The organism is Streptomyces sp. NBC_00353, assembly GCF_036108815.1.
Lineage (GTDB): Bacteria > Actinomycetota > Actinomycetes > Streptomycetales > Streptomycetaceae > Streptomyces.
Window position 1 is genome coordinate 1,023,828 of sequence record NZ_CP107985.1, and the last position, 228,190, is coordinate 1,252,017.

A 228,190-nucleotide genomic window follows, 5' to 3' on the forward strand; every position below is an offset into this window, starting at 1 on the left:
ATCGTCGGTTCGAGGAATTCCGGTGTCTGGTCACTTCTGCTCGCAATGGTGCGCGTCGTCGACGGGCGGCGCTGATCATGCCCAAGGCAAGGAGCGGCCCCATCGTCACCTGCGCGGAGCCTCGCGATGGACACCACGTCCACCGAGGTTCGGCCCACGTCGTCTCCGCCGGAGACTCTGGTGGCTGCAGGCAGTAGACCAAGGGTGGGGCGGGCAGACGAACCCGGGAGCCCGTCTCCGAGCGGCCACCGTCGGGCAACAGGTCATGTGAGGCCAGGGCTGTCTTTCCCGAGCAGTTGCCCGTGCGGCCCGCGGGGATCAGAGTGAGAAGGGAACGCATATGCGAGAACGGAGCACGCTGTGATTGTTCTCGGAGTCATCTTGCTTGTCATCGGGTTCCTGTTCGGCATCTCCATCCTGTGGACAATCGGGATTATCCTCGCCGTGATCGGGGTTGTCCTTTGGATCCTTGGAGCGATGGGACACGCGGTCGCCGGTCGAAGGCACTATTGGTAGACCGAACAGTTCCGCACCACGATCCCTGGGCCCTCGGCGGCGCCGGTTTCGGAGCTGAGCCGCGCAGCGGCACGACCAGTAGTGGTCAGTGAGCGTTTACGTTTACGGCGAGCGCTGCATCGATCTCGCGGAGGAAGGACTCCAGATCACCTGGGTTGCGCGAGGTGATGAGGGGCCAGCCGCGGGAGTCATCCTTGATGACGGGCTCGTCAGCCCATTCACCACCGGCATTGCGGATGTCTGTCTTCAGTGACGGGTAGGAGGTAAGTTTTTTACCTTCGAGCACACCCGCTTCGACCAGGGCCCAGGGGCCGTGGCAGATGGCTGCTACGGGACGACCGGTCGACGTGAAGGAGCGGACGACCTCCATCGCCGCCTCCTGCCGACGCAACCTATCGGCGTTCAACGTGCCACCGGGCACGAGGAGTAGGTCGTAATCGGCCGGGTCGACCTCGCCCAGAGTAAGTTCGGGCCGAACGGTTTCCCCGGGAGACTTGTCGCCGACGAGGGTCTGAATGTCTCCCGCCGACACGGCAGCAACATCCACATCGGCGCCCCAGCCCCGCAGGTGTTCGAGAGGCACCAGAAGTTCGTCCTGCTCGACACCGTAGTTCGTGACGATCGCCAGCACCTTCCGGATGCTCACGTCGTTGTCAGACATTTCCAGATCCTTTCGGGCTAGGACGGTCCAGCAGGAGTCATGAGCCGCCAAGGGATCCCCGCTCTGCGCAGCCACGCGGCTCTGTCGGGCCTCCGATCGGCGGGATCGAACGGAACCAGCGGCGGGCGGAGCGGCCGCCTCCGCTGCCCTGCCGACGTCCGGTAGGGGAAGTAGACGTTCCAGCGGGGACTCGTCCGCTCTCCGCCCAACGCCGTACCGGCCAGTGCGATCCGGGCGGCCACGCTGCCGGCATCCTGGAGCGCGAGGCCACCGCGCTCGTACCGAACCTCGCAGCAGCCGGGCCGAGCGCAAGCCCACTCGAGTATCCCGCCGTAGCCGGCCAGTCCCGTTACCTCTGCCAGCGGCTTTTCCGGCCGGGGCCGACTGGGCATGGAAACCATGGCTCTACCTTGCGAGGTGGACACAGCCCCTTCGTAAGGGTGCACGTCTGGCGTTCCGGGGGCGAGCGCACAGCGGGCGTGAAAGGCGGGAAGCCCCTGCATTTGTCTCCGAACAGGCGCCGCCCCGGAGAATGGGGCTACTTTCGGACACCATGGGCGATGTCGACCCGTCGCTGGACCTGTTCGAAGACCTGCACACGCTCGGCCCCCTGCTGCAGGAGCTCGACGACCGGGAACGAACCATCGAAATGCGCTTCGACCAGGAGATGCCCCAGGCCGAGATCGGCCGCGCATCAGGCCTGTCCCAAATGCACATCTCCCGCCTGCTCACCCGCACCCTCACCAAGTTCCGCGCCGGTCTCCTCCCCGCATGAACACCGCTGACGCATCAGGCCCATCCGCAGTATCAAAGGACGACCGGTCGTGAGCGATGGGCATGATCCAGCTCCACCACTCGGCCTCGCCGGTAGCGAATGAGCCCGTGCCGGCGGTCAGAGCTGCTGTTCTTCGGTCCGCGTCGTGGTGGCCGTAAGGGTGTCCTCGGTTGCGGCCCAGGCGGCCAGCAGCCGGAGCGCATCGTGGGCCGGGGTGTGAGGCTCGGCGCTGTAGGCGGTCAGGGTGAGGCCGGGCTGCGCGGGTAGTTCCATGGCGTCGAAGTCGAGGGCGACCTCACCGATCTCGGGGTGACGGAAGACTTTGCGGCCGGTGTGGTGCAGACGCACATTGTGTTTCGCCCAGGCTGTACGGAACTCCTCGCTGCGGGTGACGAGTTCGCCGATGAGCCCGGTCAGGTCACTGTCGTGGGGTGTGCGGCCGGCTTCGGTGCGCAGCAGGGACACCGTGGTGTTCAGGGAGATGTCCCAGTCGGGGAAGAAGTCGCGGCCGCCGGGGTGCAGGAACTGGTAGCGGGCAATGTTGACCGGGCGCGGGACGTCATCCGCGAACAGTGGTGCGTACAGGGCGCGGCCGAGGCGGTTGGTGGCGAGGATGTCGAGGCGGCCGTTGCGGATGAAGGCCGGGCTGTCGCTCATGGAGTCCAGAACGCGGAGGACGCTGGCGGGGATGGGGCCGCGGGTTCGTTTGGTCCGCCGAGGGGCTCGCGAGCCGGCGGCGCGGGCCAGGTCGCGCAGGTGGGCGCGTTCGGCTTCGTCGAGCTGGAGGGCACCCGCGAGGGCCTCGAGTACTTCGTCGGATGCTCCGGCGAGGTGGCCGCGTTCGAGGCGGGCGTAGTAGTCGATGCTGACGCCTGCGAGCAGGGCGACTTCCTCGCGGCGCAGCCCGGGCACGCGCCGGTTGCTGCCGTAGGCGGGCAGTCCGGCCTGCTGCGGGGTGATCTTCGCGCGTCGCGAGGCGAGGAATTCACGGATGTCGCTCTTGGTGTCCACCCAGCCAGGCTAGGACGCCAGGCGCGGGGGTGGGGGGTTCTGTCAGTACCTGTAACACCGGTACCTTCCGCGCACGTGTGACCTGCAGTTTCATCGATTGTGTCGCTGTTGCGGCCCCCGGCGGGCGCCGCGAAGCAGGCCCTGCGTGCTGCCGGGGCGGGCCTCTCCCCCACAGAGGGGTTATGCCCGGTTCCAAAACTTTTACGAAGTGAGGTGTCGCCCCATGGCGAAGCAGTCCGCGCCGAAGGAGCTGGCGGAGATCGCGCCGAAGCTCGTGGAGGTCACCGACAGAGTCCTGTTCGGTGACGTGTGGGAGCGGCCCGAGCTCTCGCCCCGGGACCGAAGCCTGGTCACGGTCAGTGTGCTGGCGGCGCTGTACCGCACCGAGCAGCTCGGCTACCACCTGGGCAAGGCGCTGGAGAACGGGCTGAGTGTCGAGGAGCTCTCCGAGGCGATCACGCACCTCGCCTTCTACGCCGGGTGGCCCAACGCCATGACCGCGATGAACCAGCTGAAGAAGATCGCCGACGAGCAGGCCGCTGCCTGACCCGCGGCCTGTCACAAGGAGCATCACCAACCATGGAATTGTTGAAGAAGCAGCCGACGATGAAGCTGCCCGCCGAGTGGTTCACCGGCGACGCGTGGGCCGATGTGATCTACCGTGGCGAGGAGCCATCCCGGGCCCGCGCGAACGCGGTGCGCTTCGCGCCCGGCGCCCGGACCGCCTGGCACAGCCACGGCCTGGGCCAGACCCTCTACATCGTCGAGGGCATCGCCCTGGTCCAGTCCCGCGGCGGCGAGATCCTCGAAGCCCGCCCGGGTGACGTGATCTGGACGCCGCCGGGCGAGGAGCACTGGCACGGTGCCGCCCCGGACCACTTCATGACGCACATCGCGCTGTGGGAGACCGACGAGGTCGACTGGCTCGAGCACGTCAATGACGACCAGTACGGCGGCCCGCGCACCAGCACCCTCCGCTGACCCGAACCCGAACCAGAAGTAAGGAACGTCATTATGCGCGGAGCTGTTCTCTACGCTCCCGGGGACGTGCGCTTCGAGGAGCGCGACGACCCGAAGATCATCAATCCGACCGACGCGATCATCCGCACCGCCGCGACCTGTGTGTGCGGCTCGGACCTGTGGGACTACCGCGGCATCAACCCGGTCGACCAGCCCGCACCGTTCGGCCACGAGTACGTCGGCGTCGTCGAGGAGGTCGGCAGCGACGTCCACACGATCAAGCCGGGCCAGTTCGTCATCGGCTCGTTCTTCGCATCCGACAACACCTGCGCCAACTGCAAGAACGGCTACCAGACCAACTGCCTGCACCGCGAGTTCGTCGGCGCCGAGGGCTGCCAGGCCGAAAAGATCCGGATTCCGCTGGCCGACGGCACCCTGGTCGCCACCCCCGAACAGCCCGCCGAAGAGCACATCGCCGGTCTGCTGGCCTGCTCCGACGTCATGGGCACCGGCTGGTATGCGGCCGTCGCCGCCGAAGTGAAGCCCGGAGACACGGTCGCGGTGGTCGGCGACGGCGCGGTCGGCCTGTGCGCGGTCATCGCCGCCAAGGAACTGGGCGCCGGCCGCATCATCGCCATGTCCCGGCACGAGCCCCGGCAGAAGCTGGCCCGCGAGTTCGGTGCCACCGACATCGTCGCCCAGCGCGGCGACGACGGCATCGTCCGCATCAAGGAGCTGACCGGCGGCATCGGCGCCGACCGAGTGCTGGAGTGCGTGGGCACCGCACAGTCCATGCAGCAGGCGCTGCGCTCGACGCGGCCCGGTGGCAACGTCGGCTTCGTCGGCGTTCCCCACGGTGTGGCGATCGATGGCGAAGAGCTGTTCTACTCCCACGTCGGCCTGCGGGGCGGCCCGGCACCCGTCCGCGAATTCCTGCCGGACCTCATCGACCGGGTGCTCTCCGGCCGCATCAACCCTGGCAAGGTCTTCGACCTGGTACTGCCGCTCGAGGAGGTCGCCGAGGGCTACAGGGCGATGGACGAGCGCCGCGCCATCAAGACGCTCCTCAAGCCCTGACCCACAGCCGGCCGGCCCTGCTCGGCCTGGCCCTGATGCTCAGGGCCGGGCCGCACCAGCCGTCGGCACGTCGGGGCCGGGAGCGTGCGCGGCGGACCAGTCGGCCAGGCGGCGCACCTGGTGCGCCGCTGTCGTTCCCGGCTCCGGTGTCAGCACGGTGAGCAGCAGGTCCGGGTGGGCGGGCAGGATGAGCGTCTCGAACGGCAGGTCCAGGTCCCCTACGACGGGGTGGTGGAAGTGTTTGGTTCCGTTCCAGTGCAGGGTCACCTCGTGCTGGGCCCACATCCGCTTGAACTCAGGACTACCGTCCTGCAGCTCCATGATGAGTTCGGAGAGTTGTTCGTCGTCGGGTGCCTGGCCGGTGCCCATGCGCAGCAGGGCAGCCGTGTTGTGGATGGAGACATCCCAGTCGGCGAAGAAGGCGCGTGCGGCCGGGTCGAGGAACTTGAAGCGGGCGATGTTGACCGGCCTGTCCAGGTCCGGGGCGTCGAACAGTGGCGCGTACAGGGCGTAGCCGAGCCGGTTGGCCGCCACCAAGTCCAGGCGCCGGTTCCACACGAAGGCCGGGGTGTCACTGATCGCGTCCAGGACGCGGAGCACACCCGCGCGCAGCGGACGCTCCTCGCGCGCTTCGCGCCGCTGTCCCCGGTTGGCGTTGGCCGCCAGGTCACGCAGGTGCGCGCGCTCGGCCTCGTCCAGCTGGAGGGCGTCGGCCAGCGCGTGCAGCACGCTGTCGGAGACTCCGCGCAGGTGGCCTCGTTCCAGGCGGACGTAGTAGTCGACGCTGACTCCGGCGAGCAGGGCAACCTCCTCGCGGCGCAGCCCGGGCACGCGTCGGTTGCCGCCGTAGGCGGGCAGGCCCGCCTGCTGCGGGGTGATCCTCGCGCGGCGGCCGGCCAGGAAATCCCTGACGTCCCTGGTGTTGTCCTTGCTGTCCACAAGATCAGGCTAAACGCCGGGCACGACGGCTGGCGGTTCCACGAGTACCTGCAACAACCTTCGCGGCCTGTCTGGTGCAGGGGCCGGTGCCGCGGCGGTGATGCCGGCAGGCGCAGACGCCGACATCACCGCGCCCAGCCAACCCGCTCAGACCACGGCCGCCGGCGCAACCCAGAAGAAAACCCACGGATGACCACCTGGACACCGGACGAACTGTCCCGTATCGCGAGCGCGGACGAACTGAAGCAAGTACGCGCGCTACAGCGCCTACATCCCGCCCGTGGTCGCGGACACCGCCCGTGCCGCCACCCTCCGTCTCACCCCCGCCTGACACCCCGCACCGCCGCCTGCTCACCGCACCAGCGACCCCGTCGCGAGGAAGACACCATGGCCACTGTCGCCATCATCGGCGCAGGCCCCGGCCTGGGCCTGGCCACCGCTCGCCGGTTCGGGCGCGAAGGCCACGACATCGCCCTGATCGCCCGCACCCCCCAGCACCTCGACGACCTCACCGCGCTCCTGGTCAAGGACGGCGTCCGCGCCCAGGGTTTCGCCGCCGACGTCAGCGACCCGGATTCCTTGCAGGCCGCTCTGGACGCTGCCGCCACCCTGCTCGGCCCGATCGAGGTCTTGCAGTACAGCCCGGTCCCCCACCGCGACTTCATGAAACCGGTGCTGGACACCAGCTCCGAGGACCTGGCCGCCCCGCTCGCGTTCTCGGTGCACGGCCCCGCAACGGCCGTACAACAGGTCCTGCCCGGAATGCGTCAACTGGGCCGGGGCACCGTCGTGTTCGTCAACGGCGGCACCGCGGTACGTCCGCACCCCGACCGCGCCGGCACCTCCGTCGCGTTCGCCGCCGAAAGCGCCTATGGCCAACTGCTGCACGACACGCTGCAAGCGGAGAACATCCACGTCGCCCAGCTGATCATCCACGGCGCCATCACGCCCGGGGACCCGCGCAAGGACCCCGACGTGCTGGCCGACACCCTGTGGCAACTGCACACCAGCCGCGGCCCCTACCGCACGTTCGCCGAACCTCTGGACGCCTGACCACCCCCCTCCTTGCCGCACCCCGATCCGAAGGACACACCCCAGCCATGCCCACGCCCCCAGGGCGTCATGACTCGCTCGCTGCCCGTGCTGTTCGCCCTCACCGGTGGCCTTGCGGACCGGTCGCCCAGTGGGCCGGTTGGCGGGTCCTCTTCCTGATACCTGATGGCGGCGCGGGCGGCATGGGCCATCGCGGTGCGGATGCGGACGGTGGCTGACTGGCGGGCACCGGGCAACTGCACCGCCGCTTGACACAGAGAGGGGCGGTTACATGAACTTCGTGCCCCAGACGTTCACCGAGGGGCACCCACGCCACTGGTCCAACGGGTCAAGCATTTTCCCGACCTGCTGAGGGCCGGTGGGTTTCCGCCGGCGCTGAGCCCACGCCTTGCGGACCGCCTCTGCCACCCTTTGCGGGAACCGCGCACGAGTCGCGATGTGGGCACCCGGTGCGACACGGGCGTGAAGAGCGCCTGGTGCGTTACCGGCGTAGAAAGGGAAGGGGACGCCGGGACGACTCAGGGAGTGACCAGCCATGCAGATCGTTGTGGACCTCACGCGCTGCCAGGGCTATGCGCAGTGCGTGTTCCTCGCGCCGGACGTATTCGAGCTGCACGGTGAAGAGGGGTTGTTGTACGCCACAGCCGTCCCGGACGACCAGGTCGAGCGCGTGCGCCAGGCCGCGGCGGCGTGCCCGGTTCAGGCCATCCTCGCCGGCGAAGGGGTGAGCGCCGGTGCCCGGTGATCTGCAGGACGGCCGCATCGTCATCGTCGGCGCGTCGCTGGCCGGATTGAGGGCCGCGGAGACGCTGCGCGAGGAGGGCTTCACCGGCTCACTCACCGTGGTGGGGGATGAACCCCATCCGCCCTACGACCGCCCACCACTGTCCAAGCAGGTACTGCTCGGCAAGGCGTCGGCGGACACCACGGCGCTGCCGATGCGCCGGGACACGGACGCGGACTGGCGGCTGGGAGTAGCCGCCACCGGCCTGGACCCTTTGGAGAAGCGGGTGATGCTGGCCGACGGCGAGTCGCTGCCGTTCGACCGGCTGCTGATCGCCACCGGGACCCGGGCGCGCCCCTGGCCCAATCCGGAGGAGGCCTCCCTGGACGGGGTGTTCACCCTGCGCACCAGTGACGAGGCCGGGGGGCTGGCCGAGCGGCTGGCCGCCGGACCGGGGCGGGTGCTGGTGATCGGCGCCGGCTTCACCGGTTCGGAGATCGCCTCTGCCTGCCGGGAGCGGGGTATCGAGGTCACGGTCGCAGAACGCGGCCCCGCACCGCTGGTGGGCGCGCTCGGCGGCACCCTTTCGAAACTTGCGGCCGTCATGCACCGCAACCACGGCGTGGACCTGCGCTGCGGGGTGACAGTCACCACCCTGCGCGGGGACGGGAACGGCCGGTTCACCGGTGCGGACCTGTCCGACGGCAGCCGTGTCGACGCGGACGTGTGCGTCGTGGCGTTGGGGGCGGTCCGCAACGTCGAGTGGCTGGCGGAGTCCGGGCTGGCAGCGGGTCCGCGCGGAGTCGCCTGCGACGCCGGGTGCCGGGCCTTCAACATGTACGGGATCGTCACCGACGACGTCTTCGTGGCCGGCGATGTCTCCCGGTTCCCGCACCCTCTGTTCGGGTACCAGATGCTCTCACTGGAACACTGGGGCAACGCGGTCGCTCAGGCCGAAGTGGCGGCCCACAACATGGTCAGTCCAGGGCCCCTGCGGCGCCCGCACCTCGCCGTCCCGACGTTCTGGTCGACCCAGTTCGGGCTCAACATCAAGTCGGTGGGCGTGCCCACCTATTCCGACCACGTGGTCATCGCCCAAGGTTCTCTGGAGGCGCGCCGCCTGGCCGTGGTCTACGGCTTCCAAGGACGGGTCACCGCTGCCGTCACCGTCGACATGGCCAAGTCGCTCGACTACTACAAGCACCTGATCGAGACGGCTGCCCCGTTCCCGCCCCCGCTGGGCTCGGCGGACCGTGCGATCGCTGCCGACATCACGATTCCGTCCGACGTGCCGGACCCGAGCGGGCTGTCCCACGGCCCCACTGTGGCGCTCACCGGTCACCTGCCCGATCGCCGACTGACGGTGGTACAGCCCACCGGCTGACCCACGTCCCGCCCAACCACGAGGAGCCACCATGGACTCCGAGACTTTGCTGGCACGGATCACCGACTACGAGAACCGCCCCAACCCCTACCCGCTGTACGCGGAACTCCGCGAGGCCGGTCCTGTGGTACGACAGGCAGACGGCAGCTATCTGATCGGCACCTACCACGAGATCGCCGCACTGCTTCACGACCCTCGGATGAGTGCCGATCCGCGCATCCGCACCGCCCCGTCCCCGTACCCGTCCGGTGAGACGGTGAAGCCGCCGTTCCTGCGGCTCGACGACCCCGAGCACCACAGGCTGCGCACCCTGGCCATGCGCCCGTTCGGCCCGCCGCACAGCCCTGGCCGGGTCGACGCCATGCGCGGCGAGATCACCCGCATCACCGGCGAACTGATCGAGGAACTCCGGGACCGCAAGCAGATCGACATCGTCGACGACTTCGCCTACCCCCTGCCCATCACAGTCATCTGCCGACTGCTCGGCGTCCCGCGCGAGGACGAGTCACTGTTCCAGGCGTGGACCGACTCCATCGTCGCGACCGCCGACATCGGACCCGAGGAAGACACCACGGAACGGGACCGGACAGGCCGCCAGGCCCGGCAGGAGATGGGGCTGTACCTGGTCAACCTCGCTGAACAGCGCCGCGACCGGCCCACCGACGACATGCTCTCCGCCTTCGTCAACGAGCCGGATCCGGCCCTGCGGCTCAGCCAGGAGGAACTCGCTGAGACCACCGTGCTGTTGTTCATCGCAGGGCACGAGACCACGGTCAATCTGATCACCAACGGAGTCCTCACGCTGCTGCGCCAACCCGAGCAACTGGACCACCTTCGTCGCGAACCCGGCCTGCTGCCACGGGCGGTGGAGGAACTACTGCGCTACGAACCCCCGGTCCACATGCGCGAGAGGATCCCCCACGCCGACATCGACATCGCCGGCACGACGATTTCCCAAGGAACGTCCGTCGTACTGGCGCTGGCCTCAGGCAACCGCGACCCCAGGCGGTTCCACGAGCCCGATCGGTTCGATCCCACCCGGCCGGACAACCAGCACTTCGGCTTCGGCAGCGGCATCCACCTGTGCTACGGCGCACCCGTCGCCCGCCTCGAAGCCGAGGCCGCGCTCGGCACGCTGATCCCCCACCTGAGCACGGCAAGCCTGGTCCAGGACCCGCCGCCCTACCGGCAGAACGCGATGCTCCGCGGACCCCGCCACCTGCCCATCCAACTATGACTCGGCTACGTGGCGGCACACGGCGGCAGGCAGGACCAGATCACTGCCGAGATCGGCTTCGCCACCGCCGCTTCGCTGCGCCGGCACATGAGCGGCGAACTGGGCGTCTCACGCCTGGCCTACCGCCGCACCTTGCGGGCTGAGGCGCCTGCCGACCAGGTCGGCGCGTGCGACCCGCGCTCCAAAGATGGAAGGGTCATTGACGACAAGGCTCCCGTCCCCCCGCGACATCCGCCGCCATCGGGCGGGACGGGGCGACGGCGGCCAGGCCCTCGGAGGAGGCCACTGCCGCCAGGGACATGGGGGCGGGCCGGCGAACAGCGGTTCCGGGGACGGCGGCCAGCAGTGCCAGCACGATCACCACGGCGCCGTAGACCATCGTCGCGGTGCGCAGGCCGAGGGACGGCACGGCGAGCCCGGCCAGCACGGCAGGAACGCTGAAGGCCAGGTAGCTGACGATGTAGACGGAGGCGAACAGGTCCGCCCGCTCCGTGGGGCCGGCCAGTGACGCGAGCGAGCGGAAGGTGCCCAGGAAGGAACTGCCGAAGCCGGCGCCGGCGAGGGCTGTGCCGACGAAGAACAGCGGCGTCGAGGGTCCGACGAGGGCGAGCAGTGTGAGACCGGTCCCGGCGGCGAGGGCCACGGACCCGCCGGCCATCACCCGCTTCGGCGCGAGGTCGCCCACCAGCAGCGAGGCGACGGCTCCCGTGCCGAAGAGAGTGGTCACCACCAGGCCACCGACCAGATGGCTACCTATGTGCAGGACTCCTGCGGCCACCGAGGGGCCCAGTGCGAGGTAGAGCCCGCCCATCGCCCAGGTGGCGATGAGAGAGGGCGTGGCCGCCAGGAAGGCCTTGCGGGCCTGGGGCGGCACGGCCACCCGCGGCCGCAGCGAGGCCCAGGCACCCGGCCGGGGTGTGACCGGCTCGGGCAGGAAGAACACTGCCGCGGCCAGCAACAGGAATACGGCGATGAGCAGGACGAAGACCAGCATCGTGGGAGCGGGGGCGTACTGCACCAGCAGTCCCGCGCCCAGCGCCCCGACGGCCAGCCCGGCAGCCGGCGCGACGCTGCTCAGCAGCGGGCCGAGGTGCGATGTGGGTGACGGCTGGAGATCGAGCAGCCCGGCACTGATGGCGCCGGCCGCCGCACCGGTCGCCAGCCCCTGCACGGTCCGCGCCACCAGCAGCGGCCCGACACCGTCGGCAGTGAGGAACACCACCATGGACGCGGCCTCGACGATGAGCGCGGCAGCAAGCACGGGTCGCCTGCCGATGTAGTCGGACAGTCCTCCGACGATCAGCAGCGCGACCAGCAGGGCCAGGGCGTAGACGGCGAAGATCGTGGTGAGCGCGATCGGCGAGAAACCCCAGCGGTGCTGGTACACCACGTAGAGCGGGGAAGGCGCGCTGGCCGCGGCCAGAATCGCAAACAGTGTGACGGCCAGCAGCCAGAAGCCGACCGGGCGCGGTACTCGCCTCGCCAGACGCTCAGTGTGCATGTCGACTCTCCGGATAGTTCCAATAATTTCGAACAGTAAGAGCCTACGCACACCTCGGTCGATAGTTCAAGTATTATCGAACCATGAGTGGAACCTCCCGTGACATGCCACACCCCGACGTCGCCGACGTGGTGCTGACCGATGTGCTGTTCGCCCTGAGCGACCCCTCACGGCTGGACATAGTGCGTCGCCTGACCGAGGGGCCTCTGGAGGTCGCGGCCTGCCGGCCCATCGGCGGGGAGATCCCCAAGTCCACCCTGTCCCACCATCTGAAGACGCTGCGCGAGGCAGGGGTCGTCCGCAACGTCCCGCGCGGCCGGCAGCGCTTCATCAGCCTGCGCCGCGAGGACCTCGACAACCGTTTTCCCGGGCTATTGGCTGCCGTCCTCCACCAGCCCCAGGCCGAACCCCGCGGCTGACCTGCCCCTGATCTCCTTACCTGGCGGCCAGGACTACCGCCAGGTCATCGCGGGCACCACGGACTTCCTCAACGACCTCACCGACGGCTGGAGCGGACAGGGGTATCCCGGTCCCTGCGCGAGTCGGGGTTCGGACTGGAGGGCGTACGGCGGGTTCTGGAGCGGGAAACGACCGTCGCGGCCACCGCTGCCGCACACCTGCGGGCCCTGGATGCACAGATCCGGGCCCTGCGCCCGAGCCGTACCGTGTTGAGCACGGTGGCCAGGCGGCAGTCCCATCCACAGAGGTGGGAGAACAACCGCCCCTGAGTGCAGCCCTGTTGTCCGAGACTTCTCACTCTCACTTCTGGGGCCCGGCGAGTTCGACGTCGCCCTGGGCCAGCGCGCCCCGCAGGTGCTGCTCAACTCGTGCAATGGAGTTTTTCGGGGTGCGGGCACGACTGAGCCCCTGTTGGCCTTGAGCGCTCGAGTTGGCCCGGCTGAGCGTCAGAGTTGGCCCGCAGGAGGGCTGCCCTCTTTCCCACCTGCGGGGCTGCAACGGAAGTTCGTGGGCTGTGCTGCTGTGTGTGCCATCTCGGCAGTGATGGCCCATCGCTCGTGGTCCCTCCATTCGCCATTGACGTACTGGAAGGCAGGCGAGTACCCCTCGCGCCGGAAGCCCAGACGTTTGACGAGGTTCAGCGAGGAGACATTGTCCGGCTGGATGTTCGCCTCCAGCCGGTGCAGTTCCAGGGGGCCGAAGGCGTGCTGGATCACGAGCCTCAGCCCCTCGGTCATATAGCCACGGCCGGTCGTAGACGCGTAGGAGGTATAGCCCAGGGTTCCGCTCCGGAGAGTGCCCCTGACCACGTTGTTGATGTTGACGCCGCCTACGATCGTGCCCCTGCCGCGCAGACAAATCACGAAGCCCTCATGGGTGGGCTGCCCGATCCGCTCAAGGTAGTTCTCGAACGCCTCCACCGTGTTCTCACGGGCGCCCAGCCAACGGCGAAGCATCTCAGCGCTCTCCTGGGCCAGCGCTGTGAGCTCGTCGTAGTCCTGACGGCGGACGTGGCGTATGACCACTCGCGGCCCTTGCAGGAGGTGACTGGTGATTGCCATCCGGGGATCCTACGCAGCCCGCTCGTGCACACGTCCGGCGGCTCGTGAACAAGCGACCCGCGGGTGCCGCGACTCGCGACGCACAGGATCTGGCAGGGACCACCCCTGTCGGGGCAGCCGGACCGTCCCCCGGTTCCAGCCGCAGGACCCACACAGATCTGCTCGTACGCTCTGACACTTCGCCAACCGTAATGCGAAGAAACAGATCAGATGTGCATAAGGTTCCTCTATGTCACATGCCGGTGAAGGGGGCGCGGGAAGGATCAAGGGGCTGACGCGGTGGCGTCCTCGGCCTGGCAGCGACAGGACGTGGGCCTGGTGGCTTCCTCTGCTGCTGATGGCCGTGGACGTAGTGGTGGACCTGGTGCTCGTCCAGGGCCGCGAACCTCTGAGCTTCCTCCTGATCGGAGCCCCGCCCTTGGCGGCGGCCACCCGGAGCCCGCGGCACACCTCCGGCATCACCGTCGTATGCCTGGGGCTGGAGATGTGGATGGCGTCCCGACGCCCCGGACACTTCGGCGAACAGCATCACTTGGCCCTCTACACCGCCACTGTGCTGATCGGCATCGCCAGCGTCGCGCTGTCCCGACAGCGGATCCGGGCCGAGGCCAGTCTGGTCCGCGCCCGCTCCGTCGCCGAGGCCATGCAGATGACGGTGCTGCGCCCGTTCCCGGAAAGGCTCGGTCCGGTGCAGGCAGCGGGCTTCTATCAGGCGGGCGAGGGCGGCACGCTGGTCGGTGGTGACTTCTACGAACTGTGCGAGACCCCGTTCGGCGTCCGGGTCATCCTCGGAGACGTACGTGGGAAGGGGCTGGATGCGGTTCAGACGGTCGCCACCGTCCTGGGGAGCTTCCGGGTATCCGCCCACGAGTGGAGGGACCTGAGCCGTCTCGCGGAGCGCCTGGAGCTCAGCATCGCCCGCAATTCCGGATGCCCGGACGGCGACGAGGAGTTGTTCGTCACGGCCCTCCTTCTGGAGTTCCCACCTGACGGAGGCTCGGTGAGAATCGTCGACCGCGGGCATCCGTCGCCGCTCATGCTCACACCGCACGGCACACAGCGGCTTCATACCAGCCCTGGACTGCCGCTGGGCCTGGGTGAACTGGGCCCCATGAGGGCCGAGGTCACCACCCATCCGCTGCGGACCGGGGAAGTGATCCTTCTGTACACGGACGGGGTGAGCGAGGCCCGGAACGCGGGTGGCGAGTTCTATCCGGTGATCGACCGGTTGACAGATCACTTCGGCGACGGCCACAGGGCTCTGGATCCCGAGGCTCTCGTGTCCTTCCTCAGGTCTGACACGGACAGGTGGTCGGTCGGAGCGGACGACGACCGGGCCGTGATCGCTCTCAGGCTCGCGTAGGGGTCCAGCGGCTCCGGAGTGGTCCGCAGCAGGGCGCGCCAGGCCGTGAACAGCTCGCCGCCCGTGACCGCGAGGGGGGCAGGCCGATGAACACGAACTGTCGCAGAAGAAGCGGGATGTGTCTGCCCGTCAGCGTCTGCCCCTCGACCGGCGGGAGGACGCCCATGCCGCGCCATGTCCCCCGGCCGGGATCGCATCTACAAGTGCGAAACCCGCCGCGCCACACCGGGCGACGACTGCCCTCCACCACCCGGTTCCAGGGCGCTGAAACCAGCGTGAAACCGTGCTGAAAGCGCCCTGCAGCAACCTCTGCGGCATGACGACAACGACTTCGCACTCACCCGCCATCGCGGCCACGGGGCTGCGCAAGGCATACGGGGACAAGACGGTCCTCGACGGCATCGACCTGACGGTGCCGGCCGGCACTGTCTTCTCCCTGCTCGGCCCGAACGGCGCAGGCAAGACCACCGCCGTCAAGATCCTCTCCACTCTCATCACCGCCGACGCCGGCGAGATCCGCGTCGGCGGCCACGACCTGACCACCGACCCACAGGCCGTGCGCGCCGCGATCGGCGTCACCGGGCAGTTCTCCGCCGTCGACGGGCTGATCACCGGCGAGGAGAACATGCTCCTCATGGCGGACCTGCACCACCTGTCCAAGCGCGAGGGGCGGCGGATCACCGCCGAACTGCTGGAGCGCTTCGACCTGGTGGAGGCCGCGAAGAAGCCCGCCTCCACCTACTCCGGCGGCATGAAGCGCCGCCTCGACATCGCCATGACCCTGGTCGGCGACCCGCGGATCATCTTCCTCGACGAACCCACCACCGGCCTCGACCCCCGCAGCCGCCACAACATGTGGCAGATCATCCGCGAGCTCGTCACCGGCGGCGTCACCGTCTTCCTCACCACCCAATACCTGGAAGAAGCCGACCAGCTCGCCGACCGCATCGCCGTACTCAACGACGGCAAGATCGCCGCCGAAGGCACCGCCGACGAGCTGAAGCGGCTGATCCCCGGCGGACACGTCCGGCTCCGCTTCACCGACCCGGCCGCCTACCAGAGCGCCGCCTCCGCACTGCGCGAAGTAACCCGGGACGACGAGGCACTGTCCCTGACCATCCCCAGCGGCGGCAGCCAGCGCGAGCTGCGCTCCATCCTCGACTGGCTGGACTCCGCCGGCATCGAGGCCGACGAACTGACCGTGCACACCCCCGACCTCGACGACGTGTTCTTCGCCCTGACCGGCAGCACCAACGTCCCCAACCAGCCCAAGGAGACAGTCCGATGAGCACCCTCTCCCTCGCCGTACGCGACTCGAACACGATGCTGCGGCGCAACCTGCTGCACGCCCGGCGCTACCCGTCCCTCACCCTGAACCTGCTGCTCACCCCGGTCATGCTGCTCCTGCTCTTCGTCTACATCTTCGGCGACGTGATGAGCGCGGGCATCGGTGGCACCGACCGCTCCGACTACATCGCCTACATCGTCCCGGGCATCCTGATGATGACCATCGGCGGCACCGTGATCGGCACCGCGGTCTCCGTCTCCACCGACATGAACGAGGGCATCATCGCCCGCTTCCGCACACTGGCGATCCACCGCGGCTCCGTACTCATCGGACACGTGGTCGGAAGCCTGCTGCAGTGCATCGCCAGCGTGATCCTCGTCGGCGCCGTCGCCGTCGCCATCGGCTTCCGCTCCACGGGCGCCACACCCCTGGAATGGCTGGCTGCCCTCGGGCTGCTCGCACTGTTCTCCCTGGCACTCACCTGGATCGCAGTCGGAATGGGCATGGCCAGCCCGAACGCCGAAGCCGCCGCCAACAGCGCACAGCCGCTCATCCTCCTCCCGCTCATCTCCAGCGCCTTCATCCCGGCCGACACCATGCCCGGCTGGTTCCAGCCCGTCGCCGAATACCAGCCCTTCACCCCCGCCATCGAAACCCTGCGCGGCCTGCTCCTCGGCACCGAGATCGGCAACAACGGATGGATCACCATCGCCTGGTGCATCGGCCTGGCCGCGCTCGGCTACCGCTGGTCGACGACATCGTTCAACCGCGACCCGAAGTAACCGCCATGACAACGCGGGCCGCCTCCCGCAACTCGCCCCGCCCCAGGGCGGCGCACTCCGACACCGCGTCGGAGTACGCCGCCCCGTCGGCATCCTCGGCCGCCCGCCGAGCCCGGACCGCAGACATCGTCGGCTGAAACTCCCGCAGCACCCCCAGCCGTTCGGCCAGCGCGATCATCCGTACGGCACTGGTGTCGCCGGACGCGAGCCCCGCCATGCCGAGGGCGTGCAGCACCGTGCCGAACAAGGGGAGCTCGGAGGGCGAGCCGACCGGATCGGAGAGCAACGTCCGCAGCCGCTGCCGCAGCCGGTCGACCACCTCCGCGACCAGCCCGAGTCGGCCGGCGTGCGCGTGCGCCGTCACCGCCACCGACTGGATCAGGTACGCCCACGGGTCGAGCCGGGCGTCGCCGCCACGCATCGAGCCGGCCGCGAGCATTCGCTCCACGGTGCCGCGCCAAAGACCGAGCCCGACCTCCGTCAGTCCGCGGGCGAGCGCGATCTCGGCGCGCCCGCCGAGATCGGGCCGGTAGAAGTCGTCCTGCTGCGGGGTGTTGTCGCTCTCCGACTGCCGCAGCCAGTATTCGGCCTCGTCGGGGTCCCCGCGCTGCAGGCAGGCGAGGACGAGGAGCGAACGGATGGCGATGTAGTCGTGCCCGTCGCCGAGCCGCGGCAGCACCTTGAGCGCCGCCTTGAGATGCTCGTACGCCTCTTCGCCCCGCCCTGTCCGCAGGCACAGCTCGCTCAGTCGGGAATGCACCATGAGCTGCACGGACGGATTGTCGACCGGCGCCAGTCCGGCGACCGTCCGGCGGGCCGAGACGAGCGCGCGGTCGATGTCGTGCTCGAACTCCCAGACATAGCAGGCGACGCACTCAGCAATGCCGGATAGCAACGGCTGTTCGCTGTCGCAGAGCTTGCGCAGCACGTCGTAGTCGGGAGGCCTTATCTCGGGGACCGCGCTCAACACGACTGCGGTGGCGCGCATCAGCGTGTTCGGCGGGGCCGGAGGCAGCCGCCGGAGGGTGACGAGCTGGCGTACGGCGCGTGGGCCGGGGCCCATGAACACGGTCGCCGTACCCAACACCGCGGCGGTGCGCGCGACTTCGACGTATTCGGGCTCGGGAGAGTAGTGCGACAGCGACGGTCCGGTGTCCGCGGCGAGGGCGGCGAGGCGGGGATAGTTGGTGCCGGTGGACCACAGGCTGGCGAGGACGGCGGTGAGGGCGGCGGTGGCGGGATTGTCCGTACGGGCCAGGGCGTGTCGTAGGGCCGGCACGAGGTTGTCCTGCTCGGCCTTGATCCGCTCCCAGGCGGCCGCCGGCTCCGGGCCGAAGAGCGCGTCGTGGTACGCGACCCCGAAGTCTCGCGCCCAGGTGAGGAACAGGCCGACGGCCTCCTCGTCCTCGCCCGCCTCGGCACGCCGGGCCGCGCTGAACTCCCGTACGGTCTCCAGCATTCGGAACCGTACGCCTACCGGGGTGTCGGCGACGGTGAGCAGCGACTGATCGGCCAACTGTTCAAGGAGGAACAGCGCATCCTCACCGAGGACCTGCTCCGCCGCCTCGCCCAGGAAGCCGCCGGGGAAGACGGACAGCGTGCGCAGCGCCGCCCGGGCGTCGTCCGCGAGCAGGTTCCAGCTCCACTCCACGACCGCGTGCAGCGTGCGGTGTCGCTCCGGCAGGCCCCGCACCCCGCCGCGCAGCAGCGCGAACCGGTCGCCGAGGCGGCGGGCGATGTCCGGCACCGAGAGCGCCCGCACCCGTGCCGCGGCCAGCTCAACGGCGAGCGGCAGCCCGTCGAGGTGGCGACACAGCTCGGCCACCGCGTCCGGCGGCAGCTGCACGCCGGGCCGGGCGGCCCGGGCCCGCTGGGTGAACAGTTCGACGGAGGTGTCGAGACCGAGCTCCGGCAGCGCGTACACCGCCTCCGATGTGAGGCCGAGGGGGGCCCGGCTGGTGGCGAGTACCCGTAGGTCCTTGGAGGACGAGACCAGGGCCTGTACGAGGTCGGCGGCGCCCCGGACGACCTGTTCGCAGTTGTCCAGGACCAGCAGTGCGGGCCCGGAGCCGAGCACGCCCAGGATGCCGGACACCGGGTCGTGGCCGTTCATGGCGCCGGGCCGCCCGTCGCCCGCGCCGAGCGCGGAGGCCACCTCCGTGGCCACGTCCTCGTCCGCGGTGACGCCGGCGAGCGGCACGAAGAACACCACGCGTTGCTCGGCCCGGCGGCTGACGGCGTGCGCGAGCCGGGTCTTGCCGAGGCCGCCGGGGCCGATGACGGTGACGGCGCGGGAGGCGCGCAGCAGCCGCTCCATCGCCGCAATGTCCTCGTCCCGGCCGAGGAGTGGGTTCGGCTCGTGCGGCACGCCGTGCCTGACCACAGGCGACTCGCCACGCAGCAGCTCCTGCTGTACGGCCTTGAGCCCGGCGCCCGGATCCGTGCCGAGCTCGTCGCGCAGCTCACGGCGGTAAGCCTCATACCTCATCAGCGCGGCGGACGGGCCCACCGTCGCCGCCTCGCCGCGCAGCAGCTCGGCGAGCACTTCCTCGTCGCGCGGATGCTCCGAGGCGGCCACGGCCAGCGGCCCGGCCGCCTCCGAGTGTCGTCCGAGGCGGGCGAGCGCGAGCGCCTGCGCGCGTACGAGCGTGCCGCGGACGAGGGCGCACCCGGTGCGCAATGCGGCTACGGGGTCGTCGCTGTCGCCGGCCCCGTCAGGAGTGCCCTCCCACAGCGCGAGCCCGGCCTCGGCCGCAGCCAGCGATCCCGCGTGGTCCCCGGCCCTGGCCCGGTCCGCGCCGGCGGCGGCGTGCAGCAGCAGGGCGGAGCTGTCGACCTGGTCCTCGGCAAGTGTGAGCCGGTATCCGGTCGGCGTGCTTACGAGGACGTCGGCGTCCAACTGCGCCCGCGCCCTGGACACGAGGACCTGCACCGCCTTTCCCGGCCGCTCCGGCAACTCGTCCGGCCACAGCCCTGCCACCAGCCGCTCGGTGCTGCAACCCGTGCGCAAGTCGGCCGCGAGCAGGGCGAGGAGACCGCAGAGCCGGGGCGCGGTGACCTCCTGTCCGCGATAGGCGACACGCGGCAGCAGGGTCAGGTCGGTGGTCACCCGTACAGACTAGCCATGGCCTGGCCGCCGGAACTCCTGTCGCGGGCCGAACTCCCGCTGTGTGGACGGCTGCCACAGCCGGTCACCGGGCAGGTTGAACAGGCGCTGCGCCCGCCGTTCGTTCTCCTGCCGCAGCATGGCGGTCCAGGGCCAGGGGTCTTCCGGTTCGGCGTCCGGGCAGGCCACGCGGTGCGCGATGCGGCACTCGGCGCCGTGAACGGGCTCGGCGCCCCACAGGTTCATCGCGTTCCCGTCCGGGGTGATGATCCAGCGCCGGCGCGGGGCGCGGTGTGGGCGGGGACGACGATTCGTTCCCTGCGGTCGGTCCCTGTACGCCGGCCGGAAGGGTGGTGGGGCGTCAGGTCTGGCGGCCGGTGAGGTCGAATCCGTGCTGCAAGTAGACGGTGAGGCCCTGGGTCATGGCGCGGGAGCAGGCGTGCACGCGGCGGGCCATGTGCGGGGCGAGCAGGCTGTCCCACTGTTCGGGGGTGGCCAACTGCCATGCGGTGAGTTCTTCGGGGTCGAGGTGAATTCGTGTCCGGGCCTCGGCCTGGGTGATCAGGCCGCCGTCGAAGAGGTAGTTGACCAGCGGCGGGCGGCCGTCGGCCTGTTCCGCCACCCAGTCGACGGCCAGCAGCCGGCCCGGCGTCAGGTCGATGCCGAGCTCTTCCTTGACCTCGCGCCGGACCGCTTGCAGCGGGTGCTCTCCCGTGTCCAGTCCGCCGCCAGGGATCTCCCAGGTGTCGGTGCGGTAGGACGGCTGGACCAGAAGAATGCGGCCCGCTGCATCGTGGATGACTGCTCCCGCACCGGCGATGTGCTTGGGCAGGGAGGCGTAGTACTCGGCAGAAGGAAGGTGCGTTGGACTCATGGGGTGCGACGCTAACGGTGCCGCTCACGGGGGCCGTGCAGCAACCTCGGCTTGGCACAGAACAGTGACTGACAGGTGCACTTCTCGCTCCAGCGGCACGTGCTCGGCCAGTTGGTCGCCGTCGCACCGGTAGGCGCGCCGGCAGGTGGTGCGGTGGAACACCGCATCCACGGTCCGTCCGCAACAGGTCGAGCTGTGCGCGGCGATCCTGCGTGACCACGGCTGCGGCACATCGATGCGGGAGCTTGAGCGCAAGCACGTGGCGGACGGTGCGGAAGGCATTGGATTCGGCCTGGTCGGAGACACGCAAGCAGCTGCCGCCCCGGGCGACCGCTCTGGATCCGCACAACCGGTGACCGAAAGTTCAGGGGGGCGGGGGCCGGGTTCCCTGCCGTGGCTACCGTTGCCCCAGCACCCCACCGAACCGCCCCCTGGAGAACCCCCGTGCCCGTGCCCCTCAGCGAGGAAGTGGTGGCGCTGCTGCGCCGCCCCAGCACCTGCTACATCGCTACCACGATGCCCGACGGCTCGCCCCAGCTCACCCAGACATGGGTCGACACCGACGGCGAGCACGTTCTGATCAACAGCGTTCAGTCGCATCAAAAGACCCGAAACATCGCACGCGACCCGCGGGTTGCCGTCGCGATCGCCGACCCCTCGGAACCGGCCTCCTACGTCCAGATCCGCGGCCGTGTGGTGCGTGTGACCACCGAGGGGGCGGTCGACCACATCGAGGCCCTAGCGCAGAAGTATCTCGGCGGGCCCTACCCATGGTTCGGCGGCCGCGACCAGGTCCGGGTGATCTATGTGATCCAACCCGAACGGATCAGCAGCCCACGCGGCTAATGATCACGATGTCCAGGTCTTCCATCCCGGCCCCCACCCCTTTGGACAGGAAAGTCAATGTTCGGCGGGACAACCTACCGATCACCAGGTTCGACGACATCGATCAGCCCTCATTGAGACCGGACACGTGCCGCCGTGCCTCCTCGACATTCACGAGCGGTTGACCACCAACTGCTTCCGCACCCCATCGGCAAACGCTGTTCCTGGCGAAATCGAAGCCACCTGGCTCCGCTCACTGGCAGTGACAGCTTTTGTCGATGAGTTCGGGGTTCTGGCACACATTCCGTGAGCGATCTCGAGTCCGGCTTCACCGAAGCCCGGTGACGTGTGGTCCGCGCAGGTCACGTGACTCGCGCCTCCTGCTGACGGCAGCTCTGAAGATCCTTCACGGAATGTGTGCCAGAGCCGAGTTTGGGTTCTGGTCCAACTTCTGTGGTGTGCCTACTCCCTGTGACCGTTGATCTTGCTGATTCGTCCGGCGAGATCGTCTGGAAAGTGCCAGTGACGACCTCGTCCGGGCTGATGCTGCTGGACTGTGTGCGAGGTACTGCTCCGGCTGGAAGAGCTACTCTTCCTGGCGACTCCGGAGATCACGGTGGTGTCGGTGCAGGGCGACGGCGAGGTGATCCGAGTCGGTGTCAGATGTCGGACGACGCAGGCTCGTTGCCCAGGCTGCGGAAGCTGGTCAGGGCGAGTGCACGGCTCCTACCTGCGGTTTCCTGCTGACCTCCCCGTGACAGGGCGCCGGGTGATGCTGCAGCTTCGTGTCCGGCGCTTCACCTGCGTGGACGCTTCCTGCGAACGGCAGACATTTGTCGAACAGGTCGCGGGCCTCACCCGTCGGCACAGCCAACGAACCGAACGCATGCGGTCGGTGCTGGCCGAGGTCGGCCTCGCTCTGGGCGGCCGCGCTGGCGCCCGTCTGGCCGACGTCTTCGGGGCAAAGGTCAGCCGGAACACGGTCCTACGGCTGGTGGACGCTCTCCCAGAGCCGCAACCGCGGATCCCACGAGTGGTCGGCGTTGATGAGTACGCGATGCACAAAGGGCGTGTTTACGGGACTGTGCTGGTCGACGTCGAGACCCGCAGGCCGGTAGACCTCCTACCGGATCGCGAGGCGGGCACCGTCGCGGCCTGGCTGGCCGAACGCCCGGGGATCGAGGTCGTCTGCCGAGACCGCGCCCCGTTCTTCGCCGAAGGCGCCAGCATCGGAGCGCCCACTGCCGTCCAGGTCGCCGACCGATTCCACCTGTGGCGCAACCTCGGCGAAGCGGCCGAGCGGTGCGTATCCCTCCACCGCCCTTGCCTTCGCGCGACCACCGCCGAGCCGCCCTCAGAGGAGGCCCTGGCACCAGAATCGGCCGACAGTGATTCGCCATGGCCCACCGGGCACCGGTTCGCCGACCGCACCCGCGCCAAGCACGCCACCGTCCATGCGCTGCTGGCCGCCGGCCACAGCCGCCGCTCAATCCAGCGTCAGCTCGGCATGACCTATCGAACCGTCCAGCGGCTGGCAGACGCCGCGACCCCAGAAACCCTGTTCCAGGGGCAGTGGCAAAACCGAAGGACCAAGCTCGACGACTTCAGGCCTTACCTACACGAGCGATGGGCCGAGGGCTGCACGAACGCCTGGACCCTCTGGGAAGAGATCAAGAAACACGGCTACACCGGCGGCTACGGAGCCGTCCGCGCCTACCTCCAGCCGTTTCGCACAACCCCAACCGGACCAGCAGCCCGGCCACCGTCCCCACGCACAGTCGCCAGCTGGATCCTCACTCACCCCGACACCCTGCCTGAGAGTGAGCGCCTGAAGCTGAAATCCGTCCTCGCCGGCTGCCCCGAACTGGATGCCCTCACCGGACACGTCCGCGCGTTCGGCAAGATGCTCACCCAGCTCCAGGGCAACCAGCTCCCACAGTGGATCAAAGCGGTCCGCGCCGACGACCTCCCCAGCCTCCACGCCTTCGTCAACGGCCTCGAACGGGATCTCGCCGCCGTCACCGCCGGCCTGACACTGCCCTGGAGCTCCGGCGTCGTCGAAGGCCACGTCAACCGGATCAAAATGATCAAGCGCCAGATGTATGGCCGGGCCGGCTTCGGTTTGTTGCGGAAGCGAGTCCTGCTGGCCTCCTGACCGGCCCGTCACGAGCTCTGCCGGAGGCGCTCCGCAGCCTGAGCAGGGGTGTCGTAGTAGCCAGGCCGTGCCAGCAGGACCGAGCTAAAGCAGTAGCCCTGTTCTTCATCCGGCTCATCGTCAGCTGCGAACGGACGCCAGAAGCTCAGCAGCAAGTCCGGGGCGATGAATGAAGCATCATCGTCAGGATCTTCCTCGATCGAGGTGAACCCACCGACGCGCCGGACAACCTCGCGGGCCGGAAGCGCGAACACGTCCACACCCTGGAACAACACTCGGTCCGTCTGGGACGACGGCCTTCCCAGCTCGATGGCTTCAAGCATGTCGCGCACGCAATGGATGCTGATCATCAGCCCGCTGGGACGGAACACGTGCTGCCCCGGCCGGTCAGACTCCGAGATCGCAGCGAGATCGCGGAGCGAGTCCAGCGCCGTGTTGGCCGCGTGGCGAGTCATACCGATCCGCAAGGGGCCAACGCCGGTCGGTGGAGTGAGGTCGAAGTCCATGCGGGCATGATCCCAAACAGGTCTGTCAACGAGTCACGAAGGGGCATCAGGCCCCAACCGGTTACAGAGCGTGAGCGCTCCACAGAAGTTGGACCAGAACCCGAGTTTGGGCAGCGGTTGGTCAGCACGTCGGACAGCGCCTGTGAAGGTGAGGGAATCGAACGAGGACGCCGACGCCTATGTCGTCACGGCTCGCTGAGGGCGCGGCCGACAGCCGGGCGGATGGCTGAGTCAAGCAGTCTGCTTCTGCGGGTTCAGGTCGAGTGCGATGTGCGGGGCGAGCGCGTGCAGGAAGTCCGGGGCGTCGAAGATCTCGCCGGCGGAGGCGACGCCGATGGTCTTGGCGCGGCCGGTCAGGACGCGCTCGAGGGCCTCGGTGACAAGGGGCGCGGTGACGGCGTAAATGTCCTGGCCGCTGGCCGTGGCCCGGCGTTCGGCTCCGCCCGAGCGCACGACGACGTCGACGAGGAAGGTCTGGTCCGAGCGCCCGCTCTCGTCGGCGGCGGTCGGGGCTGGTGCGTGGGGGACGGCGACGTCTCGAGCAGCCTCGGCGGTCATGTAGGTGGTCACGTCGGGGATGGACAGGTGCTGGGGGACAGTGACGACGTCCGCCATCGTGAACTCCCCGATCACCGGCCGGGGTCCCATCGGATCCGGGAAGCTCCACTCCAGGGTGGGCGCGTCGTCGGTGCGGTGCTCCCACTGTCCGCCGCTGTAGCGCAAGCGGTTGGCACCACGCCGCTCGCGGGAGACCGCGCCCGAGAGCCGAGTGCCGGCGGTGGGGTGCCAGCTGCTGAGCGCGTAGGCGATGTGTACCTCGTCGGCTTCGGTCCAGTCGCCCATCGCCGCGGTGGCCAGCAGGTCGCCGAGACCGCCGAAGAAGGCCATAGCCGGGACGATCACCGCTCCCGCGTCCCGGGCCCGCTCGCGGTAGTGGGCGAAGGTGTCGAGGTTTGCCTCGAGCTCGGCGGCCACGTCCAGGTACGGGATCCCCGCGCGCAGCGCGGCCTCGATCACAGGGCCGGCCGTCGAGGCGAAGGGGCCGGCGCAGTTGATGACCGCCGCCGTTCCCGCCAGGGCCCGGTCCAGCGAGGCCGGCTCCTCGACCGACGCCACCCGGGCCTCCAGCCCGTGCTTGTCGGCCAGCTCCTCCAAAACCTGCGCGTTGCGCCCGGACGGCACCGGGACGAACCCACGCGCGACCAGCTCCGCCACCACGAACCGCCCGGTGTGACCGTACGCGCCGAACACGGCCACCAGCTGACCTGACCCCATGAGACTGCTCCCGTGCACTCGAACGCCCGCTGCGATGTCGATCCGCTGCGGCCTGACACCCACATCCTGTCCTCGCGGCAGCACCCCGCACGAGCGTCGGAAACGACATGCTACGTACAGTTTCGGACATGCCCACTGTCGCGCTGGCCGTCACCGACGGCATGCTCCACTACGAACTGTCCGTGGCCGTCGAGGTCTTCGGGGCCGACCTGACCCACATCGTGGACCCCTGGTACGACTTCTCCCTCTGCGGGAGCGGTCCGGTGCGCGTCGACCGCTTCCGCCTGGAACCCGACCACGGACTCGACCACCTCGCACACGCGGACACGGTGATCGTCCCCGGCTGGGCCGACACGGATCGCGAACCGCCCGCCGAGCTGGTCGGGGCGGTGCGCGCCGCTCACGCGGCCGGCGCCCGCGTGGCCTCACTGTGCACGGGCGCCTTCGTCCTGGGCGCGGCAGGACTGCTCGACGGCAGGCGCGCCACCACACACTGGGCCCACACGCGGGAACTGGCCCGGCGCCACCCAGCGGCCAGCGTCGATCCAAACGTCCTCTACGTCGATAACGGCGACGTCCTCACCTCCGCAGGCAAGGCCGCCGCCATGGACCTATGCCTGCACATGGTCCGCCTCGATCACGGCTCGGCCATCGCCAACAAGATCGCCCGCCGTCTGGTCATCCCGCCACACCGCGACGGCGGCCAGGCCCAGTTCATCGCAACCCCCGTCCCCGCCCCGGGCAGCCACCCCCTGGACGAGCTCTTCCCCTGGGCGCTGGAGCGACTGGACCAACCGCTCACGGTAGAGGATCTGGCCCGCCAGGCCCGCATGAGCTCACGCCACCTCAGCCGCCACTTCAAACACCTCACCGGCACCACACCACTGCAGTGGCTCCACACCCAGCGCATCCGCCACGCCCAGGAACTGCTGGAAACCACCAACGCCACCGTGGACACCATCGCCGCGGCCACAGGCATGGGCACCGCCACCACCCTGCGTCGCCATTTCCACCGCACCGTCGGCGTCCCACCCGACACCTACCGCCGCACCTTCCGCCCCTAAGGAGTAGCCCCAAGGCCCCACCAGGCAATCGAACAACCCCACGGCACGGTGCTGTCCGACGTACTGAACAACCGCTGCCCAAACTCGGTTCTGGCACACATTCCGGTGTGCCAGAACCGAGTTTGGGCAGCGGTTACCGATGAATCGGCTCATGTTTGTTCATGGGAAAGGGCGACACTGTGGGGAGCCAGCCCGTAGCCCAACGTGTTCACTCGCCATTCCACAAGTAAGATCCGGGCGCCCTTCCGGGGTTCCCTTAGGCAGGGGTAACCGCCAGGTCACATTAAGTGTTGACGTGGGATGTCCCCCATAAGAAGTGCCGATAGCGTCAGAAAAAAATATAGCCCCGCAAGTTGCGCCCTGCCGGGGCTTCTGATTGGCCACCAAAGTCACCGACTCCGTCGTGAAGATCACCGGGAGCACCTGACAGTCTCGGACTTGCACCGCCGGCTGCACCGTCCATGACGCCCTGCTGCACACCCGGGAAACCCGGTCCCCGGCCACCTCGTCGTTCTGACCCAGTACGACCCGCGCGGCCTGGTCAGCTTCCCCCTGTCCGGCATCTGGGACGCGAGCAGCGCACCGTCCCGCGCCCCGGCAGCCGTCGAGGGCGGCCAGTGTCCTTGCAGGTGGACCCCACCTACAACGGCGCCGCTGCGTCTGGCCAGGCGCAGGCCAGGTGGACGCGATTTCCCATGCCTGTCGCGCTCGATGTCGACGCTCAGAACAGACGATCACACATCGGTGAACGCGGAACTCCGCCCTCAGATACGGGGACGCAAGCTAGCGGAGCTCAAGGCGACAGGCCTTATACATTCACAACAAAAATCCTGCTCCCAGAGGGATCGAATAACCGCCCGCGCCCGGGAATGCGGCGTGCTCAAACCTGCTCGCGGGCGCAGCGGAGGCATCGTGTGTCGCATGTCTCAGACAAAATATCCCCATTTCGGACACATGAGTTCAATACTTATCCGGGTACGAGCAAATCGACGATGTCAGGGAGTCCTCACTCGTCATGCAGACCCTCATACACGCCTGGGACCAGATCTACTCGTCCTGGCGCCAATTGCACTGGTACGGGGTGGCCGTCGGCTCTCTCCTCGGTATCAAGTTGCTCCTGTCCATCCGCCGACGCCGCAGCCCCGGGCTCACATTCAGGAAAACGAGCCATCGGCTCAACATTCACGGGGTCGTCACGGTGTACAACGAATCCCCCGCGATGCTGAGGCGCTGCCTGGAATCAATCCTCGCGCAGACCCTTCCGCCTCAGTCTTTGACGGTCATCGACGACTGCTCCGCCGACCAGTCGGCCGCTGCCCTCATCGGGGAGATGCGCCCGCAGTTCGACCGGGCCGGAATCCGTCTCGACTTCATCCGGTTCCCCGACAACCGCGGCAAGCGCCACGGACTCGCCGCAGGCTTCCGGCAGGACCTGCTCGCGGACGCGTATCTGTGCATCGACTCCGACACGGTGCTCGACAAGCACGCCGTCGCCGAACTCGCCGAACCCTTCGGGGAGCGCCGCGTCCATTGCGTCACCGGGTTGGTCCTCGCCCACAACCGCGACACCAACCTCCTCACGCGCCTGATCGACATGCGGTACGTCAACGCCTTCCTCGGCGAACGGGTCGCCTACTCCCGTCTCGGTTCCGTCCTGTGCGCCTGTGGCTCCCTCGCGATGTACCGGGGATGGGTCATACGCAAGAATCTCGACGACTTCCTCGACCAGCGGTTCCTCGGTCGCCCCGCGACCTTCGGTGACGACCGGCGCCTCACGTACTACTGCCTCACCGAGGGCAAGTCCCTCATCCAGCCGTGCGCTGTCGGTTACACCGACGTCCCCGAACGACTCGGGCACTACATCCGCCAGCAGGTCCGCTGGGGCAAGTCCTTCATCCGCGAAGGGTTCCTGCTCTTCGCCAAGTTCCGGCTGAGCCGTATGTACTGGTGGCTCAATCTGATCGAGCTCGTCACCTGGGTCGCCTTCACCGCGGCCATGATCACCGCCCTCGTGGCCATCGCGCTGCACCCGACCGGTTGGGCCCTGCTCGCCAGCTACATCGGCTACATGTGTGTCATGTCGTGGGTGCGCTCCATCCACTACCTGCGCGGCGCCGCCATGGTCGGGCTCGTCGACCGCGTGCTGACGTTCCTGGCCGCTCCGCTGTACGCGCTGCTCAACATCACGCTGCTGCTGCCGCTGCGCCTGTGGTCCCTGGCGACCCTGCGCCACACCAAATGGGGCACCCGCGCCAAGATCGAGGTCGGCGAGGACATCGAAGCTCCCGAGGGCCGCGGCGGTGCTCCGGTCCCGTCCCTCGCAATCCCCCACCAGGCCGGCACCGCGAACTCACGGAGCGGACCCGCGTACAGCCCGGACGACGGAGTTGCACGGCCGGTCTTCGATTTCCCTGCCCCCCAGACGCAGGTCGTCCAGTAGGCGCCGCTCCGTTCGGCTTCGGGACCGTCCGAAGGCCGGCACATGCGGGTACCCGCGCAGCCGACGACCCGTTGCGGCGGTGCGACGGAGAGTGCCGCCGCTTTCCTTCCTGAGCGTTCAGTCCTGCGCGCTCACGGAGGACGGCGTCGGCCACCGTCACCCGCGCCGGTCCCGGTACCGCCCCTCCATCTGCACTGGGAGCCTTTGTGGGCACTGCCCGCCCTACCGTCCGCCCTGTCCGTCCTGATGACCGCAGGCCTCGACGTCGTGCGTGGACCGTGTTCAAGACGCTGCTCCTGGTGATCGCCGTTGCCGCCGGTGGCCTCGCGCTCTATCCCGAGTGGCGTGCCGCGCATCAAGCGCCCCCGCAGCTCACCATCCGGTACAAGGCGGGGAGCCCTGCCACGGCCGCGGTGGCCCAGCCATGGCTGGAAGTTGTCAACACCTCCAAAAAGAGGGTGCTCCTGTCAGACGTGACGATTCGCTACTACTTCACCGGAGACGGGGCTTCCTCGTACGCGTTCAACTGCGTCCAGGCCGCTGTCGGCTGCTCGAACATCGCCGGGGAGACTGTCGCGCCGGCCGATCCCGGCACCACCGCCGACCGCTACCTCCAGATCAGCTTCACGACGGGCGCCGGCAGCCTGGCACCCGGCGCCAAGAGCGGGGCCATCGGACTGCAGCTGTATCGCCCCGACGGCAGGAAGCTGAACCAGCTGAACGACCGTTCATTCAATGCCGCTGACACCACCTTTCAGGCGTCGAGGACGGTGACCGCGTACCTGCGCGGTGCGCATGTCTGGGGGGACGAGCCCACCGGCCGTGCCGACTACACCGGATCTACCGGCTCCACCGGCTCCACCGGCTCCACCGGCCACTCTGTTGCGTCCGCACCGGGCTCGTCCGTTCCGCGCCCGAGGCCTGCTCACCCGCGCGGGATCGTGTTCGACGACTTCCACTACAGCGGCCCCGACGATCCCGCACTCCACGCCCACGGCTGGCTGGTGCGTACCAGCCCGGGCGGTCCGGGGATCCGCGACACATGGTCGGCCGCCGGCGTCAGTTTCCCGGTCGAGAAAACCGCTGCGGGCGGCCAGGTCATGCAACTGCGGGCCAGCACCGACGGGACAAAGGCGAGCACCAAGCAGGCCGAGGTGCAGAGCAGCGGCACCGACTTCCTGACGGGGACCTACGCCGCCCGGATCTACTTCAACGACAAGCCCACGAGTGGTCGCAACGGCGACCACGTCAACGAGTCCTTCTACACGATCTCGCCCAACAACTCGCGCTACAGCGAACTCGACAACGAGTACATGCCGAACGGGGGCTGGGGTGCGCCGGGTCCCAAACTCGACACCACGAGCTGGTACAGCGCCGACACCGGGGACCGGGTCACACACAAACTGGTCTCCAGCCTTCAGGGCTGGCACACCATGGTGATCACGGCCGTGCACGGCGTGGCCACCTACTCGGTGGACGGCCACAAGCTGTTCAGCAGCGGCGGCAAGTACTTCCCACGCCAGAACATGTCCATCAACTTCAATACCTGGTTCGTGGACCTCCCCTTCACGGGTCCGCGCGCCTGGGACATGCAGGTCAACTGGTTCTACTACAACGCCGACAAGGCCCAGTCCCTGGCGGATGTACAGAAGTCTGTGAACGGCCTCTACGACAGCGGCACCCATTACGTCAACACCGTCTCCAAGCACTGAGCCTGTGGCATTGCGCGACTGCCCGGTTACTCCGAAGTCCTGTGTCGTCCGGGCGAAGGAATTGGCTGGTGAGCGCCGCCCGGTTCTGGCAACGTCAGGCCGTATGACCTGTGTGTTCTGCTGCTTGATCAGCGAAAACTCGGCTCGTTGGATATTCCGCGGCCCCACGGTGGCTGCCTTCGCTCCACTTGATCCACTCGCGCCGGGGCACGCCCTGGTGATTCCGACATCCCACTACGTGGACATCTTCGATACGCCGCCGGAGGTACTGGCCGAGACCATGGCGCTGGTCCAGCGCCTTTCCGGAACGATGCGGACTGCATTGGAGGCCGGCGGCGTGAACATCCTCAGTGCAAGCGGCCCCGGCTCCGAGCAGTCGGTCCCTCATTTGCACTTCCATGTGGTTCCCCGGTGGGCTGATGACGGGTTCTCGACCTGGCCGACGGATCAGTCCCAACACCGGACGGCCGGAGATCCTGTCATCCAGCTCGCCGACGCCATGGCAGCCGGTCACGCAGCCTGACGGTTCCGCAGAAGTTGTGCCGGACCCGAGTTTCGACAGGGCCGGGTGTTCGCGGCCGGCGCGTAGGGTGCCTGGATGATCGGGATACCAGAGGTGTTCGCGCGGAGCACCGTCGAGCGTGAGGGAGAGCGCGGGGCGGCGTGGCTCGCCGAACTGCCCGGGATCGTAGAGGAGCTGCTGGAGCGCTGGGGGTGCGTGCCGGATGGCGGGGTGATGCACGGGGGTGTCGGGGTCATCGTCCCGGTGCGACGGCGGGCTGAAGGGACCGCCGTGCTGAAGGTGTCGTTTCCGCACCCCGGCAACGTGCACGAACCGGACGCGTTTTCGGCGTGGGGCGGCCGCGGAGCTGTCCTGCTGTACGAGCGCGACGACGAGCGGTTCGCGATGCTGCTGGAGCGGATCCGGACGTCGACACTTGCAGAGGTTCACAACGGCGATGAGGTCGTGACTGTCGCAGGGCGGATCAGTCGCCGGCTGGCCATCCCCGCGCCGCCTGGCCTGCCCCGGCTGGGCGAGCAGGCCGACGTCTGGGAGGCGCAGCTGCGCAAGGATGCCGGGGAGCTGGCGCACACACTGTCGCGTTACGTGGTGGACGCCGCTGTAGCGACCGTTCGCGAGCTGGGCCGCGTCCAGCCGGACACCCTCATCCACGGCGATCTCCACGCCCGAAACATCCTGCGCGCCGACCGTGAGCCATGGCTGGCCGTTGACCCCAAGGGATTTGCAGGAGACCCCGCCTACGACGGCGGCACGCTGCTCAAGTCGCGCGCGCTGACACTCCTCAAGTCGGACGATCTGCGCAAGGCTGTCCACCGCACGCTGTACGTCTTTGCCGAGGCCGCGGAACTCGACCGCGAACGTGCCCGACGCTGGGCCCAGTTCCATGCCGTCCAGGCTGCGTTCTGGGGCCGCCGACACGGATTCCGTATAGCCCGCAGCGGATCACGACTGGACCGGCTCACCGAATTCGTCGACCACCTGGCGGAGTTGCTCACGGAACTCGCCTAGATCTTGCTCCTGTTGGTACGGGAGGGGCATGGCTACCGGTGATCACCGTGGCGGGTGCCGTAGGCCGGGTGCTGCCCGTTCTCCGGTTCTGGCTCAAGCGCACCGTCGCTGACATCACGGCCATCCTCTCCGTCCGCGTCCACCCAGCACCAGGGTCTACGCACCCGGCGCCGTCCGCTGCCCTCCGGCGGAGTTACCAGCCCTGTCCTTCGGGCGAACCTAATTCGCTGTGACGTGATGGAGAACGTCCGTAGGGTCCGTGCGTGACTCCTCCCCGGCGTGAACGCCGGGGCTTCTCACTAAGCCGTGTCGGCGTTGCGACGGACCAGCCCGGCCCGTAGAACGTTCAGGGCGCCCACCGTGTCGGCGTGCGCGGTGTGGCCGCACGCGGTGCAGTGGAACTTCGCCTGTGTGGGCCGGTTCTCCTTCGCGGTGTGCCCGCATGCGGGACACCGCCGGGAGGTGTTGCGGGGGTCCACGGCCATCACTTCCCGCCCGGCACTCTCAGCCTTGGCATTCAGGATCGCGAGGAACACCCCCCAACCAGCATCTGTGATGGAACGGTTGAGTCCGGCCTTGGCCGTGGCCCCGTTGGGCAGGAAACTGCCGGGGACCTCGGGGTCGGGCTTCGGTGCGGGCGCCTTGCTCATGTTGCGGATCTTGAGGTCTTCGTGCGCGATGAAGTCGTGCTCGCGGACCAGGTGGAGGGCGGTCTTGTGCGCGTGGTCGAGCCGCTGGCGCCGCACCTTGCCGTGCAGGGACACGACCTTCTCCACCGCACGCTGGTGGTTGCGGGTACGGTCCTTCGCCTTGCGCCGCGGGAACTGGGACAGGGCCTGTTGCGCGGCCTGAAGCTTCACAGCGGCCTTGCGAGCGTGCCTCGGGTTGGGCACGAACCCGCCGCCCGAGTCGGCGAGGAAGTTCGCGATGCCCAGGTCGATGCCGACCATGCTGCCCGTTGCCGGGAGCCGTTCGGGCTGGTCCTGTTCGGCAGTCAGCACGACGAACCACTTGCGGCCCTCACGCTTGACCGAGACGGTCTTGACCTTGCCGGCCACGGGCCGGTGCTGGTTGACCTTGACATGCCCGATGCCCTGGAAGCGGACGCGGGTGACCCGGTCGTGCGGGGTGGAGTCCCACCGGACCCCGTCGCCGTCCTTCGGGAACTCCACCGTGTCGAACCAGCTCACCCCACGAAAACGCGGATACCCCGGCGCCAGACCGGCTGCGACCCGGCGGAAGAACGCCGCGAACGCCTTGTCCAACCGGCGCAAAGTGGCCTGCTGCGAGGAGAACGACCAACGCCCCTGACGCTCCGGATCGAACGCCCGGATGTCCTTCAGTTGCCCGGACTGCACCCCGTACCTGATGCTCGTCTTCGAGGGATGACGGTAGGCATCGCGCCGTTCCTCTAACGCCCCGTTGTACAGGGAACAATGATCGCGCAGCATCTCACCGAGCGCGACCGCCTGCCGGGCGGTGGGCCGCATCAGAAACTTGTACGCACGAATCATCCAACCCACCCCCCCTTTGCGGTCAGTACGGTCAACATAGCTGGCGCCACTGACAACGCAGGGCGCTCCGCGCCTCCGGGCCAAGGATCGCATTCCCGCCCGGCCTGAAGGCCGGGATTCCCTGCGAAGATCAGGGATGGCAGACGAGAGTGAGCGTGCCGTTCAAGCGGCCGTTGCGGCGGAGATGCGGCTTCTTGACCCTGACGTGCGTGCTTCGCGGTCCCTGGTCTCGGAGCTCCTGGACCCGGAGTTCCTCGAGATCGGAGCGTCGGGGCGGCGTTGGGACGCGACGTCGATTCTCACGGTGACGAGTGACGGTTCGGTGGTCCCCGAAGCTCCGGTGAAGGTCAGCGAGATGTCGGGGGCCGTACTCGCTCCCGGCATCGTTCATCTGACGTACTTCGCCGACCACAGCGGGCAACGAGCATGGCGCAGCTCCGTGTGGCGGCTGACGGAAGCGGGCTGGCGCATGTACTTCCACCAGGGCACTTTGACAAGCTGAACGATCAGTGGCCGCCAATGCCAGCCGGCCTTGTGGCGGGGCGAGGCGGTCAGCCGGATGCCGAATGCGCGGCCGGACGCCGATCGCCACCCGTACGGGTGCGGTTCGCCGTCCGGGAGTACGCCCGCGACGCGCACCGACCGCTGGACGGGAAGATCGTAGCGATTCTCGTAGTCGCGCAGGTACGACAGCACGTACGCCGTGTCCGGATCCTCCTCGCCCGCCTGCGCCGGCATGAGCCATCCCGGCAGCGAGTAGAACGCGGCCGGGGAGAACAGGTGCAGCGAGCCCAGGTCTGCTGCCCGGCGGGAACCCGGCATCGAGATGACGAAGTCCAGGCCGAGTCGGCGCGCGTGGTATGCGGCGGCGAGCCCGGTCCGGTCGCCGCCGATCGCTACGACCTGGGTCCCCGCGTCATACGGCGGGCTGCTCGGCGGCGTCCCGACCTGGCATGAAGATGAGCGCCACCAGCGCCAGCCCCACCACCGCGCCGACGAGCTGCACGCCGATGAAGCCCGCGACAGAGCCCGGTGCGATGCCCGCGAAGGTGTCGGTGAAAGCGCGGCCGATCGTCACCGCCGGGTTGGCGAAGGACGTCGAGGACGTGAACCAGTAGGCGGCGCCGATGTACGAGGCAACGGCCACGGGGGCAAAGCGCAGGCGGTCGGTGCGGGCCAGGCCGAAGATCAGCAGGATCAGTCCGGCGGTGGCGACGACTTCGCCCAGCAGTAGGTGCCCGGCAGAGCGGTCGTGGGTGGACCACTTCACCAGCGGCTCGCCGAACATCGCATCGGCCAGAACGGCGCCTGCGATCGCACCGACGATCTGCGCGGGGACGTACACGGCCGCCTCCCGAAGGGTGACTCCGGCGCCGCCGCGCCGGGTGGTCCACCACTCGGCCAGCGTGACGGCGGGGTTGAAGTGCGCGCCGGAGACCGGGCCGAGCAGCGTGATCAGGACGCCGAGCCCGAAGACGGTGGCCAGGGAGTTGGCCAGCAGTTGGAGACCGACGTCGTGGGTCAGCTCGGTGGCCTGGATGCCGGAGCCGACCACGACCGCCACCAGGGCCGCCGTACCGCACAGTTCGGCGGCTGCCTTGGCGACCAGCGGGGTACGGGGCGGGGTGGCGCCCGGCGCCGGCTGCGGTTCGGCCGCTATGTGGGACCCCGTGGCGGACTCGTGGGTGGCGGTCAACAAAGACTCCTCGGTGCTGTCGCCTCGGGCGACGGGGATCAGGGGCAGGACCGCTTGACATTGCTTTCAGCGGTGGCGCGCGCGGCTTCCGCGAGGTCGGCGAACTGGCCGGCGAGGGAGGCGATGACATCAGGCTTGAGCCGGTAGTAGGTGAACCGGCCACACGGCTCCGTCTCGACCACTCCCGCCTCCCGCAGCACCTTCAGGTGGTTGGAGAGGTTGGTCTGCCTGGCACCCGTCTCCTCGACCAGGTGCGTGGTGCAGAGCGTCTCCCGGGCGAGCAGGGTCACGATCCGGAGCCTGAGCGGGTCGGCCAGAACCCGGATCAGGTCAGTGTCGACTGACGTCATCATGGGCTGATACTTTCACATCACTCCGAGCTGACACCAGCCCGGCCTGACCCCTTGGACCCGGACCCCAGCGAGGGGGATTGTCATGGCTTACCCCCCGTTCTGCCCGAAACGTCTCGCGGCCGGAGCAGCCCACCGGCCGTCGCCGCCTCGACTGGCCCGTCGCCGACCCTGAAGGCGCCCCGATCACCGTCGTACCCCGCATCCGCGACGAGATCGACACCCGCATCACCGATCTGCTCGACCACCTGATCCGTCGTCCCGCGCCGCCGGTCGAACCACCTGATCCACACAGTGAAGGAAGAACCGATGTCCTCCAGCCCGCTCGCCTCCGTGCTCTTCGTCTGCGTCCACAACGCCGGTCGCTCGCAGATGGCCGCCGGATTCCTCAACCATTTCGCCGGCGACCGGATCGAGGTCCGCTCCGCCGGTTCCATCCCGGGTGACCAGGTCAACCCGGCCGCGGTCGAGGCGATGAAGGAACTCGGCATCGACATCTCCGACCAGAAGCCGAAGATCCTCACCACCGAGGCCGTGCAGGCGTCGGACTACGTGATCACGATGGGCTGCGGCGACGCCTGCCCGATCTTCCCCGGCAAGAAGTACCTCGACTGGGCACTGGAGGACCCGGCGGGCAAGGGCGTCGAGTCCGTACGTCCGATCCGCGACGAGATCAAGACCCGCATCGAGGCCCTGATCTCCGAGATCGACGCCAAGCAGGAGGCGTGAGTACGGTGACCGCGGGAGACGTCATATGCCAACACCGACGCAGCGCGCGCCGCAGGCTGGACCGACCTCCAATTCCGGAGTAGGGAGGCCCTCGAAAAAGTCCTGTGCCCACGAATCCAGTAAGGACGACACGGGATACGGCGGGCGCGGAATGCATCGGGCATGTGGATCCATCGACCGATTGACGAGCGAGACCACCAAGCGCGGGTTGGCGGCCGTCGGCACCGCGCACGCGTCGCGCCCGACAGCCCGGAGGGCGGCACACTGCCGGAACTTGCCATCTTCCACAGCGGCCGCCGGGAGGTGACAGCGGCGGCCGCGCGGCGCGGCACCCGGCCGGGTTGCGGGGCGCCGGGCCGGCTTCGGTACCCACCGGTGCCCTCACGGCCTCGCGGCGTGCAGGATCGCGGCCGATGCGGCGATCTTGTCGAGGAAGAAAAGCGCCGCGATACACAGAGCGATCCAGGCCGAAAGAACCACAACACCGCTGACCAGCCCGTCGTGGTGGAAGTAGGCGATCCCGTCCAGTGCGCGGACGCCGACGCCCGGAGGCATCACCGAGGCGAGTGGTTTCAGCCAACCAGGAAGAAATTCGGGCGGCAGCACCCCACCGCTGCTGGCGTTACCCATCACGATCATGAAGATCGACGCCAGCAGAACTCCGATCGGGCCGAAGATCCGGATCAAAAGTACGGTGGCCGCCGCTACAGCCCCCGCCATCAGCGCCACAAGCCCCGCGATGCCCAGAAAGGGACCGGGTATGGCTCCGAAGGCCGTACTCGCAATGAGTGCTGTCGCGAGCCCGCCAACGACCGCGAACAGCGCCAAACTGCTCACGCGCTGCCCGAAAGAGAGGCGCGGTGCCACTTGGTAGGTCATCTGACCGAAGAGAAACCCTGCCAGCACCAGCCCGAATGACGCATAGAAGACCGATAGACCCCGGCTGTCTCCACTCGACAGCGGAAGGATGTCGATCACGGGCCATTTCTCCTCTGCCGGCCGACAGCTCTGGGTGCACAGACTGGCGAGCGGCGCCACCAGCGCGGACACCGCAGGACCGTTCGCACCCGCGTACACGATCCTGGGCTCGCCGCCGTCGGCCAACAACGCGGCATACGCCTGGCGGTGCTCAACCGCCCGACGGGCCGAGGCATTGTCCGGGTACCGGTCGACCTGGAAGCCGTCTGGCGAGACACGCTGCAGCCGAACGTCGAAATGTGCCGCGGTCTTGTCAGATGCGGCGACGGCGACCGGCAGCCGGTGTGCCTGGGGCGTATGGAAGGCGGCGAGGAAGACGCTGACGAAGACCAGGCCGATGGTCAGCACAGAGATCACGGGCTTGAGCACCGCCCGTGGACCGGTCAGCCCCGGCCGCTCGGGTGGGGCGTCACTCTGCGGACCTGGCTGGTGGCGGTGTCGCCCCGGCCCCGGGTCGACTTCAGGGAAAGGACCTTGACTTGTGGACGCAGTGCTGAGCATGGTTCCTCGGTCTTCATCGTGTAAGGTGACTTATATAAGTTACCTTACGCATGGAGAGGCATCGGTGGCGGTGAAGGATCCCAGCGAGCGCATCGGCTACCTGATTTGGCAGATCTCGCAGGCATACACGCAGCGCTTCGAACGGGCATTGCGCCCCCTCGGACTGACCCAGGCGCAATTCAGCACGCTTGTCCGATTGAGCCTGGACGGGCCTCTGTCCAGTGCCGAACTCGCCCGCCGATGCGGCGTCACCGCACAGTCCATGGGCACCGCGCTGCGGGGTCTGGTCGAGCGTGGACTGGTCGAGCGTCGCCCCCACCCCACGCACGGAAAGATCATCGAAATGTGCGTCACGGCCGCGGGCAAGGCCCTGGCACTACAGGGCGAGACCGCGCTCGAACCGTGCGAGCAGGAGACCCTGGAACCGTTCCTGCCCGAGGAACAGGAACAGGTGCGCACCCACCTCCGTCGCATGCTCGGCGCGCTCAACGCCCCGGCGCTCGGACCGGGCAACTGGAATCAGCACGACGGGACATGATTGACTTCCGCTCCCCGCCCTAAAGGGCGGGGATTCCTACCACGGTCGTGTGACCGTCTCGGTGGGTTCCTGCTTCACCGCGCTGCGCCGGGACGAGTCCCGGTCTTACCTGCGCTCGACAGGCTGACACCGCCAGTCCGGCGGCCTTGGCGACGTTGACCGCCGCGTTGATGTCCCGGTCCAGGACAGCTCCGCATGCGCCGCACTCCCAGACGCGGATGTGCAGGGGCTTGGGGCCGTCCTTGACGCCGCACTGCGAGCAGACCTGAGAGGTCGGCTCGAACCGGCCGATGCGTACGAAGGTGCGCCCGTACCGGGCGGCCTTGTACTCCAGCATCCTTACGAACGCCGACCATCCGGCGTCGTGGACGGACGTGGCCAGTCGGCGTCAGGACCGGAGCCCGCATCCTGATCGAGGTCGGCGACGGCAGCACCTTCCCGACCGCCGGCCACCTCGCCGCCTACGCAGGCCTCGCCCCCACGACCCGCAGTTCAGGGTCGTCGATCCGCGGCGAACAACCCTCCCGGAGAGGAAACAAGCAGCTCAAACGGGCCTTCTTCCTCTCCTCGTTCGCAGCCCTGGCCGACCCGGCATGGCGGGCCTACTACGACAAGAAGATCAGCCAGGGCAAACACCACACCCAAGCCCTGCTCTGCCTCGCCAGACGCCGAGCCGACGTCCTCTTCGCCATGCTCCGCGACGGAACCTTCTACGAACCCCAGCCAGCCAGATCGGGCTGAACCAGCGAGTTCTCACTGATCCACATCATCAGGCTCCACACACGGGACAGTCACGCTCGTCCACGGAGTCCACGACGACCGGGTGACCGCAAAAGTCGCAAGGCCGCAGGCTCTCGTCGGCCGACTCCTCAAAAGTCTGCTCGTCGCTCATGACCTCAAGGGTGCCAGGCGATCTGCCGTCTGCCGCAGGCCCCATCACCTTGACCAAAGAGATAGGGGAACCCCCCAAGGACGCCCCGGCCGCCTACTCCGGGGGCAGCCGGTCGAAGTGGACCTCGATGGCGGGGACGAGCCACTCCATCAGATCCTCGAAGTCGAGTGAGGCCAGCGGCTCCACCGCGAGGACGTAGCGCAGCATGACAAGGCCGGCCAGTTGCGCGGACACCAGCGATGTGAACGCCGGTGTCCGCTCGGTCTCCTCAGGGGCGGTCCGGCCCAGGCACGACGCGAAGGCCGCCTCGATCTGGTCGCGGAACGCCTTGGCGGCCGCCTCGTCCAACAGGATGGTTCGGTAGACGGCGACCAGCGCGGGGCGGGTCGACTCGTCCTCCCAGAAGGAGAGGAACGTCCGGGCGATCCGCTCCCCGCGGTTATTCAGCCCGGCTTCCGCCTCCTCGTCCATGAGGGAGTCGAAGAGGGTGGACAGGTCGATCCGGGAGGAAACGGCGTCCTGGAAGAGGCCGTCCTTGTTGTTGAAGAAGTGGTGGATCAGCGCCGGGTCCACCTGCGCCTGCTGGGCAATCCCGCGCATCGTGGTGCCCGAATAGCCCTTGGTGGCGAAGAGTTCGAGCGCGGCCGTGAGGATCTGGGTTCTGGTGCTGCTCTGTCCCGGACGACGGCCGCTGCCCCGTGAGGGCCGCCTCCCGCGGGCCGCGGCAACGGGGCGAGCGGCGGCGTTGTTCGGGCCTGGGCTTTCGGCTCCTTTGCTCATTGCCCTCTCCGTGAGCAATTCAGCCGACTGGTCGCGGCGGAGGCACCCGACGAGGTCGTTTTCGCACCATGCGTGCCGGACCCTGCGCTGCGCGCTCTGGTCGAGTCCCTCATGGCAACGGGTTCCCTGTCGCCACAGTCGCGCTGTGGCGGGCGCGGATGAGCGCGATCACGGTGTCGGTGGTGCAGTCCAGGTGGCTGCGTCCATCGGGCAGCTGGGCCCGCGGGCTGATGTAGCTCCGCGGCCCGAGGTGGGTGGCCGGGTCGAGCCGATGCACGGTGATCTTCCCGGCGCGGCGGGCGCGATTCCATCCGCTGCGGCGGAACAGCCGCCAACGCTGAGGGAAGATCCAGGTGCCGACCCGCTCGATCCAGTCGGTCGCGCTGGTGAGCTGATGCACGTGCTCGGCATGGGTGAGGTCGTTGGCGCCGTTGTGGAAGCCACCGAGCGTGATCAGCAGGAGTGGGGAGCGTAGCTGGGTGTGCAGTTCGTCGACCGCGCCGGTGGCGACCTGGGCGCCACCGCTGTAACTGAGCAGCACCACGGGGATACCACTGTCCGGCCGGTAGCCGGCGAGCCGGAGCTGAGTGGCGATCTGGCGGCCGACGGCCTGGTTGTACAGCGGGCGGTACCGGTGGTCGGCGGCGACGAAGATCTGCATGACATTGTGCAGGAACAGCAGGAGCCCGATGCGGCGGCGCAGCCACGCCCACACCGGCCTGTCAGCGAGCGGTTCGGCCAGCGGCGAGTAGGGCTGCACCTGACCCAGCACCCGCAGCTCCGGCGCTCCGGCGATCAGCGCCTTGACCAGCTGGCCGCCGTCCCGGGTGTCGCGGACGCGGCGTTTCCCGATCCCGTCCAGGTAGACCAGGTAGGCATCCGGGGGGCTGTCAGGGGCCGCGCCCCGGGCATAGGGCACACCCTCCGGAAGCTCGGTGGCAGGGGCCCGCCAGCCGGCGCTGTAGGCCAACACCTCGTAGCGGGCCAGCAGAGCTTCGGCGAGCAGAGCGGGCCCAATTGCGCAGACCCAGAGAAAGTCGTTCATGCGATCGCCTCCGGTGCCTCGGTCGCGCTGATCCTCACGACCAGACGCCGCACCGCCTCTACGGCGGCGCCAAGCCCGGCCCCGGCGACGGCCACGCAACCGGCGGCGCCCCACCAGCCCAGCCCGGTCGCCGTGGCGAGTGGGCCGGCCAGACCGGCCCCGACCCCCACGAAGAGCAGCAGGTGGAGCAGCGGCCCGAGCAAGGGGAATGCAAGGACGGCAGAAAGCACCAGCGGGGCGACCAGGCTCGGTGTCCACACCAAACCCGCATCTGACGGTGGAGAGGACAGCACCAGCTCAGCCAGGGTCCACGCGGTCAGCGGCCACAGCGCGAACACAGCACCCTCGACGAGGCCACCGGGCAGCAGCAACCCGGCCACGACGGTCCGCGACATGCCGGGTCGGCGCGCCACCAGAGGCAGGATGCGCCCGGCGGCCTCCGACAGCCCGGCGAACAGCAGCAGGACAACAACGGCAGGTGACATCACTCAGCCTCGCTGTGACGGATCGACCGGAGCCGACTGACTGACCGAGCCGGCCGTATGCAGGTACCGCTCGAGTTCGTCGGCGGCACGCCGAAATCCACCCGCCTCGTGCTGGGCGACCTGCAAGGTGGTCACGGCCGCCCGGAACCTTTGGTCGCCGAGCAGACGCCGGGCGAGGACCCGCACGGAGCCCCCGGCGACGTCCTGAGTACGGACCGACAGGCCGGCGCCGAGCTCGACGACGCGACGGGCCACCATCGGCTGGTCAGCGCCCTGCGGAACCACCAGCATCGGAACCCCGGCGTACATGGCCTCGTTGACGCTGTTCATCCCGCCATGGGTGACGAACAGCGCCGCACGGGCCAGCACCTCCGGTTGCGGCACGAAGCGCCGGGCGAACACGTTGGCAGGCAACGGACCCAACGCGGCGGGGTCGGTCTGCCCGGTGGAAACGATCACGGTGCCGCCCCGCGGGGCGAGCGCGGTTGCAAAACTACGCAGCAGCTGTGGATCGGCGTTGAACACGGTGCCCAGCGAGGCATACAGCACCGGGTCCTTCAGCCGATCGGCCGGGAACGACGGGTCGACCGGCCGGGCGCCGATGCTTGGGCCGACGAACCGGTAGGACCGGTCGAAGCCCTCGACGGCAGGCTGGAACGCCCGCGAGGTGTAGACCAGATTGAGCGGCTGGCGGATGTTTCCCAAGTCGAGCAGTGGCAACCCACGCGTGTCGAAGCGGCGGCGCAGCGCCCAGCGCGACCGCAGGAAGCCCTGGAGGCTTCCGGGCCGAGCCGTCGCCGCGGCCAGCAGGTCCCACGAGCCGCGGGTGGGGCTGGGCACATGCCGGTTGAACGCAAATGTGGTGAACGACGACGCCGCCGGCACGCCGAGTTCGCGGGCGGCGACCGCGCCCCACAAACACGCGTTGTCGTGGACGATCACGTCGGGCCGGACGCGGCGCAGGTCGGCGAGCACGGCGGGCAGCAAGCGGACGGCGGTGCCCGCAAGCCCCTCCATCAGAGTGACGGGCGTCGGCGGATCGGGAAGCGGCTGGTCGCCCCCGGGGTAGAGACAGACAGTCGCGCCGGTTGCCTCGATCGCCTCACGGAACGCGGGCGAGGTGTGGTACGTGACGGAGTGGCCGCGCCGAACAAGCTCGGCCACGACCGGCAGCGTCGGGTTGACGCGCCCGTGCATGGGGATGTTGAGGAACGCGAAGGTACTCACAGGCCGACCCCCAATACGGAGGAAATGGATGCCTCGCCCGGACTGGCCAATGGCGCCAGAAGATCGTCGGCCCGATACAGGCCCGGCCCACTGATGCGCAGCCTGTCGAGAAAGCGCCCCGCCGTGAGGGACGCGGTGCTGATCAGCCGCTGGGAATGACCGAAGTCCCACGGGGCGGGCCAGGTCTCGACGCCGGTCGGCAGCACGACGGTCGGGATGTGCTTGGACACCTCGTGCAGGTCACGCTCGATCTGATGGTGCATCAGCAACAGTCCGGCCCTGGCGGCGATCGCACTGGCACGTCGGCGCGGGAGGGTTGAGCTCAACGGCGAGCTCTCCGGCCCGGTCGACAGCACCACCACGCTGGCCGCTCCGGCCTGCAGGGCCGCCAGTACCGGGACGTAGGCGATCACCCCGCCGTCGACGAGCGTCCGGCCCTCACGATCCACCGGGGGCAGCATCCCGGGAATGGCTGTGCTGGCCAGCAGCGCGGACTCGAGGTCTCCGTGGTCGAGCAGCGCCGGAGCGCCCGTGACCAGGTCCATGGCCACCGCGGTGAACGGGACCGCCAACTGCTCGATCCGCGACGGCAGCCCAGCCCGGGCAATCAATCGACGCAGACCGCGATCGGTGAAGACGCTGGCCCGTGAGGACAGGGAGCCGAGCGGATACACCTCGCGGCGACGCAACTGCGTCCACACGTGGTCCAGCCACGGCGCCGCCCTGTCGGGGTGGGCGGCCGCGATTGCCCCGTTGAGGGCACCCACCGAGGTTCCGATGATCAGGTCGGGGACGAATCCGCACTCCTCCAGCGCGTACCCGACACCGACATGCGCCGCTCCGAGCACGCCACCGGCGCCCACCACCGCGGCCACGGGACGGGGAAGGGCGCGCAAGCCCGCTGACGTCAGACCCCCGGGCGGGTGGCTCGACAGCAGCGGACGCGCCCCCTTGTCGCCCGTCATGGTTCGACGCCTCTCATGGCCACGATCACTCGCCGAGTCGCCCCCACCGAAGCCACGGCGCACCAGTGAAGCTGACCTCCGGCGACAAGTAATCCTCATGATCCACCTTTCTCACCACGGCATCGAATCGGATTGGTTTCGCAAGCAAGACCGGGCGGCCACCCGATCCATGGCACCGCCGGCCAGGCGTCACGCCTCAGCTGGTGGGCATCTCTGCACTCGGCGATAGTCAAGCACAAGATGGTATTGAATGATACTGTCGTGAGTAATACGACAACCCGTGCAACGAAGGTGGTCACGTTGAGCAGGGAGATACGGAGATGCGAGACGCTCGGTGGATCCGCGAACGGCACCGTGGAGCTCACCAAGATCGAGAGCTACCGGATGGGCGCAGAGCGCCCATCCGGGCGAGTCTGCGTGACACCGCCTCGCGCAGCACTTCGAGGTGGTGGCTCAAGGTGGACTTGGCGACAGGCGCGCGCAACCATCCCCACCTGCGTTGAGCGCTGCCGGAGACCACTCGGACGGTGCCGAGCCGCGTCGGGCCTCCGAGTGCGCCGAGCAGGCGCGGCAAGGAGATCTCGCTCCGGGAGAGTACTGACGAGGCGGCCGGCAGGGAGCCAGATTGTCGCTGTTCGCCTTACGAACGCCGTCGGGCTCTTGAAGCATCAATGTGGTTGTTTCGGCGCCTCATCGACCGGGCTCCACTTCCCAGTCCCGCGAGGCGGCCCGGCCGGCGCGCGGTGGACGGCGATGTTCGCAGCGATGGGATGCGTGTACCAACGATCTCCCGCAGCGGGCCAACACGACGTGGAAACAGGCCTCCACCTGGTTCTTTGCCCTCGACCATGCCGGATCTCACTTCCACCAAACCGCCGACGGCAGGACGGGTGGGACGTGCATCACATCCGACTTTCTGTCACACCTCGCCGGGCCATCCCGGTCATTAGTGTGTAACCGCAACACAGCTAGGAGATCATCGTGGAATCGCGTCTCAACTACTTCGGCCACCCCCTCGCCGCGAAGGTGCTGAAGCACATCAACTCGGCCGGCAAGGCAGTTTCGGACTCAGCGCTTCCGGCCGTGACACAGGAATTGGTGAAGATTCGCGCAAGCCAGATCAACGGCTGCGGCTTCTGCACCGACATGCACACCAAGGACGCCGCCCTGGCGGGAGAAACCCCGCAGCGCCTCAACCTGGTCGCGGCCTGGCGTGAGGCCACGGTCTTCACCGAAGCCGAGCGTGCTGCACTGGAACTGACCGAGCAGGGCACCCGCATCGCCGACGCAGCCGGTGGAGTCACGGATGCGGTCTGGGCAAATGCTGCCAAGCACTTCGACGAGGAGGAGCTGGTCGCCCTGATTTCCCTCATCGCCGTCATCAACGCCTACAACCGCATCAACGTCATCAACCAGCAGCCTGCCGGGGACTACCAGCCCGGCCAGTTCGGCTGACCGGCACCTGCCCCGGCAGCCACGCACAGTCCGTCTCCACGCCGCCCCGACCTACGGCGGGAGACGGACCACCGGCGTCAACTGGTTCCACTGGACCATGACTTCGCCGCCTCGCAGCCCAGGACCACCATCGGTCGGCTCGCGCAGGCCGTACACACGCCATCTCGGATCAATCTGCGCATGCCGCGGCCCAATGCCGGGCACACTCGCCCACCGCCGTCCCACCGTCCTCCATGCAGGCAACCACACACATCGGCGTCAGCGGACTCGGCGTGATAGGCCATAACCTGGCCCGCAACTTCGCCCGCCACCGCTATACCACGACCTGCGCCAGCCGCAGATCCAGCAGGTCGACCAGGCGGATCGTGACCAGTGTCTTGCCGGTCCTCGCCGCCGGCACGTACAGGCCATGTGTCCGGGCCTGCGCAGATGCCGGGCCGTCGTGTCCCGTCCTGAACCTGAGGTGAAGTCAGTTCCAATCGATCCGGGCGCAGTTGGGGTGTGGCCTCGGCGAACGTGTTGGCTCTACGCCGTCCGGTCCACGCGCTTGAAGTCGTCGCTCCCAACCTCGGACGACTGCTTGGCAGGAAGTACCTGGCGGCAGAGCCGCGGAAACGGCGGGCGACCGCTCACTTGGTGCGGGACGGTCGGAGCAGGCCGAATCTGACAGTGGCCGCGGCGGCTGCAGCGGCAGAAGGCTCACCGTGCATCGGCGCACGGTGTCAGGACGGTGTGTGCGGGTTCGCCTCGTCGGTCGCGGACGGGCGCGCTGCGGGTTGGGGCGCGGTCATGTCCAGCAGCAGCATGGCGTCGTGGTCGGGAGTGCCGGGCTCGGCGAGGTAGACACCGAGGCGCTGGCCCGGAGTGCCCTCCAGCTGCATGGACTGGGCGGCGAGCGTGATCGTGCCGACGTGCGGGTGGTGGAACGTCTTGTGTGCCGACTTGCGGCCGGTGACGTCGTAACGCTCCCACAGCTTGGCGAAGTCAGGGCTCTTGACCAGCAGTTCACCGACGAGGGCGGTCAGGTCGGGGGCGTCGGGCGCGGTTCCGGCCAGGGCGCGCAGGCGGGCGACGCAGGCGCGGACCTGCTTGTCCCAGTCGGGGAACAGGCCGCGGGCCGCGGGGTGCAGGAAGAAGTAGCGGGCGAGGTTCCGCTGCTTGGCGGGCCAGTCGTCCAGCCCCGCATACAGGGCCAGCCCTCCGGGGTTCCAGGCGAGCAGGTCCATGCTGCGGCTGATGACGTACGCCGGACTCGGGCGCAGCGTCTCCAGCAGCAGCTTCAGGTGAGGGCGCACGGTGCGACTCGGTGCGGGCGGCGGCTCGGGCGCGTAGCGGGCGGCGCGGGCGGCCAGCTCCCGCAGATGGTGGTGCTGCTGGTCGTCCAGCTGCAGGGCGCGGGCGAGGGCGTCGAGCACGGAGGGGCTGGGGCGGGTCTCCTTGCCACGCTCGAGGCGGACGTAGTAGTCGATGCTGATGCCGGCCAGGGTGGCCAGCTCCTCGCGGCGCAGACCCGGGGTACGGCGCAGGCCCGCGCCGACGGTGAGGCCGACCTGGTCGGGCGTGGTCTGGGTGCGGCGGGCACGCAGAAACCGGCCCAGCTCGGAGCCGCCGTCGCTGCCGCTGCTGCTGTCCTGGGATGCCATGTACTTCAGTCTCACACCCTCTGACCTGTATGGCAGGCGTGCTGGGGGGCCCTGTCATTACCCCTGAACGCCATTCCCCTGCATAACCCGGCCTGCCTGTCCGGCGCGCGGGGCGGCACGGTGGATGACGTCGCCACTTCACCCCTCTCCAGTTGGAGCGCCCCCCTCGTGTACACCACCTGCACAACGTCCCTCCCAGAGGCGGGACAGGCCACAGCAACGCGGCGTCCGGGCTCTGCTGTGGCACTGGGGGCCGCGCTGCTGGGGTTCTTTGTCATCACACTGGACGCCTTGGTCGTCAACGTGGCACTGCCGTCGATCCGGAACAGTCTGGGCGGCGGCATCACAGGGCTGCAGTGGGTGATCGATGGCTACACGCTGATGTTCGCCGCTCTGCTGCTGTCGGCAGGCTCGCTGACCGACCGGCTCGGGGCCCGCCGCACCTTCGCTGTCGGCCTGGCCGTGTTCGTGGCTGCCTCCGCCGTCTGCGGACTGGCGCCGAATCTGGGGGTGCTTGTCGCCGCGCGGCTGGTGCAGGGCGCCGGCGCCGCGGTGATCGTGCCGTCCTCTCTGGCGCTGATTCGGGAGGCGTTCCCGGATGCGGGCAAGCGGGCGAAGGCAATCTCCGTGTGGGCGCTGGGCGGCTCCGTCGGCTCGGCGGCGGGTCCGGTCGCGGGTGGTTTCCTCAGTCAGGTCGATTGGCGGCTGATCTTCTTCGTCAACCTGCCCGCCGGCTTGATCGCGCTGTTCCTCCTGACACGCACCCACCGCTCGCCGCGCTCGGAGCAGGCGCCGTTCGACTGGACGGGACAGCTCTCGGCGATCGTCGCGATGGGCGCGTTGACGTTCGGGGCAATCAAGACCGGTGCCGACGGCTTCACCGCGGTGCAGGCGCTCGTCTCGTTCGCACTGGCCGTGGTCGCGGCCGTGGTGTTCGTTGTGGCGCAGGCCCGCGGTCCACATTCCATGATCGGATCGACGCTGCTGCGCGAGCGCACCATGGTGGTCTCGGCCGCGATCGGCTTTGCGCTGAATGTCGGCTTCTACGGCATGATCTTCCTGCTCAGTCTGTACCTGCAGCAGGCCAAGGGAATGTCCGCGCCGGCCACCGGGCTGGCGTTCGTACCCATGACCCTGCTGACCGCGTTCATCAGCCCCACCGCGGCCTGGTTCGCCGCACGGTTCGGCCCCCGCATGCCGGTGATCACCGGGCAGGTGGCCATGATGGCCGGCCTGATCCTGTTGGCGCTCGTGCCTGCCTCCGCGCCGACGTGGCTGCTGATCGCCGCGATGGTCCCGGTCGGTGCAGGTGGTTCGCTGGCTGTCCCCGCCTTGACTTCCCTGCTGCTCGACCAGGTGGCAGCCGGGCGGGCCGGCACGGCCAGCGGCGTGCTGAACACCTCCCGCCAGATCGGCGGAGCGCTCGCCGTTGCAGTCTTCGGCGCGCTCATCGCCGACCATGACCACCTGGCAGCGGGGCTTGAGACCAGCCTGCTCATCGCCGCCGCAGCACTCCTGCTCACCACCGCGGCAAGCTTCCTGCTCGGCCCACCACCCGCTCGTGAACCGACAAGCCACGCCGCCGGCGGCACCGAGCCGGCCACCGAGCAGATCGACAAGCTCGGCAGCCTGCCCCCGGTCGTCGGCGCGACCCACACGCAAGCCGGGCGGCAGTTGCTCGAACGCTGACCCGGCCCCCACCCCGCACGTCTTCGTCCTTCGACCTGATGGCACCGGCCCGGTGCCAGGACGTGCCCCGATCGTGCAGTACCAGGCCGAACCTCCCAGAAACGCCCTCTCCGCCGCGAACGGCGGGAACCTCCAGAACAGGAGCACCAACCATGCGTGCAGCAGTGATGTACGGAGCCGGAAACGTCCGGATCGAGGACCGTCCCGACCCGAAGATCCAGCAGCCCACCGACGCCGTCGTGCGCACCGTCCTGTCGTGCGTGTGCGGCAGCGACCTGTGGCCCTACAAGTCGATGCCCGCCGCCGACACCGGCCGCCCCATGGGACACGAGTTCCTCGGCGTGGTGGAGGAGACCGGTGCACAGGTCACCTCCGTCAAGCCGGGAGACCTGGTCGTCACCCCGTTCAAGTACTGCGACAACACCTGCGACTTCTGCGCCAGGGGCCTGCACACCTCGTGCCGTCATGGAGGCCGGTACGGCTTTGCCGGCGTGGACGGCGGTCAGGGCGAGGCGGTGCGCGTCCCGCAGGCCGACGGCACCCTGGTCAAACTGCCCGTCGGCACCGACTCTGCAATGCTGCCCTCGCTGCTGACCCTGTCGGACGTGATGGGCACCGGTCACCACGGCGCCGTCACGGCCGGCGTCAGCCACGGCGACTCCGTGCTGGTCATCGGAGACGGCGCGGTCGGCCTCTGCGCGGTCATCGCCGCCAGGCGGCTCGGTGCCGAGCAGATCATCCTCATGGGGCGGCACACCGACCGCACCGACCTGGGCCGCGAGTTCGGCGCTTCCGACGTCGTTGCCGAGCGCGGCGAAGAAGGCGTCGCCCGTGTACGGGACCTGACCGGCGGCAACGGCGTCGAGAAGGTGATCGAGGCCGTCGGCACCCGCCAGGCGCTGGAGACCGCTCTCGGCGCGGTCATCGACGGCGGCACCATCAGCCGCCTGGGCGTCCCGCAGTACGAGGAAGGGCCCGTAGGCCCGTCCATGATCATGCGGAACATCACCCTCACAGGCGGTGCCAGCCCGGCCCGCGCCTACATCGACGAGCTACTGCCGGACGTCCTGGACGGCAGCATCGACCCCGGCCGCGTCTTCGACAAGAACTTCTCCCTCGACCAGGTTCCGGACGCCTACCGGTCCATGGCCGACCGCCGCGTCCTCAAGGCCCTCATCACCCTCTGACCGGTACCGCCACCCGCGCGGTGCCGGTCCCGGGCGACCACTGACCGGCAGACCCCCGCCCGTACCCATTCGAAATGGAAAATCCGATGCAGACCGTCACCTTGAACAACCGCGTCGAAATGCCGATCCTCGGCTTCGGCGTGTTCCAGATCCCGCCGGAGGAGACCGAGCAGGCCGTCACCGACGCCCTCGCGGCCGGCTACCGGCTGCTCGACACCGCCGCCGCATACCAGAACGAAGAGGCCGTCGGCCGCGCGATCAAGAACAGCGGCGTCCCGCGCGAAGAGCTGTTCGTCACCACCAAGTTGTGGATCCAGGACGCGCCAGCGCAGGGGAACACCAAGCGCGCCTTCGAGACATCGCTGAACAAGCTCGGTCTCGACTACCTCGACCTGTACCTGATGCACCAGCCCTACGGCGACGTGTACGGCCAGTGGCGCGCCATGCAGGACCTCTACCGCGAGGGCCATATCAAGGCGATCGGCGTTGCCAACTTCTACCCCGACCGGCTCGTCGACCTCATCGTCAACAACGACGTCACGCCCGCGATCAACCAGATCGAGACCCACCCCTTTTTCCAGCGCACCGCCGACCAGGAACTCATGCGCGAGCACGGGGTCCAGATCCAGTCGTGGGGCGGGTTCGCCGAAGGCCGCAACAATCTGTTCACTCACCCGGTCCTGAGCGGGATCGCCGAGAAACACGGAAAGTCCGTGGCTCAGGTCGCGCTGCGCTGGCTGGTCCAGCGCGGCGTCGTCGCGATCCCCAAGTCGGTGCGCACTGAGCGCATGGCGGAGAACATCGACGTCTTCGACTTCGCACTCACCGACGACCAGATGGCGTCCATCGCCACCTTGGACACCGGCGGCTCGCTGTTCTTCGACCACCGCGACCCCGCCGTTGTCGGCCGACTCGGCAAGCGGCGCCTGGACAACTGACCGGTTGTGCCAGCTGGCCTCCGCACGGAACCCGGGTGCACCAGCACGCTGACCTGGCCCAGCGAGCCGGCCTGGCCCGAGTCATCGAAGGGAACCTGGCCGGAGATCGCGATCAGCGGCCCGGACGCGACGACGGCGTGGGTGTAACCGTTGGTGGGAGGCATGCCCTCGGGGCGCACGATGTGGCGCATCGTCAGGTCCTACTCATCCGGGTCCCAGGCCAGGAGCAGGTCGAAGAGACGTCGGTCGCCGTCGAGCTTCAGGGAGTCCACCGGAATACGGCCGTACAGGGCCAGGACCAGCTCACTGGCCGCGCCCCGGAGGGAGGCATCGGCCGTGTCCGGGTCCTCGCCGGCAGCTGTGGCGGGCGTCGTGGCAGGCGCGGGGAGACGAGTGGCCCGTGCACCGTCGGCGGAGAGCGAGAGGCGCCAGGAACGGCCCTCGGTGGCCTGGTACTCGACGGCAGCGGGCTCATGCGGCCAGGCGTCCGTCGTTGCGCAGCAGGTGGACAGAAACCCGTCGACACCGTCGAGTGCCGCCTCGTCCGGCAGCGGCTGTGGGACGCCCAGGGTGATCTGGGCGTCGTAAGTGTGAACCGCGACCTCCTGGAGCTGGTGCCGGGCGACGGCACCGCAGGTCTGAGGCGACTGTGACCCGCCCCACCACGTCCAGCAGCCGCGCGATCCGGGCCGGACTCCCGCAGTGCGCTCAGCAACTGCTCCGTGGACTCGGCCGACCAGGCAAGAAGAGCCTCGCGCTCCCGGGGCGCAGCCGGGGCACCCTCCGAAGCGGTCTCGGCCGGACGAGCCTCGGCAGGCCCTGCGGCGACGGTGGCCGCCCAGCGGCGGTGCCCCCTGCCCAGGTGCTGCACCAGATCCAGCAGCGTCCACTCGGGGCAGGTCGGCACCTGCACCTCGAGGCTGGGCGCGGGGGCGACCGCGGCCCGGAACGCGACCGACCGTTCGTCGATCAGCCGCAGCAGAACGGGGAACTCCAGAGTCTTTGCCACGCTGACTGTCCATCACCGTGCTCCGACAGCCGGACAGCGATTTTCGCGGCGAAGGCTCTCAGCGTGAGGCAGCCCGCCCCAAGGTTCCGGCCGACCCTGCCCCAAGGTTCCTGCCGCGCCGCCCCGGGTCACCCGATGACTGAGTGCGGGTGGCCCTTCGGCCTCTGCACCGGCTGCGATCTGTGCGTCCCCCCGAGGCTCTCGTCCGTAGCGCACGATCGGCCGGGCCCGTCAGCCCTTCGCGGGACGCAGCTCGATCTCGTGTCGGTAGGTCACGATGATGCGCGGCATGGGCAGGCCACTTCTCGTGTCCAGGTGCACAAGGGTCGCTTCCACCTCGGCCGGCCCCGGTGCCACTGGGGCTCCGTGCACGGGCTTGTCCTGGTTCACCCACGTGTGTTCGACGCCGTCGCACGTTGCTGCCGTACCGCCGATACCGTGCCGCACTTCGCCGGCCCGTACCGTGGAAGACACGAAGACCGGCCCGGGACCCGACAACGGCGAACAGCGATAGGTGCCGGAGAGGGTGACAGTTCCGTCCGTGGACACCGTCCCGGTCGGGGCGGCGGACACTGCTTGAACATCAGCGGCACCGACCGGACCCGCGGCTGCTGTCAGAAGAGCGCCGCCGATAGCCACGACGCCGGCGGCAACAAGACTTCCTCGCACTTTCTGATCTCCTTGATCGTAAGAACCTTCCTGCAGCTCAACGAGATGCCTCGGGGGTGGAAACGACGACCGGAGCAGTTGCAGCGCGCAATACGCCACCTGGCCGTAGCCGTACGAGACCAGGGCCGGCACGAGCGGCTGCGGCTGGGCGAAGTCTCCGGTGCCCGCACCGAGCGACCGCGCGCCACAGGCTCGCCGAGGTGACCAGCTTGCTCGCGCCCGGCGACCGCAGCCGCTGAGACGCGGGTACCAAAGCCCTTGCAGTCCGCTCGGCCGGATCCCCGCAAGAGCCGGCGCCCAGCGCGACGCGGCTGGATTCGACTTGCGCAGCTCGCCGGGATCGTCCGGCCGGCTCTCCTCGCCTATGCCGTATGCGTAGGCCTCAGCGACGACCCTGCGCTCACCATCAACGCGTAACACCGGGGGCAGGCGCGGGTCCAGGAACATCGCGCATGTGGCGGAGCGGGGAGAAGAACACGAACCAGCCGGCTGCCCAGGAACCGATGAACGCCAGCCAGAGTGTGGGCCGCACCCCGATCAGCGTGCCGAGTGCCCCGCCAAGGATGCCGCCGAGCGGCAGTGTGCCCCACACGACCCAGCGCACGGCCGCGTTCATCCGGCCCATCAGCTCCGGCGGTGTCACCGACTGCCGATAGCTGAGTTGCGCGACGTTGTACACCATCCCGGAGAAGTACGCGATGCCCCAGCCCAGCGGGAACAGCAGCACCCCCCAGCCTCGCCAGGCGGCCGCCGCAATGACCTGCGGCGCGCTGAACACCAGCATCGACACCCAGATGATCCGCGCCGAGCCGATCCTCTTGGCGAGCCGGCCTGCGAACACTCCCCCGGCGATCCCGCCGACAGCCGAGCCCGCCACGACCAGCCCGATCAGCCCGGGACGCACATGCAGTACCCGGACGAGGAAAATCATCGCCAGCGCCGAACTCATGCCGCTGAACAGGTTCGCGGTGCCCGTGCACGCCACGACCCTCCGCAATATCTTGTGCCCGACGACGAACCTCAATCCCTCTGCGATCTGGCTCCGCAACGTCTCGCCCTCGCGCCGCGCGGGCGGCGGCTCCTCGCGCGTCCTGATTCCGGATATCGAGCAGACCGAGATCGCGTACGAGATCGCGTCGGCCGTCATCGCCCCCGCGGCGCCGAACGCCGCGACCAGTCCCCCGCCCAGGCTGGGTCCCCCGAGTTGCGCGAACGCCTGGGTGGTCCCCAGTTTGCCGTTGGCGTCCATCCGGAGATCGGCGCGGATCAGCGACGGCACATAACTCTGGTACGAGACGTCGAAGAACACCGTGCACACGCCGGCTGTCACGGCGACGGTGTAGAGCTGCGTCATCGTCAGGTTGCCGAGGGCAGCCACCACCGGGACCGAGCCGACGATCAGCAGGCGGAGAATGTTGCAGATGATCATGATGGAGCGTTTGGAGCCCCGGTCCACGAGCGCGCCTGCGGGCAGCGCGATCACCGCGAACGCCGCTGTGGTGGCGGCGGTCAGCAGCCCTACCTCAAACGTGCTCGCCTTGAGCGCGACGACCGCAACGAGCGGCAGTGCGATCTGGGTGACCGCCGAGCCCATCTCGCTGACCGTCTGACCGCTCCACAGCAGCATGAAATCCCGCTGCCGCCACAGGCTCGGACCATCGGTCTCCGACCCGACATCCTGCAGATCCTTCGCCACTTCCGTCACAGCACCAACTCCGCTCTCATACCCACGGCTCGGACTATGCCGCTGATCACCAACACGCCGACACGATGCTCTCGGTTCTCACCGACATCTCGCGGCATCTCGTGGGGCTGCTTCGGTTCGGCAGGCGGGTACGCGGACACTGCGGGCTCCTCCGTCAGAAGCTCTTTCTGAACCCGGAGCGTCGGGGGGCGGTGGCCGACTCGGGGCGATAGACAGGAGGGACGACCGACAGCGAGCCGACTATTGGCGGCCCGGGACAGGCTCAGCCCGAGCGGTGTGACCTGTGTGGGACCCCCATACCGGTGGGTGAAGGTGAGTTATGCACGCCCGCCAGGTAGGACGGCTTGCGCGGCGGCATCGGGAGAGCCCATGGAACGTAATCAACCGCAACCTTCGAACATCGCTGGCCTGCATGACTTCCTGGACCACCAGCTCGACCAGATCTCAGCACAGCTCCAGGGGCTGGCCCGGACCAGGGACCGGTTGCAGGCGCTGCTGGACGCGGTCATGGCAGTCAGTCGGGAGTTGGAGCTGCCAGTGGTGCTGGAGCGGATCGTCAAGGCTGCCATGGACCTGGTCCAGGCCCGCTATGGTGCGCTGGGCGTCCTGGATGAGCAGGGCACCGGCCTGGCGCACTTCATCCCCGTGGGACTGAGCCCGCAGGAACGGGCCGACCTGGGCGATGTCGAGTTTCCGCGCGGGCGGGGTCTGCTCGGGACCCTGATCCGCCGTCCCGAACCGCTCCGGGTCCACGAGATTTCCTCCCATCCGCATTCCGCAGGGTTCCCGCCCGGTCACCCGCCGATGCGCAGCTTTCTCGGGGTAGCGATCAGCGTCCGGGGCGAGGTCTACGGGGACCTTTACTTGGCCGACCGGCGTGACGGCGAGCCCTTCGACGCGTACGACGAGGACATCGTCGTTGCACTTGCCGGGGCCGCCGGAGTGGCCATCGAAAACGCGCGCCTGTTCGAGCACGCCCGGGCAGGCAGTGAGCTGTTCCAGCGTCTGCTGCTGCCGACGCTGTCCGACCTGCGGCCGTATGAGGGCGCCGCCGTATACCGGCCGGCGACAACCCCGGCACGGGTCGGCGGTGACTGGTACGACGCCTTTCTGCTCCCGGACCGGGCATGCGCAGCCGTCATCGGCGATGTCTGCGGACATGACCTGAAAGCTGCGGCAGCCATGGCCCAGACCCGGAACATGCTGCGCGCCCTTGTCTACGACCGCCGTACCCCGCCCAGCGCAGTCCTCACGCAGCTCGACCGCACTCTGCACGCCATCACCGACAACCCCCTCACCACCGCCTGCCTGGCCCGCATCGAACCCGAAGGCTCCGCCTGGACCCTGCGCTGGAGCAACGCAGGCCATCTCCCGCCCCTGGTCATCACCCCCGGTCAGCGGCCGAAGTACTTGCATGCCGATCCCGGGGTCCCCCTCGGAGTGGACGCCGACCAACCCCGCTCCGACCACACCCACCCACTCTCCGCCGGCTCCACCGTGGTCTTCTTCACCGACGGACTGATCGAGCACCCCCAGCACCCCATCGACACCAGCCTCGACGCCCTCGCCCAAACCGCGGCCACCCACAGCGACCTGTCCCTGAACGACCTCTGCCAGGCCCTTGTCGACCACCATCCCAGCGACGGCCACGACGACATGGCCATCCTCGCCCTCCGCACACCGTTCCTGACCAGTGTGCGTAAGTGAGTCTTGGACCCACTGCTGCGTACGGGGCGCATTAGCCACTGCCGCGTCTCCCTTGGCAGTTTGAGGCCCATGCGCGTTTCGGCTTCACTGATGGCCGTTGAATTCCCCCGGGCCGCCGAGGGCGGCGAAACGCCAGAAGCGTGCTGCCCAAGTCACGCGGTCACCCGACTCCACGCCTGTCGCACGTCTGCTGCCTCGCGCATCGGCACTCCGCTCATGTTCCATCCTCAAGTCGGTCGAGCGCGAATGAACATGGAGTACGCCCGCCCGGGTTGTCGGCCCCCGGGAACCGGCGGATACCTCGCCGCATCCGCTAGGGCACTTCGGCCGCATTTGTGCCCTATCATCCGGGTAGAGTCGGTGGTGGCGGATCCCAGAGTCCGGAGCACCAGCGGATACCGTCCGCCGGCAGCCGGACGTCCGTGGTCGTGCCGAGGGGCACGAGCGGCATACGGGCCCATACGGTGCCCGGCCGCGGCGACCGCGGTCGGCGCCCCCTTCAGCGCAGGAGGACGGCCATGGTCAGGCACACGACCCGCCTGCGGCAACTGCTCAACGACCCGAGAATCCTGGTGGCTCCGGGGGCCTATGACGGAACCGGGGCCCGGCTGGTGGAGCGGCTCGGCTTTCAGGCGTTCTACCTCAGCGGATTCGAGACGGCTGCCAGCATCCTGGGGCAGCCCGACGTGGGTTATCTGTCGCACACACAGATGGTGGAACGAGTCACGGCCATGGCCGATGTGGTCGACCTGCCGCTGATCGCCGATGCCGACACCGGCTTCGGCAACCCGCTCAACGTCCGCCGCGCGGTCATCGCCTACGAACGCGCCGGCGCCGCAGCGATGCACATCGAAGACCAGACCTTCCCGAAGCGCTGCGGGCACATGCTGGGTCGCGAGGTCGTCCCCGTCCACGAGATGGTTCAGAAGATCAAGGCAGCGGTCGACGCGCGGCAGGACCCCGACTTCGTCATCATTGCCCGCACCGACGCGCGGACGGCACACGGGCTCGACGAGGCGATCGACCGGGGCGCCGCGTACCACGAGGCCGGCGCCGACATGCTGTTCATCGAATCCCCCGAGAGCGAGGAGGAGATGCGGCGGATCTGCGAGGCGTTCCGCGGCGCCGTCCCCCTTCTCAGCAACCAGGTCGAAGGCGGCCGGACGCCGACTCCCGGTGTCGGCGTCCTCCAGGACATGGGATACGCCCTCGCGCTTTTCCCAGTGGGGACGGCATTCGCGGCCGCCAAGGGAATGCGGGACTACCTCAAGGTTCTCGCGACGGCAGGCGACACGCGGGGCGCACTCGGGAACCTGATCCAGTTCGAGGAGTTCACCGCGCTGATCGGTCTTGGCGAGCACACCGAACTCGAGCGGCGCTACCAGACCGAACAGTAGGACCGTGTCCCACATGGTGGTTGGTCATTGAGAAACACATGGGCAGCGTCGGGTCGGGCTGGACCGTTCCGGACGGGCTGTGGGAGATCGCCGCTCCGACGGTGCGTCACGTGACAATCGGTGACCGACCACAGAAGTTGAGCCGGAGCCCGTTCTCATGGACGTGACCACAGGCGGAAGGCCAGGGGCGAGCCGTACTGCCCGGATCGCTGCACTGCACCGAACACGTCCTCACACCGACCATGCACGACGGGCCCGAGGGCGTCCCTCTATCCGGAACCCGTCTACCGGTGGCTTTGTTTGTGAGTAACGAGAGCGCCTGTTGCTCAGCGCCGAGAGTGGTAGCGCTCTGTACGACGAGGGGCATGGGTGCTGTCCAAGTCCAAGAGCTGGAGGGGTTCTTCCACCTCGACGACGTGGACCGGCTTCCACGACTGGCGCTGCTCCGGCAACGCGGGCCCCGGATATGGACTCTGGGGCACGGTCCGACTATGCGACGATCACGGCAGGAACCGAGAGATCTGGGGGGTACATGGGCAAGATGCACGCGGACGAAGCGGACACCGACGCCGACCTGGTCCGGCGGCTGCTGCGCGCTCAGTTCCCCCAGTGGGCGGACCTGCCGATCACCCGGCTCGCATCCGGAGGCACGGTAAACGCGATCTACCGGCTCGGCGAGGACCTGACCGTCCGGCTGCCGCTGCGCCCCGGCGGCGCCGAGGCCATCGCGATGGAGGCACGGCTCCTCCCCCGGCTGGCGCCGCTGCTGCCGCTGCCGATCCCGGACGTGGTGGCGACCGGTGCCCCGGGCGAGGGTTACCCCCTGGTCTGGGCGGTGCACCGGTGGATCGAAGGCCGCAACCCGGTCGAGGGGGATCTCGCAGAGCCCGAGCGCGCGGCCCGTGACCTAGCGGAGTTCGCGGTCGCCATCCGCAAGATCGATCTCCCCGGCGGTCCGGCCGCGCACCGGGGCGAGCCGCTGATCGCCGAAGATCAGGCGATGCGGGCGGCGATCGAGTCGCTGCGCCGCACCGAGGAGCCCTTCGACGCCAACGAGATCACCGCGGCCTGGGAGGAGGCGCTCGCTGCACCGCTGTGGACGGGCCCGGCCTGCTGGACGCACTCCGACCTCATGCCGAGCAATTTGCTGCTTGCCGGCGACCACGTATCGGCGATCATCGACTTCGGCACCGTGGGAATGGGCGAACCGGCCACCGACCTCATCCCGGCCTGGAACCTGCTGCCCGCCTCGGCGCGGCAGGTGTACCGCGAGGCGGTGGATGTGGACGACGCGACCTGGGCCCGCAGCCGGGGGTGGGCGCTGTCCATGGCGGTCATCCAGCTTCCGTACTACCGGGCGACCAATCCGATCATTTCAGCCAACGCCCGGCACGTCATCCGAGAGATTCTCGGGAGCTCCGCATAGGGGAGGTCAGGGACGACGCAATCCGGCACCTGCCGGGTTCCACCGCTGTGCAGGCCCATCCTCTACCGCCAACGGCAGTTCCCTCGTTTCCCATGGCCGGGGGCAGGGTCGAGGTCGATCCGGGCAGCGCCTGCGCGCGGGTCGACCGGATGCCGCGCGGCGAGCCTCGGCGCAGCTCCCCGAAGTAGGCGTCGGCGTCGGCCGGCTCCACGTCCCAGAGTGGTCGACCGAATCAGGCCCCCACCTGACCGATCAAGATGGCCACCGTCCCTTCGGATTGCGCCGTCCGCCAGACCAGCCGAGGTCCGCGCGAGGACGAACCCGGCCAGCACATCGGTCTCGAACTGCTGCGGCGCCTGCGCCGAGACCGGATCACGGAACACGTGCAGGGCGGGTACGACAGCCGACGCCAATCCGAGCTCCTCACCTTCATCCCGTCCACTCATCGGTCGGATGGAGTGCGAACGCCTCAAAGATCACGAAGCTTTCAGTTACCTGGTCACGGTGGGCGAGCTCGTCATCGAAGCGCTTCGATGATGTCGTGCGAGGCTAGCGACGGGCTACCGCATTGACAAGGGATCGGACGAAGAATCCCGATCTTAAGTAGGTCTAATTCATGCGACTCTGATGGTCTGTTGACATCCCGCTGGCCCATATGTCAATTTCGAAGCGCTTCAACGATCCTGGTCGTGCGGCCCACTTCGGCTCTGCCACGCCTGGTCGCCACCAGCCGTCGCCGACCGCCGCACGCGTAGGGGGTTTCCCGCTGTGAGTTCCGCCTCCGTGCCTGCCGACCCGGCGACCCACCCACCAGGCGTCCACCAGCCGCACCTGGTGCTCACCGGCGAACTCCGGCTCGCTGCCTTCAGCTTCACGGCCTGACGGCCATCGGCCGCACTGCAGGACCCCGCGCGGGAAGTTCCCCGCGGCCCGACCACACACCTCAGGACGGACATGGCGTTCTTCGACAATCCCGTGATACCCGGCTTCAGTCCGGACCCCAGCGTGTGCCGGGCCGGCGATGACTACTACGTGGCGACGTCCAGCTTCGAGTACGTACCCGGGGTACCGCTGTGGCACAGCCGTGACCTGGTGCACTGGCGGCTGATCGGGCACGCGCTGGACCGGCCCTCGCAGCTGGAGCTGCCCGACACGGCCCCGTCCTCGACCGGGGTGTACGCACCCACGCTGCGGCACCACGACGGCCGGTTCTGGCTGATCACGACCGTGGTCGCCGGGGCGGGCAACGTCCTGGTGACCGCGGAAGACCCCGCGGGGCCGTGGACGGATCCGGTGCCGGTCGACGTACCGGGCATCGACCCCGACCTCGCCTGGGACGACGAGGGAAACTGCTGGTGCGTGTTCTCGTCGGACGGCATCCGCGGGGTGCGCATCGAGCCGAAGACCGGCGAACTGCTGGGCGAGCCAGTGGCGATGTGGTCGGGAAGCGGGCTGCAGTATCCCGAGGGCCCGCACCTGTACCGCGTCGGCGACTGGTGGTACCTGCTGCTGTCGGAAGGCGGCACGGAACGCGGACACGCCCTGTCGGTGGCCCGGGCCCGCACACTGCCGGGGCCCTTCGAACCGCACCCGGCCAATCCCGTGCTGTCCCACCGCAGTACCAACCACCCGGTACAGAACACCGGCCACGGCGATCTGGTGCAGGCGCACGACGGCACATGGTGGATGGTGCTGCTGGGCACCCGGCCCCGCGGTGACACACCGATGTACCACGGTCTGGGCAGGGAGACGTTCCTGGTACCGGTGCGGTGGGAGGACGAATGGCCGCTGCCCGGACCGCTGGAGCTGCGCGCGCCGGCTCCGGCACTGCCGCCGCACCCCTGGCCGCAGGAACCCCACCGGGACGACTTCGACTCCACCACGCTCGCACCCTGCTGGGTGTCGCTCAGACGGCACGAACCGACCGCCGTCCGCCTCGACGAGCGGCCGGGCCACCTGGTGCTGCACGCCCGCGCGGACAGCCTCGACAAGCCCGGCGCGCTGTTCGTGGGGCGGCGCCAGCGCGACCCCGACTGCAGCGCGCGCACGATGGTCGACGTTGGCGAAGGCGGCCGGGGTGGGCTCGCGGTACGGCTGGACGAAGCACACCACTACCAGGTGGAGACGGGCAACGGCACGGTCCGCGCGGTCGCCAGAATCGGCCCGCTGCGCCACACCATCGCCGAACAGACGGTGCCGTCCGGCCCCTTGACCCTGCGGATCGACGTCACCACGACGGATGTGCTGCCACCCACCGTCACGTTCCGCGACACGAGCCCGGAGGCCGCCGTCCCGCCGGGCCTCCGCGTCGGCGGCCCCGATACTCTCCGTCTGGGGTACGAGACGGCCGGCGGCGACTTCGAGATCCTCGCCGAACTCGACGGCCGCTACCTCACCACCGAGGTCGCCGGGGGCTTCACCGGCCGCGTCATCGGCATGTACGCCACACACGGCAGTGCGGCCTTCGACTGGTTCGAGTTGCGAGCCGCCTGACGGGCGCTCCCCCACCGCGGCCCGGCCCCCGCCATCTCGGATCGGGTCGCGGTGGGGACCGCCGGACGGTGCCGGGGTGACCGAGCACGGCCTGGACGACGTGATCGCATTCATCTTGCACGGCTGCGGGCCGGAGTAGAGCCGAGCAGAATGAGCGGGCGGGCCCTCGCGAACAGCAGGCCGCAATCGGTCTCGCGCACCGCCGCCTGAAAGTCTGGAGGGCACTCCTGCGCGACGGTCCGCTCTTCGAGAGCCGTCCACCAACCCGTGCTTGCAGCCCTGGCGCGAGCCGACGACGGCCAGTCACAAGGCGTGCTCCACAACTGCGTTGGGGATCAGTGGCGACAGCGATTGGCTCACGCGGCGCGCCCGACTCGCTATACGATCAACTGTCGACGGTGAAGTGCGATGCCGGGGAGGCGCGGGTGTACGAGCTGGTGCTCCGAGTAGATGCCGGGGCCACGGCGTCCGATGAGCAGGTGGAGCGCCAAGTGCGCAGTCTGTACCGGGACTTGCGAACGCTTGGCCTGTTCCGCGTGGAGCGCAAGGAGGCTCCTGCACCGGCCGGCGCAATGGCCTCCGCGGGGTACGAGATCGGCGCCCTCGTCGTCAGCGGCGCCTTCTCAGCGGCGGCGCTAAAGGCCATGAGCAACGTGCTGGTGGCCTACATCCAGCGCTCGAAGGGCCGTTCCGTGGAGTGGGAGTTCGACGGCAACAAGGGCACGTTCCAGGCGCTGTCCGCGAAGGACCAGAACAAGTTGGTCGATGTCGTGGCCGCGCGGATCGCCGCAGGGGTCGGCACGGACGGCGGTAGCGGGGAGCCGGGAGGCAGTGATGGCGGGGCGCCGGATCGCGCTGCTGATCGCGACTGACGGATACGTCGACCCTGGCCTCAACCAGCTCCGGGCACCGGCGCGCGGCGCCGGCGAGCTGGAGGCCCTGTTGAGGGACGAGGCGGTGGGCCGCTTCGACTTCGTCCGTACGCTCACCAATCGCCCCAAGGAGGAGATCGAGGGCGAGATCGAGGCGCTCCTCAGCAATCGCGCGCCCGACGACCTGATCCTGCTGTATTTCGCCTGTCACGGCGTCAGGAACGACGCCGATCTGCTGTTCTTCGCCACCATGGGCACGGACCTGAGCCGCCCGCACACCACCGCCATCCGTGCGGACCTCATCCACCAGCTCCTGGACGCGTGCGACGCCCGCACCAAGATCGTGCTCCTCGACTGCTGCTACAGCGGCCTGTTCCACCGGGGCGCCCCCATGTCTTCCGCACCGGTCGACGTGGAGGCGGCACTGGTCGGCCGCGGTACCTTCGTGATCACCGCGTCCACCGCGCTCGAGTACGCCTACGAGAGCGGCCAGCTCATCCAGGACAACGCCCGGCCTGTGTCACGCTTCACCGCCGCGGTCAACGAGGGACTCAGCACCGGACTGGCGGATCTCGACCGTGACGGTGTCATCACACCGGATGAGCTGTACACGTATGTGCACGACGCCGTCATCAACCAGAGCGGCCCGGAACAGACGCCCACCAAGTCCGGCCAGTGCGAGGGACATGTCGCCCTCGCGTACGCCGTCCGCACCGATCCGTCCACCGGCTTGTCCTTGCAGGGGACAGGGTCGGACGAGCTGGTACTGGGGACACTGCTCCCGCCCCCGGTCGACACCCCGGATCGGGGCTTCATCTGCGACTCGTGGGAGGGCGCGTCCCGGCTCCTGGTGCCAATCGGCCGGACGACAGCGGGCTCCGGTGGCGAACTCATGTGCCTGGACCTCTCCAGCCGGGACGGAAACGCAGCGGTCGTCGGCAGGCTGGGCAGTGGCAAGACCACGCTGCTGCGTGTCCTCACGATGTCGCTGGCGCTGAGCCACACACCGCATGAGGCGGAGTTCTATCTCCTGGAGGGAGCCGTCAACCGGCTCGGCGTGCTGCGGGCCATGCCGCATGTGAAGAAGGTCGCTGCCGCACACGAGCACGAGGCCGTCGCGGAGGTCCTCACAGCGTTGAAGGACGCCGTCGCCGCCCGACGGGCTCTGTTCCGGGACCTGGACATCGACTCCATCGAGGAGTTTCGCGAGCTGCGGGCGGCGGGACGGCTGCCGCACGACCACGGCAGCGACGTCTTCCTCGTGATCGACGGCTGGCTCGACTTCGACTGGGAGATACCCGAGTTCGCCAAAGAGGTCCACCGGCTCGCCAACACCGGCCTGAACTACGGAGTTCACCTCCTCGTCTCCGCCCGACGGTGGAGCGACTTCGGCACGAGTCTGCTCGGCCTGCTCGGGACCCGTGTGGAACTCGCCCTGGACGACCCGTCGGAGTCCCAGATCGACGCGACTCTCTCCGCGAGGCTCGGGATCGGCTGGGCACTGTCGCGCCGTCAGCGCTTCCGCGCGGCCGTGCCCCACCTGGAGGAGGCCAGCAGTTCCGTGGAGGCCCGGCGGGCCCTGGCCGAGACGACCCAGCGGATGCGGGAACGCTGGCTCGGCGTGCAGCCGGATACGACGCCCCCACCCCGCACCGACGTTCCGTTCACGAAACTACTCGCCATCGGCGACGTCGAGCAGTTCGACGCGGCCCGCACATGGCGGCAGCACCCACAGCAGGAGCGGCTGCGGGTGCCGATCGGGGTCGGCGAGGACGGCCGACCCGTTGTGCTCGACCTCAAGGAGGCAGCACATGGCGGGATGGGGCCGCACGGCCTGTGCATCGGCGCCACCGGCTCCGGCAAGTCGGAACTGCTGCGCACGCTGGTCCTCGGCCTCGCTGTCACACACTCGTCGGAGACGCTCAATTTCGTCCTGGCCGACTTCAAGGGCGGTGCCACCTTCGCCGGCATGTCGGAGCTGCCGCACGTCTCGGCAATCATCACCAATCTCGCCGACGATCTGACCCTTCTGGACCGCATGAGAGAAGCGATCGGCGGCGAACTCCTGCGCCGCCAGGAACTGCTGCGCATGGCGGGCAACTACCCCAACGTCTCCCAGTACGAGAAGGCGCGCACAGCGGGGGCCCCGATCGACCCCCTCCCCTCTCTGCTCATCGTGATCGACGAGTTCTCCGAACTCCTCACCGCCCGACCGGATTTCATTGAGATGCTGGTCCAGATCGGCCGTATCGGCCGTTCGCTCGGCGTCCACCTGCTGCTGGCCTCACAGCGCCTGGAGGAGGGCAAGCTGCGCGGCCTGGACACATACCTCTCGTACCGGATCGGCCTGCGGACCTTTTCCGCCAGCGAGTCCCGGAGGGCCATCGGCGTCCCGGATGCCTACCACCTGCCCCCGGTTCCGGGCTCCGGCTATCTCACGTACGACACCGCCGAGATGACCCGCTTCCGGGCCGCATACGTCTCGGCCCCCTATGCGCCGGAGGAAGCTTCGTCCACCGAGGACGACGACATCTTCGCCGACAGTCTGCTGGACGTGCTGGTCGGACGAATCAGCGGCCAAGGGCCACCCGCGCACCAGGTCTGGCTGCCTCCGCTGGACGTCCCAGCCACCCTCGACGAGCTGCTGCCGGAACTGGCGACCACGCCGGAGCGTGGGCTGCACCCTCCGGCGTACGAGGGGCTCGGCGGACTCCGGGTACCGGCCGGGCTCGTAGACCGCCCCGACCAGCAACGCCGCGATCTGATGTACCTCGATTTCTCGGGCGCGGCCGGGCACGGCCTGGTCGTCGGCGCACCCCAGACGGGCAAGTCGACGCTGCTGCGTACCGTCGTCTGCGCGCTCGCCCTCACCCACACGCCGTCCGAAGTGCAGTGCTACTGCCTGGACTTCGGCGGCGGGAGCATGCAGCAGCTTCAGAACCTGCCGCACGTGGGAGGTGTGAGCTCGCGACTCGACCCGGAACATGTACGACGGACAGTCGCGGAGGTCTCCGGCCTGCTCACCACCCGGGAGGAGTTCTTCCGGACCCACGGGATCGACTCCATGGCCGCGTACCGAAGGGGGCGCTCGGCCGGAAAGTGGCCGGACCAACAGTGGGGAGATGTCTTCCTGGTCATCGACGGCTGGTCGAGCTTCAAGCACGAGCACGAGTACGAGCAGCTGGAAGAAGCCGTTGCCGACCTCGGGGCACGCGGCCTCGGATACGGCGTCCACCTGCTGCTCGCAGCCACCCGCTATGCCGACGTCCGCCCAGCGCTGCGCGACCACTTCGGCACCCAGGTCGAGCTGCGTCTCACCGACCCGATGGACTCGCAGTTCGCACGAAGGGTGGCAGCGGATGTCCCGGTCGGCGCCCCGGGCCGTGGTCTGACCCACGACAAGTTCCACTTCTTGGCGGCCGTACCGCGGGTCGGCGGCGGTCCGAGCACTACCACCGGACTGGCAGAGGCCACGACGGACCTCGTCGGTGCCATCCGTTCGCAGTGGGCGGGGGCAGGCGCCCCGCCTGTGCGTATCCTGCCCACGCAACTTCCCGTGGACGCACTCCCGTCGGACTTCGGCAACTCCAAAGGGGAACTCGCCCTGGGCCTCGACGAGAAGAACCTGCTCGCCTTCGGCGTCGACTTCGACACCGACCCCTATCTGGTCGTCTTCGGGGAGAGCGAGTCCGGAAAGACGTCGCTGCTGCGGCTGCTCGCCCAGCGGATCAGTAAGCGGTACACGCCTCAGGAAGCGCAGCTGGTCGTTGTCGACTACCGGCGTTCGCTGGTGGGCGAGCTGCCCTCGGAGTACGTGACGAAGTATGTCCGCAACGGCCTGGACCTGCAGTCCCACATCGAGGGCCTGGTCGATTTCCTGGAGAAGCGAATGCCTCCATCGGACGTCACTGCGGAGCAGCTGCGCCACCGGAGCTGGTACAAGGGGCCCGACGTCTTCCTCCTCGTGGACGACTACGACCTCGTTGCGACCGCCTCGGGCAACCCCCTCCGCCCGCTCCTGGACTACCTGCCGTTCGCGCGGGACATCGGGCTGCGCATGGTGCTGTGCCGCAATTCGGCGGGGGCGGCGCGGTCGATGTATGAACCGGTCATGCAGTACCTGCGGGAGCAGGGCGCGCACGGGCTCACGCTCTCGGGCGACAAGTCCGAGGGCGCGCTGATCGGCTCGGTGATTCCGTCTCGCCAGCCACCCGGCCGCGCAACGCTCACCGGCCGACGTATCAAGCCCCTGCAGGTCCAGCTGGCCTATCAGCCTCCCCCCGTCGACCGATAGGGGCGCAGGGTGCATTCCACCACTGCCACGGAGGAACCGGCAAAACCGCCCCGGCCCGCCCCGTCAGACAATCAAGACCGCAGACTCCCGCCCGCAACCTGCACGAACACGCCCATGCAGCGTCACACCAACCCCTCCGACCAGCACGTTCGAAGATGGCGAAGGCTCCATGAGTTCATCAAGGCGGCAGCATCCACGGTGTAACCGGCGATGAGCTGCGTCCCGTTACAGCTCGCCCGCCGCCCCACGGCTGTGAACTGCGCCTGGGCGTCACCGCCGGACGCCATCACGTCCAGGCCGCGGTCGTGCAGCAGCTGGGCGGACGCAGGTGTGACAGCACCAAACTTCGCCGTCGTCTGCAGTCAGGTCGGAGGTTGATCTCAGTGGGTTGGGCGCTGCGGAGTGCTGGCCACCCCGGCCTCCCGGCCGCTGAGCGCGGCGTCCAGCGTCTCCTGGGCCGTACGCATCGCCTCGGCGTACTTCGGCTCGGACATTCGCTGCCAGGCAAGGTCCGGCGCGATGTGCTCGACCCGGCTCATCACCCACCAAATGTTGCCGAACGGGTCCCGCACCCTGCCGCCGCGATCCCCCCACGCACTGTCGGCAGCCTCTGTGATCACCTGAGCCCCGTGCGCAACAGCAGCAGCCATGGCGGCGTCCGCGTCCGGGACATAGACCCGCAACAGCGAGGGCATCACCGGCCAGTCGGGCCGTCGGTCGAACGCCAGCACGACCGTGTCGCCGACTCGGATCTCACCATGACCGATGGTGCCGTCCTCGACCGGCACCCGCGCAATCTCTTCGCCGTCGAACGCGACAGTGATGAAGTCGAGCAGTGCGCCGGTGTCATCGGTGACCACCCACGGTGCAACGCTGGTGTAGCCCTCGGGTGCAGTCTGACTCATCGGTGTCGTCCCCTCCTGTGGTTCTTCGTGACGTGACGACACTAGGGATCAACTAGGACAGTTCTGTTCCTAGATGATCCCGGAGTCAGCACGACCCTCGTAGCGCCCTGGAAAAAGGGCTCCCTACCTTGTTCTGCGGGATGTGGTGGGACCTGGCAGGCGATCCAGACCCTCGACGGGAGAGGACTACTGAGGCACGGCAGTACATCCCACTGCCCACTTCACGAAAGCCATCCGGCATCCAAGTCGAGACGCGGATCGTCAAGTCCTGACACCGAGGCCCCACTCACTCTTGCGGCCAAACGGCGGGGTGGGCCTTCCGCATATCTCAGGCCGACCGGCGGGAGGCGTCACGCAGGGCGACGTCGCCGGCTGAGTGCAGCTCCGCCGTGCCGCGACCGCTGCGGGCTGGGCCACAGCACTTGCGTCTACAGTCGTGTAGTCCGTCTACAGCATGTAGACATAGGGCGTTCGCGAGAGCGAGCCCTGTGCCGCAGCATGTAGACATAGGGGGTGTTCGCGATAGCGAGCCCTGTGCCACGCCACGCCGTGGCCTGCCGCCCCCGCCCCCGCGTGCGCGCCGCCGCAGCCGCTGCCGCCCGCCCCTCCCATCCATTTACGAGGTCATCAGGGGAAACGGTCATGGAAGAAGGCGTACCGGACGTCTCCGTCATCGTCATCGTCTACAACGACGCCGCACGTCTGCCGACGGCTGTCGCCTCGGTGCTGAGACAGTCGCACCGCAACGTCGAAGTCGTGATCGTCGACGACCACAGCGACGACGGATCCTTCCAGGCCGCTCGCCTGTTGGCCGCGAAGAACCCCCGGCGGGTGACGGCTCACCGTCTCCCGTGCAACAGCGGCGGCTGTGGCGCTCCCCGGAACAAGGGCATCGAAAAGGCCCGCGGACGCTACGTGATGTTCCTCGACAGCGATGACGCACTGCAGCGCGACGCCTGCCGGAACATGGTCGAAGCCGCAGACACGACCAAGGCCGACCTTGTCTCCGGACTGTGCGTGCGTGTCCACGTCGGCTCACGCAACCGCAAGGAGGACGAGTGGTACCCGTGGCTCTACCGCTCCACTCGGACCTTCGAGTCGATACGTGAGGTCCCGGATCTGCTGGCCTTCGACACCCTGTCGACCAACAAGTGCTATCGCCGCGCGTTCCTGGCCGAGGCGGACCTGACGTTCCCCGTCGGGATCCACTACGAGGACCTGCTGTTCTCCGCCCAGGCGTACACGGCAGCGCGCCGCATCACGCTCATCCCCAACCGCGTTTACTTCTGGAACGTCCACGACAACGCCCCGGTGAGGTCGATCAGCAACCGGCGCCACGAGATCGCCAACTTCGCCCACCGTATGGAGATCCACCAGCGGGTCGACCGGCTCCTGTACGAGCAGGGCCTGGACGAGGTGCGGTTGCACAAGGACATCAAGTTCCTCAAACACGACCTCGCCCTCCACCTGCGGGACCTTCCGCTGCTGGACGACACCTACCGCCGGGAGTTCGAGCGGCTGAGTGGGGGATACCTCGCCGGGCTGCAACCCCGTGCCTACGAGGAGGCAGAGCCGATCCAGGCCATCTGTGCCTACCTGTTGGCCCGGGGTGACTGGACGAACCTCCTGCCGGCGGCGGACACCCTCACCAACCGCAAGAAGCTCTCCTCCCCCCTCGCCGAGCACCAGGGACGCATCTACTGGTGCTCCGACCACCTGGACGACCCCCTGGGCCGGAAGATCCTCGACGTCACGGACGCGGGCTGGCACACCCGCCCACTCGGCAACCTCATCCTGCGCAACCGGCTCACCCGCTACACGGACGACGGCCACGGCACCGTCAGCCTGGCGGGCACCGTGATCAATCCCCTCGGACGCTTCGCACCCGGCAGCCGGATCAGCGGTCACCTCGAACTGCGAGCCCGGCGGCGGAGCCTGCAGACCTTCCGCGTCCCCCTGGACACAGTGCGGCACCGCGAGGACGGGGTCGAATGGGAGGTGACGGCAGGACTGTCCGGCACACTGCGTCCGCTCGGCGTCATCGACGCCGTATGGGACGCCCTGGTCGTCCTGGACATCGACGGGACCACCGTGCGCACCCGACTCTCGGTCACCGGCCAGGACCTCGAGAGCGCCCGCGCGCTGCGGGTCAGGCCGCGGCTGACAAGGCTGGTGGCCGATCGCCTCACTCCAGAGGTGTCCAGCCGCGGGCACCTGAGCTTCGTCCTGCGCGCCCACGGGCCATCTGCACGGCGTGTGACGGGGCTGCTGGAAGCGGGGCTGGCCAGTCGCGGGGGAACCCTCGCCAAGAGCGCCGTCCGCCGCGCGCGAAGGATCAAGAAGCGGGCAAACTCCGAGCCCACCAAAATCCGGGTGTACCAGCAGGTCTTCAGCAGGCTTCCGATCCGCAAGGGCCTGGTGGTCTTCGAGAGCCATCTCGGGAAGCAGTACAGCGACAGCCCCAGGGCCCTCTACGAGGAGATGCGCCGGCGAGGCCTTGTGTTCCACGCCGTCTGGTCACACGCCGCTCCACAGCCGACGGGGTTCCCGCAGGACGCCACGCTGGTGCGTCGATGGAGTTGGCGGCACTTGCGGGCGCTGGCCCAGGCGGAGTTCTGGATCGACAACCAGGGCATGCCGCTCAAGCTCACCAAGCGTCCCGGCACCACCTACATCCAGACCTGGCACGGTTCCGCCCTCAAGCGCATGGGCTTCGACGAGCCCGCGCACAAGGCCCGTGGCCGGGCGGAGCGGGCGGCGTACCAGAAGGCGCTGGACCGCTTCGACCACTTTCTCGTCCGCTCCGAGCACGATGTGCGGACTCTCGCCAAGGCCTTCCGGCTCCGCGACGAGGTGCTGCTGCGCAGTGGGTACCCCCGCAACGACGCCCTCGTCACCGCTCGCCGGCGCGAACAGGAGACCGGCTCCGGTGAGCGGGGTGCGCTCGCGACGGAACTCGGCCTCCCGGGTGACCGGACCGTCATCCTCTACGCACCGACGTTCCGCGCGGACGAAGCGGGCCGGGTCCAGCCCCTGGAACTCCTCTTCGACGTGGAGGAGTTCGCCGCGCGCTTCGGTGACCGCGTCACCCTGCTGATCCGCTCCCACTACCTGAACCAGGTCGTTCTGCCACCGTCCGTCCAGGGCGCGGTCGTCGACGTCACCGATCACCACGACATCACCCCGCTGCTGCTGGCGGCCGACGCCCTGATCACGGACTTCTCCTCCGTCATGTTCGACTACGCGCTGCTGGACCGGCCCATGCTCTTCTACACGCCCGACTACGACCACTACGTGGGCCCCGGTCGCGGCACCTACTTCGACCTGCGCGCGCAGGCACCGGGCCCGGTGGTCACCACGCGGGAAGCACTCTTCGACGCCGTCGACGACCTGAAGGCGAACGCCCACGACTTCGCCGCCGCCCGGACCGCCTTCGTCGAGGCCTACGGCGAGGGGGACCAGGGCAACGCCGCGCGCACCGTCGTCGACACCTTCTTCGCCCCGGGAGGCATCCAGTGACCACGACCACCGGCGACGCCGCACAGGACCTCCGCGGCCCCGGCCCCGCCACCACCCGGGACGTCTTCTTCGTGTCCAACAGCATCGACGAGCTCGGTGGGGTGACCACCTGGTCCCACCAGATGGCGCGGCTCCTGCTGGCCCGCGGCCACCGTGTCCACATGGTCGGCATCACCGCCTCCGACGTACCGCAGGACCTGGGCGGGACACTCCCCTACCCCACCACGACCCTCTATGACACCCCGCCGCCCGAGCCCGCCCCGAGCCGTGGCCTGCGCGGCCGGCTCGACCCCGTGGCACGGCGCCGCAACCGCCTGCGGACGGCGGGCATGCGCGAGCGGGCGGCCGAACTCACCAGGCTCTTCGCCTCGGCCCGGCCCGGGGCCGTCGTCATCGTCACCCAGGTGTGGGCGATGGCGTGGGTCGCGCTCGCCCGCACCCGCGGGCTGACCGTCATCGGGATGAGCCACGAGTCCTACCTCTACTCCCGCTCCACCTCGCGTTTCGCCCGCGTCAAACGGCACTACGCGGACGTCGACCGGATGCTCGTCCTGACCCGCGAGGACGCCGACCTGTGGATCCGGGAGGGGATGAACAACGTCGGCTTCATGCCCAACCCGCTGCCGTTCCTGCCGTCGGCCCCCTCTCCCCGCACCCGGCCGGTCGTGCTGTCGGTGGGGCGACTCACGGACCAGAAGGGAATCGACATGCTTCTGGACGCCTGGGCCGAGGTCGCCCCGCACCACCCGGAATGGACCCTCGAAATCCACGGGGACGGCGAGGACGAGGAGGCCCTCAAGACCCAGTCCTGTGAGGCCGGCCTCGACGGCAGCGTGCAGTGGTGCGGCCGCACGGCCGACGTGCAGGGCGCCCTCAACGGCGGTTCGATTTTCGTCCAGTCCTCCCGTGGTGAGGGGTTCCCGCTGGCGTTGATGGAGGCCATGGCAGCTGGCCTCCCCAGCGTCGCCTTCGACTGCGCGCCCGGGGTACGGGAGATCGTCAGTGACGGCCGGGACGGCCTTCTGGCCCCCCTCGGCAGCACGAGGGAACTGGCCGCGCACCTGCGCACCCTGATCTCCGACTCGGCCCTGCGCGACCGGATGGGCGACGCGGCACGCGAAAACGTCCGTCGCTTCAGCACCGACCGAGTGGTTCGCAGGTGGGAGGAGCTCTTCGCCTTCCTCGACCAGCGCTGACCGCCGACCCGCCCGGCGCTATTGGTCTCCGGACCGCAGAGGGAGGCGGGGTTCGCAACTGCTGCGCCAGCACCTCATTTTGGCGAACATGGGCACGATTGAGTGAACGGTGTAACGATCGATGGGTATGCCTGGCGGGGTGTGCGTAATGTTCTCGGTGCGATCTGGGACGCCGGGTGTGGCGTCAGCGGTCGGGGCCCCCGTGTCACCAGCGAGATGGTTCGGGGCCTCCCCGTCGCCTCTGGCCACACCCATATGGCCAGATCGTAGGGATGCCGCCCACTTGGGACGGACCGCATACGGGATATGCGTCGCCGACCAGGATGCGAAAGCGGAGGACCAGTGCGCCCAAAACCGTTCGGGGCACGCCAGTGATCCAGGACTCACTCCTGCTCACTGCCCAGGAACAGTTGAGCCTGAAGCTGTTCCCGATGACGCACCAGGTGGAGCGCGTGGCGGTCCCTGAACCGGCCGCAAGGAGCGCCTGACCTGCAGGTTCGGGTGGTGTGCGGTGTGGGCGTTACGGGCGATATCTCGACGCTGAAATGACGTCAGATCCTTTGCAGCGCGGTGCATGCCCCGGTGTGTGGGGCCGGGGGCCAGTGTGAGCAGATCGCCGGGCCCGGAGCCCAGCGGCGGAGCATGCCGGGCCTGGGCGTCATCCTCGGCGCCGAGTTCCTGGCCGCGACCGGCGGTGACATGACCGCCTTCGGCACCGCAGACCGCCTCGCCGGCTTCGGCGGCGTCGCACCCGTGCCCCGCGACTCCGGCAAGATCAACGGCAATCTCCGCCGGCCAGGCGCTACAACCGCCGCCTCCAACGAGTCTTCTACATCTCCGTGTTGTTCAGCATCCGCCATTGCGATGAGTCCCGCCGGTTTTACGAACGCAAGCGAGCCGAAGGCAAGCGCCACATCCAGGCCGTCCTCGCTCTGGCCCGCCGCCGCGTCAACGTCTCTGGGCCCTCGTCCGCGACGGACGGACCTAAGAACTCGTGCCATCCACCGCTCTCGCGGCTTGACAGACCGCATCAGGAATCAGTGCATCGTCGGCGGCGACAACACAGCAGCTTTCGGAAGTCTGACAGGCCGCTCCCCAGCCGACGCGCATGCGGCGGTACTCACATGGCCTGGCCGGATCCATATTCCCATGGGAGAGACACGCCGCCGCCAGGCGGAATACGGAGATCACTTCGCGTGGTTTGGTACGACGGACATCAAACTTAAGTTCAGTCGACGGGCGTCACGCTTCAGTCGGCCTTATGGCGGGAGATGGGCCCATGGGGTTCAGCGGCAACAGCACGCAGGCGCAGGCAATCGGCCGGTACGGCCTGTGGAACACCGGGTTGCGCGACCCTGATCCCTCCGGCGCGGCCGAACGCGCCGAAACTGCGGCGGAATTGGAGGAGCTCGGCTACGGCGCCCTCTGGCTCGGCGGCAGCAGCGGTGTGGAGCACGCGGCCCCGCTGATCGCAGCCACCCGGTCGATCACCGTTGCAACCGGCATCCTCAGCATCTGGCAGCACGAAGCGCAGGACACCGCCGAACGATGGGCCGCCCTCGAGGACGCCCACCCGGGCCGCTTCCTGCTGGGGCTGGGCGTCAGCCACGCGAAGCTCACCGAACAGTACAAGCGCCCGTACGCGGCCATGACCGGCTACCTCGACGCGCTGGACGCCGCCGGAGTCCCGGCCGACCGCCGGGTGCTCGCCGCGCTCGGCCCGAGAATGCTGGAGCTCTCCCGCGACCGCGCCGCGGGCGCCCACCCGTACCTGGTCACCCCCGAGCACACGGCGCAGGCCCGAGAGACGCTCGGTGAGGGGCCCTTGCTGGCCCCCGAGTTCACCGTGATCCTGGAAGCCGACCCGGACCGCGCGCGGGCTGCCGCCCGTGAGTTGCTGGCCTTCTACCTGGAGCTACCCAACTACACCAACAGCTGGCTCCGGCTCGGCTTCGCCGAGGACGACCTGGCCGACGGTGGCAGCGACCGACTGGTCGACGCGCTGTTCGGCTGGGGCGACGAGCAACGGGTGCGCGAGCGGATCGACGCCTTCCTTGACGCAGGCGCCGACCACGTCGCCGTACAACTGCTGGCCACGGGTGAGGACCGGGCCGGTCTGCCCCGGGAGGAGTGGCGGCGGCTGGCGGCGGCGCTGGACCTCTGAAAAGTGCTTAGCCTTCGCTGAAGGGGCATTTGAGACCAGCAGGCCGTGCCTGGCCGATATCCGGAAGCGTCCGCCCCAGGCGTGCGAGCGGGGACAAAGCCATCAGCACGGGGGACAGCATCATGCCGCCGGCCGTCACCAGGAGGCTGGTACGCAACCCCCACTCCCCCGCGAGAAGGCCTCCGAGCAGCGAGCCGAGCGGGGTCAGGCCCATGCCGACAAACGTGATCGTCGCGGCGACGCGGCCTTGCATCCGGTCCGGGGTGACGGCCTGCCGGACGGCCATGACCGTGACGTTCACCAATTGACCGAAGGTCCCGAACACGAAGTTGACCGCCACGAGCGCGGGGATCATCAGCGCAGAAGGGCCGTGAAGCGCGGGTACGCAGAGCAGCACGCCGTCGCCGAGTGCCGCCGCGGACACGAGTACCACGCCGTAACCGAACCGGCTGGGGAGACGGGCAGCAAGCAGCGAGCCCAGAAGTGCGCCCGGCCCCGTCGCCGCGAGCGCCAACCCGACGGCGGTGCCCGTCAGGTGCAGTTCCCGCGGCAGAAAAAGCAGATAGACGGTCATCATGGCAGCGAAGGAGAACTGGAAGGCGGCCGAGGCGAGGCCCACGGTCCGCAGCAAGGTGTGGCCGACGACAAAACGGAGGCCCTCATGGATCCGTCGCCAGACCCGAAGGGGACGTTTCGAGCGCTCCGGGATCGATTCGCGGCGACGGATCCGCCGGATCGACAGGAACGACAGCGCGAAGAACAGCGCGCTGGAGGCGGCGGCGATCGGCGCCGACAGCAGGGACACCAACGCGCCGCCGAGGGCGGGGCCGCCGATCTGGGCCGCTGACCGACTGCCTTCGAGCGCGCTGTTGCCCTGCACCAGCTGATCGCGTCTCACCAGCCGTACGAGAGACGCCTGGTAGGCCACATCGAAGAAAACGGACAGGGACCCGACGGCGAAGGCCGCCAGAAGCAGTGCCGGCAGGCCGAGCCCACCGAGGAGACCGGCCACGACAGCTCCGCCCAGCGCCAGGGCCCTGCCGAGGTCCGCCAGCACCATGACCGTACGGGTCTGCCACCTGTCCACCCATGCGCCGACGAAGAGTGAGAGCAACAGAATCGGTGCCTGCCCCGCCGCGCGGAGGAAGCCCAGTTGGTCGGCGTCGGCGTCGAGCGTCAGCACGGCGATCAGCGGCAGGACCACCAGGCTCCCGTGCTCGCCGAGTTGGGAGGCCGTCTGGCCCACCCAGAGCTTGCGGAAGTCACCGTCCCGCCACAGGCTTGGCAAATCGGTTCGACCGAAATCAGATACAGCGGAGGACGCGGACGGCACAGAGACCCCTTGGGTTGCCGAAGACGGGACCCCGCCACCCGGCGCACGACAGGTGCACCGACGGTTCAGGCGGGGGAGGCTCGCCGTGCCGCGTATCAAGGGCAGCACGCGATGACTGGCCGATCACGGCCTACGACGTCAACGCGCGCTCGGACGACCGGGCATGTCTCAGCTCCTCGTGGGGGTCACTCGCCGCCTGAACAGTAGCCCCCGGCGGCCCCACGCGAAAGGCGATTTGAGGCCTGCGACAGACCGTCAGGCCCCAGTCCGGCGAGCCGCGACGGGCTCATCCTCTCGCCCGACCAAGCAGGCTGAACCGGCCGTCTCGACCTCGAGTACACATTCCGCATGACCATCCTGGCTTGCACCAGTGGAGGCCGGAGCTGCGCGGGCTGCCCCCTGCCACTGACCGCGGATGATGTTCCGAAAGTTTCGAAAATCGTCCGAGCAATCTTACGAAACCGTACGGCTGCACCGGTCGCTTCTAGGCACCCCTCCGGACTCATGGAACCGCCATTGGAAACTCCATAGGCAACATTCGAAATGTTTCGCCATACAGTCCAGGTCGCGGCTCGTATGTTTCGGTGAACTTTCGGAAACAAGAGTCATTGACTGTCCACCGACACCCGCCCATACTCTCCAGCGATCGGAAACTTTCCCGTAACGCAGACAACGTCCTTACGGTCCCGCCGGGCATGCTCGAGGACCGGAAAGCAGAGGTTGCAGTGATGGTGAAAACCGCGCACATCCGCACCTCCCTCGCCGTCGGCAAGGCCGGGGTGCTGTCGCATCGACGGGTCTGAAGCAGCTCCGATCCGGGTCACCGACCCATCCACTGCTGCGTGGCCCGACGACGAACATGCGGTCGCCATCACGTCGGCTCCCCCACTGTGGCTCGCTCACTGCAGCCACCTTCACCGCACCGGGTCGCATCACGCTGCCCGGCGTTCCCGCCCACCCTCACCAGGAGGAATCACGGACATGAACGCTCCCGCCCATCCGAAGAGCCATACGCGCGGCCGCATCAGACTGCTCATCGGCGGCCTCAGCACCTTCCTGCTGTTCGTGGCCGCGCTGGCCATGCCCAGCACCGCCAGCGCCATATCCTCGAACGAGACCGGCACCAACAACGGGTACTACTACTCGTTCTGGACCGACGGCGGTGGGTCGGTCAACATGAACCTGGGTTCCGGCGGCAACTACAGCACCTCGTGGAGCAACAGCGGGAACTTCGTCGCCGGCAAGGGCTGGAGCACCGGCGGACGCAGGGCAGTGAACTACTCGGGAAGCTTCAACCCGTCCGGCAACGCCTACTTGGCACTCTACGGGTGGACGACGAACCCGCTCGTGGAGTACTACATCGTCGACAACTGGGGCACCTACAGACCCGAGGGCACGTACAAGGGCACCGTCACCAGCGACGGCGGCACGTACGACATCTACGAGACGACGCGCACCAACGCCCCCTCGATCGAGGGCACCAGAACATTCAAGCAGTACTGGAGTGTCCGGCAGTCCAAGAAGACCGGTGGAACCATCACCACCGGCAATCACTTCGACGCGTGGGCCGGCAAGGGTATGAGCCTGGGCAGTTTCAACTACATGATCCTGGCCACCGAGGGCTACCAGAGCAGCGGCAACTCCAACATCACGGTGGGTGACAGTGGTTCCTCCGGAGGTGGATCCGGCGGCGGGTCCGGCGGCGGGTCCGGCGGGGGCTGCACCGCGACGCTCTCCGCAGGCGACAAATACGGCGACCGCTACAATCTGAACGTCGCAGTCTCCGGTTCCAGCAACTGGACCGTGACCATGAAGGTCCCCTCCCCGGAAAAGGTCCTCTCGACCTGGAACATCAGCGCCAGCTACCCCGACAGCCAAACACTCGTCGCCAAGCCCAACGGCAGCGGCAACAACTGGGGCACCACGATCCAGACCAACGGCACCTGGACCTGGCCAACAGTCACCTGCAGCGCCAGCTGACCCACCAACACCCGAGGACACCGCACCTGTGGCGCGGCGGCCCACAGCCGCCGCGCCGCACCACTTCCTCGGGCTGACGGCCGATCCGGTCGGCGGGCGCAGCACGTTGGCCCGGGACGTACGTCTACCCGGCGCCCCTCACGGGCCTCGCGATGGTCCCCGTATTCGCCGAACAGTTCAACAACGACCTGCTCGACTTCGCACGCAACTGAGCCGTCAGTCGTCAGTTCCACGGATCGAGGTGGAATTGACGACTGACGAATGCGGCGATGCGGCTGCTACGGCGGAGCTTCCGCAGGAGCCACCAGCCCTTCAGCGTGGCCGTGGCCTGCTCGTCGACTCGATCTTGAGTATCTCGTGTGATCCGGGTGGTCACGCTGTGAGAACGCAGTGATCGATGTCGTGCGTCCCGGTGGCTGCCTACGTGCTGCGACAGCGCGCTGGACGGCCGCCGGTCAGGCCCTGAGCTGCGGGTAGAGGTCGGTGATGTCGCCGGACAGGGCGGCCTTGGCCTGACGGGAGGTCTCGTCGGCGAGCACCTCGAACGCGCCCTTCTCGATCCCGTCCAGCGCCTCCTTGGCGATGTCCGCCGGCTTCGACTTGGGCTGGGTCACCGCCGCGGTCATGTCGGTGTCGACGTATCCCATGTGCAGGCCCGTCACGCCGATGCCGCGGTCCAGCAGTTCAAGCCGGATGGCGTTGGTCTGCAGCCAGAACGCGGCCTTGGTGGCGGAGTACGCGCCATGCAAAGCGACCCAGGAGAGTGCCGAGTGCGCGTTCAGGATGTGACCGCCGCCGTTGCGCTCGATCACCGGGACGAAGGCCCGGGTCACATTCAGCGGGCCGAAGAAGTTGGTCTCGAAGACGTTCCTGATGTCCTCGATCGGTGCGTCCAGGTAGGTGTCCGGTGAGCTGCCGCCGGCGTTGTTGATCAGCACGGTGACATCGGGCGCGGCCGCCACCAGCGCCTCGATCGAGGCCCGGTCGGTGACCTCCAGAGCCAGCGGAACGACGCGGGTGTCGGTGCTCGGCTGCGGGTTCCGCGCGGTGGCGTAGACCTTCTTCGCACCGCGGGCGAGCAGCTCGTCCACGATGGCCTTGCCGATACCGCGGTTGCCGCCGGTGACGAGTACGACGGCGCCTTCGAGAGTGGTCACTTTGACTCCAGACAAAGATGGAAACCGATCTGTTTCCACTAAGGTAAACCGATCTGTTTCCGACTGCAAGCCCAGCCGGTACCCTCAATGACATGACGACCTCGGCGACGCCCCGCGAGCGACTGCTCGAAGCGGCGGGCGAACTCTTCTACCGCGACGGCATGAACATCGGCGTGGACGCGCTGTGCAAGGCCGCCGGCGTCTCGAAGAAGTCGATGTACCAGTTGTTCCGGTCCAAGGACGAGGTGATCGCGGAGAGCCTCGCCAGCCGCGGCCCGACGTACGAGGCCGCCCTGCTCCCGGGCCCGGACGACGGGCGGTCGCCGCGCGAGCGCATTCTGACCGTGTTCGAACGGCAGGATCAGATGACTACCGAGGGCAACTTCCTTGGCTGCCCGTTCGTGAGTGCAGCGGTGGAGCTGAAGGACCCCGGGCATCCGGGCAGTGTGGTCGCGCGCCATTTCAAGCAGCACCTGACCGACTTCTTCCGGGCCGAGCTCGTCGCCGCCGAGGCTGAGGATCCGGAGAGCCTGGCCGTGCAGTTGACGATCGTCTTCGACGGCGCGAGCGCCCGGGTGGTCGTACAGTCCCAGGCGCTCGCCGGCATCGGCGTGATCACGGCAGCGGCGTTGCTGGATGCTGCCGGCGTCAAGCAGACGGTACCGGCGGGCCAGGCCCGCTAGGGGAGGTCTCTTCGATCACGATCGACACCGGATGAGGCGCGGGGCGGTTGCGGTGCCGAGTGGACGTATCGGCGCTTGTCACACCGAGTGGCCTCGGCTCCTGGTCAGCTGGTCGACCATGCCCGGCCGGCTATCGGACAGCCGAGCGCTCCTGAGGGCTGCAGGGCGGACGCGCCTGCACCGACCGCGACCACGGCGAAGATCGGACGAGCAGGCGCGGAAACCATGGAGGCCCCGCTTTCGTGCGGGGCGCGAACGCCGAGCCGGGAAAGGGCGGAACGGGCCGGCTCTTTGCCCGGCTCGGCGCCTCCGCCTCCTCAGCGGACGCGGGTGATGGTCTTGTGCTCGACGTATCCGGTCAGGCCGACCTTGCCGTACTCGCGGCCGATGCCGCTGGCCTTGTAGCCGCCGAACGGTCCGTCAAAGCTCATCGGGGAACCGTTGATGGTGAGGGTGCCGGTACGCACTCGCCGAGCGATCTCCAGCGCTCGGTCGGGGTCGGCGGACCACACGCCGCCGGACAGGCCGTACTCGGAGTCGTTGGCTATCCGGACCGCGTCGTCCTCGTCGTCGTAGGCGATGACGGCGAGCACCGGGCCGAAGATCTCCTCCTGGGCTATGCGCATCCTGTTGTCGACGTCGGCGAACAGGGTCGGGGTGACGTAGTTGCCGCTTTCAAGCCCCGCGGGGATCTGCGTGCCGCCGGTGACCAGTCGGGCGCCCTCCTCGATGCCCACCTGGATGTAGGAGATCACCCGCTCCTGCTGATCCGGGCGGATCATGGGGCCGACGAAGGTGTCGGGGTCGGCCGGGTTGCCGACCTTCAGCGACTCCACGAGTTCCTTGAGCGCGGCGACGACCTCCTCGTAGCGGCTGCGCGGCGCGAGGATGCGTGTCTGGAGGATGCACGCCTCGCCGTTGTTGCCCAGCGAGCCGAACTTCAGCCCCTGGACGACCTTGCCGAGGTCGGCGTCCTCCAGGATGATCGCGGCGGACTTGCCGCCGAGTTCGAGACTGACCCGCTTCAGCTGCTCGCCGGCGATCGAGGCGATCCGGCGGCCGGCCCGGGTGGAACCGGTGAACGCGATCTTGTCCACATCACGGTGCGACACCAGGTACTCACTGGTCTCGCGGTCGGCGGGCAGGATGCTGAGCACCCCTTCGGGAAGGCCGGCCTCGGCAAACAGCTCGGCAAGCATCATCATGCTCAGCGAGTTCTCCGGCGAGGTCTTCAGTACGACGGTGTTGCCGGCCAGCAGCGCCGGGGTCAGTTTCGCCATCGCCGCCGAGAAGGGCGAGTTCCACGGGATCACCGCGGCGACCACGCCGATCGCCTCGCGGCGCACGATGGTGTCGTACGGAGCTGCAGGGTCGGAAGGATCGACGATCTCCTCCCAGCCGAACTCCTCGGCGGCCTTGAGATAGGAGTTGATCTGCCGGGTCAGGAACGGCTGGCCCATCTTGGTGAACCAGCCGGCCGAGCCGTTCTCCGCGGAGATCATCGCGGCGATCTCGTCAGCTCGCGCCTCACGCAGCGCGTTGAGACGACGGATGATCTCCTGCCGCTCCTTGGGATCCGTCCGCGGCCACGGTCCGTTGTCGAACGCCGCACGGGCCGCGGCCACGGCCCGGTCGATGTCCTGCGGAGCGGCCTGTGCGACACGGCCCAGAACGGACTGGTCGTGCGGAGAAAGGATCTCCAGCAGGTCAGTGGAACTGGGGGCGGTCCAGGCGCCGCCGATGTAGAGCTTGTCGTACACGATCATCTTGGTTCGCTCTCTTCTTTCCGATTCGCGTGGCGCCGCACAGAGGGACGGCGCCTCGCAAGCGATGTTGTTCACAGGTGGAGCCGTGGACCCGAAACGAGGTGGTTCGGGGCCGGCCCGTGCGACGAAGTGGCCAGGGCCGGTTCCTCTTCGGGCCATTCCGGTGAGCGGGTCACATCCGGCCGGTTGCCCGGCTGTTCCGCTCGGCCGTGTCAGCTGCTGATCGTCTTGAACTCGACGTACTGGCCCAGTCCGACGAGCCCGAATTCACGGCCGATACCGCTGGCCTTGTAGCCGCCGAACGGCCCGTCGAACGCCGCGTGGGCGCCGTTGACGGAGAACGTTCCGGTGCGGATACGGCGGGCGACCTCCATTCCGTTCTCGGTGTCGGCGCTCCACACGCCGCCGCCGAGGCCGTACGGGGAGTCGTTGGCGATCCGCACGGCGTCCTCCTCGTCCTCGAACGGGATGACGACGAGAACGGGGCCGAAGATCTCCTCCTGGGCGATGCGCATGCTGTTGTCGACATCGGCGAACAGCGTGGGGCGCACGTAGAAGCCACCCTCCAGCCCCTGGGGCACGTCGGATCCGCCTACGACGAGACGCGCACCCTCCTTGATCCCCAGGTCGATGTAGTTCCGCACGCGCTGCTGCTGGTCGGCGCGGACCATGGGACCGATGAAGGTGGCAGGGTCGGAGGGGTCCCCCACCGTGAGGCCCTCGATCATCGTTGCCAGCGCAGCAACGATCTCCTCGTAGCGGCTGCGGGGCGCGAGGATGCGGGTGTGGGCGACGCAGCTCTCGCCGTTGTTCGCCAGAGACGCAGTCTTCAGCCCCTCGGTCACGGCAGCGAGGTCGGCGTCCTCGAGGATGATCGCGGCGGACTTGCCGCCCAGCTCCAAGCTCACCCGCTTGAGCTGCTCGCCCGCTATCGCCGCGATACGGCGGCCCGCCGTCGTTGAACCGGTGAAGGCGATCTTGTCCACGCTCGGGTGCGAGACCAGGTACTCGCTGACCTCCCGGCCGGCGGGCAGGATGCTGAGGACGCCCTCCGGCAGACCGGCCTCGGCAAAGATGTCGCCGAGCACCAGGGCATCGAGCGCGGTCTCCGGCGCGGCCTTGAGGATGACGGTGCAGCCCGCGAGGAGGGCGGGGACGATCTTCGCCAGAGCCGACTGATGGGGTGCATTCCATGGGATGACCGCGGCGATCACCCCGACCGGCTCACGGCGGATCGTCGTGCCGGATTCCAGGCGCTCCTCCCAGCCGAAGGATTCCGAGGCCCGCAGGTAGGAGGCGGTCTGCTCGGCGATCCCACCGTTGTGCAGCAATCCGGTGAACCACAGCGGGGTGCCGTTCTCGGAGGTGACCAGGGCCGCGAGTTCCTGCCCGCGGGCCGTGTGCAGCTCGTTGAACCGAGCGAGGACGGCGCGCCGCTCGCTCGGCGTCGTCCGTGGCCAGGGCCCGTGGTCGAAGGCCTGCCGCGCGGCCTCGACCGCCCGGTCGACGTCCGCCTCGGATGCGCCTGGGACCCGGCCCACCAGTGACTGATCGTGCGGGGAGCGCACCTCGATCGTCTCGGAGCCCGCGGGTGCGGTCCAGCGTCCGCCGATGAAGAGCTTGTCGTAAGAGGTCATGGGGGGTGTGTCGCTTTCGTGAGACGGCAGGGCCACCGAATAAGAGACCAATGGCCCTCTACGTCATTCAAGGTAACAACCCACTGGACCTTTAACAAGAGGCCAACGGGTCTGCTACTTTGAACGCGAGCCATACCGAGGAGGACGGCCGTGAGCCAGACCGAGAGCGCCGCATTTCAGCGGGCCCGGCGACCGGAGCAGATCGAGATTCGCAAGCAGACGATTCTCGACGCGGCCGAGGCCCTGCTCGGTGAGATGCCGATCGCAGAGATCAGCCTGCGGGAACTCAGTCGCCGGGTCGGGCTGTCGAAGACGAACGTCGTGCGCTACTTCGAGACCCGCGAGGCGGTCTTCCTCGAACTCCTGCGCCGCTCCCAGCAGGAGTGGCTGGACACCGTCGAGCGCGACCTGCCGCCAGCCCAGTCTGCGCCGCATCGTGTCGTCTGCAGCGCGCTCGCAGCTTCCCTGGCGCAGCGGCCGCTGCTGTGCGAGCTGTGGAGCGCACTGGCCACGGTCCTGGAACGCAACGTCTCCCTCGAATCCGTCCGTGACTTCAAGCTGTCCAATCTGGAAGCGCAGGTACGCTTCGCCGGCCTGGTGAGTGACCGGATTCCCGAACTGGGAGATGACGCCGCCCGGGAACTGGCGGCCTTGTGCACCGTCGCTGTCGCAGGCCTATGGCCCTTCGCCAACCCCTCCCCCACTGTCCTGGCGGCGACCGAGGACCCACGCCTGGCCGGATCCCGCATCGACTTCGCCACCATGCTCGGCCGACACCTCGACCTACTGGTCACTGGGCTGCTCCACCGCCCCGCCACCTCGCCAAATCCTCCCTCCCGGCAATGAACGCAGGCGGTTCTCCTCGGCGATCCTGCTGCCCTGGTGCCGCGAGTCCGGGAAGATCAGCGAGGTGCCGGCGCTGCTCCAGCTGCACGGCCTGCCGAGCGGCGACTTCGTGCCCCCACCCGGACGGTTGCGGGGGCTCAGGCATCTGAGGCTGCTTCAGATCATCAGTTCCGGCTGGAGTGCCGGAACCGCGGAACGCAGACCTACGAGGGCCGCATGGACTACTCCGCGGTCACCACCAGCGCGGTCCAGGACCTGCTCGGCCGCGAACCCGTCCTGCGCCCCGAATTCACGTGCTGACCAGGTCGGCGGCACGAGCCGGGTTCCGCGCCGTTTCACCGCCACTCCCCCGGATGTCGCCCCGCTTCCTCGGCTGCGGCAGCCGGCCGATGCCCTGGAGCAGGCCCTGGTCGCGGTCAGCGATCTCGTGGGAGATCTGTCGGAGCCCTACGCGCCGCCGGGATGCCGGACAGGTCATCGAGGTGGTCACCGATGCCGAAGCGCCGCGGCACCAGGTGCCGAACAACGCCCGCCATGAGCTGCCGTGGTGCTGCAAGGCCCAGGCCGTCGTGCCGGTGAGACACACGGATGGTTGTTGTCACACACACGCGCTGCGGCACCGGTTCGGACTCCTCGATAGCCTCCTTTGGGACCGGGTCGAACCAGGCGCGACACCGGCGAGGACCGCGTCGACACAAAGGTGGACAGGCGGATGTGGTTGCCTGAAGCAATAGTTACCGTAGCGTAACTTACTGAGGAGTTACTTGCGGTAAATGCGCGCTGCTAGCTTGCGCTCACCTGCATCGGAGCAGAGCGAGGAGTGAGCTGTGAGCCGCAAGAGCACCCGTTCGCGTTCCACTTTCAGCACCATGCACCCGGTGGGTTCCCCCAACCCCCGGCAAAGGCCAGGAAGCATGCGAGTGTTGGCCATCCTGGTGGCCGCGGCGGCCTGTACGGGCACGTACGCCGTACCCGCCTCCGCCACCCAGGAGTCGGCGCCCGTGGTGTCCCGGGGAGTGACCATCCCCGCCTTCTACAACCCGCCCGCCGAACTGCCCTCCGCAAACGGCGGGCTGATCCGCACCGAACCCCTGCCACTCGGTCTGAGTCTTCCGGGCCTGGACGGCCGCCCGATGCCGGGCACGGCGACCCGAATCATGTACAAGTCCACCGACTCCAACGGGCGACCCGTCGCGGTGACCGGCTCGTACATCGAACCCTCTGCGGCGTGGAAGGGTGACGGGCCCAGGCCGCTGGTGGCGGTGGCCTCGGGCACCATGGGCCAGGGCGATCAGTGCGCACCCTCGCTGGCACTGCAGTACCCGCTCACCCTGAGCGGCGAGACGGTGTCGGTCGGCTACGAGGACTTGGCCATCTACCGCCTCCTCTCCACCGGTGCCGCGGTAGTCGTCACCGACTACGTCGGCCTCGGCGTCACCGACCGGCTCCACACCTACGTCAACCGCCTCGACCAGGGGCAGGCCCTGCTGGACGCAGCGCGCGCTGCGCGCGCCGTGCCAGGAGCGTCGATCACCCCCGATTCACGCGTCGCCCTGTACGGCTACAGCCAAGGCGGAGGGGCCAGCGCCGCGGCCGCCGAGCTGCAGCCCTCGTACGCGCCTGAGGTCAAACTGGCCGGTACCTACGCCGGCGCGCCACCCGCCGACCTGACCTCGGTCATGAAGGGCATCGACGGCAGCGCCCTGGCCGGCGCGCTGGCCTGGTCGATCAACGGCTTCGCCCAGGCCGACCCTGACCTGCGGAACATCGTCGAGGCCAACATCAACACCACTGGCAGGGCCGCGCTGAAGGACGCATCGACCATGTGTGTCGGCGATGCAATCTTCGGCTACGGATTCACCAAGAGCACCAAATGGACCACCAGCGGCAAGTCCATCGGCGACATCATCGCAGCCGACTCCCGGGCGCAGGCCGCTCTCGACGAGCAGCGCATCGGCACACTCAAACCCGCCGGCCCGGTACGCCTGGCAACCGGCATTCAGGACGACATCGTTCCCCACAAGCAGGCCCGCCAACTGGCCGTGGACTGGTGCCGCAAGGGCGGCAACATCACCTACGAGGCCATTGCCCTGCCGAACCTCGGCGACAAGCTCCTCACCAACCATCTCGTGCCTCTCATCACCGACCAGGGCGATGCGGTGTCCTGGCTGACCGACCGCCTCTCGGGCAAGGCAGCCACCTCCAACTGCTGGACGATGCCGCTGCAGCGCTGACCCGGCTACCTGCGACCCACCGGATCGGTCCCTTGAGAGGAGTCCCCCAACCCGGTGCGGTGGATGCCCTCACGCCCGCACCGGCCGCGGGCGTGAGGGTGCGCATTGCTCGGAGTGGGTCTCCCCTTGCACCGCCACTGCCCGTGTGTCCGGTGTGCGGGTGGGCGCGGTCGGTGCGATCACGTCGAGGGTGATCGCAGGTGCCGGCCTGCTGGGTTGTACGTCTCTCCGAGGACACCGCCTTCAGCGGCACCGCGTCGCGCCAGGCCCGCGAGCGGGCCCTTCCGTCGGCACTTCCTGGTCTGCTCGACGCGGTCGTCCGTGGCGTCGAACCCCGTGTGCAGTTCGACGTAATTCAGGGCCCGCCGACCCGACCTGCCCTCGAACACGGCAACTGTGGCCCTGCTACGTCGGGACGTGACGTGATCCTGGGACCTGGAGATCAGGAGCTCTACTGGCGTACACGCACCGCAGCATTCGCGTCATCCGTGGGAAGGCACACCTGAACGACCTGCCACGGCGACCTAGCATTTGTTGTCGTGGCACACACCACGGAAGACGGCTTGGTGCGCGTGGCCCGATCTCGCACGCGATTTTCAGGATGCGATCACGTCATACGAGAGGGACGAGCGCCTGGACCGCAAGGACGTCGAGCGGACCGTGCAGAGCAGGGCTAATAGCTCAACCGGCGAGAAGCACTGAGCGCCCGAGTACATCCGAGGGATCAGTCCGGCCAAGGGGTCGGTTGACGAACGGGGTCGGTCCGTCGACGAACAGAGCTCGCCCGCGCCTTCCGACGCATCGCCGATACCCCTTTGTCCTGACACCCGTCCCACTGGCGACACTCGCCCCACTGGCCCACCACCCGAAACCCCCTCGTTGCCCCGCGCGCGGAGGGAAACAGGAAGAGAGAGGAGACCGCCCATGACTGCCGTACGCGGAACATCGGTGGACATCCCCACCCAGGAGGGCGTCGCCGATGCCTACCTGACCCACCCCGACGACAGCAGTCCCCACCCCGCGGTCCTGCTCTACATGGACGCCTTCGGGCTCCGCCCTCACCTGAAGAAAATGGCCGACCGTCTCGCCCGGGCCGGCTACACCGTCCTGGCCCCCAACGTCTTCTACCGCCATGGGCGGGCCCCGGTGGTCGAACTGCCCGACGTCATCGACCCGGTCCGCCGCCCGGAGATCTTCGAGCGTATCGGCCCGATCATGAACTCACTGACACCCGATCTGGCGATGCGCGACGCAGACGCCTATCTGCGCTGGCTGACCGCCTGCCCCCTGACGACCGACGGGCCGGTCGGCATCACGGGCTACTGCATGGGCGCCCGCCTGGCCCTGCGCACCGCCGGCACCTACCCGGAGCGGGTCGCCGCCGTGGCCGGCTTCCACGGTGGCCGTCTGGCCACCGACTCACCCGACAGCCCGCACCTGCTCGCCGACCGGATCACCGCAGAGCTGTACTTCGGCCACGCCGACCAGGACCCCTCGCTGCCTCCCGAGCAGATCAACCGCCTCGACGAGGCCCTCACCGCAGCAGGCGTACGCCACCACAGCGAGATCTATCCCGGGGCGCACCACGGTTTCACCCAGGCCGACACCGCCGCCTACGACAGCACTGCGGACGAGCGCCACTGGACCGCACTGTTGGCGCTCCTGGACCGCGCCCTCTGACTACCACCGTCGCCCGCCCCTGCTCGGGCACCACGCCCTCCAGTGGGACCGTCTCCTCCAGGGCGAATGGCGCACCCTCCTTCAGGGGCTGCTCCCGGTAGAGCGCCTCGCCCGGTCGGCAAGCCGCGTGCCCTTGCCGGCATGCTGATCGCCATCGCCGTCCTCCTGGCCAGCCCTCAAGGACGCCACCGGGGCCTCAGAGGCCGCCAGGCCGGCAGGTCTGCGCGGGTACGGGGAGCGGCAGTTCGAACCACAAGGTCTTGCCGGTGGCGGTGCGGGAACTGCCCCAGGCTTCGGCGAGCAGGTCGAGGAGTTCCATGCCGCGCCCGCCCTCCGCGTCGGCGCAGACGGTGCGGCGTACCGGCCCGTCGGAGTTGGTGTCCTCGACCTCGCACCGCAGATGCGGGCCGCGGACCTGGAGATTGAGCCGCACGGGGCCGCGTGCGTGACACAGGGCGTTGGTGACCATTTCGCTGACCAGCAGCTCAACAGTGTCGGCCAGCTCGTTCAGTCTCCACTCGCCGACTTGTGCGACCACCAGTCGGCGGGCACGGCTGACGGAGATCAGCTCCGGCGCCAGAGGCCAGGACGCGTCCCGGGCGGTGGCCCGGGCGCGGGGAGCGCCCAGGGGCCGCAGGGGCTCCGTGACAAGCGACCACAGGGCCAGCTGGCGGGCGAACCACGAAGGCGGGGCGCCCTCGGAGACACCCGCCTTACCGAGAGCGGCGTCCTGGGCAGCCATGCCGATCAGTCCCTTCCCTGCACGCCCGGCGGTTTGCGTAGCGATCGTTACATTCAAATATACACGTAGCGGGTGTTACGGTAAAGCTCGGTATGAATCGGACAGGGGCGAGGAGGCTTCATGCCGCGGCCGGCCGACCCAGCCAAACGAGCGGACCTGCTGCGCCGTGTTCGCTCGTACGTGCTCCGCAACGGACTGGCGAGCCTGTCCCTGCGCCCGCTGGCCCGGGAGCTGGGCACCAGCGACCGCATGCTCCTCTATTACTTCGGCACCAAGGAGCGCATGGTCGCGGAGGCACTGTCCCTGGATGACCGACGCCCGCTCCTGCGCTTTCGCGATGTAAGCGACTCCGCCGACGCCCCCGAGGACGCGGCGGGCCTGCGGCGCCTCCTGGAAGAGCTGTGGGAGGAGTTCCACAGTCCGGACCGCCAGGCCGTGATGCCACTCCAGTTCGAATTGATGACGGCCAGCGTGCTCCACCCCGACCGGTACGGGCCCCTCATGCGCGACCTGATCACCGAGTGGACGGATCTGCTCACCCCCCTTTTCGTCCGCCTCGGCATGTCCGACGAACGCGCCAGGAACGAGGCCACCCTGGTGGTCGACGCCATCCTCGGACTGCTCTACGGGTCGCTCGCCGACGGCGACTGGGACCGGGCGGCGGCTGCCTTCCACACCCTGCTCGACCGCCTTGAATCCGGCTGGACACCCGACGGCGCGCAAACAGACACCTCTCCCAGGACCAGTCGCTCAGCCAGACCTTGAGACACCAGTGCTCCTCGGCCGGGCCCTGTGAGAAGCGATCCGCCGCCCACCGAGTGGCCGGACCGGCGTGAGCGACTGAGGTCGGCGAATCACGGGAGTGATCTCCTCATGACCAGCAGCTCGGTGGGCTTGCCATCGCACGAAGGCAAGCGGATCAGGTCATGTCCGCGGACTTCACTGCGGAATCGGCGTAGATCGTTTCGAACCGGCCACGCAGCCCTGCGCCTCCCGTCGGGGCCGGCCCGACTGCGGCAGGGGGCGTTGCCGCCGTGGCGGCAAATACGTTGGCGAACCAGCCGAAACCCCGCCGCCGTAGAGGTCAGAGCGTGTCGGCATGGTCCAGACCGACCAGGGGACGCTGAGCCTCGGTTTGAAGAGGTCGCTCCACGCAGTCACGGTGGAACTCGGCGGCCGTCCCGGCGTCAACGGTCGTGCCGGAAGATCCACCTCATGACAGGCCGCAGACGACTGCTGGACCAGTGAGGTCACTGCCGACGCAGGCACGGGCCCCGCGGGTGCTCGGCGTCGACGAGTCCGCCTCCCGCAGGGGCCGCACCTACACAACCCTCTTCGTCGGATTCGAAGCCGGCCAGGAAGTTGACGTCCTGCCAGACCGCACGCCGGAGTCCTTCGCCGCCTGACTACTCGACCGCCCCGGCACCGAGGGCTTCCAAAGGGCCCGGAAGGGGTTCACAAGCCTATTTGTTGGGCGGGCTCAGGCGTTGGGACGCTTGCCGTGATTGGCCTTCTTCTTCTTGCGGGCACGTCGCTTGTTCCCTCGCTTGGCCATGGTCCACACCTTCCAGATTCAGGACTTTTCGGGCGCTCGTCAGTCTAGGTTCGGCCGGGTGCGCCCGCATCAGGCGGCGCGCCGTTGGGGGCCATGGAGCCCTCACCGTCGCTATGGCCACCCGAAGAGCGCATCACCGTTCATCCCGGGCCGGCCCTCTTCCTTCGTCGCCATGCACGAGCTCGGCTGCACGTCCTGGACCGCGTGCTGACGCCAGGGGCGAAGAGCCGGTGTGCCGGATACGTCAGGAACCCGCCCTGTCAGGGGACCCACTTGTACTTGGCTCCGCCGACCCATCTCACCACCGCGGGATCGTCGAGGTCGACATCGGTCACCCCTGCCCGGTGCGCCAGCCTGATCACATCCAGCATGTCGTAGGCAGCCCCGGCCATTTCCCCGTTGATCTCCACCATGCGGTACGGCGGGTCGTCCGGCACGACGCCGAGGACGACGACGGGGGTGGGGTGGAACACCTCTTCAGCATCGTTGGTCATGTTTACAGCGTGTGGCAGGGGCGCGACACGCACATGTCGAGCGGACCAACGGGTGGGGAGTCCGTGGATCCGATCGTTCGCGGTCCGATGCCGAACCTCGGCCAGAGTCACCGTCAGGCGGGAAGGAGTTCCTTGAACAGGACCGGTCGCTGATGCTGTGACATGGCGGGATGTCAGGCGAGCGGCACGCAGCAGATGGTCAGCCGCAGAGGCTACCGAACAAGGTGATGATTGACATCGCAAGTGCGTCAATCGAACCGATCCAGGTGTTGGCGCCGAGGCCGGCCCCGCTGACAAGCTGAGGGCAGTGGCCGATCTCCCACCCGAGCGGCCGTCGCTGGATCGGTCGGCACCATGCTGCGTGAAGGAGCCCTGTGGATAGGCGCAAGACAAAAGACGGTTCGGTACAAGGCCATCGGCCGGTTCCGGATGTCGTCGCCTTTCTCGGTATTCCTTACGCTGCTGCACCGTTCGGGGGCAACCGGTTCAGGGAACCGCGTCCGGTCCGCGCATGGGAGGGGGTCCGTGAATGCAAGGATTTCGGCCCCATTGCCCCGCAGTCGGCAAGACTGCCCGGGTCACCTGTCTGGTCGCCCGGCGACGAGGACATCCTCACGCTCAACATCTGGGCTCCGTCATCCGACGGTGGTTCCTTGCCAGTCCTGGTATGGATCCACGGCGGTGCGTACACCTTCGGGTCCTCCGCGCAGCCCGATTTCGACGGCACCGCACTGGCCCGTGCCGGTGTGATCGTGGTGACCTTCAACTACCGACTCGGTTTTGAAGGCTTCGGTCACCTTCCGCCCGGCACCGAGCCGCCTTACCCGGAAAATCGGGGCCTGCTCGACCAGATCGCCGCGCTGCGGTGGGTGCGTGACAACATCGCCGCTTTCGGCGGCGATCCGGCAAACGTCACGCTGGCCGGGCAGTCTTCCGGGGCCGCATCAGCCGCCTGCCTGATGGTGATGGAACAGGCCCGCGGTCTGTTCCGGCGTGTCATAGCCCATAGCGTTGCTGGCCCTTGCTATTCGATCGAACTCGCTGCTGAGACCACCCGGAAGGTTGCTGAGGGCGCCGGCATCCCCTTCACGGCCGATGCCTTGGTGTCCGCCGCTCCGCACGCGCTGGTCGCTGCCTCCGATCGGGTCGTCGATGACTACCGGCAGGACTCCTTGTCCGGGCACCGCCACTACGACCCCGTGATATACGGTCCTGTCGCCGGAGACGGCATCCTGCCCAACGATCCGCTGTCCGCGACAGCCGCCGGATCCGCCGGCGAGGTGGACCTGCTGGTCTGCCACACGACGCAGGAGTACTGGCTGCTCGATGCCGTCGGCAGCAGCGCGAAGGTCACCACCGACGACCAACTCGCGCTTTTCGCGAAGGACTTCCACCTCCCCGACACCCTGGTGCCGGGCTACCGCGCGCTTATGCCCCTCGCCCCCACCCTCGACATCTACCTCGCGATCTTTGGTGACATGCAGTTCAGCGAGTACAGCGCTCGGCTCGCTGAGCGGCACGCTCAATCCGGCGGCCGAACCTTCATGTCCCGCTTCGCCCGTCAGCGCAACGGTCCAGAAGGAGCGGTGTTCGCCTGGCACTGCGCGGACATCCCCTTCGCGTTCGGCAACCTCACTGCCAAGAGCGTCGAGTTCCTCATCAGCGGTCCGCCAAGAGCTGAAGACCATCAGCTGTCCCGGCGCATGCTGAACGCATGGGTCGGCTTCGCTACTAATGGTGACCCCGGCTGGCAGCCGATCAACGACTCCACCAGCAGCGTCCGGACCTGGGGCACGTCAGACAGCCCCTCCCAGCCGCAGGCCGCTGCAATCCGCGAGCTGTGGCACCAAGCCGACTTCCCGCTCCTGCGGCCATGAGACGCAAACTCTACGACTTCGAAGTGGCACCCCGACCAGTGCCCGCCGCAGCCGGCCGGCTCGAACACCGCGTCCGAATGAGCGGTGCCGACGGTCGAGCACAGGCCCAGGAATGGGGTTCGCAGGGCTGCAGCCGAGCGGGGCCGGCTGCCGCGACACGCGGGGAAGCCGGTGAACGCTTATTATCGCGTAGAGGGTGTATGGGGTCACCGGGCGCAGGCCGGACACGCGTGCGACCGCCTGGCATCTGTGCATCTGTGCATCCGTACATCCGGCGAGGGGTTCACCCCGCGCCGGAAACCCCGGCCCGATTCCGACGGGCCGGGGTTTCCATGTGATGCGGATGGAACTGTTACCACTTGTTGCCGTAGTGGTCCCGGACCACTCGGAAGCTGCCCACGACACCATTGCGAACCTTCACGCCACCGCGGACCTTGCGGGTGAAGACTCCGTTGCTGGTGCTCCAGGGGCCGATGGTGGCGACCGGGGAGCCGTTGTCGCAGGTCGCCCCGCGGAAGAGCTCTACACTCCTGTGGCTGTCGTTGCGAACGTTGAAGCTCCGCGAGCCCAGCCCGCTGACCACAGTGATGCAGCCCTCCTCCGAGCGCGCGGAGTACGACCGCTCGTTGATGAAGATCCGGCCTTCGTACTTGTAGCCGTGGCCACCACCGTAGCCACCGCCACCCCCGTAGCCGCCTCCTTCATTACCCTTCCCACCCCCGTTCCCGCCTGCGTTCCCGCCTTCGCCACCGAGCGGAGCCGCCGCAGGGGCACCCTGCTGGACGGCCGGCGCGGCCTGCTGGACGGACGGAGCGGCCTGCGGGGAACCAGCGGCCGAGGCATAGGTGATACCGGTAGTGGCGAGGACCGCGGCGCCCACTGCGGCGGCGGTCACGGCGACGGTACGCGTCGTCATGTCATTCTCCCTTGTCTCTGAGGGTCGGCCGGGCAACCGGCCTGAAATGAACGTACTTATGGGACCTTTACCTGTCATGTCGGATATGCGTAAAGCGTGACTCCAGGGGGCCGATCGGGCGTATCGGCGAGATCTGATACATCGTCAAAACGCTTATAAGTAGGCCTATATGACATACGACTAGGCCTTCTGGGTGACTTCGTGGCACCGCTCACCCTCTCGGCAGCATGCCGCCGGATCCCAGTGCCCAAAGCCGCTCCTCATGTCCCTGAACGAGCGTCACCGACGCTCACCCCCGCCGCCCCGGCCGCCGCAGCGGCCCGATCGCGCCCTCCTCGCACACCAAGACGGAGCCGTCGGCACCGCCTCGGCCCACCCTGACGACGAGACACTCACCAACCCGGCCCGACAGTGCAGCCCCGGCCGGCCTCCGATGCGCGCCCGACAGATCCATGGCGCATGAGGGGGTGACACCACACCGATGACGTCAGGGCCGTCACCGTCCGGCGACGCTGCTGGCACGGGGGCATGGTCCAGCAGAGCGGCGAACCAGTGACGGCCGTCGACCAGCATGGTGAAGCGCCGCACGTACCTCGCGATCCGCAACGCGGACGGGGACGTGCGTACGTCTTGCAAGCAGCTCGACTTGGCGCCGGTCGCTGCCTTGCCCCGCCCCCGCCCCGCGACGCACGGCGCCGGTTCCCGACCGGAGATCGCCGAGCAGTAGGCTCATTCCGCAACACGACGCGAAGGGAAGCTCAGTGGCGCGGGTTGCGGTGATCGGTGGGGGTATCTGCGGGCTGGGGACGGCGCTCATGCTTGGCCGGCGGGGCCACATGGTCACGTTGTTCGAGCAGGACGCACGGGAGACCGGAGAGGACCTGAACCGGGACTTCTTCCACTGGGACAGGCCCCGAGTCCCGCAGGCCATCCAGCCCCACTCTCTCCTCGCGCCTGTGCGCACTGTATTGCGCACCGAGACCCCTGATGTCTACGCGGACCTGCTGGCACGTGGAGCCTGGGAGTACCACGAGTTCGACTGGTTCGGTGAGCATCCGCCGCATCGGGCCGGCGATGAGGACTTGGTGACCCTGCGTACCCGCCGCATCGTGCTGGAGGCCGCCTTGACCGCGGCCGTGCGGCGGGAACGCTCCGTTGAGGTGCGGCGAGGCTGCCGGGTGCGCGCCCTCACCATCGGGGAGGGCCGTCCTGCCCGGGTCACCGGCGTGCAGGTGGGCACGGAGATGCACCAGGCGGACCTCGTCGTCGATGCGTCCGGTCGTCGCTCGCCGGTTCCCGCCTGGCTGATCGCGGCCGGCTGCCGCCCGCCCGTGGTCGACAGCCACCGCACCGGGATCGCTTATCTGTGCCGCTGGTACCGCCTGCGTACCGACGGCCCGCGTGCCCCCGGGCGAGTGAAGACCGGCTCGGCCGCACCGTTCGCGCTCGCCGGCGTCTTCCCTTCCGACAACGACACCTTCGCGGTGAGCCTGGTGCTCTCCACGGGTGATCCGACCCGCGGCGCGCTCACCGACCCTGCCGTGTTCGAGGCCGTCGCTCGCCGCTTCCCCGCAACCGCCGCCTGGCTCGACCTGGCCCCCGAACCGCAGTCAGCCGTCCTGGCGATGGCCGGCCTGGACAACCGCTGGACCGCCCTCGCCGACGATGACGGACCTGTCGTCACCGGCCTGGTCAACGCCGGGGACAGCCTCATCCACACCAATCCCACCTTTGGTCATGGCGCGGCCCTCGGCCTGCGTACCGCCCAGCACCTCGCCACTCATGTCGACCAGATCGCCGCGGACCTCATCGGCTACCACACCTGGACAGCAAAGGCCCTCCGCCCCTGGTTCGATGCGCAGGTGACGGCCGACCGCGCCGACGAGCAACGCCTCGCCGATGGCTCACCACCCGCAGATCGGCGGGCTGCCGCCCTGACCGCTTGCGCCTTTGACGATCCCGTCGTCATGAGAGCCCGAGCCCAGGTACGCCATCTCCTGCGACCAGCCGACGACGCCTACGGCACCGACGAAGTGGACCGACACGTCACCGCCTGGCTGGCTGCCCACCCAGACTTCTCGCCAAAGCACGACGGACCGACCCGAGATCAGTGGGACGCACTCATCCCGAGCTGAGCGCTTGCCCCGCACCTCACCTTCCGCGGCACCCGCCCCTTGCCGCTGCTCACTCCCGGGCTCTCCGCAGCCCGGGGCTTGCGCCTGGGCCTGGCCGGCTCCCGTAGCCATGTGCGGTCACGGGAGCCGGCTCCGACCCACCCACTCCACTCTGCTGCCCCGCCATTTTCACCCAGCTGGACGGCGCGGCCGGGCTCAACAGCGACAAGGCGTGAACGCTGAGGTGGTCCAGGCCTCAAGGGAAGCGAGAACGGCATGACCGCATTGGCGATCTCCGGCGGACGGCATCGAATACTGCGTGCACACGTCACCGTGGCTGGATGTGCCCTGGCCCTGTGCGTGTACGCAGCAGCCCCAACCACCGCGGACGGCGCCACTTCCGGTGCGAAACCCACCGTGGTCCTGGTGCATGGGGCGTTCGCGGATGGATCCAGCTGGGACGGGGTCATCTCACGGCTCGAGCGCAGCGGATACACCGTCATCGCGCCCGCCAACCCGCTGCGCGGCCTGTACAACGACTCCACCTACATCGCGTCCGTACTGGACAGCATCAAGGGCCCGGTCGTGCTGGTGGGCCACTCCTACGGCGGCGCTGTGATCAGCTCGGCCGCGGCCGACAACCCCCGGGTGAAGTCGCTGGTGTACGTGTCGGCTCTGATGCCCGACGTGGGCGAGAGCGGCATGTCCCTGGCCGCACGGTTCCCCAGCGAACTGAGCACCGCCACCAGGTCTGTCCCGTATCGAGAAAGCGGCCGCAGCGGGACCGACCTGTATCTCAAGCGCGACAAGGTCCACCAGGTCTTCGCCGCCGACCTGCCGAAGAGCGAGGCCAATCTGCTGGGGGTCACCCAGCGGCCCGTCGCTACGACCGCGTTCTCCGAGAAGGCCAAGGTCGCGGCCTGGAAGCACATCCCGTCCTGGGCACTCGTCGGCCGGCAGGACAAGACCATCAACCCGGATCAGGAACGCTTCCAGGCGAAGCGCGCCGGTGCGCACACGGTGGAGATCAACTCCTCCCATGTGTCCTTGATCGCCCACCCCGAGGCGGTCGCCGACCTGATCCTGCAGGCAGCCGCGGCTTCCTCCCCCGCCCGATCGTCCCTGGCGACCACCGGGTCCGTGTATGACGCGCGCGCCGAGGCCGGCATCGCCGGGGCGTCCCTGGTCGTCGGCACAGGTGCCATCCTCCTCGGCCGACGACTGCGACGCCGGCTCCCCTGATGGCGGACCGGGACGACGCAATACCTGACGGACGGCTGACGACGACCCGAAGGCGCGGAGTCGATCGCCCAGGGGCCACGGTGTCTCAGGGCATCCAGGACGCGTTCTGGATGCCCCGCATGCAGAAGTACCTGGCCGCGACAATTTCGTGCCGCACCCACTCCGGCGCGCCGCCTTGCACTCATCGGTTGTCGACGGATGCAGGTGGCCCGCAAGGTGACGCAAGCCCGGCGGCAGCAGAGAGAGTCACAGATCGAGGATGAGATCCGCGGGTGGCTGTGAGCAGCAGATGAGCGCGTTGCCCTCGGCCGGTAGGTCGATGGGGTCGGGAGAGTAGTCGACACGGCCGGACACGACTGCGGTCTCGCAGGTGTGACAGACACCGGTGCGGCACGACCACTGCACTGGGACGTCGCATGCCTCGGCGAGTTCCAGGAGTGTGCCGTAGCCGGGGTCCCAGGGAACGGTCAGACCGCTGCGGGCGAAAGAGACGGAGGGGCCGGTGCCTGGTCCGGGTGGATGAGCGGGCGGATGGGGGGACGGCACATCGGTCGGGACCACTCCGGGCGTAATCGCGGTAACGGATCCGAAGGTCTCTGTGTGGATCCGTGCAGGGTCCAGGCCGCAGTCCACGAGTGCTTTTGTCATGTCGTCCATGAACCCCACCGGACCGCAGATGTAGGCGTTTGCGTCCGACGGGAATTCAAGGCCCTCGAGCAACTGAGCGGTGAGCCGGCCGGTGGAGGTGTAGTCGTCGCCGAGACTGTCGTCGTCGCGCGGGCGACTGTAGGAGACATGCCGTCGGCCGGACGGAAGGCGCGACAGCAGGGTGCTTGCTTCGTGGGCGAAAGGATGCTCCGCGCCGTCCCGAGCTCCGTGGACCCACCACACCGGGCGAGCATCAAGGGTGTCGGCCAGCGCATGGAGCATCGCGAGCACCGGAGTGGCCCCGACGCCGGCGGAGACCAGCACGATGGCTGCCTCGTCTCTGGCAAGGGTGAATGTGCCTCGCGGGGCAGCCACATCCAGGACGTCGTCGACCGCGACGTGTTGATGCAAGTAACTGCTGCCCACACCATGGGGTTCCTGTTTGACGCTGATCCGGTATTGCGCGTCTCCGGGGCGACCGGACAGGGAATAGCTGCGAATAACCGGCGCGCCCTGTGGATCGGGGCGCATCCGGACTGTGACGAACTGGCCGGGCAGCGCTGCGGGAAGTGGACTGCCGTCGGTGGCAGCGAGGGAGACGGAGAAGATGCTCCTGCTCTCCGGGGCGATGCGCGTGACCACCAGGGGACGGAAGCCCGGCCAGGCCGGCGGCGGGCTGGTCGCGGCGGACGTCAGGCCCGTATTGCCTCCCGTGTTGCCTGTTGACCAGCCCTTCGAGTCATAGTCGTCCAGAAGCGACTGCATGGATGACTTCCAGCCGGGGCTGAGCGCGGGAATGCGGAGGGCCCGCTCCACCTGGGAACGCGCGCGCCCGGGTTTGTAGAGGACCGCGTCGATCTCCGCGACGGTCATGGCTTCCGGCCCCGTGGAGACTTTGACGATCTCGTCTCCGGCCTGGACGGAACCCTCGGCCAGCACCTTGAAGTAGAAGCCGGGGCGTCCATGGGCGACCAGCAGGGCGGGCATCTGCGCTTCGTCCATGCGAAGGCCTACGCGGTAGCAAGTCACCCGGGGCTGCGTTACTTCGAACAGCGCATCGCCGATGCGGTACTGGTCGCCGATGCACACTTCGTCGTCGGGCAGGCCGTCCACGGTGAAGTTCTCACCGAACTGGCCATGAGTGAAATCGTTGCGGTGCAGGTACTTCTGCCAGTGCCTATAGGAGTCCACCTGGTACACCAGCACTGCCCGGTACGGCCCGCCGTGACCGGCAAGGTCGCCCTGGCCGTCTCCGTCGATGTTCAGTTTCCTGACCATCCGCGGGCCCGTGACCGGCTGCTTCCACACACCCGTATGCGTCACTCGGCCCTTCCAGGGAACATCCCGGGGCATCCCGACATTCACCGCGATGAGCGTGGCCATCGGTGCATCTCCCTGGTCGAGCGGACCATCCCCACCGATGCCACGCTAATACGCCGACTTTCGATGGTGAGTCAGGACACGAGACTCAATGCCGTGCACTGAGTTCCTTCCCACATCGGTCCGCGGCCGACAGAGCCTGGTGTCGGAAGCCGCTGTCGTACCGAGTGCTTCGTCCGGCGGTGGCGCAGGGGTTCCCGGTCGGGGCGGTCTCCCCGTGGCCCAGACATGAGAGCAGCCAGGTATCCATGGTGACGGCATTCCCGGTCATGCTCTCAGGGACTGGTTGCACCATGGGGCAGCCCTGAAATGAATTCCTCCGCTGTGAGGATGGCGTGGGCATAGGTGGGAGCGTTGAGTTCGAACGTCGCTTGCATCTCCTCAGGGCGGAAGGCGGCGATGGCGTCCTTGATCAGCGTGACGTGATAGCCGAGCTCCTGGGCGAAACGCGCGGTGGTTTCGATGCAGGTGTTCGCCCGCATGCCGATCAGCACGATCCTTGAGACATGATGCTGTTTCAGCAGGAAGTCCAGGTCAGTGTTGGCGAAGCCGCTGGCGGACCAGTGTTCGTGCACGCGAAGTTCTCCCTCGCGCGGCTGGAAGTCCGGGTGGAACTCCCCGCCCCACGTACCCGCGGCAAAGACCTGCCCCTTGTGCGTTGCCTCCTGGGAGGGGGACAGGTACGCCCACGTGTCGTAGTCGCCCGGGGAAGTCCGCCGGTGTGGCACGAACATGATGCGCAGTCGGGAGGCACGGGCGGCTGCCAAGACTTGGCGCATGTGGTCGAGGAGACCGACTTGCTCGGCAACCGCCTTTGTTCGCGGCCACAGCTTCCCGCCCTCGGACAAGAAGTCGTTGTACGGGTCAACCACAAGCAGTGCGGTGCTCTCGCTGGTGTAGCCGGGGTCGTTCATGCCAAGACTCCCCTGGTATGTCGTTCCGGCCGGTGGCGGACAGTCGTCCATAAGGCACGAATGCGTCGCCAGGCCTGGGGTGGGTGGTGGCCAGCCCTTGAGGAAGTCCAGCAGCTCGGCCATGAAGGCCTGCTTGTTCCTGGAGCAGCGCCGATCGCAACTACCGTCACAGACGCTGCTCACGCCCCGCTCCGGCCGTCAGCTTCGACCATAGAACGGGACATGTCGGGGCGCCACGTTGAGCCGAACCGGAGATGCTCCCCGTCGACGTGCCACATGTCCGCGCTGCTCGTCCACGCATCCGTCCCGCAGATCCGCAGGCACGACCATGACCGGGGCGGAACCCAAACATCCGGTTGCGTTCTGCCGGGGTGCCACTGAGACGGTGAACCTGAGAGTGCGTCGGCTGTGGTGAAAGAGAGAGTCCCCTCACTCACTCACTGGGAACACTGGGCACGATGACGACCCTTGACATCCTCCCCCTCGTGAACGAGGGGGATTCCTCACTTCGCAGTGAGGGGTTCCTGCTTCACAGCAGGTTGCCCCGTCCGGGAGGACTCCCGTTGAGGTCTTACACCCGCTCCACAGGCTGTAACCGCCAGTCCGGCGGCCAAAATGTTGCATGCCGCGTTCACGTCGCGGTCATGCGCCGCACCGCAGCCGCACGTCCACTCGCGGACGTTCAACGGCAGCTTGTCCTGGACAGTGCCGCATGCGGAGCACAGTTTGGTGGAGGGGAACCAGCGGTCGATGGCGACCAGGTTTCTGCCGTACCACGCGCACTTGTACTCCAGCATGGACCGCATGTCCGTCCAGGCCGCGTCCGAGATGGCGCGGGCCAGACTCCTGTTCTTGACCATGTTGCGGACGGTCAGGTCCTCGATCACGATCGTTTGGTTCTCACGAACGAGCCGAGTGGTGAGCTGATGCAGGAAGTCCCGGCGCCGGTCAGCGATCCGGGCGTGCACCTTGGCGACCTTGATGCGGGCCTTGTCCCGGTTGCGGGAGCCCGTCTCCTTCTTCGCCAGGACCCGCTGGGCCTTGGCCAGACGCGTGCGGTCCCGGCGCTCGTGCCGGGGGTTGGTGATCTTCTCGCCAGTGGACAGCGCCACCAGAGTAGTGATCCCCGCGTCGATACCCACAGCGGTGTCCAGGGCCGGAAAGGGTCTGACGGATGCATCCTCGCACAGCATGGACACGAACCAGCGGCCCGCACTGTCCTGGGACACGGTCACCATGGACGGCTCCGTACCCTCGGGGAGAGGCCGGGACCACACGATCGCCAGTGGACTCTTCATCTTCGCGAGCGTCAGCGCACCGTCTCGATAGGTGAACGCCGACCTGGTGTACTCCGCACAGCGGCGGTTCCTCTTCTTCGACTTGAACCGGGGGTACTTCGCCCGGCCCTCGAAGAAGTTCGAGAACGCCCCTTGCAGATGCCGCAGCGTCTGCTGCAGCGGCACCGACGACACCTCACAGAGAAAGGCCAGCTCCTCAGTCTTCTTCCACTGCGTCAGCATCGCCGACGTAGCGTTGTAGTTCACCCGTTCCTGACGCTGGAACCACGCCACCGTGCGGGCTTCCAACGCCAGGTTGTAGACCTTGCGCACACACCCGAACGTGCGCGACAGCTCCGCTGCCTGCTCGTTCGTCGGGTGGAAGCGGTACTTGAACGCCCGCTTCACCAGCTCGGTCTTCACATCTCACAAACTATCAGCTCTGTTCGTGAGATCGGAACGGATACGCACCTGGACTCCGCCGCTTCGCAGCTCCGGGCCAAGGATGCGTTTCCTCCCCGAGCCAAAGCACGGGGTATCCACGCAAGGAGTTCGGGATGAATGATCAAGCTGCCCCGGTAGCCCAAGCTCTCCGCCTGATCACGAACCGCTACCCGCACGCCCTGGGGGCCATCCTCGGAGGCTCAGCCGCCCAAGGCCGCGCAACTCCGAACAGCGATCTGGATGTGGCTGTCCTCCTTCCGGACTCGGATACCAGCCGCCGCGAAGTGATACGCCAAGACGGCCGCTTGGCCGAGCTGTTCCTGCACACCCTCGCGGACGTCCCGACGGCCTTCGAGCGGGACAGGACCCGCCGCCGAGGCACAGTCCTCTTCATCTATGACCAGGGCGTGTCCCTGATGGACCCGCACGGCCACGTGTCCCGTACCCAAGCACAGGCCCGAGCGGTACTCGCGGCCGGCCCTCCGGCCCTCACCCCCACCGAGTGGGAGCGAGGCCGCTATCTCCTCACCTGCTTCATGGACGATCTGATCGACATCCGGCCGGCCGACCGGTACGAGCAGCTCTCTCTTGCCGATTTCACTCTCCGTGAGGCGGCGCACCTCCTCACCGCGTACCACCAGGCCTGGACCGGCATTGGCAAGTGGCTGCCCCGCAGACTGCTCAGCGCAGACCCGGCACTGGGCAAGGCCCTACTGGATGGCCATCGGACCGTGGCCGAACACAGCAACCCAGCGCCGTTGACGGTTGCTGCCGAGCAGGTGCTCAACCTGCTCGGCGGCCCGCTGCGCGAGGGGTACACCCAGCACGGGTGGGCTTGAACACTGCCCGAGCTTCGATGGCGTTTGCGTAGTCGTGGTCCGCGATCACGGGCCTCCTGCCGGGAGCAAGCCCACCGGGCTGTATCGACAGCTCGGGCGTTCAGAGCAAGGTGGGGACGTCCGTGATCGATACCAACGGGTGACTGGTTTCGTTCCTCAACACGTTCGTCCTGGCGTGGTTCCCACCATGGAGCGGGTGGGAGTTGCACGCCGTCTGCGACGAGGCCGGACTGCCCATGTGCCGGCCGATCCCCACGAGCGCCTCACTGGCCACGGGCTCTGACGCGCAGGGACGTGCGCCCAGTAGCTGGCCGCGGCTTACCCGTTCAGCTCAAGTACCGGCCCTGTCAGCGGCTCTGGCGCGGGCAGCCAGGGCAGCGTGGAGGTGGAGCCCGTCCGGGAGCCCTTCGCACGTCGACCGGGCGGGCCGCCACATCCGAGACTCGGGTGTCAGATCCTTCCCGGCACGGCCACCATTTGCCGCAGTGCACATGGGACTGGGCCTCCTCGGTGCGCCCATGGCGCTCCCGGGTGCGGCCCAGCATTAGCCGGGCGTATCGCTCGACCGGGTCGCGCTCCACGATGATCCGTAACTCAGCCTCCGCGCACAGCAGTTGGTCCGAGTGGTAGTAGGCGCGCCGGCAGCAGCTTCGGCCCCGGCTGCTCGGGCACCTCCTTGACCAGCCCGCCGAGCACTGGTGCCGCGGCCGCGTAGTCCCTGGCGTCGAAGAGCAGCTGCGCCCGCTCCCAGCGCTCCGACGGCGTCCCGTGCGTGTAGAAGGCGCTGTTGGGGGCGCTACCGGTCGTGTCACTGGTGACCTCCTTCGACGCCGTAAACCGCGACCGACGCTCGGTCGGGTGGTCAGGCGGTCAGCGCAGCAAGCTCCGCGTTGGCGCGCTCGGTGACCAGGGAGAGGACACGGCCGGCGGCGGCCAGGTCCTCGGCGGGTATCCCGCCCCAGATGCGGGCACTGATGGGGGCGGTCTCCGCGCCGACGGCGGCGATCAGTTCGCGCCCTGCATCCGTGGGGCGAAGGTGCGCGCCGTCCGCAACGAGCATCTGCTTGGCCAGCAGCTCGTCGAGAGTGGCACGGATGTCGGCCGGATCGGCCTTGAGGGAGCCCCGGACCTGGGTGACGAGATCGTCCGGCGTCTGCGGAGCGTCGGCGGTGACGGCGGCGCGCAGGGCGACCTGCTGCTGAAACGTGGTGCCGTGCCGGGCCAGGACGTGCTCCAGGACGCCGCGGGCGGCGTAGTGGGCCAGGCCCAGGACGCGGGCGTCGGCAACGGGTGCGGTGGTGGTGGATGCGCTGGTGGTCATGGTGTTGTCCCCTGAGTGCTCTCGTCGTTCGGTGCGGATGGAGCGAGAGGTGCGTCAAGCAGGGTCGTCAGCTCGTTGGTGAACGCGTGCGCCCGCGGGGCGTCGAGGCCACCGAGTGGCTCCAGCAACTGCTGAAGCAGTTCCTGGACCACCGCGATGGCCTGCCGCGTGACGACCTGACCCTGCTCGGTGAGGGCGAGCTGTACGGCGCGCGGGTCGCGGGGATCCCGGGTGCGCGCGATCAGGTCGGCCGACTCCAGGGCGCGCGCCAGCTTCGACACGTACAGCGCCTCCAGGCCGGTGTGGTCGGCGAGTCGGCGCTGGCTGGGCCGCTCGCCGGCGCGCTGCATGCCGTGCAGCGACGCGACCAGTGAGTACTGCGCGTGGGTGAGGCCCAGCGGAGCTACCGCTCGGTCGACCGCGACGCGCCACTTGTTGGCGAGCCGCCATACCAGGAAGCCGGGCGTGGGGCCCGGTGAACCCTTACTCATGCCAAATAGTGTACATGGCTACTATTTTCTGAGATGCCAGAACTCGAACCAAGGAATACAGTCACCGCGGAACAGGCAAGCCCGAGTAATCGGTCCTGGCCACACCACCTGCTCTTACTGGCTGAGGATCTGCGAGTTGGGTGCGAAACGAGTCCTGTCGTCCAGGTCAAGGATGTCGTCGAGGTCGGTGAAGTAGAACGACGTCGTCGCGCCGGCCACCACATCGAGGAGGAACTGACTGCACGACACCGGATAGGCCTCCCAGAGAGGGCCGCGTCCCTCATTGAGGATGACGGTCCATTCCTCCGGCTCGATACCGGGCCGGACCAGCCAGTAGAGGAAGTGTCCCGCACCTTCCTCGTACCCCCAGGGCACCAGCCTCGCGTTGCCCTCATGGAGTTCCGACGGCTTATCCTCGCCCGCTTCCCAGAGTTCGGCGAGGATCTCCTCGCGTTCCGCGGTCTGGGCGACCAGGTCGTACATCGCATCCGGGCAGCCCGGTTCCAGCAGCCGGAGCACCCCCGCAAAGAGCCCTCCACCGTACATTTGAACGAGCCGCTTGTAGTCAGCCGGCAGGGCGATGCCCAACGCCTCCTCCACGGCGGACCACTTCACGGTTCGGCCGCCGCCAGTCGGCGGACAGAGGCGCACCAGCGGTTCGGTATGACGCAGACTCCGAGCGGTCTGTATATCGCTCGGCAGGGCGCTGAACCGTGGCGGAGTCCTGGAGGCGTCCAGTACCACCGCGCGCATCCGGTCGCCGACCGCGGCGTGGGGCGTGTCCGACCACCATGAGCGGTGTTTGGTCCGGTCGATGAAGCCGTCGTGCCCGTCCGCGTGGACGGCGGCCCCCACCGGAGCCACGGCCGTGACAACTACGTCGTGCTCCTGATGATCGGCAAGCATGACATCCACCCTGCACCATGCCGGCGGGCAGGAACACAGGGAGCAGACGGGCCGGACCCCCAGCGAGAAAGCGACTCGATTGAGCGAGACAGGACATCTATCTCCGCGGCGTACGGACACGGTAGCCATGAGGCGGGTTCGGACCGCGGTGAAGCACCCCTTTGCACTTCAGGGCCATCAACTGATGTGCGACGGCAAGGTACTCGCGGGCTTCACCGACTGGCCGATCTCCTGTCTCGACGGCGGGTAGCTCTGCCATTGGACCTCGGCTTCGCCGAAGCGGACGATGTCCGCCCGGCGACCGTTGAGCCCTTCGGCGTTGACGCAGAATTCCAGGCGGACATGCACCGGAGGGCATTCCCACACCAGAAACCCCGGCCCGATTCCGACGGGCCGGGGTTTCCATGTGATGGAGTGGCGCGATTACCACCCGCCGTGGTCGCCGATCACCCGGAAGCTGCCCACGACGCCGTCATTGAGGAACAGGCCCCCTTGAACGGTGGGCGTCACGACGCCATGGGTGCTGCCGTAGGGACCGACAGTGGCGACAGGAGAGCCGTTGTCGCAGGTGGCCCCACGATAGACCTCGACAACCTTCCGGCTGTCATTGCTGATGCTGAAGCTCGAGGAGCCCAGTCCGCTGGCCGCGGTGATGCACCCGTCCGCGGCTGCGGAGTACGTCCGGTCGTTGAATTGGATCCATCCCTCATCCTTGCCGCCGTAGCCGCCCCCGTAACCGCCACCACCACCGCCGTATCCACGGTCGCCACCACCGCCGTACCCGCCGTCGTCACCACCGCCGTAACCGCCTTCACCACCACCGCCGTAACCTCCGTCGTCACCACCGCCATACCCGCCGTCACCACCACCGCCATACCCGCCGTCATCGCCACCGCCGTCACCACCACGACCCTCGCCGCCGTTGCTCTTGCTGGCGTCTTCTCCCAGGGGAGCCGCGGCCGGGGGCGCCTGTCGGACGGGGGGCGCAGCCTTCTGCGCGGGTGGGACGGCCTTCTGGACGGGCGGACGAGCCTGCTGGGACGAGGCGGACGGGGTGGATTCGTCGTTCGAGGCGTAGGTGATGCCGGTGATGGCAAGGACCGCGACGCCCACTGCGGCGGCGGTCACTGCGACGGTACGCGTGCTCATGTCACTTCTCCCTGTCTCAGAGATGCCGGCCGGACAGCCGACCTGCGACGAACGTACTGACAGCTCCTATAACTGTCATATCGGGCATACCTAACGTGTGACACCAGAGGGCTGACCGGGTGTACACGTAGCACTCATCGGACATGGATCCTGTATCTGATATGGCCTCAAAAACGGTAATAGCGGGTGTCTCTAGCGCATCGTTAGGCTTTCCGGGCGACACGTGCCACCCACTCACCCTGTCGGCAGCGTGTCGTCGGATCCCTGCAGGGCGAAAACGCACGTCTCATCCCCTGAAAGACCGTCATCGACGCCCAGCCGCTCGCCCCGGCTGGAGCGGCTGCCGACCGCGTCCCTCCGCCCCGGCCCGGTGAACCCCTGCACGCCCTGTTGCCCTCGCCCTGATGGCCGCCGACATTGCGCTGGCGGGCGCGGGCCTCCCCGGAGACCGGGGGTTCGCGGGTGCCGCCGCCCTGGTCGCGGCGGCCGCGCTGACGGTGGGCCTGCGCGCCTGCGGCCGCCCGGAGTCGACGACCGACTGGCGCACCGTCATACGCGCTGCGGCCCACGACGCCGCCCGCGACCTGCCGGGCACCGGCGCCTGGTGCGGCTGGCGGCGACGACCTGCTTCCTGTGCACGTGAATGCTGCTGCCCCTGGCGTCCCTGGTACCGGGTCCGCTGGCGCTCGCGCTGGTGGCGATCGACGGACGGCGTCGGCCACCTGGTGACTCCTCCCCGCCCTGAAGGGACGGGGCTTCTCGCTATGCCGTGTGGGCGTTGCGACGGACCAGCCCGGCCCGTAGAACATTGAGTGCTCCCACTGTGTCGGCGTGCGCCGTGTGTCCGCACGACTGGCAGAGGAAGGTCTCCTGTGTGGGCCGGTTCTCCTTGGAGACGTGCCCGCATTCGGGGCAGGTCCGGGAGGTGTTGCGGGGGTCCACGGCGATCACTTCCCGTCCGGCGCTTTCAGCCTTGGCGTACAGGATCGTCAGGAACACCCCCCATCCGGCGTCGGCAATGCTGCGGTTGAGTCCGGCCTTCGCCGCTGCCCCATTGGGCAGGAATGCGCCCGCCTGCTCGGGGTCGGGCTTCGGTGCGGGGGCCCTGCTCATGTTGCGGATCTTGAGGTCTTCGTGCGCGATGACATCGTGCGCCCGGACCAGGTCGAGCGCGGTCTTGTGCGCGTGGTCGAGCCGCTGGCGGCGGACCTTGCCGTGCAACCGGGCGACCTGGTCCACTGCGCGCTGGTGGTTCCTGGTGCGGTCCTTGGCCTTGCGGCGCGGGAACCTGGACAGGGCCTGCTGTGCGGCTTCGAGTTTCGCAGCAGCGCGGTGGCCGTGGCGCGGGTTGGAGACGAACTCGCCGCCCGAGTCGGCAAGGAAGTTGGCTATGCCCAGGTCGATACCGACCACGCTGCCGGTCGTCGGGAGCGGTTCGGGCTGCTCCTGTTCGGCGGTCAGCACGACGAACCACTTGCGGCCCTCACGCTTGACCGAGACGGTCTTGACCCTGCCGACCACCGCACGGTGCTGGTTAACCTTGACATGCCCGACCCCTTGCAGCCGCACGCGGGTGACGGGGTCGTGCGGGGTGGAGTCCCACCGGCAGCCGTCCCCGTCCTTCGGGAACTCCACCGTGTCGAACCAGCTCACCGAACGAAAGCGCGGATAGCCGAGCGTCTGACCGGACTTGATCCGGCGGAAGAACGCGGCGAACGCTTTGTCCAGCCGGCGCAGCGTCGCCTGCTGCGAGGAGAACGACCAGCGCCCCTGACGCTCAGGATCGAACGCCCTGATGTCCTTCAACTGCCCGGACTGCATCCCGTACCGGACGGTGGTCCTCGATACATGCCGGTAGGCATCCCGTCGTTCCTGTAACGCCCCGTTGTAGAGCGAGCAGTGATCCCGCAGCATCTCGCCAAGCGCGATCTGCTGGCCCGTGGTGGGCCGCATCAGGAACTTGTACGCACGAATCATCCAGCCCACCCCCTTTTGGGTCAGTCCGGTCAACATAGCTGGCGCCACTGACAACGCAGAGAACTCCGGCGCTCCGCGCCTCCGGGCCAGGGATCGCATTCCCGCCCGGCCTGAAGGCCGGGATTCCCCGCGAAGATCAGGGATGGGAGTCACCGCCAGGTCGGACGCCTGCCCTGCTTCCGAGTTGTTGCTTGCTGTGTGGGTGCACTGGTGGGGAAACCGGGCACTTGCGGCTGTGACCCTCGACCGGGGCAGGGTGGCCATGCCGATCCGGTGGTGGCCTATACCGGAGACACCTCCCGTTTGGGCGGGGTCAGCGCTCCGAGGTGGAACGGATCGCGGCGATGTCGAACTGGAGGCGGAGCCGCTCGCTGACCATCGCCCCGCCCTCCGCCAGCCGGGCGTTGTAGGTCAGGCCCCAGTCCGAGCGGTTGATGGTGGTGGTGCCGTCGAAGCCGACCCGTTCGTAGCCGAACGGGTCGGTGACATGGCCGATGTAGGTGAGGTCCAGCTCCACGGGGCGGGTAGTGCCCCTGATGGTGAGGTCGCCGGCCATGCGGTAGACGTCCTTGCCCACGAACTGAACGGCGGTACTCGTGAACCTCATCTGCGGATACGTCGCGGCGTCCAGGAAGTCACGCCCGATCAGGTGGGCGTCACGCTGCTCCACCCCGGTGTCGACGCTCGCGGTGTGCAGCACGATGTCCGCGCGGGAGCGTACCGGGTTCCGGCCGTCGAAGTAGAGGCGACTCTCGTACGAACCGAAGGATCCGCGCACCGTCGTCACCATGGCGTGTCGCACGGAGAAACCGATCCTGCTGTGGGCGGGGTCGATCATCCACTCTCCGCTGAGAGCCGCCAGGGCGGGATCCGGCATCACGGCAGCAGCGGGGGTGGTTGGAGCGGCGGGCGCCGCCGGGCGTCGGAACGTGGTGCCGCGGCTGAAAAAGTTCATGGAACATGTTGTTACTCGGCGGTACGTCGCACGCGCAAGTCGCGGGTGGGAAACCCGCTCATGTATGAACAGACTTTCACAACTCGGAGCCCTGCACGGGCACGGTCAGTCACCGACGGTCAGTCACCGACGGTCCTCCACGGGAACGTGCGGAAGGCCGTCACCGGGAACGTCGCGAGGGACGCGCCACGCGCAGGGAGTGCTGTGCCGTGACAGCCGTGAGTGCCCATTCGCTCTTGCCGCGTCCGGTCAGCAAATCCCGGGCCCGGTCGACCAGTCCGACGCCGGGGCCGAGCAGCTTGTTGCCGGGCGGGGTGTCCGGAGCGGAAGGATGCGGGCGAGTGGGCGCCATCTTCTTAGCCATGCGGACCTTGTCGCCCGACTAAGGCGCGTATCGGGTCGTGATCAATGAGCACCCCAACTTCCGGGGCGGGTGCCCCGTCGGGGATACGGGGCCCGGCGGTCAGCGGCTGTGCCGTGTGGGGCGCGAGTGACCGGAAGCAATGCCGGAGGCAGGCAGCGGGGTCCGGGGACCCCGGCTGCGTGCCTGCTGGGGCGGTGTGTCAGACCATGGCGAGCCGGTCCACCAGCAGATCCACCCTGCGCTCGGTGTCCTCCGGCGGGAGCCGTCGCGCCCGGGTCAGGGTGGCCAGTCCGTGCAGGGCCGCCCAGAACGTCTCGGTGAACAGTGCCGGATGGACGCCGTCCCCGGCGACCTCGCCGAGGTTCTCCAGCAAGGCGGCGAAGGCGTCCTTCAGCGGCTCGGGGGTGTCCTCGTGTGCGAACGCCAGGCCGCCATCGAGCTGGAACATGGCGTCGTAGACCGCCGGGTTGCGTTCGGCGAAGTCGAGGTAGGCGCGGGCCAGGGCGGTGACCCGGGTGCGCGTGCCGTCTGCGGCGGAGGTCGCGGCCCGCAGCGCCGCGGCCATCTCGGCGGCACCCTCGAGGGCGACGGCGCCGATGATCTCGCGCTTGCCGCGGAAATGGCTGTAGAGGACGGGCTGGCTGTATTCGATGCGCTCGGCGAGCCGGCGGGTGGTGACCGCGTCCCAGCCCTGCTGCTCGGCGAGTTCGCGGGCCGTGGCCACGATGAGACGCTCGCGGCCCGCCCGTTCGCGCTCCTTGCGTTCCTGTACCGACATGAACCGATCCTAGCATCGCTAGACAATCGAGCGGCAGTAGTACTAGCGTTGCCTCATCAGCTAGCAGCGCTAGATTCCTGGAGGGGTCATCATGCTCAACGCACTCGAGGTGTTCACCACCGTGGTCGTCGGCCTGATGGTGGGGGTGGAGTTCTCCGTCGCCTTCGTCATCAACCCGATCCTCAACGGACTCCCCGAGGACAGCGGCGTGCTCGGCCGCGCCCACGGGGGCCGGATGCTCGGCGCTCTGATGCCGGTCTGGTACATCACCTCGCTCGTCCTCACCGCCGTCTGGGCCGTGGCCGGATGGCACCGCCCCGGCGCCGGCCTCGTCGTCATCGCCGGCGCGCTGCTGATCCTCAGCGTGATCATGTCGCTTCTGCTGCTCGTCCCGATCAACAACCGGGGCAAGACATGGACCCCCGCGAACCGGCCCGAGGACTGGAAGGAGCAGCAGAACCGCTGGGACCGCTTCCACTACGTCCGCGTCGCCGTCATCATCGCCGCCTTCACCCTGCTGGTCGCCGCCCTCGCCTGAGCCCGCGGACCGACACCGCGCTGGTGGCGCACGATCCCCACTCCCCGGGCGGCAGCTGGCCACCGAACTCCCGACATCCGGGAATGCAGCTGCCGCTGACAGCCCACAACTGCGATTCCGACAAGCTACGTCCCTCGATGACCTGCGCGGCTCTCGGCTCCGGTTCGGGTGAGGTCTTTGATCCAGATCACCGAGGCACGCAGCTGAAGCCCGGCGAGGTGGCTTTCCGGGGTCTTGTCCTAGCGGGTCGCGATGCCCCGCCACGCCTTGAGCTTGTTGATCAGGCGTTCGACGGTGTTCCTCTCCCTGTAGAGCTCGGCGTCGTGGTCGACGGGGCGTCCCCCTTTGCGGCCCTTCCTCTTCCGGTTGGCGGCCTGGTCCCGTTTCTTCGGGATGACGGCCTTGATGCCGCGCCTGCGCAGGTGGGCGCGGTTGCCGCGGGACGAGTACGCCTTGTCCCCGGCGACCGCGTCCGGGCGGGTGCGGGGACGTCCGACGAGCCCGCGGACGCGCACCTTGTCCAATACGGGGATGAACTGCGGGCCGTCGGCGGCCTGCCCAGCGGTCAGGACGAACGCCGGCGGACGGCACCTGCGGTCAGCGGCGAGGGGGCCTTGCTGGTCTGCCCACCCCGTGAGCGTCCCCGGAGTGCGGCCTTCAGCCGGAGTTTGCAACGGCGCCGGATGCGTCGTCGCTCTTCCCTCCCGGGATCGTCTTCGGCCTTCCGCCCGTTTTGCTCTTCGCGACCGCCCCCTTCGGCCGGGGCTGCTCCTCGGTGGCCTTCTCCAGCGCGTCGAGCGCGCCGGGATCGAAGTGCATCCCGGCGGCGGCTCGGTGGGCTCGGGCGGTGGTGGAGTCAACGCTGACCAGCAACAGGTTCACCTCGCTCCGCTTCGCGGCCTCTGCTGTCAGCCCCTCCAGCAGGGACTCGAAGACACCGGCGTCGCGCCACTGCCGGAAACGGTTGTCGACGGTAGACCAGGCACCGAACTCGGCGGGCATTTCCCGCCACTGCCCGCCCGTCCGAAACCGCCACATCACCCCCTCGAACTGCTGCCGCAGCCGCACCGGGTACGGGCCGTACTCGCCGATCGGCAGATACGGCTCGATGAACTCCCACTCCACATCGGTCAGTTGCGTACGTGTCATGCAAGGCGATCTACCGGATCGAAGTCGACTCCGTCACCGCCTGCGTAGTCGAACGGAACCGCCATCGCGGGGGCGAGCGCGGCAGGGAACTGTCGATCACCAGTGGGAGTCATGCGCACACGCTAGCGACCAGTACGTGGCCGGTGGCCAAGCGGATGGAAGGACCCCGGGTCACGGTTCGATCAGTCCGACTCGGATTGCGTATCGGGTGAGCTCCAACCGGTCCTTCATGCCGAGTTTCTCCAGCAGGTTGGCGCGGTGGCGTTCGACGGTCTTGACGCTGATGACGAGGATGTCGGCGATCTCCTGGGAAGTGTGGCCCTCGGCGACGAGCTTGAGGATTTCCTCTTCCCGGTCGGTGATGGCCTTGGCGGGGATGGTGCCGCCTTCGCGGGCACGGTCGAGGTAGTTGCGGATGAGGGCGTTGACGGCGCCGGGGTAGAGGAAGGGTTCGCCCCGCATGGTGGCGCGGCAGGCCTCGACGAGGTCGCGGTCGGCCACGGACTTCAGGACGTAGCCGGAGGCACCGGCGGCCAGGGCTTCGAAGAAGTACTGCTCGTTGTCGTACATGGTCAGTATGAGGAGGCGCAGGCCGGGCTGGGTGCGTGCGAGTTCGCGTGCGGCTTGCAGGCCGGTCAGGCGGGGCATGGCGATGTCGAGGATGGCCAGGTCGGGCTGGTGGATGCGGGCCGCTTCGACGGCTTCGGCGCCGTCGCCGGCTTCGGCCACGACGGTGAGGTCGGGTTCGCTGTCGAGAATGAGGCGGACTCCACGGCGGACCAGCGCGTGATCGTCGGCGAGAAGGATGCGGGTTTCGGTGGCCTCGGGCATGGTCAGTGGCTCCGATGGGAGGTAGGCACGTTCAGGCGTACTTCGGTGCCCCCGTCGGGGGCGGCACCCAGGGAGAGGCCGGCGCCGATGAGCAGGGCGCGTTCACGCATGCCGCTGATGCCGGCTCCTTCGGGAGCGCCGTTGATGCCGCGGCCGTCGTCGCGGACACACAGCTCCACACCCGCGGGGGTGTGCCTGACGGTGAGCTCGACGTGGCGGGCGTCGGCATGGCGGGCGGCGTTGGTCAGGCTCTCCTGGGCGACCCGGTAGAGCACGAGTTCGGTGTCCCGGCTCAGCGGTGGCAGGTCCGCGTCGATGTGGTGGCGTACGGCCAGAGCGGAGCCGGTGAACTCGTTGGCCAGGGCTTTCAGGGCGCTGGTCAGTCCGAGTTCTTCCAGGACGCCGGGGCGCAGACGGCGAGCGATACGGCGGATTTCGTCGAGGCTGGCGCGAGTGGTCTCTTGTACCTGATGCAGTTCTTCGCGTACTGCGGGTGGGACGTGATCGGCGACGCGTTTGAGTTCGAGCAGAACGGCGGTGAGGGTCTGGCCGATCTCGTCGTGGAGTTCCTGGGCGATGCGGTGACGTTCGGCTTCCTGCGCGGACAGGGCGCGGCCGGCGCTGGTGGCACGTTCGGTCTCCAGGCGGTCGAGCATGGTGTTGAACGTCGTGATCAGTTCTGCGACCTCGCCGTGACCGCCGACAACCGGACGTGTTCCCGGTCGAAGCAGGTCGGTGGTGGTCATGGCGCGGGTGAGACGTTGCAGCGGGGCGAGGCCGATGCGCAGCAGCAGACCATTGGCGATGAGCATCGCGGCCAGTCCCCCGGTGAGGACGGCGGCTTCGGTGAGGAGGACCGGCGTGGAAACGGTCACCGGTCCCAGCAGCAGGGCGGTGGCACCGATCAGCACCACGGCATTGAGCAGGAAGATCCGCCAGAACAAGGGCATCGACACCGCCTCCGTCCAGTCGCCGTCCTCACCACTGATACCGGCCTGACGTCCGCACCGGCGCACGTGCCCCGGCGGGGGATCCACGGCCGTCATGGTCAGCCTGGGTGCGATGTGCGCTGGTGTCCATCGGTGGCAACACCCATGTGTCGGCCGGTGCAGTGGGGGTCGGCCACCTGGGGAAATGGGTGCCGGCCCCGATGGTGATGGCGGAAGGATGCGTGTGACCGTGGCAGAAACCCCCTGACCTGGACCCGGGAGGAGGAGCCATGGCTCATCCTGGCGACAATCCGCTGCACCACCTCGAGGAGCAGATGGAGCGGAGGGACCTGCATGTCGTGCGCGGTCCGGATACGGGGCGCCGGCCGCGGGAAGTCCGGCGCAGACCGGCCTGGGCGTTGCTGGCCCTGTCGCTGGCGATGCTGATCGCCGGCATGGTGCTGCCGCACGGCCTGCTCCTTGCGGCCGGCCTGGTCACGGCGGGAACGGCGGCGAACCTTTTCACACCTGCGCGGGATCGCAACGAGCCTCGCCCCCGGCTGCCCTGACACCCACCGTCACGCCCGTCCGCGACAGCGACCGTCGGACGATCACCAGTGCCTGAAGGGCCGCGAGCAGAGGAGGACGTATCGCTCCCGTCACTCGCGACCCCAGACATTCCGTGCTCCTGAAGGTGGTGACCCGTGGGACATGCTGACACCCTGCTCGCCATGGGCGGCGCCTTCCTGGCCGCCGCCGTCCTGGCCCGCCTCGGCAGCCGGATCGGCCTGCCGACCATCCCGCTGTTCATGCTCGCCGGCATTCTCCTCGGCCCCCACACCCCGGGCCTGGTCCTGGTCGAGGACGCACGCGACTTCGACATGCTCTCCGCGCTCGGCCTGGTACTGCTGCTGTTCTACCTGGGCCTGGAATTCCACCTCGACGAGATCAGAAGTGGCGGCAGACGCCTGCTGACCGCCGGCGGCATCTACCTGCTGCTGAACGTCGGCGCCGGCCTGGGATTCGGGTTCGCACTGGGCTGGGGGGCGCGGGAAGCCCTCGTACTCGCCGGTGTCCTGGGCATCTCGTCCTCCGCGATCGTCACCAAGATCCTCATCGACCTCGGCCGTATCGCACGCCCCGAGACCCGCCTGATCCTGGGTGTCATCGTCGTGGAGGACATCTTTCTCGCCCTGTATCTCGCCGCCCTCCAGCCCATCATCAGCGGAGCCCAGGGCGTCACGGAATCGGTCCTGCAAGCGGCCAAGGCGTTCGGCTTCCTCCTCGTACTGGCTGTCGCAGCCCGCTACGGCACCCGCCTGATCGGGCGCCTGATCACAGTCCACGACAACGAACTGCTGGTCATCAGCTTCCTCGGAGCCGCAGTCCTCATCGCCGGTGTCTCCGAGGTCCTCGGGGTCGCCGACGCCATCGGCGCCTTCATGGTCGGTCTGATCCTCGCGGGAACCCCCTCCGGACCGCGGATCCGCGCACTGGTGCATCCGCTGCGCGACGCCTTCGCAGCCATCTTCTTCTTCGCCTTCGGACTGGCCATCGACCCAGGAGACATCGCTTCCGTCGCCACGCCGGTCGCCGCGGCCGCAGCCCTGACCATCGTCATCAACGTGGCCGCGGGACTGCTCGTCGCCCGCCTCTACCAGTACGGCCCGCAGCCCGCCGCGCGTATCGCCACCACCCTCCTGGCACGCGGCGAGTTCGCGCTGATCCTGGCCGCCATGGCCACCAGCGCCGGCCTCGACGGCCGCCTCGCGCCGTTCATCGCCGGCTACGTCCTCGTCCTCGCCGTCCTCGGCCCCGTCGTCGCCGGGCGCGCGCACCTGCTCGCCCATGTCCTTCGAGCCGCGGCCACCTGTCTGCCCGGCCACCGAGCCCGCACTTCGTTTGCCGTCGCCCCGTCGGCCGAGCCGGTACAGGGCGAGTCCGGCACCTGCTCCGACGGCGACGCCGGCCCGCCGACCCCGTACGGTGTGCCCACCGAAGCGCAGCGGTAGCGCCGGGGCACCGCGCAGCGCGCCGGTGGCGCCGGCAGGGCCACGCGGGCCGACGCACTGGTTGGGCCTACGAGCGATGTCGGCCGCACCGGCCATCGCCCAACGCGGCGATCCCGCTTTTCATCCGCACTGAGTGCAGCTGACGAGCACCTTCGGACACGCTCAACTCGGTTGCTTGAAAGAAATGTTGACGAATCATCAGGATTGGCAGTCCGCAACGAGGGCGACTCGGCCGACGCCACAGCCATCGGCCGACGCTTGCCACACCCAGCTCGCACGGTAAAAAAAGCCGCGACATATTTATTTAAGCCCTAAGATAAATGAGCGGGCGTCACGCGCGCCACGATGAAGGGACGGTGCCGATGCGGCCCACGGCATTCGGGGCTCTTCACGATCGAGGGCGTAATTGCGGCCTGAAGCCTCCGGTCTCGAGCAGCGATCTGGCGATGTAGTTCGTGAGGTTGCGGAACCCGAGTGCGGAACCGCGCAGGTGCTCGAGCCGGCCGTTGATCGCCTCGGTGGGGCCGTTGCTGGTGCCGGGACGGTCGAAGTAGGCCAGCACGTCGCCTGCGCGTTTCTTCAACGTGCGGCCGAGCGTGGTGCCCTCGACCAGTACGTTCGGGACACCGGTGCTGATCGTGTCGATCAGCTTGACCATCAACTCGCGGCCACGGCGCCGGTCCTCGTGTCGGTAGGCGGCGATCATTCGCTGGTAGATGCCCCAGGTCGCCTCGACTTCGACATGCACGTCGTCGGCGAACAGCGCGGTGAGCCGAGCGGCCTGCTTGTCGGTGAGCAGCCCGGCACCTGTGTGCAGGGATCTGCGCGCGGAGTAGAGGGGGTCGTTCTTCATGCCGCGGTGGCCGTGAATCGCCAACTGGACCCGGCGGCGGCACCGATCCAGCGCATCGCCGGCCAGGCGCACGACGTGGAAGGGATCCATGACCGCTGTCGCGTCGGGGAGCTCTTCGGCGGTGGCGGTCTTGAAGCCGGTGAAGCCGTCCATCGCGACCACGTCCACGGCGTCGCGCCAGGCCTCGTCGCGGTCGGCGAGCCAGGACTTGAACGCCTGCTTGGAGCGGCCCTCAACCATGTCGAGCAGCCGGGCGGGACCTGTGCCATCACGGACGGCGGTGAGATCGACGATCACAGTGACGAACTTGTCGCCGCGGCGGGTGTGGCGCCACACGTGCTCGTCTACCCCGATCGCGTTGACACCGTCGAAGCGGTTCTCGTCGTTGATCAGCACCCGCTTGCCTTCGGCCAGGACAGCGTCGTTGGCAGTGTTCCACGCGACGCCGAGTCCCTCGGCGACTCGGGCCACGGTCAGGTGCTGGCACACGATCGCCTCGAGTGCCCACCGCAGCCCGCGACGCGACAGCTTCGTTCGCGGCTCAGCCGCGAGGCTGGTGTCCTGGCGCCACACGTGACCGCAAGCGGTACACCGGTAGCGGCGCACGGTCACCACGAGCGTCGTCGGCCGCCAGCCCAGCGGCTCGTGGGCCAGCTCCCGGGTCACGGTGTCGCGCGGTACGCCTTCGCAACCACAGCGACGGCACCACTGGTCCGGCTCGACGACCCGGCATGCCAGCACCGCACGGTCGGGCCTGAGTCGTTGGCCGGTGACGGCCAGACCGAGCTCATCGAGCCGGCAGAACTTGGTCAGGTCAGGGCAGGCAAAGGTAGCGTCAGACAAGTCGAGGTGTGCCAATCTGGAAGACCACGACTTCCGTCCCGGGGCAGCGATGCACAAACGCAGCCGGACGCCCGATCTCGTGTCACCGTCGCAGCGATCTTCTTCGCGTACCCACTCAGATCGGTCAACGGCGCACCCGATAGCGCAGGTGAAGCACCCGGTTGCCCTGAACAACTACGTCTGGGCCTTCCAGCAGGTGCTGCGCGTCGACGGAGCCGAAGTAACGCTTACCGGACCCGAGCACGACGGGTGCGACGTCCATGCGTACCTCGTCGACCCAACCTGCGGCGAGCGCCTGGCCGCCGACGTCGCCAGCAGCGAACTCGACAGTGCGGTCACCCGCAAGCTCCCGCGCCTTGGCCACGGCCGCCTCGATGCCGTCGACAAAGTGGAACGGCGCCTGGAGGTCCCAGCCCTCGGGCGCACCACGGTGACTCACCACGACCACATGGTCGATCCCACTCGGAGGCGTCCCATCCCAGCCGTCGGTGATGTCGAAGGCGTGACGGCCGGAAATGGTCACCCCGACCTCGTCCCAGTACGGCCGGACGTAGTCGAACGAAGCCTGCGACACCTTCAGAACGCCACTGTCGTCCAACGGCACGTCACCGCTGACCAGCCACTCGAAGATCGGACCGGGGTCGTCGTTCTCAGCCGCGATGTAACCATCCACCGAAACCGACGCGTTCATGACCACTTTCCCCATGGATTCCTCCTCTGTTTGGAGTCCCAAGTCTTGTGCAACGTGAGCTGTCGCTCTTGTACGAAATCAATCGGCCGGGAGCGGCCAGCCGTCCAGGACGTGGTCGGGATGATCGCGCAGGAATCGCCGCCGGACTTCGGCGTACCGGGTCGGCGTGAGCCCGGTGAACTCCCGGAACTCGCGCACGAAGTGGGCCTGGTCGAAGTAGCCCGCGCCAGCGGCAATGTCTCCCCAGTCGATCGGTGCCGCGACGTCGAGCGCCAACACGGCGGAGCTGAAGCGGTAGCTGCGAGCCAGCCGTTTTGGCGTGACACCGACTACGGCCTTGAACCGCTTCGCCAAATACGTGCTGCTGGCGCGGGCCGCCACACCGATGTCGCTGATCGGCACTGTCCCGCCTGTCGCCGCAACGGCGCTGCTCATTTGGCGGACCAGGTCAAGACCGTCGATCACCCGCAGCCGTCGCACCAGTTCCTCCTCGAGCAACATCAGCATTTCGTGCGGTGCGTCCGCCAAGGTCAGTCGGTGTCGCAATTCAGCGATAGCGGGCTGGCCCCAGATTTGCTCCACCGTCGCAGGTCGGTCGCACAACTCGGCCGCGGGCATCGGAAGGAACGGTGCCAGGCCCCACGGCCTGAAGTGGACGCCCACGGACCGGGTCGGGGTTGGGTAGCTGAACTCCCACGCACGCGTGGGCGTGGTGACCGCGCAGCCGTCGGCGTACTCCACGGCGTCTACGTCGGTGCCTGCGCGGATGAGAAACGGCGCCCCGAGGTTGACGATGAGCAATGGCGCGGGCGCCGCCGGCAGCATCAACCGGGAGTACGGCGGGGCGCCCTCCAGGTAGTAGAGGTCGTCGATCAGCCCGTCCAGCGGCGGACCGGGCATTCTGGATACATACTCCACGCCGACATCATCGCCGACGGCCCATCCGGCATCACGCGCCGCCGCCAGCATCGAGCCGGCGCCGATCCCTGACGGGGCGCCCCGGCGCATTTCGGTCCCCAACTACACCCCACGTCGTGAAGGGCCGCATTCGGACGGCTGGGACGTCTTGACGAAGGGCCTACGGACCTCAGATCCAAGGCGGGGCGCTGGTACGGGGTCCTCACCTTCACCATCGTCGTGGCCATCTCCTATGTCGACCGGGTCAACATCTCGGTGCTCATCACCGACAACGCCTTCCTGGACAGGTTCGGGCTGGCCGGCGACCGGGTGGCGCAGGGGGCTCTGATGACGATCTTCCTGCTCGGATACGGTCTCGCCGCCTTCGTGCTCACGCCGGTGTACGAGACGCTGCTCGGGGTGCGGCGGGGGCTCCTGGTGAGTGTGGCCACCTGGGCGGTGCTCACGTTCGTCTCGCCATGGATCGGCAGCCTGTTTCTGCTGCTGGCTGTGCGGTGCCTGCTCGGGGCCGCGGAAGGTCCGCTGTTCTCTCTCAAGACGATGTACGTCAAGGACCGGTTCACCGACGCCGAATTGGGCCGCCCGAACGCGGTCAGCTCGATGGGCGTCTCCCTCGGCACCGCCGTGGGGATGCCGCTGATCACCCTGTTGATCGTGCACTCCGACTGGGCCACGTCTTTCCATGCCCTCGGTGCGCTCAACGCGCTTCTCGGTATCCCCCTGGTGCTGCTGTTCATCCGTCCCCTGAGCGCAGGCACTCGCGGATCGGACCGCGACCACGCACAGGACCGGGACGCGGACCGGAAGCCGGAAGACGGACCGATTCCCTCCGATCGCCACCCGCGCAGTTTCGGCATCCTTCTGTCATCCCTGGTCCGGGCCCTGCGAACGCCGCGCCTCGGGTGGATCCTGCTGATCGAGATCGCCACCCCGGCCTTCCTGTGGGGCACCGCTTCCTGGCTCCCCTCGTATCTGCTGCAGGCACGCCGTTTCTCCGCGGCGCAGACCGGGTGGCTCGCTGCGTTGCCGTTCACTGTCAGCCTCGGCTCGGGGCTGCTCGGTGGCCTGTTCATCGACCGGGTCCCGCAGCGTCACCTCCCGCTGGTGCTGGTGGTTGTGAGCGTCGGGGCGGGTGCGTGTGCAACGCTCGCCGTATCCGCAACCTCGGCCACCGTTTCGGCGACGGCATTGATCCTCGCCGGTGGATTCTGGGGGCTGCAGGGGCCCGCCATCCCGACACTCGTGCAGCGCCACGCCCCCGCGGGCAGCGTGGGCAGTGCCTACGGGGTGGTCAACGGGGTCGGCAACCTGGTGTCGGCATTCATGCCGACCCTCATGGGAACGGCAATCGCCATGGACGGCGGACACGGCTTCGCCGCCGGCCTGTCCCTCCTGATGGTTACGCAGCTGATCACTCTGGTCAGTGCCGTGGTCCTGCTCCTCCGGCACCGAGGTCCGCACGCCGGGCAGGGTCGGCCGCTGCCGAGCACTGGGCCTGCGGTGCAGTCCGCGGGGCAGGCGACCAGCACGGTTCTCTGATGTCGAAGAAGGCGCGCGCGTTCGGTCGTCCACGGCGCAACCCGTTCGGTCGCCGAGTCGACCTCGGCGGCGCCGGGACCGCGGGCGAACCACTGGTGGGCGGCGCAGACTCGCGGCCGGGGCCCTACTCGCTGTGCACGATCTGGATCAGGTTGCCGCAGGTGTCGTCCAAAACCGCAGTGGTGACCGGGCCCATCTCCAGCGGCTCCTGGGTGAGGTGCACCCCGAGCTCGCGCAGCCGGTTGAACTCCGCATGTACGTCGTCCACGGCGAAGGATGTGGCCGGGATGCCGTCCTTGACCAGCGCCGCCTTGTGCGGCTTCACCGCGGAATGGCCGTCGGGCTCGAGCAGCAGTTCGGTCCCGTCGAGGTGATCCGGTGAGACCACGGTCTGCCACCGGTCCTTGCCCCGTGGGACCTCGGTCTTCTTCACGAAGCCCAACACGTTCGCATAGAAGCGCAGGGCGAGCCATAGGCAAGTGACGGCTTGCCCATCAAGGCAAGCGCTCCGACGCTGCCCGTCGAAGAGACACGCCCTCCCGCCCGCACGACAGGCCCGGTACGGTGCGGTGCCCAGACGCTTTCTGCCGGCCCACGGTTCTGACGTAGCCAAGCCCGGCCGGGCTCACCGGACGTGCGGCCGACACACCATCAGCGGCCGTCACAGCATGACCCGGCGGCAAACGGCTGTGCGAGAGACTCCCCCAGCGAGCCTCCTCGGCGCGTCATGAAGAAGCCGAGCCGCCTCTCCGGGGAAACTCTCGTCATGACCAATGCAGCAAAGGCAGTCCTCGAGGGCGGACCCGACGATCTCCCCCAACGGATCGTCTCCCTCACCACACCCGGCACCGACCTCAAGATCCCGTTCCGTGGCGGATACGAACACTTCAAGGCCACAGCGCGCCAGCAGGAAACCACCGAGGGCGAGCTGCCTGTCTACGAGTGGTGGGAACGCACAGAGATCCCGGGCTGATCACTCCTCACAGCACAGCCCCAGACACAGAACCATCGGCACACGGGCACCACTCAACCTGCCTGACCACTTCCGCGGCCATGATCCCGTCCCCTCACTGACATGCCACTCATACACCGCAACGGCGGTGGCTCTCATCACCGCCGACGCAACTGCACCGAACCCAGGCAACGGCAGGGAATCAGCGACCACAACAGCCCCGCCGTGGGCGGCGGTCCGCATCCGCGCCACTGCATCTCCTATACGTCCTGGAAGCGGAGTACGAATCGTCGTTGCCAGGGCGTTTCCACCGCGCGGCGGTGGTAGTGCCGGCGGACGAACGCCACCGCTTGGCCGGCCGGGACTCCGTCGAGGACAGCCATGCATGCCAGGGCTGTCCCCGTCCGCCCGTATCCACCGCCACAGGCAATCTCGACGCGTTCGTTCGCCGCGCGCGTCAGCGCCTCTTCGACGAGGCTCCGCGCCTCCTGACGGTCCGGTAGCCAAAAGTCGGGCCAGCGCAACCACCGAGCATCCCAGGCGGTGGCTGGTGGCTGCTTGCCGAGCAGATACACCGCGAAGGACGGAGTCGGTCCCGGCGGCAGTGGATGACGTAGGCCCCGGCCGCGCACCAGCGCGCCAGAGGGAAACCGAATGATCCCGCTGTCTGTCGAGCTCCAGTTCTCCGCCACGCGAGCAATCTACCGAGGGTTGACGGGCGACCGCGGTCACGGTCTCGAGATTCCCCCGGACCGGCCTAGATAACAGGGCTCCCCTCAACTCTCGGGGCTCCAGCACAGTGACGGCGGTTCGGCCGCTGCCCGGCAGTGCTCCGCCCTCGCACACGGGAGGCACCAAGCCCCTCCACCAGGACGGATACGCCGAAGCGCCTGATCGGCACGCCGCACCCGAAAGAGCCACACCCCTCCCGAAAAAATTCTTCCGCCGTAGATGTAGAGATCTCCTTTGCCGCTCCGTCCATGGGGTGAGTGCGCCACACTGGGCGCAGCGAACCAGGGAGTCGACATGCCGAAGTTCTTGCTCATGGTCAACCACGACGGCGGCGTCTTCGAGGAGCCCATGGACCAATGGGAGCCCGGCGACATCGCAGCGCACTTCAACTACTACGAGGTGCTGACCAAGGAGCTGACCGAGAGTGGGGAAATGGTCCAGTTCATGGCGCTCGCCGACCCCCGGCTGACCAAGATCGTGCGGTCGGACGGCAGTGCGGCGCCGCTGGTGACCGACGGGCCGTTCCCGGAGTCGAAGGAAGTACTGGCCGGGTTCAACGTCTTCGACGTCGAGTCCGAGGCCCGCGCCCTTGAGATCGCCGCGCGAATCTCCGCCGTGCCCGGCCCGGGCGGGGTGCCGACACAACAGCCGGTCGAGGTGCGACAGGTGATGAGCGACAGCCAGGGCGACCTGTGAGCGGTCCCCACCCCGTCGAGGACCTGTTGCGTTCGCTCGCGCCGCAGGTCCTCGGTGTGCTCGTGCGGCGGGTGGGGGACTTCGACGCGTGCGAGGACGCCGTGCAGGAAGCCCTTATCGCCGCCGCCCGGCACTGGCCCGAAGACGGCGTACCGGGTAATCCGCGCGGCTGGCTGCTGCAGACCGCGACGCGGCGATACGTCGATCAGGTTCGCAGCGAGCAGGCGCGGCAACGGCGCGAGGAGCGCATGGCCCAGGAACCCGTTGCAGGCGATGTCCCCGCCGGCGATGACACGCTCATGCTTTTGTTCATGTGCTGCCATCCCGCGCTCACGCCCGCCTCGGCGATCGCGCTGACGCTGCGGGCGGTCGGTGGCCTGGCCACCTCCGAGATCGCGGGCGCCTACCTGGTGCCGGAGGCGACCATGGCGCAGCGCATCAGCCGGGCCAAGCAGCGCGTCAAAGCATCGGGCCCCGGGTTCGAGGTGCCCGAGCCCGGGGCGAAGGGCTGGGCAGCGCGGCTGCGTTCCGTCCTGCACGTGCTGTACCTGATGTTCAACGAGGGCTACGCCACCACATGTGGCCCCGCACTGCACCGCGCCGACCTGTCCGGCGAGGCCATCAGGTTGGCCAGACAGGTACACCGGATCCTTCCTGGCGAGGCCGAAGCAACCGGGCTGCTGGCCCTCATGTTGCTGACCGAGGCCCGCCGCCCCGCCCGCACCAGCACGGACGGCGACCTGGTCCCTCTGACCGAGCAGGACCGCACTCGCTGGGACCGCCGCCTCATCGGCGAAGGCGCCGCGCTGCTCGCCACTACGATCGGCAGCGGACCGCCTGGCGAATACCGGCTGCAGGCCGCGATCGCAGCCGTCCACGACGACGCGGCACACGCCAAGGACACCGACTGGCCACAGATCCTCGGCCTGTACGGACTGCTCGAACACGTGGCAGGGAGCCCGGTGGTCACCCTCAACAGGGCAGTCGCGGTTGCGATGGTCGACGGCCCGGGTGCCGCACTCGCACTTCTCGACGAACTCGACACCGAGAACGGACCGCTCCATGGCCACCACCGTGTGCATGCTGTGCGGGCACACGTGCTCGAAATGGCCGGCGACATCCCATCCGCACTCGTGCACTACCGTGCCGCGGCGGCCCGCACCACCAGCATTCCTGAACAGCGCTACCTGACCGCGAAAGCCGCCCGGCTGCATCACCACACGCGCAACTGAACGCCGGTTCCCCCTGGATAAGAAGATCCGTGCCCGTCTCGCTGAAAACCGGTCGACCGCCCAGCCGAACCCATAAACGTGCAGTCCTCGACCATAAACACGTCGATTCACTTGGTGTCGGCGATAGCCAATGAGTCCAGGGCCGCCTGGCAGAGCTTTGCGCGGGCGTCGGAGTCGAGCCGCTCGTCCAAATACCCTGGGAGACGGCCACCGGCGCACTGTCGTCGAAGAGTCACGGCTTGCAGGAGCTCCCGTGCAGAGTAGAAGCGGTGGGCCTGTCGGCGACGATCGGCTGCCGGCTGCGCGGGGCCGGGCTGATCATCGCGGTGGAGACGCTGCCCCCGCGGCAGGAACTGGCACGTCGCTTCGGGGCAGATGTCATCGTCGACCACACTCGATGCGATCCCGTCGCAGGGATCATGGAGTTGACGGACGGCCACGGGGTCGACGCCGCCATCGAAGCGCTCGGCTCCCGGCGGACTGGGGAGGCCGCCTTCCGGGTGACCAAGCCCGGCGGGCGCATCTCGAACGTCGGCTACCACAGAGAGGACCTCGAGCCGCTGGAGATCCCGCTGGAGCCCTTCAGCTACGGGATGTCGGATAAACAGGTCTACACGAGGCTGAACCGAGGCGGCTGCGACTGGCTCAACCGGCTCTTCCTGCTGATGCGAACCGGAAAGGTCGATCCCACCCCGATGACCACGCACGAATTCAGATTTGACGAGATCGTCAAGGCGTTCCGGATGATGGAGTTCAAGGAGGACGGAATCATCAAGCCCCTCATCCACTTCGACTGAGCGGGAGCACGGCGACAGCGTTGGCAACCAGCACTCGAAATGGAACGACTTGAAGTGGGTGCTGTGAGCCCGGTTCCACGTGTTGGTCATCCGACGGAATAGGGCGTCGGCGGTTCGGAGAGCCCGTCCGATGCCGAACGGATGGCTTGAGAGCCAGTCGGCGTGTCGGTCGCCGACCAACCGATTGACAGTCGGGCCAGCGCTGATTCCAGAGGCCTGTCAAAGCCCCCGCCCGCCCACTTGCGGGCATGTGTACCCCCGTCCTCTCACGCTCGCATGCCGCCGAGCTGACCGCGATGCCCGACGGACCAACCGCCATAGGAAACAGCGTCCAAGGCGACCGAAGTTCTGCATCTGGCGCTCGTCGGCAGTGCAGCGCTTCGCCAGGGCCCGCCCGGGATGCGGCCGGGCCCGGACAGGCAAGCCAAAGCGGGACTTGCGACGCGCGTGACGGGCGTTGCCGTCACTCAGGCCCTGGCAACGGATCCGATTCTCATGCCGTTGGACGAGTCGGCCTCGCCCTCGCCCCCGGATCCCATGGGCGAAGAGCTCGACGCGATGAAGACCGTCGGCCTCTCCACCTCATCGCCAATCGACCTGCGCAGACGCGATACCTTGTGCAGCCAGCAACGGACCGAGAACCAGTCTCCCCCGCAGGCGCCCTCAGCCGACGACGGCACAGTGATTCATACCCTTACCGAAGCCCTCCGCCGTGAGCGCACCACCCACCGCGAGCACGTGCAAGGGCTCGAATAACGACTGGCCGCGGCACACGGCGAGATCCTGCGCTTGCAACGCGTGATCCGGTCACATGGTCCGAGGCCGTGACGGCACTCGCCTGGCTGCAGAGCTTACGATCCAGAGCGCAATCCCAGAGCACTGTGCTCCACCACGCCCGAAGGAAGATCGCTCTTTCCCGAAGCCCGTGCAGTCAGCTCCACGAGTCCGGCCCGAAGGTCGGCGGCCGGCTCACCGAGGACGATCGCGCTGATGATCAGCTCCAGCATCAGACGGTCGTACTCGTCGCCCATGCTCCGATAGCGCTGCCCATCGGCCTCCACCACAGCAGAGCCGATCCTCATCCCACCACCAGTCACTGGGACAAACGACGCCTCATAGACGCCGCGACCGGTCCAACTCCGGTGCGTGAAAAGGACATTCCCTTCGGCGAAGACGTTCCACTTCTCATCCATGTCCCGGGCTCGATATCCGCGCTGGATGCGGTTCCAGTCCTCGTTAGTCCAGACACGATCCGGCAACCGGGGCACCGGCCTGGGCGAGCTGATCAGGTGGAGGCGCCGGAACGACTCTCGGGTGAGCGGGGCATCGGCAGTCATAACGTGATCCTACTTATGCACCACTCCAACCAGGACTGCGGATTACCTCCAAGAGCAGGCAACCTGGGCGGAGGGCGACCCTCAGCCGCCTTCCCGACGCGTCCGCAACGTCCTGAACGGCGGCTTTGCGAGATTCCTTCACTACTACCCCAGATAACTCGAGGACTTCGATTTCGCCGCCCAGCCGGGTGTCGATGAGAAACTCATCCGCGATCTGGCCACCCTGCGTTTCCTCGACGACGCCTCCAACGTGCTGTTCGTCGGGCCGCCGGGCGTCGGCAAGACCATGCTGTCCGTCGCGCTGGGACGGCCCGCGGTCGATGCCGGGCACCGCGTCTACTTGACCGCTGCCGAGCTCGCGGCCAGGTGTCACAAGGCCGCGCTCGAGGGCCGTTGGAAGACCTGCATGCGGTTCTTCGCGGGTCCGAAGCTGCTGATCATTGACGAGCTCGGCTATCTGCCGCTGCCCGAGGACGGTGCGTCCGCACTGTTCCAGGTGATCAACCAGCGGTATCTGAAATCGTCCACGATCTTGACGACCAATGTCGGTATCGCCGACTGGGCCGGCGCCTTCGGGGACGCCACCGTCGCGGCCGCGATGCTCGACCGGCTCCTCCACCGGGCCGCCGTCGCGGGCATCGACGGCCCTTCCTATCGGCTCCGCGGCCACCAGAGCCAGGCCGAGACCCTGCGCAAGGGAGTCAACGCCCGTGTCTCATGAAGTCGAAGGCGCCTCACTTCCGTCCCTCGTCCCGGCTAACTACCCAGTTTGTGAACGGCAGTTCACCCCAAGCCCTCGGAAGATCTACTGCTCTCCTCGCTGCAAAGCCTGGGCCCATCGCCCGGGCCCGGCCGCCCCGCCCGGAACTGCATCTCTGTCCCGTCTGCGACGGAGAATTCATGGCCAACCCCCGCCTGCGGCAGGTGTATTGCTCGCCAACCTGTCGCAGCGATGCGGAGAAACAACGCAACCACCAACGAGATGAACGACGCGCCCGACTCCTGAGCGAACAGTCTCGCAAGCTTCCCGCACCGCCGGTCATGACCAGACAGGATCCGCTCGCACCCGCTGCCCTGCGCAACTGCCGGCACTGCGATCAGCCGATCACCATCGTCGCCTTGCTGGCCACCCCCGAAGCGGCCTGCCCAACCATCTCCAATCGAGTCCCTCACATCACACCGTTGCGGAGGCTCCCCTGAACGAGCCTGCCTGACCGTCACTGATCATCAGGGCCCGGCGGCCTCCGGCCGCCGGGCCCTTGCCCAGGGCTTGATCAAGTTCCGTAGGTGTCCGGATCGTTGGTGATGCCCAGGATGGGGAGTGCTCGTTGGGGTTCGTCGCGGATCGCCGGGTGGTTTTGGCGATGTTGTCGGCTCCGAGGGTTTTCAGCACGCCGATGGCGAGGTTGCGGAGGGTTGCCATGGCCCGTGGTGTGGTTCCGGCGTGGACGGTGGAGGCGTCCTCGGCGAAGGTGACATCCCTGATGTGGTGCGAGGAGTTCTCCACTCCCCAGTGTCCGCGGATCGCGGTGGCCAGGTCGGCCGGGCCGGCCTGGTGGGCGTCGAGGCTGGTGACCGCGTAGACACTCTCACGGGTCTCGCGCTTGCCGGTCTGCTTGCGGCGGCGGTGGACGCGGATGGCCAGGCGGGCGTGGGGAAAGGCGATCCCGCCGAGTTGGTCCGCGATCCCGCAGGTCTTGATCGAGCGGGACTCGCGGCGTCCGTGCCCGGAGGCGGAGGCGGTGTGCTGGACGGGAATGTCCCGCCACGGCAGGGTCGCGAGCTGGTGGTGGGTGGTCGGCTGGTTGGTCTTGATCACGGTGATGTAGTGGGCATTCTTGGTCTCGACCAGCCAGGAGATGTTCGCCTTGACCGAGTGCAGGGCGTCGAAGGTGACGACGGTGCCGGCCAGGTCCAGCGGTGCCAGGAGCGGTTGGAAGTGTGTGGTTTCGTTCGTCTTCGCGCCGACCTCCACCTGGGCGAGGGTCACGACGGTGCCGTGAGTGACCGCGGAGAGCAGATGCCGGCGCGTCGCGGTGAGACGGGCTGATCCCCTGAGTGCTTTGCCGTCGACAGCGATCACGCGCGGCCGCCCGGACGCGGAGGGCGACGGCGCCTGGGCGAGCTCGGTGGCAGCGCGATGCCGGTCGGCCAGGTAGGCGCCCACCGCCCGGTCCAGGGCGTCACCGTCAACAGCCCCCAGCACACGGCCGATCGTGGCCGGAGACGGAGTGCGCCGCCATCCGAGCACGTGGCGCCGGATCCCGATGACTGTCAGGAGTGCGTGAGAGGCACGCTGGCCCCACTCGGCGAGTTCATCGATGCTCCTCGCTCCCGAGACGACCGCGCAGGCACACACCAGCAGGACCGACGTCAGCGAGTACCACCGGCCCCGCCGCGAGCGCGGATCGGGCACCGAGTCGAAGTAGAGGCGCAGGTCAGCGATCCGACCGGCATCCAGCGGCCCCAGCTTCACCAGCACGGCGGGAACGGGAGAACATACAGCAGCAGGCACGGGCCACCTCATGATCATCAGGCTTAAGACACCACAATGATCACGAAGCCCGTGCCTGCCCTGTTATGTACCCCAACCGGTCACAACCCGACCAGCCACACGCCCCCGGAACTTGCAACCGCCCTGGCCCTTGCCGTCAGTTCACCAGCCGAAACCGCTGGATGCCTGGTCTCGCCAGCGACACCTGCTGGCGGATCACCTTGTCACGGGCAGCGGGCCCGATTCTCGTTCCCATAGTGCGGCGACCATCGGCTGTCTCGATCACTGCCGGCCGGGTCACGGCTCGCAACGCAGTCCAGAGCAGCCGTGTCTGTTCCGTGAGCGTCTGATGCATTTCCGGTCCGACTTCGGGCTCGAACCACCGCACTGCGAGTCGCCCGCTCTCGAAGAACTCGCCCCGTTCGTCCGTCCTGAGACGTGAACAAAGCAGCTGGACAACTGCTGCTATCGGCGGTCCGCACGGCGCGCTGACGCCGGGAGCCGGAATGATTGTTGGTGGCAGGGAGGCGCCTGCCGGGAGGCCGAGAAACGCTTGCGTGCTTCCGCAGCCCAGCGCGGACTCGATCGAGGAATGCAAGTGCACTTGGTGCAAACCCAGCGGCCCCGGATGACTGCAATGCCATCCGGATGCGGGAAACACCTCAGCAATCCGTTGCCCTAGGAGCACCTCATCAGCAGGCATGAGCCATGTGTCCGTCGTCTTCGTGCGAGACCCCGCGATTGCCATGGGGCAAGAGTGCCAGTACGTCCCTCCCACCCTGCCGTCACTTCTCGCTCCCCACACTCCTCACACCGTTCAAGCGTCAAGGAAGTGAGGCGAGGAGTACCGCTGGCCGTTTTCAAGAATCGCCATCAACACCCGTGTCCCCCATGGCATCGGGTCGGTGTCAGGCCGAATCCGAGCGAACTCGAGGCAGTTCCCCCTGGCCTGCACCAGGGCACGTGCCGATCGACTCCCCCGTGCGTCGGCTCCTCGCCGGAGGCGTCGGCTGCACGCGATGCTCAGGCGGTTGCGGCGACGAGCCCCACCATTCCGGCTGGGCGCCTCAGTTGGCCAGTCCGAACACGACAGACGGCCCAGAACCCTCCGTCGGATTTCCGCCAGCACCTCATGCCCGACCGCGCCACGATGAATGGCATGACCAGCACCTATCAACCCCGGCCCATCACCCCCACGGCACTGAAGGAGCTCCGCCTCCGCGACGACGCCGGGCGTCCGATGTACCCGTACGTGGACGAGGAAGGCGGCGCCCCGCTCCGGTGCTGCCTGCGGCTCAGCGTCATAGATGACCGGATCGCCCTCGTCTCGTACGCCCCGCTGCGTCGCTGGGCGGCCCGGACGAGTGCCGAGCCCGGAGCGTATGACGAGCAGGGTCCGGTCTTCATACACGCACAGGACTGCGGCGGGCCGGCCCCGGACAGCACCGGCTACCCCTGGGCCCGACCCGGCGCTCTCCGTGCCTTCCGCCGCTACGACAACCGAGGGCGCATCATTGGCGGCCGCATGGTGGAGCTGCCTGAGGATGCCGACGCGTCCTTCGACCGCGCCTTCACCGAAGCCTTCGCGGACCCGGATACCGCCCAGGTCCACGTGCGAGCCGTCGAATACGGCTGCTACCACTTCCGCGTGGACCGGCCCTGACAGGCCCAGGGGGCGGGCCGTCGGCCACGCCGGCGCCCGACCCCCACTCCTCCGAATGACCGGGGGTCTACGACACCGCCGTCCCGATCACGATCCTGCCCCTCCCGACCGTCCGAAGTCGTTCACCAGGCCCCCCTCGCCTCCTCCAGGACGCGCTTCGTCACCATGAAGACGAGCTCGCCGAGCAGCTCGACGCCTGAGCAGCAGAGCGGCCAACTGCAACGCTCAGTGGATTCCCGATGGAGAAGTCAAGCTTCGGGCCTGTGTTGGGGGCCCGGTGGACCGCGTCCCGGCGGGACTGACGTTGATCAGCGGGTTGGGAAGGAAGCGAGAGCAAGATCCCACTGGTCAGCTGCGTGAAGCAGTGCAGCTGTATCCACCTGGACCTCCACGAAGTATTGATGGATGTCGGCTCTGTCATCAGCCTGCTGCCATGGGGGGCCGCTTCCAGGGACAGGTGAAGGCGAATCACCGCCCCAGCCTCGCTTCGGGCGGAGAGGCTAAAGGCCAGGACCGGCTCGGTGAACCACGTGTCCGGGGACAAATAACCTTCGGCATCAGGTTGGATCACGGACACCGTCCCTGCGGCCACCGCGCGCAACCAAGCGGCAACCTGGCGGGCCTCGTGGGTCGGCAGAGATGGATCGGCAAAGGACCAACTGCCCTCGGTAGTCGTCACCGTGCCACCGATGACCAGCCAGTTGTCGTCGTACCGGTTGCCCTGGACTGTGGCGAACTGATAGCGCAGCGGGCAAAGCTCGACACTGCTTGCATGGTCACTCAAGAGCACTGCCACAGGATGTCACGGGCCCTCCCGGCGGTGAACGGCGCGGGCCGAGTCTCGCTGGGTCGTCGAGCACACGATCTCGTGACTGCACGGCTCCTCCGCCTGCGCACACGCTGGGAACGACGCAACGACATCCACGAAGCCTTCCTCGGCCCGGCCGTCTGCCTGAGCACCCACCGCCACGTCCAACGCCTCTGTTAGGACCTCAAGCCCCTTCCGAGGAAGCATCCTTCGAAGACGCGCCCTTCGGGTACCGGACGAAGAGGACGCCCTGGACCTCGCCGTCCGGTGCGCTGTAGAAGTGCGGGGCGTCGGCCGGCCAGTGGGCGTGACCGCCGGGCCCGGCCGTCTGCGGCGCGTCCGGCAGGCCGACGACCGCCGTTCCGGAGAGCACCATCAGGCTCTCCGTGGTGTGCGGGACATGCGCGGCCGACTCCTGGGTCGCGCCCCCGGCGATGGTGACGCGGAAGACGTCGGTGGCCGCGCCCTCGTCCTCGCACCGCTCCAGGAGGACCGCGGTGACGGCGCTGCCGGAGACTCCGCCCGCCGCGACGCCGGGCGCCGGGTCGTCGAGGACGGCGCTGAGCGGGCGGCCGAGCGCGGTGGTCAGGGCGTAGAGCGTTTCCAGGGTGGGGTTGCGCCGACCCGTCTCGAGTTCCGAGAGCGTGCCCTTGCCGACACCCGAGCGGCGCGAGAGCTCCGACAGGGACAGGCCGCCGTCCTGCCGCAGCCGTTTCACCCTGCGCCCCACCTCGTCGTTCAGACCCATCCGCCCGGTTCCGTCCGCTTCTGCGCCCACCGGCGCTTTGACGTGCCATCACCTGCGTCCCTAGTGTTCCACAAACAGAACGATCCGTTTACGGAACGCTTGGAACCTGCTCTCCCACTCCCTCCGGAAGTGATGCCCGCATGTCCCCGCTCGCCCGCATACGCGCCACCGCACCGCCCTCGGCCGTGGCGGCGGGGCTCATCGCGGTCACCGTCGGCGTGACCAGTGCCGCCGCCCTCGTGTTCACCGCAGCGCGGGCCGCCGGGGCGGACGCGCGGGAGGTCTCTTCATGGATGCTGGCACTCGGCGTCGGGATCGCCGTTACCTGCGTGGGTCTGTCGCTGCAGTACAAGGCCCCGGTCGTCACCTCCTGGTCGACACCGGGAGCCGCGCTCCTCGCCACGAGCCTGAGCGGGGTGTCCATGGCGAAGGCCGTGGGCGCGTTCGTGTTCAGCGCCGCACTGATCGTGGTGAGCGGTCTGACGGGATGGTTCGCGCGGATCATGGACCGGATCCCGGTGCCGCTGGCGTCGGCGCTGCTCGGCGGTGTGCTGCTCGAGTTCGGGACGGGGCTCTTTTCCCAGATGGGCGGCAGTTTCGCGATCGCGTTTCCGGTGTTCGTGCTGTATCTCCTCGCGCGTCGGCTGCTGGCCCGCTACGCGGTCCTCATCGCGCTCGGCGGCGGAGTCGTCGCCTCCGTCCTCACCGGGGGCTGGCATCTGGAACGGGTCCGACTGTCGCTCGCTCAGCCGGTGTTCACGGCTCCCGAGTTCGACTGGAAGGTGCTGATCAGCGTCGGCGTGCCGCTGTTCGTCGTCACCATGGCCTCGCAGAATCTGCCCGGGGTCGCCGTGCTGCGCGGGTCCGGCTACGAGGTGCCCGTCTCGCCCGTCCTGACATGGACGGGTTCCGTGCAGGCAGTGCTCGCGCCGTTCGGGGCGTTCGGCATCAACCTGGCGGCGATGACCGCCGCGATCTGCACCGGCGACGGGGCCCACCCCGACCGGCAGCGGCGCTACCTCGCGGCTGTGTGGGCGGGCGTCTTCTACCTGTGCGTCGGCCTGCTCGGCGCGACCGTCGCCTCACTGCTCACCGCGATGCCTCACGCACTCGTCCTGGCCGTCGCCGGGGTCGGCCTGCTCGCCACGATCGAGGCGTCCCTGGCCAGTGCCCTGTCGGACCCCGCGTCAAGGGAGGCGGCCGTCGTCACCTTCCTCGCCACGGCCTCCGGTATGACGCTGCTCGGCATCGGGTCCGCGTTCTGGGGGCTGCTCGCAGGCGTGCTCACCAGCGTCATCGCCTCGGTGGGACGGCGGCGCAGAGCCGCCGCATCCGCGCCCGCCCCACGGCCGGTCACGGCAGCCTCGCGCACACCTGAGCGAACCTCCGCGTGAACACCGACCACGCCGAGATCGCCGCACCCTCGTCGGCCACGGCCTCGGTGTGCAGCCGGTCCCTGTCGAAGCCCTGCCGGGCCAGCCGCTCCCGGTCCCAACGGGCGATCCGGTCGGCCTCCGCCTCCGGGTGAAACTGCACGCCCCAGGCCCGCGCCCCGACCCGGAACGCCTGGTGGGGGCAGGCCACGCTGGATGCCAACCAGGAGGCGCCCGGCGGGAGTTCGGTGATCGCGTCGACATGCCGCTCGATCGCGGGAACCGTCGCGCCGAGCCCGTACAGCAGCGGATCGTCGGCGGCTTCGGGGCGCAGCCGGATCTGTGTGCTGCCGAACTCGGGCTGCCCGTGACGCGCATGTACGCTGCCGCCCGCGACCTGTGCGAGCAACTGGCCACCGAGGCAGATGCCGAGGACGGGCGTGCTGTCGTCCAGCGCCTGTGCGACGAGGCGGCGGGTGGCCGGGAGCCAGGGCGCGCGCTCGTCGTCGTCCGGCAGGAAGCCGCCGCCGAGCACGAGGAGCGGTCTGCCGTCGAGCGCCTGGGGCAGGGCCTCACCCTCGTAGGGACGCAGCACTTCGAGGCCGATTCCCGCCTCGCGCAGCCAGGCCCCGACCCGGCCGGGACCGCCGCTCCTGGTGTTCTGTACGACCACGGCGGTCGGCGGGCCCGGTGCGTGCGAGGTCGTCATCGCCTCAACTCCCCTGCTCGGCATCTGCGTTCGCTGCGTTGATCTCTACGTTGATCAAGGCAGCAGATCAGAGCGCGACGCACGACGTCAACGGTCCGTCGGCCGCCTCACTCTGAGCGTCATGTCCCACTTCGCAGCCGCCGGGACCCGCTTCACCGGCCCGACCGGTCACGCCGAGCGCCGCCTGTCCGCGCACCTCTGTGCGGTCACCCTCGACGACAGCCGCGTCGTGATGGTGAAGGCAGCCCACGACCCGGCGGCGGTGCGCGCGGAGGCGGCCGGGCTTCGGTGGGTCGCGGTACTGGTTCCCACGGTGCACGGGTACGACGAGCGGTCCCTCGTCACGGATGGTGTGGCCGAGGGGCGCCCGAATCGACCGAGACACCGCAGCCCGGCCCGCCCGGGGTCGGGGCGCATGAGCACACAACGCTCACGTGTCGGGGTGTCGTCAATGCTCCGCGTCAGGACGACGGGGCGAGGACGCAGAACTCGTGGCCCTCCGGGTCGGACAGACATCTCCACGGGACGTCACCCTGGCCGAGGTCGAGGTCGGTGGCGCCGAGGTCCCGCAGCCGGGCCACCTCCGCCTCTAGATCGTCACCGGGGTACGGCAGCAGGTCAATATGAACGCGGTCCGGCACGGCCTTCCCGCCGGGCGTGCGAAGGAACTCGAGATACGGGCCGACACCCTTCGCAGAGCGCAACACCGCATGATCGTCAGTCACCTCGTGCAGGGTCCAGTCCATCGCCTCGCCCCAGAACCGGGCCATGGCCCGCGGATCCGCACAGTCGACCACCACCGCGGCGATCGGCCCCGTGTCCCGGTAGATCTCCCGAGGCTCCAGCACGCAGAACTCGTTGCCCTCCGGGTCGGCGAGGACCGTCCATGGCACGTCGCCCTGGCCCACGTGGGCGGGCGTCGCGCCGAGAGCCTGGAGGCGCGCGACCAACTCCGCCTGATGGGCCGCAGAGGTGGTGGCAAGATCGAGGTGCACACGGTTCTTTGTTGTGGTCTTGGGTTCCGGGACGGTAACGACGTCGACGCAGACGGCGACCGGGTCCGGCCAGACGAAGCCGCCGCCGGGTTCAACGTTGGTCACGCCGGGACCCTCGCTGGAAACACCCCAGCCGAGCGCCTCCGCCCAGAACCGGCCGACCGCCGAGTCATCAAGAGCCTTTATGTTCACCTGAACAGGTCGCAGTGCCATGCCGGTGATCCTATGCACTCTGCAACGACATCCGCAGGTACCGTCGCCAAACAGAGATCGACTCGCTCACCGGCCGCATTCCTCAGCTCGCCAATCAGAGCGCTCGGCCCCGCCAGGTCAACTGCTCACTCGGCAGATGAAGTGGTAAGTCGCAAGCCCTGAGGATGATGAGGGAGACAGCGCGGCGTCAGTACTCGAGCTCGACGTAGTCGATGTCGGTGAACTCCACCAGTAGGTCGTCGGCCCGGCGTCCCCCGTCCTTGAAGTAGATCTCCTGGAGACCTTCGGCAACGATGGTGCGCAGCTGCTGTTCGGACGCGCCGGTCTGCCGGGCGTCGAACAGCCGTGCCGCATACGCGGCCGGGAGATGCTGGGTGATCCGGCGGATACGGCCGTCGTCCGTGCTGCCCGGGGCAGCAGTGAAGCCGAACCGGGCGCGGGTCTCGACGACGATGCCGCCCGTGGCGGCCGCCTGCTTCTGAGCCCGCTCGCGCACCCGGGGCTGCCAGGCCCGGCGGACTTCGGCGGCGAGCCGGGCGGCGAGGTCTCTGCGCGGGTGCTTGAACTGCCCCGTCAGATACCGCTCGACCGTGCGCTGGGAGACGCCCAGGCGGTCGGCTGTCGCCCGGGTCGAGCCTCTCTCACTCTTGACCAGGAAGCGCATCTGTGCCGGAGCGGTCTTCGGGAGCGGGCGGGTGAACGAGGCCGCCTCGGCCCTCTCCAGGCTGTCGCCGATCTTCCCCATCCGGGTGTCCTACTCTCCGTCTGCCGCGGCGTCGGTGCCCTTGATGTGGCGGGCAGGGTTGTGGCCCTGGTCGAGCATCTTGACGGCCCACATCAGGTCCTGGGTGCCTTCGTGTTTGACCATGCCGGGGCTCACCCCGAGGCGGAATCCACCGGGCAGCGGCGTGCCGTCGGGGGTGTGCGGCAGGAAGTCCAGCGGGGAGGGTCCGTCGGACAGATACACAGCGCAGTCCGACAGGACCGCGATCGGGAACAGATCGGCCGCCGTGGCCAGCTTGACCATCTTGCGGTGCATGTTCACCCGGGCCGTCGAGATGACCGCGGCGCGGATGTCGGGCCGCCAGGTCGGGCGTGCCAGGGCGGACCACGGCTCGCCCGAGCGGTACTTCGCCCCCTGCGGGCGCTCCCTCAGCTTCCCGATCCCTCCCTTGACCGTCGCCTTGATCGCCGACAGCACCGCCACCAGTCCCGGGTCGGACTGCTTGTGGTGCTCCATCGCGGTCAGGAAGTCGTCCTCCGCCATCCCGGAACCGACACCGAGGTCGGCCATGGTCTCCTTGTACGCCTCGGCCAGGACCTTGTACCAGGGATCCAGATACGGGCCGGCCTCCGGGCGGATGTATGCCTCGGTCGGCTGGATCCGTGCGTCGAGGCCTTGCGTACCGATGAGTTCGGCGGCGTACGCGACGGTGGGTGTCGCGTACCAGGCCGGGCCCGTGGGTGGGGTGCCGTGCGGGGTGAACGGTGACGGCAGGCGCGGATCCAGGGCGATCTCGGAGAGATCGACCAGCCAGCAGCCCGGCACCTTCTTGTCGAAGACCGGTGTGGTGACGTGGACCGGTTCCCCGAGACCGACGATCAGGCGGTTCGCGGCGGCGAGGAAGGCGGTGTTCACGTCGATGCCGACCGCGAAACTCTTGACGCACTCCCCGTCCGTGAGCAGTTGCGGATCACGGAACCAGTCGAACGCCTCCTCGTCCAGGACCTCGTCGTGAGTACGGACATGGCCACGTGGGTACAGCGCGGCAACCACGGGATGCTCATCCGGTGCCTCGGGCGGCGCCGGGTCGACCGGGTGGGTGAGCGAACCGGGCACGGGTCCCGACGTCCACCCGCCCGACGCCTCGTCCGGCACCGCACGGGTCGGCGGGCGCAGGGCGGTCATCAGCTCCAGCCCGGCCACCGCCGCCGAGCCGCACGGGGTGATCACGCGGGCCGCGTACGTGTCCAGCACCTGGGCCAGCGCGGCCGGCTGAAGCTGATCGGCACTGCCCCAGGCTCTGGAATCCAGCGCCCCCCACGGCACGATCGCCAGCTGCACACACTGACGTCGGCCACCCTGAACCGGACGGTAGATCCGCACCCACGGTCCGAACCCACGCCGCGTCAACCGCCACCCCGCCTTTGCGATCTGCTTGACCGCCTGGTGGTCCTCGGGCAGACGCAGCGTGCGGCGGTCCGCCAGCTCGGCAGGCAGGCCGAACCGGGCGGCAGCGGAGGCGGTGAGCACGATCAAGGGGTCGGCGTCCCTGCCGTTCCGATGCAGACGAGCAGCGCCGAGTTTCGCCTCAGCGAGCGTCCAGTCGACGAGGGAGGGGATGTCCCTCGCGGGGCAGTCCAGGACGAGGCCGCCAAGAGCGTAGGCCGCTCCGTCGCCGTCCAGGACGGCCAGCGGTCCGTTCACGAACCGGGGATCGGGAGAGGCCGACGGGGCGGATGAGGCAGGGGCCGGTTGTCTCCCGGGGGATGCGGCTTTCCTGGGGGCGGTGGTCCTGTTGGAGGCGGTGGCCCTCTCGGTGTCGGTGGCCCTCTCGGGGGCGGGCCGATACGGCACGGCGTTGCCCGTCGTGGCCCCCACGGCCCTGTCCGTGGTGTTCCTGCTCCCGGAAGCCTGCTCCTCCGTGGGCGTGCCCGTCACGGCACTGTCCGTCGCCGCGTTCGGCGCGCTGGTCGGCAGTTGAGGGGCGGCCGGCGCTTCGGCCACGGCGGCGAGTTGGGCCGCGATGCCGTCCAGCAGCTTCGCGTACGCGGCCCGGGTTGCGCCCTGGGGCTCACTGCGGCCGGCTTCCCACCCGGCGACCGTCGTCCGGGTGACGTCGAGCGCTTCGGCGATCTCCGCTTGAGTGAGCCCGTAGCCGGTACGAAGGCGCGCCCGCTCGGCGGGCTCGGGCAGTTGAGTGCGGCGCGGCCCGGACTTGAGCAGGGCGTCGACGGGGTCGGGCTTGCTGGCCATACGGCGCTTGCTCCTTCGGTGTCAGTCCCGGTCGCTGCCGGAAGGGCGGTAGGGGGCCGCGTCCAGGAACTCGCGCAGGTGCTGGCCTGTGAGAATACGGGCGGGATTGCGCCCGGGGGGCAACGGGAGTCGCTGCCCCAGAGCCCACTGGAAGCGGGCGGCCGGAGTCAGGTCGAAGGTGTACTTGCCGCCTTCGCCGGCATCGGGCGCAGAATCGAGGATCCGGTACGCACCGACACAGACCCCGCCGTCGACGAAGGCCAGCAGGAAATCTCCGTGCCGGGCGACGGTCTGGGCCGAGAAGCGCCACCAACGGGCGGCACCGTCCTCAACGGTCCGGCCGGCACGGAGCGAGGCCCTCACATCCACAGCCAGCATCAAGCCCCTCCCCACTCGCCCGCGCATCCGACTGACTCAGTCGGTCGATCAGTCGATGAAACCAACCCTAGTACTGAACAACACTGTTTATAGCCTCATAAAAATGTTCCCTGCGGTCGACACGACGGCGATGTCGGATCCAGCTGTTCGGGCAGGTCTGTTCAGCCCGTGACTGTGCAGGGGGCCTTTGTGAGGTTGGTGCTGGGATCCGAGCGGCTCCTCGCACGAAAGGCCTGCCGCGACAGGACTCGGTGGAGAGTCTGTCGCGGCAGGCCTCGGAGACGGGGCACGGAGTCGACGGGGACCATGGCGTACGACTCGGCCGACGTGTCGCCGCCGTACCGCCGGAGCCGTCAGGCCGTGTGCAGCGTCAGCCCGTACCGGCTGAGGATCTCGTTGATCGGCTGGTGCCAGGTCTCACCACCACTGCTGCAGTTGCCCCAGCCGCCCGAAGTGACGCCCTGTGCCTGGTCGCCGCTGATGAACGAGCCTCCCGAGTCGCCCGGCTCGGCGCACACACTCGTCTTGGTCATCTGATAGACGGCGCCCTGGCTGTAGTTGACGGTCTCGTTCGTCGCCAGCACATTCCCGCAGTGCCAGTGGGATGTGGAGCCGGAGCGGCAGATGGAGGCGCCGATGGGAGCCACCGCGGAGCCGCGGACCAACTGGTCGGAGACGGTGCCCCAGCCGAGGACCACCGGCACGGTCCACCAGCCGTTGCCCACACTGACCCAGGCATAGTCGTCGCCCGGGAAAGAGGACCCTTGGAAGTTGCCGATGTACGAGCCGTCCCATCCGCTGACCCCGGCGCCCGGCTGACCGCAGTGACCGGCCGTGACGAAACCGCCGTACACGGAGAAGCCGATGGAACACCGCACGTTGCCCGTGTAGTACGGGTCGCCGCCGACCGTCCCGGCGGAGAAGGTCTTCGGTGCCTCGGACGTCCGCCGCACGAACACCGGTCCGGCCTTGCGGGCCTGCTCGACGAACGCGCGGACATCGTTGTCATCCTCCGACGACGCAACGACGTTCACCACGACCCGGTTGGCCTTCGGGTCGACGTGCCAGCTGGCGACACCGTCGGGCGCGGAAAGCGCGTCGAGCTGCGCTTTGACCGCATCGAGCTGACGCGCACTGTGGGCCACCAGCCGGACTGCCGCACCGGTCGCGCGTACGGCATCAGCCTTCTTGTCACTCGTGACGGCGACCGTGAGCTTGCCGGTTGCCGGATCGAACCAGGAACCGCCGTACGACTGCCCTGCCGCCCGTCGAGCCTTTCCCTGTACGGCCGTTGCCGTCGTCTCCGCGGCCAGACGCACCTTGGCCTGGCTCGCCGTCAGACCCAGGTCCTTCCGCATCGCGGAGAGCAGGCCGGCCGAGGCCGGCGCCTTGGCGGTGGATGCGGGGGTGAAGCTGGGGGCGGAGGTCGTGGATGCGGATGCAATGGAAGGGGCGTCTGCGGCGCTGGCGGGGGCGATGCCGGCCGTTGCCCAGGCTCCGAGCAGAAGTATGGCGGACAGACCGGTGCGTAACACTGTTGTACGTCTCAAGGGAATGGACCCTTCTGTTGTTCCGACATTGGTGGGGGAGGAACAGCAGGCGTCCGAGACCTCTCACCTGAGAGCGCTCTCAGAGTGTGCCGCGACAGACTGTAATGCAGTGTCATCGTCAGGTCCATGCCAATGACTGCGAAGGTGTGCGCCCGGTTGTTCAGGCTCTCGTCGCCGGGCAGTTGCGCCGGCGACGAGAGCCTGCTGGTTGCTGGTCCTGCGTGGGCGTGGCTTCTGCCGAGCGGCAGAGACGGTCAGGAGCCGGCCTTGCGCTTGTTGTAGACGTCGAACCCGACCGCGGCAAGCAGGACAAATCCCTTGATGACCTGCTGGTAGTCGGTGCCGATGCCCACCAGCGACATCCCGTTGTTGAGTACACCGAGCACCAGGCCGCCGATGATGGCGCCAAACACTGTGCCGACGCCTCCGCTCATCGAGGCACCGCCGATGAACGCGGCGGCGATGGCCTCCAGTTCGAAGTTGGTGCCGGCCTGAGGGACGCCTGCATTGAGGCGGGCTGCGTAGACGATGCCGGCGAGGGCGGCGAGCACCCCCATGTTCACGAAGACCAGGAAGGTGACACGCTGGTCCTTCACCCCCGACAGCTTCGCTGCTGCCCGGTTGCCACCGAGCGCGTACACATGGCGTCCGACGATCGCGTTGCGCATGACGTAGCCGAAGCCCATGAGCAGTACGGCGAGCAGGAGCAGGACGACCGGGACGCCGCGGTAGCTGGCCAGGGTCATCGTGAAGGCGAGGACTGCCGCGCCCATGGCCACGCACTTGGCGAGGAACAGGTTCCTGGGCAGGACGTCGAGTCCGTACCGCTGTTGCCGCCGCCGGTCGCGGACCTCCTGGATCAGGGCGAAAGCCAGGAGTCCGAGGCCCATGAGAAGGGTGAGATTGTGATAGTTGGTCTGCGGACCGACCTCCGGGAGGTAGCCGGTGGATATCTTCTGGAAGCCTTCGGGGAACGGGCCGAGCGAGCGGCTGCCGAGGAGGATCTGGGTGCCGCCGCGGAAGAGCAGCATCCCTGCCAGCGTAACGATGAACGAAGGGATGCCGACGTACGCGATCCAGAAGCCCTGCCACGCTCCGGCGACCGCTCCGACGACGAGGGCGAGGACCAGGGCGAGGACCCATGGCACATCCTGCTCGACCATCATCACGGCGCACGCGGCGGAGACGAAGGCGGCCAGTGAGCCGACCGACAGATCGATGTGGCCGGCAATGATGACGATCATCATGCCAATGGCGAGGACGAGGATGTAGCTGTTCTGGAGCACCAGATTGGTGACGTTGTTCGGCTTGAGCAGGACGCCGTCGGTCCATATCTCGAAGAGCACGACGATCAGTCCGAGGGCGATGAGCATCCCGTACTGGCGCATGTTGCGGCGGGCCGCGTCCAGGAGGAGGGTGCCGGTGGTCGCGGGCACTGCCGCTGTGGCCGGCGTCGGGCGCTGCGGGGTCTCGGTGGGGGCCTGGGACATTTCCTGCTACCTCTTGTCGCTGGTCATGTGGCGCATCAGGACCTCCTGGGTGGCTTCCGCGCGCGGGACTTCGCCGGTGATCCGGCCGGCCGACATGGTGTAGATGCGGTCGCACATGCCGAGGAGTTCGGGCAGTTCGGAGGAGATCAGCACGACTGCTCTGCCTTCGGCGGCGAGCCGGTCGATGACGGTGTAGATCTCGTACTTGGCGCCTACATCGATGCCGCGGGTGGGTTCGTCGAGGATCAGCACATCGGGTCCGGCGAAGATCCACTTGCTGAGGACGACCTTCTGCTGGTTGCCGCCGGAGAGCCGGCCGACCTGCTCGAACACGGTCGGGGCCTTGATGTTCATGGATTTCCGGTACGACTCCGCGACCCGGGTCTCCTCGTGCTCGTCGACGACGCCGCGCCGCGCCACCTTGTCCAGGGCGCTGAGGGTGATGTTGCGGCCGATGGTGTCGATGGTGTTGAGGCCGTACTGCTTGCGGTCCTCGGTGACGTAGGCGATGCCGTGCCGGACAGCCTCCGGGACGGTGCGGGTACGGATCTCCTGGCCGTCCTTGAAGACCTTGCCGCTGATGTTGTGGCCGTAGCTGCGTCCGAAGACGCTCATCGCCAGTTCGGTGCGTCCCGCGCCCATCAGGCCGGCGATGCCCACGATCTCGCCCCGCCGGGCCTCGACGTGGGCCTGGTCGACGACCTTGCGGTGCTGGTCGATGGGGTGGTGCACGGTCCAGTCGCGGATCTCCAGGGCAGGGTGGGTGCCCGGTTCGCCCTCGTACCTGGTCCGTTCGGGGAAGCGGTGGTCGAGGTCGCGTCCGACCATGCCGCGGATGATGCGGTCCTCGGTGGTCTCCTCCGCGTGCACGTCGAGGGTCTCGACGGTGCGGCCGTCGCGGATGACGGTGACCGAGTCGGCGACCGCCGCGATCTCGCCCAGCTTGTGCGAGATGATGATCGAGGAGATCCCTTGCCCTTTCAGCTCCTTGATGAGGCTGATGAGCTGGGCGCTGTCCTCGTCGTTGAGTGCGGCGGTCGGTTCGTCGAGGATCAGCAGTTCGACCTTCTTGGCGAGGGCCTTGGCGATCTCGACGAGCTGCTGTTTGCCGACTCCGATGTCCGCGACCCTGGTCTGCGGGTGCTCACGCAGCCCGACCCGTTCCAGGAGGGCGGCGGCGTGCCGCAGTGTCTCGTTCCAGCTGATGAAGCCGTGGTTGGCGTGTTCGTTGCCGAGGAAGATGTTCTCCGCGATGGAGAGGTACGGCACCAGGGCGAGTTCCTGGTGGATGATCACGATCCCGCGTGCCTCACTGGCGCGGATGTCCTTGAACGCACAGCGCTCGCCGCGGAATCGGATCTCGCCCTCGTAGCTCCCGTGCGGATGCACTCCGCTGAGAACCTTCATCAGGGTCGACTTACCGGCGCCGTTCTCCCCGCAGAGGGCGTGTACTTCGCCCTCCGCGACGGTCAGGGAGACGTCCGAGAGCGCCTTGACTCCGGGGAAGGTCTTGACGATGGACCGCATTTCGAGGACCGGCACGGTCATCGGAGGTCGCTCTCCTTGATGTAACCCGAATCGACCAGCTCCGCCTGGTAGTTGGTCTTGTCGACGCTGACCGGGTCCAGGAGGAAGGACGGCACGACGCGCTTCTCGTTGTTGTACGTCGTGGTGTCGTTGACCTCGGGCTTCTTGTCGTGGAGTACGGCGTCGGCCATCTGGACCGCCTGCTTGGCCAGGGCCCGGGTGTCCTTGTACACGGTCTGGGTCTGCTGTCCCGCAATGATCGACTTCACGGACGCGACCTCGGCGTCCTGGCCGGTGACGACCGGGTAGGGCTTCGACTTGGTGCCGTAGCCGTCCGACTTGAGCGCCGAGATGATGCCAATGGAGATGCCGTCGTACGGGGAGAGCACGGCGTCCACTTCGGCCGACGAGTAGGCGCTGGTCAGCAGGTCGTCCATGCGCTTCTGTGCCGTGCCGCCGTCCCAGCGCAGGGTGGTGATCTGGTCCAGCTTCGTCTGCTTGCTGCGGACCACGAGCTGCTTCTTGTCGATGTACGGCTTGAGGGTCTTCCAGGCGCCCTGGAAGAAGTACCGCGTGTTGTTGTCGTCCGGCGATCCTGCGAACAGCTCGATGTTGAAGGGCCCCTTCTCGGAGCCGGACTTCAGGCCGAGCTTGTCGACGAGGTAACCGGCCTGGAGTTCGCCGACCTTTTCGTTGTCGAAGGAGGCGTAGTAGTCGACGTCCGGGCTGCCGAGGATGAGCCGGTCGTAGGAGATGACCTTGATGTTCTGCTCCCCCGCCTGCCGCAGGACGTCGCTCAGCGCCCGACCGTCGATCGCCGCAATCACCAGGACGTCCACACCCTTGGTGATCATGTTCTCGATCTGGGAGACCTGCTGGTCGACGTCGTCCTCGCCGTACTGCAGATCGGTCTTGTAGCCGAGCTTCTTGAACTCGGCGACCATGTTGCGGCCGTCGGCTATCCAGCGCTCCGACGACTTGGTCGGCATGGCGATACCGATGGTGGAGCCCTTGCCGCCCGCCTTCTCCTCCTTGCTGCCGCCGGCGCCGCTCTGCCCGCAGGCGGCAAGTGAGAGGGACAGCGCAACGGCTGTCAGGGCGGCTGCTGCAGTACGCGTACGGGTCGTGCGCATGATCGGTCCTCCGGAGTACGAGGGAAACGGCGGAAGTTGGCCCGACAGGGAGTGGACCCCATCGAGCGTTCGGTATATCGGACAAGGTTCGAATCGCTGAGCGTGCCCATTCGTGACTGCCGGACGATCAGCCGATTCCCCTGAGCGGCAAGGTGGTTGCTCCTGGGGCTCGCGTAACTCCTATAGCTCCTAGGGCGTTCGATATTTCGTCACCCGTTCGAAATTCTGGCGTGACCGTAGTGAGGGGTCGGGGAGAGTGTCAATGGTTCGCGCACGCGCGACTGGGACAAGCAGGTCACCGCAGCGGGTTTCGGCCGTTCCGAGGCCGGCCCACATCGCTCCGGCACGAGTGCCGGCGCCGGGCGGGGGAACTCCGCGTACCGCCTGGGAGCCTATGCTGTCTTCAGGCGATCACGGCCGACCGCAACTTCAACTGCCGCATCTGGCAAGGCAGACCATGCCGCACCTCTGCTCGGGAGCCCTCACCATGACGCCCTCCGCCGACGACGCCTCCTCCTGGACGAGGCTGTGGGCCGGCTCCCCGCACATCCCGCACGCGCCCCTCGACGACGTGACACGGCGGCACGCGGATCTCCCCGCAACGCTGCTGCCCACCCCCGTCGGCATGCATCACCCGGCGATCTTCGAACCTGCGTTGAAACAGTTTGCCAACGCCTACCGGGCCGGGGAGCCGCACTTCGAAGATGCCGCGACGGGCCGGGCCTGGCACCGGGCGCGGCGGACCGTGCTCGATACGGTGCTAGCGGCCGTCGCGGAGGGTCCATGGGCCCGCCATCTGGTGCTGCGCGGCAGCGTGTTGATGGCGACCTGGTTCGGGGATGCGGCCCGCGATCCGGGCGACCTGGACTTCCTCGTCGTACCTCAGGACTGGGCCATGGACGGACCCCGGACCTCGGGTCTGTTCGACACGATCGCCCGGGATGCCGCGGCAGCCGCGCGCGGCGCCGTCCGAATCGACGCGGCCGCCATGGTGACCGAGAACATCTGGACGTACGACCGGGTTCCGGGCCGCCGCATGCTGCTGCCGTGGACTGCGTCGGGGATTCCCGGTGGCACCGTACAGCTGGATGTTGTGTTCAACGAGATCCTGCCGGCCCCTGCCGAACTCACCGAGATCCGGCCGCTGGGTGACGGTCCCGGCTGCCGGGTGCCGGCCGTCTCCCCCGCTCTGTCGCTGGCCTGGAAGCTGCTGTGGTTGGTCACCGACGCCTATCCGCAGGGCAAGGACCTGTACGACGCGGCCCTGCTGGCGGAACACACTCCGCCGTCCTACGAACTGGTACGGGACGCCTTCGTGCTCAGCGGCGCGGAGGGGGTGCGGCCGGCCGGTGCCTGGTGGCTCGACGAACTGGACGTGGAGACCGGTTGGTGTCACTTCACAGCCGAACACCCCTGGGTCACGGAGGATGCGGCAAGCTGTCGGGGGCGCCTCGCGCGCGCCCTCGGACCGCTCCTGGAGAGGGCGGAGCGACCGGGAGAGGACGGCTACGGCCGGTGGGCCCGGTGGCTGCAGCCACTGGTGGAGTCCACCCGCGCAACGGCCGCCGACCACCCTGAGTCCGCCCTCGGGCATCTCTGCGAGGGCGGCCGGGACGGACTGACGGCTGCCACCGTGATCGTTCGCGAGATCGTGGGACGTGAGCGCATCTCCCCGGAGGACGCACTCGCCGCTGTTCTGACGGACGGGAGCACATGGCGCTACTGGCGGGAGAACCCGAACGCCTGCCGCCAGGCCCTGGAGGAGTTGCGATGACGGCGGTCCGATGCGCTGCGCGTCGGCGTCTCCGTCTCGAGTCACCCGCCCGAAGGGCCGACAGCTGAAGCGCCGGCCGTCAAGGAGCCGGCGGTCAAGGGGCGTCCGAGGAACGATCGCCCACACGATCTTGCCGACCGGGTTTCGGTGCCGGGCTCCGAAGTCGGAGGCGGCCGCGCGAACCAGGAACAGCTCGCCAGAGGTGGAGCCGATGTCCGAGATCGAGTTCCCAAAAAGCCTGGCAGTTACCGTTCCTAAACAGTGTCCAGGAGTGAGCCTTGTGCCCACGTCCCAGTACTGCGCGCATCCCGAACGGTTTTGGATGCGCTGGTCCCCCGCGTTCTCGTTGTCCCTGTCCGGCAACGCGCATCGTGTGCACGCTCCGCGACGGGGCGGCGGGTTTCCTCACGCCCTCGGTCACCACGATCGGCCTGGACGGTCCGATGCCCAGCATCATCACTCTGGTGATGCTGGGGCGGTGCCGTCCGTCGCCGGATCGGGTGTCCGAGGGCGCGCCTGCCAATGGCCACCGAGGCGGCGTCATGGCGAGTCATGCTGCGAGTCTTGCTGATCAGGGGCTTGCGCCAGTGCTGGTCGCCCCACATCGAGGTGTATGCCGGGTCGACGGCGACGATGGCGATGCCGTGTTCGGCGGTCATGGAGACGATGCGGGCCTTGAGTTTGCCGGTGGGCATACCGGAGATGAGTTGCCGGAACCGCTTCTTGCGGCCGTGCTTCTCGCGGGTCTTCTCGGCGGCGAAGTCCAGGTTTTCGATGCCGATCGCTTGCGCGCCGGTCTGTTTGGTCCAGTTAAGGAGGCGAGTGAGGGCGTGCCGGATCTGGGCGTCGCGGTGGTCGGCGGTGCCGGACAGGTCGTAGCCGAAGCGGCGCGGGTCTCCGACCGGGTTGCCGTGCCGGTCGAGCCGGTAGGCGGCGAAGTGGTCGGCGTTGGTGTCGACGCCGATCATGCCCCGGGCCCGGGCGGTCTCCAGCGGAATGGTCTGCACGGCGGGGCGTTGCCAGGATGCGGTCAGGTACCAGCGTCCGCGGTCCGTGTCGAGGTGGATGCGGTAGGCCACGGCCCGGTTGGCTTCGATGCGGTCGGCCCACTGCGCGCCCCGGTGCGCGAACGCGATGCGGGCGGTGAGGGTGTACCGGCCGTGCTTACTGTTGGCCAGGTGGGCGAGCGGGGCGGGCAGCTTGATCGACACTTCGCCGTCAGGGGTGACGCGGATCGTCTCGTTCCCGAAGCGTTTTCCGGACTCGCCGTCTGCGGCGAGGAACCAGCGCTCAGCCTCCCAACGCTGACGCCAGTCGCGCTCGGTGAGCTGCGCGGCATGAAGGTTGTGCCGGTTCCTGAGCAGCCGCCGGCCGCCGCGAACGACACGGACATGTCCGGTCTTCCAGTCGTCGCGGGCCACGTCGAGGCGGTGTTCCAGGGTGGCCAGGCGGCGGGACTTGTGGAACCACTCGCCCTTGGACCGGTACCCGCCCGGCGCCCGCTTGCTGCCTTTCTCCCCGATCGGGAGGGACAGGCGGTGTCGCAGCGTGCGGATACCGGCCTCAAGGTTGTGGACATGGGCGAGCAGGCAGCGTCGGGCCAGGCCGTACTGGTCGTGCGTGGCCTTCGTGATCGCACCCGCGATACGCGACGACGACTGCTCGGTCAGGTCACGCTTGCGCGATGCCCACGCGTCGTTGTCGTGCTTGTGCCCGGCTTCGCAACGGGCCTTGAGGTCGCCAGAGGCCAGGCGGCCCTGGTGCTCGCCGACCAGACGCAACACCTTCTCGTCCTTTGGTGTGAGGTGCTTGAGGCGGTCGCGTAACGCCACACCGGACGGGCCGACAGCAACGAACGGCGGGGCGATGGTGCGGAGCTGCTTCTTCTTGTCAGCCATCGGCAGCCGCCGCTTCCAGTGCCTTCCTGGCACGGTTCTTCGCACTGCGGCGGCCGTACAGGCGGGCACAGAACGAGGTCAGAACCTCCACCATGTCGCGCACCAGGTCGTCTTCGGCCTCGCCGTCATCCAGCACAACGAGTCGACGACCGGTTGCAGCCAGAGCGGCCTCGACGAGTTCGACGTTCATGCGGCCCAACCGGTCTTTGTGCTCCACCACTACGGTGGTCACCGCCGGGTCGGCCAGCAGGCGACGGGCCTTGGCGCGGGCGCCGTTCATGCCCGAAGCGATCTCGGATTCGACGCGCACGACCTTATGCCCGGCCTTCGCGGCCCATGCCGACAAGCGTGCGGTCTGCCGCTCCAGGTCGGCCTTCTGGTCGTGGGAGGAGACGCGCGCGTAAAGTCCCACGCCACCGGTCACGGACGGTGAGGTGTTCGCGTCGATGTTCACCAGGATCGTGCGCGGCCCCACTCGCTCCGCAGGGACCGGCAGCGTGCCCTCACGGAACCAGCGGTACGCAGTACGTGGGGCGACCCCCTGCGCACGTGCCCATTCCGTCAGATTCATACACAGATCATACGACACTCGCGACATCTAAAAGACACCTATGGACACTTAGTCGAGAGCAGTTCCCGACCCTCTCCGATCAGCGCCAGCAGGACGACGCCCGCCACGACCGACACCGACCACCCCATTGCCCGCGGGCAGGAACATGGTCTGTCCGGCGGATCCTGCCGGACAGACCCATGGTCCCGAGGAGGGCTCAGCGCTTGAGCGTGAAGGTGAAGTCGCCGGAGAGCTTGCCGCTCAGCCGGACTGCCGAAACGAGTTTCCCCTCCGTGATCAGTCTCTCGACCTCGGCCCGCGAGAGAACGCAACCTTCAGCGATCAGTCGCACCGGCCGGACAGGGATCCGCGCTGCAAAGCGGACCGAGATGTCGATCACCTCGCGGTCCAGGTGATCCGATCCGCCGGTGTCGAGGCGCCAGGCGTTGTCCCAGTCGAGGGCGATGCGATTACGGCGCCGCACGACCGGATCCTGGAGCAGCTCAGCTGTCAGGCGCACGTCGTTGTCATGCAGCCGGTCCAGCAGCTCAGGTCGTACGGAGCGCACATTCATCCGTTCCAGGACCGTGAGCTTTGCAGTTTCCTCGCAAGTGGTACATAGCGCGAGGAGCCAGGCGTCGATGAGCTTGTGGTTTGCGTTGACGCGAAATTTACCGCTTGCCCGGAAGCGCTCGGACGCGCACGCGTGGCAACGACGGAGAACGAGCGGCAGGCAGGTGGGCACGACCACCCAGTTTTCGAGCACAGAAGTACACCGGTTTCAGTGAGAAGTCCGCAGCAAAAAGGAGCGCGGCGCACATGCGCGACGCGCGACGATTCAGCGCTCGGGAGGTCTCACAGGGTGTACAACGGCGCGTCCTTGTCCAGGCGACTTGGTTCGGCAGCACGGTAATGGCGCACATCGGCGCTGCTCCACTGGTTTTCGAGCGCCTCACCGCCAGGCTCTGTCCGGCGATTCACGGACGAAGCATGAGCCAGATCGCGGCGACGGTGCCGTGGAACACGCAGGTCTGCTTTACCTCGCCGTTTCGGTTGGGCTGAGGCGGCGTCGATGATCGCCAACTGTTGGGTGGCCGACGTGATTTCGGTGCTTGGGCAGGTCTGAGTCCCGGCGCGGTGGTCGGGTTCTCCGGGTTCTTTTGGGCCGTGGGCGGACGGGGGTTTGCTGGTCAGCTGGCGGGTCGGGACAGTGCGGCGAGGCGGTGGAAGGCCGTGGCCAGTTCGTGTCTCCAGGGCCAGGTCGCCGATATTCGCAGGTGGAGGCGTCGGCCGCCGCGGGTGAGGCGGGCTGTGACGTGCCGGTAGCGGAGTTTCTTCGGCTCGGCGGTGGTCAGCTGCCCGTCCAAAAGGAGGACACGGGTCCAGGCGAGCAGGTCGATCGCGGCGAGGCTGAGTTCGAGCCAGACGGCGTTGACGCCGAAGTCGCGGGAGGGGAAGCGGCCGAATCCGGTGGTCTTGCCGCACCGGATGTGGTCCTCGACGGTGGCATGTCCACGGTGGCGGGCCTCCAGGAACTGTGCGGAACCGCCGCCGGAGTACGGGGTGTCGGTGAGGAACACCTGATGCCGTAGGCCCTCGTCCTGGTCGAACAGGGACAGTGTGCTCCGGGGTGCGGCCGCTCTCGGCGCACGATGATGCGGGTGCCGGCCGGGTGGCCGTCCAGGTCGACCATGCCTGTCAGTTCGGCGGTCTCGGCGCCGTCACGCATCGTCCCGTCCTGGTCCAGGGCGGGATGCCAGAGGCGGTCGGGCATGGCCCGGACAGCGCGGCGGATCGGCTCGGTGATGGCGTATCCGACCGAGAAGAAGGTACGGATTCCTCGTTTCCGCACGTTGCGGACGTGGGCGAGGAACGCTTTTGCGGATCCGGCACTGTCGGTGCGGATGAGGATGTCGGTGCCGTGCCGGTGAGCGTCGGGGATCTGCGCGAGTGCGTGGTCGAACACCATGATGTGGTCGCTCGCGGTGTTGGCACCGGCGTTTCCGGGACGCAGTCGGCCGGACAATGCCTCGCCGGTGTTGGCCAGGAAGCAGAGCAGCGGGTGGAAGCCGAAGCCGCCTTTATAGGTGGGTGCGGCCTGCTCCTTCTCGGAGTGGCAGGTGATCAGCGTGGCGTCGAGGTCCAGGACCAGCCCGGGCAGAATGCGTCCCGCGGCCCAGACTGCGGGTATGCCCTCGCCTTGCTCGGCGGCCTGCATCCAGGCGACTTTCCCGAGCGTGGGCACGCGCCGAGCGCAGAGAAGCCAGTGTCCTCTCGTCGGTGTCGGCGAGCAGTCGCCAGGCCGTCGGTGCCGAGGCGACCGAACCGAACACCCCCGCCTGGTCCCGCAGTACGGTCAGGTCCGCGATGGCCTCACCGCCGTCGGCGAGCATCACCGCCAGGTCGGCGGCGATCCGGCCCGGATCATGCCCAGTCCCGCGCGGCCGAAGCGGCCTGAGCGCGGTGGAGTACACGGCGGTCAGCCCGGTGGCATCAGCGAGATCGGCCAGTAACCGTGCCCCGGCATGACCGACCACCCCCGAACCATCTGCACTGACCTGGATCTTGGGACGCAACCCGATAGCCTGCACGTAGAAAGTGCCCCCCGCCTGGACCGACAGACCCCTCAGCAAGGTTCACCGTCCCAGGTCAGGAAGGCACTTTCGCGTTTCCGCCCCAACAGCCGCCGTACCCAAGCGAGACGGCGAGGTTAATGGTGTGCTTGATCTGCCGACGGACGGAATCCGCTTGCCGGGAACTTTCGGAAGCCTCTTACGCGCGCCGGCCGCGTGCTGGTGGACCCGACAGATCGTCGAATCCACGCCCATGGACCAGTCGATGCGACCCTCGGTATCAGCGACGGCCTGGACGGCCCGCAGGATCCTGTCCCGCGTGCCGTCCGCCGACCAGCGACGGCGTCTGTCATGCACGGCCTCCCATCTCCCGAAGCGCACAGGCGGGTCCCGCCACGGGATACCGGTCCGCTGCCGGAGAGAATGCCACTGATGACCATGCGGTGGCTCGTCCACCGATCGCCCCGTCCTGCGTTCATTGGTGGGTGTGGCTCCAGCCGGGTCCACTCCACGTCTGTCAGGTCACCCCGCCCCATGTGGGATGGAACGATCCGGCAACATGGCCGTCACCTGACCCCTCGGACAGGCCCTAGCCGGGACTTGATCTCAGCGGAACACCCCCGGGTCGGCGGGGAGGACGCTGTTCGCGCGTCAGGTCGGCACTCCCTGTCGGCGTACACCGGAACGTGCACGGGTCGGTGCAGCCGAACGTGCGCAACGTACCTGCCTCTTTGAGCTGGTGCGGCCGCCAGGGCCACCCACTTCGTCAGGATGCGGGACAGGCGTCGCTGTCCGTGTCTGTGAACAATCCCCTGGCCTTCGCGCCGTCGCGTGCCACCAGTGACCGCACGGGGCGACATCTGTTGCTCACGGCGGTGTCGAGCAACGAGAGCAGGCTGCTCCCGGACTACCCCGCTCTTCGCTCATTGATTTCAGAGCATGATTAGCAGACGCGTCTCCGGCTTGAGCTTCCTATTCACCGAACGACTCTGTACGTACACCTCCAACTTGGGATTGTTCCCTGCCTTCACAGAAACTGTCCCCTGAACATCCGTACCGAACAAAAGGCTGCGTGCCGCGTCGCCCGTGTAGGCGCGGTCGGTGTCCTTCTCGACCACGATGACTTCCTTGTTCTGCTGAACCTGAGCCCGGGCGCCCAGCTGGTAGTAACACGAACCACGTTCGTACGTCACGCCCGGATGCGAGTTGACGAAGGGGCGAATCTCGACCTCCTTGTCGACTTTCAGAAGCCGGTACTTGTCAGCCGGAATCGGTTCGAGATTCGCCCGCACCTCGTCAACCGATATGTCCTGGCCGACGGCGAACAGGTTCTTCGTGCCGCGCACTCCCTGCTCTCGCCCGCGGAGGAAGCTGGTGGCGGCAGCGCGTACGGTGCCGATCGCCTCCTCGACGCCCTTCTGGGAATCCGCATCCCATATGGCGATGTTCCCGGCCGGAAAACCGTAGTTCTGGGCAGTGCGCTTGGCCAGGGAGTTCGGAACGAGGATCGCGGAAGTCCAGTGGCCCGGAAGCTCGCTCATCTTCGCCGCGATCTTGTCGAGCCAGGGGCCAAGGATGGCCATGTCGCCGTCGTGCCGCCTGTCGCCGCCGGAGGCGTTCTCCTCACCGTCCGTCACGACGATCTGGAGGAAGCTGTGCTCGCCGTATTCCTCCCAAATATGGCCCAGGTCGTCCAGAGACTTCAGAGAAGCCTCAATGAGGGCCGTAGCACCATTGTTGACCCGGTACAGCCCTCGCATGGACGGCAGATGCTTCACGTCCATGTCCCAGACCAGGTTCTCCACCTTGTGGTCGAAGGAGTAGAGGCTGATCCGTGTCTCGTGGCCGAGGCTGTCCGACTCGGCCTTCAACCCCGCCACGAACTCGTCCACAACTCGAATGAGTTGACTCTGGTGCGGACGCATTGAACCCGAACAGTCCACTACCAGCGCGACGTGATTCACCTTGTGCTGGATCTTGTTTGCGGACACGTTTGTGCTCCCCCTCCGAGGCTCCCCGAGTGATGTCTTCACTTTATGGGGAGGCACTGACAACGGCGTTTGACGCTCAATCACCCGCCTGCATCCAGTGCTGTGTCCGGCATCCAGGAGACGCCCGGCGATCGTCCATGGCGGCTCACCGGAAGCGGACCGTCGTGCGCGTCCCTACCGTCCGGCCACAGCGTACGGAGGCACCCTTCCGGATCTGCTGGCGCCACTGTTCGTGCTGGTTACGTTTTAGGTCTCGGCCAGTCACCCGTGCAGCACCGATGGTGCCCACGATGCCGGAGGTGAGCCCTGCCCGGCCCTGTGCCCTGCCGAGAAGCCGACCTGGCTCGCCCCGCAAGCGCAAGGGGTCGGGCGACACTCTCTCTGAACATGTATGGCGCGTCTTCCACACCAAGAAGGGCGCCAAGACGGACGGCACGACGGGGCTACGTCGGTTCGCTCTCCTGGCTTTCGTGGCGTGGCTGCCGGTTGGGCTTGATCCGCTTTGACGGACATCGAAGATCAGGGGCTTCGGCCCCGGGAGGATGTCCATCATGGAGAGCATGGGGAAGAACAAGCCCCGCCCTCGCCGTTCGTTCACGCCGGAGTTCAAGGCCGAGATCGTCAAGCTGTGCCGTCGAGGTGACCGCTCGGTCGGACAGATCGCCAAGTATTTCGATCTCACCGAGACCGCAGTTCGGCTGTGGGTCAACCAGGCCGAGGTCGACGCGGGTGAACGAGATGGCCTGACCAGCCCTGCAACGCAAAGGGCCGGCTGCGGCCGCCGCAGGGTCGCCAGGCTGATGCGGGCGGCCGGTCTGCAGGGCCGCCATCGCAGACGGCGGCACCTGACCACGATGCCTGATCCGCGAGCGGCCTCCCGGCCCGACCATGTCCTTCGGGACTTCACCCCGGATCCCACGGCGATCGACACCCGCTGGTGCGGCGACACCACATACATTCCAACCGCTGAGGGCTGGCTCTACCTGGCCACCGTCATCGACATCGCCTCCCGCCGCGTGGTCGGCTGGGCGACCGCCGATCACCTGCGGACCGACCTTGCCGACCCGGGGCCGCACCTACGGAGACGACTCCTCCCGAGTGAGGACCGGAACCGCACCGACCCGGAGCTGTGCACTCCCGCAACCCCGCCAGGCCCCTGACCACCTTGGACATCAGGTGATCAAACCGGACAACCCGAGAGACGACGCATCCCCGGCGGCGTAACCCATCGGTGGGACCCAGGATCCAATCCCGACCAACCACCCTCATGCCAAAGATCAGTTGCGGGACAACCCCTAGCGGCCACAGCCCCCAGGAGGTGTCAACGGTCATTGAGAGCCCCAGTGGGCGGTCGTTGGGTGTTCAGGCTCGTGGCCATCAGAAATCCATGCGTGTGGCCATTGGTCTTCCTGAGGGGGTCAGAGCAAGGGGACCGGCGAGGGCTTCGGCGAGGTGGTGGGAGTCGCCGGTGGTGGTGACGAAGTGGGCGTGGTGCATGAGGCGGTCGGTGCTGACGCCGGCGAGGGTCTTCTGCATGATCGTGTCGAAGCCTGAGGGGTGGATGTTGCTGGTCACCGCGATGGAGCGGCGTTGGTAGGCGGCGTCGATGATGCGGTAGAACGCTTAGGCGGCGTCCGCGCCGACGGGCAGCAGGCCGACGTCGTCGATGACGATAAGGTCCGCGCGGCAGATCCGGGGGACGGTGCGGGCGGTGGACCCGTCGACCTTGGACTTGCCGATCGCAGCGCTGAGGGTCTCCAGGGTGAACCTGGCCACTCGCAGATCGATTTCGATCGCGGCTTGGGCCAGGCCCTCGGTGAAGTGGCTATTGCCGGTGCCCACCGGCCCGAGCAGGATCACGTTCTCGCGGGCGTTCAAGAAGTCGAGCTGTCCGAAGTGCTCGACGGATCCATCCACATGACCTGCCAGCCGTGGCCGTCGAGGTCGAAGAAGCTGCGTGAGTACATGAAGCCGTGGTCCTCGGGGCCATCCGCCTCGGAGCCGCCCGCGGCGAGCGCAGCCTCAGCGACCGTGTCAACCTCATCGCGGGCTGACACGCTGAAGCAGTAGAGCGCCAGTGTGTGCGTGGTGGGATCGGCCATCGGCAGCTTCGCGAACTGCGCGAACGTCTCGTGGCTGAGTAGCATGACGGAGGCTTGCTCGCCGACCAGCATGCAGGCGGCGGTCTCGTCGGTGAACATCGGGTTGTAGCTAAACCCGAGCCGTGCGAAGAACGCCTTGCTGCGCTCGATGTCCGCCACGGGGATGTTCACGAACAGCATGCGACCGGCGTGTGCGGGAGTGGTCATGGTGGGTCTCCAGTCCGAGGTTCGATGGTGTACGACGGGGTAGACCGGCCCAGCCTGCGGAACTCATCGGTGAATTTCGGAACTCGTATCGAGCGACAGGCCGAAGCCGGGGGGAACAGCTGTCAGGGCCGGTTGAAAAGTGGACACCCTGGCGTGATGGACGTTCGAGCGGCTGCGAGCGGAGCGAAGGCGCGTAGCGCCGAGCAGGCCCACGGCGAGAACCTCGACCTCCGACGCGAACTTGGCCGCCGCGGAGGCTCCGCGACGCCACCGCGATCCCAGGCCATCGGTCCGTGCTGACCACGTCGCATCAATCGAAGAACCGTGCCGACCTGCAACAACGCCATCAGATCGCGCTCGAACCGGCGATAACGACCGGGCCCGCTATCACCAGGTTCTTGGCGCGGCCGATCCATTCCTGGGTGATCAGGGAATTCTGATTGGGTTCGGTGATGGTGGAGTCCTCGGCCCGCCAGGAGGCCAGGGACTTGCCGGTATGGAAGTTCGCTGAATCTCGCCGCAGCCGGCGGGTGGCCGCGTCGCGGCCGCTACGGCGGTTGGCCAGGGCCTGCCAGCCGATGGTGCCGCTCTGGACGGAGTGCGACTCGCGCACGACCTCGCCGGCGGACAGGTTGGCCGCGATGTGCTCCAGGATGGAGACCAGGTGACCGACGGTCTCCGGTCCGCGAAGAGCAATCCCGGAATGGGCATCGATGTTGATGTCCACGACGACGCGCAGGTCGACGTGCTGCTGGCCTTGGCCCCTTACACGATCCATGCGGAGGCATGGCAGCAGGGTCAGCCGCTCTTCAGCGCCGACGACACAGGAACAGCCCTGTGGATTGCCGTCACATCAAAGCAAGAGACTCAGCTCATGTCGCGGCTCGACGCACTGGAGGTCACGCAGACGGCTTTTGCGGACCGGCCCAGGTCGCCGGCAACGCCTGATCATGGTGTGGTTTCGCGGAGCCAGAGGATGAGCGAGCTGAGGTGCAGCCCCGCCCGGTAGCGGGTGGCGAGTTTATCGAAACGCGTCGCGACAGCCCGGAACTGTTTGAGCCGGGCAAAACAGCGTTCGACGACATTTCGGTGTTTCTATGCCTCCAGGTTGAAGGCGGGGCGGCGTCCGCCGCCGCTGCCCCGTCTCCGCCTGTTGGCGACCTGGCCAGAGCGTTCGGGGATGATGGCCTTGATCCCGCGGTCTTCGAGGCCGACCCGGATTGCTCGTGAGGAGTACGCCTAATGGGAAGCGAAGGTCGGCGGGAGCTGACCTTCAGGGCGCGAGCCGAGCCTTTGAGTGTGTCCGGACCTCAGAGCACCGCACCCGGGCCGTCGTACACCACGGTGGTCGGGGTCTGGCCGGGCTCGCCGGTCACCAGGTCCAGGACGGGCTGGCCGGCGGTGCGGGAGATCCGCACCGTGTCGGTCAGCTGCACCTCCAGGTCGGCCCTGGCCCGCGAAGGATCCAATGGCACGGCTCACGCCCCGGTGGTCTGGGTGGACTCGTCCAGCCACGTGGTGCGGACGACTGCGAGCGAGTTGGCATCGGAGATGTCCAGGACCCGCCACACCCTGTTGATCAGGCCCGGGTCCTGCGTGGCGACGGTGACGCGCACGTGGTCCTCTCGCGATGCGAGCGGTACGTCCAGCGGCGTCAGCAGCCGGTAGTGGACGGGTGTCGTCGGCGTACGCCTGTCCTTCCAGGGACAGGACCAGGCCGGGCTCGCCGGACGCGGAGATCGCACCGGGACCGGTGTAGATGATCGTGTCCGGGCCGGGGTGGTACTCGCCGGAGTTCGGGTCAAGGACCGGCTCCCCGGGGCGGGAGATCTCGACAGTGTCCACGAGGATGCGCGTCTCGACGATGGGGGCGACAGCGGCAAGCGAAAGCCCTTCGGAGGGCGGAATTTTTTGCTCATACGTTCGAGCGTAGGGCGGTGCACGGACAGCTCCCTGGCCTGAGGAAACGGCGGACGCATCCGGCTGGCCCAGCTGCGCGGGTCTCGGTCCGGTGTGACGATCGGTGTACCGGTGGTGGCTCACATGTCCCTTCGACTGGACCGCCGCCGGACCACATATCCGAGCACCCCAAACTCAGTGTCGGGTCGGCAGTGGATGCAGGCCCGCATCCCGTCGGCGAGGGCAGCGAGGGCCTGATCGCGGGTGATGCCCCGCTGGCGTCTCCCGCCGCGTAGCACCCGCCCACGTGGACTTCGACAGGCTGGGCGCCTACGCCCATGCTCAGCTCGACAATCCAGTCCGGGGTCGGCGGCCGTCGCTCCTCGCCCTGCTGCCGCTCCCTCTCGCTGCTCGGCCGCCGCAGGGGCAGGTCGGCGCCCTGCGTGCCGGGCAATTCGAGGCCGTCGGGTATGCGGGTGCCGACCAGGGCGTGCACGGCGCCGTCCGCTGCCGCCGTCGCGGTCACGCTTCCGTCGCCCAGCACCCACCGGTCGCCTCAGTCCTGCATGGCGACAAGCAGCGGCAGCAGCGCGACCCCGACCTCCGTGAGCAGGTACTCGTAGCGCACCGGGCGCCGCTGATAGAGACTGCATGGCCGCGCGAGCCTGTTTGATCTTCACACATCAGACAACTCGCGAGGCCGTCTCTATATCCCCACGCTCACCGACCAAGATCAATCGCAGGTCGGCCCATTAGGGTCGGCGGCATGACGACACCCCTTGCCGGCAGTGCCTTCGACTCGCTCCGCCTCGACGCCGTGCCCGACCAGGATGCGTTGCGCCGGGTCTACGAACTCCCCAGCGACGCGGCCGTGCGGAAGCAGATGACCGAACTCACCGAGCAGACCCGACGGTTGATCGGCTACTCATCGCTGGTCCTGGTCGCCAGCGCGGATGCCGAGGGCAACTGTGACGTCTCCCCGCGCGGCGGCCCCGCCGGCTTCGTCGCCGTCCTGGACGCACGGACGGTGGCGATACCGGACGCGACCGGCAACAAGCGTCTGGACACCCTGCAGAACGTCGTCGCCACCGGACGGGCCGGGCTGCTGTTCGTCATCCCGGGACGCACCACGACGCTCAGGGTGAACGGCCGGGCCTGCGTCTCCACCCGCCCAGAGCTGCTGTCGCAGCTGACTGCCGTGGGCAAGCCGCCGGCCAGTGCGCTGGTGCTGGGGATCGCTGAGGTCTACCCGCACTGCCCCAAGTCGCTGCTGCGTAGCGGGGCCTGGAAGCCGGAGGAGTGGCTGTCGGCGGACGCCCAGCCTTCCTCGGCCGAGGTGACGCTGGCCCAACTGCGGATGCCGGAGCTGACGATCGCCGACATCGAGCAGGCGGAGGCGGACTCGCTGAAGTACCGGTACGAGTAACTGGCCGACCTGCGATTGCTGAACCACCAACCAACCGAACCCCCAGGCCGGCACGCCCCAAGATCAATCGCGGGGCAGCCCGTTAGCCTGCCGTGCGGTCCTCTTCGAAGACGATGACCTGGCGCCCGACGATGTCGCCGCGGCCCAGGGCATCCAGGTTTTCGTTGATGTCGTCGAGCTTGACTTTGGTGACGTTGTGCTTAATGAGTCCGGCTTCAGCGAGGGAGAGCACCTCGACGAGATCCATGTGGTTGCCCCAGAAGGAACCGAGGTAGGACAACTCCGTCCCTACGAAGGGAAACTGATTGTGCTCGACGCGGTTGCTCATGAGGCCGACGGCCGCCAGCGCGCCCTCGGGGCCCAGCAGGTCAAACCCCATTGAGATAGATGCCTCGCTGCCGACGCAGTCCAGGATGGCATCGATCGTCCTGCGGCCAGTGAGTCTTTCCAGCTCGTCCTGGATGGCCTCGGTGGACTTGTCCCTGACGTTGATCCCGTGGTCCGCGCCGTTCTCCTTCGCTACGTCCAGTTTGCTGTCCGTGCGCGCGAGGGCCACGACGGTCGCTCCGCTTCCGAGTAGCTTCGCGTATTGGACGGCATAGCTGCCCAGGCCGCCGATGCCCGTGACTGCGACGGTCCGGCCGGGTCCGAGTTTGCCTGCGTCCCGGAGCTTCCTCATCCCTCGGTACGGGGTCATGCCCGCGTCGGTCATGGGGGCGAGGAGCTCAGGCTTTTTCGCGGCGTCCTCCGAGACCGGAATGGCGTGGCGGTATTCCACGGCCATGTACTCGGCAAAGCCTCCCGGAGGGCCGAAGCCCACCCACCTGCCGTTGCCACTGCACAGGTGCTCATTCCCTTCTCGGCACTGGCGGCACGTGCCGTCTCCCCAACTTGGGTTGACCACGACCATGTCGCCCTCTGAATAGCCGACCGTTTTCGGTACGCCGCTGCCCAGTCCCGCCACTCGACCTGTGACCTCATGGCCAGGGATGTACGGGAAGTCCACAGGGAATGGACCTTTGAAGTAGCCGTCCAGGAGTTGGTAGTCGCTTCGGCACATGCCTGTCGCAGCGACCTTCAGCAGAATCTCGTCAGGCGCGGGTTCGGGCACGGGAACCTCTTCGATTCGAAGGGGTTCGTTGTATCCGTGCATCCGAGCTGCTCGCATCTGCATGAGGTGCCTCGCTTTCGCTGGCAAGCAACGGTGCGCCGTGCAGCGTGACGGGATTCGTTTTCCGTCGCCGGTCCTCGCGGCCGCCGCTTCGGATATCACCAGGTTCCTGCGTCTGCTGCTGCCGCGCATCCGGAGCTCGGCGCCCGAATACCACTACTGACAGGCGCTCGCGCATAACACTCCGCGGTCGTTTTGCCTTCTGGAGCTGTGCGTCGTGTGGTGGCGCTCTCGGCGGTCCACTTGGCGGTCGGGCCAGATGAGGTTGGCAGTTTCTGGGCACTGCTGACGACGTCGGCCGTGATGCGTGCGAGTGGCGATACCCGTAGTGCTCTCACATAGCCCGCAGCGGGCCCGAGTTTGGCGACGACGCGTGGGGATTCGTAACAGCGAAGAGGGTCTGACCCGAATTGCCAGCCAGTAGTGCTGGTCATAGCGTTGAAAAATGGCTATCGCAACGATTACTCCTGTCACTGGTGAGGTGCTCAAGAGATTCGATGCACTTGCCCCCGAGGAACTCGAAGGCAAACTTGCCAGGGCGGTCGCCCCTACCGCGTCCTATCGCTTGACGACAGCCGAACAGCGGGCGGGTTACTCCCCGATCAGCGGCCGTGGACGCGAAGGATGGTCATGATCAAACCCTATGGTCCCTACGATTTCATGCCGTCGATCAGGACATTCTCGTTGACCTCGGAGTCCGTAGCCAACGGTGAGCCACTGGCTCGCGAGCAGGTGAGCGGCATCCTGGGAGCGTGCGGATCGGACATCTCACCGCAGCTGAGCTGGTCCGGATTTCCCGAGGAGACGCGCAGTTTCACAGTCGCAATGTTCGACCCCGACGTGCCCACCGCCTCAGGCTTCTGGCATTGGGCTGTGGCCAACCTTCCTGCCTCCGTGACCGACCTTTCGGCCGGGGCGGGAGACGGTAGCGATCTCCCTGGCGGCGCGGTGACGTTGGCCAATGATGCCGGCTACCGAAGGTACCTCGGTCCGGCGACGCCTCCAGGAAACGGGCCGGACCGCTATTTCCTCGTGGTCCATGCCGTCGACGTGGAAGAACTGCCCGTGTCCGAGGCGACGACGCCTGCCTACCTGGACTTCCTCCTGTTCAGTCACGCTGTCGCGCGGGCAACCATGTACGGCACCTACGAGCGATGAACAGCTCTGGCCAGCCGGCCAAGCCATGACAGCATGGTTTGCTGCCCTGACGGGCTGACCAGGAGATGGTTCTGTCGCGCGGACCGACCGGCTGGCGTTGCGCCCTGCGTATGCAGGCTGGGCCCTTCGCGCGAGGAGCCGCGAGGAAGGCCGGGACCGACATCGTGATGGCCCGGTGCCGCCATGACAGGCCTTGACTGCCCAGTCGTACCAGCCTGATCGCCTCACCCACCGCTGGTGTGACGCGTGCGCGGGGCGTAGCCCAGGGCGCCCCCGGCGCATGACGGACCGGAAATCCGATCTTCCTACGGTGCTGGTGTAGGGCTGCCCGCCGACTGCGGATCAGGCCCGGCTCGGGACGGTACACGCGCGGCGGGGTGGAGTTTCGGTGGCATCTAGCACTGTCCTTCTATGTGTCCGGGCAGATGTCCCTGGAGGCGCAGTACCTGGCGAACAAGCTGGCCAAGGGCTTCGTCCGGACGAACCAGATCGAGTCGAACTCCCGGCTGTGCATGGCGAGCGCGGGAACCGGCTACAAGCTGTCGCTGGGAGCGGACGGCCCGCCGGGCTCCTACCAGGACTTCGACCATGCGGACGCGTTCTTCATCATCGGCGCCAACATGGCCGACTGCCACCCGATCCTGTTCCTGCGCATGATGGACCGCGTGAAGTCGGCCGGGGCCAAACTGATCGTCGTCGACCCGCGCCGCAACGCCACCGCAGACAAAGCCGACCTCTTCCTGCAGATCAAACCCGGCACCGACCTCGCCCTGCTCAACGGTCTGCTCCACCTGCTGTTCACGAACGGCCACACAGACGAGGAGTTCATCGCTCAGTTCACCGAGGGCTGGGAGGAGATGCCCGGCTTCCTCGCGGACTACCCACCCGAGAATGTCAGGGAGATCACCGGCATCCCCGAGAGCGACATCCGGCAGGCCGCACGGTGGATCGGCGAGGCCGGCGAGTGGATGGGCTGCTGGACCATGGGCCTGAACCAGTCCACCCACGGCGCCTGGAACACCAACGCCCTGATCAACCTGCACCTCGCCACGGGCGCCATCTGCCGCCCGGGCTCCGGCCCCCTCTCGTTGACCGGCCAGCCAAACGCCATGGGCGGCCGCGAGATGGGCTACATGGGCCCTGGCCTGCCCGGTCAGCGCTCCGTCCTGGTCGACGCCGAGCGCGCCTTCATCGAGAACCTGTGGAACATCCCCGAGGGCTCCCTGCGTACCGAGGTCGGGCGCGGCACGGTCGAGATGTTCGAGCAGTTGGCCGCTGGAGACAGCAAAGCGTGCAGGATCATCTGCACCAACCCCGTCGCCTCGGTCACCAACCGCAAGACCGTCATCGGCTCACCCGCTCCGCCGCCCGGATGCGCGGCGAGCACGTCGACGCTTTCCTCGACGAGCTGTCCAACCTGCCCAGGGTGATCGGCGCGCCGATCACCGTTGCGTGGAACGCCAAGGAAGACCTCCTGGACCTGCTTGCCACCGCCCGGACCCGCCCGGACCGGGAACAGGTCCGCGATCTGCTGTACCGGTTCTACCGCCGATGCGCCGACGCCGACCTTCCCGAACCGCAGCGCCTAGCCACAACCGTCGAGACATGGTGGCGAGAGATCCTTGCGTTCCTGCACACTGGGATCACCAACGCCGGCTCCGAAGGCACCAACCGGGTCATCAAGACCATCGCCCGCGACGCCTACGGCTTCCGCAACCCCGGCAACCAGCGCTTACGCACCCGCTGCGCGACCACCCGTCGAGCCCGTGGACACCTCGATGCCCGCTAATTTCGTTGAGCCCGCACCCTGCAATCGTGTTGGCTAGCGGCACCGAACTGTCAGTACCGCAGGTGTCCGCTTGGCTGTAGCAGGGAGTTAAACGTGCAGGACATTGTTGTCGACCCCGTTGCCCACAATCGGGCAGCCTGGGACAAGTATGCCCAAGAGGGCAACGAGTGGTCGACGCCGGTGAGTGCTGAGGATGTCGAGCGCGCCCGCATGGGTGACTGGTCGATTGTTCTCATCGGGCGCGAGCCAGTCGACCGCTCCTGGCTGCCGACGGACCTGACCGGCAAGGACGTGTTGTGCCTGGCCTCCGGCGGTGGCCAGCAGGGTCCGATCCTCGCCGCCGCAGGGGCGCGGGTCACCGTATTCGACAACTCACCCCGCCAGCTCGGCCAGGACCAGATGGTGGCGGCGCGCGACGGACTCGAGCTGCGCACCGTCCTAGGCGACATGCGCGACCTCAGCGCCTTCGGCGACGCAACATTCGACGTCGTATTCCATCCGGTCTCTAACCAATTCGTACCAGACTTGGCACCGGTGTGGCGTGAGTGTTTCCGCATCCTGCGACCGGGCGGAACTCTGCTCGTGGGCTTCCTCAACCCTGATGTGTACTTGTTCGACCACGAGGCGCTCGACGAGCGCGGCGAGCTGATCGTCGTGCACAAGCTGCCCTACAGCGATGTCACGCAGTACTCCGCCGAGGAACGCGCCACGAAGTTCGGCGCGGATGCCCCTCTTGAATACAGCCACACCCTCACCGACCAGATCGGCGGGCAACTCGCCGCGGGGTTCGTCCTCACCGGCTTCGCGGAAGCGCCGCACCAATCCAACGCATCCGCTCAATACATGTCGAACTATTTTGCGACGCTGGCGGTCAAGCCGGGCTGACCCAGCCGTGGGGCCGGCCGAGACGGCCGTGTCTCCGAATGGCCAAGTGGAGCGCTGTGCCAGCCCGACCCCCACTAACTTCGCTGAGCCACGATCGTGTTGGGCCAAACAATTCTCCGGGATCGTCGACCAGCCCCAACCCTCATCGGTGCCGCGCACGTCTTCTTCGAGTGGCGGATGACTCCAATCAGGGTTCCCTGGGCAGAACCGCTCGTGGAGATCGGCGGTCTCGGCATACACCTCCGGTTCTCCCGACCGGCGGACAACGACGTGGCCGAGCAGCGCCATCCAGCCTCCGGGATGGAGCATGTCGTGCGCTCGCTGCCAGCCAATCGACGGGTCAACCCAGTGCCACGACGACGCGGCCACGAGGACATCGAAGCGTCGACCGCGGTTGTCCCACTCCTCAAACGTCGACGTCTCGACTTCGACGTTGCGGAAGGAAGCGATCCGGTGGCGAGCGAGTGCGGCCATGTCTGCCCCAGGCTCGACGGCAGTCACTGAGCATCCGAGCGCTGCTAGTGAGCGCGTCGCCTGACCGGTACCGCAGCCCACCTCCAGCACCGACGACCGTTCGTCCATGCTGGTGACGGCGCCAAGGTCCGCGAACAACTCGTCGGGGTATCCCCGCCGGACCCGGTCGTAGAGCTCCGGCACCTCGTTGAACACTCGTCCGAGGTCGTGTCGATTTGGGCGCATCTTCGGGCCACCAGTCACAAACGCACAAGCTATGAGGTCCGTCCACGAAAATGCCACTGGTTCACCGGCAGCTGCCGTGCTGCCTCCGGTAGTTCAGAGAAGAACTCGTCATCACCCAGGACGTCTTCGCCGAGACCGAGACCAACGCCTACGCCGATGTCGTACTGCCCGCCACGCTGTGGGCCGAGCCCGACGGCATCGTGATCAACTCAGAGCGGAACCTCACCCTCGTACAGGGCGTCCTCGACCCGCCCGGACAGGCACTGCCCGACTGGCAACTGATCGCCCGGGTCGCCTGCGAGATGGGCTTCGCCGAAGCGTTCACGTACGCCTCCGCCGAGGACGTGTTCCAGGAACCGCGAGAGGAAAGCCGCACGGGCCGAGCAGGGGCGTGAGCAGGAGCGGCAGGATGCTCTTGCACGTGAGGCGACCAAAACAGCCCAGGCACTGCAGCGCGCGGTACGTCAGCTGCTTGACGGCCTGCCAGAGCGCGGAGCGCCGCAGGAGGAGGCGATCGCGTACTGCCTGTCGAGAACCAGCGCGGCACGCAACCCACGCGTCCAGGCCGAGGCGGAGCGGCTCGCGCGACGGCATGTCGCCGTCGACGAGCGCATCCTGTGCATCGCCCTGTCGGCGACCAGCGGGTCCGGGAAGCGCCCGGCAATGTTGATCCTCACCGACCGCGCAGCGGCCGTGTCGGACAAAGGCACGTCCTACCGATACGACCCCGATCCCGATGATGTGACCGAAGGCTGGGGAGTTCAGGTCGGAGATTTGCTCTTCTCCTTCTTCGACAACCCCAACTACGGACCGCCCTCGCGGCCCGAGAGGAGGCCGCGGCCCTCCCCGCACCAGCCGCACCGCCTGCGGGCCGACCCGAGCCACGGCTGATCCGCACCGCGCGGGAAGCCGGACTCATCGCGGTCGACTGGATGCGTTACCTGGGCTTCACCGATGCGGTGGCCACGCCCGTTGGCGCCGACGAGGGAATCGACGTCATCTCCGAGCGGGGCTTGGCCCAGGTGAAGATGGAGGGCAGCCCCTCCACCCGCCCGACCGTCCAGCAACTCCATGGCGTCGCCACCGCCAAGGAGAGGGAGGCCTTGTTCTTCTCACTGGCCGGCTACACCCCGCCGGCCTTTGCGTGGGCCTCGCAGCACGGTATCGCCCTCTTCCAGTACGACCGCCAGGGGACGCCCCAAGCCGTCAACACGCCCGCGCTGCGGCTGTTGGAGGCAGCCGACGCACGGGCGTCCCAGCCAGCCGAGGCCGATCACGGCAGCGACGCGTAGCCCGCTCGTCCGGCGCCATCTCTTGTCCCGTGAGCCGCAGTGGAGATGCTTCTGGTGCAACACCGCTGGCTCACCAGTTCGGAACGTCAGCTACGGCACGAACCGGCCGACGGCCTCGGGACAAAAAGCACTGGAAGGTGACCAATAAGCGCCCCCTGGCGTCGCTGTCGGTTCGCTCCGCAATTCGTACCACCACCCTTGGGGGGACCCGTGCGCACCACCACCATCGCGACGATCCTGATCGCAGCCTGTCTGCCGATCGCCGCCTGCAGCACCAGCGAAGTCGCCGGCAAGGACACGACTGCCAGCGCCCCCGCGCCCAGCACTACAACTGCCAGCGCCCCGGCCCGGACCGCACTCGACGCCACCGCCGCATTCAACGAGATCGCGAAGGCCGTACCGACCACGAAGCTCACGCAGACCGTCACCGCCGAGAACGACGAGAACCACCTGCTCGGACGGCCCGGCCAGTACACGTCGAAGATCGCGTTCTCAGACAGCCGCATCAAGGACGACGACGCCGCCATGTACAAGACCGGCGACATCGAACTCGGCGGCTCGATCGAGGTGTTCCCGGACGCTGCCAGCGCGAAGGCTCGCGCGACGTACATCCAGAAGGTGACGAAGGGGATGCCGGCGTTCGCCGAGTACGACTACCCGGTCGGGACGGTCGTGGTCCGGGTGTCCCGATATCTGACCCCGGCGCAGGCCGGCGAGTACGAGACGGCCGCCAAGAAGCTCGGCTGACCACGGACCTGCGGTGCGCCGCTTGTCCCCCGTGCGGGCGAGCGGCGCACCGCCCGGGATGCACTACCGATCTGCGACATCCGAGACGAGATGGGCACAGCACAGCCCCCGCGGGGGCTGCGTCGTCTACTACTGCTGGTCGCCGAGGTCCCCGCGGGTCAGACGGCGGCGCTTGCCGATCTGCCGGATAGCCGACCAGGGCTCACGGCTGGCCCGGCCAAGACCCCGGATCCGGTGCGGGCGACAGACCCGGCAGCCCTTCCAGCGGCGGTGCGGTGAATGCGCCATCGCGTGCTCCTTCCCCAGCTGCCCCGCCTTGGGGCCGTGCTGGGGAAGGGTTGGCAGTAGCGGGGCGCATGGTTGGAGGGTACCGAGCCGGTCACATGCCTGGAATGGTGCCCTGCTGCGGCTCCAGGGACTGACGAATGCACTCAGCGTCTACAACATGCCGAGACGTAAATCGTAGGGTGCACGCCCGGAGCCGATCAGGGGCTACTCGTTCGTCCACGTGCGCTGGGCATGCGTGATGTTGGACTCCATGATCCGCAAGGCCGACCGGTCATACAAGATTCAACGATTCAGTGGACGGCATGGGCACGGTCAGCCGACGATGCCACCATGCCAACTCTGAATCTGCTGTGGGCTCGTGGTGCGTTCGTCTGAGTAGCACTTCGTCCAAGCGCTCGATCTTCACCCGGAGTTCGGCGGCGGCCCTCGGTGGCAGCATGGACAGAGCCTCTTGCAGCTTGTCCCGGGCCCAGCCCTCGCCGCAGCACGGGCAGGTGAACTCGGCCTCGCACAGCCTCCACCGGCGTTTCGTGCCGTGGACGCGCACGGACCACACGCTCAGCGCGACGGACACAATGCCTGGCGTCAGTCGCTCCCGTTCGAGCCCGCGGACTGCTGCATTCGCCGCCCCCGACAGGCCAGGAACATCGCGATAGCGCACCCAGGGTCTCCTCCAGCCATGTTCCCGCGGCCGAAGTGAAGATGGCGTTCTACGCGGCACGGCCCCTTCGAATATCAATCATGGACGGCATCTTCCCACACCATGATCGACCGGACAGAACCTAGCGGGGTTTTCCGGTCGGCGCCCTGCTCCTGTGGAGGACGAATCTGGAGGTTCCCTTCCGCACGGACGCGGTGGTCCAGGCCGGCAAGTCAGCCCATCAGTCGCTGTACCTGCTGGACGGGCAGCAGCGGCTCACCTCGCTAGCCTCGGGCTTTCACGAGGTGGGTTGTCCGATGCTTGATCAAATAAGCGGAGAGTGCTTCTGACCTGCAACGATGGGACTTGTCTAGGGTCCTGTTGGTTGCACGGAAAGAAGCACTCTCCAGGTGAGTAAGCGTATCGGGTTGTACCCGCGTGTCCGCGTCGAGGGCGGTGGCAGCGGGACGGTCTCGCAGGCCGGGGCGGTGTTGTTGGTCGAGACGGTCCGCAAGTGCGGTCTGGACACCGCGATATCGATGGCACTGGCGCCGTGGCGCAAGCCGCGGACGGTGCACGACCCGGGCAAAGTCCTGCTGGATGTCGCGCTCGGAGTCGCTCTGGGCGGGGACTGCCTCGCCGATGTCGCCATGCTGCGGACCGAGCCCGACGTGTTCGGCCCGGTGGCATCCGACCCCACGGTCTCCCGGCTCATCGACGCCCTCGCCGCAGCCGGACCCAGGGCACTCACCGCGATCCGGTCGGCGCGGGCCGAAGTACGCTCGCAGGTCTGGGAACTGGCCGGGGTGAGAAGTCCGGCCGCCGACGGCTCGGTGATCGTGGACATCGACGGCGTGCTCGTCCTGGCGCACTCCGAGAAGCAGGATGCCACCGCGACCTGGAAGAAGACCTTCGGCCATCACCCGCTCATCGCGTTCGTCGACCACGGTCAGGCCGGTTCCGGAGAGCCGGTGGCCGCGCTGCTGAGGCCCGGCAACGCCGGCTCCAACACCGCGAGCGATCACATCGAAACAGCCCAACTCGCCCTGGCCCAACTCCCCATGCACCTGCGGCGGGGCCGGAAGACACTGATCCGCACCGACTCCGCCGGCGGGACCCATGCCTTCCTCGACTGGCTCTCCCGCCGGGGCCGGTGGCTTTCGTATTCCGTCGGGATGACCATCACCGACGCCATCCACCAGGCCGTCCTGAAGATCCCGAAGAAGGCATGGACACCGGCCTACGACGCCGGCGGCACCGAGCGGCCCGGCGCCTGGGTCGCAGAGATCACCGACATGCCCGACCTGAGCACCTGGCCCAAGGGCATGCGGCTGATCATCCGCAAGGAACGACCGCACCCCGGAGCCCAGTTGCGATTCACCGACCTCGACGGACTGCGGCTCACCTGCTTCGCGACCAACACCCGAGGCGGCCAGCTCGCCGACCTGGAACTACGTCACCGCCGCCGGGCCCGCTGCGAGGACCGCATCCGAAACGCCCGCGACACCGGCCTGCGCAACCTGCCCCTGCACGACACCGCACAGAACCGGATCTGGCTGGAGATCGTCCAGATCGCACTCGACCTCCTCGCCTGGATGCCGATGCTCGCCCTGACTGCAGAAACCCGCCGCTGGGAGCCCAAACGGCTTCGCCTGCGGCTGTTCTCTGCCGCCGCCCAGCTGGTCACCACCGGCCGCCGCCGCTGGCTCCGCTTCACCACCCGATGGCCCTGGACGGATGTGATCACCCGCGCGATCCAGCGACTCGCAGCCCTGCCGAACCCCGGCTGACCAGCAACTCCGACCGTCCCGACGAGCCACAGCAACATCCCGGAACCGTGGAACCCCGGCGCCCACCCGACGCGACAGGCGGGCCGCCAACCTGCCCCAGCCCACGAAATTCCGCACCTCGCAAGCACAGAGTCCCCGTCAGCAAACCGACGAGGACTCATGAACGATCGAGGCTAGCCTGGGTGTACTGGCCCGAATCAAAGGCCGACGGCCGGCTCATCGACTTTCGCTTCGACGTGCGGAGCGAGGAGTTCGTCAATCCCAGTGCGGTACAGCGCAAACAAGCGGCCAGCTGCCCAGATGTCAGCCCGCGACCAAGAGCATCCGGGGACTCCGGAACGAGGAGTTCCGGGGTCCCCGGTCAACCTCATCGGGATTTCTGGTGCTCCCGTAGGTTGAGTGATGCTCCTGGCTGTGATGCCTCGCAGCAAATGCCGCCGTCAGAGGGTGGCGCCGCCGGCGACCTGCGGAAGGGACAGACCGAGCGGGAGGGCCCCAAGAATCTCACCGGGGCCGTCGACAGAGACACCGCCGGAAACGCCGCCGAGGGGGGAGGCGGCAGCGCCCGAAATAGTGAGACCGCCGGAAACGTTGTCCAGGTCGGTGTCGGAAATCTCGCTGGTCTCGACCTGAGGCGTGAAACTACGCATGAATTGCGCTTCCCTTCATGGCTTCGGATATCTGAATGGTGCCGGCCAGCTTCAGCTGTAAATCGAGCCGGCCGGCTCAACGGTCGCCTGATGCCCGAAAAACCGGGATAACTTCCGTCTGGCGCAAGATGCAACCACCTCAGCAGGTCGCCCGTCCAGCCGACTTGTCGGCGATTCGCCCAACGCTCCGCTATCGCAAACGCAATTGCGCGCAATTGCCCACCGGGCGGTGACGACTTCTTCACAAGCGTTTTAACGGAGAATGGACATGAGCGGGCCCTCCGATTGATGCCAATCGGACATACCTGCACTTAAGGTTTTCGGACGCCGGTGAAGCCGGATCCCGTCAGCTTGCCGCCCGCCTTGCGTGTGCACAATGTGCAGGGTTTGCCAACAGCGGGCCGCACTCACCACGGATTGAGCTGCCGTTATGTCGCTCTGACCGGAGGGCCGGGGACCAACGTCGGTTGAGTAGCTCATGATCGAGTGGAGTCTCGGTCTTGTGCCACGTGATCACATAGCTGATGAGAGCTACCCGGAGCGGATCCGGATGGGGCTGCTGACCCGGACCTTCACGCCCGAGCTGGCTGTCGTGGTCGATGAGGCCGGGGCGCGCGAGGAGGGCCCGCGGACGACAACTTCGGTATCCGCTCGGCACCAGCCGCTCAACGAGCCCGACCAGGACCTACCGACCAAACCAAATGAGATGACTTCTTAGCAGAACCAGTACCGCCTCGACCTGGTCGAGGCTGCCTGGCTGGCACCGGCCTCATCCTGGACGGCTGACTGGTGCGGGTCCCGAGAGAACCACGCAGGCGACGATTCCGCCCCGACCTGCAGAGCAGCACCACCCGGCCGGCGGGACAGCCCTTGGACTCCGCGTCGGGGCCGTCCATCTGCGGTAGCGGTCCTCAGCAGGCCAGACCCCCTCCACGCCCGCCGGACAGGGGCGGTACCTTGCCGCCATGTGTATCTCGACAGGTGAGGCCGCGTTCTCTGGCACGATCGTGTACTGCGGGCGCCAGCACCACCGCGTGCACGGCCTCGTCCACGTCCTGGGCTACCAAAACACGGCCGTCAACCTGGCGGACGGCCCGAACGCCATGCTGCTGCACCTGCCCACCAGGCAGCTCACACCCCGGCACTTCCTCTCCGCCGGGCGCGCCGGCGACATCCTGCACCGCATGGTCGCCGCCGTGGAACACGTCGCCGCCACAGCCGACGGCATCGAGTGGATGAGCGCGGAACCGCAGCCCGTCCAGGTCTTCGACCACGACGTCTACACGGTGCTCTTGGCAGACGACCCCACCGCGGTCCCCGCCGCGCTGTGGCAGGTGCCGCCGCACCGGCGCCCCGATCTCGACCCGGATCTCCTGCACTTCTACGCCGACCACTTCCCCGACCACACCATCGCCGTGTGCTGCTTCGACAACGCCGACGCGCAACGCGCCAAGCCCTTGCTGCTGTGGTACCCGCCCCTCGACCCCGACCGGCTGACCGTGCCGGCCCTGGACAGCCACACCGGTAAGGCGCCGGACCTCGACGCCACCGTGCCCGTGGACCACTGGGTCCTGTTCTCCACCGACGAAGCCCCCTCCGACTGGGGCGCACCCGTCGTGTACCCCGGGGACATGCGCCACCGCCTGCGCGCCTTCCTCCCCACCGCCGTCGTCGGCCGGCACTACGGCTGCGGGCAGACTCGGCCCAACGGAGACTTCACCATCAGTCACCGCGACCTGCTCACCGGCGACCTCGACCGCATCGAGCGCCTGCAACCGACCCGTTGCTGAAAGATCAGGACGGGCGGAAGGTGGCACGTCAACCGAAGCCGACATCACCCAATCAAGTTCAGTAGCGGCTCCTCGTTTCGAGGCGGGAGGAGCGGCACGGGCGGGAACCTCAGTTCTACCTGCGGCAACCACAGGTAGTGGCGCACAGCGTCGTTGTCGCCGGTCGCGTCCGCCAGGCGGGTCGCCTGCTCGAAGGCGCGTTTCTGGATCCGCTCGATCTTCTCGGTGCTGCCCTCGATCGGGTATCCAGCTTCCTGCAGCATCCGCACGGCGGTCTCCAGGCAGAACACGCCCGACGCGTAGCCCTTGGTGACGTAGGGCAGGACAGCGGCACGGTCGGTGGGGGTGTGCGGTCCCCATGCCAGCTTCGCGGGCAGCGACTCGCCGGCGGACCACGCCTGCCCGGCCTGGTACAGACGCTGCACCATGTAGTGCCCGTGACGGAACCGGTTCTGGGCGTGGTGGAGGTCGCGGCCTGCGACGACCAGACAACCCTCGCCGTCCAAGAGCTGCTCGCCGCACAAGGTTTCACAGCGCCTCCATGCAGCCGCCGAGCACCTGCCGGAGATCACCGTCGCCGTCCTGCGCTACGCCCGCGCTGCCACAGGGCCATCTCCATTGCATTCAGGACGGGTTGGGTCTCCTTGGAGGAGCAGGCGGACCAGCCACGATGCGGCGGGAGAACGGCGCCTAGCGCCCATACCTCCGGTGGTGCCGGGGGTACGGGCGCTTGTGCAGGGGGCTCACCCCTGGAGCTTCATGCCTTTGGGTGAGGTGAGGCCCTGGTCGGGGTGGGCACGGAACGTCGCCGTCCAAGTGGTGGGCAGGCAGGACGTGCCGTTGGGGTGCTGCTCCGTCAGCCTGGCCCGGGTGCTGTCCTCGACGACCATGTCACCGCTCTTCACGGAGGTCACGGTGAGCCGCACCGGCACGGTGGACGCGCCTATGTCGTCGGGGAGTTGGACCGACAGCGAGGCGAACGGGTCGTCGGGACTGCCCGATGTCCGCTCCTCACAGGTGCCGTCCACGCACAGCCGGATCCTCGCCGCGTCCCCGCCGCCGAAGTCGGCGGGCCGCCACACGGCGGAGACCTGCGAGTCCGCGTCAGCCGCGGTGCACGGCCTGTCCTGACCGAGGAGCGAGCATCCGGTCAGGGCCGCCGCCAGCAACAGTGTGAGAAGGGCGCGGCGCATGCCAATACCTCGCTATCGTGCCGGGGACGGCACTGTTGGCCAGCCCGATGTCGGTGCAGGATCCGGACGTCTTTCTGGCGACGACGATGTACTTGGCCGTCGTACCGCCGGAGTAGTGGATGGTCGCCTGGGTGTCGGTCACCTGCCAGCCGCACTTCTCGCCGGTCATGATGCCACCCGTGCAGACTTTGTCACCACTCTGCGCCCAGCGCCGCCAGTAGTCCTGGACAGGCCGGGAGGAGCTGGACGTCTTGTCGCCCTTGTAGATCCGGGCCGACGCGGAGCTGTCGCTGTTGACGCGGTACAGCGACAGGTCGCCCGAGTAGCAGGTCTGATCAGAGAGCTTCTGTCGATCGCATCCGCGCGACGCTCGCAGATGGCGGCGCGGGTGGCCTTGTCGGGGCGTCCCACGGGGCAGCGGTCCTTCCGGTTGCGCCCCGCGCCGCAGCGTCATGATCCCACCCGGGTTCGCACGGCTGCCGCAAGCTCGAATTTCCGTCACCCTTCCCCGACAGCTGAGGCCGAGCCCTGCTGCGAGACCGTGGGCCGTGCCCCGGACGCCTCACCGAATTGTCGCTCGATCGACAGACGCGGAAGGCTGGAGCTGCGGCCGGTCCCTTCCGGCTGCAATGCCCTCGAAGAGAGTGCAGGTGAATGCCGTGACCATCGCCCCGTCCTCCGCCGCAGGCGTCCTTGTGCCGGACACAGCGATCGCGCGGGAAGCGACCCAGCTGGTCCGGGACACGGTGAGCGAGCTCGTCTACCACCACTCACGGCGCGTCTTCTGGTTCGGTGCACTGCAGGGCCGTAACCGGGATCTGAGCTTCGACCCCGAACTCCTCTACGTCGGCGCGCTCTTCCACGACCTCGGGCTCGGCGAACCCTTCCACGGGAGCGGCCGGCGGTTCGAGGTGGACAGCGCGGACGAGGCCCGGCGCTTCCTCAGCTCCCACCAGGTGCCGGAGGACAGCATCCGGCGGGTGTGGACAGCCATCGCGCTGCATACGACACCCGGCATCCCACAGTTCATGGAGCCGGAAGTCGCTCTGGTGACCGCCGGGGTCGAATACGACGTGCTCGGCATCGGGTACGAGGACATCTCCGAGGCCGACCGGGCGGAGATCGTCGCCCTGCATCCGCGGCCGGATTTCAAACGGCGCATTCTCGATGCGTTCACCGATGGGATCCGGCCGAAGCCGGAGACGACCTTCGGCAATGTGAAGGCCGACGTGCTGGAGCATTACGTGCCGGGCTTCGAGCGCGGGGACTTCGTCCGTACGATCCTCGATTCTCCCTGGCCGGAGTGAGCCGAGTAAGCCGAGCAGGCCGCGCAAGCGGACCGAGCCGCAGCAGCCGATCCGCACCGGGCGTCGACATGGCGGCGGTTCAGCCGGCCTGGCCGATCGCGCCACGGAGCATGGCCACGGTCGTCGCCGCCGCTCTGCGCTCCGTGTCGTCCTCTGTCGTACGCACCCGTTCCTCCAGGAGCACCACGGCTGCCTGGAGCACGCCGATGCGTACCGGAACGCTCTGCATCCCGGCCAGCACGGCGGCCGCCTGCTCCGCCGGGGTGGCGGTCTCGGCCTGCGGAATGAGGGTGGTGATGCCGCGCCCGAGCGCGCGGTCTCGTGGCGGTTGAGCCGCTGTTGTGGTCACCGAAGAAGTCTGCCGCACCGGGCCTGCGGATCGGGTCAGCGACTTGGCGCCACGTCGCTCGCGGGTGCGTGCGACCGACCGGAGCGGGAGCCGATGTTCCGGGCCGCACGTGGGCGTGATCCGAAGGCCACGATGGCCGGTATTCACTTTCCGGCGGACGCGGACGCGCCTGCTGGGGCGAGCCTCGAAGATCATGGCCCAACGTCGTGCTTTAACGGGCAGGTCCACAGACTGCCCGACTCGCCATCAGCTTAATGGGCCATGATCACTCGCCTCTTGGCAGCTCCCGCCCAAAGCCGCGGAGCCAACCGCGATCACAGCTGAGGGTCGTAGGCGATTTTGGGCCAATACTCTCGCGATCAATACGCCCCAATACAGCCAGAATTGCAAAGTTACCGCCACGCTAATAAACGACTTCAGAGGTGGCGAGCCACGTCTCTCGGAGGTCCATCTCATGGCTTCCGTTCGGTTGCATGGTTCGGTTCCTCCTGCTCAGCGCAGTTGCTCGGCCAGTCCGACGATGATGCCCGCCGGGCCGCGGAGGTAGCAGAGCAGATAGCTGTCCTCGAACCGGGCGATCTCGCCGACGAGTTCGGCGCCGTGAGGGCGCAGGCGGGCAACGGTGTCCTCGATGTCGTCGACGGCGAACATGACGCGGTGTGTGCCCAGAATGTTGTGCGGCCGGTTGCGCGGCCCGGCGCTGATCACCGCGGGGCTGCGGTACTTCGCCAGCTCGAGCCGGCTGTGACCGTCCGGGGTCCGGACCATCGCGATGTCACAGCGGACGCCGTCGAGTCCGGTGCACTGGTCGGCGAAGAGGCCCTCGACCTCCGCCCTGCCCTCCAGCTCCATACCGAGCTCCACGAAGAACGCGGTGGTGGCTCCGTTCACTTTCAGCAGCAGCGTTTGTCCGGCACTTTGGGCAGCAGCTGGAGGTCGACGGACTCGGGAATGTACAAGAAATGACGTCAGTGCATGGGACGGCGCGCCGCCCGTGAGGGCGGCGCGCCGTCGAGATGGAACCCGCAGGAGTCGGCCTTGAGGACCAATCACGACCAGATTCAGCCGTGCTGGTGCTGGACGAGCGCGGGCGGTGTCCTGCTCATGTACCACCCCTCGACGCGGGGTCCGACGAGGTCGGACGGCCAGCCGGCCGTCTCGACGGCGGCATCGTAGACGGCGTCACCGAACGCCACAATGGCCTGGTGCGGGTCCGCTGTCTCCCTGAGCTTGGCCCACGGCAGACGAACCAGACCAGCGTCGGGATGCCAGGCGGCGCCCTCAACACCCCAGGACCGGCCCCCGAGACCGTCCGGCTGGGGCCAGATGTACGCGTACATGCCGACGTTCGGCGCCTTGGCATCCCCGAAGGAGAATCCCACCGACACGTACGCGTCGAGCTGGGCATTCTGCATGAACGGCGGCTGGTCGGGCGGCGGCACGGTGGGCTGCGCCCGGTAACGCGTGGCGGACAGGTCGAAGCCGCCCCACATCACACCGACCCGGGGGTTGTGTCCCAGGAAGGGGGCCTGCCACGCCTCGAGCCCGTCAGCGGCGAGGTTAAACGCTGTCCAGATCAGTCGGGCCGCGTGGCCATCCCAGGTGCGTTCGACGTGATCGTCCTCGAAGCGCGGCGGGGCATCCGGAATCTCGCAGATCAACGAGGTGCGTGGGCGGTGTATGCCGAGCTCGTCTGCCGCATCGCAGAAGGACGCATAGAACGTGGCGACTGATCCCTTGGACAACGGCACCGTCCGCGAGCCATTGTCGGCCTCGATGACCACGCCACCGTCGAGCAAGTTGTAGTGCACCGTGAAGGTCACGCCTCGCTGCCGGAGGGTTGGCGTACTGAGCCCCCGGGGGGTGACATCGAGGACGATGTTTCCCCAGCCGACTTCGAAGGGCTCGTCAAGGGTGTACTTGCCTGCGACCTGTACTACCCGGTTCACGTAGTCAACCATGGGCGCCAGGTCCTCATAGACCAGCGTCGGCCACGCATTGAGACGTTCGCTCACAGAGAGCCTCCCAGGGTGTCGATGGGATCAGCGGGAGGGGACGACACGTACCGTGCCCGCTCCCCCATGCAGCGAGGGACAGGCCTCGGACACCGAACTGCGATCCAGTACCCAATTCTCACACGCAGGTCAGGGTCCTGCCCGCTCGGTGGCGCCGGGCGTCCGACGTGCTGGGCCAGCAGCCGCGCATCTTCATGCCGGCACGATGCCCACCCCGTGGTTGCTGCGCTGTGCGAGGTATAGATCAGAGCAAGCATGCTCAGCCAGATACCCGGCAGGAGCGGCCGTAGCCAGTGGACGTTGGCGCCCCCCTGTCGAATACGTGTCGAAGGCGCGATCTATCGCGCTCGGCGTCCGTGGAGCACCAGGTCAGGAGGGATGCGCCGAAGATCACACCAGGCGCCTTCTAAGCGCTTGGCCGCAGGTTCAAGTCCTGCCGGGGGCACACAGTCCGCACCATGCCAGGCCCTCCCTCGGGAGGGCCTTTTAAGCAGGTCACCGCACCGTGGCGAGGGCCGCGTAGCGAACGCATAAGCGCCGGACCGACCCCCGGTCACGGTGGGGAGGGTCCGGCGCTGTCCGGCTGTTACCAGGTTTCTGCGGGTGGCCACGGTGGATACGCGGTGGCGCTCCCAGAGCCACGCTCAACGCTCTGGCAGATCCGGCAGGTCCCCTCCGCGAGCAGTACGGGACCCTGGTATTCCGCTGCAGGCCCTCCGGCGGCGCCGAGCGCACCTTCGTACGAGTCCACGGCGGCCGGCTGGCTCACGCCCAAGAGGCAGGCACACCGTGCAGATCGTGGGCCGGACGCCGGACTTCACGGGGGCGGAACGCGGTGGGTGCGGTTCCGGGCCCGGGCGAGGTGCGCTCGGCCACCCGGACGCCCGAGTCCTGGCGTGCGGGGAGCCAGTCCTCGCCCACCAGGTCGGCGTACGCGTCGGCGACCGTGTTGCGCGCGATGCCCAGGTCGGCGGCGAGCGTGCGGGAGGAGGGGCAGCCGAGTGCCGAGCCCCAGCCGCCCGGAGCGGACCGCTTCCCGCAGCGCCTTCGTCAGCCCTTGGCGCAGGCCCGGCCCGGTCGGCTCGACATGCAGGCCGAACCCCAGAGTGGCCCAAGGTTTCGCCATGGAAATGGACCATCTTCCTGGGCTGCTCCGCACCTAAGGTCGGAGACATGACGCCGAGCGAATAACAGTCCGGCCGGCGCTGTCCAGATCGGCCGGCCGCGTCCTATCAGCCTCGCCGAGGGGATGCCGAACAGGCTTTCCATCCCTGCAACATTTCCACCAAAGAGACAAATGACCGAGGAGGCAATTCCCATGAAGGCGATCGTGGTGACGGACCAGGCTGCGGGAACGGCCGGGATGACGCTGGTGGAGCGGCCCCAGCCGCAGGCAGCGCTGAACGATGTCGTCGTTCAGATTCATGCGTCGGGATTCGTCCCGACTGAGATGGCGTGGCCCTCGACCTGGACCGATCGCCTCGACCGTGACCGAACGCCGTCGATCCCTGGGCACGAGCTGGCCGGAGTCGTCACCGCCCTCGGCTATGGCACGACGGGACTGTCGGTGGGACAGCGGGTGTTCGGCCTCACGGACTGGACTCGCGACGGCACCCTGGCCGAGTACGCGGCCGTCGAGGCACGCAACCTCGCGCCGCTGCCGGGCGACGTCGACTTCACGGTGGGCGCGAGCCTGCCGATCTCGGGCCTGACCGCGTGGCAGGGACTGTTCGAGCACGGCCGCCTTCGGGCGGGGCAAAGCGTGCTCGTGCACGGTGCGGCCGGCGCAGTCGGGTCGATGGTGACGCAGCTCGCACGTGAGTTCGGTGCGTACGTCATCGGCACCGGACGCACTGCCGACCGTCAGATGGTGCTCGATTTCGGCGCGAAGGAGTTCGTCGACCTTGAGAACGACGCCCTGGAAGAGGTCGGCGGGGTCGATCTGGTGTTCGATGGCATCGGCGGCGACATCGGGAAGCGGTCCGCAGGCCTGATTCGGGTCGGAGGAACGCTGGTGTCCATCGTCGGGCCGCCGGAGGCGCGGCCCGCCGACGGCCTGGCGGTCGACTTCGTCGTCGAGTCCGATCGTGCCCAACTGAGTGAAATCGTCCGGCGGGTGCAGGACGGACGACTGCGGACGAACATCGGCAACGTCTCGACCCTCGACGATGCCGTCGCCGCCCTCAATCCGACCGAGCGACGCAAGGGGAAGACGATCATCCGCGTTCGTCCGTGAGGACTCGGGGACAGTCACCGGTCCTCCCCTCCTCGTGGATCAGCGTCAGATACGTGTCAGGTCGGGCGACTCGTACCGGACCACGTCATCGGACTGGTCCGCCATCTAGCGCCCCGCGGAACCACGGCCAGCTGCCGCCCGACAGCTGTGCCCTGCGTGCCCGGTCCGGCGGGACGCAGCGGGGGACTCACGGGGAACAGCGGCGCCGATCGCGTTCCGACCCAGGTCAGTGCCTTGCCAGTTCAGCCGCGATCCGCATACGGCGTCTTCCAAACTAGGGCTCTGGGTGACTGGGGCCGGAGGGTACTTTCCGCGCCCGGCTTGGCCGAGTCATCGAGAACACACCGCTCAGTGAATGAGCGAGAGGGGGCCTTGCAGTGGGGCCCATACAGAGCGCGTGTGACGACGCGGGCGCCGTCATGTGCGTCGGATGACCAGCACGGCCACGTCGTCGAGGTGGTCCACCGCGACCGCGGCGTCGAGGATGCGGTCGGCGGTCTGCTCGGCGTTCAGCCCGTCGTGGACGGCTTGGGCGGCCAGCGTTCCGGCTCGCTCCAGTCCGGCGTCCAGTGTCAGGGCCGGCCCTTCGACCACGCCGTCGGTGACCATGACCAGCGCGGCGTCCTTGTCCAGTGTGAAGGTTTCTTCGGAGTAGTCGGCGTCGGGCAGGACTCCCAGCACCGGGCCGCCCGGCAGCTCACGGATGCTGTGGCTGCCGTCGTCGCGTGCGTACAGCAACGGCACATGGCCGGCGCTGGCGCCGGTGATCCGTCCGTCGTCCGGGTCGATATGCAGCAAGGTGCAACTGGAAAATCGTGCCGCGCCCATCGTGACGAGCAGTTCGTTGGTACGCGTCAGCACGGTTGCGAGATCCGGTTCGTGAGCGGCGATCGCGCGCATGGAGGCGCGCACCTGTCCCATGGCTGCGGCGGCGTCCACGTCGTGCCCTTGGGCGTCGCCGATCTCCAGAGCGATGGCACCGTCAGACATGACGAAGGCGTCGTACCAGTCTCCGCCGATGTCGAGCCCGTCGCGGCTTGGTCGGTAGCGGGCGGCGACCTCCAGGTTTGGGAGGTGCTCGGGCAGCGTGGGGAGCATGGACTGCTGGAGCGCCGTGGCCAACTCGACTCGTGCCTCTTGCAGCCTGACGCGTTTCAGTGCCTGGCCTGCAAGGTCGGCAAGAGTACCCATGAGGGCCCGCTCATCCGGGGACGAGTGGTGTTCGCTGTCGTAGGTCACCAACCAGGCCCCGAGCGGCTGATCGCAGATCGGGCTCAGGGAGGTGATCGAAATGGCGTAGCCGGAGTCCAGCTGGTCGAAATACGGCAACATGGCCCCGTGCGGCCAGCGGCGGATGTACTCCTCCTGGTTGGGAATGAACTGCGGCTCGCCAGTGCGGATCACATAGGGCAGCGCGCTGGGGGCATCCAGCGGCAGGCCGTGCAGAGCGGCCACCGGTATCGGGATCCCGGCATCGGAGGAGACACGCAGGCGGCCTTTCGTGATGAACGCCAGCGCGGCGCCGGTACCACCGAAGGTCGCGGCGAGCCGGGTCAGGACGACCTGCCGGACTTCTTGCTCCGTGACTGCGGCCATCACGGCGGAGGAGAAGGCCGCGATCTCGTCGGCGCGCTGACGCTCAGCACTCAGCGCGACCAACGCTCCGCGTCGGCGCGCTTCCCCCTTGGTGTCGTCGCGGATCACTCCGAAGACCCGCTCAGGGCCGCCGGACCCCAGAATGATCCGACGGGCCTGGCAGACCAGATGGTGGCAGCCATCGCGCTCGGTGAGGAACCGCAACCTGATCCAGGGGGACCGGGCCGCCGTCGAAGTCACGAGCCGCCGCAGAGCCCCGCGGTCATCGGGGTGGACTCGCCGAACCACCTCGGACAACGACATGGAGGCCTCCTGGAACAGCGCCGCCAAGGCGGGTGCGCCACCGAGCCACTCCAGCTCGCGCTCCTGGGGTGAATACATGCACAGACCGAGGTTGGCGGCCTCGGCCGCCAGACGGAACGGGATCAACAGGCCGCCCCGGTCATTTCCCGCGTCCAACGAGTGCACCCACACCAGCGGCTCGCCACCTACGGGATCGTTCACTGATCGCGCCTCGACAAGGCAGACGACAGATGCTGCAGCTGGCCCCGGGAACTCCAGCACCCGCATCGCGACCGTCTTCGTCGTGGCGGCGTGGGCCACGAGACTCTCAACCGCAGTCAGCTGGCTTGCGGGCAACAGATCACGGAAGCCACGACCCACGCACTGCTCCACTGACCTGCCCAGTGTCCTGGCCATCGCCGCGTTGAGGCTGCGGATAGCTCCGCCCAAGGTCAAGAGAGCCGAAGGTGTAGCCCTTCGAAGGAGTTGGTCCGAGGCGTCCATCTGCGGCTCCCTGACACATAACAAAACAGCCTCTTCAATGATATTCGCGCATTTTGCTGAGATGTCTCCGTAAAGGGTATGTCTGACCGGCTACGTCGAGTGACGACGGCAGGGAACCTGCTGGAAACGGTAGGCAGCGGCCCGTGAAGATGAGCGCGACCGACTGTTCAGCCATGTCCCCCGGCCTAGCCCTGTTGATGATTTGTCGGCCGTTTCGGGCGGTGCCGCTCTGCACGCGGCCGGTCGGGCGTTTGTGACCTCATAGGAGCCCGGCCAACGAACCCGACCAAGCCCTACTGGGGCCGGGCCCAGTTGCGCATCGCGGTGCGCGAAGCGAACGCGGCCACGTCCTTGTCGAGCGGGTTGTCGGTGTACTGGTGGATACGCCAGGTCGCCTTGATGCGTGGTTTGCCCGCGGTCACATAGTCGGCGATCCACAGGCCGTCACCGGCGTACGACGTGGTGTCGTAATTCAGCCAGAAGTGCCGGTTGCAGTACAGCAGAACCCTGTGGTCCGGCCGGAGGCGCTTGACCTCGCGGATGAAGCGGTCCTTCTCGGTGTTGGTCGCGCGCGTTCCGTCGCCGGTCACCTCCCAGTCGACGGCCAGCAGGTCGCCGGCCTTCTCCGGGGCCTTGCTCACGAAGTACTCCGCCTGCGCCGTGAGATTGCCCGGCCACAGGAAGTGGTAGAAGCCGACCACGCATGAGGCGTCCCTCGCCCGCTTGACCTGCGAGGCCAGATGCGGATTGACGTACGAACGGCCCTCGGTGGCCTTGATGAAAACGAAGTCCAGTCCATCCGTGTCGAAGGACGACTGATACGAGCTGACATCGACGCCATGCAGCATGGGTTCCGCCTTCAAGTGGGCTCTTTGGTTCCGTTTCTCGTTCTGTACGTGCCCGCAGCCGCCGGTTCTCACCCGTCCGGCCCACCGGGCGAAATGTCTTCCGGCCATCCGGAATAGGTACCGGCGCCATGGAGTTGGTGAAGCGGCGAGACCGCATTGCACACCGCACGCACCATCGGAAGGTCGGATCCATGAAGATCGGAATCATCGGAGCGGGCAACATCGGCGGCAACCTCACCAGGCGCCTTACCGCGCTGGGCCACGAGGTGTCCATCGCCAACTCCCGCGGCCCGCACACGCTCACCGCTCTTGCCGAGGAGACCGGAGCGACGCCGGTCACCGCGGCGGAGGCGGCACAGGGCGCCCGTGTCGTGGTCATCACCATTCCGGTGAAGGCAGTCCCGAACCTGCCCGCCGGGTTCCTGAACGGGGCCGCGGAAGACGTCGCGGTCATCGACACCGGCAACTACTACCCGCAGCAGCGCGACGGCCGTGTCGCCGCCATCGAGGACGGGCTGCCGGAGAGCAGGTGGACCGAGGAACAGATCGGGCACCCGGTGATCAAGGCGTTCAACGGGACCTACGCGGATGACATCCTCTCCAAGGCTCTTCCGAAGGACAGCCCCGGCCGTCAGGCCCTGCCGGTCGCCGGTGACGACCCGGCCGCCAAGCAGACCGTGCGCGACCTCATAGACGAGCTGGGCTTCGACACAGTGGATGCGGGCGGTCTGGACGAGTCCTGGCGCCAGCAGCCGGGCACTCCCGTCTACGGCAACCAGGGCGATGCCGAGACCATCGCGAAGGCGCTCGCCGAGGCCTCCCCGGAGCGTACGGCCGAGTGGCGCGCCTGACGGGGCGAGACCTCGTCCACACGCGTGCCCCCGGTCAGCAGGGCGGGGCGGGCACCAAGGTCGTATTCGCCGGTGCCCGCCCCGTCTCCGCCTCCGATTCCGCTCGTAGCGCGCCGCCCGACTCCTGCGCGGGCCGACGGCACGTGCAACGCTTCCGGTGCGGGGACTTCGCTGAAGTCGCTCGCGAACGTGCCCTCGGCGCAGGGGCGTTGTCCGATGGCTGACCGACCCGGCGCCCACCGTCCGGGCATTGCCCGGTCCCTGACCCCCTCGCGTCTACCGCTCGTCGTCCGGGGCGGCCGGCAGGCTGTCCATGAACGAACTGACGGAGAACACGGCGCGCCCGGGTCCGGGCGGACCGTACCCGGGCGGCGAGCTGAGCCCGTACTCCTCCATCGTCGATCGGTAGGCGTCCAGCAACCTGATGTGGTACTCCAGTGGTGCCCCGTCCGGGTTGGTCTTCCCGAGCGGCGGGCACGTGCGGGAACCGTTCCATGAGCTGCTCGATCAGGCGGGTACGGCTCGCGTCGGTGCGGCTGGGGTCGCCGGGGTCTCTGCGGCCGGTGTCGGTGCGGCTGGGCATGTGCGGGGCTCCTCGGTCCGGGCGTCGAAGGTTCTTGCGGTACGCCACACTGTGCAACGAGCCACGGACGTCAACCGTTCGCGACGCCGTCCGGTGGGCAGGTGCCGTCGGTCACTTGTCCCAGTGCGTGGGGTGACTGAGCGACGGCGGGAGTTTCGTGGCAGCGTCGCCCCGCGCCGCGTTTATCTGTGCCTGTGTGAGAAACAGACTCCCGGTCAGGTCGGCTCCCGACAGTTCGGCATCCCGGAAATCCGCGCCGATGAGGTCGGCCAGACGCAGGTCGGCGCCGGTGAGGTCGGCGGCGATGAGATAAGCGCCGCGCAGGTCGGCCCCCTGCAGGTCGGCGCCCTTGAGCCGGGCGCCGATGAGGTCGGCGCCGCGGTGGTTCCGCTTCTTCTTCCGGGGGGCGGTGGCCCGTACGAGTTCGCTGGTTCGCAGCAGCAGCGCGGCGACGTCGTCCCGGTGTCCGGCGACATCGAGGTCGGCGAACGCATCGGGGGTGACGTGCGTGAGACGTTCGGTCGTGTCGAGGGCGCGTCGTATCTCGCCGTGGAGGGGGCGGGCCGCGTGCAGTGTGAGGGCTTCGGTGAGGTACCAGAGCAGTTCGTGGAGCTGTCGCATGACCGGGAACACCTGGAACATCTGCTGGGCGGTCTGCGGGGCCCGCCGCCAGTCCTGTCCGCTGAACGTCTCCTGGGAGACCTTCTGGCCGGCGCCGAAGCAGTCGTACACCGTGCAGCCGGGGAAGCCCTGGCTCCGCAGTTCGGTGTGTATACCGCAGCGGAAGTCGTCCTGCAGGTTGTGGCAGGGCTGCCCGGCGTCCTTGTTGACCGCGAAGTCCGCCGACCGGGTCAGGGTCAGCGCGACGCAGCACAGCCCGAAGCAGTTCGCGCAGTCGGCCCGCAGGGCGGCACGGTCGGCGCCGTCGCCGCGCAGCTCGGTGCGGTCGGTGGTGCGGTCGGTGCCGGAGCCTGGGGCGTTGTCGGACACGGTGCGTTGGATCCTCTGGTGTATGGAGTGCCTGGACGGTCGAGCCTACCGAGGCCCCGCAGGCCGAGGCGTACGGGGACGGACAGCCTCGTTCCCCGGGTGCCCGGGTCCCCTCCGGCGCTGGCCGGAAGCGGTGCACGCGATGATGGAGGCTTGCATCGTTGTAGGAGGTGGCCACCGACGTGGCGAACACACCAGTCGACAGCATCCCGGCCCGGCGGGTGCTCACCGATCCGTCCGGGCTCGCCCGGTATCAGCACGACGAGGCCGAGTGGGCCCCGTACGGAACACCCATCGCGGTCGTGCGTCCGCAGAGCACCGAAGAGGTACGGGACGTGGTGCGGCACTGTCTGACGCATCGGATCCCGGTGGTGCCGCGCGGTGCGGGCACCGGTCTGTCCGGCGGCGCGAACGCTGTCGACGGGGCGATCGTGCTGTCCTTCGAGGACATGAACCGGATCGTGCACATCGATGCCGCGGAGCGGCTGGCCGTCGTCCAGCCCGGTGTGGTCAATGACGACCTGCGGGCGGCCTGCGCGGAGCTGGGGCTCTGGTATCCGCCGGATCCCGCAAGCTCGCCCTGGTCGACGATCGGCGGGAATGTCGCGACGAACGCCGGGGGGATGTGCTGCGTCAAGTACGGCGTGACGCGTGACTATGTGCTCGGCCTCGAAGTGGTCAACGGACTCGGCGAGGTGGTGTCGCTGGGCCGGCGTACCGCGAAGGGCGTCGCCGGGTACGACCTGGCGGGGCTGATGGTCGGCTCCGAGGGCACGCTCGGTGTGATCACGGAGATCACGGTGCGGCTGCGTCCGGCGCGGCCGCAGGAGCGGACCGTGGCCGGATACTTCGCTTCGGTGGTCGCCGCGGGTGAGGCGGTGACCGCTGTGACCGCGTCGGGCGTGATCCCGTCGGCGCTCGAACTGGTCGACCGTCACTGCCTCGCCGCCGTCGACGCCTGGAAGAAGATGGGGTTGTCCGCCGACGCGGATGTGGTGCTGCTCGGCCGGGTCGACGCCCCGGGCGCCGAGGGCGACGCCGAGGCCGAGCTGGTCCGGGACTGCTTCGAGCGGGCGGGCGCCACATGGGCTGTGGTCTCCACGGATCAGCAGGAGGCGGACGCGCTGTTCCAGGCGCGACGGCTGGCCTATCCGGCGCTGGAGCGGCTCGGCCCGGTGCTCACCGAGGATGTCTGCGTGCCACGGACCGCGGTGCCGGAGATGTTGGCCCGGATCGAGAGGACCGCGGCCCGGCACGACATTCTGGTGGCCAATATCGCGCATGCCGGTGACGGCAATCTGCACCCGCTGATCATCACGCCGCCCGGTGACGAGGCTGCGCGTGCGCGCGCCCAGTTGGCCTTCGAGGACATCCTCGACGATGCGATCGCCCTCGGTGGGACGGTCACGGGCGAGCACGGGGTGGGACTGTTGAAGATGCGCGGTATGCACAAGGAGCTGGGGCCCGCGGTGCTCGGGATGCATCACGCGGTGAAGGCGGCCCTGGACCCGCACGGAATCCTGAATCCCGGAAAGGTGCTCGGACCGGGGCCCGCCTCAGCGGTGTAGCGGCCGGTGGGCCGGTTGGGCGCGGTCCGCTGTCAGTGGGGCGACGCACACTGGCAGGAGTGCGACGGGTGAAGGAGACGCGGATGAGCGGCGGGGACGGCCATGACACCGGGTTCGAACCGGCCACCGGGGACGGCCCGTTGCCCCGGGGTCCTGCGGAGAAGCGTGCCGCGTCGGTACGGACGGCGTTCGAGGGGCTGCTGCAGATCCGGCGGCTGACCAACACCGGCCGCCAGGACCCGGAGGGCGTGCCGGCGCAGTGGGAGCTCCGTCGGGCAGTACGTGCGGTGGCCCTGGTGCTGGAGGCGGACGGCCGTCCTCCGTCGGCCGTCGACGCGTCCGGGCAGCGGGTCGCCTCCGGTTATCGCGTGCAGGAGGGCGAGGCGCCCGGCAGCGTGCGGGTGGAGTGGCTCGGTCCGCCGGGCAGCGGCGCCGCGCGTGAGGAAGAGGCCGAGCTGACCCGGTGTGCGGCCGCGCTGGGACGGCTGGGATGGACGGCGCTGCTGTACCGGGGGCCGCGGCGCCGCAGGTTCCTGGAGGTCGAGCCATGACGGTGGCGTTCAAGTCCTGAACGCGTCGGTGGTGCGGTCCGTCAACAGAAGGTCCGTACCAGCTCCTTGACGCCCTCTCGTGCCAACACTTAAATCAAGAAATGAATTAAGCGTCGGGGCCGAACGTCACCCGGGCGCCGGTTCAGCGTGCGATCTGTCATGAGCATGCCCCCACCATGAAGTGATGTGATGACTGTGCGAACCCCCAGACGGCGTCGGACGGCGCTGTACCTCGTTGCCCTGCTGTGCTGTTCCGGCGCGGTGACCGCCGCTCCCGCGGGCGCCGCCCCGGTGCCCGAACCGCGCGTCGCCGCCGCTGCCGCCGCGACAACGTTCTCCGACGACTTCAACGGTCCGGCCGGATCGGCGGTCGACGGCAGCAAGTGGCAGATCGAGACCGGCGACAACGTCAACAACCATGAGCGGCAGTACTACACCGCGGGCAACAGCAACGCCGCCCTCGACGGCCAGGGCAATCTCGTCATCACCGCCCGCAAGGACAACCCCGGCAACTACCAGTGCTGGTACGGCCGGTGCGAGTACACCTCGGCCCGGCTGAACACGGCCGGCAAGTTCACCTCGACGTACGGGCACGTCGAGACCAGGATGAAGATCCCGCGCGGTCAGGGCATGTGGCCCGCGTTCTGGATGCTCGGCGACGACCTCGGCAGCGTGGGCTGGCCCAACAGCGGCGAGATCGACATCATGGAGAACGTCGGCTTCGAGCCGGGCACGGTCCACGGCACCATCCACGGTCCCGGGTACTCCGGCTCCGGCGGCATCGGGGCCGGCTACTCCCTTCCCGGCGGCCAGGCGTTCGCCGACGCGTTCCACACCTTCGCGGTGGACTGGGCCCCCGACTCCATCACCTGGTCCGTGGACGGCAATGTCTACCAGCGGCGTACGCCGGCCGACCTCGGTGGCAAGAGCTGGGTGTTCAACAAGCCGTTCTTCATCATCATGAACCTCGCGGTCGGCGGCTACTGGCCCGGCGACCCCGACGGCAGCACCGGCTTCCCGAAACAGCTCGTCGTCGACTACGTGCACGTCACCACGAGTGACAGCGGCTCCGGCGGTACGGGCGGCACCATCACGGGGCTGGGCGGCAAGTGCGTCGACGTGGCAGGCGCCTCCGCCGCCAACGGAACAGCGGTCCAGCTCTACGACTGCAACGGAACCGCCGCCCAGAAGTGGACCGTCGGCACCGACGGTACGATCCGCGCGCTCGGCAAGTGCCTCGACGTCAAGGACAACAGCACGGCCGACGGCGCCCAGCTCCAGCTCTGGGACTGCACCGGCGGAGCCAATCAGCGGTGGGGGGTGTCCGGCGCCCGGGACATCGTCAATGTCCAGGCCGACAAGTGCATGGATGCCACCGGCAACTCCTCCGCCAACGGCACCCGGCTCCAGATCTGGACCTGCGCCGGAACCGCCAACCAGAAGTGGACGGTGAACGCCGCATGAGCCCCTCCCCCGGCTCGCGCCGCCGCCTCGGCCCGCTCGCCCTCCCGGCAGCACTCCTCCTGGCCGCCGGAGCCTCGCTCGTCACCCTGCCCGCCACGGCCAGTGCCGCGGCCACCGCCACCGGCGCGATCACAGGGCTGGGCGGCAAGTGCGTCGACGTGGCAGGCGCCTCCACCGCCAACGGAACAGCGGTCCAGCTCTACGACTGCAACGGAACCACAGCCCAGCAGTGGACCGTCGGCACCGACGGTACGATCCGCGCGCTCGGCAAGTGCCTCGACGCCAAGGACAACGGCACCGCCAACGGCACACAGCTACAGCTGTGGGACTGCAGCGGCGGAGCCAACCAGAAGTGGTCCGTCTCCGCGGCCCACGACATCGTGAACACCCAGGCCGACAAGTGCATGGACGCCACCGGCAACTCCTCCGCCAACGGCACCCGGCTCCAGATCTGGACCTGCGCCGGAACCGCCAACCAGAAGTGGACCGCACCTTCCGACGGCGGCACCCCCGCGCCCGGTGGAACGATGGCCGTGGCGCCCTATCTGTACAACGGCTGGGGCAGCCCGCCCAGCCCGACGACCGTCATGAACGCAACCGGCGTGAAGTGGTTCACCCTGGCGTTCGTGCTCAGCAACGGCTACTGCAACCCGCAGTGGGACGGCGGGCGGCCCCTGACGGGCGGCGTCGACCAGCAGACCATCAACACCGTGCGCGGCGCCGGCGGGGACGTCATCCCGTCCTTCGGCGGCTGGAGCGGGAACAAGCTGGAGAGCTCCTGCTCCAGCGCGGGTGAGCTCGCCGCCGCGTATCAGAAGGTCATCAACGCGTACGGTCTCAAGGCGATCGACATCGACATCGAGGCGGACGCCTACAGCAACGCCACGGTCCAGCAACGCACGGTCGACGCACTGAAGACCATCAAGGCCAACAACCCGGGCATCAAGGTGTACGTCACCTTCGGTACCGGCCAGAGCGGCCCCGACACCAGTCTGATCAACAGGGCCGCCTCCGCGGGGCTGACCGTCGACAGCTGGACGATCATGCCGTTCGACTTCGGCGGCGCCGGACAGAACATGGGCACGCTCACCACACGTGCCGCCGAGGGCCTGAAGAACGCGGTCAAGAGCGCGTACGGATACAGCGACGACCAGACCTACCGGTCGATCGGCATCTCGTCGATGAACGGCATCACCGACGACAACGAGACGGTGACGGTCGACGACTTCCGCACCATCCTCGCCTACGCCCAGCAGCACCACCTGGCGCGGCTCACCTTCTGGTCGGTGAACCGTGACCGGCCCTGCACAGGCGGCGGAGCCGACACCTGTTCCGGCGTGAGCCAGCAGGCGTGGGACTACACGCGGGTGTTCGCCCAGTACACGGGATGACGTGACGGGAAGCGCAGGGGGCTGCCGGCTGGTCGCCCGCTGCGCTTCGGAGGCGACGCGGACCGTCCGCCGGGCGCCGGTGTGAACCACCGGGCCGGCGGGCGGTTCCGCGACTCCCCGCAACGTGGCCCCAGCTGGTGGCCGCCCTGGCCGCCTCGCCGAATTCCCGTCGCCGCCGGGCCGGTCAGGGCCTACGCTCCCCGCATGTCACACGCGAAGACCTCGTACGTCTGTCTGCCCTGCCGGGCCTCGTACAAGCAGCGCTGCACGGGAGACCACGACCGAATCTGCCCGCGCTGCACACAGCCGTTGATCCACGTCGGCTCGGCCTTCGCCACACCGCGGCGCCGGGACACGGATGGCTGGCGCACGCTCTCGGTCCTGTTGCATGCGGACATCCGCTTCCACAAGAGCTGCTGCGGCGGTCCCGGCTACCGTCCGCGCACCATGAGCGAGGTGCGCGAGCGGATGGCGTACGCGCGCACCACCGGGGAACCGTTCGCCCGAGCGCTGGTGCGTCGCAGCCTGCCCTAGCGTGCCCATACGATCGACGGGGCCGGCCACCGGATAGGCCGGTTGCCGGATAATCCACCACGGACCGAATCGCGATTACCCTGGGCGGCATGACTGCCATGGCACCCGCCCGGACCGAACCGGACCTCTCCTTCCTGCTGGATCACACCAGCCACGTTCTGCGGACCCAGATGGCGGCAGCACTCGCCGAGATCGGGCTCACGGCGCGCATGCACTGCGTCCTGGTCCACGCCCTGGAGGAGGAGCGGACCCAGATCCAGCTCGCCGAGATCGGCGACATGGACAAGACCACGATGGTTGTGACGGTCGACGCCCTGGAGAAAGCCGGCCTCGCCGAGCGCCGCCCGTCCAGCAAGGACCGCCGCGCACGGATCATCGCGGTGACCAAGAAGGGTGCGCAGGTCGCCGAGGAGAGCCAGAAGATTGTCGACGGGGTGCACGAGCGGGCGCTCGGCTCCCTCCCCCAGGACGAACGTGAGGTGCTACTGCAAGCGATGAAGCACCTGGTGGACGGCCATCTGGCCACTCCCGCCGAGAGCCCGCAGACGGTGCGTCGCGCTCGCCAGCGCGGGTAGCGGCCGGCAGATCGACCCGAAACAAATAGTCTGCAACAAAACCATCTGCTAACTTCTCTCCTGTCACCTCATCCGACAGGAGAGACCGCATGCCCGCGCCTTCTGCTCGCCCCGCACCCGCCGCCTCGTCCACGACACCTGCCACCACAACCCGCTCCCGCCGGTTGGCCCTCGGGGTGATCGCCACGGGGATGCTCATGATCATCCTCGATGGCTCCATCGTCACCGTGGCCATGCCGGCCATCCAGAACGACCTGGGGTTCACCCCGGCCGGACTGAGCTGGGTCGTCAACGCCTACCTGATCGCGTTCGGCAGCCTGCTGCTGCTCGCAGGACGGCTCGGCGACCTGCTCGGCCGCAAGCGCATGTTCCTGGCCGGCACCGCGGTGTTCACCGTCGCATCACTGCTGGCGGGCCTCGCCACCACGCCCGCGCTGCTCATCGCCGCCCGGTTCCTGCAGGGCATCGGCGGCGCGATGGCGTCGGCCGTCGGCCTCGGCATCCTCGTGACACTCTTCACCGAGCCCAGGGAACGCGCCCGCGCAATAGCCGTGTTCAGCTTCACCGGTGCGGCCGGTGCGTCGATCGGTCAAGTCCTCGGCGGGGTCCTCACCGACGCCCTCAGCTGGCACTGGATCTTCTTCATCAACCTGCCGATCGGGCTCGCGGCCCTCGTCGTCGCCGTGCCCGCGCTTCCCGCCGACCGCGGTCTCGGCCTCCGCGCCGGAGCCGATGTCATCGGGGCGCTCCTCGTCACCGCCGGGCTGATGCTGGCGATCTACACCGTCGTCAAGGTCGAGGAGTACGGCTGGACCTCGGCTCACACGCTCGGTCTGGGGGTGGCGGCCGCCGTCCTGCTCGGCGCGTTCATCGCCCGCCAGGCCGGCGCCGGAACCCCGCTGCTCCCTCTGCGGATCCTGCGGTCGCGCACAGTCGCTGGTGCCAACCTGGTCCAACTCCTCATGGTCGCCGCACTGTTCTCGTTCCAGATTCTGGTCGCCCTCTATCTGCAGAAGGTCCTCGGTTACGGCTCCGCGCGGACCGGACTCGCCATGCTTCCGGCAGCGGCCGTCATCGGCGTGGTGTCCCTGGGCATCTCGGCCCGTCTCAATGCGCGCTTCGGCGAGCGACGCGTACTGCTGGCCGGACTCGTGCTGCTGGTCGGGGTGCTGGGGCTGCTGGCGCGCGTACCCGTCCATGCCCACTACATGACCGATCTGCTTCCGGTGATGCTGCTCGCGGCCGGCTTCGGTCTCGCGCTCCCGGCGTTGACCTCGCTCGGCATGTCCGACGCGAAGGCCGATGACGCCGGGCTCGCGTCCGGGCTGTTCAACACCACTCAGCAGATCGGCATGGCCGTGGGCATCGCACTGCTGTCCACGCTGGCAGCCTCCCGGACCGACGAGCTGCTCGCGGACGGACAGAGCCGGGCTGCGGCGCTGACGGGCGGCTACCACCTGGCGTTCGTGATCGGCGCCGGCTTCCTCGTCGCCGCCTTCGTCGTCGCGTTCGCGGTACTGCGCCCGCAGCGGCCGAAGCCCGTCGCCGCCCCGGAGAAAAGCGCCGCGACTGTCTGATCTCCCCCTCCCACTCCCCCTCCAATTCCTTTCCTTCACAACCAGTGCCGACGAAAGGTCGCCTCATGAACGCGAACACGGAAGAGACAGCGAACGACGAGCAGCAACCGGGCGCCGGACCCGCACCCCGCGTGCTCACCGATGACGAGCTGTCACGGCTTCTGTGCGATCAGCAGTTCGGAGTGCTCTCCTTCGTCAGGCGCAGCGGCCACCCGCATCTGTCCACGGTGCTGTACGACTGGCATCCCGAGCAGCGCGTGGTACGCATCTCCGCCACAGCCGACCGTCTGAAGGTGCGCCGGCTGCGAAATGCACCGCGGGCCGCCCTGCATGTGCAAGGGCCGGACGTCTTCTCGTTCGCCGTCGCCGAGGGAGATGCGGAGGTCTCGGAGAAGACCACCGTTCCCGGTGACGCGACCGGCCGTGAACTGCTCGCCATGACACCGAGGTTCGAGGACGTGGCGGAAGAGGCCGCGTTCCTGGAACAGGTCGTGGCAGACCGACGCGTGGTGATCCGCCTTCGGGTCTCCCGTCTCTACGGAACGGCCCTGGACATCCCGCAGCGCAGTCCAGAACCACGTTGTCAGACCCATGAGGGATGCTTGATGGTCCGACACCTCTGACCAGGAGATGCTGAAATGCACGACGACGAGCTCGCCGCGGCCCAGGCGTACGTCCGGTTACTGGAAGCGACTCGGGCGGCTCTCGCGGACCAGGACCAGGCGCCGCTGTACCTGTCGCTGCTCGCCTCCCCGATGGCCGAGGCCGACAGTGCGTTGCGGCGTGCGGGGCTCTGCGGCAACGAGGCGAGATTCTTCGATCTCGTACGGTCCCTTCAGCCGAGCATGTCCGGCAGCGGTCACTGACCACCACGACCGGCGGCCAGGCTGACAGGCATGCGGGGACAGTGCCGCGGAAATCGGTCCGTCATTCGATGCCAACGCCCGCACGGTGCGCGCGATGGACGGAGGTCTGACGATGGTCCGCAGCAGCAGGAAGCCACGGCGTCTCGTCGTGGGTGACGAGACGTTTCTCTGGTCGGTCGGTCATCACCACCACACCGACCGGGGTCGGTACCAGGCCTGCCGCGTAGTACTCACCATCCGCCGCTCGGGTGCGCGCGGGCGGCTCCTGGTCGTCTTCCGGGCGGGCCCCGACCGGCTGGTCCCCGACGGCTTTCTGCCGTCCGGGGCTGTCGGCACCTCAGCAGGCAGCTGGTTGAACCTGCACGAGCCGGGCACCGTCAGAGCTCTGCTCGACGAGGCAGTGTCCCGCGGGTGGCACCCGGACAATCCACCGACCGAGCGACTGGACGGCTGGGGTCTCTTCGCCCGGGCCGTACAGGCGCGGAAGAGAAACTCGGCGAGTTCTGCGCCCGGCGGCCGCTGCTGAAGCGCGAGGTGCCGCCGGAGCATGTGGCCAGCGGTGGTCGCACCGACCCGAGGAGACCGGCTGCGTCGAACGCTGGCCGAAGTGCCGCTGCCGCGGGCCGCTGACGGCCGGCTGGTCCGGGCCATCGACGTCACCGGCTGGCTGCGGGCACACGCCCACACCTCACTCCAGCGGATCCTGTGCCACACCTACGGGCGAGGGAAGCATAAGCACGTCCCTGTCCCCGGCCGGCCGTACTCGATCGCCTGCGCGCTCGGGCCCGGCCGCAGCTCGTGGCCCGCACCGCTGGACGCACTGCGTCTGACGTCCGGGGATGACGCCGCCACCGCCACCGCCACCGACACACGCCTCTACGACACCGCCACCGCCCGTCCCTGGGACCGCCTGATGACGGTTCCACGAGTCGGGCCTACGGTGCGATCGACACTGACCGGCATTCCGTCCGATTGGATGTGAACGCGGACGTGAGGAGAATGAAGAGGCTGCTGCGGTTACGGAGTCCCGGTTGCGACCGTTGTCTGCGTATGGAATTTTGGCATATTTGCGCTGTGATAGCCGGAGTACCCTCAGACAGCAAAAGGTCAGCTGACGCTCCGTCGCCTACTGGCTCGGAACGAGGCATCCAGGCATCTGGTTTGTCGGGTTGCCGATCTCGGTGGTCCACTCGATGATGGTGCCTGTCGCGGGCCGTCCTGTGAGCACCTCTTCTTTGTGGCGTACGTGTGTGGCTATCGATGTCACGCCTTAGCCATGGGGAGCTTTCCGGTGCCCTTGGGCGGGACACAGGTCTTTCGGTGGCAGAGGTCTTCCAATGCTGCGAAGAACTGCTGCTCTGCATTCTTGAGCCCTGAATGACAGCTCTGGCGCACTGGCGCAGGGGCGAAGGAGGACTCCTTGCTCAGCGCGTTCGTCCAGGTGTTCAGAACCCCTGACCTGCGTAAGAAGTTGTTCTTTACGCTCGGCATCATCGTGCTGTACCGCCTGGGGTCGCATGTTCCGATCCCGGGGGTGAGCTATGAGAATGTCCAGACATGTTTGGATGCGGCATCTGACAGTGGCGGCCTGCTGGGTCTGGTGAATCTTTTCAGTGGTGGGGCTCTGCTGCAGATCACGGTGTTCGCGCTGGGCATCCTGCCGTACATCACGGCGAGCATCATTCTTCAGCTGCTGACGGTGGTCATCCCGAGGCTGGAGGCGCTGAAGAAGGAGGGCGCGTCCGGACAGGGGAAGATCACCCAGTACACCCGCTATCTGACGGTGGCCCTTGCTGTCCTGCAGGGCACAGGCCTGGTGGCGACCGCCCGCAGTGGCGCGTTGTTCCCCAACTGCCAAGCCGCCGCGGGCATTGTGCCGGATGATTCCATCTTCACGACGGTGGTGATGGTGCTCACGATCACCGCGGGGACAGCCTGCGTGATGTGGCTCGGCGAGCTGATCACCGAACGCGGCATTGGCAACGGAATGTCAATGCTTATCTTCATCTCCATTGCCTCCACATTCCCGGGCGCCTTGTGGGCCGTGAAGCAGGAGGGCAAGATCGCCGATGGGTGGCTCAGCTTCGGCTGTGTCATTCTCGTCGGGTTCGCCATGGTGGCCCTGGTCGTCTTCGTGGAACAGGCACAGCGCCGTATCCCGGTGCAGTACGCGAAGCGGATGATCGGCCGTAAGTCGTACGGCGGAACGGCGACCTACATCCCACTGAAGGTCAACCAGGCCGGTGTGGTCCCAGTCATCTTTGCTTCATCGCTCCTCTACCTTCCTGCGCTGATCGCACAGTTCTCCCACTCGAACGCGGGATGGGCAACGTGGATCACACGCAACTTTGTCCGAGGCGACCACCCCTTCTACGTGGCCACGTACTTCCTGCTGATCGTGTTCTTCGCGTTCTTCTATGTGTCGATCACGTTCAATCCGGAGGAAGTGGCGGGGAACATCAAACAGGCCGGCGGGTTCATCCCGGGGATTCGGGCCGGCCGGCCCACGGCCGAGTACCTGGGCTACGTCCTCAACAGACTTACCTGGCCGGGATCGCTGTATTTGGGGTTGATCGCGCTGGTGCCGACGGTGGCGTTCGCGAGCTTCGGCGGCGCCAACCAGCTCACCGGTACGAGCATCCTGATCATCGTGAGCGTCGGGATGGAGACGGTCAAGCAGATCAACAGCCAGATCGAGCAGCAGAGCTACGAAGGCTTCCTCCGATGATGCCTCCGTGATGCTGCGATGCGGCATCCATCCCTGCAGCCTGAGAGCTGTCCTGTAAATGATCTCCGAGTCGCCTCGAGCATGCTCGGTCTTCGTATGGCCGCTCGCTCGCCTTTCGGCGAGGGCGAGGTGGTGCATCCGGGCGATGCCGAGCATGGCGTGGTGGAAGCGCTCGCCTGTCAGGCGGCAGTCGCGGAGGATCTTCCACGTCTATATCCGTGCGGGTCTCCTGCGGCATCCGCCACCCCAGATACACAAATCCCGCGTCGGATTCGGTTGAGCCATCAGCGCCACGTGCGGCGCATCGAATAGCCCCGGACGTAGGCCCCGGCGGCCGCCACATTTCGGCCGTCAGCCCGTTCTGCCGCACAAGCCTGCCCCGGCCGTCACCTAGCGGGCAGGACTGCCGGGTCAGTCCTGCCCGGCGACCCTTCGACCGATCTGTTCAAGGAACTCTCGGATGCTGGCTGCGGCGACCTCGAAATCGTCGAACCAGGATGCCGTTGTCGACCTCCACACGCGCCCGCTCCCCGTCACCGCAAACAGGTGACCACCGCCATCACTGGCGAACACGAGAGCAGGCGACTCGTCGCCGATGCGGACAGATCCGTACTCCTGGAAGTGTTCTGCGACCGTCGAGGCTGAGTGGATGAAGTATCCGTTGTCCACGTCTGGCAAGGAGACCTCACAGGTCACCCAGTAAAGGGTGGTCAGGTCCGAGGGGATCGGTGTCAGGTCCACCAGCGCATCCGTCGACTCGTGACTCCCATCCGTTGCGAGAGTGACGGCGTTCTCACCATGAGGGAACCCGTATGTCTCCAGGAACGACGACATCAGAACCCTGAGAGCTGAAGAAGTCTGCTCGCACCAGCCACGCACCCAGTCCGAGTCGAGCCGCTCACCGGACACGCTCATCCCCTTCGGCACATCTGCAGTTCGGCATCCACAAACCTCGAAGAGTGTGCCAGAACCCGAGAAACGACGTCATTCCCGCGCCCTCTGCGTCAGAGGACCGTGCTCACTCGCTTGGAAGATCCGGTCCAGGTGGTGATTCAGCACTGCGGCGGCGGGTTGTGGACTGCGCTGGCCGACGAGGACGCGAGCTCGTCCTCACCCGCCCCGCAATCGACTGATAACCCACCAGCCAACCCGCCAGGCCAGCACACCCCGAACTCCGTTCGTGCACAACCTCGTAACTCCGCCGACGGCCATATGGGCTTGCCGGCGCTTTGCAGGGGTCGTGGCCAGCATGTGGGCAAAGCGGCTCAGATATCTAGGACCTCTTTCCACTCTTCTTATGCCCGATGGATATGAGGTGTCGCCGGTGCGGGAAATTGTTCTGAAAGCACTGATGTCCAACGGGTATCACAGGTGCCACAAGAGGTCTTGGACGCAGCCCGGTCTTCGAGCGCAGGCTTTGAGTAAGTTACCGACCGACGGCGATAGGAACCAAGATCATGAGGGTTTTCCTCACCGGTGGAACCGGATATATCGGCAGGGCAACGGTCAGCGCGCTGGTCCGGCACGGCCACACCGTAGAAGCGCTGGCCCGTAACGATCGTGCGGTCCAAACCGTCAGCGCCCTCGGAGCAACGCCGGTGGTCGGCGGACTGGGTGACCTCAGTGTGCTGAACGCCTCGACCGCCCGTGCGGAGGCGGTCGTGCACCTGGCGCAGGCCGAGAGCGGTGCCGAGGACCTCGCGGCCGCCACCGCCATGCAGGACGGCATCGGCACTGGCACCTACGTGCACACTGGCGGCTCCTGGGTCTACGGCGACACCAATGGCGTCGCCGACGAGACCGCCCCCTGGAACCCGCCGGCCCTGGTCGCCTGGCGTAAGCCGGTGGAGGACGCCGTCCTGGAGCGCGCGCAGCAGGGCGGGCGGCCCGTTATAGTGCAGCCCGGCTTGTTGTACGGCGGCGAGAACCGCCTGATCGACATCTACTACACCGCCCCGGGCAAAGAAGCGGGCATCATCCCCTACATCGGTGACGGTGCGAACCGCTGGGCGCTGGTGCACATCGACGACATCGCGGAGCTCTACGTCGCCGCGCTCAAGGCGAAGCCCGGGTCTGTGTATGTCGGCGTGGGCGGCGCCAACCCCACTGCCAAGGACTGTGCACTGGCCATCGCCCACTCCGTCGGCCTCGACGGAAAGGTCGCCTCGATCTCGCTGGAGCAGGCTCGCAAGCAGATGGGCCCGATCGCGGACGCCTTCGCCCTGGACCAGCAGTTCACTCCGGCCCGCGCCGAGGCCGAGCTGGGCTGGACCCCCGCCCACACCGACCCGCTGCCCCTCCTCGCTGGTGGCTGAGCTCACCGGTCTTTCCGCATGCGGCGCGGTGACGACTTTCCGTGCACGAGCGGTAGATTCGTGATCGATTGCCGCGGTCGTGCCCGCGGGAGGGCCGCGGCATTCCTTTTCATGGCGGCTGATTAACAAGGTGGCCATTTCAGTGAGAAGGCGAGCGGTGATTCTCGGTGGACCTTGATCTGCGGAAGCTCCGATACTTCGTAGCAGTGGCAGAGGAACTCCACTTCGGACGGGCCGCCGAGCGACTGCACATCGCCCAGCCCGTCCTCTCCAGGCAGATTCGCAGCCTGGAGGACGAACTCGGAGCGGAAGTGTTCAACCGTAACCGTCGGGGCACTCTGCTCACTCCAGCCGGCGAACAGCTGCTGGAGGACGCCGTTCCCCTGCTCGCCTCGGCCCAGGCACTGATCAGGCGGGTGAAATCGGCGGCGCAAGGAAGTCAGACGCTGACCATCGGCCTTATGCCCGGCATCACGGTCACCCCGGCCATGGTCGCCTTCACCGCGCACTACCCAAACGTGAATGTGCGCCTGCTGCGCACCACTTGGGACGATCAGGTGGAGGTGCTGCTCGACGGCCGGGCGGACCTCGGCATCGTACGACTGCCCATCGACCAGCACGGCCTGCAAGTGCGGCCGCTCTTCGAGGAACCACGGATCGTCTTGCTGCCAGTGGGGCACCCCTTGGCGGACAGGAAGTCGGTAGCCATCACGGACCTTGCCTCCGAGCACCTCCTGCAGGACCCGAACGTCGTTCCCGAGTGGCGTGATGTGGCACTGGAGCTGCGGGACAAGCACCGCCCCGAGGTTCCGGCGATCCACCAAGTCGAGGAGAAGCTCGAACTGGTGGCCGCCGGAGCTGGCATCTGCGTAATCCCGCTGTCAACCGCCAACTTTTACACCCGGCCGGACGTCATTGCTCTGCGCGTGGATGACATCGGCCCCAGCGAGGTAGCCCTGGCGTGGGCGGCGACCCGCCACTCCCCCCTCATCCGCGACTTCGCCCAGGCGGCAGCAGAGTTCCTCGCCGAATTTCACGCCGAGGGACAACGGCCGACGGCGTACTAAGGGCTGTCCCGTAATCCCTGGCGGGCGCGCGACGACAGCTACGGCACCTCGCTGCGTTGCCGGAACGCCCGAATGCGCCCAGTATGAGGACGCCTCCGCCTTGCGATGCACCGCATCTGACGCCGCGCGCTGATCCACCAGGGATTACGGGACAGCCCTTAGGAACCGTCTTCGAGCGACGGGCCAGGGCAGGACGGATGCGAGTGTGACCGCCGCGTAGCGACGGAAATGCACAACCTCTTTCACAGTGTTCCGGCAGCACACGCCCGGAACAATGTGCGGATCACGTAGACGATGCCATTGATGACATACCCCTGCGATGTGCCGCAGCCCCGTTAAGGCCTTTGGTATCAGCGGGCGACCACCCCTGCTTGTCGATGGGGAGTTCACAAGTGGGCACACCATGTGGTTCACCATCTGGCGCGGAGGACGGGTCGTAGGTCGGCCCGGCGCAGCCAGCCCTGCATCCCCCCGATCCGAGGCTTCTCTCGAAGTCCAGCGTTACCTTCGTGGATCCGCTGGTTCCCGGCGCCTTGTCGCATTTTCCGCTCCCACCCTCAGGCGCCAGCGGCGCGACGGGGACATGGCGACCGGCCCCGGGAAGTTCATTTCGACGTGCCGAGCCGGCTGAGCGGCCTGGCACACGATTCAGATCGCGGAGGTGCACGTCCGGGCGGGTGCGTGGCCGGTGCAGGCCAAGGGTGGCAGTCGGCACTGTCAGGCGAGTGACCGATGCCTGGTCGCGGGGGTCACGCAGGCCTTGAAGTGTTCAGCCCTCCCGGTGGGGCGCCGGCGCTCGCACGAGCCGCCTGTGCGACGCGGCCAGGCGCAGAGGACGCCCCGAGAACGGAGTGACGGCCGCCAGCAGGCAACGACTATTGGTACTTTACACCATCAATAGTGAATTAGGTTACATATCATCACATATGGGAAATATTTCAATCCTCGCGAAAAATGTCCATCCTCCTGAGATCTGCCGCCCCCGGAGCAATGCATGCCCGACGAGCACTTCACCCCCGAAGTCACCGTGACCCTACGGGTAAACGGGACAAACACACAGGTCCCGTGTGACGTGCGGACAACCCTTCTCGACCTCCTCCGCGAGCGTCTTCGGTTGACCGGAACGAAAAAGGGGTGCGACCGCGGCGAGTGCGGTGCTTGCACGGTCCACCTCGATGGGCGCCGGGTCAACGCCTGCATGGTGCTGGCCGCGAGCGCCGACGGCTCCGAGGTGACGACCATCGAAGGACTCGCCCGGGACGACGAACTCCACCCCGTCCAGCAAGCCTTTATTGAGGCGGACGCCTTCCAGTGCGGATTCTGCACGCCTGGCCAGATCATGTCGGCCGTCTGCTGCATCCAGGAGGGTCACACCGGCTCGAACAACGAGATCCGCGAATGGATGAGCGGCAACATTTGCCGCTGCTCCGCATACCCCCAGATCGCCGCGGCCGTCGAGGCGGCGGCCCGAAAGGAGCTGTGACATGCGGCCGTTCACCTACGTACGCGCCGAATCCCTGCGCGACGCCCTGGACAACGCGCGCACGGCGGACACCAGGTTCCTCGCCGGCGGCACGGAACTGCTCAACTGGGCGCGGATCGGCATCGAATCACCCCGCCGACTGGTCGACATCGGGCGGTTGCCCGATCTGCACGAGATCACGTCCGACAGCGATGGCCTGCGCATCGGCGCGCTCGCCCGGCTCAACGACGTGGCCCAGGACCCGCGTGTCGAGGCGTCGTACCCGGTGCTCTCCCAGGCCATCCTCAAGTCAGCCTCTGCTCAGTTGCGCAACCTGGCCACCATCGGCGGCAACCCTGTGCAGCGCACCCGGTGCCCCTACTTCCGCTCTCCCGGACCGGTCGCCTGCAACAAGCGTGTCCCTAAATCCGGTTGCGCGGCCCTGCACGGCGCCAACGAGCGCCTGGCCATCTTCGGCTGGACCGAGGACTGCGTGGCCGTACAGCCCTCGGACCCCGCTGTTGCCCTCGCTTGTCTGGACGCGGAGATCACCACCGAGCACGTGGACGGCGGACGCCGGATTCCGGCGCCGGAGTTCCACACCCTGCCGGGTGAGGACCCATCGGCGCACAATGTGCTGCGCCCCGGCGAGCTGATCACCGGCATCGAGATCGGCGCGCCCGTGCCCAAGTCCGCGTACGTGAAGGTGCGTGAGCGCCAGAGCTATGAGTTCGCGCTCGTCTCGGCGGCCGCCGCCGTCGAGATCCAAGACGGCCTGATCTCCCGAGCCCGCCTGGCCCTCGGCTCGGTGGCGATGCGTCCTTGGCGGCTGTACGACGCGGAACAGGCGCTGGTCGGCCTGCGCCCGGGCAGTCCTGCGGTGAGGGAGGCGGTTACCTCCGGCTTCTCCGCGAGCCGTCCGCTGTCCTCGAACGCGTACAAGATCCCCCTCGCTCGCAACACCGCGCTGCGTGCCCTCGACCTGGCCCTGGAGGCATGATGACCGGCATTCTTGGAGTGACCAGGCAGGACGGCCCCGCCAAGGTGACTGGAGCGGCGACGTACGCGGCCGACTACAACGCGGAAGGCCAGCTGTACGCGGTCCTGGTCGGCGCGACGATCACTGCCGGCCGAGTCACGGGATTCGACGTCGAGGAGGCACGGCGGGAGCCGGGCGTCGTCCATGTGCTGACCGGACTGCCGGCCGTCGACGAGGCATTCGCCGCGGTGCCCAGCCCTCCGCTGGCCACCCGCTTCCTTCCCATGCAGGGAGACGTTGTCAATTACTGGGGGCAGCCCGTGGCGATGGTCCTGGCCGAGTCCCTGGAGGCGGCCGAGGGCGCTGTGCCGCGCGTGCAGGTGTCGTACGAGCGGGAGCCGTTCATCAACCCGGACACGGCGGTGTCCGTGCCACCGTCGCCGGACAGCGGCTACGGCATGCTCGACACGCAGGAGTTCCGCAAGGGCAACGCGGTCGGCGTGCTCGCCGAGGCGCCCGTGCGCACGGCCGGCACCTACACGCAGCCGTCCCGGCACGGCAACCCGATGGAGCCGAGCGCGATCCTCGCCGAGTGGCACGACGGCCGGCTGACCGTCCACGACTCCGTCCAACACGTTTACGCGGTGCGGGACGCCCTGGCCGCGGTCTTCGGCATCGCCTCCGACAAGGTGCGCGTGATCAATCCGCACACCGGCGGCGGCTTCGGCACCAAGGCGTTCATCTGGCCGCACGAGATCCTCGCCGCCCAGGCGGCCAAGGCGGCCGGCCGGCCGGTGAAGCTGGTGCTTACCCGACAGGACATGTACAGCATCGTCGGCTACCAGCCGCTGATGGAGCACCGCGTCTTCCTGGGTGCCAACGACAGCGGCGAACTCCAAGCGGTCGTCCACGAGGTCGACAACATCACCGCCATCACTGACGACTACGTCGAGTTCGGCTCCGTGCCCGCCAAGGCGCTCTACGCCTCCCCGAACATCTCCACCAGCCAGCGGGTGCGGCGCGGCCACGTCAACCTGTCGTCGTTCATGCGCTCGCCCATCGACGGCCCTGGCACCTGGGCGCTCGGCTCCGCGATGGACGAGCTGGCGCACACCCTATCCATGGACCCGCTCACCCTGCGCCTAGCCAACTACGCGGAGAGCTACCCCGCCGACGGCACGCCCTGGTCCTCGAAGAAGCTCAGGGAGGCGTACAAGGAGGGTGCCCGGCGCTTTGGCTGGTGGGACCGGCCCAAGGGCGGCACCCGGGACGGGCACTGGCTCATCGGCTGCGGCATGGCCGACTGCACACAGGGCCAGTTCCGGTTCACCTCGCAGGCTCGGGTGCGGCTGCGAGCCGATGGCACCGCGAAGGTTGAAGCCGGCTACACCGACATCGGCGCAGGTTCCACCACGATCTTCCCGCAGATCGCCGCGGAGACCCTCGGCATCGACATCCGCTCCGTCCAGGGGATCTCCGGCGACACGGAGCTGCCGTACGCCGGTCCCACTTACGGTTCGGGCACCACGATCGCCATGGGCACCGCCGTCCACCTGGCCGCGAACGACGTGCTGCGCCGGCTCGCCGACCTGATGTCCTGGCCGGCCGAGGAGGTGCGCGCCGACTCGGGCGCCCTCATCTGGCGCGAGCAGCGCCGGTCGTACGCCGACATCCTGCATGCGGCGCAAACCGACGAGGTGGTCGGCAACGGCGAGATGGTACTGCCCGGCGGCGCGTCCGCCGACGCGGGAGCGCCCGGTGTCGTCTCCCGCACCTTCGGCGCCATGTTCATCGAGGTCGGCGTCGACCCGGACCTCGGGCTGCTGCGGCTGCGCCGCGCGACCGGCGTCTACAGCGTGGGCGCGGTCGTCAACGAGCGCACCGCCCGCTCCCAGATGATCGGGGGACTCGTGTGGGGCTGGGGCATGGCCGCCATGGAAGCCAGCCGCTTCGAGCCGAATCTCGGCCGCTGGCTGTCCCAGGACCTCGCCGGGGTGACACTGCCGGTGAACGCCGACATCCCGCCACACATCGACATGTCTTTCGTCGACGAGTTCGACCTGCACGCCGGGCCGCTCGGCGCCAAGGGAATCGGCGAGCTGTCCGCCACCGGCATCGCGGCGGCCGTGGCCAACGCGGTGTTCGACGCAACGAATCGGCGCGTGCGGGACCTGCCGATCACACCGGAAAAGCTCCTGGACCCCCGCATGTAAGAGCCGGGCCAGGCCCGGTCGATACCAAGCCGATGGAACAGAAAGTGCTGGACCTCGCAGCCGAGGCGCTGCACGGATGGAGCATTACCGAAGTACACGATGCCGCTGGACCGGCGGTTCGGATCGACGTTCCGGATCTGCGAATCCGCGAGGCCCTTCAGGAAATCCACTTCGATCAGGTCCAGGGCCGGCCGGAGGCGATCCAGGTACGTCGGCGGGCTTGTGTGGCGGCCATCTGCTGATAATGCCGCGCGCCTCTGACAGCCCTTCCGCGTTGGGCGGACACTTTCAGGGCCCTGACCGCAATTGCGTGAACTATCTTATGGATCAAGTGCCGTCAGTGTCTCGGTCAAATACGGGTCCCGATCATGGCGATCACCTGCGACCATGTGCCGGTGCCGACTCAGGGGAGCCAGGCGACGATTGAGAGAAATCGATCATGCCCGCTTTCGGGAGAAGAATCAGGCGCGCCGTGTCGGTCATCGGGTCGGCAGTGGTGCTCGCCATGCCGCTGACCCTGGCAATGCCGGGGACGGCCACCCGCCGCTGAGACCGCAGCGACCAGCCTCGACCGGTTCGCCAACTACGAGTACAAGGAGTGCATCGAGGAGAACTCCTTTTACGATTTGTGGTCCCGGGACTGCGAGATCGGCTATCCGGGTCAGTACTGGCGGTGGACCGGCACCACCAACACGTCCTCGACACTCCAGAACTACACATGGGGCCACTGCCTCGACAGCAACTCGGCCGGGGACGTCTACGCCAACGGGTGCAACGGTGGGAACAACCAGCTGTGGCAAGTCGTCCAACCCGCGGCGGGAAGTGCAGTCATGCTCCGGAACACGGCGACCCGCCTCTGCCTCTACCAGACCACTGGCGGCCTCTACCGGACGACGATGTGTGACCGCAATTCGCGCACTCAGCGGTGGACCATCGGCTGAGCGACCGGTACCTCACCGGGGGACGACGTCATACGTCGACGAGACGGCTCAGGCGGGAAAGGAATACACCTCGACGGGCTGGAACGTCGAGGTGCAGCCCAGGGCTCCGGGAAGGCGAGATCCGGGACGGTGTACCAGCCGCCGGGGCGGTCCGGGAACCTACCCAACTCGGAACACCGGCGGATGAGTTTGGGATTGCTGAGGCCGCTCAACGGCTCGCGCCGAGCCGGTCTGCTGAGACCAGGACGGCTTGAGCTGCTTTATCGCCTGTGACCGCGACTTACCCGAAGAGCTCTTGGCCATTTGAAGATCCGGATCGTCTTTACCGGCCCGTTGGTGGTCTTCGCGGTGGCTGTGGCCCGGCCGGAAAGCGCTGCCTGAACGGCACTCCTGAGGCGATTGATGCCGCACTCAACGGTGCGCCTTTCTTTCTGATCGGCATTGTTGAACTCGGGCGGCCGGCCGCCGCGCGAGCCGCGTTTCTTGCGGTTGGCGGCCTGGTCGACGTTGTCCGGCACTGTGCAGCGGATCCCCCGTCGACGCGGGTAGCTGAGCTCAGGGCCGCCGCCGGAACGGGGCGAGCGTGGCCCGCACGAGGTCGGCGGCGCCCCAGTCGGGGTCGAACTGGGCGATCACGGCCAGGTGCTGGCGTAGCTGGAGGATCGGCATCCGTTCGCGCCAGGCGCGGTCGAGCCCGGTCAACTCGACGTACAGCTCGAAGAACACATGCGCCTCGGACGGCGGCGCCGTCGTCCACAGGTGGGCCAGGTCGACCTCGGCCCACGTGTACGACACGGCCGGGTCGATCAGCGCGGGTTGTCCGTCGGGGGTGGCCATGACGTTCAGCGCCCACAGGTCGCCGTGCGTCAGGCACGCGGGCCTGACCGGCAGCAGCTCGGGCAGCCGGTCGCACAGCCGCTCCAGTGCCGCCCGGTCCGCGGCGTCGAGCGCGTCCTGGACGCGACGCTCGCCGAGCCAGCGCAGCAGACGGTGCTGGGCGAAGAACTCGAACCCGTTGTCATCCCAGGTGTTGACCTGCCGACGACGGCCCAGCCAGTTGTCCCGGTGCCACCCGAATCGGGGGTACCGCGTGGTGGTGTGCAGGTGGGCGAGTGCATGCGCGAGCTGCTCCCAGAAGACCTCGATGCCCGGCCGGGGCTGCAGCACGGACAGCACGAGCAGGTCGCGGTCCGCGAGGATGATCTCGGGCGTGGCGACGCCGCCCGCCTTGCGCAGCACCGTGAGCCCTTCGGCCTCCGCGGCGAAGGCGTCGTCCGACGGCGGCTCGCCGAACGCCTTGACGAACACCGACGTGCCGTCACCGCGGCGCGCGAGTCCCGCGGTCGCGGCGAGGCCCCCAGTGGCTGGCTCGACCGCGACGACGTCGGTCAGGCCGGCCGCGTGCAGGCGTTCGAGCAGGAAGGACGTCGTGTCTGTCACGGGGGTGCTCCTTTGCTGGTCACGCATCATGGCAATCAGGGCCGAGCCCCCGACGGCTCCCTCATTGAGCCCAGTGTTGCGCGGGAAATCGCGAGGGCAACCATTCCTTTGATGGCTGGCTGTATGGATTGATCTTGGCGAGGTAGTCGGCGAGGGATTTGAGGATCTCGTCGGCGGTCTTGGTCCAGGTAAACGGTCTGGGCTCCTGGTTCCAGGTGTCGACCCAGGCCTTGATGTCGTCCTCGAGGGCCTTCACGGAGGTGTGGACGCTTCGCCGGATCAGCTTGTCCGTCAGCAGGCCGGCGCTCGACCTGGTCGATCCGGGACGACGAAGACCTTCACCGACCTGCGCCTGTGCGCCGCAATCGTCGACCACCTCACCTTCCGCGGCACCATCATCGAATCCGGCCCCGGCTCCTACCTACGCAACCGCACTCGGATCCCGGCGTTCGGGCCGTGAACTCCCAACAGTCGCGAGCGGGCTCGTTGAGTTGCGAACGTTCCGAGTGAGTTTGCGGTGACATGATCTGGCGTCGCGACAGGAATCCGTCACGGCGTCAGATCTGCTTCGTGTCGTCGCTCAGTGGAGGGCGATCGCCGTCCACGAAATCGGTGGCAGCTCGATGGTGAGCACGCCGTCGACGAGTGTCACGCTCGTGTTTGCGGACGGGGTCACCCGGTGCTGCTCGGCGAGCGTGTTCTTCGCGTGCATGTCGGAGTCGGCGAGCGTGACCGCCTCGACGATGCGCGACGAGCCGAGGCTGCGCACGTCGATCGTGACCTGCGCGGCCTCCTTCAGGTCGCGGTTGACGAGGAAGACTGCGGTCCGGTCCTCGTCGACGGTCGCGACGGCGTCGATGACGGATGCCTCGCCGTGGCGCGCCGTTTTGTACGTCGGCGTCTCGATCACGGGCCGGATCACCTCGCCGGAAGCGAGCCGGCTCGTGATCGAGAACGGGTAGAAGGTCGTCTGCCGCCAGGCCGGGCCGCCGGGCTCGGTCATGATCGGCGCGATCACGTTGACGAGCTGCGCGAGGGATGCCGAGGTGACGCGGTCGCTGCGCTTGAGGAGCGTCATCAGCAGGTTGCCGACGACGACGGCATCCGCCACCGTGTACGTGTCCTCGAGCTGCCGAGGGGCGTAGCGCCACTCGTCGTTGACCTCCTCGGACTCCTGGTGCTCCTTGAGGTACCAGACGTTCCACTCGTCGAAGGAGACATTGATCTTCTTGTTTGAGCGTTTCTTGTACCCCACGTGGTCGGCGGTCGCGACGACGGTGTCGATGAAGTAGTCCATGTCGATCGCCGAGGCGAGGAAGGAGCCGAGGTCGCCGTCGTGCTCCTGGTAGTAGGCGTGGCACGAGACGTAATCGACATAGTCGTAGCTGTGCTCGAGCACCGTGCGCTCCCAGTCGCCGAATGTCGGCATGCCGGACCCGGAGGAGCCGCAGACGACGAGTTCGAGGTCCTTGTCGGCCATCTTCATCGCGGCGGCGGTGCGGGCGGCGATCTTGCCGTAGTCGTCCGCCGTCATGAAGCCGGTCTGCCACGGTCCGTCCATCTCGTTGCCGAGGCACCACATGCGCACGTTGTGCGGGTCCGGCGTGCCGTTGGCGATGCGCAAGTCCGACAGCGCCGTGCCAGACGGGTGGTTGGCGTACTCGAGTAGGTCCAGGGCGGGCAGGATGCCTCGCGTGGCGATGTTGACCGCCAGCATCAGCTCGGAGTCGGTGAGCTTGAGCCACTTGGCGAACTCGTCGAGGCCGACCTGGTTCGATTCGAGCGAGTGCCAGGCGAGGTCGCGGCGCACCGGGCGCTTTTCGCGCGGGCCGACCGAGTCCTCCCAGCGGAAGCCGGAGACGAAGTTGCCTCCCGGGTAGCGGATGGTCGTGCTGCCGAGCTCCCTGACGAGTTCGACGACGTCCATGCGGAACCCTTCATCGTTCGCGCTCGGGTGTTCCGGCTCGTAGAGCCCGGTGTACACGCAGCGGCCGAGGTGCTCGACGAACGAGCCGAAGGTGCGGCGTCGGACAGGAGCGATGACGGCCTGCTTGTCGAGCTCGATGTGGGCGCGGGGCAATTCAATGGTCCTTTCCATGGGATGGCGCGGGACGCGCCGCGGGCTGAGCGATGCCGCCGATCAGCGGCCTGCCCCTGCCGGAGGCACGGCAGGGGCAGGCGTGAGACGGTCCGATGCAGATACTGGTGCCGGTTTCAGCCCTTCACGGCGCCGGTGAGACCGCCGACGATCTTCTTCTCGAAGATCGCGAAGAAGATCAGTGCGGGCAGCATTGCGAGTGAGGTGAACGCGAGGACCCTCGCGGTGTCCACGGAGTATTGCGAGGAGAAGGCCTGGACGCCGAGTGGCAGGGTGAAGTTCGCCTGCGAGTTGATGACGTACAGGGGCAGGACGTAGTTGTTCCAGCTGCCGATGAACCCGAGGATGCCGACCGTCACCACACCGGGCAGTGACAGCGGGATCACCATGCGGAAGAAGAATCCGAGTCGGCTTGCACCGTCGATCGCGGCGGCCTCCTCGATCTCGTTCGGAATGGCTCTGAGGAACGGCACCAGGATGATGACGGTCGTCGGCAGGCCGAAGGCGATCTGCGGGACGATCACGCCGAACAGGTTGTCGACGAGGCCGAGTTCCTTGATGACGATGTACAACGGGGTGATCGCGATGACCATCGGGAACATCAGGCCGGCGGCGAACAGGGAATACATCGCGCCCTTGAGCTTGAAGTCGTAGCGCGCGAGCACGAAGCTCACCATCAGGCCGAGGACGACGGTGCCGACGGTGCTCACGAGCGCGACGATGATGGAGTTCGCGAATTCACCCCAGAACGTCACCGACTTCAGGACGCTGATGTAGTTGCTGACGACCCAGGGGTGCGGTAGGGCAGCCGGGTTCGTGCTGATCTGCGAGTTCGTGCGGAATCCGCCGAGCACGATGTAGAGCACCGGTGCGATGCAGACCCCGATGAAGAGCAGCGCAATGAAGTAGGTGAAGGGATTCCCCCACTTCTGCGGCTTGTCACGATTGCCGCGACGGCCGACGGGCGCATTCGGCTCCGCGGCGGAGGGAAACCAGGAGTTACCCGTTGTCGCGCTCATCAGATGGCTCCTTCGGTGACGGCACCCTGGAGGTCGCGGCGCAGGACGAAGCGCTGGTAGATCAGCGCGACGACGAGCGAGATCAGGAACATGACGACCGCGATGGCGCTGCCGTAGCCGTAGTTGCCCGCGTTGCGGCCCTGGGCGACCATGTAGATCGCCATGGTCGAGGTGCCCGCGGTGCCCGCGACGTATGGCCCCCAGATGATGTAGACGAGATCGAACAGCTGCAGCGAACCGATGATCGACAGGAACGCCCAGATGCGGATCGTCGGCCCCAGAAGGGGCAGCGTGATGCGGCGCTGGATCTGCCAGTAGGAGGCGCCGTCGATCTGAGCGGCCTCGAAGAGCTCCTCGGGGATCGACTGCAGGCCGGCGAGCATCAGAATCACCGCGAAGCCGATGTACTTCCACGAGATGATGCCCATCAGCGTCCAGATGGCCAGCTTCGGGTTGGAGAGCCACTCAGCCTGCAGGAAGCCCAGGCCCATCTGCTGCAGCAGGTCGTTGACGGCGCCGCTGCTCTGGAGCATCAGGCTCCAGCCGGTGCCGACGATGACCTCGGAGATGACGTACGGCACGAAGATCAGGACGCGGATGATCGAGCGACCGCGGATCTTCTGGTTGAGCAGGAGCGCGAGGATGATCGCCAGCGGGCCCTGGATGACCAGTGAGAGCACCAGGATCAGGCCGTTGTGCCACAGAACTTGCTGGAACGCGGGGTCGGTGAGGATCAGTTTGTAGTTGTTAAGGCCGACCCAGTCGGTGGGCGCTCCGTAGCCGTGCCACCGGTAGAAGCCGTAGAACGCAGCGAGCGCCACCGGGAAGATCACGAAGGCCAAGAACATAATGATCGCGGGTCCGGACAGGACCGCGATCTCGAGTCGCATCTTGGCACGGCTGCGGCGGCGCGCAGCCGCTCGCAGCGAAGCCGGGGACGCGGACTCGGCCGCGCCCCCGACTCCAGGCGTGCCCTGCGACTGGCGGCCGGTGGCCGTGTCAGTACCCAGGGTGTTGCTCATCGTGTGCTTACTCAGCCCTTCGCGGCGGCAGCGTTGGTGTCCTTGGCGATGTCGGCGGCGGTGCCCTTGCCGGCCAGCAGGTTCACGACGGCGGTGTTCATGGCGTTGCCGACGTTCTGGCCGTACTCGGTGTCAAGGAACATCATGGAGTAGGCCGCCTTGTTGAAGGCCTGCAGTGCCGAGACGTTGAAGGGGTCGGTGACGACACCCTGGGCCTCCTTGTTCACCGGGATCGTGAAGAAGGCCTTGGAGTAGGCCTCCTGCTGGTCCTTGGTCACAAGCCACTGGAGGAAGGCAAGGGCCTCCTTCGGTGCGTTCTTCGACAGCGAGTATCCGTCGAGGCCGCCCATGATGGCGGTCGGGTCGCCCTGGCCACCGGCCACGGCAGGGAAGGGGAACCAGCCCAGGTCGGGGAGCGGCTTCTGGTCCTTGGTCAGGCCGGCGATCACACCGGGGTTCCAGTTGCCCATGAGCTCCATGGCCGCCTTGTGGTTCGCGAGCATGCCCGCCGACGACCCGGCGCCCTGCTGCGACGAGGTCGTCAGGAATCCCTTCTGGAAGGGGTCGACCTTCAGGAACGAAGCCAGGTCGTCGCCGGCCTTGGTCCAGCACGGATCGGTGAACTTGAGCGACTTCGCAGTCGCCGCCATGGTTTCCTGGCTGCACGCGCGCAGGGCGAAGTTGTAGTACCAGTGCGCAGCCGGCCAGGCGTCCTTGGCACCGACCGCGATCGGCGCGACCTTGATCGCCTTCAGCTTCGCGACATCGGCCTCGAGCTCGTCCATCGTCGTCGGCGTCGAGGTGATGCCGGCCCGCTTGAACAGGTCCTTGCTGTAGTAGATGCCCTCGGGCTGGGTGTCGAGCGGCATCGCGTAGACCTTGCCGTCGATCGAATAGCCTGCGACACCTGCCGCGCCTGCATTTGCCTTGTCGGTGTCGGTGAGGTTCAGCGCCTGGAGCTGGCCGGCGTTGACCATGGCCTGCATCTTGCCGCCACCGCGCTGCAGGAAGATGTCCGGGGCGGAGTTCGAGTTGAGCGCGGTCTGCAGCTTGCCGTCGAGGTCCTCGTTCTGGACCGCCTGGATCTTGACCGTGACGTTCGGGTGCAGCGAGTGGTATGCCTTCGCGGCGGTCTTCCAGTACTCCGCACCGGGCCCGGGCTGCGCGTTCTCCCAGACGGTCAACGTGACCTTGCCATCGGACGAACCGCCGTTGCCGTTGCCGTCGTTGCCGCCGGCGCAGCCGGTGGCAACGAGTGCGATGCCCAAGCCGATCGCGACAGCCGTCGCGCTGCGTGTTTTCCTCGTCATCGTGGAAGTCCCTGATCTATCGGAATTGACACAATTGGTGCGAAGTGGCAGGACGGCCGTGGCAACAGTGAGGTCGGGCACGTACGCGAAGTAGTGACGATCACTGCAACCCTGCTTTCCGGCTCCGGGCATGCGCGTGTGGACGTGCCAGGTGGACGGGTGTGACCGTATGGAGTCGTGTCCATTACGGGGAGGTGCCGATCGGTGGAGAGTATGCGCTCGGTGCAGAGCGGCAGTCAATGAATCATTTCCGAAAGTTCACCGAAACTTATGAATGATCGTCAGGGTTGGCTACCGAAACATTTCGACGCCCTCCACCGATCGCGCCCGTCCGCTTTCGGTCCGCGCTGCGCAATCCCTTGACGTCTCGTCAGTCGGACCTTACGGTCACGAAAACATTCGCAGATGTGTCGCAACTTTCTGGTCGGCCGGCCACCAGCCGATCCGCAGCGAACCGGGGCAAAGGGAGAGGAGGAGCGCCGTCCGGTCCAGCGGGGCGCGCTCCGGACCGTCGTGATCTTCGTCAGGCAGTGCTGCGGTACTCAGGGATCAGGCCGCTGAGGACGTCGTGGCGATGGACGCGCTGTGCAGGTAAGGGAATGACGTCCGGGTCGTCGGCAAGGGCCCGAAGCTGCAGGGCCCGGTGCCGCCTTCCGGTTTCTTTGCACCGACCGCACACTGACGCGGCCTTCTACCATCTGCGCACCCGCGGTCAGGCACCCCGAATGATCAAACTGCCCAATGGTGAACTCCGTTGCCGCCGAACGGATTTGGATGCCTGGTGGGCTGCGTGCAAGAACGCTTCTGAAATTTGACGATGAGTTACAAACTACCATTCCGCGACACGCGCCAGCGCCCTGGTCGGCTGAGCCGATTCCAAGTTGGGAACGAACGCCAGGAAACACGCGCCGTACTCTGGCCGACGCCTTTGGCGCGATCGCGCCTGCGCTGGTCCACCCCAGCGCGTCATACCTCGAGCCGCGGATGCTGAGACGTGCCCTGTATTCGTGGGCGTTCAACAAGAACGCGTGGGACCAAGAACCAGTCGAAGAATGGCAGAAGGATTTGGACTGGATCAGAGGAGCTGACTGTTTTGTCGTCACCTGATGGTGTGGGATTGGGACGGCTCAGCTGATCGGCGTGGTCTGGGCTGCTGGGCTGAGCGGGTGAGTGAGTGCAAGCGGTATCCGAGCGATCTGACGGACGAGCGGTGGGCGTTGATCCAGCCGGTGATCACCGCGTGGAAGGCCGCGCACCCGTCGGTCAGCGGCCACCAGGGCCGTTACAAGATGCGGGAGATCGTCAACGCGATCCTCTACCAGTCCCGGACCGGCTGCCAGTGGGAGTACCTGCCGCACGACCTGCCACCACGTTCGGCGAAGTACTACTACTTCGCCAAGTGGCGTGAAGACGGTACCGACCAGACGATCCACGACCTGCTGCGCTGGCAGGTCCGCGAGAAGGCCGGCCGGTCGGAGGACCCGAGCCTGGTGGTGTCGGACACCCAGAGCGTCCACGCCGCGGTGAACGTCCCGGCCGCCACGACCGGGAAGGACGCGGCGAAAAAGGTACCCGGGCGCAAGCGCGGTCTCGCGGTCGACGTGCTTGGCCTGGTCATCGCGGTCGCGGCGCTCGAAGCATCGGTGCACGACAACCGGGCCGGAGTCGTGCTGCTGGATCGCGTCGCCGCACGGAACGCAAGCGTGTCGAAGGTGCTGGTCGACCAGGGCTTCAAGAGCACAGTCGTTGCCCGACGCGCTTCCGGAGAACGAGCGAATGAAGCTCAAGTCCATTCTGACCCACTGCCCCGAACTGGACGCCCTCGCCGGGCACGTCCGCTCCTTCGGGCAGATGATCACCAGCTCCAGGGAGAACGGCTCCCCGAGTGGATGGAGGCGGTCCGAGCCGACGACCTGCCCAGTCTGCACACCTTTACCAACGGCCTCGCACGCGACCTCGCAGCCGTCACGGCCGGCCGGACCCTTCCCTGGAGCTCAGGCGTCGTGGAAGGCCACGTCAGCCGCATCAAAATGATCAAGCGGCAGATGTATGGACGCGCTGGCTTCAAGCTCCTGCGCAAGCGGGTACTGCTTGCCTCGTGACCTCACCGTCGGTGGCCAGTGCGAGGATTCCCGGACGGTCACGCGAGGAGATCATATGGGCACCTGGGACATCGGCCCCTTCGACAACGACACCGCCGCCGACTTCGCCGGCGACCTGGACGAGGCAGCCGTGGAAGAACGCGAGTCCATGATCCGCAGCGTACTCAAACGCGCCGCCGATCCTGCGGACTACTTGGACGCCCCCGACGCCGAGCGAGCCGTGGCCGCGGCAGCCCTGGTCGTCGCACAGCACCCCTACGGCGAGCCGACGTGTTCGATCTACGGTCCATCCGAGCCTCTACCGGAGTTCCCCGCAGACCTCCGAACGCTCGCCGTCGACGCACTGGACCAAGTGATCGCCGAGCTGTCTGAACTCGCCGAGCTGTGGGGCGAAGCCGCAGACGGCCCGAAATGGCGCCAGGACATCTCCCGCCTCCGCGATGTCCTTAACCCTCCGATCCCACCACAAGAGGAAACCCTCTTCGAGATCTAACCGGTGACCGACAGTCACGGACCACAGAACTTGAGCCAGAACCTGAGTTCGAGCAGCACTGTCGGTCTAGGGTCTGTCCGGCGGATCTTGCCGGGCTCGCGCGCCAGAAACGGTTGGATTCTCCCCCAGGGGGAGGTCCTACCGTCCTGACCTACCGCACAGGCGATGCTTCGAGAGAGGTCTGTCATGACGACGTTTCTGCTGGTCCCGGGGCTTTTCATGGGTGGCTGGGCCTGGGAGGCGGTGGCTGCCGAGCTGACCGCGCAAGGGCACCGGGCGCTTCCGGTCACCTTGCCCGGCATGGCCGAGCGGGCGGGGGAGGACCCCGCCGACGCCGGGCTGGACGAGCACACCGACGCCGTGGCGGCGCTGCTCGACACGGAGGGCCCAGGGATTGTGCTGGTGGCCCACAGCTACGGCATCTTCCCCGCCCTCGCGGCGGCCGACCGGCGGCCCGAACAGGTCGCCCGGGTGGTGTTCGTGGACACCGGCTTCCCGGAGCCGGGTGAGTCGGTGGTGGCGCAGATGCCGCAGCTCGGCCTGCTGGACCGCGCCCTCGGCGGAGTCATCCCGGTGCCCGAGGAGATCCCGGCGGTGCACGCCGTCCCGGCGGCGGAGCTGGAGCGCTACCACCGCCTGGCCACCCCGCACCCGGTCCGGACCGTCACCGAGCCGATCGAGCTGACCGGTGCCTGGCTCAAGCTCCCGACCACTGGGGTGTTCTGCCTCGCGAACGGCCTCAGCCTGGAGTTCGCCCGCACGCTGCACGGCACCGGCCTGCCGCGGTTCGCCAAGCTCGCCGAGCCCGGAGTCACCTTCTTCGAACTGGCCACCGGCCACTACCCGATGCTCTCCACCCCGGTGGAGCTGGCCGACGTCCTGGTGCGCGCGGCGGCCGGCGAGGGCCTCGGCCTGTACGAGGGCTGACCGTCCGCCGGCTAGGGGCCGATGAGCGTCATGGTCACCCATCAGCCGGGGCCGGTGCTCGACGTGATGGCCGGTTGACGCGCCGGCTCGGGGCCACGGTCGTGCTTCAGGAGGGTGTCGCCTTGATCCTTGATGGCGGACGGTTGGACAACCTGCCGGAGGATCTTCGAATGGCTGCGGAGGTCATCGACTTCTCCGGTGCTGCGATCCAGGCAACGATCGACCGCGTCTGAGCCGGGCCCCGGTCAGTTCCTGAGCCAGAGGCGGATCGCGGCTGAGGGCTGTCCCGTGGAGGACGAAGGCGCGCTTGATGCCCCTATGGATGTCATAGCATGCGCCGTTTCTACGGCCTCCGGGTACCGGACGCGCCGTCGCCGTGATCTCCGGCGGCAACCTCGACCGGCTATGCGGCGAGTGTCGCCAGCGTCTGCTCGGGTGCGGTGAGGATCGAGAAGTGCCCTTGGCCGGGATGGATGTGAACGCGTGCGCCCGGTATCGCCGCGGCGAAGCGGCGGGCGTGCGGGAGCGGGACGGTGGTGTCGGCGTCCCCCTGGTGGATCGACGTGGGCACCGTGATCGACTCGAGGTCGAAACCCCAGGGTCGGGTCAGCACGCGCAGATCCTGCCCGACTCCCCGGCTGCCGCGCTGGAACGCTCGCAGGTAGTTGGTCAGGAAGGCCGCGCGCGCGTCCGACTGGGCGAGGGCACGCCGGTCGATGGCGGGCATCTCGCTGGTCGCCAGGCGAATGAACAGCCCTGGTGCCCGGCGCGCCAGCGTGGCCAGGCGGCCCAGAAACCAGCCACCGAACGCCGGAGCGTGCCGGGCGACCTGCAAGGACGCGCGCTGCCCGGCTGCCATCCCGCGGGAGGGCCAGGCAGGCGGGCCAAGGGGCGCGATGAGCAGCAGGCTGCGGACGCGGTCAGGCAGCTCCGACGCGCATGCGGCCGCGAACGCTCCGCCGCCCGAGACGCCGAGCAGCGCCACCGAGCCGACGCCCAACGCGTCCAGGACCACGGTGGCTTCCGCAGCCCAGTCCACGACCCGCGGCAGGCAACGGGCCTCGGTGCCGCCGATGCCGGGGCGATCCGGGGCGATGAGGCGCAGTCCGAGCGCGTGGGCCGCGCCCGCGAAGTCGTACGCGGCCAGCCGCGAGTCGGCCAACCCGTGGCAGAACAGCACCGCAGGCGCGTCCGGCTCCCCCACCACCTCGACCGCGATCACCCCGCCATCGGCTCGACGCACTTCCACCCTCATATCGTACGTCTCCCGGGACCTTGATCTGAGAGCTGCCTGAGCGGCATTCCAGAGGTTCTGCCGGCAGCCGGCTGGGAGCCACGGGCTAGTCCGGGGGCTGCGGCGGCTCGGGCGTTCTTCCTCCTGATCGGGGCGGATGGGCACAGACGCCACCTGGCGGTAGCTATACGAGAACAGGGCCTTGACCGACGCTGGCATCCACTCGTGATTCCCCTCGCCGTGACACTGATACTCATCCTGCACGCCGGTCATGCCCGCGCAGTGCCGATACGCACAGTGAAGCGCCCGCTTCGGCGCTGACTTCTACCTCGGACACCAGGGGAGGCTGCCAACCATGGGCGCCTCCTGTCGTCAGGGTGCGGCGCGCGCGACGCCGCCGCCGGGACGCTGGGCGTCGCCCTCATCGCCCGTCAGCTGCGCGACTGGACCATCAACTGACCTGCCCGCAGTGCCCATGCCCGCCCGGGATACCCCACAGCCAGGAGACCGGCGGAAAAGGCCGTGGCCGGGTGTGACAGGCTCGGCAACGGCCCGCCACACCCGTACATGCCATGCCCGGGGTGCTCGCCCTGCGCGTCCACACACCGCACCTCCTGGGCCGCCCTATGCGCCCCTACCCGCTCATCCGGCTGTCTGCCCGCAGGGAGCCACTCACGAGAGCTGGGCACTTCCCGGCCAATCAGGGCGAACGCGCCACACGGTGAGCGGCGGCGCTGCAACGATCGAGGGGTGCGGGTCCCGGCCGGGACCCGCATGCTTACGCCATCAACGGTGATAACGGTCGAGGGCCGCCGCCAACGGCGACGCATACCAACAACCCTCTGCCCAGAGACGGCCGGTTGCCCACTGTCGATCGCTCAGCGTGTCCCCATATGCTCCTCATTCGGCTTGCCCGCCCTTTTCAGGAGGTGTCGTGCCACGCAACACGATGTTTTGCTACACCTGCGACTCCGACGAACCACATCGCCCCCTCACTGCCCTGGAGAAGGTCTGGCTCAAGGAGCGCACAAGCCGGAAGAACGTCGAGGGGTTCTTCATGTGCAAGGCGCCCAACTGCCGGAATGTACGCGCAGGCTTTAACAAGCGCCCCTTCGACCCAGTCATCCGCGTTCCCCTGCCCGACTGACCCGCCAAGCGCAGAGACGACGTCGACGCCCTGGACGACCACCACGTTCGGTTACGGGGGCCGCAACGACACCGTGCGCGGGGTCCACAGTCACGAGACACACAGGGTGCTCCTTGTGCGTTCGGTGCGGCGGGGGTGCCACTCCCCCGCCGTCGGGGCGGGGCGCAGCGGGTCGGCTGCGCCCCGGGGCGGTCAGTACTGTACGAAGTGCAGGGCGCGAGCCTGGGCGGCGGTGTCCAGCGGCGGGGTGCACCACTGGATGCTGTCGAGGACGATCAGGTCGGTGACGTCGTCGAAGCCCGGGGGGCGCTGGCGAGCATGTGGACGTAAAAGGAGAACGCGAGCGCGTCAAGTTCCTTGGCCGGGCCCGCCCCGGGCAGTGGCGGGTTCGTGCGCAGGGCCGCGATGTAGGCCAGGGCGAGCAGGCCGAAGATGTCGGCTTCGAGGAGGCGCTTCAGGCGATGGCGCTGCGGCGGCCCGCGCGGCCGAGTACGGCTGCGGCGGCCACAAGGCTGTTCCAAAGTCCTAGCGGGTGGTGAAGGTGCTGGTCACGGCGTGGTGACGATGTTGGTGAGGACCGCTACTTACAGATCGAGGCTCCTGTTGTGGACGGATGACCTTGCGAGTCGTCGTCCAGAACCGGAGCCTCGATGTGCCGTCAGTCTGCCACCGCCTGTCTGGTCAAGTCGCCGTTGCTGGCGGGGTGTTCGGGGCTGTCGTTGGCGGAACGGCTGGTCAGGCTGCCGGACCCGCGCCATCGCCGGGGTGTGCGTCACCCGTTCGTGGCGGTGCTGCTGATCGCCGCGTCCGCGGTGGCGGCGGGCGCACGCTCGTACACGGCGATCGGGCAATGGGCTCGCAGCGCCCCGCAGCAGACCCTGGCCCGGTGCGGCGCACGCTTTCTGACCTCGCTGAACGTGCGGATCGCGCCGAGCAGGTCGACGATCCGCAGGATCGTCTCCGTTGTCTGCCCGGGCGGCCTGGCCGACCTGATGGGCGAGGCTCCGGTGGGAGCTCGGTCAGTTGCGGTGGACGGCAAGAGCGCCCGCGGCTCGCGCACCGATGCCGCGCCCGCCGCTCACCTGCTGTCCGCGGTCACGGCCGCCGGCCGTGTCGTGAGTCAGGTGCGGGTACCGGACAAGACCAACGAGATCTCCGCGTTCACCGCTCTGCTGGCCCCGTTCGATCTGGCCGGCACCGTGGTGACGGCCGACGCCCTGCACACCCAGCGCGAGCACGCGAAATGGCTGGTGGAGGTGAAGCAGGCGCACTACCTGCTGGTAGTCAAGGGCAACCAGCCGAACCTGCACGCGGCGGTCAAGACTCTGCCGTGGAAGGACGTGACCGCCCGCCGCTACGACCGCGAGCGCGGGCACGGGCGGCGCGAGACCCGCTCTGTGCGCACGCTCACCGTCACCGGCCTGAGCCTGGACTTCCCGCACGTCGTCCAGGCCGCGAAGATCCTGCGCCACCGCACCGACCTCAGGAGCGGCAAGGTGACCCGGCAGACCGTCTACGCGGTCACGGACATGACGGCACATGAGGCATCACCGCATCTCATCGGCTGTATCGCCAGATCGCAGTGGGGCATCGAGGCCGTCCACCACATCAGAGACGTCACGTTCGCCGAGGACGCCTCCCAGGTCCGGACCGGGCACGGCCCGGAGAATATGGCCACCCTGCGAAACCTCGCAATCAACAAGCTCCGCGAGCACGGCCACACCAGCATCGCGGCAGGCCTCCGCGAGATGTCTTACGAGCCCTTCACCCGCCCCCTCGACCTCCTCGGCATTGCCCCGTGACCAGCAACTACACGAACATCAAAGGGCTTTGGAACTGCCCTGGCTCACCACGCTCGACACCGCCCTGCAGCGACAGCTACCGCTGCACACAGGACGCGGAGATCCCGAACAAACGGGCGACCTCCGCCTTCGACGCCTCAGGATGGGCACGGGCAAACGCGATCACATCGCGACGGAACTCGGCGGGGTGCGGCTTCGGCATGGTCGACATCCTTCCTGCAACGATCACAAATCGCCACAAATGCCTGCCAACTGGGTGTGGGGCACCTCCGATCATGAGTGTTTCGGTCTGTCTGCTCGTAAGTCTGGGTATGGGAATCCGTCAGTCGCGGCCATGGTTCGTGTCGGACGAACTGTGGTCGCTCATCGAGCCGTTACTGCCGACGATGTCCTCGACCCCTCGCCCACTTCTGCCGACAGATCTCCGGCGCAGGACACCAAGGTGGGACGCCGCCGGGCGAACCGTCAGGTTGCGCCCGGACGCCTGGCGGACCGGAGCAGCGCCTCCAGCTCAGGCACCATGTACGGCGGTACCTCATAGCGGGCTCGCATGGCCCGCAGCTGCATGCGAAGGCGAAGGGTGTCACCCTCAATGGTGAGGGCCCTCTCGGTAAGTTCGTCGAGGCTCTTCTGCAGGTGACGCCCGTACCCGAGTGCTGTGCCGAGGTGCGCGAACTGCTCTGCGGCGTAACGTTCCTGGCGGGTGAGCGTAGTGATTTCCTCCGGGGTGAACAGATCTTTAACGTACGAGGGGCGGTCCCCATAGGTAACGGACGTTACTTTCATGCGCGTGTGGTAGATGAGCTGCCTCACCATGCCGGCTTGCCACTCCTCCAGGTTGCGGCTGTGCCGGACACACTGCTGGATCGCTGCCGATAGCTGCTCGTGCGAGATCATGAACAACTGGCGCAGCACCTCACGTTGCCCCCGTTGCAGCATCTCCCGCTTCCATGCAAAGGGAAGGTTCTGAAGGGGCAAGCACCCATCCAGCGGCGCTGTCGGACCCTGCTCGGGTGGTACGAGGGGCTGTCCCGGCGGTGGGATCTCCGCTTCGGTCAGCGCCACATTCATCAGGTAATCGATGGCCAGCATATGGAGCTCGGGGGCCAGTTCGACGGTCTCGACTATGTCGATGGCGATGTGCAGCAGAGCCAACGTGTCGGAGTTGGCGAGCCCACCGGAGGCCATGATGTCGAGGCTGGACCGATGGGCGGCGACCAACTCAGACCAGTTGCCGCCCTCCTCCGCGGCCCCGACTGTGTTGCAAGCCAGGCCGAAGACCCAGAACCTAGTCCACTGGGCGCCGATGGGCTCTCGCCCTCCCATCAAGTGGAACTGCCGCACATCGATCATTGCTCTTCCGCCTCTGCACGCAGTCGGCCAACCATGTCTGCGGCAATGCACTTCGCTACGTGTGGAGGGAATCCACGGCCCTCCAACTCGGCGGCCACCCAACGCTCCTCAGCCGCACGCTGCTCGCTGGTCGAGTTACGCAACAGCGGCAGATACTGCTCCAGTAGACGCAGGGCCTCCACCGTCAGCTCGGCACGGTCACCGTCCGGTGCCTCGGCCGAGCGGCGGAGCAGCGCCCGGATCCGCCTGGAGGTGCCCTCCTTGACGGCGTCCCCGAGGGCCTGTGTCAGGCCTGCCACGAAGGCACTCACCGTCGCGGCTACCAGCGCGGTGATGGCCGCCTCAGCGAGGAAGTTGCGGACCGCACTGTCGGACTGCGAGTACTCGGCCTGATCCGCGACCGCATCGTAGAGATCCACGAAGAGCGATTCTGCATCCATGCCAGCCATAGTCGCAGCAACCTCCGCACCACCAAAACCAGTTGTGAGAATCCTCTGCAAGCGGGCACGGCTCAGTGACTGGAACATGGTCCTCGCGACATGAGGTGGGCCCACTGGAACAGCATCCGAGGCGGCTGACACCACGCCACGGGAGTGTTCAATGAACGGCGGATCCGATGATCGGGGAGACGCCAGATGAGTGACATCACCATCGAGCGGTCCTCACCAACATCGTCACCACGCCGTGACCAGCACCTTCACCACCCGCCAGGACTTTGGAACAGCCCTGGCGGCGGCCAGCACCGCGAGCACAGCTGCGGTGAACCAGAGCATCGCCGAGATGGCGGTGGTGTATTGGGTGGCGATACCCAGACCGATGGCCGACACGATCAACCCGAGGTAGGCGATCAAAAACAGCCCAGCCAGCGCGGCACGCGCACGGCAGGGCTCGCTGCCGCGGCGACGGAGCCGATCACTGACTTGAACAGCACGCCGGCGCCTGCGCACGCCGGCGCGCCGCCGATTAGGAACGCGGCCAGGTTGGCCCCCTCCATACCTGCCGCGAGCACGATCAAGCCCGCGGCCTCACCGACAAGTCCCGCACTCAGGAGCGTCCGCAGCTTCATCCGGGGTGTGGCGGACTTGGCCAGCGACGCCACACCGAACACCACGAACACGATCACGCCCGCCAAGGCACGGCTCGGGTGATGCAAAGTTCCGGCGACAAAGGCCGGCGCGAGGGAGGTGAAGAACCCGAAGACCGAGAAGGCACCGAAAGCACCTACGGCGGCGGCGATGAAACCGGCTCGATCGCCGTGGTCGGCGCTGATACTTTGCGGGCGCCAGACAGGTCGCTGCGTTAGTTAGTCTCCGGTGTGACGGCTGCAATGTGCCGTCTTCGTGGCAGTGAGCCATCTGGCGATGTAGCCGCCGGCGCGAGGAAAGCACCGCCTGCCGCAGCTCCTCAAAAGGGGGCCGGCAGACGGAAGCCTTCGCGGCGTGTGCCCCGCCATGTTGCCGCCAGTCAGGCACAATGACGAACACCACGAGAATGACGACAGCGATCACCGTGGAGCCCTTCACCCGTCGAGGCGCCCCTCGCCGTCGTCATGGCCTCTGTACAGAGAACTCGTTACCGTCGGGGTCGAGCATTAGCACTCGGCCGCCGTCTCGCTCACCGATGTCGGAGTGCGTCGCGCCGAGCGAGATCAGGCGGTCGACCTCCGCCTCCCAGTCGGCGTCGGCGGGGAGCGCCAGCTCGAAGTACAGCCTGTTCGTGCCCGTCTTCGATGCCACCGGAGGACCACCCCACGTGATCTTCGTACCGCCGTTCGGCGATTGGATCGCGGTCTCCTGGTCCTGGTCCCAGACCAGCGGCCACCGTAGCGCCTCGCTCCAGAAGTAACCGACCTCCTGCGTACCGTCGCAGGCCAGCGCTCCGATGAAGCCGGTGTCAGCGAGGAACTTGTTGCCCGCCTCGATTACGCAGAACTCGTTGCCGTCTGGATCGGCGAGCACCACATGCCCCTCTTCCGGGAGTTGGCCCACGTCGATGTGGTTGCCACCGAAATCCAGCGCCCTGGCCACCGTCTGCTGCTGATCCTCCGGCGAGGTGCTCGTCAGGTCGAAGTGCGCCCGGTTCTGGCCAATCTTCGGCTCCTGGCTCGGCAGGAAACGGATGCGGAACCCGGCGGTATCAGGGGGCAGGATCGCGACGTCGTCGTCCGGACCGTCGGCCGACTCCCAGCCCAAGACCCCGGCCCAGAACCGCGCTAGGCCCGACGGCCGGGTCGCATTGAAGCAGATCGCGAACAATTGACTGGTCATACCCCGTGCATCTCCGATCCACTGACGGTTGATACGGCGCCTCGCACTCGCCATCCCCGCGAGCGCAGCCTAGGGGTGGCCGTGCGGCACGCGCATCCGAGTTTCCGTCGCCGGGGAGCCCGGTCCCCCACAAGATGACGATCGTGCAGAACGGCACCGTCGTCCACGGCACCGGCTGAGCCAACCCGTCACGCCGGGGCCGCAGCCGATTCACCCTCGGGGGTGCTCGGCGCGGGCACGGTGGCGGCGCGGGCGGGCAGGTCCAGGTCGAGGCGTCTAGGTCCTGTCGTCAAATTCCCGTCTGCCCCACTGGGCGGCCTACGGTCCTCCCCCGGCGGCCCGGCCGGGGAGGCGACGACCCCAAAACCCCTTCTCACCTGCTCGCTTCACCCGGTACGGTCTCGATCACGTTCCCACTGCGGGGAGCCCAGGAGTTCCGCGCGGTCGCCCCGGCAGTTCCCCCGTTGAGAGTAGGTTTCGTCAATGGCATGTCGTATCAGTGAGCTCGTACTCGGTTGCCGTGATCCCGAGGGGCTGGCGCGGTTCTGGTGCGAGGTCCTGGACTTCGTAGTGCTCGATCGCGAAGGGGACGACTGCTTCGAGATCGGGCCGCGCGAAGGGTTCGGCGGCCCGCAGCCGACGATCATCCTCAGTCGCAGGGACGAGCCGGAGCCGGGGAAGTCCCGGCTGCACATCGACGTCAACGCCACCGACCGCGATCAGGACGCCGAGCTCGAACGCCTCCTGAAGCTCGGGGCGCGCCCGGCTGACATCGGCCAGACCGGCGAGGAGCAGTGGCACGTTCTTGCCGACCCCGAGGGCAATGAGTTCTGCCTGCTCAAGGCCCGTCTCAACCCGCTCTGACGGCTCTGTGTCCCCGGTGCGACCCCAGAGCCTCCCGACAAATGGTGATCTCGAGTGGTGGATCATGGTCGGGTGATACGCCGCCATGAACTGTCGGATGCAGAGTGGGAGTTCGTTCGGCCGCTGTTGCCCGCCTCGTTGCGCGGGCGGAAGCGGTTGGGTGACCGGAGGGTCCTCAACGGGATCGTGTGGAAGTTCCGGACCGGGACGGCCTGGCGGGACGTTCCCGAGCGATACGGGCCATGGGCCACACTCCACACCCGTTTCCGCCGGTGGGCGCTGGACGGCACCTTCGACCGGATGCTCCGAGCCGCGCAGGCCCGGGCGGACGCGGACGGTGACATCGACTGGCTGGTATCGGTCGATTCCACCGTCGTCCGCGCCCACCAGCATGCCGCCGGGTCCCGAAAAAGGGGCTCCGAAACCCCGGACTCGGACGCTCCCGAGGCGGCCTGACCAGCAAGATTCATCTGGCCTGCGACGCCGTGGGACGGCCTCTGTCCTTCACCGTCACCGGCGGGAACACCAACGACTGCACCCAGTTCACCACTGTGATGGAAGCGATACGGGTGCCCCGCCTCGGTCCAGGACGGCCCCGGGTGCGGCCCGCCCAGGTGCTGGGCGACAAGGGATACAGCTCCCGGGCAATCCGGGCCTGGCTGCGACGGCGCGGTATCCGCTGCACCATCCCCGAACGGGCCGACCAGGTCCGCAACCGGGCCCGGCGTGGCAGCCGGGGCGGGCGACCGCCGGCCTTCGACCGCGAGAGCTACAAGCGGCGCAACGTCGTGGAACGCTGTTTCAACCGCCTGAAGCAGTGGCGTGGCATCACTACCCGCTATGACAAGACCGCCGAGTCCTACCAGGCAGCCGTCACCCTCGCCCCGCTCCTGATGTGGGCGTGACAATTTGAAGACACCTCCTAGTGGTCAGGCCGAAGTTCTGTCTGGCCATCAGGTGGTCTCACGCGCGTGTCTCGCTCGATGTACGGCGGAGCACCAGGGCAGCGGCGTCGTCGTTGAGCTGATCGCAGGCGTAGGCCAGCAAGGTCGGCGCCGAGGCGGTCGACCAGCTCGTCCGGAGCTGCGGTTGCGAAGGTCCCGATGCGTTCGGCGACGGCGTAGAAGACGTCGTCGCGATTGCGGGCTTCGCTCACGCCGTCGGTGTAGAGCACCAGGCTATCCCCCGCACCGAACGGGGCGATGTCGACGTGATACTCATCGTGGAGCAGCGCGGCGAGGCTGAACGGCGGAGAGGGCCCGGTGGCTTCCAGTTCCCGGACTGTGCCGCCGCTCAGCAGCAGCGGTGGCGGATGACCGCAGCTGAAGAGGCGAAGGACCGTGCCGTTCTCGGGCATCTCCGCGAGCAATCCGGTGGCGAAGCACTCCTCGACATCGCTGGGCTGGGCAGCGTACCGCCGGATACTCGTCTCAAGGCGGGCGGCCAGGGCGGGGAGATCGGGCGCGTCATGGGCCGCTTCGCGAAAGGCGCCCATCATAACGGCCGCCGCCTCCACCGCGGGCAGGCCTTTGCCGCGTACGTCGCCGATCATGATCCGGACTCCGTACGGGGTGCGCTGGGCCTCGTAGAAGTCGCCGCCGATGCGGGCCTCCGCGGCCGCGGCCAGATACATGGTTGCCATGCGTGTGGATCCCAGGCTGGACGGCAGTGGCCGCACCAGTTCGCGCTGCGCGGGCTCGGCGACGGAGCGCAGGTCGGCCAAGATGTGCTCCCGCTCCTGGCGCACATGGCTGGCGAATACGGCTGCCACCGTCACCAACACGATCATCCCCAGCGTCAGCCATGCCCTCGACACGCCCAAGTTCCCCTTGTCGGCAGCCAGCGCGATGTCTACGGCAAAGGTGAACCCCCCGATCACGCCGGTGCCGACAGGGCTCCAACTTGCGGCCGCCAGGGCCGGAGCCCCCTCCAGGAATCGGTTGAACGGCCAATTCGCCGGGGTGACCTGATCGAAGATCACGGCTAGGGCAATCAGCGCCAGCGGCGCCATGCGCACCACGACGTAGCCGAGACCTTGGGCAGGGCGGCGGGCCGCCCCCAGTTGGTCGTCCGCTGGGAGCGAGGTGGGTATCGACGTCTCACGCGATCCTGATGGTTGCTTGGCGCATGGCCTTGCAGTCATCGTGGCCCATGGGCCGTGGACCGGACAGCACCGGACAATGCCAACACGGCACATCTCGCCCGTCCGGAGTCCAGGCCGTCGACGCATCACCTGATCTTGAAGGGCCGGAGTCACAGGCTGGGCCGAGGACCAGTCCGCCCGCCCTGGGTGCCGTTACCGCCCTTCGACGCGGGCCCTCAAGAGGGCAAGGATGCCAGTGCTGGCCATATCTTCAGGGCGACGCTCTGCTGCGCTAGTTCGTGGCGGGCGCGTTCGCAGTCCAGACGCCGACGCCCCAGTCTCTCCCGCCTGCAGGCGGGGATGTCAGCAGTCTGCGGCACTGCTAGTGTCCACTCGATTCCGTCTGTCGTCCGGGCACCCTCGGATCACGGGTGGAACACGACGGAGCGCGCACGATGACTGCCGAGGACCAGACCGCGGCGCACACGACAACAACGGCTGCCGACCAGGCCGGGGGCGGCTCGACCGGGTCGGCGCGGCACAGCAGGGCGGGAAGCGCCGGACGGTGGCCGGCGACAGCCGTCTTCTTTCTCAACGGACTCACGCTGTCGACGTACATCGTCCGGCTCGGATCGCTGAAGGGCAAGCACCACCTGAGCGACGGCCAACTCGGGCTCATCGGCATGGCCTTCGCCGTGGCGGCCCTCGCTTGCATGCAGGGAGTGGGACCGCTGACGGCCCGGGTCGGCACGCGGCCGGTGCTGCGCATCTCACTCCTCGTCATGCCCGTGCTGCTGGCGCTGGTCGGCCTGGTCAAAGGAGCCGTCGAACTCGTAGTGGTCGTCACAGCACTCGGTGCCGTGCACGGCACCACCGACGCAGTCATGAACACCCATGCCGTCGCGATCGAGCGGCGCCTCGGACGCCCCATCCTCAACGGCTGCCACGCCGCCTGGAGCGTCAGCGCTGTCGTGGCCTCACTCGCCACGGCCGTCCTGGCGCGTGCGGGTATCTCGTTCGCCACGCACCTCGTGGCGGCCGCAGCCGTTCTCATGGCCGGCGCCCTGCTGTTGGGGCCACTCCTGGTGGAGACCGGCACGAGAGAGAGCGCCCGCGCGTCCTCGCCCGCGCCGCGCCGTCTGGGCCTGCGCGGCGGCTGGAGCCGCCACGTCGTGGCACTCGGCCTGACCGGCACGGCACTGATGGTCTGCGAAGGCGCCGCCCTCGGCTGGAGCGCGATCTTCCTGCACGACTCCCGGGGCGCCTCGCTCGCGCTCGCGGCCACGGCGGTGACCGCGTACACCGGAGCTCAGGCGGCAGGCCGGGTGATCGGCGACCGCCTGACCCTGCGCCACGGCGCCCCGGCTCTGTTCCGCGCCGGTGGTCTCGTCGCGGCGTGCGGCCTGGCGATGGCGCTGCTTTCGCCGAACCCGGTCGCAGCCATCGGCGGGTTCGCCGTCACGGGCGCAGGCGCGTCGGTCCTGCTGCCGTTGGCCTACAGCGCGGTCGGGCAGACGAAGACGGGCAGCCCGGAAGCCGCGACGCCGATCTCCCGGTTCACCACCTTCACCTACGCGGGAACCCTCTTCGGCCCTGCCGCGATCGGCTGGGCCGCCGAGCTCGCCGGCCTGACCTGGACGCTGGCCGCACTCATCCCCGTGCTGTGCGCCGTCGCACTCCTGAGCCGACTACCCGGCCACCCGCAGCACTGAGGGCGCACCAGGCCGCCGACACCGACCCCCGGCCGCAGTGTGTCCTGGCGGCCTCCTGGCGAACCGTAAGGCCCGCCTGGTCGAGCAGCTCATCGCCGCCGTGCCGGAGCGGGGCGAGCCCGTGGTGGTGGAACTCGGTCCGGGCACCGGGCCGGCCACCGAGGCGATCCAACGCAAACTGGCACTGATTCTCACTCGCCCTTGCACGATCCTCCTGCGTGGCGCGGCCTGCTCAAGGAAGGACACCTGCCGGGGTGCGCACAGCCTGACGCAGGCGGGCGGCGTCCCGGCTGGGCGGCGCGCCGAACTGGCGGCGATACTCCCGGCTGAACTGTGACGGGTTGTCATAGCCGACGCGGTGTCCGACCCCGGTGACGTCGCCCGGGTGCGTGGCGAGCAGCAGCCGGGCCTCCTGCAGCCGGATCTGCTTCTGGAACTGGATGGGGCTCATCGCTGTCACCGCCTGGAAGTTGCGGTAGAAGGCGGAGACGCTCATGCCGGACATGCGTGCCACCTCGTCGACCCGGAAGGGCTCGGCGTAGTGCTCGCGGATCCAGCGCACGGCCCGGGAGATGTGGCTGAGGCTGCTGTCGGCCAGGCCGAGCTGACGAACCGTCGCACCTTGGTCGCCGGTGATCACACGCCACAGGATCTCGCGCTTGACCAGCGGGGCCAAAACGGCCCGGCCGCGGGGCTCGTCGAGCAGGCGCAGCAGCCGCACCACCGCGTCGAGCAGCGCGGCCGGAGCGTCGCTGACGGCGATCCCCGACGGAACGCCTCCGCCGGCGCGGGGGATGTCTCCGGGACCGGCCTGCAACAGCAGTTCGGCAACGGCGGACGGTTCCAGTGTGAGACCGAAACCGAGGGCCGGCTGCTCGGGGTCGGCCCGGGCGAACTGCCCCGTGACAGGCAGGTCGACGGATGCGACCAGGTACTGCCCGGGGCCGTACTCGTAGACCC

General features: G+C 67.9%; 198 protein-coding genes, 1 tRNA gene and 27 pseudogenes (1 of these 226 running past the window's edge). 111 read left to right on the forward strand and 115 right to left on the reverse strand.

The annotated features are described in order from the left end of the window. The first annotated feature begins 360 nt into the window (after positions 1 to 360). A complete protein-coding gene (locus OHA88_RS04975; protein ID WP_267009420.1) occupies positions 361 to 516 on the forward strand; it encodes a DUF6131 family protein in 156 nt (51 codons plus the stop codon). Between the two features lie 85 nt (positions 517 to 601). Here the strand turns inward: OHA88_RS04975 and OHA88_RS04980 are convergent, their stop codons facing one another. Continuing rightward, positions 602 to 1,177 carry a type 1 glutamine amidotransferase domain-containing protein gene (locus OHA88_RS04980; RefSeq protein ID WP_328624391.1) on the reverse strand — a complete coding sequence of 192 codons (576 nt, stop codon included), beginning with the start codon at positions 1,175 to 1,177 and terminating at the stop codon, positions 602 to 604. A gap of 553 nt (positions 1,178 to 1,730) precedes the next feature. Between OHA88_RS04980 and OHA88_RS04985 the strand changes: the two genes are divergently transcribed. After that, the gene (locus OHA88_RS04985) at positions 1,731 to 1,952 is read left to right on the forward strand and encodes a sigma factor-like helix-turn-helix DNA-binding protein (RefSeq protein ID WP_328624392.1); all 222 of its coding nucleotides are present in this window, start codon (positions 1,731 to 1,733) and stop codon (positions 1,950 to 1,952) included. 117 nt (positions 1,953 to 2,069) lie between these two features. On the opposite strand, the gene OHA88_RS04990 is transcribed toward OHA88_RS04985, so the two are convergent. Next, positions 2,070 to 2,963 (reverse strand): helix-turn-helix transcriptional regulator, encoded by an 894-nt coding sequence (locus tag OHA88_RS04990; RefSeq protein WP_328624393.1) that lies wholly within the window; start codon positions 2,961 to 2,963, stop codon positions 2,070 to 2,072. Between the two features lie 223 nt (positions 2,964 to 3,186). On the opposite strand from OHA88_RS04990, the gene OHA88_RS04995 reads away from it, so the two are divergent. The 3 genes from OHA88_RS04995 to OHA88_RS05005 are packed head-to-tail and all read left to right on the forward strand — an operon-like array spanning position 3,187 to position 5,000. Continuing rightward, positions 3,187 to 3,510 carry a carboxymuconolactone decarboxylase family protein gene (locus tag OHA88_RS04995; RefSeq protein WP_326607954.1) on the forward strand — a complete coding sequence of 108 codons (324 nt, stop codon included), beginning with the start codon at positions 3,187 to 3,189 and terminating at the stop codon, positions 3,508 to 3,510. A gap of 32 nt (positions 3,511 to 3,542) precedes the next feature. Further along, positions 3,543 to 3,944, forward strand: coding sequence for a (R)-mandelonitrile lyase (locus tag OHA88_RS05000; RefSeq protein WP_328624394.1), 402 nt, complete (start codon positions 3,543 to 3,545; stop codon positions 3,942 to 3,944). Between the two features lie 33 nt (positions 3,945 to 3,977). Further along, positions 3,978 to 5,000 carry a zinc-dependent alcohol dehydrogenase family protein gene (locus OHA88_RS05005; RefSeq protein ID WP_328624395.1) on the forward strand — a complete coding sequence of 341 codons (1,023 nt, stop codon included), beginning with the start codon at positions 3,978 to 3,980 and terminating at the stop codon, positions 4,998 to 5,000. A 39-nt stretch (positions 5,001 to 5,039) separates the two neighbouring features. Here OHA88_RS05005 and OHA88_RS05010 read toward each other — a convergent pair whose 3' ends face one another. After that, positions 5,040 to 5,939 (reverse strand): helix-turn-helix domain-containing protein, encoded by a 900-nt coding sequence (locus OHA88_RS05010; protein ID WP_328624396.1) that lies wholly within the window; start codon positions 5,937 to 5,939, stop codon positions 5,040 to 5,042. Between the two features lie 387 nt (positions 5,940 to 6,326). Between OHA88_RS05010 and OHA88_RS05015 the strand changes: the two genes are divergently transcribed. The 4 genes from OHA88_RS05015 (at position 6,327) to OHA88_RS05030 (ending at position 10,337) form a co-directional block, all read left to right on the forward strand. Next, positions 6,327 to 6,992 (forward strand): SDR family NAD(P)-dependent oxidoreductase, encoded by a 666-nt coding sequence (locus OHA88_RS05015; RefSeq protein WP_328624397.1) that lies wholly within the window; start codon positions 6,327 to 6,329, stop codon positions 6,990 to 6,992. 535 nt (positions 6,993 to 7,527) lie between these two features. Continuing rightward, positions 7,528 to 7,737 (forward strand): ferredoxin, encoded by a 210-nt coding sequence (locus OHA88_RS05020; protein ID WP_267009416.1) that lies wholly within the window; start codon positions 7,528 to 7,530, stop codon positions 7,735 to 7,737. Next, a complete protein-coding gene (locus OHA88_RS05025) occupies positions 7,727 to 9,100 on the forward strand; it encodes an NAD(P)/FAD-dependent oxidoreductase (RefSeq protein WP_328624398.1) in 1,374 nt (457 codons plus the stop codon). The genes OHA88_RS05020 and OHA88_RS05025 overlap by 11 nt, the downstream gene beginning before the upstream one ends. 31 nt (positions 9,101 to 9,131) lie before the next feature. Continuing rightward, a complete protein-coding gene (locus OHA88_RS05030) occupies positions 9,132 to 10,337 on the forward strand; it encodes a cytochrome P450 (RefSeq protein WP_328624399.1) in 1,206 nt (401 codons plus the stop codon). 196 nt (positions 10,338 to 10,533) lie between these two features. Here the strand turns inward: OHA88_RS05030 and OHA88_RS05035 are convergent, their stop codons facing one another. After that, complete coding sequence (locus OHA88_RS05035) at positions 10,534 to 11,838, reverse strand: MFS transporter (RefSeq protein WP_328624400.1); 1,305 nt, start codon at positions 11,836 to 11,838, stop codon at positions 10,534 to 10,536. A gap of 83 nt (positions 11,839 to 11,921) precedes the next feature. Between OHA88_RS05035 and OHA88_RS05040 the strand changes: the two genes are divergently transcribed. Then, the gene (locus OHA88_RS05040; protein ID WP_328624401.1) at positions 11,922 to 12,257 is read left to right on the forward strand and encodes an ArsR/SmtB family transcription factor; all 336 of its coding nucleotides are present in this window, start codon (positions 11,922 to 11,924) and stop codon (positions 12,255 to 12,257) included. A gap of 486 nt (positions 12,258 to 12,743) precedes the next feature. Here OHA88_RS05040 and OHA88_RS05050 read toward each other — a convergent pair whose 3' ends face one another. Beyond that, the gene (locus tag OHA88_RS05050) at positions 12,744 to 13,358 is read right to left on the reverse strand and encodes a GNAT family N-acetyltransferase (protein ID WP_328624402.1); all 615 of its coding nucleotides are present in this window, start codon (positions 13,356 to 13,358) and stop codon (positions 12,744 to 12,746) included. Between the two features lie 337 nt (positions 13,359 to 13,695). On the opposite strand from OHA88_RS05050, the gene OHA88_RS05055 reads away from it, so the two are divergent. From OHA88_RS05055 to OHA88_RS05065, 3 genes are all read left to right on the forward strand, one after another. Further along, on the forward strand, positions 13,696 to 14,721 hold the full coding sequence (locus OHA88_RS05055; RefSeq protein ID WP_328624403.1) for a PP2C family protein-serine/threonine phosphatase: 1,026 nt from the start codon (positions 13,696 to 13,698) through the stop codon (positions 14,719 to 14,721). A 316-nt stretch (positions 14,722 to 15,037) separates the two neighbouring features. Next, positions 15,038 to 16,009, forward strand: a complete 972-nt coding sequence (locus tag OHA88_RS05060) for an ATP-binding cassette domain-containing protein (RefSeq protein ID WP_328624404.1) — start codon at positions 15,038 to 15,040, stop codon at positions 16,007 to 16,009. Further along, positions 16,006 to 16,791, forward strand: a complete 786-nt coding sequence (locus OHA88_RS05065) for an ABC transporter permease (protein ID WP_328624405.1) — start codon at positions 16,006 to 16,008, stop codon at positions 16,789 to 16,791. The genes OHA88_RS05060 and OHA88_RS05065 overlap by 4 nt, the downstream gene beginning before the upstream one ends. Here the strand turns inward: OHA88_RS05065 and OHA88_RS05070 are convergent. The 3 genes from OHA88_RS05070 to OHA88_RS05080 all read right to left on the reverse strand — a co-directional run bounded on the left by OHA88_RS05070 (position 16,772) and on the right by OHA88_RS05080 (position 20,771). Further along, positions 16,772 to 19,900, reverse strand: a complete 3,129-nt coding sequence (locus OHA88_RS05070) for an ATP-binding protein (RefSeq protein ID WP_328624406.1) — start codon at positions 19,898 to 19,900, stop codon at positions 16,772 to 16,774. The genes OHA88_RS05065 and OHA88_RS05070 overlap by 20 nt on opposite strands. Before the next feature lie 9 nt (positions 19,901 to 19,909). Beyond that, positions 19,910 to 20,143 carry a DUF6083 domain-containing protein gene (locus OHA88_RS05075; RefSeq protein WP_328624407.1) on the reverse strand — a complete coding sequence of 78 codons (234 nt, stop codon included), beginning with the start codon at positions 20,141 to 20,143 and terminating at the stop codon, positions 19,910 to 19,912. Between the two features lie 115 nt (positions 20,144 to 20,258). Then, complete coding sequence (locus OHA88_RS05080) at positions 20,259 to 20,771, reverse strand: NUDIX hydrolase (protein WP_328624408.1); 513 nt, start codon at positions 20,769 to 20,771, stop codon at positions 20,259 to 20,261. A gap of 444 nt (positions 20,772 to 21,215) precedes the next feature. Between OHA88_RS05080 and OHA88_RS05085 the strand changes: the two genes are divergently transcribed. Both OHA88_RS05085 and OHA88_RS05090 read left to right on the forward strand, forming a co-directional pair. Then, positions 21,216 to 21,617, forward strand: coding sequence for a PPOX class F420-dependent oxidoreductase (locus tag OHA88_RS05085; RefSeq protein WP_328624409.1), 402 nt, complete (start codon positions 21,216 to 21,218; stop codon positions 21,615 to 21,617). Between the two features lie 535 nt (positions 21,618 to 22,152). After that, positions 22,153 to 23,751 (forward strand): ISL3 family transposase, encoded by a 1,599-nt coding sequence (locus OHA88_RS05090; protein WP_443044176.1) that lies wholly within the window; start codon positions 22,153 to 22,155, stop codon positions 23,749 to 23,751. A gap of 8 nt (positions 23,752 to 23,759) precedes the next feature. Here OHA88_RS05090 and OHA88_RS05095 read toward each other — a convergent pair whose 3' ends face one another. Then, a complete protein-coding gene (locus OHA88_RS05095) occupies positions 23,760 to 24,257 on the reverse strand; it encodes a hypothetical protein (RefSeq protein ID WP_328624410.1) in 498 nt (165 codons plus the stop codon). 231 nt (positions 24,258 to 24,488) lie between these two features. Then, positions 24,489 to 25,532, reverse strand: coding sequence for a saccharopine dehydrogenase family protein (locus OHA88_RS05100; protein WP_328624411.1), 1,044 nt, complete (start codon positions 25,530 to 25,532; stop codon positions 24,489 to 24,491). Positions 25,533 to 25,660: 128 nt separating this feature from the next. On the opposite strand from OHA88_RS05100, the gene OHA88_RS05105 reads away from it, so the two are divergent. From OHA88_RS05105 to OHA88_RS05125, 5 genes are all read left to right on the forward strand, one after another. Further along, complete coding sequence (locus tag OHA88_RS05105; RefSeq protein WP_328624412.1) at positions 25,661 to 26,596, forward strand: helix-turn-helix domain-containing protein; 936 nt, start codon at positions 25,661 to 25,663, stop codon at positions 26,594 to 26,596. Positions 26,597 to 27,611: 1,015 nt separating this feature from the next. Next, complete coding sequence (locus OHA88_RS05110; RefSeq protein ID WP_328624413.1) at positions 27,612 to 29,036, forward strand: glycosyltransferase; 1,425 nt, start codon at positions 27,612 to 27,614, stop codon at positions 29,034 to 29,036. Between the two features lie 278 nt (positions 29,037 to 29,314). Beyond that, entirely contained in the window at positions 29,315 to 30,748 is a 1,434-nt protein-coding gene (locus OHA88_RS05115; protein ID WP_328624414.1) for a cellulose binding domain-containing protein, read from the forward strand. Positions 30,749 to 30,752: 4 nt separating this feature from the next. Next, complete coding sequence (locus OHA88_RS05120) at positions 30,753 to 31,271, forward strand: HIT family protein (protein ID WP_328624415.1); 519 nt, start codon at positions 30,753 to 30,755, stop codon at positions 31,269 to 31,271. A 75-nt stretch (positions 31,272 to 31,346) separates the two neighbouring features. Beyond that, the gene (locus OHA88_RS05125) at positions 31,347 to 32,279 is read left to right on the forward strand and encodes an aminoglycoside phosphotransferase family protein (RefSeq protein WP_328624416.1); all 933 of its coding nucleotides are present in this window, start codon (positions 31,347 to 31,349) and stop codon (positions 32,277 to 32,279) included. Between the two features lie 299 nt (positions 32,280 to 32,578). On the opposite strand, the gene OHA88_RS05130 is transcribed toward OHA88_RS05125, so the two are convergent. Next, positions 32,579 to 33,793 (reverse strand): RNA-guided endonuclease InsQ/TnpB family protein, encoded by a 1,215-nt coding sequence (locus OHA88_RS05130; RefSeq protein ID WP_328624417.1) that lies wholly within the window; start codon positions 33,791 to 33,793, stop codon positions 32,579 to 32,581. A gap of 184 nt (positions 33,794 to 33,977) precedes the next feature. Between OHA88_RS05130 and OHA88_RS05135 the strand changes: the two genes are divergently transcribed. After that, on the forward strand, positions 33,978 to 34,295 hold the full coding sequence (locus OHA88_RS05135; protein ID WP_328629596.1) for a nuclear transport factor 2 family protein: 318 nt from the start codon (positions 33,978 to 33,980) through the stop codon (positions 34,293 to 34,295). On the opposite strand, the gene OHA88_RS05140 is transcribed toward OHA88_RS05135, so the two are convergent. The 3 genes from OHA88_RS05140 to OHA88_RS05150 form a co-directional block, all read right to left on the reverse strand. After that, complete coding sequence (locus OHA88_RS05140; RefSeq protein WP_328629956.1) at positions 34,181 to 34,615, reverse strand: hypothetical protein; 435 nt, start codon at positions 34,613 to 34,615, stop codon at positions 34,181 to 34,183. The genes OHA88_RS05135 and OHA88_RS05140 overlap by 115 nt on opposite strands. 94 nt (positions 34,616 to 34,709) lie before the next feature. After that, positions 34,710 to 35,489 carry an MIP/aquaporin family protein gene (locus OHA88_RS05145; RefSeq protein WP_328624418.1) on the reverse strand — a complete coding sequence of 260 codons (780 nt, stop codon included), beginning with the start codon at positions 35,487 to 35,489 and terminating at the stop codon, positions 34,710 to 34,712. A 38-nt stretch (positions 35,490 to 35,527) separates the two neighbouring features. After that, positions 35,528 to 35,842 carry an ArsR/SmtB family transcription factor gene (locus OHA88_RS05150; RefSeq protein WP_328624419.1) on the reverse strand — a complete coding sequence of 105 codons (315 nt, stop codon included), beginning with the start codon at positions 35,840 to 35,842 and terminating at the stop codon, positions 35,528 to 35,530. A gap of 306 nt (positions 35,843 to 36,148) precedes the next feature. On the opposite strand from OHA88_RS05150, the gene OHA88_RS05155 reads away from it, so the two are divergent. Continuing rightward, entirely contained in the window at positions 36,149 to 36,568 is a 420-nt protein-coding gene (locus tag OHA88_RS05155; RefSeq protein ID WP_328624420.1) for an arsenate reductase ArsC, read from the forward strand. A gap of 381 nt (positions 36,569 to 36,949) precedes the next feature. Here OHA88_RS05155 and OHA88_RS05160 read toward each other — a convergent pair whose 3' ends face one another. Further along, positions 36,950 to 37,903, reverse strand: a complete 954-nt coding sequence (locus OHA88_RS05160; protein WP_328624421.1) for an ABC transporter permease — start codon at positions 37,901 to 37,903, stop codon at positions 36,950 to 36,952. A gap of 208 nt (positions 37,904 to 38,111) precedes the next feature. Here OHA88_RS05160 and OHA88_RS05165 point away from each other — a divergent pair, with 208 nt between their 5' ends. Continuing rightward, entirely contained in the window at positions 38,112 to 38,585 is a 474-nt protein-coding gene (locus OHA88_RS05165) for a MarR family winged helix-turn-helix transcriptional regulator (RefSeq protein ID WP_326607906.1), read from the forward strand. 19 nt (positions 38,586 to 38,604) lie between these two features. On the opposite strand, the pseudogene OHA88_RS05170 reads toward OHA88_RS05165, so the two are convergent. Next, positions 38,605 to 38,970, reverse strand: a pseudogene (locus tag OHA88_RS05170) (zinc ribbon domain-containing protein); the annotation flags it as partial. Here OHA88_RS05170 and OHA88_RS05175 point away from each other — a divergent pair. Continuing rightward, positions 38,967 to 39,326 (forward strand): annotated as a pseudogene (locus OHA88_RS05175) (transposase); the annotation flags it as partial. The pseudogenes OHA88_RS05170 and OHA88_RS05175 overlap by 4 nt on opposite strands. A 244-nt stretch (positions 39,327 to 39,570) precedes the next feature. Here the strand turns inward: OHA88_RS05175 and OHA88_RS05180 are convergent. The 5 genes from OHA88_RS05180 to OHA88_RS05200 form a co-directional block, all read right to left on the reverse strand. Beyond that, the gene (locus OHA88_RS05180) at positions 39,571 to 40,257 is read right to left on the reverse strand and encodes a TetR/AcrR family transcriptional regulator (RefSeq protein ID WP_328624422.1); all 687 of its coding nucleotides are present in this window, start codon (positions 40,255 to 40,257) and stop codon (positions 39,571 to 39,573) included. Positions 40,258 to 40,366: 109 nt separating this feature from the next. Next, positions 40,367 to 41,302 carry a hypothetical protein gene (locus OHA88_RS05185; protein WP_328624423.1) on the reverse strand — a complete coding sequence of 312 codons (936 nt, stop codon included), beginning with the start codon at positions 41,300 to 41,302 and terminating at the stop codon, positions 40,367 to 40,369. Beyond that, positions 41,299 to 41,787 (reverse strand): hypothetical protein, encoded by a 489-nt coding sequence (locus OHA88_RS05190; protein WP_328624424.1) that lies wholly within the window; start codon positions 41,785 to 41,787, stop codon positions 41,299 to 41,301. Before OHA88_RS05190 ends, OHA88_RS05185 begins: the two co-directional genes overlap by 4 nt. 3 nt (positions 41,788 to 41,790) lie before the next feature. Beyond that, positions 41,791 to 43,014, reverse strand: coding sequence for a macrolide family glycosyltransferase (locus OHA88_RS05195; RefSeq protein WP_328624425.1), 1,224 nt, complete (start codon positions 43,012 to 43,014; stop codon positions 41,791 to 41,793). Next, positions 43,011 to 43,979 carry a patatin-like phospholipase family protein gene (locus OHA88_RS05200; protein ID WP_328624426.1) on the reverse strand — a complete coding sequence of 323 codons (969 nt, stop codon included), beginning with the start codon at positions 43,977 to 43,979 and terminating at the stop codon, positions 43,011 to 43,013. Before OHA88_RS05200 ends, OHA88_RS05195 begins: the two co-directional genes overlap by 4 nt. A 981-nt stretch (positions 43,980 to 44,960) precedes the next feature. On the opposite strand from OHA88_RS05200, the gene OHA88_RS05205 reads away from it, so the two are divergent. Next, positions 44,961 to 45,434: a carboxymuconolactone decarboxylase family protein gene (locus OHA88_RS05205; RefSeq protein ID WP_328624427.1), complete on the forward strand. Its 474-nt coding sequence runs from the start codon at positions 44,961 to 44,963 to the stop codon at positions 45,432 to 45,434. A 233-nt stretch (positions 45,435 to 45,667) separates the two neighbouring features. After that, positions 45,668 to 45,901 carry an NAD(P)-binding domain-containing protein gene (locus tag OHA88_RS05210; RefSeq protein WP_328624428.1) on the forward strand — a complete coding sequence of 78 codons (234 nt, stop codon included), beginning with the start codon at positions 45,668 to 45,670 and terminating at the stop codon, positions 45,899 to 45,901. Positions 45,902 to 46,156: 255 nt separating this feature from the next. Here the strand turns inward: OHA88_RS05210 and OHA88_RS05215 are convergent, their stop codons facing one another. Then, positions 46,157 to 47,077, reverse strand: a complete 921-nt coding sequence (locus tag OHA88_RS05215; RefSeq protein WP_328624429.1) for a helix-turn-helix transcriptional regulator — start codon at positions 47,075 to 47,077, stop codon at positions 46,157 to 46,159. Positions 47,078 to 47,368: 291 nt separating this feature from the next. Between OHA88_RS05215 and OHA88_RS05220 the strand changes: the two genes are divergently transcribed. The 3 genes from OHA88_RS05220 to OHA88_RS05230 all read left to right on the forward strand — a co-directional run bounded on the left by OHA88_RS05220 (position 47,369) and on the right by OHA88_RS05230 (position 50,891). Continuing rightward, a complete protein-coding gene (locus OHA88_RS05220) occupies positions 47,369 to 48,766 on the forward strand; it encodes an MFS transporter (RefSeq protein WP_443044177.1) in 1,398 nt (465 codons plus the stop codon). 152 nt (positions 48,767 to 48,918) lie between these two features. Continuing rightward, positions 48,919 to 49,953, forward strand: a complete 1,035-nt coding sequence (locus OHA88_RS05225; RefSeq protein ID WP_328624431.1) for a zinc-binding dehydrogenase — start codon at positions 48,919 to 48,921, stop codon at positions 49,951 to 49,953. A gap of 86 nt (positions 49,954 to 50,039) precedes the next feature. After that, entirely contained in the window at positions 50,040 to 50,891 is an 852-nt protein-coding gene (locus OHA88_RS05230; protein ID WP_328629597.1) for an aldo/keto reductase, read from the forward strand. Positions 50,892 to 51,091: 200 nt separating this feature from the next. On the opposite strand, the pseudogene OHA88_RS05235 reads toward OHA88_RS05230, so the two are convergent. From OHA88_RS05235 to OHA88_RS05245, 3 genes and pseudogenes are all read right to left on the reverse strand, one after another. Then, positions 51,092 to 51,900, reverse strand: a pseudogene (locus tag OHA88_RS05235) (maleylpyruvate isomerase family mycothiol-dependent enzyme). Between the two features lie 231 nt (positions 51,901 to 52,131). Next, a complete protein-coding gene (locus OHA88_RS05240; protein ID WP_328624432.1) occupies positions 52,132 to 53,016 on the reverse strand; it encodes a DUF6299 family protein in 885 nt (294 codons plus the stop codon). Continuing rightward, the gene (locus OHA88_RS05245; RefSeq protein WP_328624433.1) at positions 52,976 to 54,274 is read right to left on the reverse strand and encodes an MFS transporter; all 1,299 of its coding nucleotides are present in this window, start codon (positions 54,272 to 54,274) and stop codon (positions 52,976 to 52,978) included. The genes OHA88_RS05240 and OHA88_RS05245 overlap by 41 nt, the downstream gene beginning before the upstream one ends. A gap of 369 nt (positions 54,275 to 54,643) precedes the next feature. Here OHA88_RS05245 and OHA88_RS05250 point away from each other — a divergent pair, with 369 nt between their 5' ends. From OHA88_RS05250 to eccCb, 6 genes are all read left to right on the forward strand, one after another. Further along, positions 54,644 to 55,981, forward strand: a complete 1,338-nt coding sequence (locus tag OHA88_RS05250; RefSeq protein WP_328624434.1) for a PP2C family protein-serine/threonine phosphatase — start codon at positions 54,644 to 54,646, stop codon at positions 55,979 to 55,981. Between the two features lie 518 nt (positions 55,982 to 56,499). After that, complete coding sequence (locus OHA88_RS05255; RefSeq protein ID WP_328624435.1) at positions 56,500 to 57,378, forward strand: isocitrate lyase/PEP mutase family protein; 879 nt, start codon at positions 56,500 to 56,502, stop codon at positions 57,376 to 57,378. Between the two features lie 541 nt (positions 57,379 to 57,919). Further along, entirely contained in the window at positions 57,920 to 58,804 is an 885-nt protein-coding gene (locus OHA88_RS05260; protein ID WP_328629598.1) for an aminoglycoside phosphotransferase family protein, read from the forward strand. A gap of 954 nt (positions 58,805 to 59,758) precedes the next feature. After that, a complete protein-coding gene (locus tag OHA88_RS05265) occupies positions 59,759 to 61,297 on the forward strand; it encodes a glycoside hydrolase family 43 protein (RefSeq protein WP_328624436.1) in 1,539 nt (512 codons plus the stop codon). A gap of 425 nt (positions 61,298 to 61,722) precedes the next feature. Continuing rightward, positions 61,723 to 62,169 carry a hypothetical protein gene (locus tag OHA88_RS05270; protein WP_328624437.1) on the forward strand — a complete coding sequence of 149 codons (447 nt, stop codon included), beginning with the start codon at positions 61,723 to 61,725 and terminating at the stop codon, positions 62,167 to 62,169. Next, complete coding sequence (gene eccCb, locus OHA88_RS05275; RefSeq protein ID WP_328624438.1) at positions 62,132 to 66,463, forward strand: type VII secretion protein EccCb; 4,332 nt, start codon at positions 62,132 to 62,134, stop codon at positions 66,461 to 66,463. Before OHA88_RS05270 ends, eccCb begins: the two co-directional genes overlap by 38 nt. 380 nt (positions 66,464 to 66,843) lie before the next feature. On the opposite strand, the gene OHA88_RS05280 is transcribed toward eccCb, so the two are convergent. Continuing rightward, positions 66,844 to 67,368: a VOC family protein gene (locus tag OHA88_RS05280; RefSeq protein ID WP_328624439.1), complete on the reverse strand. Its 525-nt coding sequence runs from the start codon at positions 67,366 to 67,368 to the stop codon at positions 66,844 to 66,846. 642 nt (positions 67,369 to 68,010) lie between these two features. On the opposite strand from OHA88_RS05280, the gene OHA88_RS05285 reads away from it, so the two are divergent. The 4 genes and pseudogenes from OHA88_RS05285 to OHA88_RS05300 all read left to right on the forward strand — a co-directional run bounded on the left by OHA88_RS05285 (position 68,011) and on the right by OHA88_RS05300 (position 74,247). Then, a complete protein-coding gene (locus OHA88_RS05285) occupies positions 68,011 to 70,887 on the forward strand; it encodes a bifunctional glycosyltransferase/CDP-glycerol:glycerophosphate glycerophosphotransferase (RefSeq protein ID WP_328624440.1) in 2,877 nt (958 codons plus the stop codon). Beyond that, positions 70,884 to 72,083 carry a glycosyltransferase gene (locus tag OHA88_RS05290; RefSeq protein ID WP_328624441.1) on the forward strand — a complete coding sequence of 400 codons (1,200 nt, stop codon included), beginning with the start codon at positions 70,884 to 70,886 and terminating at the stop codon, positions 72,081 to 72,083. The genes OHA88_RS05285 and OHA88_RS05290 overlap by 4 nt, the downstream gene beginning before the upstream one ends. A gap of 639 nt (positions 72,084 to 72,722) precedes the next feature. Beyond that, positions 72,723 to 73,071, forward strand: a pseudogene (locus tag OHA88_RS05295) (transposase); the annotation flags it as partial. Positions 73,072 to 73,362: 291 nt separating this feature from the next. Next, the gene (locus tag OHA88_RS05300; protein ID WP_328624442.1) at positions 73,363 to 74,247 is read left to right on the forward strand and encodes an LLM class F420-dependent oxidoreductase; all 885 of its coding nucleotides are present in this window, start codon (positions 73,363 to 73,365) and stop codon (positions 74,245 to 74,247) included. Positions 74,248 to 74,254: 7 nt separating this feature from the next. Here OHA88_RS05300 and OHA88_RS05305 read toward each other — a convergent pair whose 3' ends face one another. Then, a complete protein-coding gene (locus OHA88_RS05305) occupies positions 74,255 to 75,580 on the reverse strand; it encodes an MFS transporter (protein ID WP_328624443.1) in 1,326 nt (441 codons plus the stop codon). Positions 75,581 to 76,561: 981 nt separating this feature from the next. Here OHA88_RS05305 and OHA88_RS05310 point away from each other — a divergent pair. Beyond that, positions 76,562 to 77,560 carry a glycoside hydrolase family 11 protein gene (locus OHA88_RS05310; RefSeq protein ID WP_328624444.1) on the forward strand — a complete coding sequence of 333 codons (999 nt, stop codon included), beginning with the start codon at positions 76,562 to 76,564 and terminating at the stop codon, positions 77,558 to 77,560. 455 nt (positions 77,561 to 78,015) lie between these two features. On the opposite strand, the gene OHA88_RS05315 is transcribed toward OHA88_RS05310, so the two are convergent. Then, entirely contained in the window at positions 78,016 to 78,717 is a 702-nt protein-coding gene (locus OHA88_RS05315; protein ID WP_328624445.1) for an SDR family oxidoreductase, read from the reverse strand. 92 nt (positions 78,718 to 78,809) lie between these two features. Here OHA88_RS05315 and OHA88_RS05320 point away from each other — a divergent pair, with 92 nt between their 5' ends. After that, positions 78,810 to 79,400 (forward strand): TetR/AcrR family transcriptional regulator, encoded by a 591-nt coding sequence (locus tag OHA88_RS05320; protein WP_328624446.1) that lies wholly within the window; start codon positions 78,810 to 78,812, stop codon positions 79,398 to 79,400. 317 nt (positions 79,401 to 79,717) lie between these two features. On the opposite strand, the gene OHA88_RS05325 is transcribed toward OHA88_RS05320, so the two are convergent. After that, positions 79,718 to 81,166: an aldehyde dehydrogenase gene (locus tag OHA88_RS05325; RefSeq protein WP_328624447.1), complete on the reverse strand. Its 1,449-nt coding sequence runs from the start codon at positions 81,164 to 81,166 to the stop codon at positions 79,718 to 79,720. 212 nt (positions 81,167 to 81,378) lie between these two features. Then, a complete protein-coding gene (locus tag OHA88_RS05330) occupies positions 81,379 to 82,803 on the reverse strand; it encodes an aldehyde dehydrogenase (protein ID WP_328624448.1) in 1,425 nt (474 codons plus the stop codon). A 150-nt stretch (positions 82,804 to 82,953) separates the two neighbouring features. Here OHA88_RS05330 and OHA88_RS05335 point away from each other — a divergent pair, with 150 nt between their 5' ends. Beyond that, a complete protein-coding gene (locus tag OHA88_RS05335) occupies positions 82,954 to 83,649 on the forward strand; it encodes a TetR/AcrR family transcriptional regulator (protein ID WP_328624449.1) in 696 nt (231 codons plus the stop codon). A 156-nt stretch (positions 83,650 to 83,805) separates the two neighbouring features. Here the strand turns inward: OHA88_RS05335 and OHA88_RS05340 are convergent, their stop codons facing one another. Continuing rightward, positions 83,806 to 83,988, reverse strand: coding sequence for a hypothetical protein (locus tag OHA88_RS05340; RefSeq protein ID WP_328629957.1), 183 nt, complete (start codon positions 83,986 to 83,988; stop codon positions 83,806 to 83,808). 488 nt (positions 83,989 to 84,476) lie between these two features. Between OHA88_RS05340 and OHA88_RS05345 the strand changes: the two genes are divergently transcribed. Together OHA88_RS05345 and OHA88_RS05350 are read left to right on the forward strand one after the other, a co-directional pair. Beyond that, positions 84,477 to 85,883, forward strand: a complete 1,407-nt coding sequence (locus OHA88_RS05345; RefSeq protein ID WP_425901119.1) for a lipase family protein — start codon at positions 84,477 to 84,479, stop codon at positions 85,881 to 85,883. A gap of 924 nt (positions 85,884 to 86,807) precedes the next feature. Then, positions 86,808 to 87,563, forward strand: coding sequence for a dienelactone hydrolase family protein (locus OHA88_RS05350; RefSeq protein WP_328624451.1), 756 nt, complete (start codon positions 86,808 to 86,810; stop codon positions 87,561 to 87,563). A gap of 196 nt (positions 87,564 to 87,759) precedes the next feature. Here OHA88_RS05350 and OHA88_RS05355 read toward each other — a convergent pair whose 3' ends face one another. Then, positions 87,760 to 88,305 carry an ATP-binding protein gene (locus OHA88_RS05355; RefSeq protein WP_328624452.1) on the reverse strand — a complete coding sequence of 182 codons (546 nt, stop codon included), beginning with the start codon at positions 88,303 to 88,305 and terminating at the stop codon, positions 87,760 to 87,762. Between the two features lie 120 nt (positions 88,306 to 88,425). On the opposite strand from OHA88_RS05355, the gene OHA88_RS05360 reads away from it, so the two are divergent. After that, on the forward strand, positions 88,426 to 89,070 hold the full coding sequence (locus OHA88_RS05360) for a TetR/AcrR family transcriptional regulator (protein WP_328624453.1): 645 nt from the start codon (positions 88,426 to 88,428) through the stop codon (positions 89,068 to 89,070). A 715-nt stretch (positions 89,071 to 89,785) separates the two neighbouring features. On the opposite strand, the gene OHA88_RS44520 is transcribed toward OHA88_RS05360, so the two are convergent. Both OHA88_RS44520 and OHA88_RS05365 read right to left on the reverse strand, forming a co-directional pair. Further along, positions 89,786 to 89,860 carry a 50S ribosomal protein bL37 gene (locus OHA88_RS44520; protein WP_100661309.1) on the reverse strand — a complete coding sequence of 25 codons (75 nt, stop codon included), beginning with the start codon at positions 89,858 to 89,860 and terminating at the stop codon, positions 89,786 to 89,788. Between the two features lie 260 nt (positions 89,861 to 90,120). Beyond that, positions 90,121 to 90,354 (reverse strand): hypothetical protein, encoded by a 234-nt coding sequence (locus OHA88_RS05365; RefSeq protein WP_326624538.1) that lies wholly within the window; start codon positions 90,352 to 90,354, stop codon positions 90,121 to 90,123. 374 nt (positions 90,355 to 90,728) lie between these two features. On the opposite strand from OHA88_RS05365, the gene OHA88_RS05370 reads away from it, so the two are divergent. Further along, a complete protein-coding gene (locus OHA88_RS05370; protein WP_328624454.1) occupies positions 90,729 to 92,231 on the forward strand; it encodes a carboxylesterase/lipase family protein in 1,503 nt (500 codons plus the stop codon). 352 nt (positions 92,232 to 92,583) lie between these two features. On the opposite strand, the gene OHA88_RS05375 is transcribed toward OHA88_RS05370, so the two are convergent. Further along, positions 92,584 to 93,147, reverse strand: a complete 564-nt coding sequence (locus OHA88_RS05375; protein ID WP_328624455.1) for a hypothetical protein — start codon at positions 93,145 to 93,147, stop codon at positions 92,584 to 92,586. A gap of 761 nt (positions 93,148 to 93,908) precedes the next feature. Between OHA88_RS05375 and OHA88_RS05380 the strand changes: the two genes are divergently transcribed. Further along, positions 93,909 to 95,282 carry an FAD-dependent oxidoreductase gene (locus OHA88_RS05380; RefSeq protein WP_328624456.1) on the forward strand — a complete coding sequence of 458 codons (1,374 nt, stop codon included), beginning with the start codon at positions 93,909 to 93,911 and terminating at the stop codon, positions 95,280 to 95,282. Between the two features lie 255 nt (positions 95,283 to 95,537). Then, positions 95,538 to 96,503 (forward strand): alpha/beta fold hydrolase, encoded by a 966-nt coding sequence (locus OHA88_RS05385; protein ID WP_328624457.1) that lies wholly within the window; start codon positions 95,538 to 95,540, stop codon positions 96,501 to 96,503. Between the two features lie 246 nt (positions 96,504 to 96,749). Here OHA88_RS05385 and OHA88_RS05390 read toward each other — a convergent pair whose 3' ends face one another. The 3 genes from OHA88_RS05390 to OHA88_RS05400 form a co-directional block, all read right to left on the reverse strand. Then, positions 96,750 to 98,534: an MOSC and FAD-binding oxidoreductase domain-containing protein gene (locus tag OHA88_RS05390; RefSeq protein WP_328624458.1), complete on the reverse strand. Its 1,785-nt coding sequence runs from the start codon at positions 98,532 to 98,534 to the stop codon at positions 96,750 to 96,752. Between the two features lie 272 nt (positions 98,535 to 98,806). Further along, positions 98,807 to 99,568 (reverse strand): cysteine hydrolase family protein, encoded by a 762-nt coding sequence (locus OHA88_RS05395; RefSeq protein WP_328624459.1) that lies wholly within the window; start codon positions 99,566 to 99,568, stop codon positions 98,807 to 98,809. A gap of 380 nt (positions 99,569 to 99,948) precedes the next feature. Next, a complete protein-coding gene (locus tag OHA88_RS05400) occupies positions 99,949 to 101,145 on the reverse strand; it encodes an RNA-guided endonuclease InsQ/TnpB family protein (RefSeq protein WP_328624460.1) in 1,197 nt (398 codons plus the stop codon). Between the two features lie 134 nt (positions 101,146 to 101,279). Here OHA88_RS05400 and OHA88_RS05405 point away from each other — a divergent pair, with 134 nt between their 5' ends. Then, a complete protein-coding gene (locus OHA88_RS05405) occupies positions 101,280 to 102,005 on the forward strand; it encodes a nucleotidyltransferase domain-containing protein (protein ID WP_328624461.1) in 726 nt (241 codons plus the stop codon). Between the two features lie 488 nt (positions 102,006 to 102,493). Here OHA88_RS05405 and OHA88_RS05410 read toward each other — a convergent pair. From OHA88_RS05410 to OHA88_RS05455, 10 genes and pseudogenes are all read right to left on the reverse strand, one after another. Then, a pseudogene (locus OHA88_RS05410) lies at positions 102,494 to 102,740 on the reverse strand (tetratricopeptide repeat protein); the annotation flags it as partial. A 127-nt stretch (positions 102,741 to 102,867) separates the two neighbouring features. Then, positions 102,868 to 103,326, reverse strand: coding sequence for a MarR family transcriptional regulator (locus OHA88_RS05415; RefSeq protein WP_328624462.1), 459 nt, complete (start codon positions 103,324 to 103,326; stop codon positions 102,868 to 102,870). Beyond that, a complete protein-coding gene (locus tag OHA88_RS05420) occupies positions 103,323 to 103,817 on the reverse strand; it encodes a MarR family winged helix-turn-helix transcriptional regulator (RefSeq protein ID WP_328624463.1) in 495 nt (164 codons plus the stop codon). Before OHA88_RS05420 ends, OHA88_RS05415 begins: the two co-directional genes overlap by 4 nt. Positions 103,818 to 103,931: 114 nt before the next feature. Beyond that, positions 103,932 to 104,723: an SMI1/KNR4 family protein gene (locus OHA88_RS05425; protein WP_328624464.1), complete on the reverse strand. Its 792-nt coding sequence runs from the start codon at positions 104,721 to 104,723 to the stop codon at positions 103,932 to 103,934. Positions 104,724 to 104,900: 177 nt separating this feature from the next. After that, positions 104,901 to 105,071: a hypothetical protein gene (locus OHA88_RS05430; RefSeq protein ID WP_328624465.1), complete on the reverse strand. Its 171-nt coding sequence runs from the start codon at positions 105,069 to 105,071 to the stop codon at positions 104,901 to 104,903. A gap of 75 nt (positions 105,072 to 105,146) precedes the next feature. Further along, a complete protein-coding gene (locus OHA88_RS05435; protein ID WP_328624466.1) occupies positions 105,147 to 105,872 on the reverse strand; it encodes a hypothetical protein in 726 nt (241 codons plus the stop codon). A gap of 762 nt (positions 105,873 to 106,634) precedes the next feature. Then, the gene (locus OHA88_RS05440) at positions 106,635 to 107,849 is read right to left on the reverse strand and encodes an RNA-guided endonuclease InsQ/TnpB family protein (RefSeq protein WP_328624467.1); all 1,215 of its coding nucleotides are present in this window, start codon (positions 107,847 to 107,849) and stop codon (positions 106,635 to 106,637) included. A gap of 313 nt (positions 107,850 to 108,162) precedes the next feature. After that, complete coding sequence (locus OHA88_RS05445) at positions 108,163 to 108,804, reverse strand: YceI family protein (RefSeq protein ID WP_328624468.1); 642 nt, start codon at positions 108,802 to 108,804, stop codon at positions 108,163 to 108,165. A 232-nt stretch (positions 108,805 to 109,036) separates the two neighbouring features. Then, positions 109,037 to 109,183, reverse strand: a pseudogene (locus OHA88_RS05450) (hemerythrin domain-containing protein); the annotation flags it as partial. A gap of 184 nt (positions 109,184 to 109,367) precedes the next feature. Continuing rightward, complete coding sequence (locus tag OHA88_RS05455; protein WP_328624469.1) at positions 109,368 to 109,946, reverse strand: TetR/AcrR family transcriptional regulator; 579 nt, start codon at positions 109,944 to 109,946, stop codon at positions 109,368 to 109,370. Between the two features lie 91 nt (positions 109,947 to 110,037). Between OHA88_RS05455 and OHA88_RS05460 the strand changes: the two genes are divergently transcribed. Then, complete coding sequence (locus OHA88_RS05460) at positions 110,038 to 110,484, forward strand: DUF1772 domain-containing protein (RefSeq protein WP_328624470.1); 447 nt, start codon at positions 110,038 to 110,040, stop codon at positions 110,482 to 110,484. Positions 110,485 to 110,609: 125 nt separating this feature from the next. Here the strand turns inward: OHA88_RS05460 and OHA88_RS05465 are convergent. The 3 genes and pseudogenes from OHA88_RS05465 to OHA88_RS05475 form a co-directional block, all read right to left on the reverse strand. Beyond that, positions 110,610 to 111,633, reverse strand: a pseudogene (locus tag OHA88_RS05465) (IS5 family transposase). A 171-nt stretch (positions 111,634 to 111,804) separates the two neighbouring features. Then, the gene (locus OHA88_RS05470) at positions 111,805 to 112,464 is read right to left on the reverse strand and encodes a response regulator transcription factor (protein WP_313940863.1); all 660 of its coding nucleotides are present in this window, start codon (positions 112,462 to 112,464) and stop codon (positions 111,805 to 111,807) included. A 2-nt stretch (positions 112,465 to 112,466) separates the two neighbouring features. Then, complete coding sequence (locus OHA88_RS05475) at positions 112,467 to 113,414, reverse strand: HAMP domain-containing sensor histidine kinase (protein WP_328629599.1); 948 nt, start codon at positions 113,412 to 113,414, stop codon at positions 112,467 to 112,469. A gap of 269 nt (positions 113,415 to 113,683) precedes the next feature. On the opposite strand from OHA88_RS05475, the gene OHA88_RS05480 reads away from it, so the two are divergent. Next, positions 113,684 to 113,962: a hypothetical protein gene (locus tag OHA88_RS05480; protein WP_328624471.1), complete on the forward strand. Its 279-nt coding sequence runs from the start codon at positions 113,684 to 113,686 to the stop codon at positions 113,960 to 113,962. A gap of 135 nt (positions 113,963 to 114,097) precedes the next feature. Further along, positions 114,098 to 115,405 (forward strand): cation:proton antiporter, encoded by a 1,308-nt coding sequence (locus OHA88_RS05485; RefSeq protein ID WP_328624472.1) that lies wholly within the window; start codon positions 114,098 to 114,100, stop codon positions 115,403 to 115,405. 388 nt (positions 115,406 to 115,793) lie between these two features. Here OHA88_RS05485 and OHA88_RS05490 read toward each other — a convergent pair whose 3' ends face one another. From OHA88_RS05490 to OHA88_RS05500, 3 genes are all read right to left on the reverse strand, one after another. Next, complete coding sequence (locus OHA88_RS05490) at positions 115,794 to 117,101, reverse strand: ISL3 family transposase (RefSeq protein WP_328629600.1); 1,308 nt, start codon at positions 117,099 to 117,101, stop codon at positions 115,794 to 115,796. A 124-nt stretch (positions 117,102 to 117,225) separates the two neighbouring features. Continuing rightward, positions 117,226 to 117,807: a dihydrofolate reductase family protein gene (locus OHA88_RS05495; protein ID WP_328624473.1), complete on the reverse strand. Its 582-nt coding sequence runs from the start codon at positions 117,805 to 117,807 to the stop codon at positions 117,226 to 117,228. Positions 117,808 to 117,870: 63 nt separating this feature from the next. Further along, complete coding sequence (locus tag OHA88_RS05500; protein ID WP_328624474.1) at positions 117,871 to 118,761, reverse strand: AraC family transcriptional regulator; 891 nt, start codon at positions 118,759 to 118,761, stop codon at positions 117,871 to 117,873. 168 nt (positions 118,762 to 118,929) lie between these two features. Here OHA88_RS05500 and OHA88_RS05505 point away from each other — a divergent pair, with 168 nt between their 5' ends. Further along, on the forward strand, positions 118,930 to 120,249 hold the full coding sequence (locus OHA88_RS05505) for an MFS transporter (RefSeq protein ID WP_328624475.1): 1,320 nt from the start codon (positions 118,930 to 118,932) through the stop codon (positions 120,247 to 120,249). 124 nt (positions 120,250 to 120,373) lie between these two features. On the opposite strand, the gene OHA88_RS05510 is transcribed toward OHA88_RS05505, so the two are convergent. After that, positions 120,374 to 120,712, reverse strand: coding sequence for a VOC family protein (locus OHA88_RS05510; RefSeq protein WP_328629601.1), 339 nt, complete (start codon positions 120,710 to 120,712; stop codon positions 120,374 to 120,376). A gap of 303 nt (positions 120,713 to 121,015) precedes the next feature. Between OHA88_RS05510 and OHA88_RS05515 the strand changes: the two genes are divergently transcribed. Beyond that, positions 121,016 to 121,222 (forward strand): DUF5988 family protein, encoded by a 207-nt coding sequence (locus OHA88_RS05515; protein ID WP_328624476.1) that lies wholly within the window; start codon positions 121,016 to 121,018, stop codon positions 121,220 to 121,222. 239 nt (positions 121,223 to 121,461) lie between these two features. On the opposite strand, the gene OHA88_RS05520 is transcribed toward OHA88_RS05515, so the two are convergent. Next, a complete protein-coding gene (locus tag OHA88_RS05520; RefSeq protein ID WP_267009295.1) occupies positions 121,462 to 121,893 on the reverse strand; it encodes a protein-tyrosine phosphatase family protein in 432 nt (143 codons plus the stop codon). Positions 121,894 to 122,227: 334 nt separating this feature from the next. Here OHA88_RS05520 and OHA88_RS05525 point away from each other — a divergent pair, with 334 nt between their 5' ends. From OHA88_RS05525 to OHA88_RS05540, 4 genes are all read left to right on the forward strand, one after another. After that, positions 122,228 to 122,629: a YciI family protein gene (locus OHA88_RS05525; RefSeq protein WP_267009294.1), complete on the forward strand. Its 402-nt coding sequence runs from the start codon at positions 122,228 to 122,230 to the stop codon at positions 122,627 to 122,629. Further along, positions 122,626 to 123,861, forward strand: a complete 1,236-nt coding sequence (locus tag OHA88_RS05530; protein ID WP_328624477.1) for an RNA polymerase sigma factor — start codon at positions 122,626 to 122,628, stop codon at positions 123,859 to 123,861. The genes OHA88_RS05525 and OHA88_RS05530 overlap by 4 nt, the downstream gene beginning before the upstream one ends. A gap of 269 nt (positions 123,862 to 124,130) precedes the next feature. After that, positions 124,131 to 124,658 carry a zinc-binding dehydrogenase gene (locus tag OHA88_RS05535; RefSeq protein ID WP_328624478.1) on the forward strand — a complete coding sequence of 176 codons (528 nt, stop codon included), beginning with the start codon at positions 124,131 to 124,133 and terminating at the stop codon, positions 124,656 to 124,658. 447 nt (positions 124,659 to 125,105) lie between these two features. Next, positions 125,106 to 125,414, forward strand: a complete 309-nt coding sequence (locus OHA88_RS05540) for a hypothetical protein (protein WP_328624479.1) — start codon at positions 125,106 to 125,108, stop codon at positions 125,412 to 125,414. 95 nt (positions 125,415 to 125,509) lie between these two features. On the opposite strand, the gene OHA88_RS05545 is transcribed toward OHA88_RS05540, so the two are convergent. Then, positions 125,510 to 125,995, reverse strand: a complete 486-nt coding sequence (locus OHA88_RS05545; RefSeq protein WP_328624480.1) for a hypothetical protein — start codon at positions 125,993 to 125,995, stop codon at positions 125,510 to 125,512. A 169-nt stretch (positions 125,996 to 126,164) separates the two neighbouring features. Between OHA88_RS05545 and OHA88_RS05550 the strand changes: the two are divergent. After that, positions 126,165 to 126,716 (forward strand): annotated as a pseudogene (locus OHA88_RS05550) (ATP-binding protein); the annotation flags it as partial. Positions 126,717 to 127,169: 453 nt separating this feature from the next. On the opposite strand, the gene OHA88_RS05555 reads toward OHA88_RS05550, so the two are convergent. Then, complete coding sequence (locus OHA88_RS05555; RefSeq protein ID WP_328624481.1) at positions 127,170 to 128,477, reverse strand: ISAs1 family transposase; 1,308 nt, start codon at positions 128,475 to 128,477, stop codon at positions 127,170 to 127,172. Between the two features lie 1,162 nt (positions 128,478 to 129,639). On the opposite strand from OHA88_RS05555, the gene OHA88_RS05560 reads away from it, so the two are divergent. After that, positions 129,640 to 130,152: a DUF1203 domain-containing protein gene (locus OHA88_RS05560; RefSeq protein WP_443044179.1), complete on the forward strand. Its 513-nt coding sequence runs from the start codon at positions 129,640 to 129,642 to the stop codon at positions 130,150 to 130,152. A 160-nt stretch (positions 130,153 to 130,312) separates the two neighbouring features. Here the strand turns inward: OHA88_RS05560 and OHA88_RS05565 are convergent, their stop codons facing one another. Together OHA88_RS05565 and OHA88_RS05575 are read right to left on the reverse strand one after the other, a co-directional pair. Continuing rightward, the gene (locus OHA88_RS05565; protein ID WP_328624483.1) at positions 130,313 to 130,942 is read right to left on the reverse strand and encodes a WapI family immunity protein; all 630 of its coding nucleotides are present in this window, start codon (positions 130,940 to 130,942) and stop codon (positions 130,313 to 130,315) included. A 202-nt stretch (positions 130,943 to 131,144) separates the two neighbouring features. Beyond that, positions 131,145 to 131,708 (reverse strand): helix-turn-helix domain-containing protein, encoded by a 564-nt coding sequence (locus OHA88_RS05575; RefSeq protein ID WP_328624484.1) that lies wholly within the window; start codon positions 131,706 to 131,708, stop codon positions 131,145 to 131,147. Between the two features lie 140 nt (positions 131,709 to 131,848). Between OHA88_RS05575 and OHA88_RS05580 the strand changes: the two genes are divergently transcribed. Continuing rightward, complete coding sequence (locus OHA88_RS05580) at positions 131,849 to 133,102, forward strand: benzoate/H(+) symporter BenE family transporter (protein WP_328624485.1); 1,254 nt, start codon at positions 131,849 to 131,851, stop codon at positions 133,100 to 133,102. Here the strand turns inward: OHA88_RS05580 and OHA88_RS05585 are convergent. The 9 genes from OHA88_RS05585 to chvE all read right to left on the reverse strand — a co-directional run bounded on the left by OHA88_RS05585 (position 133,062) and on the right by chvE (position 144,053). Continuing rightward, on the reverse strand, positions 133,062 to 133,790 hold the full coding sequence (locus OHA88_RS05585; protein WP_328624486.1) for a type 1 glutamine amidotransferase: 729 nt from the start codon (positions 133,788 to 133,790) through the stop codon (positions 133,062 to 133,064). The genes OHA88_RS05580 and OHA88_RS05585 overlap by 41 nt on opposite strands. Positions 133,791 to 134,251: 461 nt before the next feature. Continuing rightward, positions 134,252 to 134,998 (reverse strand): VOC family protein, encoded by a 747-nt coding sequence (locus OHA88_RS05590; RefSeq protein WP_328624487.1) that lies wholly within the window; start codon positions 134,996 to 134,998, stop codon positions 134,252 to 134,254. 187 nt (positions 134,999 to 135,185) lie between these two features. Beyond that, positions 135,186 to 135,743 (reverse strand): telomere-protecting terminal protein Tpg, encoded by a 558-nt coding sequence (gene tpg, locus OHA88_RS05595; RefSeq protein ID WP_328624488.1) that lies wholly within the window; start codon positions 135,741 to 135,743, stop codon positions 135,186 to 135,188. A 9-nt stretch (positions 135,744 to 135,752) separates the two neighbouring features. Continuing rightward, a complete protein-coding gene (gene tap, locus OHA88_RS05600; protein WP_328624489.1) occupies positions 135,753 to 137,975 on the reverse strand; it encodes a telomere-associated protein Tap in 2,223 nt (740 codons plus the stop codon). Between the two features lie 21 nt (positions 137,976 to 137,996). After that, the gene (locus OHA88_RS05605) at positions 137,997 to 138,353 is read right to left on the reverse strand and encodes a hypothetical protein (protein WP_326624581.1); all 357 of its coding nucleotides are present in this window, start codon (positions 138,351 to 138,353) and stop codon (positions 137,997 to 137,999) included. Positions 138,354 to 138,706: 353 nt separating this feature from the next. After that, the gene (locus tag OHA88_RS05610) at positions 138,707 to 139,903 is read right to left on the reverse strand and encodes a S1 family peptidase (RefSeq protein ID WP_328624490.1); all 1,197 of its coding nucleotides are present in this window, start codon (positions 139,901 to 139,903) and stop codon (positions 138,707 to 138,709) included. A 254-nt stretch (positions 139,904 to 140,157) separates the two neighbouring features. Next, on the reverse strand, positions 140,158 to 141,393 hold the full coding sequence (gene mmsB / locus OHA88_RS05615; RefSeq protein WP_328624491.1) for a multiple monosaccharide ABC transporter permease: 1,236 nt from the start codon (positions 141,391 to 141,393) through the stop codon (positions 140,158 to 140,160). 6 nt (positions 141,394 to 141,399) lie between these two features. Then, positions 141,400 to 142,941: a multiple monosaccharide ABC transporter ATP-binding protein gene (mmsA, locus tag OHA88_RS05620; RefSeq protein ID WP_328624492.1), complete on the reverse strand. Its 1,542-nt coding sequence runs from the start codon at positions 142,939 to 142,941 to the stop codon at positions 141,400 to 141,402. Continuing rightward, positions 142,938 to 144,053, reverse strand: a complete 1,116-nt coding sequence (chvE, locus tag OHA88_RS05625) for a multiple monosaccharide ABC transporter substrate-binding protein (protein WP_267009268.1) — start codon at positions 144,051 to 144,053, stop codon at positions 142,938 to 142,940. Before chvE ends, mmsA begins: the two co-directional genes overlap by 4 nt. A 487-nt stretch (positions 144,054 to 144,540) precedes the next feature. On the opposite strand from chvE, the gene OHA88_RS05630 reads away from it, so the two are divergent. Continuing rightward, complete coding sequence (locus tag OHA88_RS05630; protein ID WP_328624493.1) at positions 144,541 to 145,827, forward strand: nucleotidyl transferase AbiEii/AbiGii toxin family protein; 1,287 nt, start codon at positions 144,541 to 144,543, stop codon at positions 145,825 to 145,827. Between the two features lie 254 nt (positions 145,828 to 146,081). On the opposite strand, the gene OHA88_RS05635 is transcribed toward OHA88_RS05630, so the two are convergent. The 3 genes from OHA88_RS05635 to OHA88_RS05645 all read right to left on the reverse strand — a co-directional run bounded on the left by OHA88_RS05635 (position 146,082) and on the right by OHA88_RS05645 (position 149,041). Beyond that, positions 146,082 to 147,725 (reverse strand): transposase, encoded by a 1,644-nt coding sequence (locus OHA88_RS05635; RefSeq protein ID WP_328624494.1) that lies wholly within the window; start codon positions 147,723 to 147,725, stop codon positions 146,082 to 146,084. Further along, positions 147,718 to 148,296 carry an IS607 family transposase gene (locus tag OHA88_RS05640; RefSeq protein ID WP_328625550.1) on the reverse strand — a complete coding sequence of 193 codons (579 nt, stop codon included), beginning with the start codon at positions 148,294 to 148,296 and terminating at the stop codon, positions 147,718 to 147,720. Before OHA88_RS05640 ends, OHA88_RS05635 begins: the two co-directional genes overlap by 8 nt. Before the next feature lie 196 nt (positions 148,297 to 148,492). Continuing rightward, positions 148,493 to 149,041, reverse strand: coding sequence for a DUF1062 domain-containing protein (locus tag OHA88_RS05645; protein WP_328624495.1), 549 nt, complete (start codon positions 149,039 to 149,041; stop codon positions 148,493 to 148,495). 53 nt (positions 149,042 to 149,094) lie between these two features. Here OHA88_RS05645 and OHA88_RS05650 point away from each other — a divergent pair, with 53 nt between their 5' ends. After that, positions 149,095 to 149,337 (forward strand): hypothetical protein, encoded by a 243-nt coding sequence (locus OHA88_RS05650; protein ID WP_328624496.1) that lies wholly within the window; start codon positions 149,095 to 149,097, stop codon positions 149,335 to 149,337. 128 nt (positions 149,338 to 149,465) lie between these two features. Here OHA88_RS05650 and OHA88_RS05655 read toward each other — a convergent pair. The 3 genes and pseudogenes from OHA88_RS05655 to OHA88_RS05665 all read right to left on the reverse strand — a co-directional run bounded on the left by OHA88_RS05655 (position 149,466) and on the right by OHA88_RS05665 (position 152,839). Beyond that, positions 149,466 to 150,896 (reverse strand): annotated as a pseudogene (locus tag OHA88_RS05655) (IS1380 family transposase). A gap of 72 nt (positions 150,897 to 150,968) precedes the next feature. Continuing rightward, positions 150,969 to 151,384: pseudogene (locus OHA88_RS05660) on the reverse strand (transposase); the annotation flags it as partial. Positions 151,385 to 151,780: 396 nt separating this feature from the next. Beyond that, positions 151,781 to 152,839 carry a vWA domain-containing protein gene (locus tag OHA88_RS05665; protein ID WP_328624497.1) on the reverse strand — a complete coding sequence of 353 codons (1,059 nt, stop codon included), beginning with the start codon at positions 152,837 to 152,839 and terminating at the stop codon, positions 151,781 to 151,783. A gap of 560 nt (positions 152,840 to 153,399) precedes the next feature. On the opposite strand from OHA88_RS05665, the pseudogene OHA88_RS05670 reads away from it, so the two are divergent. Both OHA88_RS05670 and OHA88_RS05675 read left to right on the forward strand, forming a co-directional pair. Further along, positions 153,400 to 153,561: pseudogene (locus OHA88_RS05670) on the forward strand (transposase); the annotation flags it as partial. A gap of 57 nt (positions 153,562 to 153,618) precedes the next feature. Continuing rightward, positions 153,619 to 153,897: pseudogene (locus OHA88_RS05675) on the forward strand (DDE-type integrase/transposase/recombinase); the annotation flags it as partial. A gap of 319 nt (positions 153,898 to 154,216) precedes the next feature. Here the strand turns inward: OHA88_RS05675 and OHA88_RS05680 are convergent. From OHA88_RS05680 to OHA88_RS05715, 8 genes and pseudogenes are all read right to left on the reverse strand, one after another. Continuing rightward, a pseudogene (locus OHA88_RS05680) lies at positions 154,217 to 154,756 on the reverse strand (ATP-binding protein). Continuing rightward, complete coding sequence (locus OHA88_RS05685) at positions 154,714 to 155,121, reverse strand: VOC family protein (protein ID WP_328624498.1); 408 nt, start codon at positions 155,119 to 155,121, stop codon at positions 154,714 to 154,716. Before OHA88_RS05685 ends, OHA88_RS05680 begins: the two are co-directional and overlap by 43 nt. 373 nt (positions 155,122 to 155,494) lie before the next feature. Next, positions 155,495 to 155,926, reverse strand: coding sequence for a hypothetical protein (locus tag OHA88_RS05690; protein ID WP_328624499.1), 432 nt, complete (start codon positions 155,924 to 155,926; stop codon positions 155,495 to 155,497). A 170-nt stretch (positions 155,927 to 156,096) separates the two neighbouring features. Next, positions 156,097 to 156,387: pseudogene (locus tag OHA88_RS05695) on the reverse strand (transposase); the annotation flags it as partial. Positions 156,388 to 156,458: 71 nt separating this feature from the next. After that, positions 156,459 to 156,623, reverse strand: coding sequence for a DUF6093 family protein (locus tag OHA88_RS05700; RefSeq protein ID WP_328624500.1), 165 nt, complete (start codon positions 156,621 to 156,623; stop codon positions 156,459 to 156,461). Between the two features lie 3 nt (positions 156,624 to 156,626). Then, positions 156,627 to 157,127: a DUF6093 family protein gene (locus tag OHA88_RS44525; protein ID WP_443044180.1), complete on the reverse strand. Its 501-nt coding sequence runs from the start codon at positions 157,125 to 157,127 to the stop codon at positions 156,627 to 156,629. A 60-nt stretch (positions 157,128 to 157,187) separates the two neighbouring features. Then, the gene (locus tag OHA88_RS05710) at positions 157,188 to 157,346 is read right to left on the reverse strand and encodes a DUF6233 domain-containing protein (RefSeq protein WP_328624502.1); all 159 of its coding nucleotides are present in this window, start codon (positions 157,344 to 157,346) and stop codon (positions 157,188 to 157,190) included. A 137-nt stretch (positions 157,347 to 157,483) separates the two neighbouring features. Beyond that, a pseudogene (locus OHA88_RS05715) lies at positions 157,484 to 157,696 on the reverse strand (winged helix-turn-helix transcriptional regulator); the annotation flags it as partial. A 117-nt stretch (positions 157,697 to 157,813) separates the two neighbouring features. On the opposite strand from OHA88_RS05715, the gene OHA88_RS05720 reads away from it, so the two are divergent. After that, complete coding sequence (locus OHA88_RS05720; protein ID WP_328624503.1) at positions 157,814 to 158,473, forward strand: MSMEG_1061 family FMN-dependent PPOX-type flavoprotein; 660 nt, start codon at positions 157,814 to 157,816, stop codon at positions 158,471 to 158,473. A gap of 82 nt (positions 158,474 to 158,555) precedes the next feature. Here OHA88_RS05720 and OHA88_RS05725 read toward each other — a convergent pair whose 3' ends face one another. Then, positions 158,556 to 159,626, reverse strand: coding sequence for an NAD(P)-dependent alcohol dehydrogenase (locus OHA88_RS05725; protein ID WP_328624504.1), 1,071 nt, complete (start codon positions 159,624 to 159,626; stop codon positions 158,556 to 158,558). 648 nt (positions 159,627 to 160,274) lie between these two features. On the opposite strand from OHA88_RS05725, the gene OHA88_RS05730 reads away from it, so the two are divergent. The 4 genes and pseudogenes from OHA88_RS05730 (at position 160,275) to OHA88_RS05745 (ending at position 163,476) form a co-directional block, all read left to right on the forward strand. Beyond that, positions 160,275 to 160,802 carry a YbhB/YbcL family Raf kinase inhibitor-like protein gene (locus tag OHA88_RS05730; protein WP_328624505.1) on the forward strand — a complete coding sequence of 176 codons (528 nt, stop codon included), beginning with the start codon at positions 160,275 to 160,277 and terminating at the stop codon, positions 160,800 to 160,802. A 398-nt stretch (positions 160,803 to 161,200) separates the two neighbouring features. Continuing rightward, a pseudogene (locus OHA88_RS05735) lies at positions 161,201 to 162,151 on the forward strand (molybdopterin-dependent oxidoreductase); the annotation flags it as partial. 23 nt (positions 162,152 to 162,174) lie between these two features. Continuing rightward, entirely contained in the window at positions 162,175 to 162,591 is a 417-nt protein-coding gene (locus OHA88_RS05740; RefSeq protein WP_328624506.1) for a transposase, read from the forward strand. 93 nt (positions 162,592 to 162,684) lie between these two features. Beyond that, complete coding sequence (locus OHA88_RS05745; protein ID WP_328624507.1) at positions 162,685 to 163,476, forward strand: class I SAM-dependent methyltransferase; 792 nt, start codon at positions 162,685 to 162,687, stop codon at positions 163,474 to 163,476. Positions 163,477 to 163,815: 339 nt separating this feature from the next. Here the strand turns inward: OHA88_RS05745 and OHA88_RS05750 are convergent. Then, positions 163,816 to 164,175 (reverse strand): annotated as a pseudogene (locus OHA88_RS05750) (class I SAM-dependent methyltransferase); the annotation flags it as partial. Between the two features lie 101 nt (positions 164,176 to 164,276). On the opposite strand from OHA88_RS05750, the pseudogene OHA88_RS05755 reads away from it, so the two are divergent. The 4 genes and pseudogenes from OHA88_RS05755 to OHA88_RS05770 all read left to right on the forward strand — a co-directional run. After that, a pseudogene (locus OHA88_RS05755) lies at positions 164,277 to 164,540 on the forward strand (molybdopterin-dependent oxidoreductase); the annotation flags it as partial. A gap of 298 nt (positions 164,541 to 164,838) precedes the next feature. Further along, a complete protein-coding gene (locus OHA88_RS05760; protein ID WP_328624508.1) occupies positions 164,839 to 165,066 on the forward strand; it encodes a hypothetical protein in 228 nt (75 codons plus the stop codon). A 41-nt stretch (positions 165,067 to 165,107) separates the two neighbouring features. Continuing rightward, on the forward strand, positions 165,108 to 165,467 hold the full coding sequence (locus tag OHA88_RS05765; protein WP_328624509.1) for a restriction endonuclease: 360 nt from the start codon (positions 165,108 to 165,110) through the stop codon (positions 165,465 to 165,467). A 210-nt stretch (positions 165,468 to 165,677) separates the two neighbouring features. Further along, complete coding sequence (locus OHA88_RS05770; RefSeq protein WP_328624510.1) at positions 165,678 to 166,214, forward strand: hypothetical protein; 537 nt, start codon at positions 165,678 to 165,680, stop codon at positions 166,212 to 166,214. Between the two features lie 129 nt (positions 166,215 to 166,343). Here OHA88_RS05770 and OHA88_RS05775 read toward each other — a convergent pair whose 3' ends face one another. Continuing rightward, a complete protein-coding gene (locus tag OHA88_RS05775) occupies positions 166,344 to 166,502 on the reverse strand; it encodes a hypothetical protein (protein WP_328624511.1) in 159 nt (52 codons plus the stop codon). A 1,050-nt stretch (positions 166,503 to 167,552) separates the two neighbouring features. On the opposite strand from OHA88_RS05775, the gene OHA88_RS05780 reads away from it, so the two are divergent. After that, on the forward strand, positions 167,553 to 168,932 hold the full coding sequence (locus OHA88_RS05780) for an IS1380 family transposase (RefSeq protein ID WP_328624512.1): 1,380 nt from the start codon (positions 167,553 to 167,555) through the stop codon (positions 168,930 to 168,932). 440 nt (positions 168,933 to 169,372) lie between these two features. Here the strand turns inward: OHA88_RS05780 and OHA88_RS05785 are convergent, their stop codons facing one another. After that, positions 169,373 to 169,582, reverse strand: a complete 210-nt coding sequence (locus tag OHA88_RS05785; RefSeq protein WP_328624513.1) for a hypothetical protein — start codon at positions 169,580 to 169,582, stop codon at positions 169,373 to 169,375. A gap of 965 nt (positions 169,583 to 170,547) precedes the next feature. Between OHA88_RS05785 and OHA88_RS05790 the strand changes: the two genes are divergently transcribed. Further along, on the forward strand, positions 170,548 to 171,372 hold the full coding sequence (locus tag OHA88_RS05790) for a hypothetical protein (RefSeq protein ID WP_328624514.1): 825 nt from the start codon (positions 170,548 to 170,550) through the stop codon (positions 171,370 to 171,372). 44 nt (positions 171,373 to 171,416) lie between these two features. Here the strand turns inward: OHA88_RS05790 and OHA88_RS05795 are convergent, their stop codons facing one another. Continuing rightward, a complete protein-coding gene (locus OHA88_RS05795; RefSeq protein ID WP_328629958.1) occupies positions 171,417 to 171,896 on the reverse strand; it encodes a hypothetical protein in 480 nt (159 codons plus the stop codon). Between OHA88_RS05795 and OHA88_RS05800 the strand changes: the two genes are divergently transcribed. Further along, on the forward strand, positions 171,834 to 172,145 hold the full coding sequence (locus OHA88_RS05800; RefSeq protein ID WP_328629602.1) for a hypothetical protein: 312 nt from the start codon (positions 171,834 to 171,836) through the stop codon (positions 172,143 to 172,145). The genes OHA88_RS05795 and OHA88_RS05800 overlap by 63 nt on opposite strands. On the opposite strand, the gene OHA88_RS05805 is transcribed toward OHA88_RS05800, so the two are convergent. Next, positions 172,116 to 172,565 (reverse strand): lipoprotein, encoded by a 450-nt coding sequence (locus OHA88_RS05805; protein WP_328624515.1) that lies wholly within the window; start codon positions 172,563 to 172,565, stop codon positions 172,116 to 172,118. The genes OHA88_RS05800 and OHA88_RS05805 overlap by 30 nt on opposite strands. 629 nt (positions 172,566 to 173,194) lie before the next feature. On the opposite strand from OHA88_RS05805, the gene OHA88_RS05810 reads away from it, so the two are divergent. Continuing rightward, complete coding sequence (locus OHA88_RS05810) at positions 173,195 to 173,872, forward strand: HD domain-containing protein (RefSeq protein WP_328624516.1); 678 nt, start codon at positions 173,195 to 173,197, stop codon at positions 173,870 to 173,872. Between the two features lie 79 nt (positions 173,873 to 173,951). Here OHA88_RS05810 and OHA88_RS05815 read toward each other — a convergent pair whose 3' ends face one another. From OHA88_RS05815 to OHA88_RS05825, 3 genes are all read right to left on the reverse strand, one after another. Continuing rightward, positions 173,952 to 174,221, reverse strand: coding sequence for a hypothetical protein (locus OHA88_RS05815; RefSeq protein ID WP_326607768.1), 270 nt, complete (start codon positions 174,219 to 174,221; stop codon positions 173,952 to 173,954). A 492-nt stretch (positions 174,222 to 174,713) separates the two neighbouring features. Then, positions 174,714 to 175,112 (reverse strand): VOC family protein, encoded by a 399-nt coding sequence (locus tag OHA88_RS05820; protein WP_328624517.1) that lies wholly within the window; start codon positions 175,110 to 175,112, stop codon positions 174,714 to 174,716. 170 nt (positions 175,113 to 175,282) lie between these two features. Further along, the gene (locus tag OHA88_RS05825) at positions 175,283 to 176,236 is read right to left on the reverse strand and encodes a DUF5996 family protein (RefSeq protein ID WP_328624518.1); all 954 of its coding nucleotides are present in this window, start codon (positions 176,234 to 176,236) and stop codon (positions 175,283 to 175,285) included. A gap of 350 nt (positions 176,237 to 176,586) precedes the next feature. On the opposite strand from OHA88_RS05825, the gene OHA88_RS05830 reads away from it, so the two are divergent. Further along, positions 176,587 to 176,681 (forward strand) — tRNA-Arg (locus OHA88_RS05830). A gap of 347 nt (positions 176,682 to 177,028) precedes the next feature. On the opposite strand, the pseudogene OHA88_RS05835 reads toward OHA88_RS05830, so the two are convergent. Continuing rightward, positions 177,029 to 177,362: pseudogene (locus tag OHA88_RS05835) on the reverse strand (GntR family transcriptional regulator); the annotation flags it as partial. Positions 177,363 to 177,554: 192 nt separating this feature from the next. On the opposite strand from OHA88_RS05835, the gene OHA88_RS05840 reads away from it, so the two are divergent. Beyond that, positions 177,555 to 178,472, forward strand: a complete 918-nt coding sequence (locus OHA88_RS05840; protein ID WP_328624519.1) for an NADP-dependent oxidoreductase — start codon at positions 177,555 to 177,557, stop codon at positions 178,470 to 178,472. Positions 178,473 to 178,889: 417 nt separating this feature from the next. Here OHA88_RS05840 and OHA88_RS05845 read toward each other — a convergent pair whose 3' ends face one another. Then, positions 178,890 to 180,854 carry a SpoIIE family protein phosphatase gene (locus OHA88_RS05845; RefSeq protein WP_328624520.1) on the reverse strand — a complete coding sequence of 655 codons (1,965 nt, stop codon included), beginning with the start codon at positions 180,852 to 180,854 and terminating at the stop codon, positions 178,890 to 178,892. A gap of 293 nt (positions 180,855 to 181,147) precedes the next feature. Continuing rightward, complete coding sequence (locus OHA88_RS05850; RefSeq protein ID WP_328624521.1) at positions 181,148 to 181,702, reverse strand: glycoside hydrolase family 25 protein; 555 nt, start codon at positions 181,700 to 181,702, stop codon at positions 181,148 to 181,150. A 128-nt stretch (positions 181,703 to 181,830) separates the two neighbouring features. On the opposite strand from OHA88_RS05850, the gene OHA88_RS05855 reads away from it, so the two are divergent. Then, the gene (locus OHA88_RS05855; RefSeq protein ID WP_328624522.1) at positions 181,831 to 182,553 is read left to right on the forward strand and encodes an NADPH-dependent F420 reductase; all 723 of its coding nucleotides are present in this window, start codon (positions 181,831 to 181,833) and stop codon (positions 182,551 to 182,553) included. A 276-nt stretch (positions 182,554 to 182,829) separates the two neighbouring features. Here OHA88_RS05855 and OHA88_RS05860 read toward each other — a convergent pair. Together OHA88_RS05860 and OHA88_RS05865 are read right to left on the reverse strand one after the other, a co-directional pair. Beyond that, positions 182,830 to 183,030, reverse strand: a pseudogene (locus OHA88_RS05860) (radical SAM protein); the annotation flags it as partial. A gap of 217 nt (positions 183,031 to 183,247) precedes the next feature. Further along, positions 183,248 to 184,072, reverse strand: a complete 825-nt coding sequence (locus OHA88_RS05865; RefSeq protein ID WP_328629603.1) for a pentapeptide repeat-containing protein — start codon at positions 184,070 to 184,072, stop codon at positions 183,248 to 183,250. Positions 184,073 to 184,308: 236 nt separating this feature from the next. On the opposite strand from OHA88_RS05865, the gene OHA88_RS05870 reads away from it, so the two are divergent. From OHA88_RS05870 to secY, 12 genes and pseudogenes are all read left to right on the forward strand, one after another. After that, entirely contained in the window at positions 184,309 to 185,694 is a 1,386-nt protein-coding gene (locus tag OHA88_RS05870) for an FAD-binding oxidoreductase (RefSeq protein WP_328624523.1), read from the forward strand. A gap of 83 nt (positions 185,695 to 185,777) precedes the next feature. Then, a complete protein-coding gene (locus OHA88_RS05875; RefSeq protein ID WP_328624524.1) occupies positions 185,778 to 186,245 on the forward strand; it encodes a hypothetical protein in 468 nt (155 codons plus the stop codon). 189 nt (positions 186,246 to 186,434) lie between these two features. Beyond that, complete coding sequence (locus OHA88_RS05880; RefSeq protein ID WP_443044181.1) at positions 186,435 to 187,709, forward strand: family 16 glycosylhydrolase; 1,275 nt, start codon at positions 186,435 to 186,437, stop codon at positions 187,707 to 187,709. Then, the gene (locus OHA88_RS05885) at positions 187,706 to 189,100 is read left to right on the forward strand and encodes an RICIN domain-containing protein (RefSeq protein ID WP_328624525.1); all 1,395 of its coding nucleotides are present in this window, start codon (positions 187,706 to 187,708) and stop codon (positions 189,098 to 189,100) included. Before OHA88_RS05880 ends, OHA88_RS05885 begins: the two co-directional genes overlap by 4 nt. Positions 189,101 to 189,304: 204 nt before the next feature. Beyond that, positions 189,305 to 189,634 (forward strand): deoxyxylulose-5-phosphate synthase, encoded by a 330-nt coding sequence (locus OHA88_RS05890; protein ID WP_328624526.1) that lies wholly within the window; start codon positions 189,305 to 189,307, stop codon positions 189,632 to 189,634. Between the two features lie 89 nt (positions 189,635 to 189,723). Then, entirely contained in the window at positions 189,724 to 190,209 is a 486-nt protein-coding gene (locus OHA88_RS05895) for a MarR family winged helix-turn-helix transcriptional regulator (protein WP_328624527.1), read from the forward strand. Positions 190,210 to 190,298: 89 nt separating this feature from the next. Further along, positions 190,299 to 191,786 (forward strand): MFS transporter, encoded by a 1,488-nt coding sequence (locus tag OHA88_RS05900; RefSeq protein ID WP_328624528.1) that lies wholly within the window; start codon positions 190,299 to 190,301, stop codon positions 191,784 to 191,786. A gap of 65 nt (positions 191,787 to 191,851) precedes the next feature. Then, positions 191,852 to 192,409 carry a pyridoxamine 5'-phosphate oxidase family protein gene (locus OHA88_RS05905; RefSeq protein WP_328624529.1) on the forward strand — a complete coding sequence of 186 codons (558 nt, stop codon included), beginning with the start codon at positions 191,852 to 191,854 and terminating at the stop codon, positions 192,407 to 192,409. Positions 192,410 to 192,424: 15 nt separating this feature from the next. Then, entirely contained in the window at positions 192,425 to 192,652 is a 228-nt protein-coding gene (locus OHA88_RS05910; RefSeq protein WP_326607758.1) for a hypothetical protein, read from the forward strand. Between the two features lie 94 nt (positions 192,653 to 192,746). Beyond that, complete coding sequence (locus tag OHA88_RS05915) at positions 192,747 to 193,178, forward strand: hypothetical protein (RefSeq protein ID WP_328624530.1); 432 nt, start codon at positions 192,747 to 192,749, stop codon at positions 193,176 to 193,178. A 54-nt stretch (positions 193,179 to 193,232) separates the two neighbouring features. Further along, a pseudogene (locus OHA88_RS05920) lies at positions 193,233 to 193,526 on the forward strand (transposase); the annotation flags it as partial. Between the two features lie 546 nt (positions 193,527 to 194,072). Further along, positions 194,073 to 195,380 (forward strand): preprotein translocase subunit SecY, encoded by a 1,308-nt coding sequence (gene secY / locus OHA88_RS05925; RefSeq protein WP_328624531.1) that lies wholly within the window; start codon positions 194,073 to 194,075, stop codon positions 195,378 to 195,380. Between the two features lie 117 nt (positions 195,381 to 195,497). Here secY and OHA88_RS05930 read toward each other — a convergent pair. Beyond that, positions 195,498 to 195,590: pseudogene (locus tag OHA88_RS05930) on the reverse strand (IS5/IS1182 family transposase); the annotation flags it as partial. 201 nt (positions 195,591 to 195,791) lie between these two features. Further along, positions 195,792 to 196,295 carry a hypothetical protein gene (locus OHA88_RS05935; protein ID WP_328624532.1) on the reverse strand — a complete coding sequence of 168 codons (504 nt, stop codon included), beginning with the start codon at positions 196,293 to 196,295 and terminating at the stop codon, positions 195,792 to 195,794. Positions 196,296 to 196,837: 542 nt separating this feature from the next. Here OHA88_RS05935 and OHA88_RS05940 point away from each other — a divergent pair. The 7 genes from OHA88_RS05940 to OHA88_RS05970 all read left to right on the forward strand — a co-directional run bounded on the left by OHA88_RS05940 (position 196,838) and on the right by OHA88_RS05970 (position 204,357). Beyond that, positions 196,838 to 197,695: an NAD-dependent epimerase/dehydratase family protein gene (locus OHA88_RS05940; protein ID WP_328624533.1), complete on the forward strand. Its 858-nt coding sequence runs from the start codon at positions 196,838 to 196,840 to the stop codon at positions 197,693 to 197,695. A 167-nt stretch (positions 197,696 to 197,862) separates the two neighbouring features. Continuing rightward, positions 197,863 to 198,762, forward strand: a complete 900-nt coding sequence (locus tag OHA88_RS05945; protein ID WP_328624534.1) for a LysR family transcriptional regulator — start codon at positions 197,863 to 197,865, stop codon at positions 198,760 to 198,762. A 994-nt stretch (positions 198,763 to 199,756) separates the two neighbouring features. Next, positions 199,757 to 200,245, forward strand: coding sequence for a (2Fe-2S)-binding protein (locus OHA88_RS05950; protein WP_328624535.1), 489 nt, complete (start codon positions 199,757 to 199,759; stop codon positions 200,243 to 200,245). Between the two features lies 1 nt (position 200,246). Next, entirely contained in the window at positions 200,247 to 201,224 is a 978-nt protein-coding gene (locus OHA88_RS05955) for an FAD binding domain-containing protein (RefSeq protein ID WP_328624536.1), read from the forward strand. Continuing rightward, positions 201,224 to 203,416, forward strand: coding sequence for a xanthine dehydrogenase family protein molybdopterin-binding subunit (locus OHA88_RS05960; RefSeq protein WP_328624537.1), 2,193 nt, complete (start codon positions 201,224 to 201,226; stop codon positions 203,414 to 203,416). The genes OHA88_RS05955 and OHA88_RS05960 overlap by 1 nt, the downstream gene beginning before the upstream one ends. Positions 203,417 to 203,448: 32 nt before the next feature. After that, positions 203,449 to 203,658: a hypothetical protein gene (locus OHA88_RS05965; RefSeq protein ID WP_328624538.1), complete on the forward strand. Its 210-nt coding sequence runs from the start codon at positions 203,449 to 203,451 to the stop codon at positions 203,656 to 203,658. Positions 203,659 to 204,042: 384 nt separating this feature from the next. Continuing rightward, positions 204,043 to 204,357, forward strand: a complete 315-nt coding sequence (locus OHA88_RS05970; protein ID WP_328624539.1) for an RICIN domain-containing protein — start codon at positions 204,043 to 204,045, stop codon at positions 204,355 to 204,357. A 555-nt stretch (positions 204,358 to 204,912) separates the two neighbouring features. Here OHA88_RS05970 and OHA88_RS05980 read toward each other — a convergent pair. After that, the gene (locus tag OHA88_RS05980; protein WP_328624540.1) at positions 204,913 to 205,797 is read right to left on the reverse strand and encodes a fructosamine kinase family protein; all 885 of its coding nucleotides are present in this window, start codon (positions 205,795 to 205,797) and stop codon (positions 204,913 to 204,915) included. Positions 205,798 to 205,858: 61 nt separating this feature from the next. Continuing rightward, positions 205,859 to 206,092: pseudogene (locus OHA88_RS05985) on the reverse strand (hypothetical protein); the annotation flags it as partial. 27 nt (positions 206,093 to 206,119) lie between these two features. Here OHA88_RS05985 and OHA88_RS05990 point away from each other — a divergent pair. After that, a pseudogene (locus OHA88_RS05990) lies at positions 206,120 to 206,257 on the forward strand (IS21-like element helper ATPase IstB); the annotation flags it as partial. Between the two features lie 120 nt (positions 206,258 to 206,377). On the opposite strand, the gene arfA reads toward OHA88_RS05990, so the two are convergent. The 4 genes from arfA to OHA88_RS06010 form a co-directional block, all read right to left on the reverse strand. Next, positions 206,378 to 207,877 carry an arabinosylfuranosidase ArfA gene (gene arfA / locus OHA88_RS05995; protein ID WP_328624541.1) on the reverse strand — a complete coding sequence of 500 codons (1,500 nt, stop codon included), beginning with the start codon at positions 207,875 to 207,877 and terminating at the stop codon, positions 206,378 to 206,380. A gap of 134 nt (positions 207,878 to 208,011) precedes the next feature. Continuing rightward, the gene (locus OHA88_RS06000; protein ID WP_328624542.1) at positions 208,012 to 208,914 is read right to left on the reverse strand and encodes a carbohydrate ABC transporter permease; all 903 of its coding nucleotides are present in this window, start codon (positions 208,912 to 208,914) and stop codon (positions 208,012 to 208,014) included. Further along, positions 208,914 to 209,936, reverse strand: coding sequence for a carbohydrate ABC transporter permease (locus OHA88_RS06005; protein ID WP_328624543.1), 1,023 nt, complete (start codon positions 209,934 to 209,936; stop codon positions 208,914 to 208,916). The genes OHA88_RS06000 and OHA88_RS06005 overlap by 1 nt, the downstream gene beginning before the upstream one ends. A gap of 11 nt (positions 209,937 to 209,947) precedes the next feature. Beyond that, positions 209,948 to 211,246 (reverse strand): extracellular solute-binding protein, encoded by a 1,299-nt coding sequence (locus OHA88_RS06010; protein WP_328624544.1) that lies wholly within the window; start codon positions 211,244 to 211,246, stop codon positions 209,948 to 209,950. Between the two features lie 683 nt (positions 211,247 to 211,929). On the opposite strand from OHA88_RS06010, the pseudogene OHA88_RS06015 reads away from it, so the two are divergent. The 5 genes and pseudogenes from OHA88_RS06015 to OHA88_RS06035 form a co-directional block, all read left to right on the forward strand. Then, positions 211,930 to 212,061: pseudogene (locus OHA88_RS06015) on the forward strand (helix-turn-helix transcriptional regulator); the annotation flags it as partial. 351 nt (positions 212,062 to 212,412) lie between these two features. Further along, positions 212,413 to 213,270 (forward strand): annotated as a pseudogene (locus OHA88_RS06020) (IS5 family transposase); the annotation flags it as partial. 133 nt (positions 213,271 to 213,403) lie between these two features. Then, the gene (locus OHA88_RS06025; protein WP_328624545.1) at positions 213,404 to 213,841 is read left to right on the forward strand and encodes a DUF4259 domain-containing protein; all 438 of its coding nucleotides are present in this window, start codon (positions 213,404 to 213,406) and stop codon (positions 213,839 to 213,841) included. 186 nt (positions 213,842 to 214,027) lie between these two features. Next, a complete protein-coding gene (locus OHA88_RS06030; RefSeq protein WP_328624546.1) occupies positions 214,028 to 214,768 on the forward strand; it encodes an alpha/beta fold hydrolase in 741 nt (246 codons plus the stop codon). 74 nt (positions 214,769 to 214,842) lie between these two features. Next, on the forward strand, positions 214,843 to 215,001 hold the full coding sequence (locus OHA88_RS06035; protein WP_267009150.1) for a hypothetical protein: 159 nt from the start codon (positions 214,843 to 214,845) through the stop codon (positions 214,999 to 215,001). A gap of 170 nt (positions 215,002 to 215,171) precedes the next feature. Here OHA88_RS06035 and OHA88_RS06040 read toward each other — a convergent pair whose 3' ends face one another. Continuing rightward, complete coding sequence (locus OHA88_RS06040; RefSeq protein WP_328624547.1) at positions 215,172 to 216,017, reverse strand: alpha/beta fold hydrolase; 846 nt, start codon at positions 216,015 to 216,017, stop codon at positions 215,172 to 215,174. Between the two features lie 934 nt (positions 216,018 to 216,951). Here OHA88_RS06040 and OHA88_RS06045 point away from each other — a divergent pair. Beyond that, on the forward strand, positions 216,952 to 217,149 hold the full coding sequence (locus tag OHA88_RS06045; RefSeq protein WP_443044349.1) for a hypothetical protein: 198 nt from the start codon (positions 216,952 to 216,954) through the stop codon (positions 217,147 to 217,149). A gap of 275 nt (positions 217,150 to 217,424) precedes the next feature. Here the strand turns inward: OHA88_RS06045 and OHA88_RS06050 are convergent, their stop codons facing one another. Further along, complete coding sequence (locus OHA88_RS06050; protein WP_328624549.1) at positions 217,425 to 217,670, reverse strand: hypothetical protein; 246 nt, start codon at positions 217,668 to 217,670, stop codon at positions 217,425 to 217,427. A 129-nt stretch (positions 217,671 to 217,799) separates the two neighbouring features. On the opposite strand from OHA88_RS06050, the gene OHA88_RS06055 reads away from it, so the two are divergent. After that, positions 217,800 to 218,951: an ISAs1 family transposase gene (locus OHA88_RS06055; protein ID WP_328624550.1), complete on the forward strand. Its 1,152-nt coding sequence runs from the start codon at positions 217,800 to 217,802 to the stop codon at positions 218,949 to 218,951. Between the two features lie 76 nt (positions 218,952 to 219,027). Here OHA88_RS06055 and OHA88_RS06060 read toward each other — a convergent pair whose 3' ends face one another. The 6 genes from OHA88_RS06060 to OHA88_RS06085 all read right to left on the reverse strand — a co-directional run bounded on the left by OHA88_RS06060 (position 219,028) and on the right by OHA88_RS06085 (position 222,571). Next, positions 219,028 to 219,153, reverse strand: coding sequence for a hypothetical protein (locus OHA88_RS06060; RefSeq protein ID WP_328624551.1), 126 nt, complete (start codon positions 219,151 to 219,153; stop codon positions 219,028 to 219,030). A 263-nt stretch (positions 219,154 to 219,416) separates the two neighbouring features. Then, a complete protein-coding gene (locus OHA88_RS06065; RefSeq protein WP_328624552.1) occupies positions 219,417 to 220,304 on the reverse strand; it encodes a hypothetical protein in 888 nt (295 codons plus the stop codon). Further along, a complete protein-coding gene (locus OHA88_RS06070; protein WP_328624553.1) occupies positions 220,301 to 220,744 on the reverse strand; it encodes a hypothetical protein in 444 nt (147 codons plus the stop codon). Before OHA88_RS06070 ends, OHA88_RS06065 begins: the two co-directional genes overlap by 4 nt. A 234-nt stretch (positions 220,745 to 220,978) precedes the next feature. Further along, positions 220,979 to 221,155 carry a hypothetical protein gene (locus OHA88_RS06075; protein ID WP_328624554.1) on the reverse strand — a complete coding sequence of 59 codons (177 nt, stop codon included), beginning with the start codon at positions 221,153 to 221,155 and terminating at the stop codon, positions 220,979 to 220,981. After that, positions 221,152 to 221,427: a hypothetical protein gene (locus tag OHA88_RS06080; protein WP_328624555.1), complete on the reverse strand. Its 276-nt coding sequence runs from the start codon at positions 221,425 to 221,427 to the stop codon at positions 221,152 to 221,154. Before OHA88_RS06080 ends, OHA88_RS06075 begins: the two co-directional genes overlap by 4 nt. A gap of 424 nt (positions 221,428 to 221,851) precedes the next feature. Then, complete coding sequence (locus tag OHA88_RS06085) at positions 221,852 to 222,571, reverse strand: VOC family protein (protein WP_328624556.1); 720 nt, start codon at positions 222,569 to 222,571, stop codon at positions 221,852 to 221,854. A 483-nt stretch (positions 222,572 to 223,054) separates the two neighbouring features. Here OHA88_RS06085 and OHA88_RS06090 point away from each other — a divergent pair, with 483 nt between their 5' ends. Together OHA88_RS06090 and OHA88_RS06095 are read left to right on the forward strand one after the other, a co-directional pair. Beyond that, positions 223,055 to 223,435 (forward strand): VOC family protein, encoded by a 381-nt coding sequence (locus tag OHA88_RS06090; RefSeq protein WP_328624557.1) that lies wholly within the window; start codon positions 223,055 to 223,057, stop codon positions 223,433 to 223,435. Positions 223,436 to 223,510: 75 nt separating this feature from the next. Then, a pseudogene (locus tag OHA88_RS06095) lies at positions 223,511 to 224,340 on the forward strand (IS5 family transposase). 17 nt (positions 224,341 to 224,357) lie between these two features. Here OHA88_RS06095 and OHA88_RS06100 read toward each other — a convergent pair. Further along, entirely contained in the window at positions 224,358 to 225,446 is a 1,089-nt protein-coding gene (locus OHA88_RS06100) for a PP2C family protein-serine/threonine phosphatase (RefSeq protein ID WP_328629605.1), read from the reverse strand. Positions 225,447 to 225,973: 527 nt separating this feature from the next. Here OHA88_RS06100 and OHA88_RS06105 point away from each other — a divergent pair. Continuing rightward, positions 225,974 to 227,230 (forward strand): MFS transporter, encoded by a 1,257-nt coding sequence (locus tag OHA88_RS06105; RefSeq protein ID WP_328624558.1) that lies wholly within the window; start codon positions 225,974 to 225,976, stop codon positions 227,228 to 227,230. A gap of 232 nt (positions 227,231 to 227,462) precedes the next feature. Here OHA88_RS06105 and OHA88_RS06110 read toward each other — a convergent pair whose 3' ends face one another. Beyond that, positions 227,463 to 228,190 carry the 3' portion of an AraC family transcriptional regulator gene (locus OHA88_RS06110; RefSeq protein ID WP_328624559.1) on the reverse strand. The gene runs 178 nt beyond the window's last position, so 728 of the gene's 906 nt are visible here — the last part of the coding sequence; the start codon falls outside the window, past its right edge; its stop codon occupies positions 227,463 to 227,465.

Excerpts from the sequence above, each read along its gene's own strand:
- OHA88_RS05100 (WP_328624411.1), bottom strand. The coding sequence starts at position 25,532 with ATGGGGTCAGGTCAGCTGGTGGCCGTGTTCGGCGCGTACGGTCACACC.
- OHA88_RS06025 (WP_328624545.1), top strand. The coding sequence starts at position 213,404 with ATGGGCACCTGGGACATCGGCCCCTTCGACAACGACACCGCCGCCGAC.
- OHA88_RS05950 (WP_328624535.1), top strand. The coding sequence starts at position 199,757 with ATGCCCGACGAGCACTTCACCCCCGAAGTCACCGTGACCCTACGGGTA.
- OHA88_RS05325 (WP_328624447.1), bottom strand. The coding sequence starts at position 81,166 with ATGATCGTGTACGACAAGCTCTACATCGGCGGCGCCTGGACCGCCCCC.
- OHA88_RS05720 (WP_328624503.1), top strand. The coding sequence starts at position 157,814 with ATGACGACACCCCTTGCCGGCAGTGCCTTCGACTCGCTCCGCCTCGAC.
- OHA88_RS05075 (WP_328624407.1), bottom strand. The coding sequence starts at position 20,143 with ATGAACCTGTGGGGCGCCGAGCCCGTTCACGGCGCCGAGTGCCGCATC.
- OHA88_RS05690 (WP_328624499.1), bottom strand. The coding sequence starts at position 155,926 with ATGGATCGTGTAAGGGGCCAAGGCCAGCAGCACGTCGACCTGCGCGTC.
- OHA88_RS05255 (WP_328624435.1), top strand. The coding sequence starts at position 56,500 with ATGGTCAGGCACACGACCCGCCTGCGGCAACTGCTCAACGACCCGAGA.
- OHA88_RS05030 (WP_328624399.1), top strand. The coding sequence starts at position 9,132 with ATGGACTCCGAGACTTTGCTGGCACGGATCACCGACTACGAGAACCGC.
- OHA88_RS05125 (WP_328624416.1), top strand. The coding sequence starts at position 31,347 with ATGATCGGGATACCAGAGGTGTTCGCGCGGAGCACCGTCGAGCGTGAG.
- OHA88_RS05355 (WP_328624452.1), bottom strand. The coding sequence starts at position 88,305 with ATGGCTGCCCAGGACGCCGCTCTCGGTAAGGCGGGTGTCTCCGAGGGC.
- OHA88_RS05910 (WP_326607758.1), top strand. The coding sequence starts at position 192,425 with ATGCACGACGACGAGCTCGCCGCGGCCCAGGCGTACGTCCGGTTACTG.
- OHA88_RS05915 (WP_328624530.1), top strand. The coding sequence starts at position 192,747 with ATGGACGGAGGTCTGACGATGGTCCGCAGCAGCAGGAAGCCACGGCGT.
- OHA88_RS05000 (WP_328624394.1), top strand. The coding sequence starts at position 3,543 with ATGGAATTGTTGAAGAAGCAGCCGACGATGAAGCTGCCCGCCGAGTGG.
- tap (WP_328624489.1), bottom strand. The coding sequence starts at position 137,975 with ATGGCCAGCAAGCCCGACCCCGTCGACGCCCTGCTCAAGTCCGGGCCG.
- OHA88_RS05760 (WP_328624508.1), top strand. The coding sequence starts at position 164,839 with ATGTTGATCCTCACCGACCGCGCAGCGGCCGTGTCGGACAAAGGCACG.
- OHA88_RS05455 (WP_328624469.1), bottom strand. The coding sequence starts at position 109,946 with ATGTCGGTACAGGAACGCAAGGAGCGCGAACGGGCGGGCCGCGAGCGT.
- OHA88_RS06105 (WP_328624558.1), top strand. The coding sequence starts at position 225,974 with ATGACTGCCGAGGACCAGACCGCGGCGCACACGACAACAACGGCTGCC.
- OHA88_RS05725 (WP_328624504.1), bottom strand. The coding sequence starts at position 159,626 with ATGCACGGATACAACGAACCCCTTCGAATCGAAGAGGTTCCCGTGCCC.
- OHA88_RS05185 (WP_328624423.1), bottom strand. The coding sequence starts at position 41,302 with ATGAACGACTTTCTCTGGGTCTGCGCAATTGGGCCCGCTCTGCTCGCC.
- OHA88_RS44525 (WP_443044180.1), bottom strand. The coding sequence starts at position 157,127 with ATGCGTCCGCCGTTTCCTCAGGCCAGGGAGCTGTCCGTGCACCGCCCT.
- OHA88_RS05350 (WP_328624451.1), top strand. The coding sequence starts at position 86,808 with ATGACTGCCGTACGCGGAACATCGGTGGACATCCCCACCCAGGAGGGC.
- OHA88_RS05320 (WP_328624446.1), top strand. The coding sequence starts at position 78,810 with ATGACGACCTCGGCGACGCCCCGCGAGCGACTGCTCGAAGCGGCGGGC.
- OHA88_RS05210 (WP_328624428.1), top strand. The coding sequence starts at position 45,668 with ATGCAGGCAACCACACACATCGGCGTCAGCGGACTCGGCGTGATAGGC.
- OHA88_RS05110 (WP_328624413.1), top strand. The coding sequence starts at position 27,612 with ATGCAGACCCTCATACACGCCTGGGACCAGATCTACTCGTCCTGGCGC.
- eccCb (WP_328624438.1), top strand. The coding sequence starts at position 62,132 with ATGGCGGGGCGCCGGATCGCGCTGCTGATCGCGACTGACGGATACGTC.
- OHA88_RS06055 (WP_328624550.1), top strand. The coding sequence starts at position 217,800 with ATGTGCCGTCAGTCTGCCACCGCCTGTCTGGTCAAGTCGCCGTTGCTG.
- OHA88_RS05875 (WP_328624524.1), top strand. The coding sequence starts at position 185,778 with ATGAGCGGCGGGGACGGCCATGACACCGGGTTCGAACCGGCCACCGGG.
- OHA88_RS05740 (WP_328624506.1), top strand. The coding sequence starts at position 162,175 with ATGCGCGGCGAGCACGTCGACGCTTTCCTCGACGAGCTGTCCAACCTG.
- OHA88_RS05630 (WP_328624493.1), top strand. The coding sequence starts at position 144,541 with ATGACGCCCTCCGCCGACGACGCCTCCTCCTGGACGAGGCTGTGGGCC.
- OHA88_RS05440 (WP_328624467.1), bottom strand. The coding sequence starts at position 107,849 with ATGATTCGTGCGTACAAGTTCCTGATGCGGCCCACCACGGGCCAGCAG.
- OHA88_RS05955 (WP_328624536.1), top strand. The coding sequence starts at position 200,247 with ATGCGGCCGTTCACCTACGTACGCGCCGAATCCCTGCGCGACGCCCTG.
- OHA88_RS05365 (WP_326624538.1), bottom strand. The coding sequence starts at position 90,354 with ATGACCAACGATGCTGAAGAGGTGTTCCACCCCACCCCCGTCGTCGTC.
- OHA88_RS05765 (WP_328624509.1), top strand. The coding sequence starts at position 165,108 with ATGCGTTACCTGGGCTTCACCGATGCGGTGGCCACGCCCGTTGGCGCC.
- OHA88_RS05960 (WP_328624537.1), top strand. The coding sequence starts at position 201,224 with ATGACCGGCATTCTTGGAGTGACCAGGCAGGACGGCCCCGCCAAGGTG.
- OHA88_RS05105 (WP_328624412.1), top strand. The coding sequence starts at position 25,661 with ATGCCCACTGTCGCGCTGGCCGTCACCGACGGCATGCTCCACTACGAA.
- OHA88_RS05605 (WP_326624581.1), bottom strand. The coding sequence starts at position 138,353 with ATGCTGGCTGTGGATGTGAGGGCCTCGCTCCGTGCCGGCCGGACCGTT.
- OHA88_RS05905 (WP_328624529.1), top strand. The coding sequence starts at position 191,852 with ATGAACGCGAACACGGAAGAGACAGCGAACGACGAGCAGCAACCGGGC.
- OHA88_RS06000 (WP_328624542.1), bottom strand. The coding sequence starts at position 208,914 with ATGAGCGCGACAACGGGTAACTCCTGGTTTCCCTCCGCCGCGGAGCCG.
- OHA88_RS06030 (WP_328624546.1), top strand. The coding sequence starts at position 214,028 with ATGACGACGTTTCTGCTGGTCCCGGGGCTTTTCATGGGTGGCTGGGCC.
- OHA88_RS05580 (WP_328624485.1), top strand. The coding sequence starts at position 131,849 with ATGTCCCCGCTCGCCCGCATACGCGCCACCGCACCGCCCTCGGCCGTG.
- OHA88_RS05425 (WP_328624464.1), bottom strand. The coding sequence starts at position 104,723 with ATGCTTGCCGATCATCAGGAGCACGACGTAGTTGTCACGGCCGTGGCT.
- OHA88_RS05895 (WP_328624527.1), top strand. The coding sequence starts at position 189,724 with ATGACTGCCATGGCACCCGCCCGGACCGAACCGGACCTCTCCTTCCTG.
- OHA88_RS05500 (WP_328624474.1), bottom strand. The coding sequence starts at position 118,761 with ATGCTGGCGGCGGCGCGTGATGCCGGATGGGCCGTCGGCGATGATGTC.
- OHA88_RS05265 (WP_328624436.1), top strand. The coding sequence starts at position 59,759 with ATGGCGTTCTTCGACAATCCCGTGATACCCGGCTTCAGTCCGGACCCC.
- OHA88_RS05050 (WP_328624402.1), bottom strand. The coding sequence starts at position 13,358 with ATGGCAATCACCAGTCACCTCCTGCAAGGGCCGCGAGTGGTCATACGC.
- OHA88_RS04980 (WP_328624391.1), bottom strand. The coding sequence starts at position 1,177 with ATGTCTGACAACGACGTGAGCATCCGGAAGGTGCTGGCGATCGTCACG.
- mmsB (WP_328624491.1), bottom strand. The coding sequence starts at position 141,393 with ATGTCCCAGGCCCCCACCGAGACCCCGCAGCGCCCGACGCCGGCCACA.
- OHA88_RS05475 (WP_328629599.1), bottom strand. The coding sequence starts at position 113,414 with ATGCCCTTGTTCTGGCGGATCTTCCTGCTCAATGCCGTGGTGCTGATC.
- OHA88_RS05300 (WP_328624442.1), top strand. The coding sequence starts at position 73,363 with ATGGGGTTCAGCGGCAACAGCACGCAGGCGCAGGCAATCGGCCGGTAC.
- OHA88_RS05065 (WP_328624405.1), top strand. The coding sequence starts at position 16,006 with ATGAGCACCCTCTCCCTCGCCGTACGCGACTCGAACACGATGCTGCGG.
- OHA88_RS05445 (WP_328624468.1), bottom strand. The coding sequence starts at position 108,804 with ATGAACTTTTTCAGCCGCGGCACCACGTTCCGACGCCCGGCGGCGCCC.
- OHA88_RS05225 (WP_328624431.1), top strand. The coding sequence starts at position 48,919 with ATGCGTGCAGCAGTGATGTACGGAGCCGGAAACGTCCGGATCGAGGAC.
- OHA88_RS05240 (WP_328624432.1), bottom strand. The coding sequence starts at position 53,016 with ATGTTCCTGGACCCGCGCCTGCCCCCGGTGTTACGCGTTGATGGTGAG.
- OHA88_RS05560 (WP_443044179.1), top strand. The coding sequence starts at position 129,640 with ATGAATGGCATGACCAGCACCTATCAACCCCGGCCCATCACCCCCACG.
- OHA88_RS05360 (WP_328624453.1), top strand. The coding sequence starts at position 88,426 with ATGCCGCGGCCGGCCGACCCAGCCAAACGAGCGGACCTGCTGCGCCGT.
- OHA88_RS05385 (WP_328624457.1), top strand. The coding sequence starts at position 95,538 with ATGACCGCATTGGCGATCTCCGGCGGACGGCATCGAATACTGCGTGCA.
- OHA88_RS05810 (WP_328624516.1), top strand. The coding sequence starts at position 173,195 with ATGCCCTCGAAGAGAGTGCAGGTGAATGCCGTGACCATCGCCCCGTCC.
- chvE (WP_267009268.1), bottom strand. The coding sequence starts at position 144,053 with ATGCGCACGACCCGTACGCGTACTGCAGCAGCCGCCCTGACAGCCGTT.
- OHA88_RS05040 (WP_328624401.1), top strand. The coding sequence starts at position 11,922 with ATGAGTGGAACCTCCCGTGACATGCCACACCCCGACGTCGCCGACGTG.
- OHA88_RS05330 (WP_328624448.1), bottom strand. The coding sequence starts at position 82,803 with ATGACCTCTTACGACAAGCTCTTCATCGGCGGACGCTGGACCGCACCC.
- OHA88_RS05375 (WP_328624455.1), bottom strand. The coding sequence starts at position 93,147 with ATGACGACGCGTACCGTCGCCGTGACCGCCGCCGCAGTGGGCGCCGCG.
- OHA88_RS04985 (WP_328624392.1), top strand. The coding sequence starts at position 1,731 with ATGGGCGATGTCGACCCGTCGCTGGACCTGTTCGAAGACCTGCACACG.
- OHA88_RS05885 (WP_328624525.1), top strand. The coding sequence starts at position 187,706 with ATGAGCCCCTCCCCCGGCTCGCGCCGCCGCCTCGGCCCGCTCGCCCTC.
- OHA88_RS04995 (WP_326607954.1), top strand. The coding sequence starts at position 3,187 with ATGGCGAAGCAGTCCGCGCCGAAGGAGCTGGCGGAGATCGCGCCGAAG.
- OHA88_RS06005 (WP_328624543.1), bottom strand. The coding sequence starts at position 209,936 with ATGAGCAACACCCTGGGTACTGACACGGCCACCGGCCGCCAGTCGCAG.
- OHA88_RS05940 (WP_328624533.1), top strand. The coding sequence starts at position 196,838 with ATGAGGGTTTTCCTCACCGGTGGAACCGGATATATCGGCAGGGCAACG.
- OHA88_RS05230 (WP_328629597.1), top strand. The coding sequence starts at position 50,040 with ATGCAGACCGTCACCTTGAACAACCGCGTCGAAATGCCGATCCTCGGC.
- OHA88_RS05685 (WP_328624498.1), bottom strand. The coding sequence starts at position 155,121 with ATGCTGTTCGTGAACATCCCCGTGGCGGACATCGAGCGCAGCAAGGCG.
- OHA88_RS05140 (WP_328629956.1), bottom strand. The coding sequence starts at position 34,615 with ATGCCGGGTTCCCGCCGGGCAGCAGACCTGGGCTCGCTGCACCTGTTC.
- OHA88_RS06010 (WP_328624544.1), bottom strand. The coding sequence starts at position 211,246 with ATGACGAGGAAAACACGCAGCGCGACGGCTGTCGCGATCGGCTTGGGC.
- OHA88_RS05020 (WP_267009416.1), top strand. The coding sequence starts at position 7,528 with ATGCAGATCGTTGTGGACCTCACGCGCTGCCAGGGCTATGCGCAGTGC.
- OHA88_RS05285 (WP_328624440.1), top strand. The coding sequence starts at position 68,011 with ATGGAAGAAGGCGTACCGGACGTCTCCGTCATCGTCATCGTCTACAAC.
- OHA88_RS05850 (WP_328624521.1), bottom strand. The coding sequence starts at position 181,702 with ATGCTGCATGGCGTCGATGTCAGCTCGTATCAGTCGTCCTTCGACACG.
- OHA88_RS05470 (WP_313940863.1), bottom strand. The coding sequence starts at position 112,464 with ATGCCCGAGGCCACCGAAACCCGCATCCTTCTCGCCGACGATCACGCG.
- OHA88_RS05935 (WP_328624532.1), bottom strand. The coding sequence starts at position 196,295 with ATGAGCGTGTCCGGTGAGCGGCTCGACTCGGACTGGGTGCGTGGCTGG.
- OHA88_RS05635 (WP_328624494.1), bottom strand. The coding sequence starts at position 147,725 with ATGGCTGACAAGAAGAAGCAGCTCCGCACCATCGCCCCGCCGTTCGTT.
- OHA88_RS05080 (WP_328624408.1), bottom strand. The coding sequence starts at position 20,771 with ATGAGTCCAACGCACCTTCCTTCTGCCGAGTACTACGCCTCCCTGCCC.
- OHA88_RS05415 (WP_328624462.1), bottom strand. The coding sequence starts at position 103,326 with ATGACCACCAGCGCATCCACCACCACCGCACCCGTTGCCGACGCCCGC.
- OHA88_RS05390 (WP_328624458.1), bottom strand. The coding sequence starts at position 98,534 with ATGGCCACGCTCATCGCGGTGAATGTCGGGATGCCCCGGGATGTTCCC.
- OHA88_RS05310 (WP_328624444.1), top strand. The coding sequence starts at position 76,562 with ATGAACGCTCCCGCCCATCCGAAGAGCCATACGCGCGGCCGCATCAGA.
- OHA88_RS05150 (WP_328624419.1), bottom strand. The coding sequence starts at position 35,842 with ATGATGACGTCAGTCGACACTGACCTGATCCGGGTTCTGGCCGACCCG.
- OHA88_RS05135 (WP_328629596.1), top strand. The coding sequence starts at position 33,978 with ATGCGGCTTCTTGACCCTGACGTGCGTGCTTCGCGGTCCCTGGTCTCG.
- tpg (WP_328624488.1), bottom strand. The coding sequence starts at position 135,743 with ATGGGGAAGATCGGCGACAGCCTGGAGAGGGCCGAGGCGGCCTCGTTC.
- OHA88_RS05790 (WP_328624514.1), top strand. The coding sequence starts at position 170,548 with ATGTGTATCTCGACAGGTGAGGCCGCGTTCTCTGGCACGATCGTGTAC.
- OHA88_RS05435 (WP_328624466.1), bottom strand. The coding sequence starts at position 105,872 with ATGAGCACGCGTACCGTCGCAGTGACCGCCGCCGCAGTGGGCGTCGCG.
- OHA88_RS05200 (WP_328624426.1), bottom strand. The coding sequence starts at position 43,979 with ATGACGGGCGACAAGGGGGCGCGTCCGCTGCTGTCGAGCCACCCGCCC.
- OHA88_RS05545 (WP_328624480.1), bottom strand. The coding sequence starts at position 125,995 with ATGACTGCCGATGCCCCGCTCACCCGAGAGTCGTTCCGGCGCCTCCAC.
- OHA88_RS06045 (WP_443044349.1), top strand. The coding sequence starts at position 216,952 with ATGTTTTGCTACACCTGCGACTCCGACGAACCACATCGCCCCCTCACT.
- OHA88_RS05730 (WP_328624505.1), top strand. The coding sequence starts at position 160,275 with ATGATCAAACCCTATGGTCCCTACGATTTCATGCCGTCGATCAGGACA.
- OHA88_RS05480 (WP_328624471.1), top strand. The coding sequence starts at position 113,684 with ATGGCTCATCCTGGCGACAATCCGCTGCACCACCTCGAGGAGCAGATG.
- OHA88_RS05880 (WP_443044181.1), top strand. The coding sequence starts at position 186,435 with ATGACTGTGCGAACCCCCAGACGGCGTCGGACGGCGCTGTACCTCGTT.
- OHA88_RS05260 (WP_328629598.1), top strand. The coding sequence starts at position 57,920 with ATGCACGCGGACGAAGCGGACACCGACGCCGACCTGGTCCGGCGGCTG.
- OHA88_RS05095 (WP_328624410.1), bottom strand. The coding sequence starts at position 24,257 with ATGGACTTCGACCTCACTCCACCGACCGGCGTTGGCCCCTTGCGGATC.
- OHA88_RS05840 (WP_328624519.1), top strand. The coding sequence starts at position 177,555 with ATGAAGGCGATCGTGGTGACGGACCAGGCTGCGGGAACGGCCGGGATG.
- OHA88_RS05215 (WP_328624429.1), bottom strand. The coding sequence starts at position 47,077 with ATGGCATCCCAGGACAGCAGCAGCGGCAGCGACGGCGGCTCCGAGCTG.
- OHA88_RS05055 (WP_328624403.1), top strand. The coding sequence starts at position 13,696 with ATGGCCGTGGACGTAGTGGTGGACCTGGTGCTCGTCCAGGGCCGCGAA.
- OHA88_RS05785 (WP_328624513.1), bottom strand. The coding sequence starts at position 169,582 with ATGCGTAGTTTCACGCCTCAGGTCGAGACCAGCGAGATTTCCGACACC.
- OHA88_RS05900 (WP_328624528.1), top strand. The coding sequence starts at position 190,299 with ATGCCCGCGCCTTCTGCTCGCCCCGCACCCGCCGCCTCGTCCACGACA.
- OHA88_RS05650 (WP_328624496.1), top strand. The coding sequence starts at position 149,095 with ATGCGCGACGCGCGACGATTCAGCGCTCGGGAGGTCTCACAGGGTGTA.
- OHA88_RS05190 (WP_328624424.1), bottom strand. The coding sequence starts at position 41,787 with ATGTCACCTGCCGTTGTTGTCCTGCTGCTGTTCGCCGGGCTGTCGGAG.
- OHA88_RS06070 (WP_328624553.1), bottom strand. The coding sequence starts at position 220,744 with ATGGATGCAGAATCGCTCTTCGTGGATCTCTACGATGCGGTCGCGGAT.
- OHA88_RS06085 (WP_328624556.1), bottom strand. The coding sequence starts at position 222,571 with ATGACCAGTCAATTGTTCGCGATCTGCTTCAATGCGACCCGGCCGTCG.
- OHA88_RS05405 (WP_328624461.1), top strand. The coding sequence starts at position 101,280 with ATGAATGATCAAGCTGCCCCGGTAGCCCAAGCTCTCCGCCTGATCACG.
- OHA88_RS06060 (WP_328624551.1), bottom strand. The coding sequence starts at position 219,153 with ATGCCGAAGCCGCACCCCGCCGAGTTCCGTCGCGATGTGATCGCGTTT.
- OHA88_RS05640 (WP_328625550.1), bottom strand. The coding sequence starts at position 148,296 with ATGAATCTGACGGAATGGGCACGTGCGCAGGGGGTCGCCCCACGTACT.
- OHA88_RS05515 (WP_328624476.1), top strand. The coding sequence starts at position 121,016 with ATGACCAATGCAGCAAAGGCAGTCCTCGAGGGCGGACCCGACGATCTC.
- OHA88_RS05585 (WP_328624486.1), bottom strand. The coding sequence starts at position 133,790 with ATGACGACCTCGCACGCACCGGGCCCGCCGACCGCCGTGGTCGTACAG.
- mmsA (WP_328624492.1), bottom strand. The coding sequence starts at position 142,941 with ATGACCGTGCCGGTCCTCGAAATGCGGTCCATCGTCAAGACCTTCCCC.
- OHA88_RS05525 (WP_267009294.1), top strand. The coding sequence starts at position 122,228 with ATGCCGAAGTTCTTGCTCATGGTCAACCACGACGGCGGCGTCTTCGAG.
- OHA88_RS05155 (WP_328624420.1), top strand. The coding sequence starts at position 36,149 with ATGTCCTCCAGCCCGCTCGCCTCCGTGCTCTTCGTCTGCGTCCACAAC.
- OHA88_RS05890 (WP_328624526.1), top strand. The coding sequence starts at position 189,305 with ATGTCACACGCGAAGACCTCGTACGTCTGTCTGCCCTGCCGGGCCTCG.
- OHA88_RS05280 (WP_328624439.1), bottom strand. The coding sequence starts at position 67,368 with ATGAGTCAGACTGCACCCGAGGGCTACACCAGCGTTGCACCGTGGGTG.
- OHA88_RS05420 (WP_328624463.1), bottom strand. The coding sequence starts at position 103,817 with ATGAGTAAGGGTTCACCGGGCCCCACGCCCGGCTTCCTGGTATGGCGG.
- OHA88_RS05845 (WP_328624520.1), bottom strand. The coding sequence starts at position 180,854 with ATGGACGCCTCGGACCAACTCCTTCGAAGGGCTACACCTTCGGCTCTC.
- OHA88_RS05130 (WP_328624417.1), bottom strand. The coding sequence starts at position 33,793 with ATGATTCGTGCGTACAAGTTTCTGATGCGGCCCACCGCCCGGCAGGCG.
- OHA88_RS05805 (WP_328624515.1), bottom strand. The coding sequence starts at position 172,565 with ATGCGCCGCGCCCTTCTCACACTGTTGCTGGCGGCGGCCCTGACCGGA.
- OHA88_RS05060 (WP_328624404.1), top strand. The coding sequence starts at position 15,038 with ATGACGACAACGACTTCGCACTCACCCGCCATCGCGGCCACGGGGCTG.
- OHA88_RS05965 (WP_328624538.1), top strand. The coding sequence starts at position 203,449 with ATGGAACAGAAAGTGCTGGACCTCGCAGCCGAGGCGCTGCACGGATGG.
- OHA88_RS05035 (WP_328624400.1), bottom strand. The coding sequence starts at position 11,838 with ATGCACACTGAGCGTCTGGCGAGGCGAGTACCGCGCCCGGTCGGCTTC.
- OHA88_RS06090 (WP_328624557.1), top strand. The coding sequence starts at position 223,055 with ATGGCATGTCGTATCAGTGAGCTCGTACTCGGTTGCCGTGATCCCGAG.
- OHA88_RS05180 (WP_328624422.1), bottom strand. The coding sequence starts at position 40,257 with ATGAGCAAAGGAGCCGAAAGCCCAGGCCCGAACAACGCCGCCGCTCGC.
- OHA88_RS05460 (WP_328624470.1), top strand. The coding sequence starts at position 110,038 with ATGCTCAACGCACTCGAGGTGTTCACCACCGTGGTCGTCGGCCTGATG.
- OHA88_RS06065 (WP_328624552.1), bottom strand. The coding sequence starts at position 220,304 with ATGATCGATGTGCGGCAGTTCCACTTGATGGGAGGGCGAGAGCCCATC.
- OHA88_RS05575 (WP_328624484.1), bottom strand. The coding sequence starts at position 131,708 with ATGGGTCTGAACGACGAGGTGGGGCGCAGGGTGAAACGGCTGCGGCAG.
- OHA88_RS05250 (WP_328624434.1), top strand. The coding sequence starts at position 54,644 with ATGGAACGTAATCAACCGCAACCTTCGAACATCGCTGGCCTGCATGAC.
- OHA88_RS05005 (WP_328624395.1), top strand. The coding sequence starts at position 3,978 with ATGCGCGGAGCTGTTCTCTACGCTCCCGGGGACGTGCGCTTCGAGGAG.
- OHA88_RS05495 (WP_328624473.1), bottom strand. The coding sequence starts at position 117,807 with ATGGGGAAAGTGGTCATGAACGCGTCGGTTTCGGTGGATGGTTACATC.
- OHA88_RS05395 (WP_328624459.1), bottom strand. The coding sequence starts at position 99,568 with ATGGCCGAGCTGCTGGACTTCCTCAAGGGCTGGCCACCACCCACCCCA.
- OHA88_RS06100 (WP_328629605.1), bottom strand. The coding sequence starts at position 225,446 with ATGGCGCCGCTGGCGCTGATTGCCCTAGCCGTGATCTTCGATCAGGTC.
- OHA88_RS05775 (WP_328624511.1), bottom strand. The coding sequence starts at position 166,502 with ATGGCGCATTCACCGCACCGCCGCTGGAAGGGCTGCCGGGTCTGTCGC.
- OHA88_RS05015 (WP_328624397.1), top strand. The coding sequence starts at position 6,327 with ATGGCCACTGTCGCCATCATCGGCGCAGGCCCCGGCCTGGGCCTGGCC.
- OHA88_RS05590 (WP_328624487.1), bottom strand. The coding sequence starts at position 134,998 with ATGGCACTGCGACCTGTTCAGGTGAACATAAAGGCTCTTGATGACTCG.
- OHA88_RS05855 (WP_328624522.1), top strand. The coding sequence starts at position 181,831 with ATGGAGTTGGTGAAGCGGCGAGACCGCATTGCACACCGCACGCACCAT.